General features: G+C 72.4%; 213 protein-coding genes, 1 tRNA gene and 3 pseudogenes (2 of these 217 running past the window's edge). 101 read left to right on the top strand and 116 right to left on the bottom strand.

What is annotated here, in order from left to right; translation table 11 throughout:
• Positions 1-653: the 3' portion of a glycosyltransferase family 2 protein gene (locus ACX9MN_RS24165; protein ID WP_489725654.1), read on the top strand. Its footprint begins 316 nt before the window's first position; the window shows 653 of its 969 coding nt (coding positions 317-969); its start codon lies off the left edge, out of view; its stop codon occupies positions 651-653.
• Between the two features lie 263 nt (positions 654-916).
• On the opposite strand, the gene ACX9MN_RS24160 is transcribed toward ACX9MN_RS24165, so the two are convergent.
• Genes ACX9MN_RS24160 through ACX9MN_RS24150 form a run of 3 tightly spaced genes read right to left on the bottom strand, consistent with a single transcriptional unit; the run spans position 917 to position 4749 of the window.
• Positions 917-2605 (bottom strand): glycosyltransferase, encoded by a 1689-nt coding sequence (locus ACX9MN_RS24160; protein WP_489725653.1) that lies wholly within the window; start codon positions 2603-2605, stop codon positions 917-919.
• A 15-nt stretch (positions 2606-2620) separates the two neighbouring features.
• Positions 2621-3856 (bottom strand): ABC transporter ATP-binding protein, encoded by a 1236-nt coding sequence (locus tag ACX9MN_RS24155; protein WP_489725652.1) that lies wholly within the window; start codon positions 3854-3856, stop codon positions 2621-2623.
• A complete protein-coding gene (locus ACX9MN_RS24150) occupies positions 3856-4749 on the bottom strand; it encodes an ABC transporter permease (RefSeq protein ID WP_244534881.1) in 894 nt (297 codons plus the stop codon). The genes ACX9MN_RS24155 and ACX9MN_RS24150 overlap by 1 nt, the downstream gene beginning before the upstream one ends.
• A 305-nt stretch (positions 4750-5054) precedes the next feature.
• Here ACX9MN_RS24150 and ACX9MN_RS24145 point away from each other — a divergent pair, with 305 nt between their 5' ends.
• The 4 genes from ACX9MN_RS24145 (at position 5055) to ACX9MN_RS24130 (ending at position 10716) form a co-directional block, all read left to right on the top strand.
• The gene (locus ACX9MN_RS24145; RefSeq protein WP_020091179.1) at positions 5055-6122 is read left to right on the top strand and encodes a glycosyltransferase family 2 protein; all 1068 of its coding nucleotides are present in this window, start codon (positions 5055-5057) and stop codon (positions 6120-6122) included.
• 270 nt (positions 6123-6392) lie between these two features.
• Entirely contained in the window at positions 6393-7904 is a 1512-nt protein-coding gene (gene gpmI, locus ACX9MN_RS24140; RefSeq protein WP_020091178.1) for a 2,3-bisphosphoglycerate-independent phosphoglycerate mutase, read from the top strand.
• A 132-nt stretch (positions 7905-8036) separates the two neighbouring features.
• A complete protein-coding gene (locus ACX9MN_RS24135) occupies positions 8037-9452 on the top strand; it encodes a lipopolysaccharide biosynthesis protein (protein WP_020091177.1) in 1416 nt (471 codons plus the stop codon).
• A gap of 10 nt (positions 9453-9462) precedes the next feature.
• Entirely contained in the window at positions 9463-10716 is a 1254-nt protein-coding gene (locus tag ACX9MN_RS24130; protein ID WP_489725651.1) for a GNAT family N-acetyltransferase, read from the top strand.
• On the opposite strand, the gene ACX9MN_RS24125 is transcribed toward ACX9MN_RS24130, so the two are convergent.
• The 4 genes from ACX9MN_RS24125 to ACX9MN_RS24110 all read right to left on the bottom strand — a co-directional run bounded on the left by ACX9MN_RS24125 (position 10652) and on the right by ACX9MN_RS24110 (position 13710).
• A complete protein-coding gene (locus ACX9MN_RS24125; protein ID WP_056526493.1) occupies positions 10652-11008 on the bottom strand; it encodes a hypothetical protein in 357 nt (118 codons plus the stop codon). The genes ACX9MN_RS24130 and ACX9MN_RS24125 overlap by 65 nt on opposite strands.
• Before the next feature lie 18 nt (positions 11009-11026).
• Positions 11027-11254: a hypothetical protein gene (locus ACX9MN_RS24120; protein ID WP_020091174.1), complete on the bottom strand. Its 228-nt coding sequence runs from the start codon at positions 11252-11254 to the stop codon at positions 11027-11029.
• 364 nt (positions 11255-11618) lie between these two features.
• Positions 11619-13046: a protein adenylyltransferase SelO gene (locus tag ACX9MN_RS24115; protein WP_489725650.1), complete on the bottom strand. Its 1428-nt coding sequence runs from the start codon at positions 13044-13046 to the stop codon at positions 11619-11621.
• 193 nt (positions 13047-13239) lie between these two features.
• Positions 13240-13710, bottom strand: a complete 471-nt coding sequence (locus ACX9MN_RS24110) for a tRNA (cytidine(34)-2'-O)-methyltransferase (protein ID WP_020091172.1) — start codon at positions 13708-13710, stop codon at positions 13240-13242.
• A gap of 180 nt (positions 13711-13890) precedes the next feature.
• On the opposite strand from ACX9MN_RS24110, the gene ACX9MN_RS24105 reads away from it, so the two are divergent.
• Entirely contained in the window at positions 13891-14409 is a 519-nt protein-coding gene (locus ACX9MN_RS24105) for a PRC-barrel domain-containing protein (RefSeq protein ID WP_489725649.1), read from the top strand.
• A 108-nt stretch (positions 14410-14517) separates the two neighbouring features.
• Positions 14518-15099, top strand: coding sequence for an SCO family protein (locus tag ACX9MN_RS24100; RefSeq protein WP_489725648.1), 582 nt, complete (start codon positions 14518-14520; stop codon positions 15097-15099).
• A gap of 27 nt (positions 15100-15126) precedes the next feature.
• Here ACX9MN_RS24100 and ACX9MN_RS24095 read toward each other — a convergent pair whose 3' ends face one another.
• Complete coding sequence (locus ACX9MN_RS24095) at positions 15127-15768, bottom strand: PilZ domain-containing protein (RefSeq protein ID WP_020091169.1); 642 nt, start codon at positions 15766-15768, stop codon at positions 15127-15129.
• Positions 15769-15997: 229 nt separating this feature from the next.
• Positions 15998-16597, bottom strand: a complete 600-nt coding sequence (locus ACX9MN_RS24090) for a PAS domain-containing protein (protein WP_020091168.1) — start codon at positions 16595-16597, stop codon at positions 15998-16000.
• A gap of 348 nt (positions 16598-16945) precedes the next feature.
• Between ACX9MN_RS24090 and ACX9MN_RS24085 the strand changes: the two genes are divergently transcribed.
• Complete coding sequence (locus ACX9MN_RS24085) at positions 16946-17767, top strand: rhomboid family intramembrane serine protease (RefSeq protein ID WP_020091167.1); 822 nt, start codon at positions 16946-16948, stop codon at positions 17765-17767.
• 151 nt (positions 17768-17918) lie between these two features.
• Positions 17919-18350, top strand: a complete 432-nt coding sequence (locus ACX9MN_RS24080; protein ID WP_091675751.1) for a CBS domain-containing protein — start codon at positions 17919-17921, stop codon at positions 18348-18350.
• Between the two features lie 171 nt (positions 18351-18521).
• Here the strand turns inward: ACX9MN_RS24080 and ACX9MN_RS24075 are convergent, their stop codons facing one another.
• The 4 genes from ACX9MN_RS24075 to folE form a co-directional block, all read right to left on the bottom strand.
• On the bottom strand, positions 18522-20093 hold the full coding sequence (locus tag ACX9MN_RS24075) for an alkaline phosphatase D family protein (protein WP_427508498.1): 1572 nt from the start codon (positions 20091-20093) through the stop codon (positions 18522-18524).
• A gap of 90 nt (positions 20094-20183) precedes the next feature.
• Complete coding sequence (locus ACX9MN_RS24070; protein WP_489725647.1) at positions 20184-21170, bottom strand: patatin-like phospholipase family protein; 987 nt, start codon at positions 21168-21170, stop codon at positions 20184-20186.
• On the bottom strand, positions 21167-21589 hold the full coding sequence (gene hisI / locus ACX9MN_RS24065) for a phosphoribosyl-AMP cyclohydrolase (RefSeq protein ID WP_489725646.1): 423 nt from the start codon (positions 21587-21589) through the stop codon (positions 21167-21169). The genes ACX9MN_RS24070 and hisI overlap by 4 nt, the downstream gene beginning before the upstream one ends.
• Positions 21590-21609: 20 nt before the next feature.
• Positions 21610-22281 (bottom strand): GTP cyclohydrolase I FolE, encoded by a 672-nt coding sequence (gene folE, locus ACX9MN_RS24060; RefSeq protein ID WP_482959834.1) that lies wholly within the window; start codon positions 22279-22281, stop codon positions 21610-21612.
• A gap of 387 nt (positions 22282-22668) precedes the next feature.
• Between folE and ACX9MN_RS24055 the strand changes: the two genes are divergently transcribed.
• Together ACX9MN_RS24055 and yidD are read left to right on the top strand one after the other, a co-directional pair.
• On the top strand, positions 22669-23112 hold the full coding sequence (locus tag ACX9MN_RS24055) for an iron-sulfur cluster assembly scaffold protein (protein WP_020091160.1): 444 nt from the start codon (positions 22669-22671) through the stop codon (positions 23110-23112).
• 4 nt (positions 23113-23116) lie between these two features.
• On the top strand, positions 23117-23449 hold the full coding sequence (gene yidD, locus ACX9MN_RS24050; RefSeq protein WP_091928072.1) for a membrane protein insertion efficiency factor YidD: 333 nt from the start codon (positions 23117-23119) through the stop codon (positions 23447-23449).
• A gap of 96 nt (positions 23450-23545) precedes the next feature.
• Here yidD and pdxA read toward each other — a convergent pair whose 3' ends face one another.
• Positions 23546-24574, bottom strand: coding sequence for a 4-hydroxythreonine-4-phosphate dehydrogenase PdxA (gene pdxA / locus ACX9MN_RS24045; protein ID WP_489725645.1), 1029 nt, complete (start codon positions 24572-24574; stop codon positions 23546-23548).
• Positions 24571-25674, bottom strand: a complete 1104-nt coding sequence (locus tag ACX9MN_RS24040) for a four-carbon acid sugar kinase family protein (protein WP_489725644.1) — start codon at positions 25672-25674, stop codon at positions 24571-24573. Before ACX9MN_RS24040 ends, pdxA begins: the two co-directional genes overlap by 4 nt.
• A gap of 381 nt (positions 25675-26055) precedes the next feature.
• On the opposite strand from ACX9MN_RS24040, the gene ACX9MN_RS24035 reads away from it, so the two are divergent.
• From ACX9MN_RS24035 to ACX9MN_RS24025, 3 genes are all read left to right on the top strand, one after another.
• The gene (locus ACX9MN_RS24035; RefSeq protein ID WP_489725643.1) at positions 26056-27060 is read left to right on the top strand and encodes a 2-keto-3-deoxygluconate permease; all 1005 of its coding nucleotides are present in this window, start codon (positions 26056-26058) and stop codon (positions 27058-27060) included.
• A gap of 122 nt (positions 27061-27182) precedes the next feature.
• A complete protein-coding gene (locus ACX9MN_RS24030) occupies positions 27183-27353 on the top strand; it encodes a DUF3606 domain-containing protein (protein WP_020091155.1) in 171 nt (56 codons plus the stop codon).
• Between the two features lie 52 nt (positions 27354-27405).
• Positions 27406-27705 carry a DUF2934 domain-containing protein gene (locus ACX9MN_RS24025; RefSeq protein WP_020091154.1) on the top strand — a complete coding sequence of 100 codons (300 nt, stop codon included), beginning with the start codon at positions 27406-27408 and terminating at the stop codon, positions 27703-27705.
• A gap of 61 nt (positions 27706-27766) precedes the next feature.
• On the opposite strand, the gene ACX9MN_RS24020 is transcribed toward ACX9MN_RS24025, so the two are convergent.
• The 7 genes from ACX9MN_RS24020 to ACX9MN_RS23990 form a co-directional block, all read right to left on the bottom strand.
• Positions 27767-29011 (bottom strand): methyl-accepting chemotaxis protein, encoded by a 1245-nt coding sequence (locus ACX9MN_RS24020; protein ID WP_489725642.1) that lies wholly within the window; start codon positions 29009-29011, stop codon positions 27767-27769.
• 170 nt (positions 29012-29181) lie between these two features.
• Complete coding sequence (locus ACX9MN_RS24015; protein WP_489725641.1) at positions 29182-32334, bottom strand: Rne/Rng family ribonuclease; 3153 nt, start codon at positions 32332-32334, stop codon at positions 29182-29184.
• Between the two features lie 590 nt (positions 32335-32924).
• Positions 32925-34265 (bottom strand): glycolate oxidase subunit GlcF, encoded by a 1341-nt coding sequence (gene glcF, locus ACX9MN_RS24010; protein ID WP_489725640.1) that lies wholly within the window; start codon positions 34263-34265, stop codon positions 32925-32927.
• A 58-nt stretch (positions 34266-34323) separates the two neighbouring features.
• The gene (locus ACX9MN_RS24005; protein WP_489725639.1) at positions 34324-35511 is read right to left on the bottom strand and encodes an FAD-binding protein; all 1188 of its coding nucleotides are present in this window, start codon (positions 35509-35511) and stop codon (positions 34324-34326) included.
• Between the two features lie 129 nt (positions 35512-35640).
• The gene (locus tag ACX9MN_RS24000) at positions 35641-37083 is read right to left on the bottom strand and encodes a polysaccharide biosynthesis C-terminal domain-containing protein (protein WP_091980360.1); all 1443 of its coding nucleotides are present in this window, start codon (positions 37081-37083) and stop codon (positions 35641-35643) included.
• Between the two features lie 126 nt (positions 37084-37209).
• Positions 37210-39309, bottom strand: coding sequence for a methyl-accepting chemotaxis protein (locus ACX9MN_RS23995; protein WP_489725638.1), 2100 nt, complete (start codon positions 39307-39309; stop codon positions 37210-37212).
• A gap of 427 nt (positions 39310-39736) precedes the next feature.
• A complete protein-coding gene (locus ACX9MN_RS23990) occupies positions 39737-40243 on the bottom strand; it encodes a GNAT family N-acetyltransferase (RefSeq protein ID WP_489725637.1) in 507 nt (168 codons plus the stop codon).
• Between the two features lie 758 nt (positions 40244-41001).
• Between ACX9MN_RS23990 and ACX9MN_RS23985 the strand changes: the two genes are divergently transcribed.
• The 5 genes from ACX9MN_RS23985 to ACX9MN_RS23965 all read left to right on the top strand — a co-directional run bounded on the left by ACX9MN_RS23985 (position 41002) and on the right by ACX9MN_RS23965 (position 46721).
• On the top strand, positions 41002-42168 hold the full coding sequence (locus ACX9MN_RS23985) for a type III PLP-dependent enzyme (protein ID WP_100251523.1): 1167 nt from the start codon (positions 41002-41004) through the stop codon (positions 42166-42168).
• A gap of 253 nt (positions 42169-42421) precedes the next feature.
• Positions 42422-42973 (top strand): GNAT family N-acetyltransferase, encoded by a 552-nt coding sequence (locus ACX9MN_RS23980; RefSeq protein WP_091928083.1) that lies wholly within the window; start codon positions 42422-42424, stop codon positions 42971-42973.
• 258 nt (positions 42974-43231) lie between these two features.
• The gene (gene dgcN, locus ACX9MN_RS23975; RefSeq protein WP_020091144.1) at positions 43232-44245 is read left to right on the top strand and encodes an N-acetyltransferase DgcN; all 1014 of its coding nucleotides are present in this window, start codon (positions 43232-43234) and stop codon (positions 44243-44245) included.
• A gap of 163 nt (positions 44246-44408) precedes the next feature.
• Complete coding sequence (dgcA, locus tag ACX9MN_RS23970) at positions 44409-45392, top strand: N-acetyl-D-Glu racemase DgcA (protein ID WP_056526441.1); 984 nt, start codon at positions 44409-44411, stop codon at positions 45390-45392.
• A 279-nt stretch (positions 45393-45671) separates the two neighbouring features.
• Positions 45672-46721 (top strand): ketopantoate reductase family protein, encoded by a 1050-nt coding sequence (locus tag ACX9MN_RS23965; protein ID WP_091675797.1) that lies wholly within the window; start codon positions 45672-45674, stop codon positions 46719-46721.
• 141 nt (positions 46722-46862) lie between these two features.
• On the opposite strand, the gene ACX9MN_RS23960 is transcribed toward ACX9MN_RS23965, so the two are convergent.
• The gene (locus ACX9MN_RS23960) at positions 46863-47201 is read right to left on the bottom strand and encodes a DUF1491 family protein (protein WP_020091141.1); all 339 of its coding nucleotides are present in this window, start codon (positions 47199-47201) and stop codon (positions 46863-46865) included.
• A 326-nt stretch (positions 47202-47527) separates the two neighbouring features.
• Between ACX9MN_RS23960 and ACX9MN_RS23955 the strand changes: the two genes are divergently transcribed.
• Complete coding sequence (locus ACX9MN_RS23955; RefSeq protein ID WP_026604620.1) at positions 47528-47818, top strand: hypothetical protein; 291 nt, start codon at positions 47528-47530, stop codon at positions 47816-47818.
• A 66-nt stretch (positions 47819-47884) separates the two neighbouring features.
• On the opposite strand, the gene ACX9MN_RS23950 is transcribed toward ACX9MN_RS23955, so the two are convergent.
• Positions 47885-48580, bottom strand: coding sequence for a peptidoglycan-binding domain-containing protein (locus ACX9MN_RS23950; RefSeq protein ID WP_489726353.1), 696 nt, complete (start codon positions 48578-48580; stop codon positions 47885-47887).
• A gap of 26 nt (positions 48581-48606) precedes the next feature.
• Positions 48607-50499 carry a sensor histidine kinase gene (locus tag ACX9MN_RS23945; protein ID WP_482959803.1) on the bottom strand — a complete coding sequence of 631 codons (1893 nt, stop codon included), beginning with the start codon at positions 50497-50499 and terminating at the stop codon, positions 48607-48609.
• A 252-nt stretch (positions 50500-50751) separates the two neighbouring features.
• Here ACX9MN_RS23945 and ACX9MN_RS23940 point away from each other — a divergent pair, with 252 nt between their 5' ends.
• Entirely contained in the window at positions 50752-51102 is a 351-nt protein-coding gene (locus tag ACX9MN_RS23940; RefSeq protein ID WP_489725636.1) for a hypothetical protein, read from the top strand.
• A gap of 11 nt (positions 51103-51113) precedes the next feature.
• Here ACX9MN_RS23940 and ACX9MN_RS23935 read toward each other — a convergent pair whose 3' ends face one another.
• From ACX9MN_RS23935 to ACX9MN_RS23925, 3 genes are all read right to left on the bottom strand, one after another.
• A complete protein-coding gene (locus tag ACX9MN_RS23935) occupies positions 51114-52244 on the bottom strand; it encodes a DUF2336 domain-containing protein (protein WP_020091136.1) in 1131 nt (376 codons plus the stop codon).
• A gap of 160 nt (positions 52245-52404) precedes the next feature.
• Positions 52405-52761, bottom strand: a complete 357-nt coding sequence (locus tag ACX9MN_RS23930; protein WP_489725635.1) for a hypothetical protein — start codon at positions 52759-52761, stop codon at positions 52405-52407.
• 69 nt (positions 52762-52830) lie between these two features.
• A complete protein-coding gene (locus tag ACX9MN_RS23925) occupies positions 52831-53292 on the bottom strand; it encodes a GNAT family N-acetyltransferase (protein WP_056526425.1) in 462 nt (153 codons plus the stop codon).
• Between the two features lie 235 nt (positions 53293-53527).
• Here ACX9MN_RS23925 and ACX9MN_RS23920 point away from each other — a divergent pair, with 235 nt between their 5' ends.
• On the top strand, positions 53528-53746 hold the full coding sequence (locus tag ACX9MN_RS23920) for a hypothetical protein (RefSeq protein ID WP_042672860.1): 219 nt from the start codon (positions 53528-53530) through the stop codon (positions 53744-53746).
• A gap of 69 nt (positions 53747-53815) precedes the next feature.
• On the opposite strand, the gene ACX9MN_RS23915 is transcribed toward ACX9MN_RS23920, so the two are convergent.
• Positions 53816-54325 carry a Ros/MucR family transcriptional regulator gene (locus tag ACX9MN_RS23915; RefSeq protein WP_091928091.1) on the bottom strand — a complete coding sequence of 170 codons (510 nt, stop codon included), beginning with the start codon at positions 54323-54325 and terminating at the stop codon, positions 53816-53818.
• Between the two features lie 484 nt (positions 54326-54809).
• On the opposite strand from ACX9MN_RS23915, the gene ACX9MN_RS23910 reads away from it, so the two are divergent.
• The 7 genes and pseudogenes from ACX9MN_RS23910 to ACX9MN_RS23880 form a co-directional block, all read left to right on the top strand.
• Complete coding sequence (locus tag ACX9MN_RS23910) at positions 54810-55223, top strand: PaaI family thioesterase (protein ID WP_056526422.1); 414 nt, start codon at positions 54810-54812, stop codon at positions 55221-55223.
• A 137-nt stretch (positions 55224-55360) separates the two neighbouring features.
• The gene (gene hemF, locus ACX9MN_RS23905) at positions 55361-56293 is read left to right on the top strand and encodes an oxygen-dependent coproporphyrinogen oxidase (RefSeq protein WP_020091129.1); all 933 of its coding nucleotides are present in this window, start codon (positions 55361-55363) and stop codon (positions 56291-56293) included.
• Positions 56290-57408 carry an ATP-dependent DNA helicase gene (locus ACX9MN_RS23900; RefSeq protein ID WP_012321591.1) on the top strand — a complete coding sequence of 373 codons (1119 nt, stop codon included), beginning with the start codon at positions 56290-56292 and terminating at the stop codon, positions 57406-57408. Before hemF ends, ACX9MN_RS23900 begins: the two co-directional genes overlap by 4 nt.
• A gap of 78 nt (positions 57409-57486) precedes the next feature.
• Positions 57487-57576, top strand: a tRNA-Ser gene (locus tag ACX9MN_RS23895).
• A gap of 579 nt (positions 57577-58155) precedes the next feature.
• Positions 58156-58493, top strand: a pseudogene (locus ACX9MN_RS23890) (transposase); the annotation flags it as partial.
• Between the two features lie 73 nt (positions 58494-58566).
• A protein-coding gene (locus tag ACX9MN_RS23885; protein WP_489725237.1) for an IS3 family transposase occupies positions 58567-59825 on the top strand; the annotation gives its coding sequence in 2 pieces (ribosomal slippage) (positions 58567-58911 and positions 58914-59825; 1257 coding nt in all).
• A gap of 13 nt (positions 59826-59838) precedes the next feature.
• Positions 59839-60703, top strand: a pseudogene (locus tag ACX9MN_RS23880) (IS3 family transposase); the annotation flags it as partial.
• A gap of 318 nt (positions 60704-61021) precedes the next feature.
• On the opposite strand, the gene ACX9MN_RS23875 reads toward ACX9MN_RS23880, so the two are convergent.
• From ACX9MN_RS23875 to ACX9MN_RS23865, 3 genes are all read right to left on the bottom strand, one after another.
• Positions 61022-64171: an efflux RND transporter permease subunit gene (locus tag ACX9MN_RS23875; RefSeq protein ID WP_489725634.1), complete on the bottom strand. Its 3150-nt coding sequence runs from the start codon at positions 64169-64171 to the stop codon at positions 61022-61024.
• 9 nt (positions 64172-64180) lie between these two features.
• A complete protein-coding gene (locus ACX9MN_RS23870) occupies positions 64181-65395 on the bottom strand; it encodes an efflux RND transporter periplasmic adaptor subunit (protein ID WP_489725633.1) in 1215 nt (404 codons plus the stop codon).
• Between the two features lie 175 nt (positions 65396-65570).
• On the bottom strand, positions 65571-65768 hold the full coding sequence (locus ACX9MN_RS23865) for a polyhydroxyalkanoate synthesis regulator DNA-binding domain-containing protein (RefSeq protein ID WP_091675875.1): 198 nt from the start codon (positions 65766-65768) through the stop codon (positions 65571-65573).
• Positions 65769-66014: 246 nt separating this feature from the next.
• Here ACX9MN_RS23865 and ACX9MN_RS23860 point away from each other — a divergent pair, with 246 nt between their 5' ends.
• Both ACX9MN_RS23860 and ACX9MN_RS23855 read left to right on the top strand, forming a co-directional pair.
• Complete coding sequence (locus ACX9MN_RS23860; RefSeq protein ID WP_020091096.1) at positions 66015-66692, top strand: response regulator transcription factor; 678 nt, start codon at positions 66015-66017, stop codon at positions 66690-66692.
• Positions 66685-68103, top strand: coding sequence for a HAMP domain-containing sensor histidine kinase (locus tag ACX9MN_RS23855; RefSeq protein ID WP_489725632.1), 1419 nt, complete (start codon positions 66685-66687; stop codon positions 68101-68103). Before ACX9MN_RS23860 ends, ACX9MN_RS23855 begins: the two co-directional genes overlap by 8 nt.
• Before the next feature lie 516 nt (positions 68104-68619).
• On the opposite strand, the gene ACX9MN_RS23850 is transcribed toward ACX9MN_RS23855, so the two are convergent.
• Positions 68620-70236, bottom strand: coding sequence for an FAD-dependent oxidoreductase (locus ACX9MN_RS23850; protein ID WP_489725631.1), 1617 nt, complete (start codon positions 70234-70236; stop codon positions 68620-68622).
• Between the two features lie 127 nt (positions 70237-70363).
• On the opposite strand from ACX9MN_RS23850, the pseudogene ACX9MN_RS23845 reads away from it, so the two are divergent.
• Positions 70364-70798, top strand: a pseudogene (locus tag ACX9MN_RS23845) (transposase family protein); the annotation flags it as partial.
• Positions 70799-71259: 461 nt separating this feature from the next.
• Here ACX9MN_RS23845 and ACX9MN_RS23840 read toward each other — a convergent pair.
• Together ACX9MN_RS23840 and ACX9MN_RS23835 are read right to left on the bottom strand one after the other, a co-directional pair.
• A complete protein-coding gene (locus ACX9MN_RS23840; RefSeq protein WP_165923179.1) occupies positions 71260-71433 on the bottom strand; it encodes a hypothetical protein in 174 nt (57 codons plus the stop codon).
• 79 nt (positions 71434-71512) lie between these two features.
• Positions 71513-71779, bottom strand: coding sequence for a hypothetical protein (locus ACX9MN_RS23835; protein ID WP_056532273.1), 267 nt, complete (start codon positions 71777-71779; stop codon positions 71513-71515).
• Between the two features lie 977 nt (positions 71780-72756).
• Here ACX9MN_RS23835 and ACX9MN_RS23830 point away from each other — a divergent pair.
• Complete coding sequence (locus tag ACX9MN_RS23830) at positions 72757-72981, top strand: hypothetical protein (protein WP_020091090.1); 225 nt, start codon at positions 72757-72759, stop codon at positions 72979-72981.
• A 499-nt stretch (positions 72982-73480) separates the two neighbouring features.
• Here the strand turns inward: ACX9MN_RS23830 and ACX9MN_RS23825 are convergent, their stop codons facing one another.
• From ACX9MN_RS23825 to ACX9MN_RS23815, 3 genes are all read right to left on the bottom strand, one after another.
• Positions 73481-74809 carry an HlyD family type I secretion periplasmic adaptor subunit gene (locus ACX9MN_RS23825; protein ID WP_132368515.1) on the bottom strand — a complete coding sequence of 443 codons (1329 nt, stop codon included), beginning with the start codon at positions 74807-74809 and terminating at the stop codon, positions 73481-73483.
• Entirely contained in the window at positions 74806-76530 is a 1725-nt protein-coding gene (locus ACX9MN_RS23820; RefSeq protein ID WP_489725630.1) for a type I secretion system permease/ATPase, read from the bottom strand. Before ACX9MN_RS23820 ends, ACX9MN_RS23825 begins: the two co-directional genes overlap by 4 nt.
• A gap of 105 nt (positions 76531-76635) precedes the next feature.
• Positions 76636-79245 (bottom strand): beta strand repeat-containing protein, encoded by a 2610-nt coding sequence (locus tag ACX9MN_RS23815; protein ID WP_489725629.1) that lies wholly within the window; start codon positions 79243-79245, stop codon positions 76636-76638.
• 485 nt (positions 79246-79730) lie between these two features.
• On the opposite strand from ACX9MN_RS23815, the gene ACX9MN_RS23810 reads away from it, so the two are divergent.
• Complete coding sequence (locus tag ACX9MN_RS23810) at positions 79731-81011, top strand: family 16 glycosylhydrolase (protein ID WP_489725628.1); 1281 nt, start codon at positions 79731-79733, stop codon at positions 81009-81011.
• Positions 81012-81190: 179 nt separating this feature from the next.
• Here ACX9MN_RS23810 and ACX9MN_RS23805 read toward each other — a convergent pair whose 3' ends face one another.
• From ACX9MN_RS23805 to ACX9MN_RS23775, 7 genes are all read right to left on the bottom strand, one after another.
• Positions 81191-82138 carry a DUF6662 family protein gene (locus ACX9MN_RS23805; RefSeq protein ID WP_489725627.1) on the bottom strand — a complete coding sequence of 316 codons (948 nt, stop codon included), beginning with the start codon at positions 82136-82138 and terminating at the stop codon, positions 81191-81193.
• A gap of 211 nt (positions 82139-82349) precedes the next feature.
• The gene (locus ACX9MN_RS23800) at positions 82350-85538 is read right to left on the bottom strand and encodes an efflux RND transporter permease subunit (RefSeq protein ID WP_489725626.1); all 3189 of its coding nucleotides are present in this window, start codon (positions 85536-85538) and stop codon (positions 82350-82352) included.
• A gap of 131 nt (positions 85539-85669) precedes the next feature.
• On the bottom strand, positions 85670-86842 hold the full coding sequence (locus tag ACX9MN_RS23795; protein ID WP_489726352.1) for an efflux RND transporter periplasmic adaptor subunit: 1173 nt from the start codon (positions 86840-86842) through the stop codon (positions 85670-85672).
• Between the two features lie 64 nt (positions 86843-86906).
• Positions 86907-87224 (bottom strand): hypothetical protein, encoded by a 318-nt coding sequence (locus ACX9MN_RS23790; RefSeq protein WP_246757419.1) that lies wholly within the window; start codon positions 87222-87224, stop codon positions 86907-86909.
• A gap of 528 nt (positions 87225-87752) precedes the next feature.
• On the bottom strand, positions 87753-88028 hold the full coding sequence (locus ACX9MN_RS23785; protein ID WP_020091080.1) for a CsbD family protein: 276 nt from the start codon (positions 88026-88028) through the stop codon (positions 87753-87755).
• A gap of 175 nt (positions 88029-88203) precedes the next feature.
• Complete coding sequence (locus ACX9MN_RS23780) at positions 88204-88719, bottom strand: hypothetical protein (RefSeq protein ID WP_091927770.1); 516 nt, start codon at positions 88717-88719, stop codon at positions 88204-88206.
• Positions 88720-88726: 7 nt separating this feature from the next.
• Positions 88727-90847 (bottom strand): M48 family metalloprotease, encoded by a 2121-nt coding sequence (locus ACX9MN_RS23775; RefSeq protein WP_489725625.1) that lies wholly within the window; start codon positions 90845-90847, stop codon positions 88727-88729.
• A 465-nt stretch (positions 90848-91312) separates the two neighbouring features.
• On the opposite strand from ACX9MN_RS23775, the gene ACX9MN_RS23770 reads away from it, so the two are divergent.
• Positions 91313-92407 (top strand): DUF4272 domain-containing protein, encoded by a 1095-nt coding sequence (locus tag ACX9MN_RS23770; protein ID WP_489725624.1) that lies wholly within the window; start codon positions 91313-91315, stop codon positions 92405-92407.
• Positions 92408-92419: 12 nt separating this feature from the next.
• Here ACX9MN_RS23770 and ACX9MN_RS23765 read toward each other — a convergent pair whose 3' ends face one another.
• Positions 92420-93808 carry an FAD-binding oxidoreductase gene (locus tag ACX9MN_RS23765; RefSeq protein ID WP_056529842.1) on the bottom strand — a complete coding sequence of 463 codons (1389 nt, stop codon included), beginning with the start codon at positions 93806-93808 and terminating at the stop codon, positions 92420-92422.
• Positions 93809-93896: 88 nt separating this feature from the next.
• Entirely contained in the window at positions 93897-94379 is a 483-nt protein-coding gene (locus tag ACX9MN_RS23760) for a nucleoside deaminase (RefSeq protein ID WP_056529845.1), read from the bottom strand.
• Between the two features lie 1163 nt (positions 94380-95542).
• Between ACX9MN_RS23760 and ACX9MN_RS23755 the strand changes: the two genes are divergently transcribed.
• On the top strand, positions 95543-96499 hold the full coding sequence (locus tag ACX9MN_RS23755; protein WP_489725623.1) for an antibiotic biosynthesis monooxygenase: 957 nt from the start codon (positions 95543-95545) through the stop codon (positions 96497-96499).
• 77 nt (positions 96500-96576) lie between these two features.
• Positions 96577-97701: a hypothetical protein gene (locus tag ACX9MN_RS23750; protein ID WP_489725622.1), complete on the top strand. Its 1125-nt coding sequence runs from the start codon at positions 96577-96579 to the stop codon at positions 97699-97701.
• Positions 97702-97765: 64 nt separating this feature from the next.
• Here the strand turns inward: ACX9MN_RS23750 and ACX9MN_RS23745 are convergent, their stop codons facing one another.
• Together ACX9MN_RS23745 and ACX9MN_RS23740 are read right to left on the bottom strand one after the other, a co-directional pair.
• Positions 97766-98131, bottom strand: a complete 366-nt coding sequence (locus ACX9MN_RS23745) for a response regulator (RefSeq protein WP_020091072.1) — start codon at positions 98129-98131, stop codon at positions 97766-97768.
• 33 nt (positions 98132-98164) lie between these two features.
• Entirely contained in the window at positions 98165-98446 is a 282-nt protein-coding gene (locus ACX9MN_RS23740) for an STAS domain-containing protein (protein ID WP_489725621.1), read from the bottom strand.
• Positions 98447-98764: 318 nt separating this feature from the next.
• On the opposite strand from ACX9MN_RS23740, the gene ACX9MN_RS23735 reads away from it, so the two are divergent.
• The 7 genes from ACX9MN_RS23735 (at position 98765) to ACX9MN_RS23705 (ending at position 108042) form a co-directional block, all read left to right on the top strand.
• Positions 98765-100012, top strand: coding sequence for a methyl-accepting chemotaxis protein (locus ACX9MN_RS23735; RefSeq protein WP_489725620.1), 1248 nt, complete (start codon positions 98765-98767; stop codon positions 100010-100012).
• Between the two features lie 620 nt (positions 100013-100632).
• A complete protein-coding gene (locus ACX9MN_RS23730) occupies positions 100633-102744 on the top strand; it encodes a chemotaxis protein CheA (RefSeq protein ID WP_489725619.1) in 2112 nt (703 codons plus the stop codon).
• The gene (locus ACX9MN_RS23725) at positions 102744-103253 is read left to right on the top strand and encodes a chemotaxis protein CheW (protein WP_020091068.1); all 510 of its coding nucleotides are present in this window, start codon (positions 102744-102746) and stop codon (positions 103251-103253) included. Before ACX9MN_RS23730 ends, ACX9MN_RS23725 begins: the two co-directional genes overlap by 1 nt.
• A gap of 63 nt (positions 103254-103316) precedes the next feature.
• Positions 103317-105509 (top strand): HAMP domain-containing methyl-accepting chemotaxis protein, encoded by a 2193-nt coding sequence (locus tag ACX9MN_RS23720; RefSeq protein ID WP_489725618.1) that lies wholly within the window; start codon positions 103317-103319, stop codon positions 105507-105509.
• A gap of 115 nt (positions 105510-105624) precedes the next feature.
• Positions 105625-106098: a chemotaxis protein CheW gene (locus ACX9MN_RS23715; protein WP_026604606.1), complete on the top strand. Its 474-nt coding sequence runs from the start codon at positions 105625-105627 to the stop codon at positions 106096-106098.
• 13 nt (positions 106099-106111) lie between these two features.
• Positions 106112-106960 carry a CheR family methyltransferase gene (locus ACX9MN_RS23710; RefSeq protein ID WP_447694376.1) on the top strand — a complete coding sequence of 283 codons (849 nt, stop codon included), beginning with the start codon at positions 106112-106114 and terminating at the stop codon, positions 106958-106960.
• Positions 106957-108042 carry a protein-glutamate methylesterase/protein-glutamine glutaminase gene (locus ACX9MN_RS23705; RefSeq protein WP_489725617.1) on the top strand — a complete coding sequence of 362 codons (1086 nt, stop codon included), beginning with the start codon at positions 106957-106959 and terminating at the stop codon, positions 108040-108042. Before ACX9MN_RS23710 ends, ACX9MN_RS23705 begins: the two co-directional genes overlap by 4 nt.
• A 25-nt stretch (positions 108043-108067) precedes the next feature.
• Here the strand turns inward: ACX9MN_RS23705 and ACX9MN_RS23700 are convergent, their stop codons facing one another.
• From ACX9MN_RS23700 to alr, 3 genes are all read right to left on the bottom strand, one after another.
• Positions 108068-108403: a hypothetical protein gene (locus tag ACX9MN_RS23700; protein WP_091675933.1), complete on the bottom strand. Its 336-nt coding sequence runs from the start codon at positions 108401-108403 to the stop codon at positions 108068-108070.
• A 343-nt stretch (positions 108404-108746) separates the two neighbouring features.
• Positions 108747-110006: a D-amino acid dehydrogenase gene (locus ACX9MN_RS23695; RefSeq protein ID WP_489725616.1), complete on the bottom strand. Its 1260-nt coding sequence runs from the start codon at positions 110004-110006 to the stop codon at positions 108747-108749.
• 8 nt (positions 110007-110014) lie between these two features.
• Complete coding sequence (gene alr / locus ACX9MN_RS23690; protein ID WP_489725615.1) at positions 110015-111148, bottom strand: alanine racemase; 1134 nt, start codon at positions 111146-111148, stop codon at positions 110015-110017.
• Positions 111149-111295: 147 nt separating this feature from the next.
• On the opposite strand from alr, the gene ACX9MN_RS23685 reads away from it, so the two are divergent.
• The 7 genes from ACX9MN_RS23685 to ACX9MN_RS23655 all read left to right on the top strand — a co-directional run bounded on the left by ACX9MN_RS23685 (position 111296) and on the right by ACX9MN_RS23655 (position 119143).
• A complete protein-coding gene (locus ACX9MN_RS23685) occupies positions 111296-111745 on the top strand; it encodes an Lrp/AsnC family transcriptional regulator (protein WP_020091060.1) in 450 nt (149 codons plus the stop codon).
• A gap of 13 nt (positions 111746-111758) precedes the next feature.
• Positions 111759-113000, top strand: coding sequence for an amidohydrolase (locus ACX9MN_RS23680; RefSeq protein ID WP_489725614.1), 1242 nt, complete (start codon positions 111759-111761; stop codon positions 112998-113000).
• The gene (locus tag ACX9MN_RS23675; RefSeq protein ID WP_331300154.1) at positions 112997-113908 is read left to right on the top strand and encodes a LysR family transcriptional regulator; all 912 of its coding nucleotides are present in this window, start codon (positions 112997-112999) and stop codon (positions 113906-113908) included. Before ACX9MN_RS23680 ends, ACX9MN_RS23675 begins: the two co-directional genes overlap by 4 nt.
• A 101-nt stretch (positions 113909-114009) precedes the next feature.
• Positions 114010-114894, top strand: coding sequence for an NAD(P)-dependent oxidoreductase (locus tag ACX9MN_RS23670; RefSeq protein WP_489725613.1), 885 nt, complete (start codon positions 114010-114012; stop codon positions 114892-114894).
• The gene (locus ACX9MN_RS23665; RefSeq protein WP_489725612.1) at positions 114894-116432 is read left to right on the top strand and encodes an aldehyde dehydrogenase family protein; all 1539 of its coding nucleotides are present in this window, start codon (positions 114894-114896) and stop codon (positions 116430-116432) included. Before ACX9MN_RS23670 ends, ACX9MN_RS23665 begins: the two co-directional genes overlap by 1 nt.
• A gap of 107 nt (positions 116433-116539) precedes the next feature.
• On the top strand, positions 116540-117910 hold the full coding sequence (locus ACX9MN_RS23660) for a DUF3100 domain-containing protein (RefSeq protein ID WP_447714991.1): 1371 nt from the start codon (positions 116540-116542) through the stop codon (positions 117908-117910).
• 78 nt (positions 117911-117988) lie between these two features.
• Positions 117989-119143: a M20 aminoacylase family protein gene (locus ACX9MN_RS23655; protein WP_489725611.1), complete on the top strand. Its 1155-nt coding sequence runs from the start codon at positions 117989-117991 to the stop codon at positions 119141-119143.
• Between the two features lie 61 nt (positions 119144-119204).
• On the opposite strand, the gene katG is transcribed toward ACX9MN_RS23655, so the two are convergent.
• Together katG and ACX9MN_RS23645 are read right to left on the bottom strand one after the other, a co-directional pair.
• Positions 119205-121523: a catalase/peroxidase HPI gene (katG, locus tag ACX9MN_RS23650; protein ID WP_489725610.1), complete on the bottom strand. Its 2319-nt coding sequence runs from the start codon at positions 121521-121523 to the stop codon at positions 119205-119207.
• A gap of 398 nt (positions 121524-121921) precedes the next feature.
• Positions 121922-122101: a hypothetical protein gene (locus tag ACX9MN_RS23645; RefSeq protein WP_234081819.1), complete on the bottom strand. Its 180-nt coding sequence runs from the start codon at positions 122099-122101 to the stop codon at positions 121922-121924.
• Positions 122102-122324: 223 nt separating this feature from the next.
• Here ACX9MN_RS23645 and ACX9MN_RS23640 point away from each other — a divergent pair, with 223 nt between their 5' ends.
• From ACX9MN_RS23640 to ACX9MN_RS23625, 4 genes are all read left to right on the top strand, one after another.
• Complete coding sequence (locus tag ACX9MN_RS23640) at positions 122325-123065, top strand: GntR family transcriptional regulator (protein ID WP_331300162.1); 741 nt, start codon at positions 122325-122327, stop codon at positions 123063-123065.
• 86 nt (positions 123066-123151) lie between these two features.
• Positions 123152-124387 carry an MFS transporter gene (locus ACX9MN_RS23635; protein ID WP_489725609.1) on the top strand — a complete coding sequence of 412 codons (1236 nt, stop codon included), beginning with the start codon at positions 123152-123154 and terminating at the stop codon, positions 124385-124387.
• A 4-nt stretch (positions 124388-124391) separates the two neighbouring features.
• Positions 124392-125297, top strand: a complete 906-nt coding sequence (locus ACX9MN_RS23630) for an amidohydrolase family protein (RefSeq protein ID WP_489725608.1) — start codon at positions 124392-124394, stop codon at positions 125295-125297.
• A gap of 40 nt (positions 125298-125337) precedes the next feature.
• Positions 125338-126696: an MFS transporter gene (locus tag ACX9MN_RS23625; RefSeq protein WP_056522792.1), complete on the top strand. Its 1359-nt coding sequence runs from the start codon at positions 125338-125340 to the stop codon at positions 126694-126696.
• Positions 126697-126708: 12 nt separating this feature from the next.
• On the opposite strand, the gene ACX9MN_RS23620 is transcribed toward ACX9MN_RS23625, so the two are convergent.
• The 3 genes from ACX9MN_RS23620 to ACX9MN_RS23610 are packed head-to-tail and all read right to left on the bottom strand — an operon-like array spanning position 126709 to position 129607.
• A complete protein-coding gene (locus ACX9MN_RS23620; protein WP_489725607.1) occupies positions 126709-127500 on the bottom strand; it encodes an ABC transporter ATP-binding protein in 792 nt (263 codons plus the stop codon).
• A complete protein-coding gene (locus tag ACX9MN_RS23615) occupies positions 127494-128498 on the bottom strand; it encodes an ABC transporter permease (protein WP_489725606.1) in 1005 nt (334 codons plus the stop codon). The genes ACX9MN_RS23620 and ACX9MN_RS23615 overlap by 7 nt, the downstream gene beginning before the upstream one ends.
• 8 nt (positions 128499-128506) lie before the next feature.
• Positions 128507-129607 (bottom strand): ABC transporter substrate-binding protein, encoded by a 1101-nt coding sequence (locus ACX9MN_RS23610; RefSeq protein WP_331303481.1) that lies wholly within the window; start codon positions 129605-129607, stop codon positions 128507-128509.
• 490 nt (positions 129608-130097) lie between these two features.
• Here ACX9MN_RS23610 and ACX9MN_RS23605 point away from each other — a divergent pair, with 490 nt between their 5' ends.
• The 6 genes from ACX9MN_RS23605 (at position 130098) to ACX9MN_RS23580 (ending at position 135740) form a co-directional block, all read left to right on the top strand.
• Positions 130098-131243: an acyl-CoA dehydrogenase family protein gene (locus tag ACX9MN_RS23605; protein WP_489725605.1), complete on the top strand. Its 1146-nt coding sequence runs from the start codon at positions 130098-130100 to the stop codon at positions 131241-131243.
• Between the two features lie 27 nt (positions 131244-131270).
• A complete protein-coding gene (locus ACX9MN_RS23600) occupies positions 131271-132365 on the top strand; it encodes an LLM class flavin-dependent oxidoreductase (protein ID WP_132368542.1) in 1095 nt (364 codons plus the stop codon).
• Positions 132365-133303 (top strand): ABC transporter substrate-binding protein, encoded by a 939-nt coding sequence (locus tag ACX9MN_RS23595; RefSeq protein WP_489725604.1) that lies wholly within the window; start codon positions 132365-132367, stop codon positions 133301-133303. Before ACX9MN_RS23600 ends, ACX9MN_RS23595 begins: the two co-directional genes overlap by 1 nt.
• Positions 133304-133322: 19 nt before the next feature.
• Positions 133323-133859, top strand: coding sequence for a cupin domain-containing protein (locus ACX9MN_RS23590; RefSeq protein WP_489725603.1), 537 nt, complete (start codon positions 133323-133325; stop codon positions 133857-133859).
• Between the two features lie 19 nt (positions 133860-133878).
• Positions 133879-135231 (top strand): LLM class flavin-dependent oxidoreductase, encoded by a 1353-nt coding sequence (locus ACX9MN_RS23585; RefSeq protein WP_489725602.1) that lies wholly within the window; start codon positions 133879-133881, stop codon positions 135229-135231.
• A 128-nt stretch (positions 135232-135359) separates the two neighbouring features.
• Complete coding sequence (locus tag ACX9MN_RS23580) at positions 135360-135740, top strand: response regulator (RefSeq protein WP_489725601.1); 381 nt, start codon at positions 135360-135362, stop codon at positions 135738-135740.
• Positions 135741-135755: 15 nt separating this feature from the next.
• Here ACX9MN_RS23580 and ACX9MN_RS23575 read toward each other — a convergent pair whose 3' ends face one another.
• Together ACX9MN_RS23575 and ACX9MN_RS23570 are read right to left on the bottom strand one after the other, a co-directional pair.
• Positions 135756-136616, bottom strand: coding sequence for a hypothetical protein (locus tag ACX9MN_RS23575; RefSeq protein WP_020091038.1), 861 nt, complete (start codon positions 136614-136616; stop codon positions 135756-135758).
• Between the two features lie 57 nt (positions 136617-136673).
• Positions 136674-136949, bottom strand: a complete 276-nt coding sequence (locus ACX9MN_RS23570; protein ID WP_091927737.1) for a hypothetical protein — start codon at positions 136947-136949, stop codon at positions 136674-136676.
• 154 nt (positions 136950-137103) lie between these two features.
• On the opposite strand from ACX9MN_RS23570, the gene ppk2 reads away from it, so the two are divergent.
• The 3 genes from ppk2 to ACX9MN_RS23555 all read left to right on the top strand — a co-directional run bounded on the left by ppk2 (position 137104) and on the right by ACX9MN_RS23555 (position 139190).
• Positions 137104-138063 (top strand): polyphosphate kinase 2, encoded by a 960-nt coding sequence (gene ppk2 / locus ACX9MN_RS23565; RefSeq protein ID WP_489725600.1) that lies wholly within the window; start codon positions 137104-137106, stop codon positions 138061-138063.
• A 78-nt stretch (positions 138064-138141) separates the two neighbouring features.
• Positions 138142-138390: a hypothetical protein gene (locus ACX9MN_RS23560; RefSeq protein WP_128083267.1), complete on the top strand. Its 249-nt coding sequence runs from the start codon at positions 138142-138144 to the stop codon at positions 138388-138390.
• Positions 138391-138962: 572 nt separating this feature from the next.
• Entirely contained in the window at positions 138963-139190 is a 228-nt protein-coding gene (locus tag ACX9MN_RS23555; RefSeq protein ID WP_020091033.1) for a hypothetical protein, read from the top strand.
• 12 nt (positions 139191-139202) lie between these two features.
• On the opposite strand, the gene ACX9MN_RS23550 is transcribed toward ACX9MN_RS23555, so the two are convergent.
• The gene (locus tag ACX9MN_RS23550) at positions 139203-140171 is read right to left on the bottom strand and encodes a helix-turn-helix domain-containing protein (protein ID WP_026604602.1); all 969 of its coding nucleotides are present in this window, start codon (positions 140169-140171) and stop codon (positions 139203-139205) included.
• A 121-nt stretch (positions 140172-140292) separates the two neighbouring features.
• Here ACX9MN_RS23550 and ACX9MN_RS23545 point away from each other — a divergent pair, with 121 nt between their 5' ends.
• Positions 140293-140736, top strand: coding sequence for a Ros/MucR family transcriptional regulator (locus ACX9MN_RS23545; RefSeq protein ID WP_489725599.1), 444 nt, complete (start codon positions 140293-140295; stop codon positions 140734-140736).
• Positions 140737-140787: 51 nt separating this feature from the next.
• On the opposite strand, the gene ACX9MN_RS23540 is transcribed toward ACX9MN_RS23545, so the two are convergent.
• From ACX9MN_RS23540 to ACX9MN_RS23475, 14 genes are all read right to left on the bottom strand, one after another.
• Positions 140788-141306 carry a hypothetical protein gene (locus ACX9MN_RS23540; protein ID WP_489725598.1) on the bottom strand — a complete coding sequence of 173 codons (519 nt, stop codon included), beginning with the start codon at positions 141304-141306 and terminating at the stop codon, positions 140788-140790.
• 31 nt (positions 141307-141337) lie between these two features.
• Positions 141338-141874: a hypothetical protein gene (locus tag ACX9MN_RS23535; RefSeq protein ID WP_489725597.1), complete on the bottom strand. Its 537-nt coding sequence runs from the start codon at positions 141872-141874 to the stop codon at positions 141338-141340.
• Between the two features lie 165 nt (positions 141875-142039).
• Positions 142040-142978, bottom strand: coding sequence for a pirin family protein (locus ACX9MN_RS23530; RefSeq protein WP_020091028.1), 939 nt, complete (start codon positions 142976-142978; stop codon positions 142040-142042).
• Between the two features lie 135 nt (positions 142979-143113).
• Positions 143114-144145 (bottom strand): aldo/keto reductase, encoded by a 1032-nt coding sequence (locus ACX9MN_RS23525; RefSeq protein WP_056522820.1) that lies wholly within the window; start codon positions 144143-144145, stop codon positions 143114-143116.
• 92 nt (positions 144146-144237) lie between these two features.
• Positions 144238-145233 carry an HlyD family secretion protein gene (locus ACX9MN_RS23520; protein WP_489725596.1) on the bottom strand — a complete coding sequence of 332 codons (996 nt, stop codon included), beginning with the start codon at positions 145231-145233 and terminating at the stop codon, positions 144238-144240.
• A gap of 1 nt (position 145234) precedes the next feature.
• Positions 145235-145459: a DUF1656 domain-containing protein gene (locus ACX9MN_RS23515; protein ID WP_020091025.1), complete on the bottom strand. Its 225-nt coding sequence runs from the start codon at positions 145457-145459 to the stop codon at positions 145235-145237.
• The gene (locus tag ACX9MN_RS23510) at positions 145456-147312 is read right to left on the bottom strand and encodes an FUSC family protein (RefSeq protein WP_489725595.1); all 1857 of its coding nucleotides are present in this window, start codon (positions 147310-147312) and stop codon (positions 145456-145458) included. Before ACX9MN_RS23510 ends, ACX9MN_RS23515 begins: the two co-directional genes overlap by 4 nt.
• Before the next feature lie 47 nt (positions 147313-147359).
• Positions 147360-148346: a cytochrome d ubiquinol oxidase subunit II gene (gene cydB, locus ACX9MN_RS23505; RefSeq protein ID WP_091675999.1), complete on the bottom strand. Its 987-nt coding sequence runs from the start codon at positions 148344-148346 to the stop codon at positions 147360-147362.
• 6 nt (positions 148347-148352) lie between these two features.
• The gene (locus tag ACX9MN_RS23500; protein WP_489725594.1) at positions 148353-149765 is read right to left on the bottom strand and encodes a cytochrome ubiquinol oxidase subunit I; all 1413 of its coding nucleotides are present in this window, start codon (positions 149763-149765) and stop codon (positions 148353-148355) included.
• A gap of 107 nt (positions 149766-149872) precedes the next feature.
• Positions 149873-151384: a malate dehydrogenase (quinone) gene (gene mqo / locus ACX9MN_RS23495; RefSeq protein ID WP_489725593.1), complete on the bottom strand. Its 1512-nt coding sequence runs from the start codon at positions 151382-151384 to the stop codon at positions 149873-149875.
• A gap of 11 nt (positions 151385-151395) precedes the next feature.
• On the bottom strand, positions 151396-151794 hold the full coding sequence (locus ACX9MN_RS23490) for a cupin domain-containing protein (RefSeq protein ID WP_447694986.1): 399 nt from the start codon (positions 151792-151794) through the stop codon (positions 151396-151398).
• 30 nt (positions 151795-151824) lie between these two features.
• On the bottom strand, positions 151825-153552 hold the full coding sequence (gene poxB, locus ACX9MN_RS23485) for a ubiquinone-dependent pyruvate dehydrogenase (RefSeq protein ID WP_489725592.1): 1728 nt from the start codon (positions 153550-153552) through the stop codon (positions 151825-151827).
• Positions 153553-153598: 46 nt separating this feature from the next.
• Positions 153599-155056: a class II fumarate hydratase gene (fumC, locus tag ACX9MN_RS23480; RefSeq protein ID WP_489725591.1), complete on the bottom strand. Its 1458-nt coding sequence runs from the start codon at positions 155054-155056 to the stop codon at positions 153599-153601.
• Positions 155057-155325: 269 nt separating this feature from the next.
• On the bottom strand, positions 155326-156780 hold the full coding sequence (locus ACX9MN_RS23475; RefSeq protein WP_489725590.1) for a CoA transferase: 1455 nt from the start codon (positions 156778-156780) through the stop codon (positions 155326-155328).
• 75 nt (positions 156781-156855) lie between these two features.
• Between ACX9MN_RS23475 and ACX9MN_RS23470 the strand changes: the two genes are divergently transcribed.
• Positions 156856-157989 carry a citrate/2-methylcitrate synthase gene (locus ACX9MN_RS23470; protein WP_489726351.1) on the top strand — a complete coding sequence of 378 codons (1134 nt, stop codon included), beginning with the start codon at positions 156856-156858 and terminating at the stop codon, positions 157987-157989.
• 57 nt (positions 157990-158046) lie between these two features.
• On the opposite strand, the gene ACX9MN_RS23465 is transcribed toward ACX9MN_RS23470, so the two are convergent.
• A complete protein-coding gene (locus ACX9MN_RS23465; RefSeq protein ID WP_091926402.1) occupies positions 158047-158910 on the bottom strand; it encodes a class II aldolase/adducin family protein in 864 nt (287 codons plus the stop codon).
• Positions 158911-159039: 129 nt separating this feature from the next.
• On the opposite strand from ACX9MN_RS23465, the gene ACX9MN_RS23460 reads away from it, so the two are divergent.
• Both ACX9MN_RS23460 and ACX9MN_RS23455 read left to right on the top strand, forming a co-directional pair.
• Positions 159040-159948 (top strand): LysR substrate-binding domain-containing protein, encoded by a 909-nt coding sequence (locus ACX9MN_RS23460; RefSeq protein ID WP_091926403.1) that lies wholly within the window; start codon positions 159040-159042, stop codon positions 159946-159948.
• Between the two features lie 238 nt (positions 159949-160186).
• Positions 160187-161548: an NAD(P)H-dependent oxidoreductase gene (locus ACX9MN_RS23455; protein ID WP_489725589.1), complete on the top strand. Its 1362-nt coding sequence runs from the start codon at positions 160187-160189 to the stop codon at positions 161546-161548.
• 4 nt (positions 161549-161552) lie between these two features.
• Here ACX9MN_RS23455 and ACX9MN_RS23450 read toward each other — a convergent pair whose 3' ends face one another.
• Both ACX9MN_RS23450 and ACX9MN_RS23445 read right to left on the bottom strand, forming a co-directional pair.
• Positions 161553-162479: a helix-turn-helix domain-containing protein gene (locus ACX9MN_RS23450; RefSeq protein ID WP_489725588.1), complete on the bottom strand. Its 927-nt coding sequence runs from the start codon at positions 162477-162479 to the stop codon at positions 161553-161555.
• An 85-nt stretch (positions 162480-162564) separates the two neighbouring features.
• The gene (locus tag ACX9MN_RS23445) at positions 162565-162795 is read right to left on the bottom strand and encodes a hypothetical protein (protein WP_012321783.1); all 231 of its coding nucleotides are present in this window, start codon (positions 162793-162795) and stop codon (positions 162565-162567) included.
• Between the two features lie 552 nt (positions 162796-163347).
• Here ACX9MN_RS23445 and ACX9MN_RS23440 point away from each other — a divergent pair.
• On the top strand, positions 163348-164664 hold the full coding sequence (locus tag ACX9MN_RS23440; RefSeq protein ID WP_234081852.1) for an HlyD family secretion protein: 1317 nt from the start codon (positions 163348-163350) through the stop codon (positions 164662-164664).
• A complete protein-coding gene (locus tag ACX9MN_RS23435; protein WP_489725587.1) occupies positions 164661-166805 on the top strand; it encodes a peptidase domain-containing ABC transporter in 2145 nt (714 codons plus the stop codon). The genes ACX9MN_RS23440 and ACX9MN_RS23435 overlap by 4 nt, the downstream gene beginning before the upstream one ends.
• A gap of 19 nt (positions 166806-166824) precedes the next feature.
• Here ACX9MN_RS23435 and ACX9MN_RS23430 read toward each other — a convergent pair whose 3' ends face one another.
• Both ACX9MN_RS23430 and ACX9MN_RS23425 read right to left on the bottom strand, forming a co-directional pair.
• The gene (locus tag ACX9MN_RS23430; protein WP_489725586.1) at positions 166825-167784 is read right to left on the bottom strand and encodes a helix-turn-helix domain-containing protein; all 960 of its coding nucleotides are present in this window, start codon (positions 167782-167784) and stop codon (positions 166825-166827) included.
• Between the two features lie 134 nt (positions 167785-167918).
• Complete coding sequence (locus tag ACX9MN_RS23425) at positions 167919-169217, bottom strand: MFS transporter (protein ID WP_489725585.1); 1299 nt, start codon at positions 169215-169217, stop codon at positions 167919-167921.
• Positions 169218-169598: 381 nt separating this feature from the next.
• On the opposite strand from ACX9MN_RS23425, the gene ACX9MN_RS23420 reads away from it, so the two are divergent.
• Positions 169599-170060: a GNAT family N-acetyltransferase gene (locus ACX9MN_RS23420; RefSeq protein WP_489725584.1), complete on the top strand. Its 462-nt coding sequence runs from the start codon at positions 169599-169601 to the stop codon at positions 170058-170060.
• A 160-nt stretch (positions 170061-170220) separates the two neighbouring features.
• Here ACX9MN_RS23420 and ACX9MN_RS23415 read toward each other — a convergent pair whose 3' ends face one another.
• The 4 genes from ACX9MN_RS23415 to ACX9MN_RS23400 all read right to left on the bottom strand — a co-directional run bounded on the left by ACX9MN_RS23415 (position 170221) and on the right by ACX9MN_RS23400 (position 172388).
• Positions 170221-171060 (bottom strand): alpha/beta fold hydrolase, encoded by an 840-nt coding sequence (locus ACX9MN_RS23415; protein WP_091977898.1) that lies wholly within the window; start codon positions 171058-171060, stop codon positions 170221-170223.
• A 222-nt stretch (positions 171061-171282) separates the two neighbouring features.
• The gene (locus ACX9MN_RS23410) at positions 171283-171525 is read right to left on the bottom strand and encodes a hypothetical protein (RefSeq protein ID WP_091676038.1); all 243 of its coding nucleotides are present in this window, start codon (positions 171523-171525) and stop codon (positions 171283-171285) included.
• Positions 171526-171661: 136 nt separating this feature from the next.
• Positions 171662-172075 carry a Ros/MucR family transcriptional regulator gene (locus ACX9MN_RS23405; protein WP_020091004.1) on the bottom strand — a complete coding sequence of 138 codons (414 nt, stop codon included), beginning with the start codon at positions 172073-172075 and terminating at the stop codon, positions 171662-171664.
• Positions 172076-172145: 70 nt separating this feature from the next.
• Positions 172146-172388 carry a hypothetical protein gene (locus ACX9MN_RS23400; RefSeq protein WP_139257060.1) on the bottom strand — a complete coding sequence of 81 codons (243 nt, stop codon included), beginning with the start codon at positions 172386-172388 and terminating at the stop codon, positions 172146-172148.
• 73 nt (positions 172389-172461) lie between these two features.
• Here ACX9MN_RS23400 and ACX9MN_RS23395 point away from each other — a divergent pair, with 73 nt between their 5' ends.
• The 4 genes from ACX9MN_RS23395 (at position 172462) to ACX9MN_RS23380 (ending at position 174005) form a co-directional block, all read left to right on the top strand.
• Positions 172462-172812, top strand: a complete 351-nt coding sequence (locus tag ACX9MN_RS23395) for a hypothetical protein (RefSeq protein ID WP_056522867.1) — start codon at positions 172462-172464, stop codon at positions 172810-172812.
• Positions 172813-172941: 129 nt separating this feature from the next.
• Entirely contained in the window at positions 172942-173202 is a 261-nt protein-coding gene (locus ACX9MN_RS23390; protein WP_056523187.1) for a hypothetical protein, read from the top strand.
• A complete protein-coding gene (locus ACX9MN_RS23385; RefSeq protein ID WP_091977896.1) occupies positions 173202-173609 on the top strand; it encodes a hypothetical protein in 408 nt (135 codons plus the stop codon). Before ACX9MN_RS23390 ends, ACX9MN_RS23385 begins: the two co-directional genes overlap by 1 nt.
• Positions 173610-173693: 84 nt before the next feature.
• Positions 173694-174005: a hypothetical protein gene (locus ACX9MN_RS23380; RefSeq protein WP_489725583.1), complete on the top strand. Its 312-nt coding sequence runs from the start codon at positions 173694-173696 to the stop codon at positions 174003-174005.
• A gap of 16 nt (positions 174006-174021) precedes the next feature.
• Here the strand turns inward: ACX9MN_RS23380 and ACX9MN_RS23375 are convergent, their stop codons facing one another.
• The 6 genes from ACX9MN_RS23375 to osmF form a co-directional block, all read right to left on the bottom strand.
• On the bottom strand, positions 174022-174486 hold the full coding sequence (locus tag ACX9MN_RS23375) for a hypothetical protein (RefSeq protein ID WP_020090999.1): 465 nt from the start codon (positions 174484-174486) through the stop codon (positions 174022-174024).
• 139 nt (positions 174487-174625) lie between these two features.
• Complete coding sequence (locus ACX9MN_RS23370) at positions 174626-174844, bottom strand: hypothetical protein (protein WP_020090998.1); 219 nt, start codon at positions 174842-174844, stop codon at positions 174626-174628.
• A gap of 257 nt (positions 174845-175101) precedes the next feature.
• Entirely contained in the window at positions 175102-175845 is a 744-nt protein-coding gene (locus ACX9MN_RS23365) for an ABC transporter permease (protein WP_489725582.1), read from the bottom strand.
• Positions 175842-176774, bottom strand: coding sequence for an ABC transporter ATP-binding protein (locus ACX9MN_RS23360; RefSeq protein ID WP_489725581.1), 933 nt, complete (start codon positions 176772-176774; stop codon positions 175842-175844). The genes ACX9MN_RS23365 and ACX9MN_RS23360 overlap by 4 nt, the downstream gene beginning before the upstream one ends.
• Entirely contained in the window at positions 176771-177961 is a 1191-nt protein-coding gene (locus ACX9MN_RS23355) for an ABC transporter permease (protein WP_489725580.1), read from the bottom strand. The genes ACX9MN_RS23360 and ACX9MN_RS23355 overlap by 4 nt, the downstream gene beginning before the upstream one ends.
• A gap of 207 nt (positions 177962-178168) precedes the next feature.
• Complete coding sequence (gene osmF / locus ACX9MN_RS23350) at positions 178169-179101, bottom strand: glycine betaine ABC transporter substrate-binding protein OsmF (RefSeq protein WP_489725579.1); 933 nt, start codon at positions 179099-179101, stop codon at positions 178169-178171.
• Between the two features lie 443 nt (positions 179102-179544).
• On the opposite strand from osmF, the gene ACX9MN_RS23345 reads away from it, so the two are divergent.
• Positions 179545-179760 carry a hypothetical protein gene (locus ACX9MN_RS23345; protein ID WP_056522883.1) on the top strand — a complete coding sequence of 72 codons (216 nt, stop codon included), beginning with the start codon at positions 179545-179547 and terminating at the stop codon, positions 179758-179760.
• A gap of 16 nt (positions 179761-179776) precedes the next feature.
• On the opposite strand, the gene ACX9MN_RS23340 is transcribed toward ACX9MN_RS23345, so the two are convergent.
• From ACX9MN_RS23340 to ACX9MN_RS23315, 6 genes are all read right to left on the bottom strand, one after another.
• Entirely contained in the window at positions 179777-181252 is a 1476-nt protein-coding gene (locus ACX9MN_RS23340) for a protein adenylyltransferase SelO (protein WP_489725578.1), read from the bottom strand.
• A 221-nt stretch (positions 181253-181473) separates the two neighbouring features.
• On the bottom strand, positions 181474-182532 hold the full coding sequence (locus ACX9MN_RS23335; RefSeq protein WP_489725577.1) for a phosphatase PAP2 family protein: 1059 nt from the start codon (positions 182530-182532) through the stop codon (positions 181474-181476).
• Positions 182533-182655: 123 nt separating this feature from the next.
• Positions 182656-182916: a hypothetical protein gene (locus tag ACX9MN_RS23330; protein ID WP_020090990.1), complete on the bottom strand. Its 261-nt coding sequence runs from the start codon at positions 182914-182916 to the stop codon at positions 182656-182658.
• A gap of 191 nt (positions 182917-183107) precedes the next feature.
• Positions 183108-183638, bottom strand: coding sequence for a Ros/MucR family transcriptional regulator (locus tag ACX9MN_RS23325; RefSeq protein ID WP_091977889.1), 531 nt, complete (start codon positions 183636-183638; stop codon positions 183108-183110).
• A 371-nt stretch (positions 183639-184009) separates the two neighbouring features.
• Positions 184010-184312: a hypothetical protein gene (locus ACX9MN_RS23320; protein WP_020090988.1), complete on the bottom strand. Its 303-nt coding sequence runs from the start codon at positions 184310-184312 to the stop codon at positions 184010-184012.
• 134 nt (positions 184313-184446) lie between these two features.
• The gene (locus tag ACX9MN_RS23315; RefSeq protein ID WP_489725576.1) at positions 184447-184872 is read right to left on the bottom strand and encodes a hypothetical protein; all 426 of its coding nucleotides are present in this window, start codon (positions 184870-184872) and stop codon (positions 184447-184449) included.
• A 96-nt stretch (positions 184873-184968) separates the two neighbouring features.
• Between ACX9MN_RS23315 and ACX9MN_RS23310 the strand changes: the two genes are divergently transcribed.
• Together ACX9MN_RS23310 and ACX9MN_RS23305 are read left to right on the top strand one after the other, a co-directional pair.
• Positions 184969-185727, top strand: coding sequence for a CDP-diacylglycerol diphosphatase (locus ACX9MN_RS23310; protein WP_447715017.1), 759 nt, complete (start codon positions 184969-184971; stop codon positions 185725-185727).
• 95 nt (positions 185728-185822) lie between these two features.
• Positions 185823-186152, top strand: a complete 330-nt coding sequence (locus ACX9MN_RS23305; RefSeq protein ID WP_244491794.1) for a hypothetical protein — start codon at positions 185823-185825, stop codon at positions 186150-186152.
• Positions 186153-186195: 43 nt separating this feature from the next.
• On the opposite strand, the gene ACX9MN_RS23300 is transcribed toward ACX9MN_RS23305, so the two are convergent.
• Complete coding sequence (locus tag ACX9MN_RS23300; RefSeq protein ID WP_020090984.1) at positions 186196-186363, bottom strand: hypothetical protein; 168 nt, start codon at positions 186361-186363, stop codon at positions 186196-186198.
• Between the two features lie 154 nt (positions 186364-186517).
• Here ACX9MN_RS23300 and ACX9MN_RS23295 point away from each other — a divergent pair, with 154 nt between their 5' ends.
• Positions 186518-186763 carry a hypothetical protein gene (locus tag ACX9MN_RS23295; protein ID WP_170868072.1) on the top strand — a complete coding sequence of 82 codons (246 nt, stop codon included), beginning with the start codon at positions 186518-186520 and terminating at the stop codon, positions 186761-186763.
• A 15-nt stretch (positions 186764-186778) separates the two neighbouring features.
• Here the strand turns inward: ACX9MN_RS23295 and ACX9MN_RS23290 are convergent, their stop codons facing one another.
• Together ACX9MN_RS23290 and ACX9MN_RS23285 are read right to left on the bottom strand one after the other, a co-directional pair.
• Positions 186779-186967, bottom strand: coding sequence for a hypothetical protein (locus ACX9MN_RS23290; protein WP_020090982.1), 189 nt, complete (start codon positions 186965-186967; stop codon positions 186779-186781).
• 168 nt (positions 186968-187135) lie between these two features.
• Complete coding sequence (locus ACX9MN_RS23285; protein ID WP_026604594.1) at positions 187136-187399, bottom strand: hypothetical protein; 264 nt, start codon at positions 187397-187399, stop codon at positions 187136-187138.
• A gap of 217 nt (positions 187400-187616) precedes the next feature.
• Between ACX9MN_RS23285 and ACX9MN_RS23280 the strand changes: the two genes are divergently transcribed.
• From ACX9MN_RS23280 to ACX9MN_RS23270, 3 genes are all read left to right on the top strand, one after another.
• Positions 187617-188006 (top strand): hypothetical protein, encoded by a 390-nt coding sequence (locus ACX9MN_RS23280; RefSeq protein WP_100251590.1) that lies wholly within the window; start codon positions 187617-187619, stop codon positions 188004-188006.
• A 21-nt stretch (positions 188007-188027) separates the two neighbouring features.
• Complete coding sequence (locus tag ACX9MN_RS23275; RefSeq protein WP_020090979.1) at positions 188028-188228, top strand: hypothetical protein; 201 nt, start codon at positions 188028-188030, stop codon at positions 188226-188228.
• A gap of 65 nt (positions 188229-188293) precedes the next feature.
• Complete coding sequence (locus tag ACX9MN_RS23270) at positions 188294-188599, top strand: hypothetical protein (protein WP_489725575.1); 306 nt, start codon at positions 188294-188296, stop codon at positions 188597-188599.
• A gap of 70 nt (positions 188600-188669) precedes the next feature.
• On the opposite strand, the gene ACX9MN_RS23265 is transcribed toward ACX9MN_RS23270, so the two are convergent.
• Positions 188670-189074 (bottom strand): hypothetical protein, encoded by a 405-nt coding sequence (locus tag ACX9MN_RS23265; RefSeq protein WP_489725574.1) that lies wholly within the window; start codon positions 189072-189074, stop codon positions 188670-188672.
• 208 nt (positions 189075-189282) lie between these two features.
• On the opposite strand from ACX9MN_RS23265, the gene ACX9MN_RS23260 reads away from it, so the two are divergent.
• Positions 189283-189528, top strand: coding sequence for a hypothetical protein (locus tag ACX9MN_RS23260; RefSeq protein ID WP_091676084.1), 246 nt, complete (start codon positions 189283-189285; stop codon positions 189526-189528).
• A 30-nt stretch (positions 189529-189558) separates the two neighbouring features.
• Here ACX9MN_RS23260 and ACX9MN_RS23255 read toward each other — a convergent pair whose 3' ends face one another.
• On the bottom strand, positions 189559-190299 hold the full coding sequence (locus ACX9MN_RS23255) for a DUF4336 domain-containing protein (RefSeq protein ID WP_489725573.1): 741 nt from the start codon (positions 190297-190299) through the stop codon (positions 189559-189561).
• Positions 190300-190402: 103 nt separating this feature from the next.
• Positions 190403-190987, bottom strand: coding sequence for a YgjV family protein (locus ACX9MN_RS23250; protein ID WP_489725572.1), 585 nt, complete (start codon positions 190985-190987; stop codon positions 190403-190405).
• 646 nt (positions 190988-191633) lie between these two features.
• On the opposite strand from ACX9MN_RS23250, the gene ACX9MN_RS23245 reads away from it, so the two are divergent.
• Both ACX9MN_RS23245 and egtD read left to right on the top strand, forming a co-directional pair.
• Positions 191634-192608, top strand: a complete 975-nt coding sequence (locus tag ACX9MN_RS23245; RefSeq protein WP_489725571.1) for a methyltransferase — start codon at positions 191634-191636, stop codon at positions 192606-192608.
• The gene (gene egtD, locus ACX9MN_RS23240) at positions 192605-193564 is read left to right on the top strand and encodes an L-histidine N(alpha)-methyltransferase (RefSeq protein WP_489725570.1); all 960 of its coding nucleotides are present in this window, start codon (positions 192605-192607) and stop codon (positions 193562-193564) included. The genes ACX9MN_RS23245 and egtD overlap by 4 nt, the downstream gene beginning before the upstream one ends.
• 70 nt (positions 193565-193634) lie before the next feature.
• On the opposite strand, the gene ACX9MN_RS23235 is transcribed toward egtD, so the two are convergent.
• Entirely contained in the window at positions 193635-193859 is a 225-nt protein-coding gene (locus ACX9MN_RS23235; RefSeq protein WP_020090971.1) for a hypothetical protein, read from the bottom strand.
• A 205-nt stretch (positions 193860-194064) separates the two neighbouring features.
• On the opposite strand from ACX9MN_RS23235, the gene ACX9MN_RS23230 reads away from it, so the two are divergent.
• Positions 194065-194793, top strand: coding sequence for an SDR family oxidoreductase (locus ACX9MN_RS23230; RefSeq protein WP_489725569.1), 729 nt, complete (start codon positions 194065-194067; stop codon positions 194791-194793).
• A gap of 16 nt (positions 194794-194809) precedes the next feature.
• On the opposite strand, the gene ACX9MN_RS23225 is transcribed toward ACX9MN_RS23230, so the two are convergent.
• Entirely contained in the window at positions 194810-195253 is a 444-nt protein-coding gene (locus ACX9MN_RS23225) for a DMT family transporter (RefSeq protein ID WP_020090969.1), read from the bottom strand.
• A gap of 46 nt (positions 195254-195299) precedes the next feature.
• Complete coding sequence (locus tag ACX9MN_RS23220) at positions 195300-195749, bottom strand: DMT family transporter (RefSeq protein WP_056522921.1); 450 nt, start codon at positions 195747-195749, stop codon at positions 195300-195302.
• Positions 195750-195965: 216 nt separating this feature from the next.
• Between ACX9MN_RS23220 and ACX9MN_RS23215 the strand changes: the two genes are divergently transcribed.
• From ACX9MN_RS23215 to ACX9MN_RS23205, 3 genes are all read left to right on the top strand, one after another.
• The gene (locus ACX9MN_RS23215) at positions 195966-197975 is read left to right on the top strand and encodes an OPT family oligopeptide transporter (protein ID WP_489725568.1); all 2010 of its coding nucleotides are present in this window, start codon (positions 195966-195968) and stop codon (positions 197973-197975) included.
• Positions 197976-198154: 179 nt separating this feature from the next.
• Positions 198155-198628, top strand: coding sequence for a DUF2243 domain-containing protein (locus tag ACX9MN_RS23210; RefSeq protein WP_489725567.1), 474 nt, complete (start codon positions 198155-198157; stop codon positions 198626-198628).
• Positions 198625-198780, top strand: a complete 156-nt coding sequence (locus ACX9MN_RS23205; protein ID WP_489725566.1) for a hypothetical protein — start codon at positions 198625-198627, stop codon at positions 198778-198780. Before ACX9MN_RS23210 ends, ACX9MN_RS23205 begins: the two co-directional genes overlap by 4 nt.
• 34 nt (positions 198781-198814) lie before the next feature.
• On the opposite strand, the gene ACX9MN_RS23200 is transcribed toward ACX9MN_RS23205, so the two are convergent.
• The 3 genes from ACX9MN_RS23200 to ACX9MN_RS23190 all read right to left on the bottom strand — a co-directional run bounded on the left by ACX9MN_RS23200 (position 198815) and on the right by ACX9MN_RS23190 (position 201131).
• Positions 198815-199576: an amino acid ABC transporter ATP-binding protein gene (locus ACX9MN_RS23200; protein WP_091926431.1), complete on the bottom strand. Its 762-nt coding sequence runs from the start codon at positions 199574-199576 to the stop codon at positions 198815-198817.
• Positions 199573-200253: an amino acid ABC transporter permease gene (locus tag ACX9MN_RS23195; protein ID WP_091926432.1), complete on the bottom strand. Its 681-nt coding sequence runs from the start codon at positions 200251-200253 to the stop codon at positions 199573-199575. Before ACX9MN_RS23195 ends, ACX9MN_RS23200 begins: the two co-directional genes overlap by 4 nt.
• A gap of 92 nt (positions 200254-200345) precedes the next feature.
• On the bottom strand, positions 200346-201131 hold the full coding sequence (locus tag ACX9MN_RS23190) for an amino acid ABC transporter substrate-binding protein (RefSeq protein WP_489725565.1): 786 nt from the start codon (positions 201129-201131) through the stop codon (positions 200346-200348).
• Between the two features lie 235 nt (positions 201132-201366).
• On the opposite strand from ACX9MN_RS23190, the gene ACX9MN_RS23185 reads away from it, so the two are divergent.
• Complete coding sequence (locus tag ACX9MN_RS23185; RefSeq protein ID WP_489725564.1) at positions 201367-202293, top strand: dihydrodipicolinate synthase family protein; 927 nt, start codon at positions 201367-201369, stop codon at positions 202291-202293.
• Between the two features lie 15 nt (positions 202294-202308).
• Here ACX9MN_RS23185 and ACX9MN_RS23180 read toward each other — a convergent pair whose 3' ends face one another.
• Entirely contained in the window at positions 202309-203529 is a 1221-nt protein-coding gene (locus ACX9MN_RS23180) for a pyridoxal phosphate-dependent aminotransferase (RefSeq protein ID WP_091977879.1), read from the bottom strand.
• A gap of 257 nt (positions 203530-203786) precedes the next feature.
• Between ACX9MN_RS23180 and ACX9MN_RS23175 the strand changes: the two genes are divergently transcribed.
• Genes ACX9MN_RS23175 through ACX9MN_RS23160 form a run of 4 tightly spaced genes read left to right on the top strand, consistent with a single transcriptional unit; the run spans position 203787 to position 206969 of the window.
• Complete coding sequence (locus ACX9MN_RS23175) at positions 203787-205205, top strand: cytochrome ubiquinol oxidase subunit I (protein WP_091676122.1); 1419 nt, start codon at positions 203787-203789, stop codon at positions 205203-205205.
• Between the two features lie 7 nt (positions 205206-205212).
• Entirely contained in the window at positions 205213-206220 is a 1008-nt protein-coding gene (cydB, locus tag ACX9MN_RS23170; RefSeq protein ID WP_331300209.1) for a cytochrome d ubiquinol oxidase subunit II, read from the top strand.
• Positions 206220-206342 carry a DUF2474 family protein gene (locus ACX9MN_RS23165; protein ID WP_012321840.1) on the top strand — a complete coding sequence of 41 codons (123 nt, stop codon included), beginning with the start codon at positions 206220-206222 and terminating at the stop codon, positions 206340-206342. The genes cydB (ACX9MN_RS23170) and ACX9MN_RS23165 overlap by 1 nt, the downstream gene beginning before the upstream one ends.
• A 48-nt stretch (positions 206343-206390) precedes the next feature.
• Positions 206391-206969: a GbsR/MarR family transcriptional regulator gene (locus tag ACX9MN_RS23160; protein ID WP_020090956.1), complete on the top strand. Its 579-nt coding sequence runs from the start codon at positions 206391-206393 to the stop codon at positions 206967-206969.
• A gap of 16 nt (positions 206970-206985) precedes the next feature.
• On the opposite strand, the gene ACX9MN_RS23155 is transcribed toward ACX9MN_RS23160, so the two are convergent.
• Together ACX9MN_RS23155 and ACX9MN_RS23150 are read right to left on the bottom strand one after the other, a co-directional pair.
• A complete protein-coding gene (locus ACX9MN_RS23155; RefSeq protein ID WP_489725563.1) occupies positions 206986-207681 on the bottom strand; it encodes a GntR family transcriptional regulator in 696 nt (231 codons plus the stop codon).
• 273 nt (positions 207682-207954) lie between these two features.
• Complete coding sequence (locus tag ACX9MN_RS23150; protein WP_489725562.1) at positions 207955-208893, bottom strand: LysR family transcriptional regulator; 939 nt, start codon at positions 208891-208893, stop codon at positions 207955-207957.
• A 119-nt stretch (positions 208894-209012) separates the two neighbouring features.
• Between ACX9MN_RS23150 and ACX9MN_RS23145 the strand changes: the two genes are divergently transcribed.
• The 5 genes from ACX9MN_RS23145 (at position 209013) to ACX9MN_RS23125 (ending at position 213065) form a co-directional block, all read left to right on the top strand.
• Complete coding sequence (locus tag ACX9MN_RS23145) at positions 209013-209936, top strand: ring-cleaving dioxygenase (RefSeq protein ID WP_489725561.1); 924 nt, start codon at positions 209013-209015, stop codon at positions 209934-209936.
• Between the two features lie 71 nt (positions 209937-210007).
• Positions 210008-210640, top strand: a complete 633-nt coding sequence (locus ACX9MN_RS23140) for an alpha/beta hydrolase (protein WP_482960313.1) — start codon at positions 210008-210010, stop codon at positions 210638-210640.
• A gap of 34 nt (positions 210641-210674) precedes the next feature.
• Positions 210675-211085: a DoxX family protein gene (locus ACX9MN_RS23135; RefSeq protein WP_482960314.1), complete on the top strand. Its 411-nt coding sequence runs from the start codon at positions 210675-210677 to the stop codon at positions 211083-211085.
• Positions 211086-211152: 67 nt separating this feature from the next.
• On the top strand, positions 211153-211974 hold the full coding sequence (locus ACX9MN_RS23130; protein WP_489725560.1) for an alpha/beta fold hydrolase: 822 nt from the start codon (positions 211153-211155) through the stop codon (positions 211972-211974).
• 113 nt (positions 211975-212087) lie between these two features.
• Positions 212088-213065 (top strand): Gfo/Idh/MocA family protein, encoded by a 978-nt coding sequence (locus ACX9MN_RS23125; RefSeq protein ID WP_489725559.1) that lies wholly within the window; start codon positions 212088-212090, stop codon positions 213063-213065.
• Positions 213066-213083: 18 nt separating this feature from the next.
• On the opposite strand, the gene ACX9MN_RS23120 is transcribed toward ACX9MN_RS23125, so the two are convergent.
• The 3 genes from ACX9MN_RS23120 to argJ are packed head-to-tail and all read right to left on the bottom strand — an operon-like array spanning position 213084 to position 215499.
• Positions 213084-213536 carry a (deoxy)nucleoside triphosphate pyrophosphohydrolase gene (locus tag ACX9MN_RS23120; RefSeq protein WP_489725558.1) on the bottom strand — a complete coding sequence of 151 codons (453 nt, stop codon included), beginning with the start codon at positions 213534-213536 and terminating at the stop codon, positions 213084-213086.
• Entirely contained in the window at positions 213533-214252 is a 720-nt protein-coding gene (locus tag ACX9MN_RS23115; protein WP_427507228.1) for an SIMPL domain-containing protein, read from the bottom strand. Before ACX9MN_RS23115 ends, ACX9MN_RS23120 begins: the two co-directional genes overlap by 4 nt.
• The gene (argJ, locus tag ACX9MN_RS23110; protein ID WP_489725557.1) at positions 214249-215499 is read right to left on the bottom strand and encodes a bifunctional glutamate N-acetyltransferase/amino-acid acetyltransferase ArgJ; all 1251 of its coding nucleotides are present in this window, start codon (positions 215497-215499) and stop codon (positions 214249-214251) included. The genes ACX9MN_RS23115 and argJ overlap by 4 nt, the downstream gene beginning before the upstream one ends.
• A gap of 230 nt (positions 215500-215729) precedes the next feature.
• Between argJ and ACX9MN_RS23105 the strand changes: the two genes are divergently transcribed.
• The gene (locus tag ACX9MN_RS23105) at positions 215730-216164 is read left to right on the top strand and encodes a response regulator (RefSeq protein ID WP_020090945.1); all 435 of its coding nucleotides are present in this window, start codon (positions 215730-215732) and stop codon (positions 216162-216164) included.
• 561 nt (positions 216165-216725) lie between these two features.
• Positions 216726-218672, top strand: coding sequence for a methyl-accepting chemotaxis protein (locus tag ACX9MN_RS23100; protein WP_489726350.1), 1947 nt, complete (start codon positions 216726-216728; stop codon positions 218670-218672).
• 9 nt (positions 218673-218681) lie between these two features.
• On the opposite strand, the gene ACX9MN_RS23095 is transcribed toward ACX9MN_RS23100, so the two are convergent.
• From ACX9MN_RS23095 to ACX9MN_RS23085, 3 genes are all read right to left on the bottom strand, one after another.
• A complete protein-coding gene (locus ACX9MN_RS23095; RefSeq protein ID WP_489725556.1) occupies positions 218682-219530 on the bottom strand; it encodes a TetR/AcrR family transcriptional regulator in 849 nt (282 codons plus the stop codon).
• 129 nt (positions 219531-219659) lie between these two features.
• Positions 219660-220463, bottom strand: a complete 804-nt coding sequence (gene proC / locus ACX9MN_RS23090; RefSeq protein ID WP_489726349.1) for a pyrroline-5-carboxylate reductase — start codon at positions 220461-220463, stop codon at positions 219660-219662.
• A gap of 26 nt (positions 220464-220489) precedes the next feature.
• Positions 220490-220679, bottom strand: the end of a protein-coding gene (locus ACX9MN_RS23085; protein ID WP_020090942.1) for a type III secretion system chaperone family protein. Its footprint extends 320 nt past the window's final position; only the last 190 of its 510 coding nucleotides appear in the window; its start codon lies off the right edge, out of view; its stop codon occupies positions 220490-220492.

The raw sequence follows: 220679 nt of genomic DNA, 5'->3' as shown, positions 1-220679 counted from the left end.
GCCTGTTCGAGGCCGATCCGGAGCTCGGGGTCGTGTTCGGGCAGATCGTCACCGCCGACCACGACCTCGTGCCGACCTACGGCCCCTGGCCGCCGGATCTTCCGTCCGACAAGGGCGCGCTGCTGCGCCGCATGCTGAGCGGCTACTTCCCGCAGATCGGGGCGACGGTGGTGCGCCGGGCCGTCGTGGACGCGATCGGCCTGTTCGACGAGGCCCTGCTCGGCGATCAGGACTGGGACTGGCAGCTGCGTGCCGTCCGCGGCCACGGCGTCGGCTTCGTCGCCGCGTCCTGCGTGCATTTCCGGCAGCGGCCGGCGGGGACCTTCGACCGCCTGATCGCCCGCCGGATCCACTTCACCCGCCTGGTCTTCCGACGCCACGCGCCGGCGCTCGGCGTCTCGCGTCTCGCGGCCCTGCGGCTCTATTTCGGGACCGTGCAGGGCTACTACGACGCCCTGCTGGACGCCACCGAGGCCCACATGGCCCGCGGCGATCGCCGCGCCGCCGCGGGGGCGTTCCTCACGGCTGTCCGCCTGATGCCGCACCGGGCGATCCGGCAGGCCTTCCGGCCGACGCGCGTGCGCGCGGCCCTGCTGGCGCTGGCCGCCGGGCCGGCCGCGCGGCCGCTGACCGCCGACCCGAAGACGCGCTGAGCCCGACAAGATTGTCGCTGCGCGGCGCGGACCCTCCCGGGGCCCGCGCCGCGGAGCGCGCTCGCGCTGTCCCTGTGGTGTTCGGCGGGCCGCCCAGGATTCCGCGCGGTCCTGGCGTCTGCGCCGCCCCTGCGGCGGCGCGCGGACCTGCGTTACGCAGACCGGTGAGGGCTGTGGAGGCGCGGGCGGGCGAACCGGGCCTCCCGCGACGCGCGCGCCGTCCGGCGTGACCGATCCGCGGCCACCCGGGCCCGGGGGCGGCCTCAGGCGCCGGGGATCTGCGCCCGGAGCCGCATCGGGCCGAACCGGTCCTTCACGTTGCGGACCAGCCATTCCGGGAGGAGAAGCCGCACCGGCTCCCAGAGGCCGGAGAAGTCGCCGGCGCGACGCAGGGCCAGCCAGGAGGCGACGCGCTGGCGCAGCGGCAGCATGCCGATGTAGTTCTTGGTCATCTCCGACACGGGGAAGTCCGAGCCGAACATGTCCTGGTGGCGCAGGTCGGGCTCGCCGAGATGGGGCGCCTCGGCCGGGCCGGGCGCGCCGGCCTCCGGGAGCAGGCGGGGCAGGGCCAGCGCCTGCGCGTAGATCGCGTCGAGTCCCGCCAGCCAGGCGGCCGGCGCGTAGAGGCCCGCGACCGCGGCGGCGCTCTCGGCGCCCGCGGCGTCCCGCGCCGCGGCGTCGGTGATGAGCGCCGTGAGGTGGGCCTCGTAGGCGGCTTGGTCGTGGGCGACCCGGGCCGTGACGTCGAGCCCCGGATGGTTGATCGCCACGATCTCCGCCGCCGCGGGCGCCTCGAACCGTGTCACCAGCGGCAGCCCGTAGGCGGCGGCCTCCAGCATCGAGGTCGACGACACGAACGGGTAGGAATCGACGTAGATGTCGGCCGCCTCGAAGAAGACCCGCGGGTCCGACAGCTCGGGATGGGCCGTGATGCGCCCGCCGGTGGCGGCCCGGGCCCGTTCCCAGTCGGCCCGCTCGCCGGGGCCGACCACGATGAGCCGGGCCTGCGGATGCGCCGCGAGCAGGTCGACGTGGCGATCCGCGTAGGTGACCGGCCCGACGTTGCGGTACTTGGCCCCCCGGGCCACCGAGACCAGGAGGACGCTGTCCTCCGGGACGCCCAGGGCCTGCTTGGCCGCGCTGCGGGCGCGCTGGCGCTCGGGCAGGGTGATCAGGGTCGGCAGCAGGAGGCTGCGGGCCGGATCGACGCCGCGCCGCGTGACGGCGAGCCGGCGCGCGGCCTCGCGCAGGTTGATCACCGCGTGGCTGATCCGCGTCCCGATCCAGAACAGGTGGTCGGCGTGGTTGAGGAGCAGGACCGGTGGGCTCTTCGCCGGATCCGCGAAGGCGATCAGCGGGACCACGTCCTCGCAGTGGATGTGCAGGACGACGACGTCGTAGCCGCGCGCGATCTGGCGCAGCTCCCGCGCCCAGGCGAGCTTGTCGCCCTTGTGGTGGTTCAGGTGGTGGATCCCGCCGCCGCTCTCGCGCACCGCGGCGGTGATCCGCCCGTCGACCGGGCCGCGATGCTGGGTCAGGGCGACGCCGTTGACCCGGTTGCGGTCGGCGCCGATCCAGAGCGCGAGCATCTTGGTGAGGCCGCCCACCGGGGCGAGCTGCGTGCAGACGTGGAGGACGCGCCGGTACGGAGCCCCGTCGGCCCGCGCGCCGTCCGGCCCGCCGCCGTCGAGGGTCCGGCCGATCCCGGTCATCAACCGTTCGAGGCGCGGGCTCGCGAACACGCCGCAGTGCCGGTGCGCCGCCAGGGTCGCCGCGATGGCGGTCTCGACGGCCGCGCCGGCATGGTCGCCGGCCGCCGCGAGACGCTCCGCGTGCCGCACCCGGGCATCGAAGGCCGCGAAGTTCGACCGGATCCGCCCGGCGCGGGACGCCGTCCCGCCCGCGGTTTCCCCTTCGCCGTCACGGACGGGTTCAAACGCGCCTTTGACCATCACGCCCTCCGGGCCTCAGCGCTGCGACGCGGCGCCGTTCGTTGTCCAGGTCCCCGCCTCGTGGAACACGCCGAAGACGTCCGGCGCGAAGACGGGGTGCTCGATGTGGAAGCGGCCGCCGATCTTGGCCGCGAGGAGCCGCTCGAAGCCGCGCTGCCGGACCACCATTGAGACCGTGTAGGTGTCGGCGGTCAGGGTCAGCGGCGGCGTCAGCAACTCCACCTCGCCCTCGCCCGAGAGGGTGGTCAGGCCGGCGCCGTCCGCCTGGGTGCTGAAATTGCAGCAGAGCAGCTCGTCGGACCGGGTGATCGAGAACAGGACGTGCGGGTCGGCGATCGGCTCGGCGGCGCTGTAGCGGGCCCGGATCCGCATCCGCTCGCCGTGGCGGAACAGCGTCCGCGGCGCGCCGGATTCGTCGGCGATCGTCACGTCGCTGATCCGGACTGGCAGGTCGCCGGTGTCGGGGCGGAACCACGCGGTGTCGGCGAGGTAGCTGTCCCGCTCGTAGTGGGTCAGGCCCTCGTCGGTGGGGCCGTCGTAGGCGACGCGGCCGCCCTTGATGTAGATCACCCGCTCGCACATGGTCTTGATGCTGAACATGTTGTGCGAGACCAGCAGGATCGTCGAACCCTTGCCCTGGAGGCGCCGGGCGAAGTCCATGCACTTGCGCTGGAAGGTGTAGTCGCCCACCGCCAGCACCTCGTCGAGGAGCAGGATGTCGGGCTCGAGATGCGCGGCGACCGAGAAGGCCAGCCGGACATACATGCCGCTGGAATAGCGCTTCACCGGCATGTCGATGAAGTCGCCGATCTCCGAGAAGGCGACGATCGCGTCGAACTTCGCGGCGATCTCCCGACGGTCCATCCCGAGGATCGAGCCGTAGAGGAAGATGTTCTCGCGGCCGGTCAGCTCCCGGTGGAAACCGGTGCCGACCTCGAGCAGGGCCCCGACCCGGCCCTCGAGGCGGATCCGGCCGGTGGTCGGCGCGGCGATCCGCGACAGGAGCTTGAGGAGCGTGCTCTTGCCGGCGCCGTTGAGGCCGATGATGCCGACATTCTCGCCGTGCCGGATGCCGAAGCTGACCTCCTTCAGCGCCCAGAAGCTCTCCTGCGACGGGCGCGCCGCCGCGCGGCGGGTCACCAGGCCGCGGACGCCCTCGCTGAGCGCGTCGCGCAGCGAGTTCTGGTGCGCGGCGCGGGGGGCGCGCCAGTACTGCTTGCCGATATCCTGAACGCTGATTGCCATCGACATCAGATTACATCCGCGAAGGAGCGCTCCATGCGCTGGAAGAAGATCAGTCCGCTGATGAGCAGGGCGAAGGCGGCCGTGACCGAGACGGCGACCGCGAAGGCGTCGGGCGGCGTGCCGCCCAGGATGGCGAACCGGAACGCCTCGATCAGGCCGACCATCGGGTTGAGTGCGTAGATCCAGCGCACCGAGGCGGGCACGATGCTCGACGCGTAGACGATCGGCGAGGCGTACATCCAGATCTGGATCACGAACGGCAGCGTGTGCTTGATGTCCCGGAAGCGGACGTTGATCGGCCCGAGCCAGAGACTCACGCCGAGGGCGAGCATCGCCGTCACGATCAGGGTCGGGACGGCCAGCACGAGGTGCCAGTCCGGCACCGCCCCGTACCAGGCCATCAGGGCCAGCAGCACGCCGAGCGCGATGGCGAAGTCGACCATCGGCGACACCACCGTCGCCAGCGGGATGACCAGCCGCGGGAAGTAGATCTTCCGGATCAGCTCGGCCTCCGCCACGAGGCCGTTGGCGCTGCGCCGCACCGCCTCGGAGAAGTACGTCCACAGGACGACCGCGCTGCCGGCGAAGAGTGCGTAGGGGGCGCCGTCGGTGGGGATCTTGGCGAAGTGGCCGAAGATCACCGTGAAGATCAGGACGGTGAAGAGCGGCTGCGCGATCGCCCAGGAGGCGCCCATGGCGGTCTGCCGGTAGAGCACCTTCAGGTCCCGCAGGATCAGGACGCGCAGCAGGTCGCGATACTGCCAGAGGCCGACCGCGTCGAAGGCGACGATCCGGTCGTCGGGCGCGATCTCGGTCACCCGCAGCGTCGACGGGTCGGTCCGCTGTTCGGTCGGCCCGCGTTCCGACGTGCCAAGGGCAAGCGCATCCAAAGATTTCATCATTCGAGGCGGTCCCGCATGACGCTCTGAGCCCGTGGTCGAGCTCGGGGATCCGGTGCGAATCGGAAGTCGTGCCGCCCGGTCGTCCCGCCGGAACGGGCTATCATCGCGGTGCGGCGGTCCGAATTACACCTTTCGTCGTATCGGTCCGGCCGACTGAAGTGGTGGTTGTGATCAACGACCGTAATCGTAGCCAATCACGACAAATGAGACCTCGGGGGCGCGCCGCACGCGGCGTCGGTCCCCGTCCGGGACGACCGGCCCTCATCGGCCGGCGACCGGGACCAGGTTTCGGGAGAACCGCCATGCAGGACCCCGTGAGCGCCGCCGGCGCTCCGCTCGTGACGATCGCCATGCCGGCCCTGAACGAGGCCGCGCACATCGCCGACGCCATCGCGTCGGTGCTGCCCGACCGGGACGCCATCGCCTGCGAGCTGCTGGTGCTGGACGGCGGCAGTCGCGACGACACCTGCGCGATCGTCGCCGCCCTGAGCGCCCGCGACCCCCGCATCCGGCTCGTCCACAACGAGCGCCGCATCCAGGCGGCGGCGATCAACCTCGCCGCGCGACTCGCGCATCCCGCCTCCGCCTACCTCGTCCGCGCCGATTGCCACGCCGTCTATCCGAAGGGATTCGTGCAGAACCTCGTCGGCACGATGCGCCTGCGCCAGGCCGTCTCTGTGGTCGTTCCGCTCCGGACCGTTGGGGTCACGCCGCTGCAGAGGGCGATCGCGGCGGCGCAGAACAGCCGCCTCGGCAACGGCGGCTCGGCCCACCGGCAGGGCGGCATCTCGGGCTACGTCGCCCACGGCCACCACGCGGCCTTCGACCGGCGCGAGTTCCTGCGGGTCGGCGGCTACGACGAGACCTTCACCCACAACGAGGATGCCGAACTCGACCGGCGGCTCTGCGCGGCGGGCGGGCGGATCTACCTCGCCGCCGAGCTCGCCATCACGTACTTCCCGCGCGCCTGCCTCCGCAGCCTCGCCCGGCAGTACCTCCACTACGGGCGCGGCTGCGCGCGGACCCTCGAGAAGCACGCCAGCCTGCCGCGCGCCCGCCAGATCCTTCCGGCCCTGGTCCTGCTCTACGCCGTCGCGGCCCTGCCGCTGGCGGCCCTGATGCCCGCCCTGCTGATCCCGCTGCTGCTCTATGCCGGCGGCTGCGTCCTGAGCGGCCTCGCCCTCGCGCTGAAGGCGCGGGAACCCGTCCTGGTCATGAGCGGCCCGGCGGCCGTGACCATGCACCTGTCCTGGGCGGCGGGGTTCCTGTCCTATCCGGGCTACCGGCGGACGCTGCTCCGGGCCGCCCTGCGAAGGAAGCGCCGCCTGCTCGGCCTCCCGCCGGGATCCGACGCGGCGCGCGTCAACTGACCGCCTGAGTCCCCGTCGGCCGCGCCTTTCCGGCCGCGCCCCGCCAGCCGCGCCCCGCCATGTGCGGAGCGCGGCCGGGGCATGTCAGAAGCCCGACGCTCTCTCGCATCCGTCGCCCATTGGCCCTTCGGGGCGGTGGTCTCGCGCGACCAAGGCGATTATCGACACGCGCAACGATCCGGCCGCGTCAGGGCCCGGAGACCGGCCGCGCGCCGCGCGCGGCAGCCCAGGAGAGTTGTGACCGTGCCCGACAGTACCCCGCGTCCCGTGATGCTCGTGATCCTCGACGGCTGGGGTCTGCGGGACGCGGTGGCCGACAACGCCGTCCACCAGGCCAGGACGCCGGTCTTCGACGGTCTGATGCGGGAGCGCCCCCGGTCGCGGCTGACGACCTTCGGCGCCGATGTCGGCCTGCCCAAGGGGCAGATGGGCAATTCCGAGGTCGGCCACCTCAACATCGGCGCGGGCCGCGTCGTCCTGCAGGACCTGCCGCGGATCGACGCGGCGGTCGCCGACGGCTCCCTCGCCCGGAACCCGGCTCTGGTCCGGTTCATCGAGGCGCTGCGCGCGTCGGGGGGGACCTGCCACCTCGTCGGCCTGCTCTCGCCCGGCGGCGTCCACGCGCACCAGGACCACGCCGTCGCGCTGGCGCGCGCGCTGACGACGGCCGGCATCCCGGTCCGGCTCCACGGCTTCACCGACGGGCGCGACATGCCGCCCCGCTCGGCCGCCACCTGCATCGCCGACGTCGCGGCCGCCCTCCCGAAGGGCGCCCGCATCGCGACGCTGTGCGGCCGCTACTTCGGCATGGACCGCGACCGGCGCTGGGAGCGCGTCCAGACGGCCTACGACGCCCTCACGGAGGCGCGCGGGACCCGGTTCGAGCGGGCCGGGCAGGCGGTCGCCGCGTCCTACGCGCAGGACGTGTCCGACGAGTTCATGCGGCCCGCGATCATCGGCGACTACGCCGGCATGCGGGACGGCGACGGCATCCTGAGCTTCAACTTCCGCGCCGACCGGACCCGGCAGATCCTGGAGGCGCTGCTCGACCCGGCCTTCGCGGGCTTCGAGCGCGCGCGCACGGTCCGGTTCGCCGCCGCCCTGGGGATCGTCCAGTACAGCGTCGAGATCGACGCCTTCGCCGAGACCCTGTTCGGGGCCCTCGACCTGCCCAACGGCCTCGGCGAGACCGTGGCCCGGGCCGGGCGCGCGCAGCTGCGCATGGCCGAGACCGAGAAGTACCCGCACGTCACCTACTTCATGAACGGCGGCCGCGAGGAGCCCTTCGCGGGGCAGGACGCGATCCTCGTGCCCTCGCCGAAGGTCGCGACCTACGACCTGCAGCCGGAGATGTCGGCGCCCGAACTCACCGACCGCGCCGTGGAGGCGATCGGCTCCGGGCGCTACGACCTCATCATCCTGAACTTCGCCAACCCCGACATGGTCGGCCACACCGGCAGCCTCGCCGCCGCCGTGAAGGCGGTGGAGACCGTCGACACCTGCCTCGGCCGTGTGGTCGAGGCGGTGACGGCCCAGGGCGGGGCGCTGCTGGTGACCGCTGACCACGGCAATTGCGAGATGATGCGCGATCCCGAGACCGGCGAGCCGCACACCGCCCACACCCTCAACCCGGTGCCCGCCGCGCTCGTCGGCGTCGACGGCGTGACCCTGGCCGACGGGCGGCTGGCCGACGTGGCGCCGACGCTCCTCGACCTGATGGGACTGGACCAGCCGGCCGAGATGACTGGCACGTCGCTGATCCGCCCGCGGGGCGAGGGCTGAGGGCCGGGGCCGGCGGCACGCCGCCTGCAGAGCCCGGGCTGTCATGCGCGCCGTCCCTGCGTTACCTCCCGCCACGGGCCGGTCTGTCCCAGCGTGGTGCGAGGTCGTGGTGCGTCTGACCGGTTCTAGGACATGATCGCCCGGCACAGCCTGATCTATGTCGGCTCGCGGGGCTTCGCGGCCGCCCTGAACATGGCCTCCGTGGCGGTGTTCACGCGGCTCGCGCCGGTGGAGAGCTACGGCACCTACCTGTACGTCCTGTCCTGGGCGCTGGTGCTCTACGGGGCGACCTGCCAGTGGCCGAAATTCGCGTTCTTCGCCCTCTACGACGAGGCGCGCGAGCCCGCGCAGGTCGGCACCGTGGTGCGGATCCTGGGCGGCACGCTGCTCCTCGCCGGGCTCGGCAGCGCGCTCGCCGCCGCCCTCGGCCTGATGCCGGCGCGGATGGCGGCCGCGATCCTGGCGCTGGCCTTCGGGACCACCCTGTTCGAGGGCTCCACCGAGATCGCCCGCACCCGCCTGCGGGCCGGGGCGGTGGCGGCCTCGGTGATGAGCCGCGCCGTCCTGATCCTGGCCCTCGGCAGCCTGGCGCTGCACCTCTCGCAGGATCCCCTGCACCTCGCCTTCGCGGTGGCGGCCGCGAACGCCCTGGCCTCCCTGCCGGCCGCGGCCACGATCGCCCCGATGATGCCCGGCCGCGGCAGCCGCGCGGAGGCGCTGCGGCTGTTCGCCTACGGCTGGCCGCTCGTCCTCTCCTTCGGGACGGCGGCGCTCGCCCAGAGCCTCGACCGGCTGATCATCGCCAAGACGGTGGGGCCGGCGGGGCTCGGCGCCTACGGCGCCCTGGCCGACTTCCTGAAGCAGAGCTTCATCGTGTTCGGCGAGGCGATCGCCCTGTCGCTGATCTCGATCGCCAAGCGCGAGGCGCGGGTGGGCGGGATGGCGGCGGCCTCCGGGGTGCTGCGCGACGCCGCACGGGCCATGACGCTGATCGCGGCCTTCGGGGCCGTGTTCTTCCTGTGCTTCGACGATCTGGTCGTGGCGGTGCTGCTCGGACCCGACTACCGGGCCGAGGCGCGGGAGCTCGCCCCGGTGCTGATCCTGGCGAGCATCCTGATGATGTTCCGCGCCTACTATTTCGGGCAGGTGATCTACTTCGCCCGCTCCAGCGGCCTGGAGGCGGCCGCCGCGTTCGCGACCCTCGCCACCGTCGCCGCGCTGTCGCTCCTACTGATCCCGCGCTTCGGCGCCGCCGGGGCGGCCCTCGCCTTCGCGGGCGGCCAGAGCGCGGCCTGCCTCGTGCTGGTGCTCGGCGCCCGCCGGACCGGCACGACGATGCCGCTGCCGCTCGCCGACATGGCCGGCATCGCCGGGATCGCGCTGGCCTGCGGCGCGGTGAATGCCGGCATCGCCCTGGTCCCCGGCGGGCTGATGCCGCCGGGACAGGCCCTGCGCCTCGTCCTGCTCACCGCCGCCGCCGGGGTGACGGCGTGGCGCTACGACGTGCTCGGCTTCGCCGGCGCGATCCGTCACCGTCTCGCGGCCTGACGGTCCCGCGATGACAGGCCCCGCGTCGGACACCCCATCGGACACGGCCGCGCTTCCCGGCGGGCTCGTGGCGGCGGTCCGGCCCCTCGACGGGGCGGCGCCCTGGGTCCCGGCCTGGCGGGCCCTGGGTCGGGCGAGCCTGATGCGCAACCCGTTCTACGAGGCGGGCTACGCCCTGGCGGCCCGCGACGCCTTCGGGGCGGGCGTCCGGCTCCTCCTCGTCGCCGATCGGCCCCCCGAGGCGCCCGGGGCCCGGCTCCTCGCCGCCTGGCCGTTCCGGCCGTCGCGCCGCCGCTGGGGCGTGCCGCTGCCGCTGCTCGTGGGCTGGACCCACGGCTACGCCCCGTTCGGGGCGCCGCTCCTCGACGGCGCCGCCCCGGAGGCCGCCCTGGCGGGGCTGCTCGCCGCGCCGGGCGCCCTCGGCCTGCCGCCGCGTCTCCTCCTGCCGAACGCTCCGACCGACGGCCCCCTGCCTGAACTCCTGACGGCGTGTGGCGGGCGCCGCGCCGCGTACTGGCCGCACGACCGCGGCCTGCTCGACCTGACCGGCCGCGGGCCGGAGGCGCGGGCCTCCTATCTCGGGCACCTCTCCGGGCAGCGCCGCCGCAAGCTCCGCCGCGCCCGCGCGCGCCTGGAGGCGGCGGGGCCCGTGACCTTCGAGATCCTCGCCGCGCCCGAATCCCTCGGCCCCGCCCTCGACGCCCACGTCGCCCTGGAGGCCGCCGGCTGGAAGGGTCAGGCCGGCACGAGCCTGGCGCAGCGGCCGGCGGAGATCGCCTTCCTGCGCGCCGCCCTGGCCGATCTCAGTGCCGATCTCAGTGCCGATCTCGGGGCCGATCGCGGGGCCGCGGACGGCGTGCGGATCGCGCGCCTGCGCCGGGGCGACCGGCTCCTGGCCTCCCTGATCCTGCCGGTCACCGGCCGGGAGGCCTGGGTGCTGAAGATCGCCAACGACGAGACGCGGCCGGAGACCGCGCCGGGCGTCCAGCTCGTCCACCGGCTGACCGAGGCGGTGGCCGGGGGCGACTGGCCGATCGACCGGATCGATTCCTGCGCGCCGCCGGACTTCGCCCTCGGCACCACCTTCTGGACCGCGCGCCGGCCGATCGCCCATCTGCTGGTGGAGGCGGGCCGCGATCCGCTGTTCCCGGTGGCCCGGACCCTGGAGCGGGCCCGGGAGCGCGTTGCCCGGGCGCGTGTCACCATCCGAAGCGGGCGATCTGCTCCAGCCGCGCCCGCGTCGCCGCCGCGTCGCGGCCCGTGACGGCGATCCGCCCGGACAGGTCGTAGCAGGTCGCGCAGAACGGCAGCTGCAGCAGCGTGTACCCGTCGTCCCGCGCCCGGGCGACGGAGGCGATGAGGCAGGGCAGGACCGGCTCGTCGGGCGGCCCGGCGAGGCAGTCGGCCCGGGGGCTGCCGAAGGCCGGGCGGTTCGGCCAGGTCAGCAGGAGCGTGGTCCCGCCCCGGCGGTCCGGGGCCGGCGGCAGGGTGTAGCTGCGCAGGAACAGCGCGCCGGCCGCGAGGACGAGGACCGGCAGGATCAGGGCTGTGCGCATCGGCGGTGTCCTCGCGCCTCAATCCCCCGCGTCGAAGCGCGTCCGATAGAACACCTCGCGGCCGGCGCCGTCGATCACCCGGACCGCCTCGGCCGGCTCGCCCGAGCGCTGCGGCACCCGGGCGCGGGCGAACAGCCGCAGGGCCCGCTCCTGCGCGCTCTCCAGGCTGCCGACCCGCACGGAGATCCGCGTCTGGATCTCGTCCGGCTCCGGTCCGAGGACTTCGATGTGGAAGGTCTCGCGCACGGGTATCCGCCTGATCGAGGGATCTTCAGCGCCGGATATCGGGATCCGGCTGCCGGCCGCCATAGCATGTTCCGGCCGGGTATCCGGTCCGGCACCGCGCGGCGAGCCCGGGACGACGCGCCGCGGGCTCGATCTCGGCACGAAGTCCAATTGCCCCGCGGCCCGCCTCGGCACTAAGAGGGCCGCTCCGCCCGAGGAGACATCACCGGAGGAACCCCGTGGACCCGCTCAAGGCCGCCGCCGCGACGCTTCTCTGCCTCGCCCTGTTCTGGCTGGCCTTCCGGCTGACCCGGCGCTTGGTCGATCTCGCCATCGCGGGGGGCTACGCCGAGGAGCGCCGACGGCTCGCCGAGGAGGAGGCCGCTCAGACCGAGGCGGGCGCCGTGCCGCAGGCCTCGGCCATCCGGGCGACCCCCGCGAGCTTGGCCTCGAACAGGGACCAGTCATCCGCCGCGGCGATCGGCGCCCACAGCGTCTCCACCTCGTCGATCAGGAGCGTGCAGGGCGCCTCCGCGAAGTAGGGATGGTCGAGCCGCGCGCCCGGGGCGGGCGCGAGCGGCTCCAGCGCGGCCCGCACCGGCGCGAAGGCCTCGTGCGCGTAGTGGCCGGCGGACGGCCCGGCCTGCGCGCGGGTCGCGCTCGCGAGGCCGCCGTACCAGTCGAAGAAGAACCGCTCGAAGGGCGCCCGCGTCTCCGCGAGGAACCGCCAGACCGCCGAGACCAGCCGGTCGGTCTCCGGCCGCGGCGCCGGGGCGAGGCCGAGCCGGCGGAACAGGGTCTCGGCGAACGCCTCCTGCAGGGCCGGCGCGAACCCGGAGAGCGCCGCTTCCAAGCGCGCCTGGGGCGCCAGCACCAGCAGGCAGTCGGCGAGCCGGGCGAGGTTCCAGAACAGCGCCTCCGGCTGGCGGCCGAAGCTGTAGAGCCCGGTCTCGTCGAAGTAGGCGGCCGTGAAGTCCGGATCGTAATGCGGCAGGAAGCGCCAGGGCCCGTAATCGAAGCTCTCGCCGGTGACGTTGATGTTGTCGCTGTTGAGGACCCCGTGGACGAAGCCGGCCGCCGCCCACTGCGCGCCCATCCGGGCTACCCGGGCGACCACGTCCTCCAGGAAGGCGACGGCGCGATCCTCGACGCCGTCGCGCCAGAGCTCCGGCCGGTGGGTCGCGACCGTGTGGTCGAGGAGCCGGGCGATGTTGTCCGGCTCGCCGAGCGCCAGGAAGCGCTGGAAGCTGCCGATGCGGATGTGGCCGTGGGACAGGCGCACCAGCACCGAGGCGCGTGCCGGCGAGGGCTCGTCGCCGCGCACGAGGTCCTCGCCGGTCTCGATCAGGCTGAAGCTCTTCGAGGTGTAGACGCCCTGCGCCTCCAGGAGGGCGGTGGCCAGCACCTCGCGCACGCCGCCCTTGAGGGTGAGCCGCCCGTCGGCGCCGCGCGACCAGGGCGTCGTGCCGCTGCCCTTGGTGCCGAGGTCGAGGAGGCGCCCGTCCAGGCGGTCGTGCAGCTGCGCGAACAGGAAGCCGCGCCCGTCGCCGAGGTCCGGATTGTAGGCGCGGAACTGATGGCCGTGGTAGCGCAGGGCCAGCGGCGTCTCGAAGCTGCCCGGCAGGGGCTCGAACCGGCCGAAATGGGCGATCCACGCCGCCTCGGACAGGCCGCCCAGTCCGACCCGCTTCGCCCAAGTCTGGTTGCGGTAGCGCAGGATCGTCCGCGGGAACCGGGCCGGCGTCACCGGATCGAAGAAGGCGGGGCCCAGATCGGCGTGGCGCCGGGAGGGCGTGAAGGCGGTGTCGTCCATGCGGCGGCGCGTCTCGCGGGGTGAGGATGAGTCCCGTTGTACCAAGCGAGCCGGACGCGATCCGTTGCCGATCCCGTCCTCGCGAGCGCGGCGAAGCAACCCAGTGCAGCGGGACATCGGCCGAGCGTGGCGCTGCCTGGATCGCTTCGCTCCGCTCGCGAAGACGGCGGCCGACCCGAGAGGCGTCACGATCCTAGAGATCTGGTCGGGCCGTCCCGGACACCTGCCGCAGGGCCTCGCCGGCGATCATCGCGGCCGCGACCGCGACATTGAGCGAGCGCAGGCCCGCCCGGATCGGCACCACGATCCGGGCGTCGGCGGCCGCGTGCACCGCCTCGGGCACGCCGGCGGATTCGCGCCCGACCATCAGGCAATCGTCCGGGCGGAAGGCGAAGTCCGTGTAGGGCACGGCGCCCGCCGTGGTGGCGAGGACGAGCCGGATCCCGGCCTCGGCCCGCCACGCCGCGAAGGCCGCGAAGGAGCGGTGCCGGGTGATCGCCACGTGGTCGAGGTAGTCCAGGCCCGAGCGGCGCAGGTGGCGGTCCGAGACGTCGAAGCCCGCGGGTTCCACGATCTCCACCGCCAGCCCGAGGCAGGCGGCCATGCGCAGCATCGTGCCGGTGTTCTGCGGGATATCGGGCTGGTAGAGGGCGAGGCGGAGCATGGCGCCGGCCTTGTGCGGGGCGGAAGGCCCCGCCGTCAAAGGCCCCCGGCGCCGACGCGCAGCCGGCAAACCGCCGGGCCGGCCCCCGCCGGGGCCGAGACCGCGCGGAACTTAAGCCCCGCCAGAACCTTGAGGCGGCGCGACCCCCCTGTGCGGCCCCCGTCTGAAAGACCTGCTCCGATGCGCACCCCGCTCCTCGCCTCGGCCCTCCTGCTGGCCGGCCTCGCCACCGCTTCGGCGCAGACCGACGGCGCCAGATCGGACGGCGCCAAGCCGGACGGCGGCGCCGCCGCGACCCCGGTCCCCGGCCAGCCCGCCACCATGGCCGACAGCCTGCGCCCGACCTTCGTGGCCCAGGCCCCCGACGACATGGTCGCCAGCAAGCTGATCGGCTCCAGCGTCGTCAACGGCGCCAACGAGACCATCGGGCAGATCGCCGACTTCGTCCTCGACCAGAAGGGGGCCGTGAAGGCCTGGATCATCGGGGTCGGCGGCTTCCTGGGGATCGGCTCGAAATACGTCGCGGTCGACCCGTCCGTGCTCAAGCTCGACCGCACCGACGGCAAGACCCTCCAGGCGCGGATCGACACGACCAAGGACCAGCTCCGGGCGGCGCCGGAATACGTCTATCTCGGCAAGGAGCCGCCGAAGGGCGCCGCCCCGGCGAGCTCCGCGGGGGAGCCGGCCTCGAAGCCGTAGCGGTCGCGCCGGCGCGGCGCCGATCGGTCGGCCGGCGGCACCGCGCCGGCTTGCCTCCGCGCGCCGTTGTGTGCTGTGCCGGCCTCCCCGGAGGTCGGAACCCGTCCCATGCGCCGCGCCCTCGTCCCGCTCCTCGCCTTCTGCCTCGGCCTCATCGGCCTGACCGGGGCGGCGGTGTTCGCGTTCCTGCCCGACAAGGCACCGGTGGGCGTGCCGAGCGTCGGCGGCCCGTTCACGCTGGTGAACCAGGACGGGCGCACCGTCACCGAGCGCGACTTCGCCGGCGCGACGCACCTCGTGTTCTTCGGCTTCACCCACTGCCCGGACGTCTGCCCGACCACCCTGCAGCAGATCTCCGACGTGCTCGCCGCCCTGGGGTCGAAGGGCAAGACGATGCGGGTCGCCTTCGTCACGGTGGATCCCGAGCGGGACGATCCGGCGAGCCTCAAGACCTACCTGTCGAGCTTCGACCCGCGCATCACCGGCCTCACCGGCTCGCCCGAGCAGGTCACCGCCACCGAAAAGGCGTACCGGGCCTATGCCCGCAAGGTGCCCGCCAAGGACGGCGACTACACGATGGAGCACACCGCCCTGGTGTACATCATGGACGCGCAGAACCGCTTCCTCGGCGCCCTCGACCTGACCCGGCCGGCCGACGAGGTCGCCGCGCAGCTCGCCAAGAAGATCTGACCGCCGGCCGGTCCGGCCGCACGCGCGTCAGAGCGTCATCCCGGCGTGGAAGCGGTCTGGGGAGAGCGGCAGCAGGAACTGCACGCCGAAGCCGCCCTCGAAGTAGCGCACCAGCCGGCCCGGCGTGCTGCCCACCGTGACGGCGGCGCCGAGGGGCAGCGGCACCGGGCAGGAGATCGCCACGCCCGACATCGAGATGTCGATGAGGCGCGCCCGGATCTCGCGGCCGCCCTCGACGCGCAGGACCACCGCCGTGTTGGTCGGCACGAGGCGCTCGTGCGAGCGTCCCTCCGGCAGCCCCAGCATCTCCCGGTTCGCCAGCCAGGTGAGCTGGGAGGCGAGCTTGTCCCGCTTGCGCGACGTGGCGTTGAGCTGGACCGCGAACCCGTCCGGGCAGGTGCGCGCGACGACGCCCTCGATGCGGCCGATATGCTCCAGGTAGAGCACCACGCGCTCGCCGACCGCGCCCTTGACCGCGCAGGTCAGCCGCACGCCGCCCGGCGACATGTCCACGGTCTGGCAGGGATATTCCCGGCGATCGGCCAGCATGTAGCGGCCGAGCACGGCGACCCGCACGCGCTGGTGGCGGCGCTGGTCGGCGGCACCGCGCGCCGGCTCGGCGGCGAGGCCGCGCAGATCAGTTCCAGCGGTGGCCTCGACCGCGATCATTCCGAGATTGGTCCTGCGCCGGAGAATGGCCGGTGCAGACTAGGCACGGACAGTTACGAAACCCTTTTTTCCTGCTTCGGGATCGATCTGCCTTGTAGAAACATCCATTGTCGAGCCCTGCCGCGTCGTGCGCGATCGACTTGTGCGCCGAAGCTTTCCTCGGGTGCACGCGCCGATTCGATCGAACTGGCCGTCCCGGACCGGGCGTAACCTTGGACGAATACGGTTCTCAGGCGCGCCCGCCGGCGTGGACGAGGAGGTGGCCGTGGCGCACCGGCCCGGGGTAGCCCGCGCTCGTGCGCACGGCGGTGCGGGCGGGCGGGACCGGCTCGGTCCGGCGGCTGGGCAGGATGCGCAGGGAGGTGGTCTCCGCCTCCACCAGCGGGCGCAGGCCGAGCCAGTGCGGCGCGCCGTCGAGGCTCAGGGTGCCGAGGGCGCGGACCTGCGTCCGGCCGCGGTGGCGCAGGGGCAGGAGCAGGAGTTCGAGATCCGCCGCCTCGCCGGCCGCGTTGGTGCCGCGCAGGCCCGCGACGACGCCCAGCGTGTCGCTGGCCACGATCTCGACGATCCGCCAGGGATCCGTCGCCCGGGAGCCCCACAGCTTGGCGAAGGGCTCGCCCTTCAGCTCGCGGCCGTACAGGGCGCAGACCCGGGTCCCCGCGAGCCGGATGCTCGCGGAGCGGCTCGGCATGTCGAGTTCCAGGATCAGGCTGTCGGCGAGGAGGTGCCGGATCTCGCCCGGCTCGATCTCGGCGCGTTCCGGCGCGGCCCGTTCTCCGCGCAGGCGCTCCCAGTAGGCGTGGAGCATGCGGCTGGTGGGATGCTTCATCGGTGTCCCGATTCTCAACGCCTGTGGTTCATCCCCGGATCATTCTGGCACATCCGCGGGGGTGTGACCGGCCGATCCGGGCGTTCACCGCGTCCGGGCGCACGGGCCGTGCCGGCTCCCGCACCCGCGCGCCGCCGGTCCCGCCGGCGCCGCGCGGGGCGGGGGGTAGCGCGTCGTGGCCGGCGACACAATCGTCGCACCCCGCCGGGCGCGCCGCGGCCGTCCGGGACGGATCCGGAGTGAAGACGGGGCGGTGCGCGATACGGACCGCGATCCGACCGGTATTTGCGAGCTTCAATACGTCGCCGGGGCTTGCCCGATCGCGCCGCGCCCCGACATGGTGCGCCGATGGACGCCTCCCCCGATTTCCCGCGGCAGAGCCGCGTGCCCGTGTTCAACATGCCGGGCATCGTCACCGCGTCGATCGGGCTGCTCCTGGCGATCCAGGCGGTGCGCGAGTTCCTGCTGCCGGACACCTGGGACATCCGCCTCGTCCTCGACCTCGCGCTGGTCCCGGCGCGCTGGACCCTCTGGTTCGATCCCGGCCGGGCCTCCGAGGTGATCCGCGCCGCCGCCGATCCGGGCGATCCCGGCCTGGAGGCGGCCCGCGAGGCCTTCGCCCGCTACATCGTGGGCGAGCACGCCCTCCAGCCCTGGACGCTCGTCACCTACGGGCTGCTGCACGGCTCGTGGATGCACGTGATCTTCAACAGCGTCTGGCTCGCGGCCTTCGGCGCCCCGGTGGCGCGCCGCTGCGGCGCCGTGCGCTGGTGCGTGCTCGCGCTGGCCGGCACGGCGGCCGGCGGACTTCTCCACATCCTGATCGATCCGCTGAGCGCGGGGCCGCTGGTCGGCGCCTCGGCGGGGATCTCGGCCCTGATGGCCGCCGCCGCGCGCTTCGTGTTCCAGCCGCCGGTCTCGGGCTACGGCGCGCCGGCCTGGCAGGTGCCGCCGCCCCGTCCCGCCGAGACGATCCCGGAGCTGCTGCGCAACCGGACCGCGGTGTCGTTCCTGGTGATCTGGCTCCTGACCAACCTGCTCTTCGGCCTCGTCAGCGTGCCGCTCGTCGGCGAGAACGCCGCCATCGCCTGGGACGCCCATCTCGGCGGCTTCATCGCGGGCTTCTTCCTGTTCCCCCTGGTGGATCCCCGGGAGCCGCGTCGGCACTGAGTCCCTGCCATCGACGCCCGGCACCTTGCCATCCGGCCGGATCGATCACACACTCGCCACAATGTGAACGAGCCGGGCCAACCCGGCCGAGAACGCCATCAGGGCGCCGCGGGCTGACGGCGCACCGGCCGCGTCACATAGGGAGAGAGCCATGACCGTCGCACGCATCCTCGCCGAGAAGGGCAGCTCCGTCGTCACCGTGAGCCCCGACAAGACCCTCGATGAGGTGATCCAGATCCTCGCCGACAAGCGGATCGGCGCCCTCGTGGTCGCCCAGGCCGACGGGACGGTGGCGGGCATCATCTCCGAGCGGGACATCATGCGGGCGCTCGCCCGGCACGGGGGCTCGGCCTTCGACGCGCCGGTCTCGGCCCACATGACCACCGCGGTCACCACCTGCGGCCGGACCACCACGATCGAGGAGGTCATGACCCTCATGACCGACGGGCGCTTCCGCCACGTGCCGGTCTGCGAGGACGGGCGGCTGATCGGCCTGGTCTCGATCGGCGACGTGGTGGCGCGCAAGATCGCCACCGTCGAGGCCGAGCACCAGGCCCTGCGCGACTACATCACGATGGCGTAGGGGCGCCGGCACCGCGCGTTTCTCTCGCCCTCCGCCCCCGGGACGCGCCGGTTCAGGGCAGGCCGCCGGGGCGCGACGCGCTCCCTCTCCCGTGCGGGAGAGGGGACCCGCGCCCCTTCGTCGACGGGCGAGCAGGCCGACATCGCGAGCCCGTACCGCCCGCGGTCCGCCTCACGCCTTCACGGGATCGAGCGTGACGTGCCAGAGGTCGGTGTCGGCCGCGTCCTTGAGGGTCACCGTCATCTGCTCGGTGGCGCCGTCCACCGCCACGTGGCCGAAGAACTGGTAGCCGGCGGCCGGCGACAGGTTCACCTGGCCCTTGTCGGGCGCCTTCACGTAGCGCAGCTGCGGCCCGAAGGTGTTGTCCAGCGCGTTCGGCCCGAAGGTGCCGGCGTGCAGCGGCCCGGAGACGAACTCCCAGAACGGCTCGAAATCCTGGAACTGCGCCTTGTCGGGGTCGTAGTAGTGGGCGGCCGTGTAGTGCACGTCGGCCGTGAGCCAGACCGTGTTGCGGATCCCCGCGCTCTTGATGAAGCGCAGCAGGTCGGCGATCTCCAGCTCGCGCCCCAGCGGCGGTCCGTCGCCCTGCGCCACCGCCTCCGAGCCGAAATTGCGGTCGGTGTCGTAGGTCACAACGAGGCCGAGCGGCATGTCGGCGGCGATCACCTTCCAGGTGGCGCGGGACTCGAGCAGCGCCCGCTTCAGCCACGCGATCTGCTGCGGCCCGAGGAAGTAGGACTCGGGCCCGTATTCCGTCTGCCGGTTCTCGCCGTTCGGGCCCCGGTAGGAGCGCATGTCGAGCATGAACACGTCGACCAGCGGGCCGTAGCCGATCTTGCGGTAGACCCGGCCGGGCTCCGACGGCTCGAAGCGCATCGGCATGTACTCGTGGAAGGCCTTCGCCGCCCGCAGCTGCAGCGCCAGCACGTTCGGGTCGGCGTACTTCTTCTTCAGGTGCTCGGCCCGGGTCAGCGGCTCCCCCGGCCACCAGTTGTTGGTGACCTCGTGGTCGTCCCACTGGGCCAGGATCGGCACGGCGGCGTTCATCGCCAGGACGTTCCGGTCGGTGAGGTTGTACTTGTGCCGGCCCCGGAACTCCGCGAGCGTCTCGGCCGGCTTGGCCACCTCCTCGGTCACCCGGTTGCGCCACAGGCTGCCGTCGGGGAGCTTCACCTCGGACTGGATCGGCCCGTCGGCGTAGATCGTGTCGCCGGAATGGATGAAGAAGTCCGGTCGGTTCTTCAGGATGGCGGAGTAGATCGTCATGCCGCCGCGGGCCTCGTCGATGCCCCAGCCCTGGCCCGCCGTGTCGCCCGACCAGCAGAACGACACCGAGCGCCGGTCCGCCGGCGCGGTCCGGAACCGCCCGACCTGGGCCGGCCCGACGATGGTCGGCGCGGCGACGTCCTCCAGGCGGACCCGGTAGAACACGTCCTGGCCGGCCGGCAGCCCGGTCAGTGCCACCTTCACGGTGCCGTCGGTCTCCGGCAGGGCGTCGGCGAAGACGCCGCCGCGGATGTCGGCGAAGCTCTCGGTGGTCGCCCACTCGACGATCGCCCGGGCCGGCCGGTCGGACCGGGCCCAGACCACCGCCGAGTCGGTGCCGACGTCGCCCGACTGGAGGCCGTGGGTCAGGAGCGGCCGGTCGGCGGCGCGGCTCAGGCCGGGCCGTCCGAGGCCCGTGGCCAGCCCGACGAGGCCGGCGCCTCCGGACAGCAGGATCTGACGGCGACTCGTATACATTGGAGGTCCTCCAGCATGCACGGGCGCCCATCGCAGGCGGCCACGACAGCCGGATGACGGCCCCCTCCGGACGGAGCGCGCCCGGATCCCTCAGGCCCGCGCGGCCGCGCCCTCCAGCACGGCCCGGATCCGGGGCAGGGCGGCGCGGGCGGCGCGGTGCCCGAGGGCGATGCCCTCCGCGGCCCGGTGGAAGTCGAACAGCCCGAAGGCCCCGAGATCCGGGCCGATGGCCACGTCCGGCGGGTCGCGCTCCAGCCGGGCCCGCGAGATCCGGTCCTGGGTGGTGTTGAACGCGTCGAGCACCACCCGCGCGATGCCCGGCACGGCGATCTCGGGCTCGGGCCGGTCGAAGCCCGGCAGGCGCCCGCGCACGACCTGCAGGAAGCCCCGGCGCGGCGGGGCCGGGTGCGGCGCCTCGCGCACCACCGGTCCGCCGGTGTCGCCGTTGAGGTTCACGCAGATGACGAGGTCGGCCCCGAGCGCCCGGGCGAGCGCCACCGGCACCGGGTTGACCAGGGTCCCGTCCATCAGCACGCGGCCGTCATGGGCCACCGGCGGGAACAGGCCGGGGATCGCGTAGGAGGCGCGCACCGCGTCCACCGCCGGGCCCTCGGTCAGGCTGACCTCGTGGCCGGTCCCGTACTCGGTGGCGACGCAGCCGAAGCGGATCGGCAGCGTCTCGATGCGGCGCTCGCCGAGATCCGCGGCGAGGCGTTGGCGCAGGCGGTTGCCGGCGATCAGGCCTGAGCCCGGCAGGCGGGGGTCGATGAGCCCCACCACCCGACGCCGGGTCAGCGCCCGGGCGAAGGCCTCGAGCCGGTCGAGGCGCCCGGCCGCGTAGCAGGCGCCGACCACGGCGCCGATGGAGCAGCCGGCCACCACGGTCGGCGTGATGCCGCCTTCATCCAGGGCGCGGATCACCCCGATATGCGCCCAGCCCCGTGCCGAGCCGCCCCCGAGGGCGAGCCCGACCTGCGGGCCGGGGCTCGGCGGCGCACGGACCGGCTCGACGGTTCCGGGCGGGAAATGCGGGTCGGCGGACTCGTCTTGCCACCGCGTGGCAAGAGGGCGGTTCATCGCCCGGCGGCTTTCAGGACGACCCGGCCGTCCGCCTCCCGGACGACGCTGCGGTAGAAGCAGTCGCGCCGGCCGGTGTGGCAGCAGCCGCCGTCGCCGCCGACCTCGACGCGGATCAGCAGGGCGTCCTGGTCGCAGTCGACCCGCATCTCGACGACGCGCTGGATCTGGCCGCTGGTCGCGCCCTTGTGCCAGAGCTCCCGGCGCGAGCGCGACCAGTACCACGCCTCGCCGGTCTCGAGGGTGCGGGCCAGCGACTCGGCGTTCATGTGGGCGAGCATCAGCACCTGCCCGTCCCGCGCGTCCACCGCGATGCAGGCGACGAGGCCGTCGCGGTCGAACTGGGGCGTGAGGGCCGTGCCCTCCTCGATCTCGGCCCGGGTGCCGGGGGGAGCGAAGGCGGTGTCGCGCGCGGTCATGGTCGAGGCGTCGCCCGGGGCTACTTGGCGCCGCCGCGCACCAGGGTCAGGAAGCGGACCTGCTCGTTGGCGTTGTCCTTGAAGACGCCGCGGAACTGGCTGGTGATGGTCGAGACGCCGGCCTTCTGGACGCCGCGCATCGCCATGCAGAGATGCTCGGCCTCGACCATCACGGCGACGCCGCGGGGCTTGAGGATGCTCTCGATCACGTCGGCGATCTGGGCGGTCATGGTCTCCTGCGTCTGCAGGCGGCGGGCGAAGGTGTCGACCACGCGGGCGAGCTTCGACAGGCCGACCACGCCCCGGGTCGGGTAATAGGCGATGTGGGCAAGGCCCATGAACGGCACCATGTGGTGCTCGCAGTGGGAGTGGAACGGGATGTCGCGCACCAGCACGATGTCCGAGTAGCCCTCCACCTCCTCGAACACGCGCTCCAGCAGCTTCTCGGCGTCGACCGCGTAGCCGCCGAACAGCTGCTCGTAGGCCTTGGTGACCCGGGCCGGGGTGTCGAGCAGGCCCTCGCGGGTCGGGTCGTCGCCGGCCCAGCGCAGGAGGGTGCGCACGGCGGCCTCGGCTTCGGCGCGGCTCGGGCGGCCGGTCTCGATCCCGTCCGGGACGCGGGTCGCGGAGGCCGGCTCGGGCGCCACCTCGACGGGACGGCCCTCATCCACCGGCCGATTGTCATTGCGCATGCCGTTCAGCCCTTGCCCGTCGCCCCCGTTCCGGTCGAAACCCTGGCCGTCACCCTGGTAGGACAAGGATTTGAGCGCGGCATCCATGGCATCTCCGGCCCGCGCTATGCGGGATTTCATCGGGGTGCTGTCGGGCTTGGCGTACATCGTCGGATCGCGTCGGGCGTTCGAGGGAAGATCCCGGGCTCGAAAAGGTTTCAAGCCGGCGCCCCGGGATGGACGAAAGGCCGTGGGAACCACCGTGGCCGTTGGCGCGACCCTGGTCGACGGCCCGCCTCCTCGCGAAGCGGCCGTATGGCGCCTATATCATCGTTCGCGGGGTAACGCGCAATGCGCGATGCACGCGGCAGAGTTCCGATGGGAAGTGTGCCTCCGGCCGAGGACCCGATGCTCGACGACATCTACAACCGCCGTATCCTGGAACTCGCCGCCGACATCCCCCGGCTCGGCCGGCTCGAGAACCCGGACGCGAGTGCCACGGCCCATTCGCGCCTGTGCGGCTCGACCGTGACGGTCGACCTCGTCCTGGGCGAGGACGGCCGGGTCGCGGATTTCGCCCAGGAGGTCCGGGCCTGCGCCCTGGGACAGGCCTCCTCGTCGCTGATGGGCCGGCACGTGGTCGGCGCCAGCGCGGACGAGCTGCGCGGCGTCCGCGCGGCCATGCGGTCGATGCTCAAGGAGAACGGCCCGGCGCCCGGCGGCGCGTGGTCGGACCTCGCGGTGCTCGAGCCGGTGCGAGACTTCAAGGCGCGCCACGCCTCGACGCTCCTGACCTTCGACGCGGTGGTGGACGCCCTCGACCAGATCGCCGCCAAGCGGCAGGCCGCCTGACGGGATGGTCCGGCGCGCCGCCCACTGGGCGATCCGCGGCTACCAGCTCACGCTGTCGGGCCTGATCGGCCGCCAGTGCCGCCACTGGCCGAGCTGCTCCGAGTACACCGACACGGCCATCGCCCGGCACGGGCTCTGGCCCGGCGGCTGGATGGGCTTCGCCCGGATCTGCCGCTGCGGGCCGTTCGGCACCCACGGCATCGACCTCGTCCCCGAGCGCGTGCCGGCGCGGGCGGCGTGGTACCGCCCCTGGGCCTACGGCCGCTGGCGCGGCGTCGAGGCGCCGCCGTCGCCCTTCGCCTGCGAGGCCGTGGGGCAGGAGGCCGACGCGCGGTAGATTTCGTTCCTGCTTTGTTTCACGTGAAACACGTGTGGCGGTCGGGCTGGCGGATCGGAGACCGCGTTTCGGAGATCCCGTGCGCCCGCCCCGCGCTCAACCGGCCTGCCGGTTCGCTGCCAGCTTCTCGGCGAACTCGATCGCCTCGATCAGGCTGCGCTCGTTGGCGACGCCGGTGCCGGCGATGTCGAAGGCGGTGCCGTGATCGACCGAGGTGCGGATGATCGGCAGCCCCAGGGTGATGTTCACCCCCGACAGGTCCATCCACTTGCCCGTGGCCGGGTCGATCTCGAAGCCCAGGAGCTTGACCGGGATGTGTCCCTGGTCGTGGTACATCGCCACCACCGCGTCGTACTGGCCCGCGCGCAGCTTCACGAACACCGTGTCGCCCGGCACCGGGCCGTGCACGTCGAGCCCGTCGGCGTTGGCCGTCTCGATCACCGGCGCGCTGACATCGATGTCCTGGCGCCCGAACAGGCCGCCCTCGCCGGCATGGGGGTTGAGCGCGGCGACCGCGATCTTCGGCCGAGCGAGACCCAGCCCCTTCAGCGCCCTGTCGGTGAGGTCGATGACGAGGCGCAGGCGCTCCGGGGTCAGGCGCTTGGGCACGTCCTCCAGGGCGACGTGGGTCGTGACGTGGGAGACCCGCATGTTGCCGTGGGCCAGCATCATCACCGAGCCGCGCACGCCGGTCAGCTCCGCCAGCATCTCGGTGTGGCCGGCATAGTGGTAGCCGGCCTTGTTGAGCGCCTCCTTGTTGAGGGGCGCGGTGACGATGCCGCCGACCCGGCCGGCCAGGGCGAGGCGAACGCCGGCCTCGATCGCCTTGTAGGCGAAGCGGCCGCCGTCGGCCGAGAGCCGGCCCGGCTCGATCGGCGCGCCTTCCGCGTCGGCCTGGAGGCAGCACAGCGCCGGCCAGTCGCCGTCCTCGGCGACCTCGGGAACGGGATCGGGCAGGAGGCCGAGCGCCCGCTCCGCGCGGCGCAGGGATGGGGCGCTGCCGATGACGACGAGCTTCAGGTCGCCCGCGTCGATCCGGTGCTTCAGCCGGGCGGCGGCCTTGACGATGATCTCCGGGCCGATGCCGGCCGGATCGCCCATGGTGATGGCGAGATGTGAGGTCACGCGTCGCTCCTGCTGCGCGGAAAGCCGTTGCCGTGAAGTAGATCGCGCCAGACGCCCTCTGTTCCGAAGGCGCCGGATTTGGACACGACCGCGAGCCCGTCCCAGCGTCCGCCCCGCAGGGTCGAGCGGGGCAGGCCCGGGGTGATCTGCCCGGTGACGTCGAGGCGCGCGGCGGAGAGCGCGAGGCACAGCGCCTTCAGGGTCTCGCCGCCGGCCACCAGCAGCGTGCCGGGCCGCGGGACGCGGTCGATCACCCGCGCGAAGGTCCCGGCGATCCGCGCGGCGGCCTCCTCCCGGGCGGTGCCCTCGGGCAGCGCGAGGCTCGCCAGGACGACGCCGTCCCGGTCGAGGCGCGCGGCCACCGCGCCGGCATGGTCCGGATGGCGCGCCGACAGGACGAGGTGGTGGGGGCCGCAGGCCGCGAGCTGCGCCGCGGTCTCGGGCCGGTCCGAGCCGAACAGCCCGAGGACCGGGCCGGAGAGCCGGTCGTCGCCCGGCGCCGCAACGCCGCGCGCCAGGGCCGCCGCGAGGCCGCCGCTGCCGCACCAGAGCACCGGTCCGTCGCCGCCGAGATCCGCGACCCGGGCGAGGTCGGCGTCGCTCGCCGCGTCGTAGACGGCGACGCCCGCCACCGGCCCGTCGGACACGTCGGCCCGGTGCGCCGGCAGCCCGACCGCCCGCAGGGCCTCGGCGATGTCGCCGGAGACCGGCTCGAAGCCCGCGCCGCGCCGGGCGAGCTGCCGCCCGCCCTCCGTGCGGCGTCCCTGATACGGGAAGGCCGGCGCCACCACGCAGCGCCCCCAGGTCCCGGTGCGCAGCACAGCCGCGAGTTCGGCCGCCCAGGGGCCGCGCAGTAGGCTGTCGACCTTCTTGAAGGCGATGTCGGCGCCGTCCAGCCGGGGCGCGAGGGCGCCGACGATCCGGTCGGCCTCCGCGGCCGAGACTTCCCGGGTACCGGAATCGATCGCGAGGCATCCGGATCCATCCCCCGCCAGGAGCTCCGGCCACGCCACCGGGATCGCCCCGCACAGGCCGGTGAAGCCCGCGGCCGTGTCGAGGGTGCCGGTCAGATCGTCGGCGATGAGGCGCAGGCGGGTCATGTCGGGCGGATCATGGCGGGAGCCTCGCCGGCCGCGCCCCCGGCCGAGCGCGGCTCGCGTGCTCGTTGTCAGGTTGTCGCGCGGCATACCGACCGGCCGGCGCGGCGGTCAAGCGGGCAGCCTCGCGCCGCGGATCGGCCGCCGCCCGGGCAAGGCCGCCGGGTCAGGGGGAGCCGGACAGGGACGGGGACGTCGCTGACGTCATCCGGGCCGCCGCAGATCGTGCCGGGCCGCGCCCAGGCAGGGATGGGCCCGCGCAGTTGTCACCATGTGCACCGGTCCGGCCGCGCGTTGCGCGGCCTCGTCGAAAGGTTGTAGCAGGCCGCCGGGGGGAAGGCGGGTGCCGGGATCCGGAACGGGCCGGCACCGGAAGGGCGACCCATGCAGATTCCCATCAAGCGCTCCCTGGAGCGCGTGCCCGGCGGCCTGATGGTGGTGCCGCTGTTCCTCGGCGCGATCCTCCACACGCTCTTCCCGGACACCGCGACCTTCTTCGGCTCGTTCACCGGCGCGCTGTTCAACGGCGCCCTGCCGATCCTGGCGGTCTTCTTCGTCTGCATGGGCGCGGGCATCGACTTCCGCGCCGCCCCGGCGATCGCCCGCAAGGGCGGCGTCCTGCTGGCCGCCAAGGTCGGCGTCGCGGCGATCATGGGCGTGGTGTTCGGGCAGATCCTCGGCGAGGCGCCGGTGGTCGGGGGCGCCTTCGCGGGGCTGTCGACGCTGGCGATCGTCGCTGCCATGAACGACACCAACGGCGGGCTCTACCTCGCCCTGATGGGCCAGTTCGGCCGCCCGAAGGATGCGGGCGCCTACGCGATCATGAGCCTCGAATCCGGGCCGTTCCTCACCATGGTGACGCTCGGGCTGGCGGGCCTGTCGGCCTTCCCGTGGCCGACCCTGGTGGGCAGCATCCTGCCGCTGCTGATCGGGATGATCCTCGGCAACCTCGACCGCGACATGCGCGCCTTCCTGTCGGGGGCGGCGCCGGTGATGATCCCGTTCTTCGCCTTCGCCCTCGGCTTCGGGCTCGACCTCGCCAAGATCTGGCAGGCGGGCCTCCTCGGCATCGGCCTCGGCGCGGCGGTGGTGGCGATCACCGGGGCGGCCCTGTTCGTCGCCGACCGCCTCACCGGCGGCAACGGCGTGGCGGGCGTCGCCGCCGCCTCGACGGCCGGCAACGCCGCCGCCGTGCCGGCGATCATCGCCGCAGCCAATCCGGCCTACAAGGAGGCCGCCGGCCCCGCCACCGTGCTGGTGGCGGCAAGCGTGGTGGTCACGGCGCTGCTCGTGCCGCTGCTGACCGCCTTCGTGGCGGGGCGGGTCCGCCCGGACGCGGCCGAGGAGGATCCGGCGCCGGTCCCCAGCCCCGCTCCGACCGCACCCTGACGTCTCGCGCGGTCTAGCTGCGCGTCCCGCGCGACCGGCGGCAACCGAAGTCTCCGAGTCCGGTTGTCCCTCCAGGAAGCGCGGCACGGCCGCGTCTCACGGCGAACCGGAGCGGGCACTGCATGTCGACCGAATCCAGAGGCAAGACGCATATCGACATCTACGACCGCGCCACCCGCGAGGAGTGGGCGCAGCGTTTCGGAGTCAGCGAGGAGAGGCTGCGCAAGGCGGTGACCATGGTCGGGAGCCGGATCACCAGCGTCGCCGCCTATCTCGACAAGCCGGCCGCCTGAGACCGGCGCCATGGAAGTGCCCCCCGATTTCCGTCCGCCTCCGGATCATCCGATGGCGGGGACACCGGCGCACGGATCCGCACTCGGGTCCGAGTCTGGGTCCGAGCCCGCGCCGGGACCCGCGTCCGGGACCGACGCGGCGGCACCGCAGCCTTCGGCGCGGTCGTCCGACACGATCACGTTCGAGCAGATCCGCGAGCGGGCCTACGAGCTCTGGGAGCGCAACCACAGGCCCGAGGGATTCGAGATCGAGTTCTGGCTGCTGGCCGAGCGGGAATTGCGCAAGGAGCGCGATCGCCGGAAGGCCGACGCGGCGCCGGCAGCGCCGCGGTCCGATCCGCCGCCGGCCTGACGGCCTCCGACCTTCGTCCAAGACGGTCCCGGGTCACGGCGGACCCGGGGTCGGATGACCTTCAGGCCTCGATCGCCGCCCGGGCTTCCTTCACCGCCGCCTCGAAGGCGACGAACGCCGTGGTCGCCGAGTCCCAGGTCTGGCTGCGCACGTGGCGGACCAGGGCGGCCGCCTGCTCGCGGGCCTGCGCCAGGGGCTTCTCGATGGCGGCCGGCCGCGTCGCGTCGGCGGGGACCCCCTCCGGCGGCGTGTCTGTCGAGCGCATGCCGACCAGGGTCGCCGCGATGGCGCGCCGCCACGCGGCGCAGTCCGCCGACAGGCGGATCACCCGCTGATCCGCGGCGGTGCCGGTCTGCCGGTCGAGGAGGGTGCGGCCGAGATCCTCGATCCGTCCGAGCTGCGCGAGGGCGTCGCCGATCTCGCGGCGGGCCTTGTCGGTCCCTTCCGCGATGCGGCCGACGTTCTGGGCGATGTCGCCGGTGGCCTGCATCTGCTGGCCGAGGATCTCGGAGGCCTCACGCATCTGCGCCGCGACGTTCGCGACGGCGCCGCTCTCGGCCTCGACGCGGGCATTGGCCCGAACCATCGCGGACGCGCCGGCCTCGACGGCGTTGCGGCTGCGCGTCACGGCGGCCTGCATCGCCGCCATCTCCTCGCGCAGGCCGCTGACCCGCGCCCGGATCTCGTCCGTCGCCTTCGCGGTCTGCGCCGAGAGCGTCTTCACTTCGGCGGCGACCACCGCGAAGCCGCGGCCGGCCTCGCCGGCCCGCGCCGCCTCGATCGTGGCGTTGAGCGCCAGCAGGTTGGTCTGGGCCGAGATCGCCGCGATCGTGCCGGCCATCTCCTCGATCCGCAGCGCCGCGGTGGAGAAGCTGTCGAGCCGGCTGCCGATCTCCTCGGTGCCTTCCTCGATCCCGCGCATGCCGTCGGTGGCGCGATGCAGGTCGCCCACGCAGGTGGCGATGCCGGCCCGGGCCGTCTCGGCCATCTCGGCCGCCGACGAGGAGCGGGCGGCGATCTCACCCGTGGTCGCGGCGAGCTCCTCGCTGGCGGCCGCGATGAGCCGGGCCTGCTCAGCGGTGCCGGAGGCGTCGTGGGTCATCCAGCCGATCGAGGTGCCGGCGTCGGACGCGGAGGCGGACAGGCGCGCCAGGAGAGTCAGCCATTCCCGATCGACGGCCGGCTCCGCGACGGGCGTCGGGGCCGTCTCGACTGGCAAGACCGCCGCCGTCTCGACCGGGGCGGTCGTCGTCACCGGGGTTGCTAGCGCGTCAGGGATCTGACGCTGCCGGCGCAAACTGAACATGCGGGTCTCTCCGACACTCTAATCGGGGCGCATGGTCACACAGAACCTTCAACCAATGGTGAAGGATAGATCAGTCTCTCGACAAGCGTTGCGGGTCATCGGTGCAGCGCAACACGTCTACTTCGAGAAGTTGCGCCCCCTGATAGCGCTCTATCAGGGGGCGCAATGCTTCATTCGCCGGTCAGGGCCGCCTTGGTGCGCGACCACCAGCCGGCGCGCTTCGGCCGGTCCGGATCGGACGGCGGCGTCAGCACGATCGCCACGGGCTCGGGCGCCGGCTCGGCGGGAGCGGCCTCGGGCGAGCCGGCCTCGGCCTGCGCACCGACGGTCGCCCGATCGGCCGCCGGCGCCGCGGACTCGACCGGGGCCACCGGCAGGTCCACCGCGGTTTCGGTCCGGTCCTCGGCGGCCGCGGCCGGCGCCGCCTCGATCGCCTCGGCCACAGCCTGGGCGCTCACCGGCTCCTCCGCCGACAGGGCGACGACATCGCCCGCGGCTTCCGGCGCGTCGTCCGTCTCGGACGCCTCGCGGGTGCGGCCCTCGCTGCGACCGCGGCCGCCCCGGCGCCCGCGGCGGCGGCGACGGCCGCCCTCGTCCTCGGACCGCGCCGCCTCGTCCGAACCCGCGACGGCCTCGTCGGCCTCGCCGGCCTCCGCGGCGACGGCCGCAGCGGGAGCCTCGGTCCCGGCCGGCTGCGCGCCGTCCCAGTCCCCATCGCTCCGTTCCGCGTCCGAACGGGCGTCGTCGCGGCCGTCGTCCTGCTGGTCGTCCTGATCGTCGTCGCCGCGATCGTCCTCGGCGCGCCCGTCCTCGCCGCGGCCCTCCTGGCGACCGCCGCGCCGGCGGCGGCGACGGCGGCGGCGGCGGCCCTCGCCCTCCTCGCGCGACCCGTCCTCGCGGGCCTCGGCGCGGCCCTCGTCGGCCTCGCCCTCGGCGTCGGTCTCGGTCTCAGTCTCGGTCTCGGTCTCGGCCTCGTCGGCCTCCTCGTCCTCGTCGTCGAACTCCATCGCGGGCGAGATCGCCTGGGCGCGCACGCCCGTGACCGGGCCCTCCGCCCGCTGGGCCGGCTCACCGCGGTCGAGCTGGAACGGTGTGGTCGCCGCCAGCCGCTCGTCGGCCGCGATCGTGATCGTCACGCCGAAGCGCACCTCGAGCTCGCGCAGGTGTCCGCGCTTCTGGTTGAGGATGTAGAGCGCGATCTCGGTGCGGGTGCGCAGGACGAGGTTGTGGGAGGCCGACTTGAGCAGCACCTCCTCGATCGAGCGCAGGATGTGCAGCGCCACCGACGCGGTGGCGCGCACGAAGCCCGAGCCGCCGCAATGGGCGCAGGGGATCGAGGAGGATTCGAGCACGCCGGTGCGGATCCGCTGGCGGCTCATCTCCAGGAGGCCGAAGGGCGAGATCCGGCCGACCTGGATGCGGGCGCGGTCGTTCTTCAGGCACTCGTTGAGCTTCTTCTCGACGGCGCGGTTGTTCCGCTTCTCCTCCATGTCGATGAAGTCGATGACGATCAGGCCCGCGAGGTCGCGCAGCCGGAGCTGGCGGGCGACCTCCTCGGCGGCCTCCAGGTTCGTCTTGAGGGCGGTGTCCTCGATGTCGTGCTCGCGGGTGGCGCGGCCGGAGTTCACGTCGATCGAGACCAGGGCCTCGGTCGGGTTGATCACGAGGTAGCCGCCGGACTTCAGCGAGACGTGCGTGGAGAACATCGCGTCGAGCTGCTGCTCGACGCCGAAGCGGGCAAAGATCGGCGTCGAGTCGCGGTAGGGCTTCACGACCTTGGACTGGCCGGGCATCAGCATCCGCATGAAGTCCTTGGCCTCGCGGTAGGCGTCCTCGCCGGCGACCAGAACCTCGTCCAGATCCTTGTTGTAGAGGTCGCGGATGGCGCGCTTGATCAGCGAGCCCTCCTCGTAGACGAGGGCCGGCGCCATCGACGTCAGGGTCAGCTCGCGGACCGACTCCCACAGGCGCATCAGGTACTCGAAGTCGCGGGCGATCTCGGGCTTGGACCGCGAGGCGCCGGCGGTGCGCAGGATGACGCCCATCCCCTCGGGCACCTCCAGGTCCTGCACGACCTCCTTCAGGCGCTTGCGGTCGGCCGCCGAGGTGATCTTGCGGGAGATGCCGCCGCCCCGGCCGGTGTTGGGCATCAGCACCGAGTAGCGGCCGGCGAGCGACAGATAGGTCGTGAGCGCCGCGCCCTTCGTGCCGCGCTCCTCCTTGACCACCTGCACCAGGATGATCTGGCGGCGCTTGATCACCTCCTGGATCTTGTACTGGCGGCGGTAGTGGCGCGGACGCTCGGGGATCTCGGCCAGCGCGTCGCCGTTGCCGCCGACCTGGGCGATCTTGGGCTCGGCGTCGGGATCGTCGGACTCCTCATCGGACTCCTCGTCCGAGTCGTCATCCTCGTCGGACTCGTCCTCGTCGTCCTCCGACTCGTCCTCATCCTCGTCGTCGTCGGATTCCTCGTCGTCCTCCTCGGAGGCCTCGTCCAACGCTTCGGCCGACGGGTCGGCGGCGGTCGGCGCGGTCTCCTCGGCCTCGCTCGCCCCAGCCTCGCTCTCCTCCGTCACGATCGCGTGCGCGGCGGTCTCGTCCGGCGCGTCGGACACGGTCAGCGCCTCCGCCACGGCGATGCGGGCCTCCGGCTCGGAGGGGGCGTCCTCGGACGGGGCGGAGGCGGCGGCGACCGGCTCCGACGCGGCGGGGGCCGCCTGCGCCTCGACCGGCGCGGTCTGGGGCTCGGCGGCCTGCGCCGGCTCACCCTCCGGGAGGTCGCCGGCGGCGGCCTCGGAGGCGAGGGCCTCCTGCACGGCCTCGGGGTTCTCGGACAGCGTGTCGGGCTGGACGGCCGGGTCGATCCCCGACTCGTTCCGGATCTCGGCCTGATCCTCGCTCTCGGACGCCGCGTGCGTGTCCTCGGCGCTCACGGTCTCGTCGGCGCCGCGGGCGCGGGCCTCGGCACGGCGGCCGCGGGACCGGCGCGACGACGACCGGCGACGGCGCTCCTCGCGCTCGCGGTGCTCCTCGGCGTCGCGGGCCTCCTCTTCGAGGAGTGCCTGCCGGTCGGCCAGCGGGATCTGGTAGTAGTCGGGATGGATCTCGTTGAAGGCCAGGAAGCCGTGGCGGTTGCCGCCGTACTCGACGAACGCCGCCTGGAGCGACGGCTCCACCCGGGTGACCTTGGCGAGGTAGATGTTGCCGCGCAGCTGGCGCCGGTTGGCGGCTTCGAAGTCGAACTCCTCGACCCTAGACCCGTGGACCGTGACGACCCGGGTCTCCTCCGGGTGCATCGCGTCGATCAGCATTTTGTTGGCCATGTCGGACTCTCGGCATGGCGGCCGACGTCGTTCTCCGTGCCCGTGGTCCCGGCGGCGCCTCGCCCGACGTCAATGCTGTCGGGCGGGATGCCGGCCTCGTCGCCGAGGCGGATGGGTTCGAGGGGAAATTGCCGTCAACCGCCGTTCGGCGCCCTGGGCGCCTGGGGTTGAAACAGGCCGGGCGGACGGACGGACCGGCGTGACGCACCGTTTGCGCCTCCGGGGCACGCGCAGCCTTATGCTGGGCCGTGCGTCCGTCCATCGTGGTCCCGACCTCGCGAAACAATCTCGGCCGGCGGGGGACCGGCCGTGAATTCCTGGGTGCGGCGGAGGATCTCCGCCGCGTCGTGCGACACCTGCCCGATCGCGGGCGGCACATGCCGCCGCCAAGCGGACCGACAGGGCCCGCCGCGACACCGCGACCGCTTTCGCGAGGAATTCGGTCACGTCCGCGGGCCGTTGCGGCGACCGGCGGGACCGGAGAGGGGTCGACATCATTACAGACCGCTGCGCGGATTTGGCAAGGGTCAACGTGAATAGATGTCACGGGCCTGTCACGGTGAACGCGGCGCCACGCGACAGGCGTGTGCCTACTCCGCCGCTTCGAGCCGCGGCGTCACCCCGGCGAGCGCCGCGGGCTTCGGGCCGCCGGTCGCCCAGTCGAGCAGCTCGACCGTGTGGACGATCGGGATGCCGGTGCCCTTCCCGATCTGCGTGGCGCAGCCGATGTTGCCGGTGGCGATCACGTCGGGGCGCACGCGCTCGATGTTGGCGACCTTCCGGGCGCGCAGCTTCGCGGCCAGCTCCGGCTGCAGGATGTTGTAGGTCCCCGCCGAGCCGCAGCAGATGTGGCCCTCGGGCACGTCCTTCACGGTGAAGCCCGCGCGCTTCAGCAGCGTCTTGGGCTCGAGGCGGATGCCCTGGCCGTGCTGCATCGAGCAGGCCGAGTGATAGGCCACGACGAGGTCGGTCTCGGCCACGGGGGCCAGGTCGAGCAGGGCGAGGTACTCGGTCACGTCCTTGGCCAGGCTCGAGACCCGCAGCGCCTTCTCGGCGTAGGCCGGGTCGTCGCGGAACATGAAGCCGTAATCCTTGATGGTCGTGCCGCAGCCCGAGGCCGTGACCAGGATCGCGTCGAGGCCCTCGGCGATCTCGGCGTCCCAGGCGTCGATCGCCTGCCTGGCGTGGGCGTGGGCCGATTCCTCCTTGCCCATGTGGTGGGTCAGCGCCCCGCAGCAGCCCTCGTTCGCGTGCACCACCTCGATCCCGTGCCGGTTGAGCAGCCGGATCGCGGCGGCGTTGAAGTCCGGCCGCAGGACGCTCTGGGCGCAGCCCCGCAGGAGGGCGACGCGCCGGGCGGGCGTCCCGGCCGCCTGACCGCCCGCCGGCGGGAACCGGCCGGCCCGGTTCGTCGGCTCGCGGGGCGGCGCCCCGGCCGGCGCGAGGTCGAGCATGGCCGCGAGGCGGTTGCCGACCCGCGGCAGCCGGGCCACCAGCCCCCGGAACGGCGCGCCGAGCTTGGCGGCGGTGAGCGCGAGGCGGAAGCGGCCCGGATAGGGCAGGACCTGGGCGAGCAGCGCCCGCAGGAACCGGTCGCCGGCGGGGCGCGCGTAGGTCTCCTCGATATGCGCCCGGGCGTGGTCGACGAGGTGCATGTAGTGCACCCCCGACGGGCAGGTGGTCATGCAGGACAGGCACGAGAGGCAGCGGTCGACGTGCTTGACCACTTCCTGCGAGGCCGGCTTGCCGCCCTCCAGCATGTCCTTGATCAGGTAGATCCGCCCGCGCGGGGAATCGAGCTCGTCCCCGAGCAGCAGGTAGGTCGGGCAGGTCGCCGTGCAGAAGCCGCAATGCACGCAGGTCCGCAGGATTTTCTCCGACGCCGCCATGGCGGGATCGGCGAGCTGGGCGGGAGCGAAGTTGGTCTGCACGGGTCGCGTCCTCGGCGCCACGGCTCCCCACGCTCGGGGAGGGGCGGGATCTGAAGCTTCAGAGTCCGGCGTACATCCGGCCGGGATTGAGCACCCCGGCGGGGTCGTGCGCCGCCTTGATGCCGGCGGTGAGCCGCATCAGCGGCTCGGCCAGCGGCTCGAACACCGGCACGGCGGCGCGCACGGCGTCGGGGGCCCGCACCAGCGTGGCGTGGCCGCCCTGAGCCCCCACCGCCCGGCGCACCGTCGCGGCGCCTGCATCGCCCGCCGCGCCGGTGGCGAGCCAGATCAGGCCGCCGCCCCAGTCGAAGAACCAGCGCGCGTCGCGCTCGGCCGCGACCGCCGCCGCCAGGGCCGGCCCGCGTGTCGGCGCGGTGGAGATCCGCCACAGGGCGGCCTCCCGCGGCTCGGCGAGCGGCGCCGCGTCGCGCACCGTCCGCCACAGGGCGGCGCCGGCCTCGCCGTCGATGATCTCGGGCTGGCCGTAGCGCTTCAGCAGGCGCCGCAGCTCGCCCGTGCGGTAGTCGATGGAGTCGGAGAAACCCTCGAGGCGCATCAGGGTCCGCGCCTCCGGGGCGCCGATCCCCGCCGGCAGGTGCGCGGCGCCCGTGAGCTCGAAGGGCGAGCCCAGCGCCTCCGACAGGGCGGTCACTGCCCGCGTGTCGTCCAGGCCGGAGAAGACCAGGGTCGCCACCCGCTCGCAGGTCGGCAGCACCTTGAAGGTGACCTCGGTGAGCAGGCCCAGCGTGCCGTGGGCGCCGGCCATCAGCTTCACGAGGTCGAGGCCGGTGACGTTCTTCATCACCCGGCCGCCCGACTTGATCGCCTCGCCGCGCCCGTTGACGAAGCGCACGCCGATCAGGCTGTCCCGGGCGGCGCCGGCATTGATCCGCCGGGGGCCGGCATTGTTGATCGCCGCCACGGCCCCGAGGGTCGGCTCGCCGGCGGTGCCGTACAGGCCGCGCAGGTCCATCGGCTCGAAGGGCAGCATCTGGCCGCGGGAGGCGAGCAGCGCCTCGACCTCGGCGAGCGGCGTCCCGGCCCGGGCCGCCACCACCATCTCGGCGGGCTCGTAGAGCGTGACGCCGGTGAGCGCCTGCGCGGAGAGCGTCGCGCTGTCCTGTGCGGGCCGGCCGAGCCCCGCGGCGGTGCCGCCGCCGGCGAGGCGCAGGCCCTCGCCGCGCCCGGCGGCCGCCCGCACGATCTCCCCGGCCTCCGCCTCGGTGCCGGGCTCGTAGACGCCCATCGTTCCCGTCCCGGTCCTGTTTGTATCCATTCCAGGACGGGTGTCGCCGGATCCGGCGGCGGATTCAAGCGCAGGCGGAGTCGCGGGGTTTCAGCGGCGGGATTTCCACTGCGCCGCCTTCGCGTGAGCCTACTCCGCCGCCACGGTCCGCGCCGGGCGCAGGCGCGCCAGGACCTGACGGCGCAGGCCGGCGATGTCGAAGATCCAGACCAGGGCGCCGTAGAGAACCATCCCGGACGGGACCAGCACGGCCAGGGCGGTGGCGGGCGGCAGCTGCCGGAAGGGGGCGAGGGCGAGCCCCATCGCCGCGCAGGCGAGCGCGGCGACGCCGATCTCGCCCCAGGGCAGCGCGATGCGCCCCGGGCCGGTGAGGGCGCGCCAGCCGAGCCACGTTCCGGCGGCGGCGAGGCCCGCGGTCTGCGCCACCGCGACGCCGAGCCCGCCCATCCGGTCCGGGAGGACCAGCAGGCCGGCGCCGTTCACCGCGAGGCCGACCAGGGCAGCGGCGACCACCGGCAGAGTCTTGCGGCGGATCTGGAAGACCGGGTTGAGGGCGTAGAACATCATCGCGAGGCAGAACAGGCCCGGCATCAGCACGGTGCTGTAGGTCTCGAACGGCCCGCGATAGGCGTCCGGCACCACCAGCCCCTGGAGGGCCGGCAGCACCGCCCAGAAGCCGACCGCGCAGGGCGCCAGCAGGGCGAACACGGTGCCGGCATTGGCGGCGACCTGCGCCTCTGCGGCGGCGCGGCCGCTCTGCTCCTCGGCCTGCACGGCGAACTGGAACAGCAGCAGGTCGAGGGCGGTGCCCAGCGTCATCAGCGAGCGCGAGGTGACGTCGGCCGCCAGGGCGAAGTAGCCGGCCTCGGCGAAGCCGGCATGGCCCGCGATGGCGCCGCGATTGACGAAGGCGAGGCACTGGTAGGCGGTGTTGGCGGCGATCAGCGGCAGGCCGTAGCGCGCGAAGACCCGCCAGGTCGTCGACAGGCGCGGCCGCTCGAGGGGCGTGCGCGGGTCGCGCAGGGGGTGGCGCAGCACCGCCACCGCGAGGAGCTGGCTGAGCCCCGCCGCCGCCAGCACCCAGGCCGGCTGGGGCAGCCACCACGCCGCCGCGGCCATCATAGCGAAGGACAGGACGTTCTTCACCGCCACGAGGCCGAGATAGAGCTTGCCGTCGAACCGCGCCCGGGCGAGGGCCGCGTGGTAGTCGAACACGCCGATGCCCAGGGCCGCGAGGCCGGTCCCGCACAGGACCGCCTCGCGCCCGTCGGCGCCGCCGGCGAAGCCGAAGGCCCCGCACAGGGCCGCGGCGGCCAGGAGCAGCGCGCCGATGCGCAGGTAGGCCCGGTCGAGCCCGTGGCGGATCCACGGCTCGTCGACGCGCACGCGCCCCGAGTAGAACCGCGTCGCCGACAGGCGCAGCCACTCGAACAGCACCGTGTTCAGCACGATGGCGCCGGTGGTCGCGAGGGCGAACCGGCCGAAATCCGCCGGCCCCAGCAGCTTGGCGATCAGCAGGCCGAGGACGAAGTTGAGCCCCGCATTGATGACGAAGGCGACGATCACGGCCATGGACGGCGACTCATGCGCGGCGGGATTGCCCCCGCCCGTTGCGTACGCTGTAGCGCGCGAGCCGTAAGACTCCCCTAAACGGGCGAGATCGGGGCGGAGACCCGCGCGGCTCCCGGCACCGTTCGGTCACGCGGCCCGGACGGTGTCGAGGAAGCGCGCGACCTCGGCCGCGAGCGTCTCGGACTGGCGCGACAGCGCGGACGCCGCCGCGAGCACCGCGTTGGCCGCCCGGCCGGTCTCCTCGGCGGCCCCGGCGACGCCGAGGATCGTGCGGGTCACCGCGCCGGTGCCGACGGCCGCCTCCCCGATGTTGCGGACGATCTCCCGGGTGGCCGATCCCTGCTCCTCCACCGCCGCCGCGATCGCGCTCGCCACGCCGCTGATCTCCTGGATCCGCCCCGTGATCGCGCCGATCGCCGCGACGGCCCCGCCGGTCACGCCCTGGATGCCGGCGATCTGGCCCGCGATCTCCTCGGTCGCCCGGGCGGTCTGCGCGGCCAGGGCCTTCACCTCGCCGGCGACGACCGCGAAGCCATGACCCGCCTCGCCGGCCCGGGCGGCCTCGATCGTGGCGTTCAGCGCCAGCAAGTTGGTCTGCCCGGCGATCGCCGCGATCAGCCCGATCACGTCGCCGATCCGCGCGACCGCGTCGCTCAGGTCCCGGACCATCGCGCCGGTCTGCCCCGCTTCCGCGACGGCCCCCTGGGCGAGCCGGGTCGATCCCTCGACCTGCCGGCCGATCTCCTCCACGGAGGCGCCGAGCTCCTCGGCCGCAGCCGCCACGGTGCCGACGTTGGTGGCGGCCTCCTCGGCGGCAGTCGCCACGGTGCTGGACTGGCTGGCGGTCTCGGTCGCGGTGGCCGTCATGGTCTGGGCCGTGCCCTGCAGCGCGGTGGCCGCGTCCGAGACCTGGGCGATGACGCCGCCGACCGTCCGCTCGAAGCGCTCGGCCATCGCCCGCAGGTCGGACCGGCGCCGTGCCTCCGCCGCCTGACGCGCCTCGGCGGCCTCGGATTCGAGCTGGCGGCCGCGGATGAGGTTGTCCTTGAACACCTGGACGGCCCGCGCCATGGCGCCGATCTCGTTGCGGTAGGTGCGCGCCGGGACCGTGACGGAGGCGTCCCCGTCGGCCAGCGCGCCCATCGTGGCGGTCAGCACCCGGAGCGGGCGCAGCACGCCGCCGAACAGGGTCCACAGGCCGAGGGCCACCAGTAGGATCACCGCCAGCAGCGCCGCCCCGCTGCGCGCGACGTCGCCCCGCGCGTCCTCGGCGAGGGCCTCGGCGCGCGCCACCATCGCGTCGAGGGCCGCGTCGCAGAGGGCCACGAGGGAGCGCTGGTTCACCGTGTTGCGGTCGCGCAGCTCCGCGAAGGTGTGGCGCGGGGGCGCGTGCGTGCTGAGCGCGTCGAAGACCGCCCGCGCGATGGCCTCGGTGTCGCCCTCGAAATTGGCGGCCTTCGCCCGCTCGTACGCGGCCCGCACCGTCTCCGAGACGTCGACCGCGGCCTCGGTGGTGCGGCGCCACGCGGACAGAAGCTCGGTCCGCTCCGCCGCCGCCGCGACCGTCTCGGGCAGGGACCACGCCGCGCCGGCGACCAGCGAGGCCTGTACCCGGACCGCGACGTTGCCGCTGGCGACGCGCGTCTCCCAAGCCGCCTGCTTGAGGGCGAGATAGCGCTGCAGCACCGGATCGGACCGGGGAATGGCCGCGTCGACCGCCTTCAGCGTGGCCGTCAGCGCCTCGAGCAGGTCCTGGAAGGCGGCCATCGCGGCGTCCCGCAGCGCCGGGTCACGCCGGGCCAGCGGCAGCCCGAGGGCCGCGTCGATGCGGGGACGCAGGTCCGCCATCGCCGCCTGCGCGGTGCTCAGGCGCTCGAGCGTCGCGCTGACCGCCGGCTCTGCCAGATCGCCCAGGCTGCGCCGGGCCCGGCCGTAATGGTCGGTCAGCGCCTGCCGGCTCCCCGCGATGGTCGACAGGGTCTTCGCGTCCGCCGGCGCCTCACTCCCGAGGGCGAGGGTCGATCCGCGCTCGAGCCGCAGCGGCAGGATCGTCCGGAGGAGGCCCTGGCTCGCCTGCGTCAGGGTCAGGGCTCTCGCGGCGCCCGCCGCCCGCGCCCGCGCGTCGACGAGTGTCCGCACCGCGTTGCCCAGCGCCATGCAGGCCATGATGACGATCACCAGGCACAGCAAAGTCCGGATCGAGAAGCGTCCCAGCCAGCGAGTCATCGGTGAGATCTCATGTCCCGCGATGCTCTGTCTTAGAACGTAAGGTTTTGTCAGGCAATCGACCGAAATTATTCGACAGAAATACGGATTTATAAGTCGACGATGGACCGAATTGTGAAGTAATATGAGACAAATACCGGAATTGGCGAGGATTGTCGGGAATTGGACCGCATTCTCGGGTGACGATATCGGCGCGGTCGCCGGCCGCGCGGCGGGCTTGTGCCGGTCCGTGGCGCGGCGCGAGGGACCAGGTATCCTGCGGGCGCACTCCCGAAGAGCCGCAGGTTCAGCGCTGTCGGCCTGCCGGTGCCCCCGCGATGACGGAGTGTGGCGCGAGGACGCGCCTGGCCGGATCTCGCTATCGCCGGGACGGTGTGCGGGCCAGCCGGCGGTTGGGCGGTGGTCCGCGCGGCAGTCCGCGCGGCGCCTAAAGCGCGCGCTCGTAGCGCCACGCCTCCATCCCGTCCTCGTAATAGTCCGGCCGCACGGCGAAGCGGGTGTAGCCCCGGCGCTCGTAGAGGCGGATGCCGGCGCCGTTGTCGGCGCGCACCTCCAGCCGGAGCCGGTCGCAGCCCTCGGCGCGGGCGCGGGCCTCCGCGGCGTCGAGGAGACGGCCGCCGAGGCCGAGGCCGCCGCGATTCGGCGCCACCGCGATCGAGGCCAGCCGGGCGATCCGGCTGCCGCGCCGCCGCTCCAGCACCGCGGCGCCGACGAGCACCGGAACGGGATCCCGGTCCGGCGGGTCGATCAGGGCCGCCAGCACGTCCATGGAGGGCGAGCGGATCGCGTGGCGGATCGCCCGGCGCTCGGCCCGGTCGGTGGCGAAGGCGGCGTGCTCCAGGGCGACGAGGGCGTCGAGATCGGCGAGCGTGGCGGTGCGAACCGTCGGCTCGGGGAGCCCGTCGCCGACCGGGCTGCGCAAGGGGGCGCTCATGACCGGGCGCTCACAGGGAGGCGCTCACGCCCGCGCCGTCGCGGTGAATCTGGTCGGCCCGGCCATCGCTCGCTCGCCTGAGTACTCTGCCCCGTCTGGTCAGATGCCCGCTTCCGCCCCGCTTGGGAAGCCCGCACGGCCCCGTCGAAGCGGTCGGGGCGCGTCGTCGATGCGTCGTTTTTGCAACGGAGCGCGCGGGGTGTGGATTGCGGGCGGAAAAGCGGGCGTTCCGGGGCGGTTTCCCCTTGTCGCGCGGGTCCCGTCTCCGTATATGCGCCGTGCCCAATTTCGCACGTGCCTGTGGCCGCGTGTCGGTTGGTGGGCATCCGGTCAACTGCCGGACAGCCGCCAGGGGTCTTAAAGGATCGATGGTCGCAAGGGTGGATCCCTACGGCCGGCATCCAGGTGGCAACACCGGACCCCGACAACAACCGGCAGCCGGAGGCGAAACCGGCGAACCCCGCTCTCCACGGGGGACGCAGCTTAAAGCAACGACGAACGGGCTTTTTTGGTCTCGTCGGCCCTCCACAGGCCGGCACCGAAGAGGCTTGTTTCTCTTTGCCCGGCGTGCGGTGGGGGTCCTCCCTTCCAATCCACGGCAGCTTCCGGGTGCTCTGCGCCCGCTCCGACGCACGCGTCTCCAAAGCGCGTGGGTCCGCGCGACGCATCGCCCCCTGACGCCGGCGGCCCGTTCGGGCCGTCATCTTCGACAGCGCGCCCCGCGTAGGGCGCTCGCGAACCCGTGCCGGGAGACGACCATGACCGACCGCATCCGTGACTACCTGCGCGTGCGCCGCGACCTCGGTCAGGACGAGGGCCCCGTGATGGTCCTCGACCTCGACGTCGTGCGCGACAACTACACCGCCTTCGCGCGCTCCCTGCCGGACACCCGCGTGTTCTACGCCGTGAAGGCGAACCCGGCCCCCGAGGTGCTGCGCCTGCTCGCCGAGATGGGCTCCTGCTTCGACACCGCCTCCGTCGCCGAGATGGAGATGGTGCTGGCCGCCGGCGCCACCGCCGACCGGATCTCCTTCGGCAACACCATCAAGAAGGAGCGCTGCATCGGCCGCGCCCTCAAGCTCGGCATCCGCCTGTTCGCGGTCGACTGCCAGGCCGAGGTCGAGAAGATCGCCCGCGCCGCCGACGCGCTGGGTGTGCCGGCGGGCGAGGTGCGGGTGTTCTGCCGCATCCTGTGCGACGGCGCGGGCGCCGACTGGCCGCTCTCCCGCAAGTTCGGCTGCGTGCCCGAGATGGCCGCGGACGTGCTGGAGCACGCCCACCGCCAGGGGCTCGAGGCCTACGGCATCTCGTTCCACGTCGGCTCGCAGCAGGGCAACACCGAGGCCTGGGACGGGGCGCTCGGCTCCGCGGCGGCGATCTTCCGCGAGTGCGCGGAGCGCGGCATCGGCTTGTCGATGGTCAATCTCGGCGGCGGCTTCCCGACCAAGTACCTCAAGGCGGTGCCGGGCGTGGAGAGCTACGGCGAGGCGATCTTCCGGGGCCTGACCAAGCATTTCGGCAACCAGATCCCCGAGACGATCATCGAGCCGGGCCGCGGCATGGTCGGCAATGCCGGCCTGATCGAGGCCGAGGTCGTGCTCGTGTCGAAGAAGTCCGCCGAGGCCGACGAGGTCCGATGGGTCTACCTCGACATCGGCAAGTTCGGGGGGCTCGCCGAGACCATGGACGAGGCGATCCGCTACCCGATCCGCACTGCGCGGGACGGGGAGGCGACCGAGCCCTGCGTCATCGCCGGCCCGACCTGCGACTCGGTGGACGTGCTCTACGAGCGGCAGCTCTACCCGCTGCCGGTCTCGCTCTCGATCGGCGACAAGGTGCTGATCGAGGGCGCGGGCGCCTACACCACGACCTACGCGGCGGTGGCCTTCAACGGATTCCCGCCCCTTCAGCAGATCGTCATCTGATCCTTCCTAGGATCAGGACGGGTTCCGGCTGAGGGACGCAGGCTCATCCGTCCTCGCGAGGGGAGCGAAGCGATCCAGGGACGCGCGACGCCTTCCGACGTTTCGCTGCTCTGGGTCACGTCGCTTCGCTCGTGATGACGGGGAGGGCGACCCGGCCGGACGCTGACGTCCACCACCGCGTCGACCGAGGGCGTCCGGCTCTCGGTCACAGACAATCGCTTCTCCCGCTCGCCGGCCCGGGGAGGGCACAGCCATGATCGAGATCCGCGCGGAGCATCTCCACGACGTCCCGGCGCGCGAGCGCCTGCTCGACGCGTGCTTTCCCGGCAATCGACGCGCCAAGACCTCGGAGCGCCTGCGCGAGGGCCGCCTGCCGGCCCGCGGCCTCGCCTTCGCGGCGACCCGGGCGGGACGGCTCGTCGGCACCCTGCGGCTGTGGCACGTCGAGGCCGGGCTCGCCCGCCCGGCGCTGCTGCTCGGCCCGCTCGCCGTCGATCCGGCGATCCAGGGTCAGGGGCTCGGCTCGGTGATGATGCAGGCGGCCCTCGGCCGGGCGGAATCCCTCGGCCACGGCGCCGTGCTGCTGGTCGGCGACGCGCCCTACTACGCGCGCTTCGGCTTCGACCGGGCGCTCGCGGAGGGCCTGACCCTGCCGGGGCCGTTCGAGCGCGCGCGCTTCCTCGGCCTCGAGCTCCGCGCGGGCGCGCTGGCGGGCGCCGAGGGGATGGTCCGGGCGACCGGCGTGCCGGCGCCGGTGGGCGCGGTGGCCAACGAGGCGGGGGTGGCGCGACGACGCGCCGCCTGAACGGGGCTTCGGCGCTCCGCCGATCTGAGGCGACGAACCGTCTTCGCGAGCGGAGCGAAGCGAGCCTGGGTCGCGCCCCGCTCAATGACGTCGCGCTGCCATGGATCGCTTCGCTGCGCTCGCGATGACGGCGTGCAGAGCCGGTATGCTCCGTGGGGCGGCGGCATCGACCGCCTTGGCCAGCCCCATGCATTGCGCACGCCGCCCGCGATCCCGCATAGACGGTCCGCCGGCCTCCCGGAGAAGGTTGCTCGACCGATGCAGATCGCCACGCCCTACCTGATGTTCCTGGGCGACGTGCCCGACACGCTGGCGGCCAAGACCGCCTACGGGATCAAGGACTGGCGCCCCGAATGGTGCGTCGGCCAGATGCGCCTGCCGGGCTGCGCCGCCGATCTCGGCATCCCCGACATGACCCTGCCCGAGGCCCTGGCGAAGGGCTGCCGGACCCTGGTGATCGGCGTCGTCAACGCCGGCGGCGTCCTGCCGGACCACTGGGTCAAGGAGATCGTCGCGGCGATCGAGGCCGGTCTCGACGTGGCGAGCGGCCTGCACGTGAAGCTCGGCGCGGTCCCGGCCATCGCGGAGGCCGCCGCCCGCCGCGGCCGCCAGCTCCACGACGTCCGCCACACCGACGAGCGCTTCCCCACCGGCAAGGGCACCAAGCGGGCCGGGCGGCGCCTGCTCACCGTCGGCACCGACTGCTCGGTCGGCAAGAAGTACACCGTGCTGGCCCTGGAGCGCGGCATGCGCGAGCGCGGCCTCGACGCCGATTTCCGCGCCACGGGCCAGACCGGCGTGTTCATCTCCGGCCGGGGCGTCGCCATCGACGCCGTCGTGGCCGACTTCATCTCCGGCGCCGTCGAGACGATCTCGCCCGAGGCCGAGCCGAACCACTGGGACCTGATCGAGGGTCAGGGCTCGCTCTACCACCCGTCCTTCGCGGGCGTGAGCCTCGGCCTGCTGCACGGCGCGCAGGCCGACGCCTTCGTGGTCTGCCACGAGCCGACCCGCACCAACATGCGCGGCGTGAAGCACCCGCTTCCGACCATCCGGCAGGTGATCGACCTCACCGTGCAGCTCGGCAGCCTGACCAATCCGGGGATCAAGCCGGTCGGCATCGCGGTGAACACCCAGGCGCTCGCCGAGGGCGAGGCCCGGGCGCTCCTCGACGCGCTCGGCTCCGAGCACGGCCTGCCCGCCACCGACCCGGTGCGCTTCGGCGTCGACGGGCTGGTCGACCGGATCGTCGCCGACTTCCCGGCGATCTGATACCGCTTCCCTGTGCCGGCTCTCACTCCGTCCCCGTGAGCCGAGCGAAGCGACCTAGCAGCGCCATGCCAACCGGCCGCTCGCTGCCCTGGGTCACTTCGCTCCGCCCGTGATGACGGAGCGGGCTGCATCGACCGCAGGCCTGAACCGGAGACCGTACGACATGGCCCGCCGCCTGACCCTCGCCGTCGAGCGCTTCCCGATCGCCGGCGCCTTCACGATCTCCCGCGGCAGCCGCACCGAGATCGCCGTCGTAGTGGCGACGATCGCGGACGGCGACGCGGTCGGGCGCGGCGAGTGCGTGCCCTATCCGCGCTACGGGGAGAGCGTCGAGAGCGTCAGTGCCCTGATCGAGGGCCAGGCGGAGGCGATCGCGGCCGGGATCGGGCGGGACGCGCTCATGACCCGCATGAAGGCGGGCGCCGCGCGCAACGCCCTCGATTGCGCGCTGTTCGACCTCGAGGCGAAGCGGCAGGGCCGTCCCGCCTGGGAGATCGCGGGTCTCGCCGAGCCCCGGCCGGCCATCACCGCCTACACGCTGAGCCTCGGCACGCCGGAGAGCATGGCGGAGGCCGCCCGCAAGGCCGCTCACCGGCCGCTGCTCAAGGTCAAGCTCGGCGGGGACGGCGATCCGGAGCGCATCGCCGCGGTGCGGGCCGGCGCGCCGGAATCCCGGCTGATCGTCGACGCCAACGAGGCGTGGCGGCCCGAGAACGTGGAGGCCAACCTCGCGGCCTGCCTGCGGGCGGGCGTCGCGCTGATCGAGCAGCCGCTGCCGGCCGACGCCGACGCCCTGCTCGCCGAGATCCCCCACCCGGTGCCGGTCTGCGCTGACGAGAGCCTCCACGACCGCGCCGGCCTCGACGCGCTGGCCGGGCGCTACGACGCGATCAACATCAAGCTCGACAAGACCGGCGGCCTGACCGAGGCGGTGCTCCTCGCCCGCGAGGCGCGGGCCCGGGGGCTCTCGATCATGGTCGGGTGCATGCTCGGCACCTCGCTGGGCATGGCGCCGGCGGCCCTGCTCGCCAACGACGCGGAGTTCGTCGACCTCGACGGGCCGTTGCTGCTGGCCCGGGACCGTGACCCGCCGCTGCGCTACGAGGGCAGCCTGATGCACCCGCCGACGCCGGACCTCTGGGGCTAGGGCCCGCGGCGGGCCGGTCGTCGTCCGCGGTCCCGAGAGGGTCCCGCGCGATGTCCCGGAGGCGCCACCCTGTGGAGATCCCGGGTGCGGAGGATAGGGATCGCCCCGCCTGTCACCGGCAGGGCCTCACAAAGGGTTTGGGATTAGGTATACCAGAAGGCTTGCCTTCCGCTCGCCCGGCTGCCATCCATCGCACGTGCGCTTGGGGCCGTGGCGTGGACGCGCTGTTCCCAGCAGCCAGACAACACACAGCAAGTCTCAATGCTGGGGAGGACCGACGTGGCCAAGAACATCCTGATCCTGGGGGCCTCCTACGGCTCGCTCCTGGGCACCAAGCTCCTGATGGCCGGTCACAACGTGACCCTGGTGTGCCGGCGGAAGACCGCGGACCTGATCAACCGCGAGGGGACCGAGGTCCGCATCAAGCTGCGCGACGAGAAGGAGCACCGCGCGATTCACTCGCGCGATCTGCCCGGCAAGGTCGATGCGATGCCGCCGGAGGACGTCGACGTGTCGCGCTACGACCTCGTCGGCCTGGCCATGCAGGAGCCGCAGTACAACAACCACACGATCCGCGTCCTCATGATCAAGATCGCGGCGGCGAAGCTGCCGTGCCTGTCGATCATGAACATGCCGCCGCTGCCCTACCTCAAGCGGATCCCGGCGCTCGCCGCCATGGACCTCGAAGACGCCTACACCAATGCCGGCGTGTGGGACCGGTTCGAGCCGGGTCTGGTGTCGCTCTGCTCCCCCGATCCGCAGGCCTTCCGGCCGCCGGAGGAGGAGGCGAACGTCCTCCACGTCGGCCTGCCGACGAACTTCAAGGCCGCGACCTTCGCGGACGAGGCCCATAACCGGCTGCTCCGGGAGCTGGAGGCCGACATCGACGCCGTGCGCCTCGACGGGCACGACGTGCCGGTGAAGCTCAAGGTGTTCGACTCGCTGTTCGTGCCGCTCGCCAAGTGGTCGATGCTGCTCACCGGCAATTACCGCTGCATCACCCCGGGCGAGCCGCAATCCATCCACGACGCCGTCCACGGCGACCTGGCGCGCTCGCGGGCGATCTACGACCACGTCGACGGCATCGCCCGGAAGCTCGGCGCCGACGCGGCCGACCAGGTGCCGTTCGAGAAGTACGCCAAGGCTGCCGAGAGCCTGCTGAAGCCGTCCTCGGCCGCGCGGGCCGTGGCGAACGGCGCGCCCTACATCGAGCGGGTCGACCTGCTGGTGAAGCTCATCTCGCACCAACTCGGCGAGCCGAACGCCGAGATCGACCGCACCGTCGAGACCGTCGACCGCAAGCTCGACGAGCGCATCATCGAGGGCTGACGGGCGCTGCCCTCGCTTCGCTCCGTCATCACGAGCGGAGCGAAGTGACCCGGGGCGGCGCGCCATCGGTCGGCGTGGCGCCGCTGGATTGCGTCGCTGCGCTCGCAAAGACGGTGGCGAGGTCTCCAACCGGAAACGGTATCACTCCGCCAGATCCAGAAAATGCCGCCCCTGGCGGTCGTCGATCTCGACGATCCAGAGATCGGAATCGAACCGGATCTCCTTGGTCAGGCGCTCCTCCACGTCGAGCGGGCTGCCGCCGGTGACGATCGCGGCGAAGCGGCGGTCGCCGCTCTCCTCGGCCTCGAACAGCGCTTGCGGCGCCGGTCCGTAGAGGTCGGCGCTGCCGTCGAGCCGATCGACCTTCACGAAGATCGCGCCCGCCTCCGCGGATCCGCGCCGGCGCAGCACCGCCGGGATGCCCGCGACGTCCAGACGCCGCAGATGGGCCGAGACCCAGAAATCGGAGCGCAGGCGCATGCGTCTGTAGCCCTGTGAATCGCGCGGCCCGCGCCGCGGGCGGGCGATCCGGCGCGGCGGTCGGCCCCTGAAACCCGGCCGGTTGTGAGCGGCGCAAGCCCCGCCATGCGCGAAAGCGCCGGCACGGGCAAGCGCGGATGCGCGACGCCGCACGTCCAGAGCAAACGGCTCAGCGCTGCGAATAATCCGTCAAAAAATCCAGTATTTCTCGGGATTAAAAAAGAACTGAACGATGTGCGTCAGCGCACATCTATAGTATTTTCTGCTGCCTAACTGAGCAAAGGGCGCCCGAATTCGCATGCCACGATGATTTGAGGAGCAATCCGATGCGGAGAATGACCTCGCTCGCGACGCTGATCGTCGCCTGCCTGTGCTTTGCTGTGCCGTCGGCCCACGCCCGTCCGGAGACGCTCATGGATTTACTGGGCCACCGCGACTCCGCGTCCTGCCCGCGCTACCAGCGGACGCCGAGCGATGCCTGCAACATCGTCGTGCACCGGCCCGGCGGTAATCCCACGCAGGACATGACCGGATCGATCGGCCACGCGAAGTCCTGGCAGGCCAATGGCGGCCCGCGCTGCAAGACGATCTGCCGGTTCACCGGCACGCAGTACTGAGGGTCGCGCTCTCACGACGACCGGCGCCCGCACCGCTTCCGCGGAGCGGGCGCCGCTTCCGTCCCGCTAGCCGTGGCCCGCCCGCGCCATCAGCTCGCGCAGGGTCCGGCCCGTCGCCTCTCCGGTCACCGGCAGCTTGGCGCCGCGCTCGAACTTCTCGATCGCCGCGCGGGTGCCAGGGCCCATCGCGCCGTCGGGCTTCACCGCGTAGCCGAGCTTCGACAGCGCCTTCTGGGCGCGCAGCACCGGATCGCCGTCCTTCTCGGATTTGGCCGCCTTGGCGTCCGTCTCCTTCGCGGCCGGCTTGGCGGCCGGCCGAACCGGCGACGCCTTCGGGGTGACCGAGGCGGTGGTCTCCTCGGACCGGATCAGCTCGCCGATCGCGTCCCGGGCCGCCGGCTTGGCGGGGACCGGCGCGGCGGCGCGGTCGGCCTCGATGACCCGCACCGGATCCCGGGCGGGTTCCCGGAGGGCCTCCCTGGCGGCCGGCGGCGTCTCGCGGGGGGCGGGCGCCTTCTGGGCGAGCTTCGGCAGGATCGGCGCCGGGTGGCGCCCGGTCTGGTAGCCGAGGGCGTTGACGCAGACGAAGCCCGCCGCGCCGAGGGCGACGAGGCTGCCGAGAACGGCGCCCGGGCTGGTCCGGCAGGTGGCGCCCGTCGCCTTCAGCGCGCCGACGAGGACGGCGCGCCAGTCGCCCTGGACCGCGGCGCGGCGCGCGCGGCCGGGTTCGCCCGGTACGGTGATCTCGCGGTAGCCTGACATCATGTCTCCTTCCGGGGATCTTCGGGTCAGCCGGTGCGGCGCAGGACCGGGTCGGCCGGGGCCGCGGCGAGGCCCGGCTCCGCGTCGAACAGGCCGAGCGGCAGGCGCACCACGCGGCGGGGCGCCGGGGCGCCGCGCACGGCCGTGCGGATCGGGGCCGGGCCGTGGGCGGCCGCGGGGGCTTGGCAGACGAGGGGCAGGGTGACGGTCACCACCGTCCCGGCCTGGGGCGCGCTCTCGATCAGCAGGGAGCCGCCGTGGAGGCCGACGAGGCCCTGGACCACCGACAGGCCGAGGCCGGTGCCCTCGTGCTGGCGCTTGTAGCCGCCGCTCCCGGCCTGGAAGAACGGTGTGCCGAGCTTGGGCAGGTCGTCCGCGCCGATGCCGACGCCCGTATCGGCCACGACGATGTCCAGGGTGCCGGCGCCGCGCCGCAGGGACAGGTCGATGCGGCCGCCCGCCGGGGTGAACTTCACGGCGTTCGAGATGAGGTTGATCAGCACCTGCCGGCAGGCGGCGGGATCGGCCGTGATCTCCACCGGTCCCGACGGGGCGGCGGTGACGACGACGCCGGCGGCGTCGGCCTTCAGGCGCATCATGTCGCAGCAGGCCCGGAGCAGGTCCGCGATGTCGAACGCCTCGGGGGCGCAGTCGAAATTGCCGCTCTGGATCCGGCTCATGTCGAGCAGCGTGTTGACGACGCCGAGCAGGTGGTGGCCGGAGGCGCCGATGATGCCGGCATATTCCCGCGCCTGGACCGGTCCGAGGCTGACGGCGCCTTCGCCGGCGAGGACCTCGGAGAAGCCGATGATCGCGTTGAGCGGCGTGCGCAGCTCGTGGGTGACGTTGGCCAGGAACCGGCCCTTGATCGCGTCGGCCCGCTCGGCCTCGGCGCGGGCGCGCTCCAGCTCGACGGCGTGCCGGTGGTGCTCGGTCATGTCGCGGGTGACCGCCACGACCGCCGTGGCGGCGTCGTGCGCGCCGTGCTCGATCCGGTGGGCGCGCATCTCGGCGTAGATCAGGCTCGCGCCGTCGGCGCGGCCGGTCTCGGGCTCGACGTGCAGGCGCAGGGGCAGGGTCGCGGGCCGACCGGTCGCGGCGACGTCGCTCACCGCCTTGAGGAAGGCCGGACGGTCGGCGACGTGGACGCGCTCCAGCAGGCCGTGGCCGCGCAGGCGGGCCGGGTCGCTGCCCAGGAGCCGGACGGCCGAGACCGAGGCCTCCAGCACGCGGCCGTTGCGGTCGTGCCAGGTCACGAGGTCGTCGATCGCCGAGAGCAGCAGCCGGTCGCGGGCCTCGTTGTCGCGCAGCCGCTCGCGCCAGACGCCCTCGTTGCGCATGTGCTCCAGGGCCTGGGCGGCGACGTGGCCGATCGCCGTGATGGCGAAGGCCGGCAGGGCGATCGCGGCCGAGATATCCATGACCGGCAGGGAGCCGGCCCAGGCGCCGAGGGCCACCACGGTCAGGACGCCGAGGACCGCCATCGCGGCGGCCGCGATCGTCGCGCGGAGCGAGCCGGAGACCAGCGCCTCCAGGGGGATCGCCACGAGCCAGACCGCGGCGGGCGAGGTGACGCCGCCGGTGACGCCCGCCAGGGCGACGACGAGGCCGGTCAGGCCCGCCGACGAGACCGCGTGGGCGACCCAGAGGGAGCCGGTGCGGGTGAGGAGGACGGCGGCGAAGACCGGCAGCAGCAGGCTCGCGATCGCCAGGACCTCGAAGCCCGACGGCACCCCGCGCCACAGCAGGTAGGGCGGCAGCCCGGCCATCATCACGGCGCCGGTCGCCAGCCGCGACACCAGGAAGCGCTGGTGGCGCGCGCGGGCGGCCGGGTTGTCGGCCGCGGATTCATGGACGAGGCCCGCGAGCCGGTCGTCGATCAGCGACGTCAGGACAGTCTTGATGGTCAAGGTTGGCACGCGTCGCGCTGGCTGCGTTCCCGCATCCGTCGCGCCTCCGGTTCGACTTCGAACGACTACCGGACGGTCGCAGAGCCGGCTTAAACGAGTGTTGCGGGACTTGTCCGAATGGTCGGGATGCTTTCCGCGAGGTAACCAGCCGATCGCGAACAAGCTTCATTCACCATCGTGCGGGAAAGCTCGGGTTGGTAGAGGCCCGGTTCACGAAATCCGTCGAATGCTTCGCGCGATCTCGAGCGGAGAAACCGTTCCATGACCGTCCTGCTGCGCGCCGCGCTGGTGATCGGTGTGCTCTCTTACTTCGCCATGCTTCGCACCGGAGCGGACCCGGCCGCGGAGGCCCGCAGGCTCGCCGCGGCGGTCCCGAGCGCCCAGGCGGTCGTGCCGGCCGCCCTCGAGGCGGTCCCCTCCGAGACCCGGGACCGGGCGGTGCGCGCCGTGCTGGCCCGCGGCCTGATGGCGGAGCTGAGCCGCCGCGCCGCGGAGGCGCCCTCGAACGACACCCTGCAGGAGACGGACCGGCAGCCCGCTTGGCGGGGCGCCGATCCGGAGAGCGATCCGCAGAACGATCCGAAAAGCGATCCCCGGACCGGCCCGCGCTGACGGCCGGCCGGTCAGCCCGGCTCCCCGCCGCTCGCCGTCCGGGCCCGCGCCGGAAGGGGCGGCCGCTGCGCGGCGACGCGCTCGGCACCCTGGCGCAGCTTGGCCTCCGGGCCATGTGCCGGCTGGTGGGCCTCGCTCCGACCGCGCTCGGCGAGCGGCCGGTCGAGGATCGCGGCGATCAGGTCCCGCGAGGCCGGACGGCTCACGGTGCGGAACAGCCGGACGAGATCGGCGACGCGCTCGGCCGAGCGCGCCACCCCCTGGTTGAGGGTCAGGAAGATGTAGACCGCCTCCTCCTCGTGCAGGCCGGCGGCCCGCAGGCCGAGGGTCAGGAGGTCGTAGCGGGTGCCCGCGTCGGCGACCACGGTCAGGAAATCGCGGGGCAGGCCGAGCCCGTCGGCCAGCGCCGCCATGAAGGCGGGAACGTCGCGGGCGGCGGACAGGCCGGTCAGGGTCTCGCCGAGGCCGCGGGGCGGCGGCGGGCAGGGGCGCAGGGCGGCGGTCGCCTCGACGGCCCGGCCGATCACCGTGCGGCGCATCGGGTCGGCGTGCAGGTACAGGGGCACGAGGTCGGCGGCCGAAACGTCGGGCCGGACCAGCAGCAGCCGGGCGAGGTCGGGGGCGGTGCGGCCGCGGTCCACGAGCCGCGACAGGGCCGCGCCCCGCAGGGTGTGGCCGAGATTGGCCGCCAGCGCGCGGTCGATCTCGGGGCGGCCCTCGCGGGAGAGTTCGTCCACCGCCTCCCGGCTCAGCCCGGCCCGGGCGGCGATGCGGGCGGCGATGTCCGACCCCTCGGCCAGGGCCGCCTCGATCAGGCGGTGGCTCAGGGTCGGGGCCAGCTCCACCACCGCGTCGCGGGCGCCGCCGCCGCGCAGGGCGAGCGCCTCCAGCACCGCGGGCGGCGTCTCGGGGCAGGGGGCCAGCTTGCGGGCCACGACCCGGGCCGTCTCCTCGTCCACCGTCGGGATGAGGCCGCAGGCCAGGGACTCGAAGATCTCGATCTCGGTCCGGTCCCGGGCCGCGGCCCGGACGAACAGGTCCGTCTGAACCCGGAGGATCACCGGCTTGAGATCGAGATTCTCGATGCGTGACAGTTCGAGGAGCCCGGACAGGTCCGGCGGAGCATCGACGGAAGGGGGCATGGAGGATCGGTTACGCAAGACTGCAGTAAGGTCACGCTAACCGCATCGACGTGAATCGACCTTTAAGCCGCCTCCGCGGCGACCGTGCCGTCCTGCGCCAGGATGGAACCGGCGCGGTCCCACCCCGGCCGGACCGTCAGCGCATCCGTCAGTGCGGCAGTCAGCGCGTCAGCCAGAGCACGAGGCCGAGCCCCACGGCGGCCGCGACGATGATGCCGGCGTAGAGCGGCAGGACCCAGGGCTGCCGCTGATGCGGGTAACCCTTGGCCGCCCACTCCGAGGGCGCCCGCTCGTTCTGCCGGGCGATCCGGACCTCCCGGGGCGTCGGCGGCGTCCCGCCGGCCTCCTCGCAGGTCCCGAGCGGGGCCGCGCCGATATCCATGTGCGGGGTCTTGTCGGCGGTGCGGCCGCTGTCGATGTCGCCCTTGAGCTGCGCGGCGGTCGGTGCCTCGGAATCCGGCGGCGGATCGCAGGGCAGGTTCGCGGGCGGCGGCGGGGTCTCGGATCGCAGCGTCATCGGGGGGCTCCACTCTCCGGGGGTAACGCCCGGTGAGCCCCGCCGGCTTCGGCCAGGATGTCGCGGATCTCAGCCGTCTCCGGTGCCCCGCTTCAGCAGCGGACGCGCGAGCACGGTCCCTTCGTCGGCGAAGCCGGCGGCGGCGCAGAAGGCGCGCAGGGCGGCCTGGTCCGGCCCCGCGGCCAGGAGCAGCCGGTCGCAGCCCGCCTGCCGCGCCGCCCGGCCGGCCGCCTTCAGCAGGACCCGACCGATGCCCCGGCGGCGCGACTCGGCGGCGACCGCGAGGCCGGTGATCAGGCCGAAGGGCCGCGGCGCGTCCAGCGTCCGCACGGGGGCGACGGCGATGAGGCCGCTCGGCGGCCCCCATTCCACGGCGACGAGGGCGATGCCGCCGTCCCGCTGCAGGGCCTCGAGCCGGGCCGCGAGGTCCGCGGCGCCGACCGCGACCCCCGCCTCGCTGAGCAGCGCCGCGAGACCCGCGGCGTCCGGCCCCGCGGCGGCGCGGATCTCCAGCCCGTAACGATTGCCCAAATCCCGCTCCCGATCGGCATGTCCGGCGCATGCATGTCCGGCGGTTCAACGCGTGGCGAGGCCTCTCGACACGGCGCGTCGCGCTCCTGAGGCTCAAACGCGGCGCCATCCCGCAGATCGCGATCACCGCGGGATCGGCTCCGTCACGCGCGGCGCCGTCGTGATGCGGCGCGCGCGGAACGCGCCGGGCCGTCCGCGCTTTGCTCTCCCGTCGGCGGATCGGGGAGCGCGCAGCATGGCGGGGCGGGTGACGGATCGAGCCTCCGAAGGGGAGGCCGGCCAGGCGCGGCCGGAGACAGCGCCGGCGCCCGAGGGGCCGGGCCCGCGGCCCGGCATGACCGAGGCAGAGGTCGGGCCGGAGATCGGGGCGGAGGCCGAGGCGGTCGAGCGGCACAAGGCCGAGACGGAGATCGCCGCGGGCGACGTGGCCGACGACCTCGCCGATTTCGCGTAACGGACCGGCGCGCGGGTCGCGCGCCGGCCGGTAACCACGAGCCCGGGCGTTGCCGGGCTCAGGCCGGGCTCAGGCCGTCTCCTTGGCCTTGCGGGTGCGGCTGGCGCGCTTCGGCTTCTCGGCCACTTCCGCGACGGGCTCGGGCTCGGGCGCCGGGGCGGCGGACTTGCGGCGCTGCTGGCCGAGGCCGAGGCTGCGGGCGAGTTCCGAGCGCTGGGCCGAGTAGCTCGCGGCCGTCGACGGATAGTCGCGCGGCAGCCCGAAGCGCTCGCGATACTGCTCGATCGTCAGGCCGTTGCGCGACAGGTGCCGCTTGAGCGTCTTGTACGGCTTGCCGTCGATGAACGAGATCAGGGCGTCCGGCGTCACCGACTTGCGGATCTGGGCCGGCGTCGGCTTGTCGGCCGCCTCGGTGACCGTCGCCGCGGGGGCGGACAGCTTCGTCAGCGCGGCGTGAACGCCGGCGAGCAGACCGGGCAATTCGCTGATCGGCACGGAATTGTTCGAGACATACGCCGAGACGATGTCGGACGCCTGCTCGATAAAGGTCTGCTGCTGCTCAGTGGCGTTGTCGTCCATCGATGATTCCCTCTATCCGACCGTCGTGAGACGGTTCTAACGTCTGTGCAGCAAAATCAAGTCGTCGTCGAGCATTTCCCTACACAATGCCCCCGCCATGAACACGCATATTATTCAAACCGTGGGTCGAGCTGAAATCGACCGTCGAGCAAACCGACACCCCGGAGCCGAAGTTGGACGAGACCGGGCGACGCGGACGGGCGCCGGTTATGCCTTCCGCCGCGATCTCGCCGCGGGCTTCCTCTGCGAAGATCCGTCTCCGGTCTGATGAGAGGCGCAGAACTTCACGCGGCGGCCCGCCGCGATGTCCCGTGAGCCTTCGGGACGGGACGAACGTTTCGGCCGGACTGTCACGTGATCTGCCGCGGACCGGTCATGGCCTCGGAGGCGGCCGGGCGATAAGGATCCGGGCGGGGCAGGATCCGGGGCGATCGGCGTGGACCAGCAAGTGGACCGGCAAGGGGATCACCAAGTGGATCAGCAAGTGGATCAGCGCTCGGAGACGGGCACCGTCTTCGGCGCCATCATCCCGTTCGTGGATCACTGCGGGATCGAGGCGCTCGACGTGCGCGCGGGCCGGACGCGGCTGCGCCTCGCCCTGCGGCCGGAGCACGCCAACAACCTCGGCATCGCCCATGGCGGCGCGCTCTGCACCCTGCTCGACGTCGCCCTGGGGACGGCGGCGCGGCTGCGGGCGGGGCGCCCCGTGGTGACCCTCGACATGCAGACCCGTTTCCTCGCCCCCGGCCGCGGCGTCCTGACCGCCGAGGGACGGGTCACCCGGGCGGGGCGGTCGGTGATCTTCTGCGAGGCCGAGATCCGCGACGAGGCCGGGGAGCTGGTGGCGACCGCCACGGGGCTGCTCAAGCCCGTCGGCGAGCGGCCGGCGCCCGCGTAGGGGCCGCGTAGGGGCCGCGTAGGGGCGTTGTCGCCGGTCGGGACGCCGGCGCGAGAGCCCTGCGCGAGAGCCCTGCGCGCCCGTGCGGGGCCGCGACCGCATTGACGTGCGCCCGGCAGGGTGGAAAAGCCTGTGTCATGACGATGCCGGACGACGCGCGCGCAGCCCTGGCTGCGCCTCCCTCCGAGGCCGACGTGACGGCCATGAAGTCCGAGGCCGCGGCGTGGTTCGAGACGCTGCGCGACCGGATCGTCGCCGCTCTGGAGACCCTCGAGGCGGAGGCGGCGGGCCCGTTCCACCCCGACGCGCCCGAGGGCCCCGGGACGTTCGAGAAGACCCCGTGGAACCGGACCGACCATACCGGGCGGCCGGGCGGCGGCGGCGTCATGGCGATGCTGCGGGGCCGCGTCTTCGAGAAGGCCGGCGTGCACATCTCGACGGTGCACGGCGAGTTCGCGCCGGAATTCCGCGCCCAGATGCCCGGCGCCGCCGAGGATCCGCGCTTCTTCGCCACCGGCATCTCGCTGATCGCCCATCCGTGGAACCCGCACGTGCCGACGGTGCACATGAACACCCGGTTCGTCGCGACGACGCGGGCGTGGTTCGGGGGCGGGGCCGACCTGACGCCGGTGCTCGACCGGCGCCGCACGCAGGACGATCCGGACAGCCGCCACTTCCACGCCTGCCTGGCGCGGGCCTGCGCGGCGCACGGCATCGACCACGCCCGCTACAAGGCGTGGTGCGACGAGTATTTCCACCTCAAGCACCGGAACGAGCCGCGCGGCATCGGCGGGATCTTCTACGATTACCTCTGGAGCGGGACGCCGCAGGCCGACCTCGCCTACACCCGCGACGTGGGCCGGGCCTTCCTGGAGGCCTACCCGAAGATCGTGCGCGACAATCTCGGCACGCCCTGGACCGAGGCGGACCGCCACGAGCAGCAGGTGCGGCGGGGCCGCTACGTGGAGTTCAACCTGCTCTACGACCGGGGCACGATCTTCGGCCTGAAGACGGGCGGCAACGTCGCCTCCATCCTCTCCTCGATGCCGCCGACCGTGCGCTGGCCGTGAGTGCGGGTCTGCCGGCCGCCTACGCGCCGCAGCAGGACGCGGCGCTGAAGGCGATCGCCGCGTGGCGGCGGGACGGGGGATCGCAGGTGTTCCGGCTGTTCGGCTATGCCGGCACCGGGAAGACGACGCTCGCCCGCCGGATCGCCGAGGATGTCGACGGCACGGTGGTCTACGGGGCCTTCACCGGCAAGGCGGCCTCGGTGATGCGCCAGAAGGGCTGCTACGACGCCGCCACGATCCACTCGCTGATCTACCGCACCAAGGAGGCGGAGGAGGGCGGGCCGACCTTCACGCTGAACCGCTCGGGCCCGGCCGCCAAGGCGGACCTGATCATCATCGACGAGTGCTCGATGGTCGATTCCGACCTCGGCAACGATCTCTTGTCCTTCGAGCGGCCGGTCCTCGTCCTGGGCGACCCGGCGCAGCTGCCGCCGGTGCGCGGCGGCGGCTTCTTCACCGAGGCCGAGCCCGACGTGATGCTCACCGAGGTGCATCGGCAGGCCAAGGACGACCCGATCGTCCGCATGGCCATGACCGTGCGCGAGGGCGGCCGGCTTGAGCTCGGCAGCTACGGGCAGAGCCGGATCGTGTCGCGCCGCGCCCTGGATCCGGCCGAGGTGCTCGAGTGCGATCAGGTGCTGGTCGGCTTGAACAAGACCCGCCGCCTCTACAATGCACGGCTGCGGGAGCTCGCCGGCCACACGGACCCGATGCCGGCGATCGGCGAGAAGCTGGTCTGCCTGCGCAACGACCGGGTGAAGGGCCTGCTCAACGGCTCGACCTGGACCGTGCAGGCCCTGCGCGCGCCGCCGCGTCCGGACCTGATCCGCCTCGACGTGGTGCCGGAGGACGACCCAGCGCTCCGCCGGAAGCCCACCGACATCAAGGTGCTGCGCGCGATGATCTCCGGCACGGACGAGGAGATCCCGCTGTTCCTGCGGCGCGAGACGGACGAGTTCACCTACGGCTACGCGCTGACGGTGCACAAGGCTCAAGGGTCGCAGTGGGATCGGGTCACGCTGTTCGACGAATCCTACGCGTTCCGCGAGCACCGGGCGCGCTGGCTCTACACCGGCCTGACCCGCGCGGCGCAGGCGATCACCGTGGTGGTCTGATCCGGCGCCGCGCGACGTCTCGCTTGTGAAGCGGGACCACGCGTGCTACGCACCGCCCGTCTCATCGAGGCACCTTGCGGAGAGGTGGCAGAGCGGTTGAATGCACCGCACTCGAAATGCGGCATGCCTGCAAGGGCATCGGGGGTTCGAATCCCCCCCTCTCCGCCACTTACTTGAATTTAATCGTTGATTTAACTGAGTCTTCTGACGGGGTTGCAGTAGCGGGCCCACGTTGCGCCCCACATTTCGAAACGGCTTGTACCGGATGTAGATGGACGATGTGCCCACGCGCGCGCGAGGGCGAACTCGTTGCTCGCTATCATCACCAAGGCCGATTTCTTCGAGAGTCATTCTGATAGCGCAGCCGGGGCGAGGACCCATGCGGCAGCGGTCATGCTCGCTGCCGGACACATGACTATAGAGATTGGGAGTTCAGATCCGCCCACCGACAGTCAGCGTGAGAGGGCGAGTCGCATCCCGATGACCGGCTCGATCTTGCCCCAGAAGAACGCCGAGTACTGCTCCGCGCGATCGGCCGGGCCGGCGTAGCCAAGTTGGTCAGAGGCCGACCTCGGCGAGTTTTGGCTCGCGACTGCCGATGGTACGCTGATAGGCGAGCGCGAGATGCTCGCCGAGCGCGTCAGCCAGTATCTTCTCACATCGAGTATGGGTGGTGTCTCGTGACCTGACCGGCTGGCTTTGGACCGGGCTGATCGAGAGGATCAGCCAGGACCGAAGGCGTCGGGCATGCGGCGAGGTCAGAAGACGAGCGGGGAGCAGGTCGTGCTGAAGCTGCGCCAGATCGAGGTGCAGACGGCACAAGGCAAAAGCTTGGCGCTGGCGTGCGAGGAGGCGGAGATCTCCGAGCAGAGCGACTCACGCTGGCGCAAGGAGTACGGCGGCCTCCAAGTCGACCAGGCCAGGAAAATGAAGCAGTTGGAGCGCGAGAACGCTCGGTTACGGCGGCTCGTGGCGGACCTGTCTTTGGAAAAGCCGGTGCTGGCGGACGTCGCCTCGGGAAACTTGTAGCCCTCGAGCGACGCCGGCAGGCGGTCGATGGCATCCGGGAGAAGTACGGCCTCTCCCGAACTGAAGTAGCCCCCTAAATGACCGGACAGGGGCTCACGCTTATGGAAGTGTGTGCCTATGACCGACCGTATGGTGAGTTCCAACGACCCGCCCCGCGCCGAGCGCGTCGAGGTGATCACCTCGGTCCAGCGCCGGCGGCACTGGACCACGCAGGAGAAGGTGCGCCTCGTCGAGGAGACCTATCTGCCTGGCCAGTCCGTCTCGCTCGTCGCCCGCCGCCACGGGCTGAACGCCAACCAGCTGTTCACGTGGCGTCGGCTGATGGAGCGCGGCGCGTTCACGGCCGCCGGTGCCGGTGAAGAGGTGGTGCCAGCCTCCGAGCTTCGTGTTGCCCAGCAGCAGATCCGTGAGCTGCAGCGGCTCCTGGGCAAGAAGACGCTCGAGACCGAGATCCTGCGCGAGGCGATGGAGCGGGTTGCCGCCCCCAAAAAGTTGCCCTCGCGCGTGACCTCGTGGCCGGGGGACGGCCGGTGAGCGCTGTGGCCGCAGCTTTGAGCGTGTCGCGCCCGCACCTCGCCTCGTCCAGGCAGGCCTCCCCCGCCTGGAAGCCCAGGGGCCGACGCGGCCGTCCGCCTGCACCCGACGCCGCGTTGCTCGGCGCGATCCAGGCGCTTATCGCCGATCTGCCAACCTACGGCTATCGGCGAGTCCATGCCCTTCTGCGCCGGCAGGCCGAGCGGGATGGGCGGCCTGCGCCGAACGCCAAGCGGGTTTACCGGGTCATGAAGGTGCACGGCCTCCTGCTCCAGCGACATGCGGGCGGAGCCGAGACGCGCCGTCACGAGGGCAAGGTGGCGGTGGCCGTGCGCAACACGCGTTGGTGCTCGGACGGGCTGGAGATCGCGGCAGAGAACGGTGAGCGTGTGCGGGTCGCCTTCGCGCTCGATTGCTGCGATCGGGAAGCGATGAGCTACGTGGCGACCACGGCGGGCATCACGGGCGAGGACGTCCGAGACCTGATGGTGGCGGCCGTCGAGCATCGCTTCGGGGCGGTCAACCAGCTACCGAGCCTGATCGAGTGGCTGACTGACAACGGCAGTTGCTACGTCGCCCGCGACACGCGCCGCTTCGCCCGCGAACTCGGCTTGATACCGAAGACGACGCCGCTGGAGAGCCCGCAGAGCAACGGCATGGCCGAAGCGTTCGTGCGAACCTTGAAACGCGACTACGTGCGTGTCTCGGTGCTACCGGATGCCGAGAGCGTGCTGCGCCAGCTCCCCGTTTGGTTGGCGCACTACAACGATCTTCATCCTCATCGCGCGCTCGGCTACCGCTCGCCGCGCGAGTTCATCACCCGATCAACCCAGGAGACCCTGTCCGGTCTTTAGGGGGCAACAACACGAACGTCACGCCTGCCGGATCGTCGGCCTGCACCGGGGCACGCAGCCCTACGTGATCACGCTACGTGCCCACGCTACGTGCCCACGCTACGTGCTCACACTGCCGGCCGACGCGGATGCGCTGACCCGCGCCATCATGGCCCTGGCGTCCGAGTACGGGCGCGACAGATACCGCCGTGTCACCGCGCTGCTGCAGGCAGACGGCTGGCCGGTGGGCAAGGATCGGGTTCATCCTTCGAGAACCTCAGGACGAGGGCATCTGGCCTCGCGAGGGGCTGAAGGTCCCCCAGGAGCACCGGCCGCGCAGCCGTCTCTGGCTGACCGACGGCTGATGCGTGCGACTGCGGCCGCTCTGCCGCAACCATGTGTGGAGCTTCGACTTCGTGCAGGCGCAGACGCACGACGGGCGCAGCTTGCGCATCCTGACGCTGATCGACGAGCACAGTCGGACATGCCTGGCGCTGAAGGTGGCCCGACGCATCAACAGCGTAGGTGTGATCGAGACGCTGGCCGATGCGATGTGCCTGCACGGCATCCCGGAGCACATCCGCTGCGATAACGGCCCCGAGATGATCTCGAAGGCGCTGCGCCAGTGGGTCGCCAAGACGGGGCCACAGATTCAGTACATCGCACCCGGCTCGCCGTGGGAGAACGTGTACTGTGAGAGCTTCAACGGTAGGCTGCGCGAGGAGTGCCTACGCCAAGAGATATTCTACTTGCTGAAGGAGGCGCAGATCGTGATTGGTCGATGGCAATCTACCTACAACCGCGTCCGACCGCATTCGTCGATTGGCTATCGGCCACCTGCGCCTGTCAGCTTCCCAGATCTGGCCTTCCGGCTCCCCGTGGCCGCCACCATGCAGTAGCCTCGCAATCGGCTCGGTCCAAAATACCGGTCAGGTCAAGGAGACACCCGAACCGAGGCTATGAAGATGGGGACATATGCGGACGTTCCGCTGGCGACCCATGCCGGCCGCCCGGATCGCGGCCAAGCTTTCGCCCAAAGCGGTCATCTGCGACCGGCCGCGCACGGTCGGTAGGCATCCAAGTCGGCGGCGACTGTACCTGAGATTCCCTGTTCGAAGCAGTTCAACGCGGCGAACTCTTGAACTCGAGCAGTTTATGTCGCGAGCAACGTCGGTACTCCCGCCCCCCGGCGAACGCAGCCGTCGCCGTGAGTGCGCTCATCGACCGGTCCCCTGCTGCATCCGCTGGCGGGGCTTCGAATGCCGTCGCTTGCTCACCCTGCCGAAGGGCAGGCGCAACGTCGCGATCACCGGATAGACGGCGGGAAGAACGACGAGCGTCAGCAGCGTCGCGGTGATCAGGCCGCCGATCACCACCGTGGCGAGCGGGCGCTGCACTTCCGCGCCCGCGCTGGTCGAGAGCGCCATCGGCAGGAAGCCGAGCGCTGCGACAAGGGCCGTCATCATCACCGGGCGCAGGCGCCTCTCGGCCGCCCGGGTGGCCGCCTCCCGCGGGTCGAGGCCGGAAGCTTCGAGGTCGCGGATGGTGCTCGTCAGCACCACGCCGTTCAGGATCGCGATGCCGAAGGTCGCGATGAAGCCGATCGCCGCCGAGATCGAGAACGGCATGTCGCGCACAGAGAGGGCAAGGATGCCCCCCGTCGCGGCCATCGGCACGTTGAGGAAGATCAGCCCGGCGCGGCGGATGTCGCCGAACATCACGACGAGGAGGACGAGGATCCCCGCCAGCGCCGCCGGCACCACCACCGAGAGGCGGGCGGTAGCCTCCTGCAGGTTCTGGTACTGGCCGCTCCATTGCAGCGCGTAGCGGGGCGGCAGCTTGACCTGATCGGACACGGCCTTCTGCGCGGCGTCCACGAAGCTCTGCACGTCGCGGCCGCGGACGTTGGCCTGGATCGAGATCCGCCGCTGCAGCCGCTCGCGGCTGATCTGGGCCGGGCCGGAGGTGACCTCCACCGAGGCCACCATCGCGAGCGGCACCGTCATGGCGGGACCGGTCTCCTTGCGCGGCCGCCCCACCGGCAGGGCGCGGATGCGCTCGATGTCGCTGCGGTCGGCCGGGTCGAGCCGGACCACGATGTCGGTGATGGAATTGTCGTCGCCGTAGACCATGCCGGCGGTGCGCCCGCCGATGCTCTCGACCACGTCGAGCACGTCCGAGACGTTGATCCCGTAGCGGGCGGCCCTGACCCGGTCGACCCGGATCGAGAGCGCCGGCATCCCGGCCTGCGCCTCGGCCTTCACGTCCGCCGCGCCCTGAATGCCTGAGACCACCCGCACGATGGAATCGGCCGTGTCCTTCAGGACCCTCAGGTCGTCGCCGTAGAGGTTGATCGCGACGTCGCCGCGCACGCCTTCCAAGAGGTCGTCCATCCGCATCTGGATCGGCTGCGAGAAGCTGTAGGCGACGCCCGGCACCTCCTCCCGGAGGCGCTTGTCGAAGGCCGCGACGAGCCCTTCCTGGCTGTCGGCGGTCCTCCAGGTCGAGGGGTCGGTCAGGGTGATGAAGCTGTCGGTCGATTCGACGCCCATCGGGTCGGTCGGGATCTCGGCGCTGCCGGTGAGGGAGACGATCCGCTTCACCTCGGGGAAGGATTTCAGCACCCGCTCGATGCGGGTCACGGTGGCGAGCGAGGCGTTCAGCGCGATGCCGGGCAGCTTCTCGGAGGTGATGACGATCGAGCCCTCCGACAGCTTCGGCAGGAACTCGCCCCCGAGCCGCGTGGCCATCGCGCAGGAGCCGGCGAACAGGGCGACCGTCGTGAGCACGGTGGCGAGCGCGTGCCGCTCGGCCCAGCGCAGCACCGGCGTGTAGACACCCCGCACCGCGTGGACGAGACGCGTCTCGCGCTCATTGACACCGCGCCCGGCGAGAAAGAGCGCCGCGAGCGCCGGCATCAGGATCAGGGTGACGACGAGCGACGAGGCGAGCGCCAGGATCACCGTGAGCGCCATCGGGGCGAACATCTTGCCGGCCACGCCTTCCAGCGCGAGGATCGGGACGTACACGATGATGATGATCGCCACCGCGAAGATCACCGGGCGGGCCACCTCGGCGGCGGCGTCGCGGATCACGTCGTGGGCCGGGCGGTCCGGGTGCTCGCTCCGGGCGCGGAGCACGTTCTCGATCATCACCACCGCGCCGTCGACGATCAGCCCGAAATCGATCGCCCCGAGGCTCATCAGGTTGCCCGACAGGCCGAGCAGCCGCATCCCGGCAAACGCCATCAGCATCGAGAGCGGGATCGCGGCGGCGACGATCAGCCCTGCGCGCAGGTTGCCGAGCAGCAGGAGCAGCACCACGATCACCAGCACCGCCCCCTCGAGGAGGTTGTGCTCCACCGTGCGGATGGTGCGGTCCACCAGCGCGCTGCGGTCGTAGAACGGGACGATCTCGACCCCCGGCGGCAGTTGCTGGCGCAGCGCGGCGATCGTCTTCTTCACCTCCGCGACCACGGCGCTGGCATTCTCGCCGTAGCGCATCATCGCGATGCCGACGACGGTCTCGCCTTCCGCGTCGTGGGTGACGGCGCCGAGCCGGACCTTGGGGGCCTCCTGCACCGTGCCCAGCGTGCCGAGCGTCACCGGCACGCCGCCGGGGCCCGTCGCGACGACGATGTTCGCGATGTCCTCCGGGCCCTTGGCGAGGCCGAGGCCGCGGATCGTCTCCTGCTGGTCGTTGTGCTCGATGTAGGCGCCGCCCCGGGCGGCGTTGTTCTCAGCGAGCGCCGTGTAGACCTGGGCCAGCGTCACGCCGTAGCGGCGCAGCGCGTCCGCCGAGACGCGGACCTCCTCGGTCGGCATCTGGCCGCCGTAGATGTTCACGTCGGCGATTCCGGGGGTGAGCTTCAGCTTCGGCGCGATGGTCCATTGCAGGATGCGCTTGAGCTGCATCGGCGTGTAGGCGGGCCCGCGCAGCTCGAACTGGTAGATCTCGCCGAGCCCGGTCGCCATCGGACCCATCTGCGGATCGCCGACTCCGGCGGGCATCAGGCTCTTGGCCTGGGGCAGGCGCTGGAACACCTCCGCCCGCGCCGCTGTGACCGACACGGATTCGTCGAAGGTGACGTAGACCGCCGAGACGCCGGCCCGGGACGTCGAGCGGACGTTGGAGAGCCCCGGCGCGCCGGCCATCGCGTTCTCGACAGGAAAGGTGACGAGCCGCTCGACCTCCAGGGGGCCGAGCCCCGGCGAGAGGGTGAGGATCATCACCTGCTTCGGCGAGATGTCCGGCACCGCGTCGATCGAGAGACCTTCGAGGTTAGCGGCTCCGCCCGCCGCCGCGGCCAGCGCGATCATCAGCACGAGGAAGCGGCGGCGGACCAGGATGGCGAACCAGCTCTTCATCGCCGGCGCTCAATCCGTCGAGCCGAGAAGGCTGCGCAGCAGGATGGCCTTCAGGCCGAAGCTGCCCGCGGTCGCAACACTCTCACCCGCCGCCACGCCTCGGCGCACCTCCACCCAGTCGGTGCGCTGGATGCCCAGCGTCAGGGCCCGCCGCTCGAACCTGTCCGGGGCCGTGCGCACGAAGGCGATGGGGCCGGTGTCCGTCTGCTGCACGGCCGCCGCCGGGATGGTCACGCCGTCGCGACCGAGATCAGCCCCGACCGTCACCGAGACGAAAAGGTTGGCGCGCAGGAGATCCTGCGGGTTGTCGAGTTCGATCCGCGCCGGCGCCGTGTTCGTCGCCGGATCGAGGGCGGCGTTGACCGAGCGGACATGGCCCTCGAAGGGCGGATGGCCGGGCACCGGGCTCTCCACCGAGACCGCATCCCCGGCCTTCACCCGGGAGATGTCGGCCCCGTAGAGGTTCGCCAGCACGACGACACGGGTGGGATCGGCCACCGTGAAGGCGTCGCGCCCGGTATCGACGACCTCGCCCAGGGTGATGCCGACGCTCGTCACCACGCCGGCAATCGGCGTGACCACGGCGCTGGTGCCCGGCGCGGCGCCCTCGGCCGGTGCGAGGCGCTGGTACTGCGCCCGGTACATCTCCGCGTTCGCCTGCGCAGATTTCACCGCCGCCTGTGCCTTGGCGAGATCGACCTGCCGCCGCTCGACCTCGGCTTGCGCCACGCCCCCGAATTTCAGCTGCTCCAGCCCACGCTTCACCTGGAGCGCCGCCACCGCCTCGGAGGCCCGCGCCTCGCCGAGGGCGGCTTCAGCCGCCTGAAGCCCGTTGCGGGCGTCGAGGAGGCCGGCGGCATCGAGGGTCGCGAGCGTCTGCCCCGCCGTCACCCGGTCCCCGGGCTGGACGGCGAGGCTCAGTACACGTCCCTGCGTGCGCGGCTTGAGATGCGTCACCCGCCGCTCGTCGAAGGCGACGGTGCCCGGCGCCCGCACCGGGAGCACGATCCGGCGGGTCTCCGCCGTGCCGAAGGCCAAGCCGATCCGCGTCTGCCCCGCCCCGTCGAGGGTGACGAAATCGGGGTTCGCCGGGGCGTCGTCGGAACGATCCGCCTTCGCCTCGGGGACCGCGGGCGGGGCGAGGCCAAGGCCGGCGAGGAGTGGGCCGCGATAGGTCCAGCCCGCGAAGGCCACGGCGGCCAGCACCGCCAGGATGAGCAGCACTCGCGGCGCGCGGCTCCGGCTCACAATCGGAGTCGGCGCGGAGGCATCCCCGCGCCCGAAGCCATCGGTCTCGGATGCCTCGGAGACCTCCGCGGGGCGCGCGGACACTTCGGCGTTCAGCGACATGGACAGGCAGCTTGCCGACCGGTCGGGCCGGACGCTCCGCGGATGAGGTTCATGCGTCGAAGCCGGTGGGGAGCACCTCGTCGCTGACGAAGCGCCCGGTCTCGACCTCGCGGATCACAACCTCGAAGCCCTCGCCGCGCCATTCCCGCAGGCGTTCGACGGAGACATAGGTGCGGGTCTCGACGTCGTAGAGCCGGCTCTGGGCGTAACGGTTGATGAGACGGCGGGGCCGCCGCTTCCGGGGCATGTGTGGACTCCCTCAGCGGTGGGGGATCGCGGCGGATGCGGGGAAGCGGCGTAGCAGGAACAACATCGGAGGAGCCCGCTGAGGATCGCGCCCAGCCGAACAGGGCCCGAGGTGCGCGCTAGAGTCATTCTAATAAATTGGACGAAGCCGATGGGGCGCCACTAAATTCTGGTTCACAGTCGCTTCCGCGCGCAGACCGCAGGGCCGACATGCGACACACTGGCAACGCGGGAGGACCGGGTTCACGTGGCGAGGCTGCTGCTGATCGAGGACGACGGGGACACGGCCGGGGACGTGCGCGACGACCTGCGCGGGCGCGGCCACGAGGTCGCCTGGGCCGCGACCGGGCCGGACGGCGCTCGCTCGGCGCGGCAGGGCGGCTGGGACGCGATCATCCTCGACCGGATGCTGCCCGGCCAGGACGGGCTCGGCGTGCTGCAGGACCTGCGCCGGGACGGGGACCGGACACCGGCCCTCGTCCTCAGCGCGCTCGGCGACGTCGACGAGCGCATCCGCGGCCTCCGGGCCGGTGGCGACGACTACCTCGCCAAGCCCTTCGCGCTCGGCGAACTCGCCGCACGGATCGAGGCGCTGCTCCGCCGCCCGGTCGACACCCGCGAGACGCTGCTGCGGGTCGGAAGTCTGGAGATCGATCTCATCGCCGGGACGGGCCGGCGCGGCGCGCGCGACCTCGACCTCCTGCCTCGGGAACTCAAGCTCCTCGCCTATCTGATGCGCGCGCCCGGTCGGATCGTCACACGGGCGATGCTGTTCGAGGAGGTCTGGAACTACCGCTTTACTCCGAAATCGAACCTCATCGACGTCCATCTCGGCCGCCTGCGCCGCAAGCTTGAGGCGGCCGGGGAGGCGCCCCTGATCCAGAACGTCCGCGGCGTCGGTTTCACCCTCACGCCCGATGACTGACCTCCTGCGCTCGACCACCCTGCGGTGGGCGGTGGGGATCGCCCTGTGGTCGGTGCTTCTCGCCCTGACGATGTTCGCCTTCATCTACTGGCAGACGGCCTCCTACCTGCGGGAGGAACTCGCCGAGACCCTGCGGCTGGAAGTCCGCGCGGCCGCCGCCGACCCCGCCGCCACGGCGTTGCGGGTCGACACCTGGACCGCCATGGACCCGCATGCCCGGCACTATGGCGGCTACTTCGCTCCGGACGGCGTCCGGCGCGCGGGTAACCTCGATGCGATGCCGAAGGGGCTGCCGCGGGACGGGGATGCCTACCGGGTGAACGCCACGGTGGAGGTCGGGGGCCGCAGCCTCGCCGACGAGATCTGGGCCGCGGCCCTGGCGCTGCCCGGTGGCGGCACGGTGGTGATCGCCCACGACACCGACGACATCGACCGGGTGCGGGTCACGACGCTGCGGGCGTTCGGCCTCGGGCTACTGCCGATGCTGGCGCTCTCCGGGATCGGCGGCCTCGTCCTCGCCCGCCGGGGCCGCAGGCGGTTCGCCGCCACCGAGGTGGCGCTCGCCGAGGTGATGCGCGGCAACCTCGGCAAGCGCCTGCCGGTCGGAGGCCGGGGCGATGAGTTCGACCGCCTTGCCGCCAACGTGAACCGCATGCTCGACGAGATCGAGCAACTGATGGGCGAAGTCCGTAGCGTCGGCGATGCCGTCGCCCACGACCTGCGGACGCCGTTGACCCGCCTGCGGGCCCGGCTGGAACGCAGCCGGGCGCAGGCGCGAACGGTGGCGGAATTGCACGAGGCGATCGATCAGGGCCTCGCCTGGATCGACCAGACACTCGCGATGGTGACGGCCGTGCTTCGGATCGGCGCGATGGAGGAGGGCCGCCGGACCGCCTTCGCGCCGGTCGACCTCGGGGAGGTCGCCGCTGCGGCGGTCGACTTCTTCGAGCCCGAGGCTGAAGAGAGGGGCGTCCGGCTCGTCCTGTCGGCGGTGGGGCCTTTCACCGTCCACGGCGACCGGGACCTCTGCTTCGAGGCCCTGTCGAACCTCATCGACAACGCCGTGAAGTTCACGCCCCCCAGAGGGACCGTCCGGGTCGGGGTCGCCTGGACCGGCCAAGCGATCGAGGTGGCCGTGGAAGATACCGGCCCAGGCCTGCCGGCGAGCGAGCACGAGAAGGTCTTCCGCCGCTTCTACCGCGCCGAGATGTCCCGCCAGACCCCCGGCAACGGCCTTGGCCTCAGCCTGGTCGCCGCCATCGCCAAGATTCACGCCGCAAGCGTGAGTGTTCGCACGTCGGAAAAGGGTGGTTGCCGTTTCGCGATGACGTTCCCGAATTTGACCATCGAAGACCGCACGTCTTCTACTTATTGGACGGCTTCGAGAAAAGGTCCGCTTGTCAATTCTTGAATGAATTTCTGGCCCTACCCGCTAAATGATCTGCCAATGGGCTCGCGTATCAAGAAGCGTCGCGGCACGTCCGCTTCCATGTCTATGCCAGTCGAAAGCAGGCCGTTTCAGATCCACCCATCTTGGACGTTCAGAAGAGCGCGTCGTGGTGGTGACCTGGCCGGTCACTAGGTCGAGCGGGGCGCGTTCGTGCCGGTCCTGCAGAGCTTCGCCACTGAGCGCTCTGTGTTCACGGCGCTGTGGCCGGAGAGCCGACGCGGCGATCCAAACGTGAAGGCTTTCCCGGCATTCCTCGGTGGTATGCTCCCATCCCCGACACCTTGGGACAAGCGGCTCGAAGGTGCGGCGAGGGCGTGAGCGGTCCCCGTGGAGATGTCCGCTTCGGGACATCCGCCGGTCGGAAGCAGGCGGGCGGGAAGCCACCCGAAACAGTCTGGCGGATAGTCAGCAGAGCTTCCCAGAAACGGCCGCTCGTCGATCCGGCGCTCCGATCGTGTGCGTCCCGGGCGGCGAACTCTACGGCCGAACGTGCTCCCACACCTTGGAGATGACGACCGATCCCTCGCCGACCGAGGCTGCGACCCGCTTGACGGAGCTGGCGCGGACGTCGCCGACCGCGAAGATTCCCGGATGCGACGTCGCGTAAGGCGAACGCGCGCCGATCGCGTCTCCGGTCAGGACGAAGCCGTGTCCATCGAGCTCGACGAGCCCCGAGAGCCAGCCGGTATTGGGGGCGGCGCCCACCATGACGAACACGGCGCAGGTCGAGATCCTGCGCGTCGCTCCGTCGGCGACGGTGCGGATCGTGACCGCGTCGAGATGGTCGTCGCCGTGCAGGTCGGTGACTTCGGCCCCGTACTCGATCGTGATCGCCGGGTCTGCCTCGAGCCGGCTCGACAGGTACCTCGACATGGAGGTGGCGAGCGATTGCCCGCGCACCAGGAGGCGAACGTGCCGCGCTGAGCGGCTGAGATACATCGCAGCTTGGCCCGCCGAGTTGCCGCCGCCAATAATGATTGCCTCGGCATTCCGGCAGTAGCGCGCCTCGATCTCCGTCGCAGCGTAGTAGATGCCGGCGCCCTCGAACGCTTCGAGGCGGTTGATCGACAACCTTCGGTACTGGACGCCGGTCGCGACGACGACGGCCTGTCCCCGAACGCGCCGGCCGTTGTCAAACGTCGCACAGAACGATCCGTCCGCGAGCCGCTCCAACTTCGCCACCCGTCGCGGCATCGCGAAGCGAGTGCCAAACTTCATCGCCTGGATCTCGCCGCGCCAGACGAGATCGGCGCCCGAGATCCCGGTCGGGAAGCCCATGTAGTTCTCGATCCGGCTCGATGTGCCGGCCTGACCGCCGATCGCCACATCCTCGATGACCAACGCGCGCAGCCCCTCCGCACCCGCATAGACGCCCGCTGCCACCCCGGCCGGCCCGCCGCCCACGATGAGGACGTCGAAGGCCTCGTCGTCGACGAGGTTGTAGTCGAGGCCGAGCAGCCGCGCGACCTTGGCGGGCGTCGGCTCGGTCACGACCACGTCCCGGCCGAAGATGACCGCCGGTCGGTTTGCCGAGATCGAGCAGGCCGTTGCGACGCTTGCCGCCTCCGGGCTGCCCAACGGATAGGTCCTGTAAGGAAGCCGGTTGCGGCTCGCGAACTCGGCGATCCGCCGCACGCTCCGGTCGTCGTCCTCGCCGATGAGCACGAGCGTGCCGTCGTGCGAGTCGAGCTGCCGCCGCCGCCGTGCGGCGAGGACTGTGATGATGATGTCCGACATCTCCGGGATCTCGGACATCAGTCGCAGCATCTCGGGGCGCGGCACCTCGGTGACGACCGTATCTGCGCTCGCCCGCATGGGCATCGACCAAACGCCGCCGTTCAGGAACGAGATTTCGCCCATGAACTGGGTCGGACCGAGGGTGGATGGGAGATGGCGCTCGTCCGTGAAGGGATTCACGACTTCGATCTCGCCGGCCTCGACATACACGAAGCGATCGGCTGGCTCACCGGCACGGACGAGAAAGGCGCCTGCGGAGTAGTGCTTCTCGGCCCCGATCGCCCGCAATGCGGCGACATGCGATGCAGCGAGGGTTATGCGCTGCATCTCCCGCAGGTCACGGCCGATCGTTTCCAAGGGTCGCTCCCGTCGTAGGCCATCCGCTGCGGCGCAGCATCGATGGCTCGGCCGCTACAGGCAAGACCCTCGATGTTTGATCCCGCGGTGTGGTGGTACGGTCGACCGTCATGCTGCGAGGGATGCCCCGACGACAGTCCAGAAGTGGCGAACGCGGCAGATGACAGGTGATGCCGCTATGGGGCCGAAGCAGTCCCGTTCGACGGTTCTGACCCCAGAGGCGGAGGTCATCATCGTCGCCTTCCGCCGGCATACCCTGCTGCCGCTGGACGACTGCCTCTACGGCCTACAGCCCACGATCCCGCACCTGACCCGCTCGTCGCTGCACCGCTGCCTGGAGCGGCACGGCATCAGTCGCCTACCGGACGGAAGGCGACAAGCCCGAGAAGAAGCGCTTCGCCGATCATCCCATGGCTACATGCACATCGATATCGCCGAGGTCAGGACAGAAGAAGGCAAACTCGACCTGTTTGTGGCCATCGACCGAACCTCGAAGCTGGCTTTCGCCAAGCTGGAAGCAGAAGCGAACCGCTACACGGCATCGGACGTCCTGCGCGCGCTGACGAGACGGAGGGACACGGGTTGCCGCTGCGAAAGCGCAGCGATCCTGCTACCCTGCGCACAGCCGTCGCCGCTCGGTGGCGCACCTCAGCGCGAGGCAAGTCGATCATGCATAGCGCGGCGATCAGGTGGCTCGTTGTCGCGCTCGCGGGCTTCGTGAGCACCGAAGCTGTCGCGCGGCGTTCTCGAGCGAGCAGCCCCGCCCCACGCGGCGCGACTGCGTTCTCCCCCTTCGCTTTCCCGCGGCCGCCCAATACCGCGCCGCGTCCCGCCGGCGACGGGATCATCCACTGGAACACGCCGAACAAGGACGGCAACCTCGGCGGACCCGGAACAGGGGGAGGGGGCGGCGGTGGAGGCTGACCCCGCTCAGCTTCGCCATCGGGCGCCCGTGGTCCCGCACCCCGTCGCGGAACGGGCGTCTCGGGAGCAGTGGCGGCAACCCTGAGGCAGGGACGCCTGTCAGACCGCACTCAGGCCCATCAGCACGACGGCCATTTGCCAGCCGACCACCAGCATCGCGGCGATCCACACCACCGTCGCCACGCCGCCTGCGACCATGATCATCGTGAGGAAGCGATCCATCCAGGGACGCATGGATTGATCCTGAACCGACACTGTCTCGATGTGAGCCATGATTCACCGTCGCATCAGCCTACCGAGGCGATGTCCGCAAGCTTGGTTCCTGCGGCGGAGCACATAGCCCGCCCGCCAGTCAGGCATACAGGAGGTAGAGCACGGTCGCCGGAGCGATCACGACATTGGCTGCGCCGAGGCACACGAGAATCGTCACGGCTGTCGCATGGAGGTTCGGCCTGTTCTTGAACATCCATTCCGCAGGGAATGCGAGTACTGTGATCGGCAGCATGCAGAGGACGATCGAGATCCACAGCAGTGCGCCCGGCACGAAAATCAGGAGACCGAGCCGGCTTCTGGGCAACCACTCCGTCCGTTGATCGCGTGCAAGGATGGCTTCCGACATCTGACGCGCCGCCCCCTCTTCCAGATGGCTAATGCAACTAAAAGTGGTATATGTCGGATTAGCGTCACCTCAACGGGAAATCCCCCGGCGCCTCGGGTTCGGATTACGCAGAACCTGAGCAGCACCCGCCGTTGCGTTGCCCACCTGCCGATGGGCCTGTGAACACAGCAGGATGGCGGCGGCCGACAGGGTGACCGGTAACGCGTTCCAGCCTCAGCGGCGGCGTGCGACCCTCGCCGCGACCCAAGGTGAGGCTGGCGCGGGTCTCAGCAGCGCATCGCCGGCCTCGAACCTCGCCACCTCATGGTCCGTGCCGCCCCCGGACCTGCTCTGAAGCGGGCTGTGGACCTCCTCAACATGGAGAACGCCCGATACCCGAAGACACGGAAGACCCGCGGAAGCTGCGTACGCTGCTGGGCGCGAGGCCCGCTTCGGTGCTGAGCGGCAGACCGCTCCTTCCGCCGGCTCCGGATGCGGCAGGGCTTGGCTGACGTCCCGGCGGTCGGCCTCTCGCGAAGGACCGCGATGAGGGCGATGTCGCGAAGCGGGAGACCGGAATTTGAGCGCGCCGGCTGGCGCAGGTCGATCCTGCCAGCCTCATGCAACAATCGGAGCAATCCTGGCGACATCCAGCTTGACCATAAGGCCGCCTCGGAACAGCCGAGCTGACGGGGCCACGATGACCAAGCCGATCACCCTGACGAACCGTCTCGTCGACGCCGTCGTGACGGCCGCCATGGCGTTCAGTCTCGTCGTGCACGCCCAGGTCATGATCCTGCCGCCGCACTTCGTGTGACGGACGATCGAACGTGGAGGATGCCGAATTGTCTCACCCGCTGTCGCGCGCGTGAGAAGGGGCCGTCGGCCCCGGCTCGGCAGTGCCGAGCAGCTGATCCCTCGCGAACCCAGCAGTTTGCCACATTGAACCATCACCGTTTCATGCACGTATGCGTTGTATATGGAGCTTGGAGGTTGTGATGCAGGCATCCGAATGCTGCATCATCCGGGTATCTATCGCCGCGAGCCTCGGCTGGCTCATCGCGATTACCCTGATGTGGAAGCATGGCGTGCTGGCCGCGCTGATCGTCAGCCCCTTGTTCGGGACCGCGGCGGCGATCGCCGCCATGACCCTGTTCTGGTTCGTGAGCCTGTTCGTCTCCTGCGAACCCATCGGGCCGCGGGCGTCTGACACCAACCGGTAGCAGGATCGGAGAAGGTCGCAGCGCCGAGCCATGTGCACCGGGATCGGCACGGCGCCGGCCGGCGCCCGATCGGAGCCGGGCGCGTCGGGGCGTGTCAGGTCCGCATCCTGCGAGGAGCAGGCGCAGCTGCTAAGACGTGGCCATGAAGCGGAGACCGCCTGACCGACTCGCGACGATCGCGATCCTCGCGGTCACCGCCGCGCTCGCAGCCGTGCTCGTTGTGAGGCTTCGTGACCCCACGCCACCGCACCGTGGCCCCCTGCCCAGTGCGTCCGCCGCCAGGCGATGAAGCTCCACAGCCCGCGTTGAACAAATGCAGCGGGTGGAAGCGGAATGGCTTCTCGCATGCGCGCCGCCCGCGAAGGCGGACGTGCGTTGGCCGGTGCTTCCCCGTGCTCGGACCGGCGTTTCGCCGAGCGCGACACAGTCGGTCCTGTAGGGATCGGCTCCGCGATCTCCGCAGGTTCCGTGACCGTCCATGCGGGCGACCGGGCGGATCTCACTTCTCCCGGAACGCCCGCCGGGCTTGATCGACGAGCGGCTTGGTGAGGTAGGAAAGTACCGTTCGGTCAGCCGTGCGGATGAAGGCCTCCACGGGCATGCCGGGCATCAACTTGGCCCCGTCCAGTCGCTTCATCTCCTCCTTCGTCACGCCCAGGCGAACGAGGTAGTAGAAGCTGCCGGTCCGCTTGTCCTCGCTCACATCGGCCGCGATCCGGGTCACGCGCGCGTTGAGTTCGGGTGTCGTCCGCTGGTCGAAGCTCGGGAAGCGCAACCCCGCGGCCTGACCGGTCTGCAACCGGTCGATGTCCTGCGGCGCCACACGTACCTCCGCGACGAGGGAATCCGCGGTCGGCACGATCAGCATGATCGGCTCGCCCGGGGAGATCACACCGCCGCGGGTGTGGACCGCGAGTTCGTGCACGTAGCCGGTCTGCGGCGCGCGGATCTCGATGCGCTGCAGCTGGTCGAAGGCCGTGATCCGCTGCTCGGTCAGCGTCGCCGCCTTGGCGCGGTTCTCGGCGAGCTCCTTCGCGACGTCGCTGCGGAGATTCTGCTCGAGCTGGATGATCTGCAGCTCGGTCTCCGAGACCTTGCCCTTGGTCTGCGCGATGTTGGCGACGAGGACGCCGCGCTCGCCTTTCAGGCGGGACATGTCGCGCTGGAGGCTCGTGAGCCGGGTCAGCTGGATGAGGTTCTTCCGCCAGAGATCCTCGACGCCCTCGTACTCCCGCCCGATGATCGCGGTCTCCTGCTCCTTCGCGGCGGCCTGCTCGGACAGGCCTTTGATCTCCTCGTTCAGCTGCCCGACCCGCTCGCGGAGCTGCGCCTTCTGGCCCTGGAGCGCGTCCTGTCGGAAGCGGAACAGCTTGCGCTCGCCGTCGACGATCCGGGCCACATCCGGTCCGGCTCCCTCGAGTTCGGGGGCGATGGCGAGGCTCGCGCGGCCGTCGCGTTCGGCCTCCAGCCGGGCATTGCGCGCCGCGATCTCCCACAGGCTCTTGGTGACGCTGTCGTAGGTGGCCTTGGCGGTGGTCGCGTCCAGGCGGACCAGCAGGTCGCCCGCCTGGACGCGCGCGCCCTCCTGAACCGACAGTTCGGCGACGACGCCGCCGGTCGGATGCTGGACCTTCTTGATGTTGCTCTCGACCACCAGCGAGCCCGTGGCGATGATGGCGCCGGACAATTCCGTCGCCGCCGTCCAGGCCCCCGCGCCCGTGGCGACCACGATCACGGCGGCGACGCCGGCGACGTGCCGCCGCAAGGAGCGGCGCGTCTCGTATGTCGGATCCGTAGCCGGCCCGTCAGGCGTGCGATCCGTCGTCATGCGACCCTCGTGGGCGTCTGCCGCGTCAGGGCGTTCAGCTTCGACAGAACTTCGTCGCGCGGGCCGTGCAGCTGCACGCGCCCGTCCCCGAGGACCAGGATGCGATCGACCGCCGCCAGGGCGCTCGGCCGGTGCGCGATCACCACGACGATGCCGCCGCGGGCGCGCACGCCCTGCACGGCGGCGGACAGGGCGCGATCGCCGTCGACGTCGAGATTCGAGTTCGGCTCGTCGAGGACCACGAGGAACGGATCGCCGTACAGCGCCCGCGCGAGCGCGATCCGCTGCCGCTGACCCCCGGAGAGGCCCAGGCCGCCGGTACCGACGCGGGCGTCGTAGCCGCCCGGCAGCCGGAGCACGACCTCGTGCACGCCGGCGGCCCGGGCAGCCGCCAGCAGGGCCTCGGGGTTGGGCTCGGGATCGAAGCGCGTGATGTTCTCGGTGATCGTGCCGTCGAACATCTCGATGTCCTGCGGCAGGTAGCCGACCGCGCGCCCGAGGGCATCGGGATCCCACTGATCGATCGCCGCGCCGTCGAGGCGGATCACGCCGCGGTTCGGGCGCGCCAGCCCGACGAGGGCACGGGCGAAGGTGGACTTGCCGGAGCCGCTGGCCCCGATCACGCCGAGGGCGCTTCCGGGCGCGAGGGCGACGTTGACGTCGTGGAGCACCAGGGTGTCGGTCCCGGGCGCCGCGATCGACAGGGCCGTCACGCGCACGCTCTCCCGCGGCGCCGGGAGCGGCGTGAGGGCGGCGGGCTCCCGCCGGGGCAGGAACGCGACGAGGCGGCCCCAGGCCTGCCGGGCGCCCGAGAACGACTTCCAGTTGGCGATCGCCAGGTCGACCGGCGCGAGGGCGCGCGCGGACAGGATCGTGGCGGCCAGCATCACGCCGGCCGTCGCCTCCTCGCGCACCACGAGGAAGGCGCCCAGGCCGAGGATGCCGGATTGCAGCACCGTGCGCAGCAGGCGCGCCGTCGTGCCGAAGCCGATGGCCAGGTCGTTCCCGTACGCCGCGACGTCGAGGTTCCGCCGGGCCCGGACCTGCCAGAGCTCCGCGATGCGGGACCGCATCCCGAGCGCCGAGAGCAGCGGTGCCGTCCGGTGCGCCATGTCGGTGAAGGACCGGCGCTCACCGGTCGTTCGGACGGCCTCCTGGGTGGACGCGGACGAGGCCCAGTCCGTGAGGATTGTCAGCACGCACAGGAACAGGGCACCCCCGGCCACCGCCGCGCCGAGCCAGGGATGGAACAGGAAGCAGACCGCGACGTAGAGCGGCACCCAGGGCAGGTCGAAGAAGGCGCTGACCGCCATGCTCGACACGAAGCCGCGGACGGTGTCGAGATCGCGCAAGGCCTGGGGCCCGTCATCGCTGCGCGGCATCTCGGCGCCGCGGACCAGCAGGGTCCGGAAGATCCGCGGACCGAGGCGCTCGTCGACGAGGCGCGCGAAGCGCGCCAGGATCCGGGCACGGAAGATCTCGAAGACGCTCTGGATCACGAGCAGCATCAGCGTGATGCCGGCGAGACCGACGAGTGTCGCGATGCTCCGGCTCGGCAGCACCCGGTCGTAGACCTGCAGCATGAAGATCGGGGCCGTGAGCATCAGCAGATTGATCAGACCGCTGACGATCATCACGGTGATCAGGCACGTGCGCCCGGCCCTGACGGCGGACCAGAACTCGCGCCGCTTCGCGACACGCAACACGCGTTCATCGGTCACAGGTCGATCCCTCGGCTTGGCACGTCAGCGGAGCGGTTCGGGCCGAAGCGGGTCGGGCCCCGGCGTCGCGCAAGCCCCCGCCGCGTCGGCGGCGGGGGCCGCGTTTCACAGGCCGAGCAGGTGCAGGCCGCTCGTGGCCGTGTGGGGAGTCGGGTCCGTGTGCTGGACCTCGGTGTGGCCGCCGAGATCGATCGTGGCGACGCCGAGATCGACGCTCACGCCCTGGGCGGCGCCCGCCTCGGCCGGCGCGGCGGAGGTCCCCGACACCGCGTCCACGAGGTGGCCGACGAGGGAGTCGGCACCGCCGCCCGTCTGCGGCAGGTGGATGCTGTCGCCGCTGAGCAGGTTCGCCGTGGCCAGACTCGGCTGATCGGCGCTCACCGCGACCGCGCTCACGTCGACGGTGTGGGCCGGATCGGCGGCGGGCGTGAGCACGGCGACGTCCGCCACCGGCGTCGGGGTCGTCGGGCCCGCCGACACGTCGATCAACGGGTGGGTCTCGGCTCCCGGCTCGCCCGACGTGCCGCCGGTGAGCGTGCCGAGCAGGTTGCCGGCGGCGCTCCCCGCCCCGCCGGTCTCGCCCCCGCCCAGGACCGTGGTCACGGTCGCGACGACGCCGTCGACCGGGGAGCCCGCCTGATGGCCGTCACCGCCGGCCGCGGGAAGGATCCCCGCCACCGAGCCCACGACGCCGCCGGTCGCCTCCGTCACGGACCCGAGATCGCTCGCGACCTGCGTCACCGCGGGGCCTCCGTCGCCGTTCAGGACCGCCCCCGGCAGGTTGACGACATCGGTCACGAGGTTGCTCGACCCGCCGAGCTCCCCCAGGCCGACCGTGGTTCCGAGATTGATCACGGCGTGGAGCGGATCGTTCAGGACCGGCACATCGTGGCCGACCTGTTCCAGGGCCGCATGGACGCCGTCGATCAGCGTGTTGGCGACGTCTCCGACCGGCTGCAGCGGCGCGTACGTCCCGAGCAGCGCGCCGGCCGCGCCGGAACCCGGGCCTCCGTCCAGGCCGCCCAGGAGACCGTCGAGGGCTCCGGCACCCTGGTCCCCCGTCAAGCCGCCGAGGGCGGAGGTGACCGGTGCCAGGAGACCGCCGACCGGCAGGCCGGATCCGAGACCGCCGCCGGCCGAGTCGAGGAGGCCGGTCGCCGAGCCGACGACGCCGCCCAGCGCCCCCGCCACGTGCCCGAGGTCGTCGACGACCTGCGCCACGCCTCCGGGCGCGTTCCCGGTCAGGATCGCGCCGGGCAGGTTGATGGTGTCGGTGAGCAGGTTGTGGCTGTCGCCGAGTTCCCCCAGTCCGACCGTGTTGCCCAGCGCGATCACCGCGTGGAGCGGGTCGTTGAGGAGCGGCACGTCGTGTCCGACCTGCTCCAGCGCCCCGTGGACGGTGTCGATCAGCGTGTTGGCGACAGCGCCCACCGGCTGCAGCGGCGCGTTCGGCCCGAGCAGGGCGCCGGTTCCGTCCGGAGCGCCGCCGGTCACGGTGCCGAGCAGGCCATCCACCGCGGCGGTGACGGGGGTGAGGAGACTGCCCGCGCCCGGCGCGCCCGCTCCCCCCAGGTCGCCGACGATGCCGGTGACGCCGCCGAGCAGTCCGCCGGCCGCACCGGCCACCGCGCCGACATCGCCGAGGATCGGGGACAATGCGCCGAGCCCCTGGCCGCCCAGCAGGGCACCGGGCAGGGCCGCGGCGTCGGTCAGCAGGTTTCCGCCCTCGCCCAGATGGCCGAGTCCGAGGGTCTCGCCGAGATTGGTCAGGCCGTGGACAGCGCCGTTCAGCAGCGGGACCTCGTGCCCGAGATTCTCGAGGGTCATGTGGACGTCGAGGACGGCGGTGTTCGCGAGGTTCGCGACCGGGGCGAGAAGGCCGCCCGACGCGAGCAGCCCGCCGGCCGTCGCGGCCCCGGTGACGGAGGTGATCAGCGTGTCGGTCGCTTCGAGGATGGAACCGAGATCCGCGAGGACCGGCGTGGCCGAGCCGAGGCCGCCGCCAGTGAGGAGCGATCCCGGCACGGCGAGCGTGTCGGTCAGGAGATTGCCCGCCTCGCCGATGCGACCGAGGCCGACCGTCTCGCCGAGGCCCGTGAGGGCGTGGATCGGCGCGTTGAGCACGGGGACCTGATGGCCGACATCCTCCAGCGTCGTGTGCAGGTCGAGGACGGCTTGGTTGGGAATCCCCACCGCCGGCGCGAGCGTGCCGCCGGAGCCGACAAGGCCGTTGCCGGCCACGGGCAGGGCCGTGACAGTATTCAGCAAGGTTCCGGTAGCCTCGGCGACCTGCCCCGCATCGTTCAACACCGGGACGACGCTGCCGGCATCGGTCGGGTTGGCGACGGCGCCCGTCAGGTCCGTGATCAGGTTGCCGGCCTCGCCGATATGACCGAGCCCGACCGTCTCGCCGAGATTGGTCAGACCGTGGAGCGGGCCGTTCAGCGCCGCGACCTGATGACCCGCGTTCTCGAGCTGCGCATGGGTGTCGAGGACGATCTGGTTCGCGGTATCGGCCAGCGCGCCGGGAAGCAGTGATCCGCCCTCGTCCGCCGCACCGACGTCGACGGCACTCTCGATGAGCGAGGTAATCGGACCGAGACTCGTCAATTGGCCGGTCGACAGTGCGGTGGAAGACAGTAGCGCGCTGGACCCGACCAGCCACTCAAGCGAGCGTGACGACGGGTTGAGCGCGGCGAGAGGGGACGACGACATGGGCACCTCCGGTTTTGATGCGTAACCGGCAGTACAATTATGGGTTGCAGACCCGAGCGTCGGTAAAGAATACCGAGCCTGCGGCCTGCCGTTGCTGCGTGCGGCCGGGCACGACACCGCCGAGGGAGGAGGTCCAACCGCGTCGCGCTTCGGTCGCGGACAGCAATATGCGTCGCCGAAATGACGTGCTCGACTATCATTTGTATTAGTGTTGCGTGTATAAAATCAGCCAGAATGGCAATGTTCGTTGTAATCCTAAAATCATCGGAGGATGATGGGGAATATATTTCCAAACATTCGCTGTCGATCGGCTCCTCCGTATCGATCTGCTCGGATCGACGGCGGCATCCCGCGCGTCGTGCCATCGACCAGACGGTGCCCGGCAATCATCGTCGGAACCCAGGCGCCCTGTTTTCCGATGCAGCTTATGATTGTAACGTGCGGCGCGGCCACTTCAGTGCGTGGCACGAATGGGCAGGTGATCCGTGGCCATTGATCCGAGGAATCTCGCCCAGACGGCGACACTCACCTACAGCCAGGACTTCGACACGCTGCCGCTCTGGGACGGCACTTCGGGTCTCGACACGTCCGGCGGCCCGCAGTGGAGCATCCACGTCACGTCGACCGGGACGCGGCCCTTCAATCAGGAGCAGCAATGGTATGTCCGCGCCGATCAACCCGACGGCAGCGCGCTCCCGAACCCGTTCCGCGTCCACGACGGCATCCTCACCATCACCGCCGCGCCGTCGGATCCGTCTCTGCTCCAGGACCTGGGGGATCAGCCCTACACGTCGGGAATGGTCAATACCTTCCACAGTTTCAGCCAGACCTACGGCTATTTCGAGATGCGGGCCGAACTGCCGGCCGGTCAGGGCTTCTGGCCGGCGTTCTGGCTGCTCCCGGCGGACGGTTCCTGGCCGCCCGAGATCGACGTGATGGAGATGCTCGGGCACGATCCCGGCACGCTCTACACCACGGTGCACAGCCTGGCGCCCGGCCAGACACCCGGCAACCACACGATGAGCCAGGGGATCTCCGCAGTCGCCGACATGAGCGGCGGCTACCACACCTACGGCGTTGACTGGCAACCGGACACGCTGACCTTCTACTTCGACGGACAGGAGATCTATCGTACGCCGACGCCGGCCGGTCTGGACAAGCCCATGTACATGATCGCGAATCTCGCCGTCGGCGGCTCTTGGCCGGGCGACGCCGACGCGTCGACGCCATTTCCCGCGCAGATGAATATTGACTACATGCGGGCTTATCAGGCCAGTCCGGGTGCCGCGGCGCTTGAGCCGGTTTTTCACTTCTACGATGCCGCCTCAGGACGGCATTTCTACACGGCAAGCGCCGCAGAACGCGCGCAGCTTGAGAGCACCCCGTCGGGCTACGCCTATCAGGGCGTCGGCTGGGCCGCGCCAGTGTCGTCGTCTGCCACGGCTGACGTCTTTCGATTCACCAACCCGACGACCGGCGACCACTTCTACACGACCAGCACCGCGGAGCGCGACGGGCTTCTCTCGGACGGTTCCGGCTACAACTACGACGGTGTTGCGTTCGACGCCTACGCGAGTTCGACCGCCGCGGGATCGCATGCGTTGACCGTCGAGCGGTTCGTCAACACCGAGAGCGGACAGCACTACTACGCGTCCAGCGCCGATGAGATCAGCTACATCGAGCAAGGTCACGCCGGAAGCGGCTGGATTGATGAGGGTCATGCCTTCACGTTGCATGCTCCGACTGCGAACATGTTCGGCATGTAACGGTCTTTCCGGAAGACCTGCTCCGAGGCAGCCAGTCCCACTTCTCGTCTCGACCGGGCCGCTTCCCGCCCGTCGGCACGGGCGGTTCGGTCCCTCGACTGCTCCACTAGGGTCGCGTTCTCGGCGCCTGTCCGCCCACCCTGAGGCTCGCAGGCCGCGGTGCGGCGACAGGGACGCGATCAGAAGCTGTACCCGACGCGCAACCGCATCTGATGGCGGTCGAAGCTCGACAGGTCGAGCGGGCCGGGCTCGCCCGTGGCCTGGCCGGCGACCTGGAAGCTCCAGGTGAACGAGGCCCAGGCCTGTGGTGACAGGGTCATGTAGGCGGTCGGTCCGAGATACACGGCCTCGCCCGCGAACCGGTCGAGCGCCAAGCCGTCGTAGGTCCGGGCATAGCGTGCCTCGCCGCCGAGGAAGAGGCCGGGCCGGACGCAGTAGGCCAGCGCCCCCGCCACCTCGATCCCCGATCCGCGCACGGGCGCGTCCATCACGGTCAGCCGCGTCGTCGCGAGCGCGAAGCCGACATTGACGGCGGCGATCAGCTTGCCGGGGATGATCTCGCGATCCGCCAGCAGGCCGATCTCGGTGGCGAAGCTGCGCGCCGGCACGCCCGTCCCGCCGTCGACGGTCCCGTAGCCCGGCACGATGTTGAGGGTCAGGCCGAAGGGGGCCGTCCGGCGATCCATCAGGCGCACCCGGGTCTCGAGGAAGCCGCCGTTGAAGCCGCCCGTGGTCCGGGCCGGGGTGCCCGGCGCGCCGATGTCGTAGGCGTTGAAGGTGACGCCCGGGGCCAGGCGGAAATCGTTGGTCAGCGGCACCTTCAGGGCCAGGGAACTGTCCACGGTCAGGAAGCGGGCGACGCGCCGGCCGAGTCGCCCGCTCGTCTCCCATTCCAGCTCCGCCTCCCCGGGAACGCCGAGGTCGCTCCCCTCGGTGAAGCCGAACAGATGCTCGCTGTCGAGGTCGCCCGGCGTCAGGTTCTCGGCGGCGGTGGGCAGGGACTGGGCCAGGGCCGGCCCGAGCGCTGCGGCCACCCAGAGCGCCGCGGCCAACCCGAGCGCCGCGGCGAGGCCGCACAGGACCGATCCCGGAGCCGAGAGGCGACGCGGAGCGCCGGTGTGCGTCATAGCCCTGACCCATCATTATAGCTAATGCTATATCTAATAGGGTGGGCGATGTAAGGCCGTCAACGGTCGAGCATGCCGGACGCGTGGTCTCCGAAAGTCCGGTCGCGGATCCGGCGCCGCGCGTCGGAGGGAACGGCGTCGCGCGGTGACGGCGGCGCGGGGCGTGAACCGCTGGGCGCGGAGCGGAACCGCGCCGCGTCCGCGCTCCGGCTCACGCCGGTCCGGTCTCGGGGGTTGTCCCGGCCGGGGGCGGGGACGCGACGGGCCCGGGCTGCCCCCGGCGCGCGCGGCGCTCCTCGATCCGCTGCAGGATCACGTAGAAGGACGGAACGAACAGGACCGCCAGGCAGGTCGAGGCGAGCATGCCGCTGAACACCGTGATGCCGATCGACTTGCGCGCCGCGGCACCGGCCCCGGAGGCGGTGACGAGGGGCAGCACGCCGAGGATGAAGGCGAACGAGGTCATCAGGATCGGCCGGAAGCGCAGCCGCGCCGCCTCCACGGCGGCGGCCGCGATGTCGAGTCCGGCCTGCCGCTTCTCGCGGGCGACCTCGACGATCAGGATGGCGTTCTTGCTCGCCAGCGCGATCAGCAGGATCAGGCCGATCTGCGTGTATAGGTTGTTGGCGACGCCGAGCAGCAGCAGCGCCCCGACCGTGCCCAGCAGCGCCAGCGGCACGCCGAGCAGGACCGCCAGCGGCAGGATCCAGCTCTCGTACTGGCCGGCCAGGACCAGGTAGACGAGGAGGATGGCGAGGGCGAACACGAGGTAGATCTGCGCGCCGACCGCCTTCTCCTGGTACGACATCGCTGTCCAGTCGTAGCCCGTGCCCGGCGGCAGAACCTTGGCGGCGATCTGCTGCATCAGGTCCAGCGCCTGCCCGGAGCTGAAGCCCGGCGCCGCCCCGCCCACGATCGTCGCCGTCGGGTAGAGGTTGTACAGGCTGATCAGGGACGGCCCCTGCACCGTCTTGATCTCCACGACGGTGCCGAGGGGCACCATCACGCCGTTGCCGGCGCGCACCTTCAGGTTCTCGACGTCCTCGGGGCGGAGCCGGTAATCGGGTGCGGCCTGCACGTAGACCTGGAAGGTCCGGCCGAACTTGTTGAACTGCGTGACGTAGGACGACCCGACGTAGCTCGACAGCGTCGAGAAGACCTGCCCGACCGTCACTCCGAGCGCCTCGGCCTTGACCCGGTCCACCGCGATCGCGATCTGCGGCACGCCGGCCCGGAACGAGGTGTTGAGCTTCCGCAGCCCGGATTGCGAGTTCCCGTCGGCGACGACCGTCTGGGCGAGGCTCTCCAGCAGGGGGTAGTCGAAGTCGCCGTTGCGCAGCTCGATCTGCATGGTGAAGCCGCTGGCGTTGCCGATGCCCTGGATCGGCGGCGGGATCAGCACGAAGGTGTCGGCGTCCTCGACGCCCGCCAGCATCGTGTTGAAGCGCTCGTAGAGGCTGCGCAGATCCTGGCCCTTCTCCTTGGCCCGGACATCCCAGTTCTTGAGAACCACGTAGGCGACGCCGGCATTGGGCAGGCTGGCGCTGGAATCGAGGACCGAGATCCCGCTGATCGAGAGGACGTTGTCGACGCCGGGCGTCGCCTTCGCCTGGGCGCTGATCCGCTGCATCACCGCGTCGGTGCGCTCCTTCGAGGCCCCGTCCGGCAGCTGCGCCCCGATGAGGACGTAGCCCTGATCCTCGGTGGGCAGGAAGGCGGTCGGCAGGCGGGTCAGCCCCCATCCGGCGAGCCCGATCAGCAGGAGCGCCACGGCGACCATGAGGCCGCTGCGCCGGACCATGGTGGCGATCAGCCGGGCGTACCAGCCCTCGAGGACCCCGTAGACGCGGTTGAAGCCGCGGTAGAACACGTTCCGCTTCTCCGGCGGCACCGGCTTGCGCAGCCACAGGGCGCACTGGGTCGGCTTCAGGGTGGCGGCATTGATCGCGCTGATCAGCGCGGTGGCGGCGATCACCAGGGCGAACTGCTTGTAGAGCTGCCCGGTCAGGCCGGGCAGGAACGCGGCCGGCACGAACACCGACATGAGCACCAGGGTGATGCCGATGATCGGGCCGAACAGCTCCTCCATCGCCTTCTCGGCCGCCGCCCGGGGCGAGAGGCCCTCGTCGATGTGGTGGGAGACCCCCTCGACGATCACGATGGCGTCGTCCACCACGATGCCGATGGCCAGCACGATCGCGAACAGCGTCGAGAGGTTCACGCTGAAGCCCATCGCTGCCATGGCGGCGAAGGCGCCGATGATCGTCACCGGCACCGTCGTCGCCGGCACCAGCATGGCGCGCCAGTCCTGGACGAAGACCAGGATGACGATCAGGACCAGGACGGCCGCCTCGAACAGCGTCATGTAGACCTCGTGGATCGAGGCCTGCACGAACTCCGTCGTGTCGAACGGGATGGCGTAGACGAGGCCCGACGGGAAGGTCTTCGCGAGCTCGGCCATCCGGGTGCGGACCGCGTTCGCCACCGTCAGCGCGTTCGCCTCGGGCAGCTGGTAGATGCCGATGCCGGCGGCGGGCTGCCCGTTCAGCGTGAACGACTGGCTGTAGGTCTGCGCGCCGAGCTCGACGCGGCCGACGTCGCGCAGGCGGGTGATGCGGCCGCCGTCCTGCGCGTCCGCCTTGACGACGATGTTCTCGAAGTCCGGGGCGTTGTTGAGCCGCCCGTTGACGTTGAGCGTGTACTGGAAGTCCTGGCCTGCCGGGACCGGCGGCATCCCCACGGCGCCCGCAGTGACCTCCTGGCTCTGCTGCTGCACGATGTTGATGATGGCGTCGGGGGTGAGGCCCCGGGCCTGCACCAGGTCGGGATCCAGCCAGATCCGCATCGCGTACTGGCCGGCGCCGAAGACCGTGACGTTGCCGACGCCGGGCAGCCGGGCCAGCTCGTTCTGCACGTTAATGACGCCGTAATTCGACAGGAACAGGCTGTCGAATTTCCCGTCGCTGGCCGACAGCGTGACGAATTGCAGGACCGCGGTGGATTTCTTCTGGGTCGTGACGCCCTGGACCTGGACCGCCTGCGGCAGCGACGACATCGCGATCGCGACCCGGTTCTGCACCAGCACCTGGGCCTGATCGCCGTCCGTCCCGATCGCGAAGGTGACCGTGAGGGTGTAGGTGCCGTCGCTCGCGCTGGTCGACTGCATGTAGAGCATGCCCTCGACGCCGTTGACCTGCTGCTCGATCGGGAGCGCCACCGTGTCGACCACCGTGCGGGCGCTCGCACCCGGGTAGCGGGTGGTGACCTGGACCGTCGGCGGCACGACGTTGGGATACTGCGACACCGGCAGGTTGAAGAGCGACACCGCGCCGATCAGCACCATGACCAGGGCCAGCACGTTGGCCAGGACCGGCCGCTCGATGAAGAAGCGCGAGATCATGCCGTGGGTCCTCGGTGCCGGCGTCTCAGGGGCGGCCCGCCGCCAGGGCGGGACGCGGGGTGGCGGAGATCACTGTCCGATCGTCGGGCGTGTCGGCCTCGTCGGCAGCGCCGGGACTTCCGGACGACGGCTCACCGCGGGAGTGGCGCCGGGTCGGGCAAGGCTTCGGCCACCGCCACCTTCTGGGGCGCGACCTTCGCCCCGGGGATTGCCCGCTGGATGCCGTCCGTGACGACCCAGTCGCCGGGTGCGAGCCCGGTCTCGATCACCCGGTAGCGCCCGTCCCGGGGCCCGAGCGTCACCACCCGCTGCGAGACCGTGTCGTCGGCGCCGACCGTGAGCACGTAGCTGCCCTGCTGGTTCGTCCCGATGGCGTCGTCGCGCACCAGCAGGGCCTTGTCCTGGCGCCCGACCGGGACCCGGACCCGAACGAACAGGCCCGGGAGGAGCGCGTGGTCGCCGTTCTCGATGAGCGCCCGCGCCATCAGCGTGCCGGTGGACGGGTCGACCTGCGGCGCGAGGTAGTCGAGCTTGCCGACATGCGGATAGCCGGTCTCGGTCTGCAGGCCGATCTCCACCGGGATCTTGGACAGGTCGCCCAACGTCCGATGCGTCGCGAGCAGGTGCTCCTTGACCAGCAGCACCTGCTGCTCGCTGATGTTGAAGTAGACGTAGAGCGGATCGATGCGCACGAGCTGCGCCAGCTTGGTCGGTCCGCTGATGCCGACGAGCGCCCCGACATCCGCGAGGTGGTTGGTGACCACGCCGTCGAACGGTGCGGAGACCTGCGTGTAGCCGAGATTGATGGCGGCGATGTCGAGGTTGGCCTGCGCCTCCATGACGGCGGCGCTGGCTTGGTCCTGCTTGGTCTTCGCGTCCTCGACGCGCGCCTGCGAGGCGAATTCCTGCCGGCCCAGCGTGGACTGGCGCTGATACTCGGACTGGGCATTCGCCAGGGCGGCCTGCTGCGCCGCCAGGGCGCCCTGCGCCTGCTTGAGCTGCGCCTCGTAGGTGTTGCGTTGGATCGAGAAGAGCGGCGTGCCCTTCTTCACGACGGCGCCGTCCTTGTAGGTGATCGCCTCTAGGAAGCCCTGGACCCGTGCCTCGAGCTCGACGGCCGCGAACGCCTTGGTGTTGCCGGTGAGTTCGAAGTAGCGCGTGACCGTGCGCACGAGCGGTTGCGCGACCGAGACCGTCGGCGGCGGTGGGGGAACGTACTGGTTCGCATCGCGGCAACCGGCGGCGAGGCCCGCGATGGCCGCCAAGGCGAGGAGACGGAGGGATCCAGGAAGCTGCAGCACGATCGGCACGGTCGACCCTCAACGTGAGAGCGTTACGGGACGGTCTTCGGTCTCGGTCCTGACGTGGCTACTGATCGTCCTCGGCCTTGGCTTCCCGGGCGAGGGTCAGGCACTCCAGCAGATCGACGTAGCTGGGCAGGCCGTCGAGCTGGGCCTCCGCCGCGCAGCGCGTCCGGTCGACCGCCGGGAAGCTGGACCACTTCTTCGCCACCTCGGCACGGGCCGACCCCTCGTCCTGGAGGCAGAGCTTCTGCCGAACGGGATCGAGGGTCATCGCCGTCGTCGCCGCTCGGCAGCTGCCGTGAACGTCGAAGACCGGCATCTTGTCCGAGACCGGCGTCGTCAACGCCAGCTCCAACAGCAAGGCGGGGACAGCAAACATCATGATCGGCACACCCGCGCGTCGCGTCGACCGGACGGTCCGGTCGATCCTTGTTCTGGCGGCCCCGCACGGTTGCCGTGCCCTGCAGCAATACAGGTTCGATACTCAAGACCGGCCCGATTCGGTCGCCTATCCTGTATCGATAGCATATGTCGCGGTTAAGTTGTTGCAACAAAAATCGTTATCAACCACGGCGCACTACCTAAAGCGGTGGCGTCCGGCAGAGCGACCGTATGATTTCTGTAATGTCTGCCAAGTGAGTAAGATAGAATGAAAAATTGGAACGTTTGCTAAAATAATGAGAGCTTTCCCGCGTAATAGGTCGATTGAGCGAGTACGCAGGGCAACTGTACGATCGCTCGGGCCGCGGGCGCCGGCGCCAGCCTGGCGCTGTCCGTCGCGCCCGGCGCGGCCAGTGGCTCCGGCTCCGGGACAGGCCGAAGCGCTGACGGTGTCCGTCATGCCGGCCGGCGAGACCGTTTCGATCGGTGCGGCGGGCCCCGGCCGCGCCGCGGCCGGGGCCCCACCCGCCTACTTGTCGAGGGCGTTCTCGACGGCGTCCTTGGCCTTGCCGCGCTCCTGCTGGGCCTGGCCCCGGAGCTTCTGGTCGCGCCCCTCGGCCTTCAGCGCCTCGTCGTCCGTCAGGTTGCCGACGCCGCGCTTGGCGCCGCCGACCGCCTCGTTGGCGAGGCCCTTGAGCCGGTCGACCGCGCCCGCCGTCGTCGGCGTGTCGTCGGCCAGCGCCGGGCCTGCGAGGGCGAGGCCGAGGAGGGCGCCACGAAGCGCCGTCTTGCGGGTGCTGCTCATCCGGTTCTCCCGAGAGGTTCGAGGGAGCGCGGTCTGACCGACCGTCCGCGCCGGCGCAATGACGCACACGTACCGGATCGCCGGACCGGCAACCGGTACGGCACCGGTCCGCCGGTTCGGGCGTGTCCCGTGGCGCGGACGGCCCTGCGCGGCCGAGATCCCGGCGCGGGGCCGGTCAGGCGGCGGACCGGAACGCCGCGCGCCCGTTGCGGAGGATCGAGATCAGCGCACCGACGAGGCCGGCCAGGATCACCCCGTCGATCGTCAGGAGGGTGATCGCCCGGTTCCACAGCCGGTCGAGGCCGAGATCGGTGGTGACGGACTCGGGATGCGCCGGGTCGGCCATCACGCCGATCGTGTAGTCGCCCGCGTGCAGGCCGGTGAACACGTAGTTCACCCGGCGGGTCACGCTGCCCTGGGGCGTCCGCAGCGAGAGCGTCGCGTCGCAGATGTGGAACACGAGCTTGGTGCTGCACTTGCCGTCGCTCACGCGGGCGTTCGGGACGGGCCGGGCGGCCTCGCGGACCTGCCAATCCGAGATCAGCACGGGCGCCGTGTAGACGGCGCTGGCTGCCAGGAGGCCGCCGAACAGCACGAAGCCGAACAGCACGCCCAGGATGACGGTCCAGCTCGCGCGGTCGGGCGGCAGGCGCAGGGTCTCGGCGGTCTCGGGCTTGGCGGGCGATCCCATGCGATCCTCAAGCAGGCAGGGCTTCGGGAGAGGGGGTGTGGGCGGCGACGGTCGCGCGCGCGGCGCGCTCGGCCAGGGCGCGGCGGGCGTGGTGCGCGGCCTGGTAGCGGGCGATCAGGTCGGCGAAATCCTGCGGCTTCATCCCGCGCGGCAGTCCGACCGTGAGGGTCACGATGCGGCGCTTCGCGTCGAGCTTCACGGGGTGCCGCCCCGGGGCCCGCTCCGGCCAGTCCGCGCCCGGCGGCAGCAGCAGGCGGGTGACGATGCCGGCGCGGCTCAGCGACATGTCGAGATCGGCGACGGCCTCCCAGGGGATCACCCTGTCGAGACCGGGCGCCGTCAGCCCCGCGGGGCTCAGGATCAGGGCGATCGGCTCGCCCCGCGACAGGACGAAGGCGCCCGCCCCGCCGAAGGCGGCCGCGAGGGCCAGGGCCACGGCCGCCACGATACGGGCCTCGTAGGGCGACAGCCCCGGGACGCGGAGCAGCACGAGCGCGAGCGCGGCGGCGGCGAAGAGGCCGGCGCTGGCGGCCAGCGCGAGGCCGCGGGCGCGGTGGCTGGCGCGCAGCACCCGTTCCTCGGTTCCGACGTCCGCGGCGGTCGCCTCCAGATGCGCGCGGGCGGCGGCCTCCCGCGCGCGGACCGCGTCGAGGAAGTCCCGCGTCGCGGTCCGGCACAGGCCGGCCGGGTCGGCGAAGTAGGCGGCGAGCTGGTCGCGGGCCCGGGCCGGCGGCGCGGTTCCGGCCGCGGCCAGCAGGTCCGCGTCGATCGCCAGCCCGAGGGCGGCGACGCGGTCGCGGGTCGGCGGGTGGGTGTCGGTCGGGTGGGCCTGCTCGTCCTCGAGGCGCGCCGCGGGATCCTCGAGGCCGCGCGCGATCGCGCCGTCGAACGCCGCCGCCACGAGGTCGGCGGCGGCCGTCTCCGGCGCGTCGGTCGCGGCGTTCAGGGTCTCGACGACGCGCGGGCGCGCGGCGCCGTAGCGCAGGAGCGCCCGGGCCGAGGCGTCGGGGGAGGTCACGGCGGCGCCGGCCGCGTCGGCCGCGAACTCGCGCACCCGGCTCCAGTGGCGCACGGCGAGGTGGAACTGCTCCATCACGAACAGGCCGAGGCGGATCGACGGCCCGAGCACGCCGAGCGCGCCGCGCTCGCGCTCGGCCATCGCGTCGAGGGAGCGCCCGACGCCCGCGTAGATCGGCAGGAAGCGCTGGCTGTAGGCGGTGTCGCCGCCGGCGTAGTGGGCGAGTTCGTGCCCGAGGATCGCCGCCGTCTCGTCGACGCGCAGCAGGGCGAGATAGGGCAGGGGCACGTAGAGGATCCGGCCGTCGAGCCGCGCGCCGCCGGGCTCGAGCACGGCCGGGCCGGCGCTGACGAAGAAGCCCTCGGTGAGGCCGACGACCAGGGCCTCGGGCTTCAGCGCGCCCATCCGGTCGGCGAGCGCCTCGACGAGGCGCCAGAGACCCGGCGCCTCGGCCGGCGCGATCCGCCGCCCGAGGATCGGCAGCGGGTCGGGCGCGAAGGCGACGAGGGCCCGGCGCAGGCCGATCAGGGCGCCGCACGCGGCGAGGATCGTGGCGCCGACCGCGCCGGCCGCGATCGCCAGGAGCTTCACGCCGCCGCCGCTGAGGCCGCCGTCGACGAGCAGCCCGGCCTCGAACAGGACCACCGCGACGAGGCCGACGGTCGCCGCCACGATCTGGGCGGCGAGGGCGGGCGGAAGCAGCCGCCGCACCAGCGAGAAGCCGCGGACCAGGGCGTCGCGCGACCCGCGTCCCAGCTGCCCGAGCAGGCCGCCGACGAGCAGAACGAGCACGGAGAGCGCCGCCGCGATTCCGCCGCCCGCGACCGCGACCGCCGGCAGCCTGCGCCGCCAGTCCATCACGGCGGCGAGGGTCCCCGCGTGGTCGCGGATCTCGCGGGCCTTCACCGCGGCGTAGGGGCCGCCGTAGAGGCGGCCGTCGTGCCGGAACTGCAGGCTGAAATCGGGGCGCCCGTCCCGCGGAGACCGCGCCTCCAGATCCGCCACGACCGCGCCGAGGCGGTCGCGCTCGGCCGCGAAGGCCCGCCAGTCGTCGAGGCCGCGCTGGCCCTGCCAGAGCCCGATCAGCAGGATCGCGAGCGGCAGCAGCACGGTCGCTGCCAGGAGCCCGGCGAGGGCGCGCGGTCGCGAGCGGTCGCGCGGGGGCGCTGCTTCGGCGATGGTCGGCTCCTGATGGCGAGACGCCGGCGCGGCAGGGCGGGCGCGGCAGGATTGCGGTCGGGTCGGCGTCCCGGTATCGAGCCGGCGCAGCGAACAGTCTCGGTCCAGGAGGCTATAGATGCGGTCGAGCTACAGCTTCCGAGCGACAAAGATTGGGCGCAACCGGATCGATAACCGATTCGACGGCCGGTTTTCTAACCGGCCGAACGGCCACGTCAACCGAATGCTGCGGTCCGGCCTCCGAGGGCTCCGGGCGCGGCGCGCCTTGCCCGGCCGGTGCGCCCGCCCCACTCTGGGCGCGCCCGCTTCCGCGCTCGCGCGCCCGGCGCGACCGGGCCCGGTGCGGATGCCAGCCTCGGAGGCGCCGCTCCGCGGGAAGACCGGAAGGGAGAGACCATGAATCTGCTGAAGCGGTTGTTCGGACGCGCCGATGCGGCACCGGCGGAGGCGGCGCCGGACGAACCGCTTCTCGTCAACGCCTACGCGACCGTGCGCGACCTGCCCGCGCTCTCCTTCGACCACGCGCTGAACGGCCGGCGGGACCTGTCCGACCCCGAATTGCAGCCGCATCTCGACGGGTTCATCGGCTACGTCATGGGACGGGGCGACGGGCAGATGACCGCCCACCGCTACCATCTCTGGCGCCACCTGCAGCGCGTCCGCAACCACGTCAGCTTCGCGGTCGCCGCGTCCGACCTGCCGCGCGTGGAGACCTGGGCGCTCGCGGCGAACGCCGTCCTCTTCCTGCCCGACGGCTCCGTGCGGGCGCCCGACATGGCGCTCCTCCTGTCGGCCGCGGGCGAGACGGATCCGGCCGCGCGTCTGCCTTACCCGCCCGACGCCGTCGCGCGCCGCGCCCGGACCCTGGAGCGCCTGGAGGATCTGGACCCGAAGCCGCCCGCCGGCATGCCCCCCGCGCTCGGCGAGGCGGAACTCGCGCTGCGACCGCCGGCGGAGGTGCTCCGGCGGGCTCTGGCCCTGCTCTACATCGCGGCCTGGGGGCAGGCCTTCGGCGCCGGCACGACGCTGCGCGAGCCGGGGCAGAGGACGCTGAATCCCACCGGCTTCGCGGCCCTGTCGCCGGCCGAGCGCGCCCAGATCGAGGCGGCGGACCCGAAGGACGCCGCGGCGGCGTCCTGGCGCTACGAGGCCGCGAACACCCTGCTGTGGGCGCTCGGCGTGCGCGCGGCCCGGATCGCCGACAGCGACGCCACGGTCGACGTCGACGCGCTCTGGCGGGCGGTCGCGCCGCTCGCCCGGGACGCGGGCGCGGCCGACGCCGCGCGGCTGCGGCCGCCCGGCGAGATCCTGGAGGCGCTGGACCGCGCGTGGCGGGCGCACTGGGTCGTCCGGCAGGCGCGGCAGAAGGGGACAGCCCCCGCGGGGCTCAACGGCGACGTCGTGGCGGAGCGCCACGTCGCGCTGAACTGGCTGACCGGATTCCAGAACGACCGCGACACGCCCTGGGACGCGACCGACACGCCGACGTGACCGCGCCGCGGCTCAGCGCAGACCGTCGAAATAGTCGAAGAACACGCGGTCCGGATCGTGCTCGTCGCGCAGCGCGCACAGCCTCTGCCACTTCTCGGGCGTGAACGCCTGGGCGACGATCTCGGGCTGCTCGACCGTGTTGGTCTCGCCGATGTAGTAGCCGATGTTGAGCGGCTTCAGCGCGGCGATCACCGCCCGATGCCAGGCGGCGTTGGCCTGATCGTCGTCCGCCTCGTGCCACATGGTCCAGGGGCCGCCATAGACCTTCGAGGTCATGGAGCGGGCCATGTTCCGCTGCGGCCCCGGGACGTCGGGTCCGCAGAAGATCGTCGACAGGAACACCGAGGTCGCCGAAGGCGCCCGCTGCCACAGGGGCAGGATGGCCGCCATCACCGCGCCGGGGCTGTGATTGGAGAAGGTGGCCTCGACCCGGGATCGCACGCCCTCCGGGAAGAGCGCGCCGGACGCGTCGAACAGCTGCTCGAAGTCGAGGGGCGTCACCCGCGCGCTCGACAGGGGCGCGACCGGTGCGTCATCGAGCGGCGCCAGCGCGCGCCTGGCCGCCTCCGGGGTGTCCTCGAAGGCGGTGGCGGTGACCATGCAGACCCAGCCGTTCCGGTCCGCCGCCGCCTCGGCCAGCGCGGGCGGCGCCTTCACGAGGAACTGGGTCAGCTCGACGCTCGGCGCGATCGTGGGCGCCGCCTCGCCGAGCCACGTGCCGACGGCCGGCGCATCCTCGAGGCGATAGAAATACTCGCTCCCGTGAATGGCTTTCGGCAGCGCGTGGAGCTTGAGGAAATACTTCGTGACGATCCCGAAGAAGCCCGGGCCGGCGCCGCGCGCGGCCCAGAAGAAGTCCGGGTTCTCGGTCTCGCTGGCCCGGATCCGCTCGCCCTGGGCGGTGACGAGCTCGATCGCCTCGAGGCTCTCGGTGCCGTAGCCCCAGACCGTGGGGTTCCAGGCCATGCCGCCGCCGAGGAAGTAGCCGCTCGCCTTGACCTGGGGGCAGTGGCCGGTCGGGAAGGCGAGTCCGTGGGCGTTGAGCGCCTTCTGGATGTCGCGGTTGCTGACGATCGGCTGGATGACGGCCCGGCGCTGCGCGACATCGATCGCCAGGATCCTGTCGAGGCTCCCGAGGTCGATCAGGATCCCGCCGTTGCGCAGGGTCGGCTGGCACCAGTTGTGGCCTCCGCCGCGGACGACGACCTTGAGGCCGTGCGCGCGGGCGAACTTCACGGTGGCGACGATGTCGTCCTCGTCGGCGGCCCTGACGATCATCTGCGGCGCCCGGTCGGGGATCAACCTGTTCCACAGGTTCCCGTGAAGCGCCTCCCGGAACTGCGGGTCGCCCGCGTCGATGACCGGGCCCTTGCAGGCCGTCCTCAAGGTCTCAGCATTCATGACTGGGCACTGCGCGGGCGTGGAGGCCCGCTCGGGCGACGGCGGCCTGAGCGGGCGGAGCAGGGCGGCCGATCTCGCGATCCGACCCTCAGTAGGGGACGCGGTCCGCCTTCTGGGCGTACTTCTTCCAGACCTCGACGGCCTCCGCGCGCATGATCTGCTGGGTCGGGATGGAGCGCTCGCCGACATCCTTCTTGAGCTCGGCGTAGATCATGCTGTCGTCGAAGCCGCCGTATTCCAGCGCGTCCTCGACCTGCGCCGCGTAGTAGACGTTCTTGACGCCGGCCCAGTAGGCGGCCGCCATGCACATCGGGCAGGGTTCGGCGCTGGTGTAGAGCGTCGCGTTCCGGAGCTTGAAGCTGCCCTGCGCCTTGCAGGCCTTCCGGATCGCCTCGATCTCGCCGTGCCAGGTCGGGTCGTTCTCGGCGACGACGCGGTTGGCGCCCTCGGCGATGATCTCGCCGTCCTGGACGATCACGCAGCCGAACACGCCGCCGGCACTGTCGACCAGCGACGTCTTCTCCGACAGGGCGATCGCCCGGGCCATGAATTTTTCGTGGTTGTCAGACATTGGAACCTCTGTCGTCGCGAAACGGGTCGGTTGGTCGAGACTATGAACCGCGGAGATTTCTTAATCGAGGGGCGGTCCCGATTGTTGTGTCGGACCGCACTAGACTTCGCGCGGCGTGCTTAACAACTCCGGGTCGGCCGACCGGCATTGGCTTCGGGTTGAGCGATGTCGCCGCGCGGTCCGGCCGAGCGGTGCGGGGTGTCACGGAGCGCGACCGCCGTCGAGCCGCGCGGGCAGGATCGGCAACGGGGCCGCGCGCGGATCGGGACGTTCCGCTGAAACCGTGCGTCCTGCGAACGCATGTTCGTCAGCCAGTAACGAGCGGCTACCCGCGGCTTGGCGACAGAATAGACAGGGGCGGAAGTGCCGCGTCAACGCCGGCCCGCGATCGCCGGCAGTCGAATTGTAAATATAGGGAAATGCAATAAAACGACCGTGAAGAGATGATCGATCAGGCTCTCCGGCCCGATCCGAGCAGCACATATGGCGCGTCGCGGTCGCGGCGGCGGCTCCTGATCGGGACGGCGGCGCCCCGCCTGAGACGGACGGACAAGAAATAATCCGTCCCGTCATGGCAGGGCGCCCCGACCCTGCGCCCCGACCCTGCGCCCCGACCCTGCGCCACACCCGGCGCCACACCCTCCGCCGCGCCCGGCGACGATCGTCTCCGCCCCGTCTTTTCATTGTCGCTCCGTCCCAGCTCGGCGGGGCTCGGGCGGAGCGGGCGCCGAAAAAGTCCGGCCTTCCGGGCCGCGCGCGCGGAAGATAAATATCGTGCAAGCGTTTCCGCTTAAAAGACGATCGCCGTAGAGAACGTGCTGTATTTACAATTAAAATTTTCGACCTCCGCGCTGAGGTCTTGACTCCGGTCGTAGATTGCCCGCTGATACAGGCATGCAGAGCAGTGCTGCCAATGGAGTGGCGGGCGCTCGATGCAAGATCAATTTTCGGTTGTTTATCCTCGTGTTCCGCGGCGCGGCAGATCCCTGCGGGTCCGCCGCCGCCTCGGTGCCGCGGTCCACGGACCGGCCGTCCGGGTCGCCGGAGGTGGCGCCTCTCGGCACCGCCCCGGACCCGCCGGGCGGTGACCGGGCGCGGCGCCGGGGGCCGCGCGAAGCCAACGCGCGAGTGCAGGCAGCCGTGCAACGGAAGCGCGTCGGTTCATGAGCGGTGCCACATCGTCCGTCAGCATCGTGACGCAGACGACCATCCGGCCGGAGAGCGCGGACGCCTTCGCCCGCTGGCAGGTCGACACCAGCGCCGTCGTCGCGGCCTTCCCGGGCTTCATCGAGCAGCAGCTGATCCCGCCGCGCCCGCCGCTGCAGGTGGACTGGGTGATCGTGCAGCGGTTCCACAGCCTGGAGCAGGCCAAGACCTGGATGGCCTCCCCCGAGCGGCAGGCCCGCATCCAGGGCGCCACGCCGATGCTCGTCGGCCGCGACGACGTCCACATCGTCAAGGATGACGCCGGCGCGGCCCGGACCTCGCCGGTCAGCGCGGTGATCAGCACCCGCGTGAAGCCCGGCATGGAGGCCGCCTACCTCCGGTGGGAGCAGAAGATCGCGGCCGCGCAGTCGCGGGCGCCCGGCATGCAGGGCTACCGGTTCGAGCCGGCCGTGCCGGGGGTGCAGGAGGACTACGTCGCGATCCTGCGCTTCGACAGCGAGGCGAACCTGCGCACCTGGATGGACTCGCCCGAGCGGCGGGCCCTGGTCGCCGAGGCGGCGCCGATGACCGCGGAATTCCACACGCGGACGGTGCAGAGCGGCTTCGAGCAGTGGTTCCGCAACGTCGCGCCGCCCGGAGAGGGCGCGCCCGCGGCGTGGAAGATGAACATGATCGTCGTGCTGACCCTCTACCCGACCGTGTTCCTGTGGGGCGTCCTGGTCGGCGCGCCGATCCTGGCCGGCATGCTGAAGATGGATTTCCCGGTCGCCCTGTTCATCGGCAACGTGTTCAGTGTCCTGCTCACCTCGCTGATGGTGCCCTGGACGGCCAAGCGGCTGGGCTGGTGGCTGACGCCGGATCCGGCGCGGCGGACCCGGGTCAACCTGCAGGGCGCCGCGCTGCTGATCGCCGCCTACGGGCTCATGATCCTCGTGTTCTGGAAGCTGTTTTGACCGGCGGCGCGCCCGGGCGGTCGCGGCCCGCGCGGCGCCGTCGCGGGCAGGGGCCGGGCGCGGGGACAGGGCGCGCGATGCTCCGGTCGGTGTCCCGGGCGAGCCCGCGCCCGGCGGCCGGCCTGCTGATCCTGGCCTGCGGGGTCGGTCTGGCCGGGTTCGCCCGCGCCGAGCCTGCGCCCGCTCCGGCCACGGCCGCGGCCAGTTCCTCGGCCACGTCGGGGACGGGTGCGGCCGACGGGACGCCCGTCGCGGCCGCGGCCCGCGCGCGGCGCCAGGAGGCCGCCGTTGCCGTCGCGGCCGCCACCGTGATGGCGGCGCCGCCGCCGTCCTTCTTCAACTTCTCCGACACTGTGGTGAGCTACCGCTTCCAGGGACCCTCGGCGGAGCCCGGCCTCCGGGTCCAGCGTCCCGACGGCCAGTTCGTGGGGCGCGAGGTCCCCAAGACCGTCATCAACCTGTTCCACGCCAACGCGTGGGCCTACGGCACCAACCTGCTCTCCCTCGACATCCTCCGGTCCGGATCCCAGGATCCGGCCGGCAATCAGGTTGGCCGGTTCGAGGGCGTCGGCGCCACCGAGTTCTACCTGATCTACCGGGGCGTCCTGAGCCTCAACAAGGTCTTCGACACGCAGGCCCTGGCCATCCCCGGCTTCGTGAAGGATGTCGGCCTGTCGTTCGGGGCCGACGTCAACACCAAGGACACGACCTTCGATTCCGAGAAGCGCGCCGGGACCTTCGGGCTGAGCTTCGCCTTCGACGTGCCGGCCGGGTTCGTGAACCTGAAGGTCCAGGGCTACAAGGAGTTCTCCCGCAACGGCTTCGCCGGATACGGGCCGGTGCCGGGCTTCGATTACGCGCACTTCCGCAGCGTCGAGTTCAAGATGACGCCGGAATTCGAGATCACCTACACGATCCCGCTGCCGTTCACCGGGCTGCCGCTGTCGCTCGCCGGCTTCAACACGATCGTGCTGCCCAAGGGGCGCTACGGTCGATTCAACGAGAACGACACCCAGCTGGAATTCGTCTCCCAGACCAACCTCGTGCTCGATGTCGGGCAGCTCGTCGCCGGCACGCCCAACCGGGTCGAGGTCTTCGCCGGGTTCCAGTACTGGCACAACAAGTTCGGGGGCGACCCGCGGCGCACGCTCAACACCGAGGAGAAGGCGCTGATCGCTGGGGTGGCCTACCACCTGAAATGAGCCCGCCGGGTCGGCGCGGTCGGGGACATGACGGGCCCGGTGTCGGGCCCGAAGAAGCGCGGCCTCAGGCGCGGACGAGCTTGCCCACGACGGCGAGCAGCTGCTCGGGCTTGAACGGCTTGGTGATCCAGCCGGTCGCCCCGGCCGCCTTCGCCTGCTGCTTGATCGCCTCGTCGGATTCCGTGCTCAGGAAGAGGATCGGCACGCCGGTGCAGCTCGGCAGCGTCCGCAGCTGCTTGATCATCTCCAGCCCGTTCATCACCGGCATGTTGAGATCGGTGATGACGAGGTTGACGCTCTCGCTCCTGGCCTTCGCGAGGCCTTCGGCGCCGTCGCCGGCCTCGATCACCGTGTGGCCGGCCGGGCCGAGCACCACCTTGATCATCTGCCGGATGCTGGGCGAATCGTCGACGGCGAGGACAGTGGCCATGACACGGATTCCGTTCTTGTGCCTGACGCGCGCCTAGAGGAGCGGCGCGCTGGGGTGTTCGATCGCGGCGCGCCGGAACGCGCTCTCGACCGCCGGGGGGACGTTGACCAGCGAGATCCCGGCGGCCCGACCCCGCGCCGTCCGTTCGGCCGCGAGCACGATCTGGACGAAGGTGACGTCCGCGCGCTCGACCGCCGCGCAGTCGAGGGTGAGGCGCGCCCCGCCGGCGAGCGCCGCCGCCAGCGTGTCCTGCAGCGCCCGGACGGTCCGGATGGTGCAGTCGGGACCGAGCGTGAGGACGGGAGCCTCGGACATGCGGGTTCGTGACCTCGACGACGGATGTGCGGGGCGACGCGCCGCCGCGCCCGAGTCAACACCGCGGCGGGTAAATTCTTCCTGAAGGTTCGGCCAATCGCGGACGGCCGACGCGGCCGCGGACCCAGCACAGGACGGAGGTCTGCGCCGCCTGGAACAGTGTTGATTGGCTAATACTGTGATCTGTGCCGGCCGTTGCGGCCATCGGCCGGGCGATAACGCTTTCTTCAACGGCGTTCCTTAGCCTCGGTCGGGTACCGACCGTGGGATTGTTCATGACCCGCGCGCGTCGGACGACGCCGAGAGACCCGCCCGCCGATGGCCTTCCAAGTCGCCCACGACATCCTCAGGCAGGTCCCGGACCGGTTCCGCCGGCCCGGGATGCGGCCCGAGGTGGGGCCCGAGGTGGGGCTCGATGACCGGCGCGGATCGGGCGCGGCGATCCCGGCCGCCCCGCTCCCGGAGGCGGCCGCGTCGTCCAGCGAGCCCGCGCCGCCGCCCGCCGCGATCGTGGCCGAGCCGGCGCCCGCCGCGCAGGCGGCCGACCTGCTCCAGGCCTGGCTCGGCCTCTCGGCGCAGCAGCGGACGCTGCTCGACGCCCTCGTCGCCGAGCTCGGGATCGTCTCCACCGACGTGGAGGCCAACGTCCACGGCCTGTCCAACCGCTTCCAGAGCATCGCCGCCACGACCTGCGAGCAGTCGGAGATCGTCCGGGGGCTCGTCGCCTCGGTGCAGACCGTCCGGATCGACGACCGGACCCTGCAGCTCGGCGACGTCGCCGCCGGCCTCGGCGAGACGCTCACCGCCCTGATCGAGCGGATCACCCTGATGTCGTCCCGCGGGTCGACCCTCGCGCAGGGTCTGGCCGGGGTGCTCGAGGGCCTGTCGTCGGTCGAGGGGAGCGTCGCGCAGATCGAGCGGATCAACCGCCAGACCAACCTGCTCGCCCTGAACGCCAAGATCGAGGCGGCCCGGGCCGGCGCCAGCGGCGCGGCCTTCGCGGTGGTCGCCGACGAGGTGCGCGGCCTCGCCACGACGATCAACGCCCTGTCGGACGTGATCAAGCAGCAGATCGGCACCATGGCGGCCGGCCTGCGCGGCAGCCATGCCCTGCTGGGCGACATCGCGGCGATCGACATGTCCGAGGAGAGCCGGACCGCCGAGACGCGCGTCCGCATGGTGATGCGGGCGCTGGTCGAGCAGAACGCGCAGGTCGCGGGCATCCTGCAGCAGACCGCCGAGACCACGCAGGCCATCACGCAGGACGTGTCGGCGGCGATCGTGGCGATGCAGTTCCAGGACCGGGCCAAGCAGCGCATCCAGAACGTCGAGGGCCTGCTGCGCTCGGCCGGCGCGGAGCTCGGGCGGCTCGCCGACCACAGCGCGGACGGCGTCGCGGCGCCGGATGCCGCGGCCGATCCGGCCTGGATCGAGGCGGCGATCGCCGGCTGCACCCTGGGGGAGGTTCGCGCGCGCCTGACCGAGCGCCTGCTCGGGGGGGCTCCGGCCTCCGAGACGCCGGCCGACGCCGCCGCCGACGATCTGGACGGCATCGACCTGTTCTGAGCGCGCCGGCGCGCGCCGAGGGCAGCCCGTTCGGGCCCGGTCCGCGGTCGCGCCGCGGCCGGGCCTTCCCGCGCCGGACCGGCCGCGTCCGGCCCCGTTCCCGGTTCCAGTCTCACCGCGATCCGCGCGCCGCCCGCAGGGACCTGCCGCGGCCCGCATCCGCGCGGCTGCGCGCCGGTGGACGTCGATGTTCGTCCACGCCCGTCCGCGTCCGTCCACGTCCGACCGAGTTCCTCGACGTTCGTCGACGCGCGCCGGTGCGCCGTGATGGCCGGAGCCGTGCCGCACCGCGCGCCCGAGATCCTGTGATCCGCGTGTCACACGATCGCAGTATCCGATAATCAAGCTCTTCGAACCTGATCTGGATATACTTCCCGTTCAGGGCTCAAATCTGTTCGTTAACCGAAAATTTCTGTTCCGATTATATACAACCCACGAAGTCAGGCGGCGGCTTCGCGTCGTGTCCCGTCACCGCGCGGTCGCCGCGCGCCGGGACAGTCTGTTCGACTGCTTGATCGCGAAGGACGCGGCCGGTCTCCGGTATCGGCGCGTCCGTTCGCGCTCGGGATCGGGCGGTTGGTTCTGTATCTGCGTTCTGTGTCCGGGGGTCCGTTCGTCCCATGACTGCTCTCGATCCCGCGGAGATCTTCCGCGCCGAGGCCGCCGAGCTGCTCGCCCGCCTGGAGACGACGCTGCTCGACCTCGGCGACCGCCCCGAGGACCGGGCCCTGATCGACACGGCCTTCCGGGCCCTGCACACCATCAAGGGCTCGGGCGCCATGTTCGGCTTCGAGCAGGTCGCCGCCTTCACCCACGATTTCGAGACCGCCTTCGACCGCGTCCGGCGCGGCGAGGTCCCGGTCGGCCGCGACCTCGTCAACGTCTCCCTCTCGGCCAAGGACTACATCCGCGGCCTCATCGAGGAGCCCGAGGCGAGCGCCCCGATCATCGGCGAGGCCATCCTGGCCGAACTCGAGCAGCTGCTCGGCGCCGCGTCCCGCCCGGCCGCCCCGTCCGCGCTCCTCCCGGAGCCGGCCGCCGAGCCGGCTGCGGCGGGGGAGGGCGGCTGGCAGATCGGCATCGCGTTCGCGCCCGAGATCCTCCGCAACGGGACCAATCCCCTGGCGCTCCTCGACGAGCTGCGCGACCTCGGCGCATGCACGATCGTGCCGCGCCTCGACGCGCTGCCCGAGCTGCCGGCCCTCGACCCCGAGAGCCTCGCCATCGGCTGGGACGTCACGCTGCGCGCGGCCGTGCCCCGCGAGGCGATCGAGGACGTCTTCCTGTTCGTCCGGGACGAGATGACCCTGACGCTCGTCCCGGTCTCGGCCGCGCCACCGGACGCCGCGCCCGAGCCGGCCGAGGCCGCACCGTCGCCGTCGGGGCCGCCGTCGAGGCCGCCGTCGGGGCTGCCGTCGGGGCCGCCGTCCGGCGCGGTTCCGGCCGCCGATCTCGCCGGCCGCGGGTCCGGCGAGACCGGACCGGCCGGGCCGGGGGCGGTCGAGCCCGCGGCCCGGGCCGCCGAGCGCGTCCCGGCCCGGCGGGCCGAGGAGCGGCCGGCCAGCAGCGTCCGGGTCGAGGCCGAGCGGCTCGACGAGCTGATGGACCGGGTCGGCGAGCTGGTCATCGCCCAGGCGCGGCTCAGCCAGCTCGCCGGCCTGCATGCCGATCCCGGCCTCAAGGCCATCGCCGAGGAGATCGAGCGCCTGTCCGCGCGGCTGCGCGACACCACGATGAGCATCCGCATGGTCGCCATCGGCGCCCTGTTCGGCCGCTTCCGCCGCCTCGTCCACGACCTCTCGCGCGATCTCGGCAAGCCGGTCGAGTTCGTCACCGCCGGCGAGGAGACCGAGCTCGACAAGACCGTGATCGAGCGCCTGGCCGACCCGCTCGTCCACCTGATCCGCAACGCGATCGACCACGGCATCGAGGCGCCCGAGCGCCGCGCGGCCGGCGGCAAGGCCGCCACCGGGCGGATCACGCTCACCGCCGAGCATGTCGGCGCGCAGGTGCTGGTGAGCGTGCGCGACGACGGCGCCGGGCTCGACGCGGCCCGCATCCGCGCCAAGGCCGAGGAGAAGGGCCTGTGCGCGCCGGGCGCGGTGCTCACCGACCAGCAGATCTACCAGTTCCTGTTCGCGCCGGGCTTCTCGACCGCGCAGGAGATCTCGGCCCTGTCGGGGCGCGGGGTCGGCATGGACGTCGTCAAGAAGACGATCGAGAGCCTGCGCGGCACGATCGACATCGCGACCGAGCCGGGCGGCGGCACCTGCGTGGCGCTGCGCCTGCCGCTGACGCTGGCGATCATCGAGGGGCTGCTGATCCGGGTGGGGGAGGGACGCTACGTCATCCCGCTGGCCGCGGTGGAGGAATGCGTCGAGCTGCCCGCCAGCGAGCGCGGCGGCCGCGGGCGGGACTTCCTCAACATCCGCGGCGCGCTGGTGCCGTTCCTGCGGCTGCGCAGCCTGTTCGGGGCCGCGGGCGAGCCGGACCTGCACCAGAAGGTGATCGTGGTGGCCGCCGGTGAGGCGCGGGTCGGCCTGGTGGCGGACCAGATCATCGGCAACCACCAGACCGTCATCAAGTCGCTGTCGAAGCTGCACGCGGACGTGGCGACCTTCTCCGGGGCGACGATCCTGGGTGACGGCACGGCCGCGCTGATCATCGATGTCGGCCGCCTCGTGAGCGGCGGGCGCGCCGAGGGCGTGCGCGAGTACCAGGAGGTGGCGTGATGAGCGGCGGCGTGGCGCGCGGAGTCGTCGAGCCCGGCCCGCAGGCGGCCGCCGACGGCGGCCAGCGGGACGGTCGGCAGGGCGGCCAGCAGGTGGTGATGTTCCGGATCGGCTCGGAGAGCTTCGCGCTGGAGGCCGGGATGGTGCGCGAGATCATCGATCCGATCCCGGCGACGCGGGTGGCGGGGGCGCGCCCGCATATCGATCGGATCGTGAACGTGCGCGGCAACGTCGTGCCTCTGGCCGACATCCGCGAGCGGTTCGGGATGCCGGCGGCGTCGGCGAGCCCGGACACGCGCTTCCTCGTCCTGGAGGTGCCGGTAGCGGGCGACCCCGTGGTCGTCGCGCTGGTGGCCGACAAGGTGTTCGCGGTCACGGAGGTCGATCCGGCGCAGTGCGAGGCGGTGCCGCCCGTCGGCACGACTTGGCGCCCGGAGTACATCCGCTCGATCGTCAAGGCGGGGGACGAATTCATCATCGTCCCCGAGCTCGAGCAGATCCTCGACTGAAGTCTTTCCGAAGTATTTCCGAAGTCCCGTCAGAATCTCGTGTTTGCGTAGGGGTAAAGGGCGATGCGTTTCTCGATCAAGGCCAAGCTCGGGGTCGGCTTCGGCGCGATCCTCGTTCTCCTGGGGACGGCCAGCGGGGTCGGCTACCAGAGGCTCACGGCCGCCGACGCGACGATGAAGTACGTCCTGAGCCGCGCCGAGATCCAGAAGCAGGTCCTGGAGGGCAAGGCGCACGCCATCCGCAGCGCGTTCAACGTCCGCGGAGCCCTGATCAGCCCGGACGAGGCGCAGATGACGGAGTTCGCCAAGCGCTCGGCGACCAACCACGGTGACGCCATGGCGTCGCTGGCCAAGGTGAAGCCCCTGCTCATGACCGACGAGGGCAAGCGGCTCTACGAGGACCTGTCGGCCAAGTACGAGAAGCAGAACGCGCTGGGGAACCGGGCTCTGGAGCTGACCCGCGACAATTCCAACGGGAAGACCTGGGCCGAGATCAATGCGGCGGGTCGCCCGGCGCTGGCCGCCCTGCGCACGGACCTCGACGCCCTGATCAACACGGCGACCGACGCCCAGAGCCCCGCCGGAGAGCGGCTCGCCCGGGTCGCCGCGGTGTTCAAGAGCCGGGTCGAGCGGGCCTGGGGGCAGCTGACCTCGGCCACCGGGACCACGAGCGTCGACGCGCTCCAGCAGCGCGTGGCCCTCGCCAAGCAGTCGCGCGAGGAGATCAACCGGTCGGTGGACGAGCTCGCGGCGGCGGCCCAGGCGGCGGGAATCGCCGTGACGGCCGTCCGCGAGCGGTTCGGGACCTGGGCGTCCTCCTTCCAGCGGGCGATCGCCCTCGTCGAGATCGGCAGCTCGGTGAAGGCGGCCGAGGTCGCCTCGGGCGAGTACGCGACGGTGAGCACGACGGCGATCAACGCGTTCGAGGCGCTGGCGGATCGGCAGAAGCGGTTCATGGACGACGCCGCGGCCCAGGCCAACGCGGAATCCGCCCAGGGTCAGACGATCCTGCTGAGCGTGGCGGCGGCCGCGCTCCTCATGGGCCTCGGCATCGCGACCTGGCTCGCGCTGTCGATCTCCCGCGGCCTCGGCCGTGCCGTCTCGCTCGCCGACGCGGTGTCGATGGGCGACCTGAGCCAGACCGCGACGGTCACGACCAACGACGAGCTCGGCGACCTCGTCGGCGCCATGGGCCGCATGACCGAGAACCTGAACGCGACCGCGGCGCTCGCCAACGCGATCGCCCAGGGCGACCTCACCGTGGAGGCCCGGCCGCTCTCCGACAAGGACACGATGGGCCTCGCCCTGCAGACCATGCTGTCGAAGCTGCGCACCGTCGTGGCCGAGGCGACCGCGGCGGCCGGCAACGTCTCGGCGGGGTCCCAGGAGCTCTCGGCCTCGGCCGAGCAGCTGTCGCAGGGTTCGACCGAGCAGGCCTCGTCGACCGAGGAAGCCTCGGCCTCCATGGAGGAGATGGCCGCCAACGTGAAGCAGAACGCCGAGAACGCCAGCCAGACCGAGACGATCGCCCGGCAATCGGCCCAGGACGCCGAGGCGAGCGGCATCGCCGTCGGCCGCGCCGTCGAGGCCATGCAGACCATCGCCCAGAAGATCACCATCGTGCAGGAGATCGCCCGCCAGACCGACCTGCTGGCGCTCAACGCCGCCGTGGAGGCGGCCCGGGCCGGTGAGCACGGTCGCGGGTTCGCGGTGGTCGCCAGCGAGGTGCGCAAGCTCGCCGAGCGCAGCCAGGCGGCCGCGGCCGAGATCGGCACGCTCTCGTCCGACACCGTCAAGGCCGCCCAGCAGGCCGGCGACATGCTCGGCAAGCTCGTGCCCGACATCAAGAAGACCGCCAGCCTGGTCGAGGAGATCACCGCCGCCTGCCGCGAGCAGGATGTCGGCTCGGGCCAGATCAACCAGGCGATCCAGCAGCTCGACAAGGTGACCCAGCAGAACGCCAGCGCCTCCGAGCAGGTCTCGGCCACCTCCGAGGAGCTGGCCACCCAGGCCGAGAAGCTGCAGGCGACGATCGCCTACTTCCGGATCACCGAGGCGGCCGCGCCGGTGGCCGGTGTCGACCATGCGGTGACGCGGCTGCGCGCGACCGCGGCGCGGATGGGCACGCCCTCGGCGGCGATCCGCTCCCCGAGCCCGAAGCGGGCGGGCGCGCGCGGCCCGGCCGGGGGCGGCGGCTTCGCCCTCGACATGGGCGAGGGCGACGCGCAGGACGCCGCCTTCACCCGGGTCGCCTGACACCTCGCCCGAGGCCCGGATCCGCGCGGTGCCCGTGCCCGCGCGGATCCCGCCGCCGTCGTCAGCCGCCGTCGCGAGCCGCCGTCGCGCGCCGCGCTCCAGCCGGAGATCCTGCATGTCCAGTGTGTGGCAGTACCTGACCCTCGGCCTCGGGGCCGAGACCTTCGGGATCGACGTCGAGCACGTCCACGAGATCCTCGACTACCGGGTCCCGGCCGCGCTTCCGCAGGCGCCGGCCTTCCTGCTCGGCATGATCGACGTGCGCGGGCAGAGCTACCCGGTGGTGGACCTGCGGACCAAGCTCGGCCTGCCGCCGGTGGCGCGCACGCCGGCCACCCGGATCATCCTGCTCAACGTGCCGATGCCCGGCCGGGCGCTGCGGGTCGGGTTCGTGGCCGACCGGGTGATCGAGGTGACCGAGCTCGACCGGGCCGAGATGGAGGCGGCGCCCGAGGTCGGCGGGCGCTGGAACGCCCGCTACATCGCGGGGATCGGCCGCCGGGGCGAGGCCTTCGTGGTGGTGTTCGACCTCGTCGCGCTCATGGACGGCGACGGCCCGGCCCTGGTCGCGACCCCGCAGGCCGCCTGAGGGATCCGCCACCATGGAGGCCGATCCGGGTCACCTGAGCGACCGGCATTTCCGCTCGGTCGCCGACCTCGTCCAGCAGCATGCCGGCATCCAGCTCCCGCCGGCCAAGCGCACCATGGTCGAGGGGCGGCTGCGCAAGCGCATGCGCGCCCTCGATCTCCCGACCCTGGAGGCCTACGGCCGCCACCTGTTCGAGGCCGGCCACCTCGCGGACGAGTTCCCGCACCTCGTCGACTGCGTGACGACGAACAAGACCGACTTCTTCCGCGAGCCCGCGCATTTCGACCTGCTGCGCGAGACGATCGTGCCGCGGCTGGCGGCGCGGGGCGACCGGCCGCTGCTCAAGGTCTGGAGCGCGGCGGCCTCGACCGGGGCCGAGGCCTACACGCTGGCGATGGTCCTGCACGACATGGCCGCCGACCGGTTCCGCTACGCCATCCTCGGGACCGACATCTCCGCGGAGGTGCTCGACCGTGCCCGGACGGCGATCTACCCGGCCGAGATGCTCGACGCCGTGCCGCCGGACCTGCGCCGCCGCTACGTGATGGTCGCGCGCGATCCGGCCCGGCGCGAGGGGCGGATCGTGCCGGAGCTGCGCGCCCGGGTGCGGTTCCAGCGGCTCAACCTGATGGACGAGACCTACCCGATCGACCGGGACGTCGACCTCATCTTCTGCCGCAACGTGCTGATCTACTTCGACAAGCCGACCCAGAAGGCGGTGGTCGCGCGCCTGGCCGGGCACCTGCGCCCCGGCGGCTACCTGATCGTCGGCCATTCCGAATCCATGGCGGGCGTCGGCGTGGCCGGCCTCGACCAGATCTCCTCGACCGTCTTCGGCAAGCTGCGGGAATCCGGCCGGTGAGCGCGTCCAGACCGATCCGCGTCCTGATCGTCGACGACTCGGCCTCCGTCCGCCAGACGCTGTGCAGCATCCTGGGGACGGCGCCCGACATCGAGATCCTGGGCACCGCCGCCGATCCGTTCATCGCGGCGCGCCGCATCCAGGAGGAGATCCCGGACGTCATCATCCTCGATCTCGAGATGCCGCGCATGGACGGCCTGACCTTCCTGCGCAAGATCATGGCGCAGAAGCCGCTCCCGGTGATCGTCTGCTCGACCCTGACCGAGGCCGGGTCCCGGATCCTGTTCGAGGTGCTGGAGGCGGGCGCCGTCGACGTGCTGCCGAAACCGCGCGTCGACACCCGCCAGTTCCTGCTCGAATCCACGGTCCGGGTCTGCGACGCGGTCCGGGCCGCCGCCCGGGCCAAGCTGCGCGGGAGCCGGCCGTCCCGGCCGCTGGTGGAGGCGAAGCTCTCGGCCGACGTCGTCCTGCCGCCGCCCGTGCCCGGGCGCGTCGTGGCCGGGACCGACCGGATCGTCTGCATCGGCGCGTCGACGGGCGGCACGGAGGCGCTGCGCGACGTGCTCGAGGTGCTGCCCGCCGAGTCCCCCGGTCTCGTCATCGTGCAGCACATGCCGGAGCACTTCACGGCGGCGTTCGCCAAGCGGCTGAACGGCCTCTGCGCGATCGCCGTCAAGGAGGCGGAGGACGGCGATCCCGTGGTGCGCGGCCGCGCCCTGATCGCCCCGGGCGGGCGGCACCTCATGGTCGAGCGCCGGGGCGGCAGCTACGCGGTGTCGGTGAAGGACGGTCCCCTCGTCGCGCGCCACCGCCCGTCGGTCGACGTCCTGTTCCGGTCGGCCGCCCGGGCCGCGGCCGCGAACGCGCTCGGCATCCTGCTGACCGGCATGGGCGACGACGGCGCCAACGGCCTGCTGGAGATGCGCCGCGTCGGGGCGCAGACGGTCGCCCAGGACGAGGCGAGCTGCGTCGTGTTCGGGATGCCCAAGGAGGCGATCGACCGCGGTGCGGCCGCCAAGATCCTGCCGCTGGAGCAGATGCACCTGGAGATCCGGCGCTTCGGCCTGTCCGCGGGGCGCTGAAGCCGCGCCGAGGGCCGGTGCCGGCTCAGGACTGGTCGCGTTGCCCGGCCAGCGCGTCGGCCACCGCCCGGCGCCCTCGCGTGCGGCTGGACGGCTGGTCCGCTGCGCGCCGCGTCCGGCCCGTACCCGTCTTCACCGACCGGCCTCGAGGAAGCTTCTTGCTTCCGCCGCGCCGCGCGCTGCGCTGCGTGATCTGTTCAGGGTGGGGACCCTGTTCCTGCGTCCCGGAATCCAGCAGGTGCTGAACACCGGGCGGATGCTCGGGCACGCGGAACAGGCGGGCCAGCCCGTCGGCGACGCCCCGAAGAACGGCATCGGCCTGCTCGTGATCGTCCTGGCCCTGTACGACGATGAAACTCATCTGCGCACCCGGATGGTTCGTTCAGGTCCTCAACTCGACACGCTGCGAAGGGTTGCCTGGGCCTGTCGGAAGTCATCCGACGATTATGCGAATCCGCACGTCATGAACGTCATGTAATCAACTGGTGGTCGTATCTCGGTGAATAATGAATGATTGTGCCCGGTGGTGACGGCGACTCGCGACGAGTCCCGGAGTCTTGCTCAACGCACGGTCGGATCGCGTTCGGGGCGATACCGGGCAGAGTTGTGCTGGTGCGCCACGGCACGCGCTGCGCAGCGCGACGGCGGTTCAGTGACCGGGCGACGGGGAGTCGGACCGGTCAGGGCCGATCCGGCCGGCCGGCTCACGCGGCGTAGCGGTCGAGGGCCAGATCGTCGCTCGCGATCTCGGGGGCCCGTCCGGACACGAGGTCGGCGAGCAGGCGGCCCGATCCGCAGGCCATCGTCCAGCCCAGCGTGCCGTGACCGGTGTTGGTGAACAGGTTCCCGACCCGCGTGCCCCCGACGATCGGCGTGCCGTCCGGCGTCATCGGCCGCAGGCCGGTCCAGAACGCGGCTCGGTCGAGGTCGCCGCCGGCCGGGAACAGGTCCTGCACCGAGCGCGCGAGGGTCTCGCGGCGCGGCAGGCGCAGGGCGCTGCTGAACCCGGCGAGCTCGGCGGTGCCGCCGACGCGGATGCGGTCGCCGAGCCGGGTGATCGCGACCTTGTAGGTCTCGTCCATCACCGTCGAGACCGGCGCGGCCGCCGGATCGGTGATGGGGAGCGTGAGCGAGTAGCCCTTCACCGGGTAGACCGGCAGGGCGATCCCGAGGGGGCGCAGCAGGGCCGGCGTGTAGCTGCCCAGCGCCGCCACGTAGGCATCCGCCCGCAGGAGGTCGCCGTCGGCGGTCTCGACCGCCGTCACCCGGTCCCCGACGTGATGCAGGCGCGCGATCGCCGTGCGGTAGCGGAAGGTGACGCCGAGGCCCTCGCAGATCGCGGCGAGGCGCTGCGTGAACAGGTGCGCGTCGCCGGTCTCGTCGCCCGGCAGCCGCAGGCCGCCGACGAAGACGTCGCGCACGGCGGCGAGCGCCGGCTCGGCACTGACGCAGCCGGCCGGGTCCAGCACCGTGTAGGGCACGCCGTAGGCGTCGAGGACGCGGGTGTCGTCGCCGACATGGTCGAGCTGCTTCTGCGTCCGGAAGAGCTGGAGCGTGCCCTTCTCCCGGTGGTCGTAGGCGATGCCGGTCTCGGTGCGCAGGTCGCGCAGCGCGTCGCGGCTGTACTCGGCGAGCCGGACCATGCGGCCCTTGTTCCGCTGGTAGGCCTCCTCGGTGCAGTTCGCGAGCATGCGCGTGAGCCACGCGTAGAGGCGGGGCTCGAGCCGCGGCCACAGCACCAGGGGGCGGTGCCGCATCATCAGCCACTTGAGCGCCTTCACGGGGATCCCGGGCGCCGCCCAGGGGGCCGAGTAGCCGGGCGAGACCTGCCCGGCATTGGCGAAGCTGGTCTCCAGGCCGGAGCCCGGCTGGCGCTCCAGCACGGTGACCCGATGGCCGGCCCGGGCGAGGTAGTAGGCCGAGGTGACGCCGACGACGCCGCCGCCGAGGATGAGGACGTGCATGGCGGGCCTCAGGCTCCGAGATAGATGCGGTGGAAGCGGTGGCCGAGGCTGGTCAGGACCTCGTAGCCGATCGTGCCGGCGGCGGCTGCGACGGCGTCGACGTCGCGCTCCGGCCCGACGATGTCGACGAGCGCCCCCGGCCCGAGGGTGCCGGGCGCCACGTCGGTGACGTCGAGGACGAGGCTGTCCATCGAGACGCGCCCGACCACGGGCAGCCGGACGCCGCCGAACCACGCCGCGCCGCCCGCCGTGCTGCGGAAGAACCCGTCCGCGTAGCCGATCGCGACCGTGGCGAGGCGGCTGTCCCGGGCGACCGTGGCCGCGTGGCCGTAGCCGACCGGCGTCCCCGCCGGGACGCCGCGCGTCTGCATCACGCGGGCCCGCAGGCCGATCACCGGCCGCATCGGGTTCGCCGCGCCCTCCTGCGGGGCGATCCCGTAGAGGGCGGCGCCGGGGCGCACCATGTCGAAGTGGAAGTCCGGACCGAGGAAGATCCCGGACGAGGCCGCGAGGCTCGCCGGCACCGTCGGCAGGCGCCGCCGGACCGCCTGGAAGGCGGCGCGCTGCGCCGCGTTGACCGGGCTGTCGGGCTCGCCCGCGCAGGCGAGGTGGCTCATCACCAGCCGTAGGTCGAGGCCCGCGAGGGCGTCCGGCCGGTCGAGGAGCGCGCCGACCTCGTCCGGGGCGAGGCCGAAGCGGGCCATGCCGGTATCGACCTGGAGGATCGCCGGCAGGCGCCGCGCGCGCCGCCGGGCCAGGCCCTGCCAGCCGTCGAGCTGGGACCGGTCGTTGAGGACGGGCACGAGGTCGTGGTCCGCGCAGGCCGCCTCGCTGCCCGGGGCGGCGCCGTTGAGCACGGCGATCGCCGCCCCGGGGCCGAGGATGGACCGGAGGGCGACGCCCTCGCCGACCTGGGCGACGAAGAAGTGCCGGCAGCCCGCGGCGGCCAGGACCGGCGCGACCCGGTCGGCGCCGAGGCCGTAGGCGTCCGCCTTGACGACGGCCGCGCAGGCGGCCGTCCCGGCTCGCGCGGCGAGCAGGCGGTAATTCTCCGCGATGGCCGCGAGATCAATCGTGAGGAGGGCGGAGGCCGTCCCGGCCGGGCCCGCATCGGGCCGGAGCTCGCGGTCGATCATGCTCATGGCGGCCCTCGGAACGGCGCTCGGATGCAGTGCCAAAAGGCTACACGAAGGATCGTCGAACGAGCGTGCATCCTGTCGAAGAGATTTGAGTTTCGAGCTTGGCCGTGGAAGTATCTGCGGCCAGTTCGAAGATCCTGCGAGGCGCGCGTGGACGCGATCGACCGCCGCATCATCCAGGCCCTGCGCGGCGACGGCCGGATCAGCAACGCGGATCTCGCCGCGGCGGTCGGCCTGTCGGCGTCCGCCTGCCATCGCCGCGTGCGGCTGCTGGAGGAATCCGGAATCATCCGGGGCTACACCGCGCTGATCGGCGGCGCGGTCGACGGGCCGGGCCTCGTGGTCCTCACGCAGTTCACCCTGGACCGCCAGACTGAGGACTATCTCAACCGGTTCGAGGCGGCCGTCCGGCGCTGTCCCGAGGTGCAGGACTGCTATCTGATGACCGGGACGGCCGATTACCTCGTGAAGCTCAAGGTGATCGACGCGGCCGACTACGAGCGGCTGCACAAGGATGTCCTGTCGCGGCTGCCGGGGGTCGCCCGGCTGCAATCGAGCTTCGCGATCCGGACTGTCGTGGCCGCCGGCCGGCCGCTCTGAAGGAAGCCCCGCCATGACGCCGAGCACCGAACCGCGCTGGGACGCCCCCTGCGACCTGCGCCTCCACGACGCCGCGCTCGCCGAGGGAAGCCGGGCGACGATCGACATCCGGGGCGACCGCGTGGCGGCGCTGCGGGATCCCGGCGCGCCGCTCCCGCCCGCCGGCCGCACGATCGATCTCGGCGGCGCCCTGGTGCTGCCGGGCCTGTCGGACGGGCACGTCCACCTCGACAAGTGCCTGCTCGGCCTGCCGTGGCGCCCGCACGCGGCGGCGGGGTCCGTCCGCGCGATCATCGACGACGAGAAGGCGTTCCGCCGCGCCACGCGGATCCCGCTCGCCGAGCAGGGCGCCGAGGCGCTGCTCGAACGCATGCTCCGCGGCGGCACGACGAGCCTGCGGACCCATGTCGACGTCGACGACGTCACGCGGCTCGACCACCTCGCCCAGATCCTCGACCTGCGGGCGCGCTGGGCCGACCGCCTGCAGATCCAGATCGTCGCCTTCCCGCAGAGCGGGATCCTGGGCTGCCCGCCGGTCGCCGACGACCTGGACGCGGCCCTGCGGATGGGCGCGGACCTCGTCGGCGGCCTCGATCCCGTCGGCATCGACGGAGACCGCGACGGTCACCTGGACATCGTCTTCGCCCTGGCCGAGCGGCACGGGCGGGGCATCGACATCCATCTCCACGAGGGCGGCGCGGCCGGACTCGCCACGATCGCGGCGATCGCGGCCCGGACAGCGGCGGCCGGGCTCGGCGGGCAGGTCACGATCAGCCACGCCTTCGCCCTCGCGGAGGCCGACGACCTGGAACTCGGCCGGATCGCCGAGGCCCTGAACCGGGCCGGCGTCGCGATCCTCAGCAGCGTGCCGGGCGGGGCCCGATGCCCGCCGATCCCGCGGCTGCGCGAACTCGGCGTCCCGGTCTGCCTCGGCACCGACAACGTCCGCGACTGCTGGAACCCCGCCACGGTCACCGGCATGGTCGCCCGCGCCCAGCTCGCCGCCTACCGGTTCGACCTGCGCACCGACGCGGACCTCGCGGCGTTGCTGGCGCCGATCACCGCCGTCCCGGCGCGGGTGCTGGGCCTCGGCCCGGGCACGGTGGCGCCCGGCGGGCGGGCCGACCTGATCGCCTTCGCGGCCGGCGGCGTGCCGCAGGTGATCGTGGAGCGCCAGGAGCCCGTGCTGGTCGTGGCGCGGGGCGCCGTCGCGGTCGACCGGCGCGGCGCGGCCGCCGGGGACCCGCCGCCGTGAACGACCGCGCGCTGCGCTACCTGCTGGCCGTCGTGCGCGCGGGCTCGGTCCGGGCGGCCGCCGATGTCCTGAACGTCGCCGCCTCGGCGGTGAGCCGGCAGATCATCGAGCTGGAGGCGCAGGTCGGCGAGACCCTGCTCGAGCGCCTGCCCCGGGGCGTGGTCCCCACCGAGGCCGGCCGCCTCGTCGCCGAGCACGCGCAGCGGCAAGCCGACGAGGCGGCCCTGCTGGAGGACCAGCTGAAGCGCCTGCGCGGGGTGCAGCGGGGCACGGTCAGCCTGCGCTGCGGCGCCGGCTTCCTGATCGACCTCCTCGACAACGCCCTGGCCGGCTTCGCCCAGGACCATCCGGGCATCGCCTATCAGGTCGAGATCGGAACGACCGACGGGATCCTCGCGGCGATCGCCCGGGGGGACGCGGATATCGGCCTCGTCTACAACCCGCCCGCGCACCCGGACGTCCGCGGGATCGTCTCCGCCCGGCAGCCGCTCCTCGCCGTCCTGCCGATGGGGCATCCCCTCGCCGACGGGGCGGCGCCGGTCCCGCTGCGCAGCTTCGCCACCGAACCCGCCGCCCTCCTGCCCCCCGACCACGGGGTCCGGCAGCTGATCGGCCGCGTCGAGGCCGACGGCGGATTCCGGCTGGTGCCGCGGCTGGAGACGGCGTCCTTCGAGCTGCACCGCCGCTTCGTGATGGCCGCCATGGGCGTCGCGTTCCTGCCCCGCTTCGTGGTCGCGGCCGAGCTGCGCGACGGTCTCCTTGAGGCGGTTCCCCTGCGCGACGCCATCCTGTCGGAGGCGAGCGCCCACCTCGTCGTCCGCGCGGGGCGGCGCCTGCCGGAGGGCGCGGCGCGGCTGCTCGGCTGGCTGGCCGACCACATGGTGGCGTTCCGGCCGCCGCCGGCGTGACGAGAGCGTGCGGATTTTCCGCACGCCTCGTGCAGAAATCGGTTGTTGTCGCAACGCTCGTTTGCCGGAACTATCGTGCCGCTTCGTGAGGACGGATCGGCATGACCATCGCAACGGTAGGCGTCGTCGGGCTCGGTAACATGGGTCTGGGCATGGCCGCGACCCTGGCCCGCAAGGGCTTCGCGGTCCAGGGCTACGACCTCAGTCCGGCCCGGCGCCCCGCCGCCGAGGCGGCCGGCGTGACAGTCCTCGACGCCCTCAACGACGTGCTCGGCCGGGCCGACGCCCTGGTGTTCTCGCTGCCGCTGGCGCGGGACGTGGAGGCGGTGGTCACCGCGGAGGGCGGGCTCCTGTCCCGGACCGACCGGAAGGTGGTGGTGATCGACACCTCAACCTCGGATCCCGGCACGACCCGCCGCCTCGCCGAGCGCCTTGCCGCGGCCGGTCACGCCCTCCTCGACGCCCCCGTGAGCGGCGGCCCGTCCGGCGCCGCCGAGGGCACCCTGACCATGATGATCGGCGGCGCCGAGGCGGATTACGAACTCGCCCGTCCGGTCCTGGAGGCCATGTCGGCCCGCGCGCCGCATGTCGGGCCGTCGGGCGCCGGCAACATCGTCAAGCTCGTCAACAACCTGCTGGTGGCGGCCCATCTCGTGACCACAGGCGAGGCCCTGCGCCTCTCCGAGGCGGCGGGCCTCTCGGCCGAGGAGGCCGTCAAGGTCGTCAACACCGCGACCGGCCGCAGCGCGATCAGCGAGGTCATGGTCCCGCGCTGGGTCCAGTCCGGCACGTTCGACAGCGGCTTCTCGGCCGGCCTGATGCGCAAGGACGTGCGCCTCGCCCTCGAACTCGCCGCCGAATGCGGGATCGACCTGCCGCTCTCCGCCGAGGTGAAGCGGATCTGGCAGGCGACGCAACCCGCCATCCCCGACACGGCCGACTTCACCCGCATGGCCGATTACCGCGATCCCAAGGGAGCCCACTGATGTCCGGCACGCCGCACTCGCCCGCCGCCGACCGGGTCGCCGCCCTCCTGGCCGACCTGCTGCCGGGCGGCCGCATCGGCAGCGTCGTGGCCGGCGAGGTCCTCGCCGGGACCGGCGCCGCCCTCGATCTCACCAACCCCGCCGACGGCGGCGTGCTCGCGACCTTCGCCGATGCCGGCCCGTCGGTCGTCGAGGCCGCCATGGCGGCGGCTCGCGACGCCCAGCGCGCGTGGTGGGGGATGACCGCTGCCGCCCGCGGTCGCGCGATGTGGGCGGTCGCCGCCCTGGTCCGGCAGCATGCCGGCGCGCTCGCCGAGCTGGAGACCCTCTCGGCCGGCAAGCCGATCCGCGACACCCGCGGCGAGGTCGCCAAGGTCGCCGAGATGTTCGAGTACTACGCCGGCTGGTGCGACAAGCTGCACGGCGACGTCATCCCGGTCCCGACCTCGCACCTGAACTACACCCGCCACGAGCCCTTCGGCACCGTGGTGCAGATCACCCCCTGGAACGCGCCGATCTTCACCGCGGGCTGGCAGATCGCGCCGGCGATCTGCGCCGGCAACGCCGTGGTGCTGAAGCCCTCCGAACTGACGCCCCTGACCTCGCTGGCGTTGGGCGTGCTCTGCGACCGGGCCGAGGGGATGCCGCGCGGCCTCGTCTCGGTGCTGGCGGGCGCCGGCCCGACCACCGGCGCCGCCGCGGTCGCCCATCCCGAGACGCGGCTCGTCGTGTTCGTCGGCTCGGCCGAGGCGGGCGCGCAGATCGCCGCCGCGGCGGCCCGCGCCATCGTGCCGAGCGTGCTGGAGCTCGGCGGCAAGTCGGCCAACATCGTGTTCGCCGACGCCGACCTCGACCGGGCGCTGATCGGCGCGCAGGCCGCGATCTTCGGCGGCGCCGGCCAGAGCTGCGTGGCGGGCTCCCGGCTCCTCGTGCACCGCTCGATCCACGCGTCCTTCGTCGAGCGCCTGTCCCGCGCCGCCGCGCGCATCCCCGTGGGCGCGCCGACCGACCCGGAGACGCAGATCGGCCCGATCAACAACCGGCGCCAGCGGGACAAGATCGCCGACATGGTCGAGGCCGCCGCGGGGGCGGGCGCCACGATCGCGACCGGCGGGGCCTGCCCCGCCGCCTTACGCGACACGGGCGGCTTCTACTACGGCCCGACCATCGTGGACGGCGTCGCGCCGGACGCGGCGATCGCCCGGGAGGAGGTGTTCGGCCCGGTCCTGGCGGTCCTGCCGTTCGACGGCGAGGACGAGGCGATCGCGCTGGCCAACGGCACGCCCTACGGCCTCGCCGGCGCGGTCTGGACCCGCGACGGCGGGCGCGGCCACCGGGTCGCGGCGGCGCTGCGGGCCGGCACCGTCTGGGTGAACGGCTACAAGACCATCAACGTGGCCTCGCCGTTCGGCGGCTTCGGCCGTTCGGGTTTCGGCCGCTCCTCCGGCCGCGAGGCGCTGATGGCCTACACGCAGACCAAGAGCGTCTGGGTCGAGACCGCCGCCGCGCCGGCCGTGACCTTCGGCTACGTGGGCTGAGCCCGACGCCACGGGCGCAATGACCGAGACGATCTAACGCCAAGCCGGCGCTCAAGACCGGCAGGCGGAGCAACGGGCAGCCCCGAGGGGGGCCAAGGAGGATGACGATGGCGGGGGAACTGTTTGCGACGAACACGCGGCCGGTCGCGCCGCCCGTCTCGGGCGGGGGTAAGCTGACGCTGTTCCTGCTCGCCCTCGTCATCGTCGTCATCGCGGAGGCGATCGGCAACGTCAGCATCCCGGTGGGCGCCGGCAAGATCGTGCTGCTCCCGCTGCTCTGGGCCCTGCTGCTGGGCGGCGCGCTGGGGCTGATGAGCCCGCGCCTGCCCGCGCCGCTGCGGCTGTCGGGCGCCCTGCAGAACGCGGCCGGCGCCTACCTGCAGCCGGCGCTCCTGATCTTCATCGCCAAGCTCGGCCTGCTCGTGGGCGGGTCGCTGCCTAAGATCCTCGCCTCGGGCTGGGCCCTGGCCTTCCAGGAATTCGGCCACTTCTTCGGCACGATGGTGTTCGGCCTGCCGGTGGCGCTCCTGCTCGGCATCAAGCGCGAGGCGATCGGCGCGACCTTCTCGGTCGGCCGCGAGCCCAGCCTCGCCATCATCGGCGAGCGCTACGGCATGGACTCGCCGGAGGGGCGCGGCGTGCTGGCCGAGTACCTGACCGGCACGGTGTTCGGCGCGGTGTTCATCGCCCTGCTGGCCGGGCTGATCACCAGCCTCGGCATCTTCAACCCGCTGGCGCTGGCGATGGGGGCCGGGGTCGGCTCCGGCAGCATGATGGCCGCGGCCTCGGGGGCGATCGCGGCCCAGCAGACGCCCGAGGTCGCCAAGGACGTCGCCACCTTCGCGGCCGCCAGCAACCTCGTGACCACCACGATCGGCACGTACTTCACCCTGTTCCTGTCGCTGCCCTTCACGATCTGGGCCTACGGCAAGCTGGAGCCGATCCTCGGCCGCAACCGGCCGGACGCCGCCCGCCCGGCGGCCGCCGACCCGCAGGCGCCGGCCCATCAGCCGGCCCACGGGGAGGTGCGGATCGGCCTCGGCGAGACCGTGCTCGCCTGGATCCTGATCGGCGCCTACGGGCTCATCGGCAACTGGCTGACCTACGGAATCGTCCCCGACGCGAGCGTCGTGGCCGGGATGGCGATCATCATCGGCACCGTGCTCGCCGGCTGGGGCCTGTACCTGCTCCTCGGCCGGCGCCTGCCCGCCGTCCTCTGGGTGTCGATCATCGGCATGGCGCTGACCTATCCCGGGACGCCCTACGCCGCCGAGATCGCCGCCCTGACCGGCAAGCTCAACTTCCTGGCGCTCGCCACGCCGATCCTGACCTTCGCGGGGCTCTCGGTCGCCAAGGACGTGCCCGCCTTCCGCCGCCTCGGCTGGCGGATCGTCGTGGTCTCGTTCATGGCCAATGCCGGGACCTTCCTCGGCGCGGCCCTCATCGCGCAGTTCTTCATGCACCCGCCGCTGGGGTGAACCGCCGCGCCGATCGGCGTAGGGTCCGGGCGGGGGATCGAGGCGCTTCGGCAGCCTCCCGTATCTGAGAGAGATCGCATGCGCATCGAGGCGGAGACCGTGGAGCGGATGGTCGCGTGGCGGCGCGACCTGCACGCCCATCCCGAGCTGGCCTTCCAGGAGGTCCGCACGGCGGATCTCGTCGCCCGGGAACTGGCCGCCTGCGGCCTGTCGGTGAAGACCGGGCTCGGGCGCACCGGCGTGGTCGGGACCCTGAGCCGGGGCGACGGCCCGACCATCGGCCTGCGCGCCGACATGGACGCCCTGCCGATCCAGGAGGCGACGGGCGCTGCTCACGCCTCCCGGACGCCCGGCGTGATGCATGCCTGCGGCCATGACGGCCACGTGGCGATGCTGCTCGGCGCGGCCCGGCACCTCGCGTCGCGCACCGACTTGTCCGGGACGGTCCACTTCATCTTCCAGCCGGCGGAGGAGTGCGAGGGCGGCGGGCGCGCCATGGTCGAGGACGGCCTGTTCCGGCTGTTCCCGTGCGATTCCGTCTACGGCCTGCACAACTGGCCGGGTTTGCCGCTGGGGACCTTCGCGACCCGGGTCGGCGCCATCATGGCCTCCCTCGACACGTTCGAGATCGCGGTCACCGGGTTCGGTACCCACGCGGCCATGCCGGAGCGCGGCACCGACACGCTGGTGGTCGCCTCTGAGATCGTCCTGGCCCTGCAGACCATCGTGAGCCGCCGGATCGCCCCCACGGACCCGGTCGTGCTCAGCGTCACGCAGATTCACGGCGGCGATGCTTACAACGTCATCCCCGAGCGCGCGGTCATCCGCGGCACGGTCCGCTGCCTGGACGAGGCCGTGCGCAAGCGCGTGGCCGAACTCGTCGAGGCGATCGCGGGCGGGACGGCCGCCACGCACGGCGCCCGCGCGGAGGTGGACTACCGGTTCGGCTACCCCGCCACCGTCAACACCGCCGACGCCGTCGGCACCGCCCTGGAGGCGGCCGGGGCCGTCCCGGACATCACCGCGCGCCGGGGCGAGGTCGGACCCTCCATGGCGTCGGAGGATTTCGCCTACATGCTGGAGGCCTGCCCCGGCGCCTACGCGTGGATCGGGACCGACGGGACGCGCAAGAGCCTGCCGCTCCACAATCCGGGCTACGACTTCAACGACGAGGCCCTGCCGGTCGGCGCCGCCTACTGGGCCGCGCTGGGGGCGCACAGCCTCAGGCAGTGACGCGGCGCGCACCCTGGGAGATCGCCCGCGCCGGAGGCGCGGGCGATCCCGATGGCGGGCGTCAGGCCGCCATCGGCCCGTAGCGCCGGTGACCCTTCACGTCGAAGCGGTCGAGCATCATGACCTTGTCCCAGGCCTTGACGAAGTCCGCCACGAAGCGCCGCTGGCCGTCGCTGCCCGCGTAGGCGTCGGCGATGGACCGGAGCTGCGCGTTCGACCCGAAGACGAGGTCGCTGCGGGTCGCCTCGAACTTCGTCTGCCCGCTCGCGCGGTCCTTGAGCGCGAAGGTCATCCCCTCCGCATCCGCCTTCTCCCAGACCAGATCGACGTCGGTCAGGTTGCGGAAGAAGTCGGTCGTCAGCGCCCCGACCCGGTCGGTCAGGACGCCCCGGCTCGACCCGTCGTGGTTGGCGTTGAGCGCGCGCAGGCCGCCGGTCAGGACGGTCCATTCCGGGGCCGTCAGCGTCAGCAGGTTCGCCTTGTCGAGGAACATCTCCTCCGGCGAGACGCTGCGCGTCATCTGCCCGAAGCCGTCGTCGACGTAGTTGCGGAACCCGTCCACCACCGGCTTCAGCCACTCGAACATCTCGAGGTCGGTGAGCGCCTGGGTCGTGTCCACCCGGCCCGGCGTGAACGGGACCGGCGTCTCGACCCCGGCATCGCGGGCCGCCTTCTCCACGGCGACGCAGCCGCCCAGCACGATCAGATCCGCCAGCGAGATCTTCTTGCCGTCGCTGCGGCCGCCGTTGAAGGTCGCCATCACGCCGCGCAGGGCCTCGACTACGGGCGCGGCCCGCCGGTTGACGGCCCAGTCCTTCTGCGGCGCGAGGGCGAGGCGGCCGCCGTTGGCCCCGCCGCGCTTGTCGCTGTCGCGGTAGGTCGAGGCCGCCGAGAAGGCCGTGAAGGCGAGATCCGAGACCGACAGGCCCGTGCCGGAGATCGCCTGCTTCAGCGCGGCGATCTCCGCCTCGCCGACGAGGTCGTAGTCCCGCTCGGGCAGCGGGTCCTGCCACAGGAGCCCGTCCTCGATCACGACCTCCGGGCCGAGGTAGCGGTGCTTCGGACCCATGTCGCGGTGGGTAAGCTTGTACCACGCCTTGGAGAAGGCCTGGGTGAAGGCGTCGAAGTCGTTGAGGAACTTCTCGCAGACCTTGCGGTAGTCGGGATCGACCTTCAGGGCGATGTCGGACGTCATCATCATCAGCGGGTGCATCTGGCCGGAGACGTGGGCGTCCGGCGTCTTCGGCGCGGCGGGATCCTTCGGCGTCCACTGCAGGGCGCCCGCCGGGCTCTTGGTCTGCTCCCACTCGAACTTGAAGAGGTTCTCCAGGTAGGCGTTGTCCCACTTCGTCGGATCCGGGGTCCAGCTGCCCTCGATGCCGTTGGTCATCGTGTCCTTGCCGGAGCCGGTGCCCTTCGGGTTGTGCCAGCCCAGCCCCATCGCCTCCATCGGCGCCATCTCGGGCGGCGGCCCGATCTCCTTGGCCGGCACCATGCCGTGGCTCTTGCCGAAGGCGTGGCCGCCCGCGATCAGCGCCACGGTCTCCTCGTCGTTCATCGCCATGCGGGTGAAGGTGATCCGGATGTCGCGCGCGGAGGCCAGCGGATCGCCGCTGGCGTAGGGGCCCTCCGGGTTCACGTAGATCAGCGCCTGGTGCGAGGCGGCCAGCGGGTTCTCGAGGTCGTAATCGGCGTCGCCGTTCTTGCCCCGCCAGCGCTTGTCGCGGTTGACCATGTCGTCGAAGCTCGAGACCGAGCCCATCTCGACGACCTCCGGTCCCCAGTAGGTCGCGTCGTCCGCCTCCCAGGCGTCGAGGCGGCCGGCGGCGAAGCCGTAGGTCGGCAGGCCCATGATCTCGAGGGCGCAGTTGCCGGTGAGCACCATGAGGTCGGCCCACGACAGGGCGTTGCCGTACTTGTGCTTGATCGGCTGCAGGAGGCGCCGCGATTTGTCGGTGTTGCCGTTGTCCCACCAGCTCGAGATCGGGGCGAAGCGCTGCATGCCGGTGCCGGCGCCGCCGCGCCCGTCGGCGATCCGGTAGGTGCCGGCCGAGTGCCAGGCCATGCGGATCATCTGCGGGCCGTAATTGCCGTAGTCGGACGGCCACCACTCCACCGACGAGGTCAGGAACTGCTTGATGTCGCGCTTGAGCGCGTCGAAGTCGATCTTGGCAAACTCGGCCGCGTAGTCGAAATCCGGGCCGAGGGGATCGGCCGCCAGCCCGTTCTGGTGGAGCACTTCCACCCGCAGGCGGTGGGGATACCAGTTCTCCAGCGTCGGCCGGTTGCCGTGGGCGCCGCCGATCCGGTCGCCGCCGAACGGACACTGGCCTGCCATGTGAAACGACGTCGTGTCCGTCTTGTCGATCGTCTCGCTCATCGGGTGGTCCCCCTTGGTGTTGCGCGACGGCCGGGCGCGCGGGGCCCGGACGTCGAAGGCGGTGGGCGGTGCAGGCGGTCCGAACCCTCAGGCGATTCCCGTCGCGCTCGAGACTCGTGACGAAATGAGGCGGTCTCCGGCTGGATCAAGCGCGGGGCGTCGAAGTCTTGCCGGGCTTGCGGTGGAGGCTCCCGCAGAGACCGCGATGACGTTGTCGCGATCTGCCCTGTCGCCGCCGTCGCGGAGAGCCGGCATCGACTCGACGTCGACAACGGCCCGCGCCCGGGCATTGCCCTTCGTCTTGGAGCTGTGGGCCGACCGTCATGATGGTCGTCTCGCGGGGGGAGGTCCTGTCCCCGCGCGGACCGATCGAAACGGCCGGCGCCGGTCGACGTCGGTCAGGGCGTGGATCGCGTCCCGGCCGGCGGGGCGCTGATTGACCCGCTCTCGGAGCCGGTGACGACCTTGCGGGCGGCGGCCTGACTCTGGCTGGCGTAGTCGGGCGGCGCGGTCTCACCCTGCCAGATCATCAGGCCGGCCAGGGCGGCGACCATCAACCCCACACTCACGAGGAGCACGACCAGAACCGGCCTGCCGCGCCGACCCTGACGGGTCTCTCGAGACGTACGATATTCGACCATCCGCGCCTCGCTGGACCATGATCCCGGGAAATCCCGGCGGAAACCCGCGGCCCGGCGAATGGGTCCTGTACTGCGACGCTGTGGACCAGGGGATCGGCGCGCGCCGGCACCGCTCCGTCGCCCATTGGCGCCTGCCGCCGATAGTCATACAGTCATACACATGACCGTCGTGACCGCACCCCAGCCCGATCTCCGCTTGCCGCTCTACCAGCGCCTGCGGGACGAGATCGCCTTCCAGATCGCCCGCAACGTCTGGCGGTCGGGCGAACCGATCCCCACGGAGGCGGAACTGGCGGCGACCCACCGCGTCGCCATCGGCACCGTGCGCAAGGCGATCGACGTCCTCGTCGCCGACGGCCTCGTCGAGCGGCAGCAGGGCCGCGGCACCTTCGTTCGGCGGCCGCGCTTCGACCGGTCCCTGTTCCGGTTCTTCCGGCATCTCGGCCCGGACGGCACGCAGGCCGTGCCGGAGGGCCGGATCCTGTCGCGCGAGGCCTGTCCGGCCCCAGCGACCGTCCGCGAGGCCCTCGGCCTGGACGCGCGCGGCGACGCGATCCGGCTGATCCGGACACGCCACCTCCAGGGCCGCCCGATCCTGTCCGAGACGATCTGGCTGCCGGCCGCGCGGTTCGCGCCGCTCCTCGAAGCCCCGCTGACGCAGATCGGCGACCTCCTCTACCCCGCCTACGAGCGTCTCTGCGGCGAGATCGTCGCCCGCGCCGAGGAGACCCTGACCGTCGGCATCGCCGACGCGACCGATGCGGGGCGCCTCGCGATCGCCGACGGAGACCCGGTCGTCGTCATCGAGCGCCTCGCCTACGGCTTCGATGCCCGCCCGATCGAGTGGCGGGTGACGCGCGGCGCTGCCCGGGACTTCCGGTATCACGTCGACATCCGCTGAAAGGCGGGCGCCTTGACGTGCCGGCCCTCGCGTGCTCATCTATTCATATAAATGACTAGTCCTCTTCGGAGGACGGAGGAAAGCCCGTGTTCCGCTGGTACCGAGAGGTCGGTCCGGCCGAGCGTCGCACCTTCTGGGCCTGTCTGGGCGGGTGGTCGCTCGACGCCCTGGACGTGCAGATGTTCAGCCTCGCCATTCCCGCGCTGGTCGCGAGCTTCGGCCTGAGCCGCTCGGAGGCCGGCCTGATCGGCGCGGTCACGCTCGTGGCGGCGGCGATCGGCGGATGGCTCGGCGGCCTCGCGGCGGATCGGATCGGCCGCGTCCGGGCCCTCCAGATCACGGTGCTGTGGTTCGCGGTCGCGACCTTCCTGGCGGCCTTCGCGCAGAGCTTCGCCCAGCTGCTGACCCTGAAGGCGCTGCAGGGGATCGGCTTCGGCGCCGAGTGGGCGGCCGGCGCCGCGCTGATGGCGGAGGCGATCCGGCCCGAGCACCGCGGCCGGGCGCTGGGCGCCGTCCAGGGCGGCTGGGCGCTCGGCTGGGGCGCGGCCGTGCTCCTGTCCACGGCGGCGTTCTCGGTGCTGGATCAGGAGACCGCTTGGCGAGCCCTGTTCGCCTGCGGCCTCGCGCCGGCACTCCTCCTGCTCTACCTCCGCCGCTCCGTCCCCGAGCCGGTCCGGTCCGTGGCAGGGCCGGCGCCGTCACGGGCCGGAGGGCTCGCGATCTTCGCGCCCGGCCTGCGCCGGATCACGGTGCTCGCGACGCTGCTCGGCCTCGGCGCCCACGGGGGCTTCCACGCCCTGTTCACCTGGCTGCCCACCTACCTGAGCGTCGAGCGCGGCGCCTCGGTCCTCGGCACCGGGCTCTACCTCGCCATCATCATCGCGGCCTTCGGTCTGGGCTGCCTCGTCGCCGGCGGCCTCGTGGACCGGCTCGGCCGCCGCCGGACCGTGGCGCTCTACGCCGCCGGCTGCATGGCCCTGGTCGTCCTGTACCTGCTGCTGCCGGTCGGCGGCACGGGCCTGCTCCTCCTCGGGGCGCCCCTCGGCTTCTGCACGGCCGGAATCCCCGCGAGTCTCGCGGCGCTGTTCAGCGAGCTCTTCCCGGACGGGCTGTGCGGGACCGGGATGGGCTTCTGCTACAACGCCGGCCGCCTCGCCTCCGGCCTGCTGCCCCTCGGCGTCGGCCTGCTCAGCGAGATCTGCGGCCTCGGCCCGGCGATCGGCCTGTCGGCCCTCGGCGCCTACGGGCTCGTCCTCCTCGCCGTCGCGCTCCTGCCGGATCGGCAGCCCGGCGGCGCGCTGATCCCCCAGACCGTGAGATGATCCGATGAACCGGCGCCACTTCTGCCGCACCCTGCTCGCGGGCGGCGTCACGCTCGCACTCCCCGCCCGCGGCCGCGCGGCCGGGACCGCCGACGACGGCGTCGCTGCGGTGGACACCCACGCCCACGTCTTCACCCGCTCCCTCACCCTCACGGGCGACCGGCGCTACGCCCCCGACTACGACGCGAGCATCGCCGATTACCGCGCCATGCTGGACCGGAACGGCATGGCGCGCGGCGTGCTGATCCAGCCGAGCTTCCTCGGCACCGACAACGGCTACATGGTCTCGGCCCTGCGCTCCGCGCCGGAGCGGCTGCGCGGCATCGCCGTGCTGGCCCCGGAGGCCGAGACCGCGACCCTGCGCGACCTCGCCGGGCAGGGCGTCGTCGGCCTGCGCCTCAACCTGATCGGCCGGCCGGACCCGGATTTCGCCAGCCCGGTCTGGCGCGCCCACCTCGCGCGCGTCGCGGATCTCGGCTGGCAGATCGAGGTCCAGGCCGAGGCGCGGCGCCTCGCGCGGCTGCTGCCGCCGCTGATCGCGGCGGGCGTCCCCGTGGTGGTCGACCATTTCGGCCGGATCGACCCCGCCCTCGGCATCGCCGATCCGGGCTTCGCCGACCTGCTCGGCTTCGGCCGCGGCGGCCGCGTCTGGGTCAAGCTCTCGGGCGCCTACCGCATCGGCAGCGGCGAGGCCGGCCGGCAGACGGCGGTGCAGGCCGCCGAGCGCCTGCGCGGCGCCTTCGGGGCGCGGCGCCTGCTCTGGGGCAGCGACTGGCCGCACACGCAGTTCGAGACCCAGGCCAGCCCGGCCGAGGCCCGGCGCGACCTCGACGCCTGGGTGCCGGACCCGGCCGAGCGCCGGATCGTCCTGGCCGAGACGCCCGCCGAACTCTTCCGCTTCGACCGCTAGGCCGAGGCGGGCCCGCCCGAATTCCAGCGAGGACAGGACCATGGCAACACCGACCACGCCACACGCGGCGGACGCGGCCGCCTTCGAGAGCCGAACGATGCGGAAGGTCGGCCTGCGCCTGATCCCCTTCCTCGTGCTCTGCTACTTCATCGCCTACGTCGACCGGGTGAATGTCGGCTTCGCGGCGCTGACCATGAACCACGATCTCGGCCTCTCCGCCGCGGCCTTCGGCCTGGGCGGCGGCCTGTTCTTCGTCGCCTACGTCCTGTTCGAGGTGCCGAGCAACCTCGCCATGGAGCGCGTTGGCGCGCGGATCTGGATCGCGCGGATCATGATCACCTGGGGGCTCGTCGGCATCGGCTCGGCCTTCGTCACCGGTCCGCTGAGCTTCGCCACCGCCCGCTTCCTGCTCGGCGCGGCCGAGGCCGGGTTCTTCCCCGGCGTGATCCTGTACCTGACCTACTGGTTCCCCAAGGCCTACCGGGCGCGGATCGTGGCGATGTTCATGGTCGCGATCCCGCTCTCCAGCTTCTTCGGCTCGCCGCTCTCGGCGGCGCTCCTCACCCTCGACGGCGCCGCGTCCCTGCGCGGCTGGCAGTGGCTGCTGATCATGGAGGCGGTCCCGGCCGTCCTGCTCGGCGTCGCCGCCCTCGCGCTGCTGCCGAGCCGGCCGGCCGAGGCGACCTTCCTGAGCCCGGCGGAGCGCGGCTGGCTGACGGACCGGCTGGAGACCGAGCGGCGCGCCGCCGAGGCGAGCGCCGGGCACCACGCCCACGGCCTCGCGGCGGTCTGGGCGGTGCTCGCGAGCCGGCAAGTCTGGCTGCTCGCCGTGATCTACGCGGGCAGCTCGGCCACCAGCAACACGCTGTCGCTGTGGATGCCGCAGATCCTCAAAGGGTTCGGCCTCAGCAACCTGCAGACCGGCCTGCTGAACATGATCCCGTTCGGCATCGCTTCGGTCTTCATGATCGTCTGGGGCCTGCGGGCGGACCGCAGCGGCGAGCGGATCTGGAGCACGGCCCTGCCGCTGGCGCTGACCTCGGTGAGCTTTGCCCTGACGCTCCTGACGGGCTCGCTCTGGATGACGTTGGTCCTGCTCTCGCTGGTCCTGCTCGGCAACTACGCGATCAAGGGCCCGTTCTTCGCCCTCGCCACGGAGACGCTGCCGCCGGCCCAGACGGCCGCCGGCATCGCGGCGATCAACACCCTGGCGCATCTCGGCACCGGGGCGATCACCTCGCTGATCGGGGTGCTGCGCGAGCAGACCGGCAGCTTCCCCGTCGCCCTGCTGCCGCTCTGCGCGCTCACGGGCGTCGGCTGCGCCCTGGTCTTCTGGATCGGCCGGCACCAGCCGCGGGCGGCGACCGTCGGGGCGACCCCGTCGATCGCCCGGGGCTGAGGCGGCGGTCCGTCAGGTCGGCTGGCCGAGGATCCCCAGGATCTCCCGGCGCAGCCGCACGATCTCGGCATCGTCGCGGTGGCGCGGATAGGGCGCCGCGACGGGCAGCTCGGCCCGGATCGCGGCCGGGCGGTCGGAGAGCACGATCACGCGCTCGGCCAGCACCAGCGCCTCCTCGACGTCGTGGGTGACGAGGAGCGCGGTGAAGCGCTTCTCCTGCCAGAGCCGCAGGATCTCGGCCTGCATGGCGAGCCGCGTCAGGGCGTCGAGCTTGCCCAGCGGCTCGTCGAGGAGCAGCAGCCGCGGCGCGTTGACGAGCGCCCGGGCGAGGGCCGCCCGCTGCGCCATGCCGCCGGAGAGCTGGTGCGGGTAGACGTCGGCGAAGCCTGTGAGACCGACGAGCCCCAGCGCCTGGTCGATGAGGGCCGCCCGCGACCGCCCGACGCCGCGGGCCTCCAGCCCCAGGGCGACGTTGCCGCGCACGGTCCGCCACGGATAGAGCGTCGGGTCCTGGAAGACGAGGAGCCGGGACGGGTCCGGCCCCTCGACGAGGTCGCCGTCGACCCGGATCGCGCCCTGGTCGGGCGGCTCCAGGCCGGCGACGAGCCGCAGCAGGGTGGACTTGCCGCAGCCCGAGGGGCCGAGCAGCGCCACGAAGCCGCCGGGCTCCACGTCGAGGCTCACCCGGTCGAGGACCGGCAGCGGCGCCCCGCGGATCGCGAAGGCGTGGCTGACGGCCTCGACCGCCAGGCGGGCCCCGGCGCTCTGGGCGGCGGGGCGTTCGAGGGTCGCGGCGGCTACCATTGCACCAGCCCCTTCTGCCACGCGAGCAGGCGGTCGCGCAGGCGGAACAGCAGCGTGATCAGGGAGGAGCACATCAGCGCCATCACGATCAGCGCCGCGTACATGTTGGCGTAGGCGGCCCAGCCCTGCGCCCACTGGAGGTACCAGCCGAGGCCAGACTTCACGCCGAGCATCTCGGCGACGACCAGCACCGCGAAGGAGCCGCCGAGCCCCATGAACAGCCCGACGAAGACGTGCGGCAGCGCCGCCGGGATCGCCACGCGCAGGATCAGGAAGCCGCGCGAGGCGCCGAGCGTCCGCGCCACGTCGAAATAGGCCTTGTTGACGCCCGCCACCCCCGACCAGGTCAGCACCGTGACCGGGAAGCCGGTCGCCAGCGCCACCAGGAAGGTGCTGGCCGACCACGAGGACGGGAAGACGAAGAAGGCGAGGGGCAGCCACGCCGTGGCCGGCAGCGGCCCGACGAAGCGCAGCACCGGGTGGGCCCAGTAGCCCACCGCCCGGAAGGTGCCGATGGCGACGCCCAGGACGAAGCCGGTCGCCGCCCCGATGGCGTAGCCGCCGGAGAGCAGGATCAGGGAGTTGAGGATGCTGCCGCCGAGCTTCGGCCAGTCGTCGAGGAAGACCTCCAGGATCGCCTGGGGCGAGGGGAAGAACGGCATCGGCAGCAAGGCGAGCTTCGCCGTGACCGCCTCCCAGACCAGCAGCGCCACCGCCAGCACCGAGAGCCAGGGGCTCCAGTACCGTAGCCGCGACCCGAGAGGGCCGAGGCGGGTCGCCAGGGGCGCGAGCGTCAGGAGGGCGAGGCCGAGCGCCGCCGCGGCGGACCCGAGGGCCGCGGTCTCGGGCAGGTCGTCCGCCTCGGGCAGGCCGAGGGTCACGCCGGCCAGGGCGAGCCAGGCGCCCCCCGCGAGGACGATCCGCCAGGGCGGCCGCGGCAGCCTTCGGGACGGGGCGGCGGCCCGCGGGGCGACGCCGGCGGCGATGCTTCCGGACATGGCGCGCCTCAGCTCAGCACGTCGGCGTAGATCCGCTCGGCGAACTTCGCCGTGTCGGTGGACCGCCGCAGGACGTTCACCTGCTTCAGCTCGTCCCCGTAGAGCGCGAGCTGCTGCTTGAGATCGCCGCCGACCGGGCTGTCGCCGTGCTGCTGGCTGCGCAGCATCGCGGCGAGATCCGCGATCGAGCCCTTGCCGCCGTAGCCGGAGAAGGCCCGGGCGGCGGCCTCGGGATCCCGGTGGACGGCGTGGCCGCCCTCCAGGATCGCCCGGGTCAGCGCGCGCGCCACCGCGCGGTCGTTCCGGATCAGGCTGCCGCGGGCGGCCACGACGCAGCAGGTGCGGGTGGCGAACTCGCCCGACAGGTTGGTGGCGACCTCGGTGAAGCGCGGGTCCTTTAGCCAGATCCAGGTCCGCGGGTCGGAATCGGCCAGCGCCTGCGCCTCGCCCTTCTCCACCGCGAGGTTGAGCAGGTCGGCCGGGTACTGCCGCCACTCCACCCCGCTCTCGGGATCGATCCCCGCCTTGGCGAGCAGCAGGCCGAAGAAGTTCTTGGCCGGGCTCGCCTGGTCGCTGATCGCGATCGTCTTGCCCTTCAGCCCGGCGATGTCGGCGATGCCGGAGGATTTGGCACTGAGCAGCCGCAGGCAGCCGCCGTGCAGCCCCGCGGTGATCTTCACGTCGAAGCCCTGTTCCAGGGGCTTGAGCCAGCGCAGGGCCATGCCGATCCCGGCATCGGCCTTGCCCGTGGCGATCGCCTCCAGCAGGGCCTCGGTCGAGCCGCCGAAATTGACGAACTCCACGTCGAGGCCGTGCCGGGCGAAGATCCCCTGCTCCTTGGCGAGCGGCGCGGCCGCCGTGCAGATGGCCGTGGCGTTCCAGGCCAGCTTGACCGTCCGGAGCGGGCCCGCGGGCGCCTCCGCGGCGGCGGGTCGGCAGAGCGGGCCGGGGTCGAACGGCGCCCCCGGTCCGGGTGCCCAGGCGCGGCCGGTGCCCATGCCGAGGCCGAGCGGCAGGGCGGCCGCCGCGGCGCCGACCTGCAGCAGGCGCCGCCGGGAAGGCGATGGATCGGAGGAGGGGCTGCCCGGTCGGGAGGGCGCTTCGGTCATCTCGGGTCTCCGGGCCGCGCGACCGCGCGGCGGGAACGGCGCGCGTCACCGCACCGGTGGCGCGACCGGGCGGATCTGGCGTCCTCGTCTTCGGGAATGATCCGTCGAGGGATCAGGGTGCCGAGTATTCGATCGCTGCGGGACCGAGTCAACGAAAGCGTTTCCTCTATTTTCGCGCGATCGGGTAAGATCATTCACGGATCGGCGCCGTCGCACGGCGCTCAGGCGCCCCGGCTCATCGGCGAGAAGCGTCGCTCGTCTGTCTCTCGATGACGGGATCCCGAACGATGACCGGGAGAACGATCGATTCCTGCCCCCGGGGGGCGGAAACACGTTCTCCTTCGGCGTCCGACGACGCGGCAATATCCTCCTGCCGATCCATGAATATTCGGAACGGCATTCCGTTGACGCGACCAGGGTCTGGGCGGACCATCGCGGCTCCCGGGATGGCGCCGCGCGGCCGCCCGCCGATCACGTCGCCGAACACCCCATGACCGTCGCCGTCCCGCCCCCCGACATCGTCAGCAGCCTCGCCGGACGGCTCGCCGCCCGCGCGGCCGACCACGACCGCGCGGGGACCTTCCCGCACGACTCCCTCGCGGCGCTCCGGGAGGCCGGGCTCCTGGCCGTCACCGTGCCGCGGCGTCTCGGCGGCGGCGGTGCGGGTCTCGCGCGGGCCGCCGCACTGGTGCGCGCGCTCGGCGCCGCCGACCCGGCGACCGCCCTGGTCGTGGCGATGCAGTACCTCCAGCACGGGCTGATCCACCGGCCCGACACCCCGTGGCCGCGCGCGCTCGCCAACGCGGTCGGCGCGGCGGCGGTGGCGCGGGGGGCGCTGATCAACGCCCTGCGGGTCGAGCCCGAACTCGGGACGCCCTCGCGGGGCGGCCTGCCGGCCACGGTGGCCCGCCGCGACGGCGCGGGCTGGCGGATCTCCGGGCACAAGATCTACGCGACCGGGGCGCCGGGGCTCGCCTACGGCCTCGTCTTCGTCCGCACCGACGAGGCGGAGCCCCGCACCGGCACCGTCCTGGTGCCGTTCGACGCGCCGGGCATCCGCATCGCCGAGACCTGGGACCATCTCGGCCTGCGCGCCTCCGGCAGCCACGACGTCCACTTCACGGACGTGCCGATCCCCGGGGACCACGCCGTCGACCTGCGGCCGCCGGGCGGCTGGTCGGGGCCCGATCCCTGGCAGCAGGCCTGGAGCTGCACCCTGCTCGCCGCCCTCTACGACGGCGTGGCCCGGGCGGCGCAGGACTGGTTCACCGGCTTCCTGCGGGCGCGCCGGCCCGGCAGCCTCGGGGCGCCGCTGGCGAGCCTGCCGCGCTTCCACGAGGCGGTCGGCGAGAACGAGCGGCTGCTCGCCGTCAACGCGCGCCTCGTCGCCGGGCTCGCCGCCGAGGTCGATGCGGGACATCCCCCGCCGCCGCGCGAGTCCGGCTTCGTGAAGCTCACCGCCACGGAGAACGCCGTCGCGGCGGTCCAGCGCGCCGCGGAGCTGTCCGGCAACGCCGGCCTGTCCCGGGCGAACCCGCTGGAGCGGCACCTGCGCGACGTCCTGTGCGCGCGCATCCACTGGCCGCAAGGGGACGCCGTCCGCGCCGCCGCCGGCAGGGCCGCCCTCGGCGCCTGAACCCGCCCTCGACCCGGAGATCGCACCATGAGCCTGCTTCCCCCCGATGCCGTCGAGTTCATCGGCTTCGTCGCCCCCCGCCACACCTCCGAGATCCACCCGGCGGCGGGGCCGTCCATCGACCGCGACTACCTGAAGCTCCTGGCGCAGGCGCACGAATGGGGCGGGTTCGACCGGGTGCTGGTGGCCTTCCACGCGACCACGCCGGACGCGCTCCTGCTCGCCGGGCAGGTCGCCGCCGTGACCGAGCGGCTGGGACTGATGATCGCCCACCGCACCGGATTCACGGCGCCCACCGTGGCGGCGCGGCAATTCGCGACCCTCGACCAGCTCACCGGCGGCCGGGTCGCGATCCACGTGATCAGCGGCGGCGACGACCGGGAACTCGCCCAGGACGGCGACCACCTCACCAAGGACGCGCGCTACGCCCGCACCCGGGAGTTCCTCGACATCGTCCGGCAGAGCTGGACCGCCGCGGAGCCGTTCGACTACGCGGGCGATCACTACCGGGTGGAGCGCGGCTTCTCCGAGGTGAAGCCGGTCAACGCGATCCCGGTCTATTTCGGCGGCGCCTCGCCGGCGGCGCTGGCGGTGGCCGGCCGCCACGCCGACACCTACGCCCTCTGGGGCGAGACCCACGCGCAGGTCGCCGAGCTGATCGGCCGGGTGCGGGCGGCGGCCGCGGCCCACGGGCGGGCGCCGCGCTTCAGCCTGTCGGTCCGGCCGATCCTCGCCGAGACCGAGGCGCGGGCCTGGGAGCGCGCCGAGGACATCCTGGCCCGGACCCGGGCCGTCCGGGCCGCCAAGGGCCTCGGCCCGGCGGCGACGCCGCAGAACGAGGGCTCGAGACGACTCCTCGCGGCGGCGGCCGCGGGGCCGCGCCACGACAAGCGCCTGTTCACCGCCATCGCGGCCGAGACCGGCGCGGCGGGCAACTCGACCGCCCTGGTCGGCACCCCCGAGCAGGTCGCCGACGCCCTGCTCGACTATCACGACCTGGGCGTGCGGACCTTCCTGATCCGCGGCTTCGACCCGCTGGAGGACGCGCTCCAGTACGGCCGGGCGCTGCTGCCCGCCGTCCGGGACGCCCTCGGGCGCCGCGGCGCCGCCGAGGCCGCCTGATGCGCGCCGTCATCCTCGCCCTCCTGGCGCTCCTGGCGGTCCGGCCGGCGCACGCGCAGGAGGTGCTGCGGGTCGGCGACCAGCGCGGCAACGCCCGCGCGCTGATGGAGGCGGCCGGCGTGCTCGACGGGCTGCCCTACCGGCTCGACTGGAGCGAGTTCCCGGCGGCCGCGCCCCTGCTCGAGGCGCTGAACGCCGGCGCGATCGACGCGGGCGGCGTCGGCGACGCGCCCTTCACCTTCGCGGCGGCCGCCGGGGTGCCGGTGAAGGCGTTCCTGGCCTTCCGCAACCGGCAGGACGGGCTGGCGATCCTGGTGCTCAAGGAATCGCCCCTCCGCACCGTGGCGGACCTGAAGGGCAAGCGCGTCGCGACGAACCGCGGCTCGATCGGCCATCAAGTGGTCCTGGCGGCGCTGGAGGAGGCGGGCCTGCCCGCCGACAGCGTGACCTTCAGCTTCCTGCCGCCGGCCGACGCCAAGATCGCGCTGGCTTCCAGGGCGGTCGACGCCTGGGCGACCTGGGAGCCCTACACCTCCACGGCGGAGCTCGCCGGCCTCGTCCGGGTGATCCGCGACGGCAACGGCATCACCCCGGGCCTGACCTTCGCGGTGGCGAGCGACGACGCGATCCGGACCAAGCGGGCGCTGCTCGCCGATTTCGGCGCGCGCCTCGCCCGCGCCCGGGCCTGGGCCCTGAAGGATCCGGCGCCCTACGCGTCCGTCTGGTCGAAGCTCATCGGCCTGCCGGAGGCGGTGCCGCTGCGCTGGTTCGGCCGCGCGGCCTACCGGGCCGTCCCGATCGACGCGTCCGTGATCGCCGACGAGCAGCGCAACATCGATCTCTACGTCCGCGCCGGGCTGATCCCGAAGGCCCGCGCGCCGCGGGCCGAGGCGATCCTCGACACGAGCGTCTCGCAAACCGCCGCCGCCGTGCAATGATGGCGCGGGAGGACCCGACATGCACGACCACGGCGACGACCACGGCCACAGCCACGATCATGGCCACGCCCACGATCACGCCCACGATCACGGGGCGTCCGAGCGCTGGAAGCACGACGGCGTTCGGGTGATCCCCGGCGACCGGCTCGACGCCAACACCGCGCAGACGCCCGGCATGTACCGGCAGGCCGCGATCAACGCCGCCCGGGTCGGCGCCCAGAAGATCTGGGCCGGCACGGTGGCGATCCAGCCCGACGCCAAGACCGGCGTGCACCATCACGGCGAACTGGAGAGCGTGATCTACGTGGTCTCGGGCCGCGCCCGGATGCGCTGGGGCGACAGGCTCGAATACGTCGCCGAGGCCGGGCCGGGCGACTTCATCTTCGTGCCGCCCTTCGTGCCGCACCAGGAGATCAACGCCTCGACCGACGAGCCGCTGCACTGCGTGCTGGTGCGCTCCGACAACGAGGCGGTGGTGGTCAACCTGCCCGACGTCGAGGCCGCCGAGGCGCCCGAGACGGTGTACTGGGTCGACCCGATCCACAAGCATCCGTGAGAGACCGGAGACGGCAGCGATGAGCCGGGACCGCCAGCTGCATCTCGGCGCCTTCATGCGCCCAGTCGGCATCCACACCGCGTGGTGGCGCTATCCGGGCGGCTATCCGGACGCGAACTTCAACTTCGAGCACCTGGCGCACTTCGCCCGGCGGCTGGAGGCCGCGAAATTCGACGCGTTCTTCATGGCCGACCACCTCGCGGTGATGAACATGCCGGTGGCGGCGCTCCGCCGCTCGGCCACCGTGACGTCGTACGACCCGCTGACCCTGCTGCCGGCGCTCGCCGTGCTCACCGAGCGGATCGGCCTGATCGCCACCGCGTCGACAACCTACAACGAGCCCTACCACGTCGCCCGCAAGTTCGCCTCGCTCGACCACATCTCGAGGGGGCGGGCCGGCTGGAACCTCGTCACCTCCGGCAACCCGGACGAGGCCCTGAACTTCGGCCGCGACGCGCATCTGGAGCACGCCACCCGCTACGCCCGGGCGCGCGAGTTCTTCGACGTGGTGACCGGCCTGTGGGATTCCTTCGCCGACGACGCCTTCACGATGGATCCGGAGAGCGGCCTGTTCTTCGACCCGGCGAAGATGCGCGTCCTCGACCACCGCGGCGAATTCCTGAAGGTGAAGGGGCCGCTCAACGTCGCCCGGCCGGTGCAGGGCTGGCCGGTGATCGTCCAGGCCGGCGCCTCCGAGGCCGGCAAGCAGATCGCCGCCGAGACCGCCGAGATGGTGTTCGGCGCGGCCTCGACACTGGAGGCGGCGCGGACCTTCTACGCCGACGTGAAGGGGCGGATGCCGGCGGCGGGGCGCGACCCGGACCAGCTCAAGATCCTGCCCGGCTGCTTCATCGTCCTGGGCGAGACGGAGGACGAGGCGCAGGCCAAGAAGGCGCGCCTCGACGACCTCGTCCATCCCGACAGCGGCCTCGCCAACCTCTCGGTCCGGCTCGGCGTCGACGCGACGGGCTTCGACCTCGACGCGCCGCTCCCGGAGCTCCCCGAGAGCAACGCCAGCAAGAGCGGGCAGGCCCAGATCGTCGACTACGCCCGGCGCACCGGCGCGACCGTGCGGGAACTCGCCCGCAAGGTCGGCGGCTACGGCGGCCTGCAGATGGTCGGCACGCCCGCGCAGGTGGCCGACCGGATGGAGGAGTGGCTGGAGACCCGCGCCTGCGACGGCTTCAACGTGATGTTCCCGTTCGTGCCCGAGGGTCTCGACGACGTGGTCGACCGGCTGGTGCCGGAGCTGCAGCGGCGCGGGCTGTTCCGCCGGGACTACGCGGGGACGACGCTGCGCGACCATCTCGGCCTCGCGCGGCCGGCCAACCGCTTCTTCCCGCCCGACGCCCCGGCTCGGCCAGGGGGCTGATCGACCCGCCGCGCGGGCCGGCGCGGTCCCGCGCCGTCGGGGTGCGTGGCGGATCATGCGAACGGCGCGAACCTCCGGTCGTGTCGCGCGGTTATTCTCGGATCGTCGCGCGCCGATGGGAGGGGATCGTGCCCGAGGCTGTTCCGCCCCTGTCCGGGTGCCGCGTCCTCGTCGTCGAGGACGAGTATCTCATCGCGAGCGAGGTCAAGCGCTGGTTGCACAGCGCCGGGGCCGAGGTGATCGGCCCGGTCCCGCGCGCGGATCTCGCCCTGGACCTGATCGCCGAGCAGACGCCCCACGCCGCGGTGCTCGACGTGAATCTGGGCGACGGGAACAGCGTCTATCCGGTCGCCGAGCGTCTCGGCGTCCTCGGCGTGCCGCACCTGTTCGCCACCGGCGACGTGCGGGTCACCGGCGCCCCGGCCGAGGCGAGCCGGCCCATCCTGGAGAAGCCCTTCGTGGCGGCGGAGCTGGTCCGGGCCGTGACCAGGCTCGTCGCGGCCGCCTGAGGCCGCCGCGCCGCCTCAGAGAGGGCCCGGCCCGGGATGCGGGCCCATGCGCCGGCGGTCGTGCTCGATGGCGAAGACGTGGGCGTAGAGGTTCGCGACCCAGCCCCGCCCCTCGACCGTGAGGTCGAGGAACCGGATCGCGTCCCCGATCACGGGCTCGATCTTGCCCCAGAAGAACGACGGGTAGCGCTCCGCGAGGTCGGCCGGGCTGTCGTAGCCGAGTTCCGCGTTGACGCCGATCTCGGCGAATTCGTGGAACAGGGCGTTCAATTTGCGCGGGTAGAGCGGGTCGCCGAGCTGACCGATCAGGTCGGCCGCCCGCAGCAGCCCGGCCTCGGTCCCGGTCTCGCGATGGGAATCGTCCTCGGGGACCGGGAAGCGGGTCAGCTCGATCGCCCGGATGACCCGGGACGCGTCGACGAGATCGTGCGTGCCGAAGCGCTCCTGCACGGCCAGCTTCGAGCGCTCCACGTGGTAGGGTGCCAGCGCCGCGTCAGAGGCGCCCCGGGGCAGGCTGACGGTCGTGCCCTGCGCGTCGATGACGAAGGCCTGCAGCCGGTCTCCGGCGCAGACGCCGCGCACGTAGCCGATGTCGTGGTAGAGGGCGGCCAGGATCATGTGCAGCCAGTCCTCGGGCGTGATGCCCTGCTGCAGGAAGCGGCCGCGGAGGATGTCCTGGGCGACCAGGGTGACGAGGGCCGTGTGGTCGCCGTCATGGTAGAGGGCGTCGCTCCCGACGATCCGCTCGATCGTCAGGCGCGCCGCGGCCTCGATGATCTCGGCGTAGCGCGGCTCCCGGCTGCCGAAGGTCCGCTGGTAGGTCAGGGCCAGGTGCTCGCCGAGGGCGTCGGCGAGCATCTTGGTCGCGTCGAACATGGGATCCTCGCCGTCAGCTGCGTCGGGCGGCGCCGCGCCCGGCCGGGTCGATGGAGATCACGCGGATCGCCCTCCGCGATCGACGAGCCGCTCCTCGAGATAGGCCGCCGCGTCCGCGTAGAGTTCGTAGCGGCGCAGCAGCACCGCCCGCTTCTCGGCCTTCGTCGCCGCGTCGAGCTTGGCGCGGGCCCTGTCGGCGCGGGCGCGCAGCTTCCCGGCGAGCTTCTCGAAGGCGGCATCGATGCGCGCGCCGACCTTCTCGCCCTCGGCGCGCGCCGGATCGGGGTCGTCCTGCCGGCGCTTCGGCCCGGCCCTCTTCGCTTCTCCAGCCATGACGCATCTCCGGTCGCCCCGATCGGTGGCGGAACCGTATGACGGAACGATCACGGGCGCGACATGGGATCGGCCGCCGCGGGCGCGGCGCTTTCTCAGGCGTGTCACGGAACGCTGCTCTAGGTCGGCCCCGCGACGCGCAGGAGAACCGGCGATGCGGCCCGACGACAGCTCTGCCCCGGATGCTACCTTGAATGCCACCTTGAATGCCAACGCGGATGCCACCCTGGAGGCGATCCGGCGTGACCTCGCCGACAGCTACGACGAGGAGCTGGAACTCGGGCTCGAGGAGGATCGCCTCGACCGGCTCGCGGCCGAGCTCGGCGGCGCGCCGCCCGATCATCTCGACCGCAAGGTCTATTTCCGCGCGCTGCTCCGGCTGCAGCACGAGCTGGTCCGGCTCCAGGACTGGGTGCAGGACCGGAAACTGCGCGTGGTCGTGCTGTTCGAGGGCCGCGACTCGGCCGGCAAGGGCGGCGTGATCAAGCGGATCACCCAGCGCCTCAATCCCCGCGTCTGCCGCGTCGCCGCCTTGCCCGCCCCGAGCGAGCGCGAGCGGACGCAATGGTATTTCCAGCGCTACGTCTCCCATCTGCCCGCCGGCGGCGAGATCGTGCTGTTCGACCGCTCCTGGTACAACCGCGCCGGCGTCGAGCGGGTCATGGGCTTCTGCACCGAGGCGGAGGTCGAGGAGTTCTTCCGGTCGGTCCCCGAATTCGAGCGCATGCTGGTGCGCTCCGGCATCGTCCTGGTAAAATACTGGTTCTCGATCACCGATGCCGAGCAGGAATTCCGCTTCCGGATGCGGATCCACGATCCGCTCAAGCAGTGGAAGCTGTCGCCCATGGACGTCGAGTCGCGGCGCCGCTGGGAGGACTACACCCGGGCCAAGGAGGACATGCTGGCGCGGACCCATATCCCCGAGGCGCCCTGGTGGGTGGTCGAGGCGGTCGACAAGCGACGGGCCCGCCTGAACTGTATCAGCCACCTGCTCGAACAGATCCCCTACGGCAGCGTGGAGCACCCGGCGGTCCATCTGCCCGAGCGCCTGCGGCACGCGGACTACGTGCGCGGCCCGGTCCCCACCGCGATGATCGTTCCGGCCGCGTTCTGATCGCGGCGCGGAGACGGCGCGGGAGTCGTGATCCTGTCGCGGTGGCGCGGCTATAGCGCCGCCATGGCGAAGCGCCCCATGACTCTCGACCTGTTCACGACCCTGGATATCGTCGATGACGACGTCTCGGCCGTCGTCGACGCCTATCTGGCCGATCCCACGCCCGGTTCGGTGGCGTTCGGGGACGGCTTCCGCATCGACCCCGCGGCCGCGGTGGCCTCGCATCCCTTCGCCCGGACGCTGATCGATCAGCCCTGGGCCGATGCCGGGCTGCGCCGGGCCGCCATCCGCGCCGCCATCCTGCTGGCGGAGCCGGAGCGGGTCTGACCGGATCGGCCGCCTGTCGCGCGACGGTCGCGCGATATTCGTGGGGCTGGCATGCCGCTTTCATCGCGCTGGCATACCGCTGTCATGCGGCCGTCATGGGCGGGATGGCAGGTCGCCGCCACGGCGAACCTCCCGACCCTATGCCGCCACTCCGCCCGCCCGGTCCTGCCGTGGCGGGCTTTTGTATGCCCGCGGCTCGGCCATCACGACGACGCGCGTCGGATCCTACGCCTAAAACGGTAGGTGTGCCGGCCTCCGACCACACGACGCCCGGTTGTAATCTGAGGCGGAGACGGCGCGGATGAACGGCGCGCCTTCACGGTGAACGATCGGTTTACCCAAACCGCACAATTGCGCCGACCGCCCCGATCCGGGCGCGATCGGCGGGCGTTCTACGGGCAGGTCCACCGGAGACGTTCTGACATGCTGATCCTCAACCCGATGACCGGCCAGATGGTCGAGGTGCGCGTGCCCCGGCCGAAGCCGAAGGCCGCCTGAGCGCGCCTGCTCTCCGTCCGCTTCCCCGCACGCCCGCGGCCCAGGCGACGTGCCCCTCCAGCCCCGCACGACCCATGCTGCCGACCGATCTCGACCGACCCGCCGAACTGACCCTCTGGCCGGGCTACGCGCCGGCCCGGGTGGCCGTGTCGCACAGTTTCCCGACGCTGCGGGCTGCCCTCGCCGCCGCGGTCGCGGCGATCGACGCCGAGGATGCCAATCCCTGGATCATCACCGAGGGCGGCGACATCCTCGCTCCGGGATGGATCCGCGCGAACACCGCGGGCGCCGTCCTGCAGTAGCCGGACGTCACGTCAGCCGGCGAGCTGGTCCGCGCCGCGGTTGCGCCACCGGTACTCGCTCGGCGAGATCCCGTAGCTGTCCTTGAAGCGGCGGCTGAAATGGCTCTGGGTGCAGAAGCCGCAGCTGTAGGCCAGCTCACCGACGGCCAGATGGGCGAAGCCGGGATCGGCGAGACGCTGCGCGGCGGTCTCCAGCCGCCGCCGCCAGATCCAGTCGGCGATGTTGCGGTCCTGCTCGCGGAACAGGGCCTGGAGGTGGCGCAGCGACACGCCGACGGCCGCCGCGAGCCGGGCGGGGTCGAGGTTCAGGTCGCCGAGATGGGCCTCGATGTGGGCCAGCGCGCGCTGGAAGATCAGGACGCCCTGGATGTTCTTGGGGGTCTCGTGCGCGAGGCGTTCCGCGATGCTCGCGACGATGAGATCGACGCCGACCGACGCCATGCGGTTCGACATGTCCGGCGTCAGGCGCTCCGCGTTGCGGACCAGTTCCTGGAAAAAGGTCGTGACCATCGACGTGCCGACTTGATCCGCGCCGATCGTGAGGCACGTGAACCGGCGCGTCGAGCCGAGGGCGCGCTCCAGGGCCGCGCGCGGCAGCTCGACGAACAGCGTCTGCGTGTCGACGTCGGAGGCCATCGTCGCCGGCCGACGGTCCATCACGACGATGTCGCCGGGATTCTGGATCGCGGTGCGGTCGTCCTGCGCGCTGAACACGCGGCCCTTGAGCGTGATGGCGACGTTCAGGGTCTCGTACTTGCCGTGCCGACGGATCGTGTCCGGGGTCGCGACGGTGGTGACGGCGCTCTGCGTCACGCGCGTGATCAGCAGCGGCCCGACCTCCGCGGCCTCCAGCGTGCCGGTGAAAGCGTGCGCCACGGCAGGCGTAAGTTCGACCGGCACGATCCGCTCGAAGATCGTCTCACGCCAGAGGCGGAAACTGTCTTTCGGCTTGAAATCCGCCGTCGAGAACAAAGTCCTCATCGTAAATTCTTGTATTCATGCTTCGCCGCGCGCGCTCGGGAAAACGGTAGCACGCTTTCAGGCAAGCGCAACGGCGCGGACCAACTTATGAGGGTTCTCGACCTTGTCAGGAGCCCATAACGTGTCCGATTCGACCCTCGTCAGCCCCCAATCCAATATCGTGCTGACGGCAGGGCTCGTCGCTGCCTACGTATCGAACAATCGGGTTCCGACCGCCGACCTCCCGACCCTGATCGCGCAGTGTCACGACGCCATCACCGCGCTGGCCACCAACGGGGCGGCGTCGATCGAGGCGGCGGGGGACACGGACGCGCTGCGCGACCGGCCTTCCGCCGCGCAGATCCGCAGCTCGATCCGGCCCGACGGCATCGTGAGCTTCATCGACGGGCGCCGCTACAAGACGCTCAAGCGCCATCTCACGGCCCACGGCCTGCACCCGCAGAGCTACCGCGAGCGCTACGGTCTGCCGGCCGACTATCCGATGGTCGCGCAGGAATATGCCGAGCGCCGGTCCGCGCTGGCGCGCTCCATCGGCCTCGGCGTGCCGGGCGAGCGCGCCGCCTGAGCCGACCCGCCTCGGCAGGCCGCGGCTGATTCGTGGCTGGCGCTCCCGGCCTCAGGCGGCCGCGTGCCGTCCGTCGGGCAGCAGATCCCGGCTCGCCTGCTCGATCCGTTTGAGCCAGTCCTCGGCCGCCGCCGCCCGCAGGGTGGCGGACTCGGCCCGCGCCTCGGCCTCCCGGACGCGCCGGTCGGCTTCCGCCTCGCGTTCGAGGACCTGCCGCGCCGCCTGCGCCCGCGCCTCCTCCAGGAGCGCCCGCAGGGTCCGGATCTCCTGCTGAGCGGCCTCCAGATCCGCGGCCAGCGTCTCGCAGGCGGTCGATTGCTGGTGCAGGCGCTGATCCTGCGCCTGCTTCGCGACGGTCGCGGCCGACAGGGTGTCGAGGATCTGGCTCCAGTCCGCCACCGGCCGCGACGGCGTCTCCGGATCGGGTTCGGGGGACGCTTCGGAACGCGCCGCCGGGCTCGGTGCGTCGGCCACGAGGGGGCCGTCGGCGACCCCCGGAGCCGGCTCCGTCGGTTCTCCGCGCTCACGCGCGATGCGGGCGTCGAGCTGGGCCCAGAACGTCGCGTTCATCGCCGTGGCGATCCCGCCGGGCCCGCGCCGGTCACGAAGCCGCCCGCGTCGCGGAAGCCCGAGCGCTGCCCGCTTGGCCGGTCACCTGTCCGCCCGGCTGCATCACGAATTCCGCGTCGATCGTCTCGGCGATGCGCTGGAGCATCTGCTCCGCCGCCGCGGCCCGCTCCTCGGCGGCCGCGGCCCGGTCCTCGGCGGCCTGGATCAGCTTGATCGCCTGCGCGTGGACCTCGTGGGTCTCCCGCTCGGCCGCAAGCACCTGGGCGCGGGCCGCGTCCATGTCGGCGCGCACCTGCCGCAGCAGGTCCTGGACGTGCGTCTCCTGCTCCTGTGCCCGGTCCTCGACGTCCCGGATGTAGCGCGCCGCGCCCTGCACCCGCTCCAGCAGGTCGGGCCACCGCTCGACCGGCGACGGGTTCTGGTTGCGCCCCTGCGCCGAGACGCGCTCGTCCGCGGCGAGCAGGACGAGGTTGCCGGTGCGGATCCGGGTCGTCGGCTCGCGGGCGTCGCGCGCGACGGCATCGATCTGGTCCAGCGCCTCGGCCTTGGGGTGCTTCGTCTGTTCCATCACGCGTCCTGCCGACAGGGTGCAGCGCAAGCCTTCGGTGAGGCATCGGCGTCCGCCTCACACCGACGGAAAATGGTTAACAACTCCTTAATGTTCGCGCTAGGGTTGCGCTGCCGCGGCGATACCCGCGCGACGTCGCGCGGGACCGCCGGATTGCGGGCCGTCTCACGGGTAGCGGACGGGCTGCGGGTCCTCCGGCAGCGGGATGAACTCGGCGTCGTTCGGCACGGTGTCGAACCGGCCCTGGCGCCAATCCTCCTTGGCCTGCGCGATCCGCTCGGGCCGGGACGAGACGAAATTCCACCACAGGTGGCGCGGACCGTCCATTGGCTCGCCGCCCAGCACCATGAACCGGGCCGATTCCGTGGCGCGCACGCTGATGCGGTCGCCGGGGCGGAACACCAGCAGCTGGCCGGGGCCGAAGCCGTCGCCGGCGATCTCGATGGCGCCCGCGACCGTGTAGATCGCCCGCTCGTCGTAGGTCGGATCGAGGGGCAGGACGGCGCCGGCCTCGAGGGCCACGTCGGCGTAGACCATCGGGCTCGAGGTCCGGACCGGCGAGCGCGCGCCGAAGGCCTCGCCGGCGATCAGCCGGACGGTCTTGCCCTCGCCGGTGAGGACCGGCAGCGCGGCGGCGTCGTAGTGCTCGAAGGCGGGGGCGTTCTCCTCGTCCCGGTCCGTCAGCGCGACCCAGCTCTGGATGCCGAACAGCCGGGAGCCGGTCTGACGCAGCGTCGGCGCGGTGCGCTCCGAGTGCGTGATGCCGCGGCCGGCGGTCATCCAGTTCAGCTCGCCCGGCCGGATCGGCAGCTCCGTGCCGAGGCTGTCGCGGTGCATGATCTCGCCGTCGAACAGGTAGGTGACGGTGGAGAGGCCGATATGCGGGTGCGGCCGCACGTCCATGCCCTGCCCAAGGAGAAACTCTGAGGGGCCCATCTGGTCGAAGAAGATGAAGGGGCCGACCATCCGGCACTCGGTGGAGGGCAGCGCCCGGCGCACCGCGAAGGAGCCGAGATCGCGCGAGCGGGGCACGATCAGGGTCTGGATCGCGTCGCAGCTGAAATGGTCGCCCGGGATCGGGTCATCGGCACTGTGCCAGCTCATCGCCTTGCTCCTCCGCGCGGGGATCGGCCCCCCATCCGCAGGCATCCTGGACCGGGAGCGTCCGGGTTGGAACAGAAACGATCGAAACGCATCGTTTCCGAATAATCGCCCGATCGTCCCGGCCGGGGCGACGGCCTACCAGGGTGTCGGCTTGGGGTTGCGCTCGTCGAAGCCGCGCTGGTGCCAGTACGGGTAGATCGGGGTCTCCTGGCTCGCCGCGTCGAGCCGGGCGACCTGCTCGGCCGTCAGGGTCCAGCCGAGGGCGCCGAGGTTCTGCTTCAACTGCTCCTCGTTGCGGGCGCCGACCACGATGTTGCAGACGGTCGGCCGGGTCAGCAGCCAGTTGAGCGCCACCTGCGCCACCGTCTTGCCGGTCTCGGCCGCCACGGCGTCGAGGGCGTCGACCACGCCGAACAGGTAGTCGTCGGAGACCGGCGGCCCGCCCTCGGCGCCGCCGGCGGCGATGCGGCCGCTCTGGTTGGCCTGTCCGCGGCGGATCTTGCCGGTGAGGCGGCCCCAGCCAAGCGGGCTCCAGACCATCAGGCCGACGCCCTGGTCGAGGCCGAGCGGCATCAGCTCCCACTCGTAGTGGCGGCCGATCAGCGCGTAGTAGCCCTGGTAGGCGACGTAGCGGGCGAGCCCGTGGCGCTCGGAGGTCGCGAGCGCCTTCATCAGCTGCCAGCCCGAGAAGTTTGAGGCGCCGATATAGCCGATCTTGCCCGCACGGGTGAGGTCGTCGAGCGCCCGCAGCGTCTCGTCCACGGGGGTGAGGGCGTCGAAGCCGTGCATGAAGTAGACGTCGATATGGTCGGTGCCGAGCCGCTTCAGACTGGCCTCGCAGGCGCGGACCAGGTGGTAGCGCGAGGAGCCGACCTGGTTCAGCTCGTCGTTGAACCGGAAGGTCGCCTTGGTGGAGATCAGCGCCCGGTCGCGCTTGCCCTTCAGGGCCTGGCCCAGGATCTCCTCCGAGGCGCCGCCCGAGTAGATGTCGGCCGTGTCGAAGAAGTTGACGCCGGAGTCGAGGCAGAGATCGACCATGCGGGTCGCCTCGGCGACGTCCGTCTGCCCCCAGCGCTGGAAGAATTCGTTCGTGCCGCCGAAGGTGCCGGTGCCGAAGCTGAGCACCGGCACGGTGAGGCCGGAGCGTCCGAACTGCCTGTAGTCCATCGGGTCCTCGTCGTGATCGCGGCCGCCGCGCGGCGGCGCGCCTGCCGGATCAACGCGCCGCGCCGCCCGGTTTTCCCGGCCGGCGCGGGCCGTCAGCGCCGCGACTCGACGACCGGCGCCCCGTCGCAGCGCTGGCCGGCGGCCGCGCCCGTGCGCCGGTCGGGCGGCAGGGCGTCCGGCGACCCGGCTGTCTCGGCCAGGATCGCGACGTTCGCCGTCATCCCGGCCGCCAGCACGATCGGGCAGGGCACGTCGTCGAGCTCGATCCGGATCGGCACCCGCTGCGCCAGCCGGACCCAGGTGAAGATCGGGTTGACCGTCGGCAGCCCCTGGACGCCCGGGGCGGCGTCGGCGACGCTGATCCCGCGGCCGAGGCCGGTGACGCGCCCCCGGATCGGACGGTCCGGCCACGCCATCAGCGACACGCGCGCGGCGTCGCCCGCGCCGATGCGCGGGAGCTGCGTCTCCTCGAAATAGCCCTCGATCCAGAAGCTGTCGCCGTTGACCAGCGTCAGCGCCGGCTGCCCCGTGGCGGCGAACCCGCCCTCCTGCAGCAGCAGGTTGGTGACCCAGCCGTTCACGGTCGCCCGCAGGGTCGTGCGCTCCAGGTTGAGCCGCGCCTGCGCGAGCGCACCCTCCGCCTGGACCACGTCGGCCTGGGCGGCCTGCGCCTGGCCGCTGGTCGTCTGCTTCTGCTGCGGCGTGGTGGCGAGGTCGTCGAGATCGGCGGTGCGCTGCGCGATCCCCGCGAGGTACCCGGCCCGCGCCCGGGCACTGGCGAGGGCGCCCTCGGCCTGGGTCACGGCGTTCCTGAACGTGCCGGGATCGATCGTGAACAGCACGTCGCCCTTGCGGACGAACTGGTTGTCGCGGACCCGGACCGCCACCACCGTGCCGGAGACCTCGGGCGCCACCTGCACGGTGTAGACGCGCACGCGCCCGTCCCGGGTCCAGGGCGTGTAGGCGTAGTAGAGGAAGGCGAGGTAGGCGAGGCCCACGGCCGCCGCCAGCGCCAGCAGGGTGGCGGCGACGTTGTAGGCGGGCGGCGGCTGCCAGTCGCGCAGCGACGGTCGCGGTTTCAGGGCCATCTCACGGGCCCTGGACGCGCAGGGACAGGATCAGCAGCGCCGTCACGGCGGTCAGGAGGCTGAAGTCGAACAGGGCGCGGTTCCAGACAAGGTGGTTGATGCCGATCCAGTCCAGGATCCAGCGCAGGGCCCAGGTGATCACCAGGGCGGCGAGCAGGCAGATCACCGCGGGCTCGACGAAGAGCCCCAGCACGTCGACCGCCCGCAATCCGACCACGCCGATCACGCCCGCCCTCCCGGATCGAGGTTCGGCCAGCCCGCGCGGTCGAGATCCGACACGAGGGCGGCCAGCGCCCCGATGCGCTCCGCCTGGAGGGGCAGGGTCGCCCGGTCGGCGAGCGCGCGCAAGGGATCCGGCGCCGTCTCCGGCCCCGCCGGACGGGACGCGGCGAGCCGCGCCCAGACCGCCCGGCCGACGCGGCGGCCCTCCCGGTCGTCCGTCTCCCGCAGGGCGAGCAGCAGGAGCCCGATGACGAGCAGGCGCTCGCCGCTCCGGGCCGCCGCGTCGTCCGCGCCGATGAGGGCGAGTCGGCCGAAGCCCCGGGCGAGATAGCGGTCGAGGGGCGGCAGCAGGAGCGCCGGGTCGAGGGCCGCGCCGCGCACCGACCGGACCAGGCGCCGGCGGGCCCGCAGGCGCAGGGTCGCGGCGCTCACCGGCGGCGGCAGGGCGGCGAACGCGATCGCCGCCACCGCCATGCCGAGCAGCTCGGCCAGCACGGTGTTGAGCGAGTCGGCGAGGTCGTAGGTCATCGGGTTCTTGGGATCGAGCACGCCGAAGACGAAGAACCCGAAGCCGATCCCGTAGATCGCGCGCTTGTCGGCGCGGCCGACCACCGCCAGCATCGCCACCGGCAGCAGCACCGCGGCCATCAGCGCGAAGCTCCCGGTGGTCGTCAGCAGGGTGTAGCGGACGGTGAGCCCGACCACGCCGGCGAGCAGCGCGCCGACCAGGAAGGCGCGGGATTCCGCCCGCGGGTCGGCATGGGCGGCGAGCAGGACGCAGACGAGGCTCGCCCAGGTCGCGGCGCCGGCCCCGTGCGACCAGCCGGTGACGTACCAGAAGCCGTTGACGAGCAGGACGGCGGCGGCGGTGCGCAGGGCGTTGTCGAAGGCGTGCCAGCCGTCCCAGTCCAGGTCGTTCCACAGGAGCAGGTGCGGGCGGAACGGGACGCGCCGCCGGCCCACGCGCCCGCCGGCCCGCAGGAGCCGCGCCGAGACCCGGACGCGCCCGACCTGCCGGACGGCGATCGCCCCGCCGGCCCCGATCAGGTCGGTCGAGCGCGATCCCGGCCGGTCCGGCAGCAGCGCCCGCAGCAGGCCCGCGGCGAGCACCCGCCGCAGCCGGGGGGCGGCGTTGCGGATGCCGCGGCCGCCGGAGCGCAGGGAGGGCTGCTCGGTGAACGTGTCGGTGACCTCCTCGCCCAGGGTCATGACCGCGGCGATCGGCATCGGGCCGGGCGGTTCGCCCCGCCGCAGGGCGGCCATCCAGGCGTCGCAGGCCTCCGCGGCCGCCTCGAGCCGCCCCGCCAGGGCGCGGCTGACGGCGGGGACGCCCGGCGCCACGAACACGTTCGACGCGTAGGCGCAGCCGATCCCGAGCAGGATCGTCGAGCAGCGGTCGACGCCGATCTGGAACACCGCCTCCGGGTTCTGCACGTCGGCCAGCGCGATGATCGGCACGGTGAAGCCCATCGAGGCGAAGCCGTAGGCGCGCTGGCCGCTCTCGACGCTGGAGGCCGCGGTGAGCAGGCCCATCCACAGGGCCAGCGCGAGGTCGAAGGCCAGGGTCGCCTGGGCGAAATTGGCCACCAGCACCATCGCGACGGTGACGCCCACCAGCGTGCTGCCGGCGCGCCACAGGCTCTTGCGCAGGGAGGCCGCGCGGGTGGCGAGCGTCACCGAGATAACCGTCCAGCCGGCCCAGTGCGGCAGCGCCAGCTCGAGCCACATGGCGAGCCAGACCGCCGCGATGGCGGTGAGCGCGATGCGCACGGCCTCGGCCGCCTCACGCGGCCACCACGCCGCGAGGCGCTGCAGGAGGCCCGGCGCGTCCTCGGAGAGAGCGACCTCACCGGCCATCGCGCGGCCTCGCCGGCCGGGGCGGGTCCGGGAACCCGGCTGCAGGCTCAGTCATAATGCTCGGCGATGTCGACCTTCCCCTTGAACACCCGGTAGACCACCAGGGTGTAGATCAGGGTGATCGGCAGGACCACGATCCCCGCGCCCCAGAACATGAAGGACAGGCTCGCCTCCGGCGCCGCCGCCTCGGTCACCGTCACGCTGAACGGCACCATGTAGGGCAGGAACGAGGCGGCGAGCGTCGCGAAGGCGGCGGCGAAGATCAGCGCCACCAGCGGGAAGGGCAGCGCGTCGATCCGGCGCCGCGCCGCGTAGAGGAGCCCGGCGCAGGCCGCGGCCCCCACGAGCGGCAGGACCAGCATCTCGGGCCGCTCGACCCAGCGGTGCAGCACCCGCAGGTTCATCGCCAGCGCGTACGCGAAGGCCGCGCCGAGGAAGACTAGGACGCCCAGCAGGAGCCGCGGCAGCAGCCGGAAGCCGAGGTCGCGCACGTCGGACTCGGTCTTGCCGCACAGCCACGCGGCGCCGAGCAGCGCGTAGCCGAGGCACAGGCCGAGCCCGCAGAGCAGCGAGAACGGCGTGAGCCACGTGAACGCCCCGCCGGCGTAGAGCCCGCCCTGCACCGGCAGCTCCTGAACGAGCGCCCCGACCGTCACGCCCTGCACGAAGGCCGCGCAGTAGGAGCCGCCGACGAAGCCCGCGTCCCAGACCCGCCGCAGCCGCCGGGACTTGTAGCGGAACTCGAAGGCGACGCCGCGCAGGATCAGGGCCGCGAGCATCAGGAGGAGCGGCAGGTAGAAGGCCGAGAGCAGCAGCGCGTAGACCGTCGGGAAGGCCCCGAACAGGATCGTGGCGGCGAGCACCAGCCAGGTCTCGTTGCCGTCCCAGACGGGGGCGATCGCCTGCATCATGTGCCGGCGCGCCGTCTCGTCCGGGGCGATCCCGAACAGCATGCCGACGCCGAGGTCGAACCCGTCGAGCAGCACGTAGAGCATCAGGGTGAGGGCGAGGGCGGCGGCCCAGAATTCGATCACGGCCGCTCACTCCGCCGGATTGCTGCTGGGGGTGCCGGGACTGTCGCCCGGCACGGCGAGCGGCCGCTTGGGGTTGGCGGCGCTTTCCGCACCGGCCGGGGTCGGCAGGATGCCGGCCTTGAGCATGCGGTAGATGTAGACGGTGCCGGCCGCGAAGATCAGCGCGTAGACCGCGCCGAACACGGCGAGGGAGGTCGCAACCTGCGGCGCGGCCAGGAACGGCGTCGCCGCGTCGGCGGTGCGCAGCTGGCCGTAGACCGTCCAGGGCTGGCGCCCGACCTCGGCGGTGAACCAGCCGGTCAGCGTCGCCACGAAGCCCAGCGGGAACGACAGGAAGATCGCCCATTGCAGCCAGCGCGCCCGCTCCAGCCGCCCGGTGGCGTAGAAGGCCATCCCGCCCCAGGCCAGCGCCAGCATCAGCAGTCCGCAGCCGACCATGATGCGGAAGGCGAAGAACGGGATCAGCACCGGCGGCCGGTCGGCCTTGGGAATGTCCTTGATGCCGATCACCTTGCCGGTGAGGGTGCCGTCGTCGATCAGGCTGCCGATCGGGGCGGGCAGCGCGATGACGAAGTGGTTCTTCTCCTGCGCCTCGTCGGGCCACGCGAACAGGATCTCGCCGGCCGGCGCCTGGCTCTCCCAGTGGCCCTCGATCGCGGCGATCTTCGAGGGCTGGTGCTTGACGACGTAGTCGCCGGTGAGGTGGCCGAAGAACAGCTGCAGCGGCACCAGGATCGCGGCGAGGCCGAGCCCCATCCGGATCATGGCGCGGGCCTCGATCCGGTCGCTGCCGCGCAGCATGTACCACGCCCCCGTCGCGGCCACGCAGAAGCTGGTGGTGACGTAGGCGGCCAGGACCATGTGGGGGAAGCGGACCCAGACGACCCCGTTGAAGATGATCGCCCACCAGTCCGTCGGCACGAACACGCCGTCCGGGCGCTGGGCGAAGCCGGTCGGGTACTGCATCCACGAATTGTTCACGAGGATCCAGAACGACGACAGGCTGGTGCCGAGGCAGACCATCAGGCAGGCGAACAGGTAGAACCAGCGCGGCACCCGCCTGCGGCCGAACATCAGCACCCCGAAGAACGAGGCCTCGAGCGCGAAGGCCGTGAAGCTCTCGTAGCCGAGGAGCGGCCCCTGGATCGGGCCGGTGCGGCGGGCGAGCTCGCTCCAGTTGGTGCCGAACTGGAACGCCATGACGATGCCGGAGACCACGCCGAGCCCGAAGGCGACGGCGAAGATCTTGAGCCAGAAGTCGAACAGGCGGTCGTAGACCGGCTCGCGCGCGATCATCGCCCGCGCCTGCAGGAAGGCGAGCCAGGCCGCCAGCCCGACCGTGAAGGCCGGGAAGATGATGTGGAACGACACCGTGAAGGCGAACTGGATGCGCGAGAGCATCAGGGCGGAGATGTCCATCGTTCCTCTCTCCGGCCGAAGCTCGCCGGTCCGCCGCCGCGGGCCGGGCGCGCCGCACCCTCAGATGTCCGCCGGCGGGGCGCGGGGAACCGCGCCTCGCGAACCTGTCAGACGTTCTCGATCCTCAGGACCGGCGCCGTCTCGGCCCGGGTGCGGCGGCAGGCCTCGGCGTCCCGCTTGAGGTCGATGCCGTAGGTCGGGATCACCGCCTTGAGGCGGGGCAGCCAGGCGTCCGGCGTGAGCCGGTCGGCGAAGCACTTCTCCAGCACCTCGACCGCGATGAAGGCCGCCGTCGAGGCGCCGGGCGAGGCGCCGAGCAGGGCGCAGATCGAGTTGTCGGCCGCGGCCACCAGCTCCGTGCCGAATTCGAGGTAGCCTTCCTCCAGCGGGTTCGCCTTGCCGGTCGGCTTGATCGTCTGCACCCGCTGGCCGGCCACCGCCGAGGTCCAGTCCTGCTTCAGCGCCTTGGGGAAGAAGTCCTTGAGGGTCGCGAACTGGTGGTCGGAGCTCTGGAGCACCTGGCCCACGAGGTACTCGGTGAGCGCGACGTTGTCCTTGGCGACGTCCAGCAGCGGCACGATGTTGTGCGGCGTCAGCGCGGTGAACAGGTCGGTGAGCGACCCGTGCTTCAGGAAGCGCGACGAGAAGCCCGCGTAGGGCCCGAACAGCAGCGAGCGCTTGCCGCCGATGATGCGGGTGTCGAGGTGGGGCACCGACATCGGCGGCGAGCCGGAGGCGGCCTTGCCGTAGACCTTGGCGTGGTGGCGCGCGCTGACCGCGTCGACGTCGCAGCGCAGCCAGATCCCTGAGACCGGGAAGCCGCCGTAGCCGCGCCCCTCCGGGATCTTGGAGGCCTGCAGCAGCGGCAGCGAGCCGCCGCCCGCGCCGATGAACACGAACCTCGCCGTCGCGGTCTGGCGCGTGCCGTCGTAGGTGTCCTCGACGGTCACGGCCCAGCGGCCGTCGTCGACCCGGTCGAGGGCGACGACCTTGCGGTTGTAGTGGACGGCGAAGCCGGGCTGCGCCGCGAGCTGCCCGACCAGCAGGTGCGTCAGGGCGCCGTAATCGACGTCCGTCCCGGTGACGATCCGGGTGGCGGCGATCGGCTCGCCGGGATCGCGGCCCTCGATGATCAGCGGCGCCCAGCCGGCGATGACCTGCGGGTCCTCGCTGTACTCCATGCCGTGGTAGCAGTGGTGGGCCGACATCGCGGCGTAGCGCGCCTTGAGGAAGGCGACGTTCTCGGCCCCCCAGACGAAGCTCATGTGCGGGCAGGGATGGATGAAGGCGCGGGGATCCGGGATCGCGCCCTTCCGCACGAGGTGCGCCCAGAGCTGGCGCGAGATGTCGAACTCGGTGTTGACCTCGAGCGCCTTGGCGATGTCGACGCTGCCGTCGGGGCGCTGGGGGGTGTAGTTCAGCTCGCAATTGGCCGCGTGGCCGGTGCCGGCGTTGTTCCAGCCCTCCGAGCTCTCCTGCGCGCAGTCGTGCAGCGTCTCGAACATCGCGATCCTGAGCGACGGCTCCAGCTCCTTCAGCATCGTGCCGAAGGTCGCGCTCATGATCCCGGCGCCGATCAGCACCACGTCGGGAGCGTCGTCGAAGCTCATGGCGGCCATCGGGCCCCTCCTCAGGCGGTCTTGTTCGGGACGAAGGGGAGCCGGGCCTCGGCGCCGGGGGCGAGGATCACGTAGGCCCGGCACCAGGGCTCGTCGTCGACGAGGCGCCAGGAATGGCCGGAGCCGGCCGTGTCCTCGGCGATGAGGATGTCGCCGGGGCGGATCGTGAAGTGCGCGCCGGCCCTCGTCTGGAAGTCGAGGGTGCCGCGCAGGGTGATGACGAACTGCCGGGTCGGCGCCGCGTGCCACGCGTAGGTCCCGCCGGCCTGGGTCTCGCGGAAGGAGATCGAGACCACCTCGGTCGTGCCGCTGAGGATGTCGCCGCGCTCGCCGTGGGGCAGGTCGATGACGCCTTCCTCGAAGTAGGAATTGTCGTCGTCACCGGTCCAGATGCGTACGCAGCGGATCATCGGGCAGAGCTCCGGCTTCGGAAGGGCGCCTCAGCGCCAGAGGTTGGTCTTGGCGAGGTCGATGATCTCGGTGCCGCGCCCGTCGATGACCGCCCGGGCGAGCCACATCCCGAAGCCCGTCACCTGCTCGAGGCCGACCTTCGGCGGCATCGACAGCTCCTGGCGGGCCGAGACGACGTCGAGAAGCGCCGGGCCGTCATGGGCGAGCATCGCGGCCATCGCGTCCGGCAGCGCGGCCGGGTCCTCCACGCGCCGGGCGAAGATGCCGGCTCCGCTCGCCATGGCGGCGAAGTCCGGGTTCACCAGCTCGACGCCGGTCTCGAGGAAGCCCGCTGCCTTCATCTCCATCTCGACGAAGCCCAGCGTGCCGTTGTTCAGCACCACGATCTTCACCGGCAGCTTGTGCTGGTTGAGGGTCAGCAGGTCGCCCATCAGCATGGCGAAGCCGCCGTCGCCGGAGAACGAGATGATCTGCCGCCCGGGATAGGCCGCCTGCGCGCCGATCGCCTGCGGCAGGGCGTTGGCCATCGAGCCGTGGTTCAGCGAGCCGATCAGCCGGCGCTTGCCGTTCATGGCGAGGTAGCGCGCCGCCCAGATCGTCGGCGTGCCGACGTCGAAGGTGAAGACCGCGTCCTCGGAGGCCGCCTCGCTGAGCGTCCGGGCGACGTATTGCGGGTGGATCTTGCCGCCGGGCTTGCCCACCGCCAGCGCGTCGAGCCCGGCGCGGGCCTTGCGGTAATGGGCGAGGCTGTCGTCGAGATGCGCCCGGTCGGTCTTGGCCTGCAGCTTCGGGAGCAGCGCCGCGATCGTCTCTCCGACGTCGCCGATCAGGCCGAGATCGATCCGGCAGTGGCGCCCGAGGCTCCCGGCCCGCAGGTCGACTTGCGCGACCTTGGCGTCGTCCGGGTAGAACTGGCGGTAGGGGAAGCCGGTGCCGAGCAGCAGCAGGGTGTCGCAGTCGAGCATCGCCCGGTAGCCCGACGAGAAACCGATCAGGCCGGTCATGCCGACGTCGTAGGGATTGTCCCACTCGACGTGCTCCTTGCCGCCGAGCGCGTGGACGACAGGCGCCTTCAGCGCCTCGGCGAGTTGCAGCAGCTCCGCGTGGGCGCCGGCGCAGCCGCGGCCGCAGAACAGGGTCACGCGCCCGGCCGCGTTGAGCATCCCGGCGAGCGCGTCGAGGTCGGCCTCGCGCGGGCGCACCACGGGCGGGGGCGGCACGAGGGCGGCGGAGAGTTCGGGCGCGTTCCCCGGCATGGCCATGAGGCCGACATCGCCGGGGATCACCACGACGGCGACCCCGCGCTCGGCGACGGCGACGCGGATCGCGGTCTCGATCACGCCGGGCAGCTGGGCCGGCGAGGAGACCAGCTCGCAGTAGTGGCTGCATTCCTGGAACAGGTTCTGCGGGTGCGTCTCCTGGAAGTAGCCCCGGCCGATCTCCGCCGAGGGGATCTGGGCCGCGATGGCCAGCACGGGCACGCGGGAGCGGTGCGCGTCGAACAGGCCGTTGATCAGGTGCAGGTTGCCCGGCCCGCAGGAGCCGGCGCAGACCGCGAGTTCGCCGGTCAGGTGCGCCTCGGCGCCGGCCGCGAAGGCGGCGCTCTCCTCGTGGCGCGTGTGGATCCAGGCGATCGAGCCGTCCTGGCGCAGGGCCTCGGTCAGGCCGTTGAGGCTGTCACCGACCACGCCGTAGATGCGCTCCACGCCGGCCTGCGCCAGCGCCCGGACGAACAGATCGGCGACCTTCGTGCTCATGGTGTCTCGCTCAGCTGAGGGGGCGGACGGACGGTCCCGGCGCGCTTCAGGCGCCGGCCAGCCCGTGGCCGATCATGGTCCTGGGATCGCACACCGCGTCGAAGCGCTCGGCCGGGACGCCCTCGGCCAGGGCGGCCGCGCGCAGCGTCGTGCCCTCGTCGTTGGCGCGGTGGGCGATCTTCGAGGCGAGGTCGTAGCCGATCACCGGCGACAGGGCCGTGACCAGCATCAGCGACTGGTTCACGGTCTCGTCGATCCGCGTCCGGTTGAGTTCGGTGCCCTCGACCGAGTAGGTCCGGAACTTCTCACAGGCGTCGCCCAGCACGCGGATCGAATGCAGCGTGTTGTTGATGATGATCGGGCGCATCGCGTTGAGCTCGAAGTTGCCCTGCGAGCCCGCGAAGGCGACCGCGTTGTCCTCGCCGATCACCTGGATGCAGACCATCACCAGGGCCTCGCACTGGGTCGGGTTGACCTTGCCGGGCATGATCGAGGAGCCCGGCTCGTTGGCGGGCAGCAGCAGTTCGCCGAGGCCGCAGCGGGGCCCCGAGGCGAGCCAGCGCATGTCGTTGGCGATTTTCATCAGTGCGACCGCGAGCCCGCGCACCGCCGCCATGGCGGCGACCGTGGCGTCCAGCGACCCCTGCGCGGCGAACTTGTTGGGCGCCGTGACGAACGGCTTGCCGGTGAGATCGGCGATCTTGGCGGCGATCTCCGCGCTGAACCCTTCCGGGGCGTTGAGGCCGGTGCCGACCGCGGTGCCGCCGGCCGCCAGCTTGTACAGCCCGGCGCGCGACGCCTCGACGAGGGCCAGCGCGTCGCGCATCTGGGCCACGTAGCCCGACCATTCCTGGCCGACGGTGAGCGGCGTCGCGTCCTGCAGGTGGGTCCGGCCGGTCTTGACCACGTCCATCCAGGCCCGCGCCTTGGCGTCGATCGCGTCGGCCAGCGCCCGCGCCTTGGGGAGCAGGACCTCGTCGAGTTCGAGCACCGTGGCGACGTGCATCGCGGTCGGGAAGGTGTCGTTCGACGACTGGCCCATGTTGACGTGGTCGTTCGGGTGGACCGGGCTCTTGGAGCCGAGCACACCGCCGAGGAGCTGGATCGCGCGGTTCGACAGCACCTCGTTGACGTTCATGTTGGACTGGGTGCCGGAGCCGGTCTGCCAGACGTAGAGCGGATAGTGCGCGTCGAGCTTGCCCGCGATCGTCTCGTCGGCGGCCTGGACGATGGCCTGCGCGCGCCAGTCCTCCAGGCGGCCGGCGGCGGCGTTGACCAGGGCGGCGGCCTTCTTGACGTAGCCGTAGGCGTGGTAGACCCGCTTGGGCATGCGATCGTCGCCGATCGAGAAGTGCTGGAGCGAGCGCTGCGTCTGCGCGCCCCAGTAGCGGTCTGCCGGCACGTCGATCCCGCCCATCGAGTCCGTCTCGTGCCGCATCCCGGTGGCGGCGATGCCGATCGGAACGTCGCGCAGGATGGGGTGGCCCGGGGCAGACTCGTTCATCGTCATCCTTCTCGGTGTCGGACCGTCTGGCACAGTGCGAGACGGGTTCGGCGAACCGGGTGCGCTTTGACGTAAACGGTGGTATTATTTTCGGTCTTCGGTCTATATGTGCAGATTTTAAGAAAGCTGACTATTAAATCTTCACTTAAACCTAGTATTAAAAACGCCGACAAAACGCATTACAGATCATGAATGCGAATTGCCAGATAACATAGATCGGTGTCAAGCGTTCCGCCGCGCGGAGGCTGCAAAAACATTCCCGCGATTGGTCAATTTATAGCGCTTCTGCTCCCCGGAGCGTCTTTCGAGCCGGACAAGCGCGCGCTGCCGAAATGTCTGACTTGTGCGGCCTCCGTCGTGCCGAGATCGCAGGCCGGGCGATCCCACCGCAGCGGCGCGCCCTCGATCCGCACGGGCGCGTGCAGCCGGAGGGCAGGTCCCCACGCCGTGTCCTCGATCTCCGGGGCGTAATCCGCGTCCCGATATCCACCGAAGGCGGGCCCCGGCGCGCTGCCGGGATGGTCCGTGAGCAGGCGCGCGGTCCGGGCCAGAGAGAGCCGCGCGGTGACGGCGTGCCCGTCGCGCTGCCGGGCGATCAGGCCTCGCACGGCCGCCGCCGCCATCAGGTAGCCGGTGGCGTGGTCGAGCCCCTGGACGGGCAGCGGCACCGGCCGGTCGGCCTGTTTCCACCGCTGCCCGGCCGCCGCGATGCCCGTCGCCATCTGGACGAGGCTGTCGAAGCCGCGCCGTCCGGCCCAGGGTCCGGTCCAGCCGTAGGCGCAGAGCGCGACGTCGATCAGGTCCGGGTTGAGTGCCCGGCGTCGCGCCGCGCCGTAGCCGAGCCGCTCCAGGGCGTCCGGGCGGTACCCGTGCACGAGGATGTCGGCCTCGGCGAGCAGGGTCTCGAAGTGCCGGCGGTCGGCAGCTTGCCGGAGGTCGAGCCGCGTGCAGACCTTGCCCAAGGTGACGTCGGGCGCCAGGGACGGCTCCTCCCAGCCGGGCGGGTCGATCCGCAGGACGTCGGCCCCGAGGCCGGCCAGGACGCGCGTGGCCACCGGCCCGGCCAGGATGCGGGTCAGGTCGAGGACCCGGATCCCCGCGAGGGGACGGGCCGGGTCCGGGCGCCACGGCGACCGGTGCTGGACGGGCCGTTCCGCGACCGCCACGAGGGGCTCGGCCCGGACCGCCCGGCCCTGGTCCAGGCCTTCCCAATCGTCCGGACCGCGCATCGCCGCGGCGCAGCCGCCGGCGCGCAGGATCGCCCCTTCCAGGTCCTCGGCCGCCGTGCGGGCCACGGCGGCCGTGACCGCCTCCCGCTCGCCCGGGCAGTCGAGGATTGCGAGGGCGGCGGCGCGGTGATGGGGCGCGTTGGTGTGCAGCCGGATCCAGCCATCCGCCGCCTGGTAGTCGCCGGCGATCGGGTCCCAGGCGGCCGGCAGCGTCCAGCCCTGCGGCCGCACGGAGGTGCCGAACCACGCCGAGGCCAGGTGCCGGTCGACCGCGACGGCGGGCGCGGGGCCGGAGAGGCCGAGGAGTTCGGAGACGGCGAGGCCGGCGGCGCCGATCGACGCCGTCGCCAGCGCGGTGACCGGGAAGCAGGAGGGCAGGCTCCCGGTGCCGGTCACCGCCAGCCGGTCCCCGGCCTCGGGCGGCAGCGCCAGGGCGGCCAGCGCCTCCGCGAGGATCGGCGCCAGGGCGTCGTGGTCGGCGTGTCGTTCGCGCATGGTCCCGGCCCTCGATCGGTTCGCGCAGGCTGCCGGCCATCGACGGATCGATCAATCTTGATACATCTGATCAACATGACGGAATGGCTGGACCGCGCCGAAGCCCTCGACGCCCTCGGGATCCGGGCCCAGACGCTCTACGCCTACGTCAGCCGCGGGCTGATCGAGGCGCGGCGGGCGCCGGGCCGGCGCCACAGCCAGTACCGGGCCGCCGACGTCGCGACGCTCGCCGACCGGCGCGGCCGGAGCCGCGCCAGCGCGGCGATCGCCGCGGGGGCCATGGCCTGGGGCGAGCCGTCGGTCGTCACAGCGATCAGCACCGTCCACCGGGGCAGCCTGATCTACCGCGGCCGCGACGCCGTGGCGTTCGCCCGCGACGCGAGCCTGGAGGCGACCGCCGACCTCCTGTGGGACAGCCCGGAGGCGACGCTGTTCGAGGTTCCGGCCGACGCGGCCGCGACGCCGTTCCTGGCGCTGGCCGGGCTTCTGCAGGAGGCCGAAGCCGCGCTGGGCCGCGGGCACCACCGCCTGTGCCGCGACGCGCGCCGCGCCGTCGCGCATCTCGCCGCGTCCTGCGGCATCCCCGAAGGCCGGGCGCCCCTGCATCAGGGCCTCGCGCGGCTCTGGTCCCTCGACGCCGCGACCGCCGACCGGGTCCGCCAGGCGCTGGTGCTGCTGGCCGACCACGAGCTGAACGCCTCGACCTTCGCGACCTGGGTCGCCGCCTCCACCGGCGCGCCGATCGCGGCCTGCCTCATGGCCGGGTTGAGCGCCCTGTCGGGACCGCGCCACGGCGGCGCTTCCGCCGCGGTGCTGCGGCTCGTCGACGAGGCTGACGCGACGAACCCCCGGGAGGCCGTGCGCGCCTGCCTGGATCGGGCAGGTGCGCTGCCGGGCTTCGGCCACCCGCTCTACCCGGACGGCGACGCCCGCGCCGCGGCCCTGGGCGCGGTCCTGCCCGCCGACCCCCTGCTGGACGCCGTCCGGGACTGCGCCGAGGCGGCGACGGGGGCGCGGCCGAACATCGACTTCGCGCTGACGGCGCTCGTCCGGACGGCGGGCCTGCCGCGGAGCGCGCCGTTCACGATCTTCCTGCTCGGCCGGAGCCTGGGCTGGGCGGCGCACGCCATGGAGCAGGGCCGCCAGGGGACGCTGATCCGGCCGCGGGCCCGGTACGAGGGGCGGCGCAGCCCGGCGGACCGCCCATAGCGAGAGGGCCGGCCTCGCGGCCGGCCCTCAATCCTTCGCGGCCCCCCGCGCGGGGCCTCAGGCGAACATGTCGGGCTGGGTCTCGGCGATGTGGTTGTACAGCGTCTGGAAGTGCAGCCAGCCGATGTAGTCGCTGCCGACGTGCTCGCGGCTGTAGCGGGCGGTCTTCTCCGAGAGGAGCTGCGGCTTGATGCCGGAGGCCTCGACCAGGAGCTGCTGCTGGCAGGCCCGCTCCAGGGCGATGAACCAGAAGGCCGCGTCGTCGATGCTGTGCTGCGAGCAGGTCAGCAGGCCGTGGTTCTGGTGCAGCACGCCGCGGTTGCGGCCGATCTGCTGGGCGACCGACAGGCCGCTCTCCTTCTCCACCGCCACGGCGCCCGCCGAGGCGCCGATCACGGCGTGGCTGTTGTAGAAGGCCGCCGCGTCCTGGCTGATCATCTCCAGCGGTCGGCCGGTGGCGCACCACGCGGTGCCGTAGGTGGTGTGCGCGTGGCACATCGCCATGACCTCCGGGTACTCCTCGTGCACGGCGGCGTGGAGGACGAAGCCCGCGCGGTTGATGGCGTGGCGCCCCTCGACCACCCGGCCCTTGTGGTCGGCCAGGATCAGGTTCGACATCCGCACCTGCGAGAAGTGCACGCACATCGGGTTGGTCCAGTACAGCTCCGGACGCTCCGGGTCGCGGATCGTCAGGTGGCCGGCGAAGCCGTAGTCGAAGCCGTGCATCGCGAAGGCGCGGCAGGCGGCCACGAGGTGCTTCTTGCGGTAGTCCCGCTCCTCGGCGTGGTCGGCGAAGTCCGGGATCTCCGGGAAGATCAGGCCGGCCTGCTCGGGCTGGTAGATCGAGGTCCGCCTGCGGCCGGCATCGTCGTTCGGCAGGTCGAGGGCGACGGCCGCCTCGTGGGCGTGATCGTCGAGCATGGCATCTCCTTTCGTCGGGGTACGGACCGGGCCGCCGATCGCGTCGTGGTCGGCACTATCCTGCCGGATCCGCGCGTTGACAAACGACGATTTTTCACGCTTTCCATGAATTCAATTCACGGATTGCGCATGCGCCGGATCCCGAGCTTCTCCGCCCTGCGGGCCTTCGAGGCGGCCGCGCGCCTGGGCAGCTTCGCCCGCGCCAGCGCGGAGCTGCACCTCACGCCCTCGGCGGTGAGCCACCAGATCCGGGCGCTGGAGCGCTGGTTCGGGCGCGCCCTGTTCCGGAGGGCGAACCGCCAGGCGCTCCTCACCGCCGACGGCCAGCGCCTGCTGGCCGGGCTCTCGAGCGCCTTCGACGCTATCGAGGCGGTCTGCGCCGACCTCAGCCCGCCGTCGCCCGCGTCGCTGGCCGTGCACTGCACGCCGAGCTTCGCGGCGAAGTGGCTCGGGCCGCGGCTCCCCGCCTTCGTGGAGGCGCATCCCGGCATCGCCATCCGCCTCTCCACCAGCGCCGACCCGGTGGATCTCGGCCGGCACGAGGAGATCGACATCCTGATTGCCTACGGCCGGCCGCCGCACGGGCCCGGCCTGACCGTCGAATCCCTCGGCCCGGAGGAGATCGCCGCCCTCTGCGCGCCGGAGGTCGCCCGGGCCGCGCAGCCGGACGCGGCCGGATCGATCGGGCCCTTCACCCGGCTCGACTCATCCTTCAGCCCCGTCCGCTGGCCGGACTGGTTCGCCCATAACGGCCTACCCTTGCCGACCGGGGCAGCCGGAGCGGCTTTCGACCGGGGCTCGCTGGTGATCTCGGCGGCCGTTCAGGGGCTCGGCGTGGCGCTGGAGACCTTGCGGTTCGCCCGGGACGAGCTCGCCGCCGGGCAGCTGGTGCGCCTCGGCGGCGATCGGGTCGCGAGCCTGACCCGCGACCTCCACTTCATCTGCTACCGCGAGCGCGACGGGGCCCTGGAGAAGATCCGGGCCTTCCGGCACTGGCTCCTCGACGTGGAGGCGCAGAGCCGGGCCGAGGCGGCCTGAGGCGGCCTGAGGCGGCCTGAGGCGGCCCGAGGCGGCCCGAGGCGGAGAGACCCGATCCCTCACCCCGCCCCGCTCCCGCACGGGAGAAGGGGGCAGCGCGTCGCCCGAACAGACCCCCCGTCTTTTCATCCGGTGGGCCTCAACGGCATCGGGAACCGCGCTAGGTCCCCGTCCAACGACGCGGCGAGCGCGGCGGGGTCCGGTCCCGACCGCGCGCCACCCAGGGAGAGAACGCCCCATGTCCCTTTCCGCCAAGCTGCAGCGGCGCGCCGACGAGGGCCGGCCCGTCCGGGTCGGGCTGATCGGGGCCGGCAAGTTCGGCTCGATGTACCTGTCGCAGGCGCCGCGCACGCCCGGCATCCACCTCGTCGCGGTGGCCGACCTGTCGCCCCAACGGGCGCGGGAATCGCTGCGCCGGGTCGGCTGGGACGATTCGCGGTTCGCCGCGCGGGGGCTGGAGGAGGCCGCGCGCGGCGGCACGACCCTCGTGACCGAGGATGCCGACGCGATGATCGCGAGCCCGTTCGTGGACATCGTCATCGACGCCACCGGCAGCCCGGCCGCCGGCATCCGCCACGCGCTGAAGGCCTTCGCGCACGGCAAGCACATCGTCATGGTCAACGTCGAGGCCGACGTGCTGGCCGGGCCGCTGCTGGCGCGCCGGGCGGCCGAGGCCGGGGTGATCTACTCCATGGCCTCGGGCGACCAGCCGGCGCTCATCGCGGAGCTGGTCGACTGGGCCCGCACCATCGGGCTGGAGGTGATCTGCGCCGGCAAGGGCACCAAGTACCTCCCGGCCTACCACGCCTCCACGCCCGACACGGTCTGGGGCCATTACGGCTTCAGCGAGAGCCAGGTCGCCGGCGGCGACTTCAACCCGCAGATGTTCAACTCCTTCCTCGACGGCACCAAGTCGGCGCTGGAGATGGCCGCGGTGGCCAATGCCTGCGGGCTCACCCCGCCGCGCGACGGCCTCGCCTTCCCGCCCTGCGGCGTCGACGACCTGCCGAGCGTCCTGAAGCCCGCGGCGGATGGCGGCCTCCTCAACGAGCGCGGCACCGTCGAGGTGGTCTCGTCGGTGGAGCGGGACGGGCGGCCGGTCTTCCGGGACCTGCGCTGGGGCGTCTACGCGGTGTTCGAGGCGCCGAGCGCCTACGTGCGCGACTGCTTCGCGCAATATGGCCTCAAGACCGATTCGAGCGGCCGGTTCGCCGCGACCTACAAGCCCTATCACCTGATCGGGCTCGAGCTCGGCATCTCGGTCGCCTCCATCGCGGTCCGCGGCGAGGCCACGGGGGCGACGGGCGACTGGCGCGGCGACGTCGCCGCGACAGCCAAGCGCGCGCTGCGGGCCGGGGAGCGGCTCGACGGCGAGGGCGGGTTCACCGTCTACGGCAAGCTGATGCCGGCGGCGGATTCCCTGGCGCAGGACGCCCTGCCGATCGGCCTCGCCCACAACATGGTCCTGAAGAACGACGTGCCCGCGGGCCGGGCCGTGCGCTGGAGCGACGTCGCCTTCGACGCAGATCAGGAGGCGATCCGCGTCCGGCGCGAGATGGAGGACCTGTTCCGCGGGGGAGCGGGGCGGGCCGCCGGGTAGCGCCTCAGGCGCGCCGGCCGGCCGTGCGCCCGGTCGGCGAGCGCCCGACGAGCTTCCGGAACGTGCGGCTCATGGCGCTCGCGCTCGTGAAGCCCGATCGCGCGGCGACCTCCGCCATCGATCCCGCGCCGGAGCGGATCAGGGCCTCGGCCCGGCCGACGCGCTCGCGCATGATGTACTGGTAGGGCGTGACCCCGGTGGTCCGGCGGAAGGCCCGGATGAAGTAGCCCTCGCTGAGCCCGACGATGCCGGCCAGGGCGGAGACGGTGATCTCCCGGTCCAGGTGCTCCCGGATATACGCGCAGGCCCGCCCGGCCTGCGACGCCGAGAGGTCGGGCGCCGCCGACCGGCCCGGAGCGCGCGCGGCGACGACGGAGCGCAGGATCGCCAGGTGGAGGCTCTCGATCAGCAGCGCGTCGGGCGACGGGTCGTCCCGGTGCGCGCAAGCCAGCGCGTCGAGGATGTGCCAGGTGCTGCGGCAGGCGCGGAGATCGCGCCCGTCCGCCGCGAAGGCGATCTTGCCGATCGGCGCCTCGGCCAGCCGCTCGACGGCGGCTGCCGAGAAGGAGAGGACACGGCCGGCATACGGGCCCGCCCAACGGGTCGTGCCGTTCAGGCCGGGACGCCGGACCAGCAGGCCTTCGCGCTCGGTCAGCCGGGCCGCGATCTCGTAATCGACCGCGTGGTGCGCCCCCGCGGGCTGCGTGCTGGCAGCGACCTCGAGGCCCGTGACCGCGTGCGTGCTCCACCCGCCGGTGGGGAAGCGGAAATCGATGAAGGCGACCTCCGGGAGGCCGCGGTCGCTCGGCGCGTAGCAGGTCAGCTCGGGGCGGCCGGAGAGATGCCCGGTGCTGCCGCTCGTTGCGTACGCGATCGTCTCGGCTGTGGTCGCGGCTGAACTCTCGGCTGAATTCTCGGCTGTGCTGTCCATGCGGGCCCGTGATTCCGGTGTCGTCGCGGTCACGCCCCGCGACGGAGGAGGGCGGCCCCGCGGCCGCCCTCCCGGTGTCAGACCGTCAGCGCAGGGAGCCGGTCACGCCGCCGACGACACCGCCGACCGCGCCGAGCACGCTGCCCACCAGGCCGCTCACCAGACCGCCGACCTGGCCCACGACCCCCGAGACCGCACCGAGCTCCTGGCTCGCGTCGACCCCGAGGCCGACAGTGAGGCCGACCCCGAGGCCACCGCCGACCTGGTCCAGCTCGGCGGCGCTCAGCTCGCGGACGGTATCGATGCTGTCCTGCATGATCGTTCTCCAGATTGAGATTCAGGTAGAAGGTTATTTGCTTCGATCTATTGCCTGATCGTAGCGTCTAGGCGCCTTGGACGTCGGCACCTGCCTTTAGGATTACAGAGATGTGCTTCGTGTCAATCGGTCATGGCCAGCCGATAATGCTCGCGGACGATCGAGCCCGGCCAATGCGCAAAAACTGACAGGCCTTGTCTTTCCCGGGCCGCGCTCCAGACGCTGTCGACACTGCGGCCGCCTGCGCTGCGAAGCGGCGCGTCTCAGCGCGTCTCCTGCCGTCGGGTTTTCGCAACGCAGCACGCGATGATGCAAAAACTGACGTTCTGTTGCGCTGCAAAGCAAGCTCGACGGCAGATTGGAGTAAGCCGGTGAAGAATAGACGTTTTTCGACGCAAGCGCGACGATCTGACGCGGGCAGGATTATTCAAAATTCGCCGTGTCGGCAAGTGTTGACATGAAACTCCCGTGATGCGACCGAGTAAGGTGGCAAATGCGCTGAGCATTGTCCTCGAATACGGCTGTCTCCTTCAGGAAGGTTGCTTTCTCCGGGTGCCAAGTCCGCTCTTTCGACTTGAGGTTATCGAGGCGCGACGCAACGCGTGGCTGGGCGAGGCGCAGATCATCCAGCCTCTGCCGGTCCGCCTCGTGGCCGCGGCCTGCGTGATCATGGTGGCGGCGGTCGGCCTGTATGGCTGGCAGGGCACCTACACGCGCCGCATCCACGCCGTCGGCCTTCTCGCGCCCGATATCGGGCTGATCAGCCTCGCCAGCCCGGTGGCGGGGCGCGTCGGCTCGACCGGCGTCCGCGAGGGCGACAAGGTCGCGCGCGGGCAGCTCCTGTACACGATCGACCTCGACGCCGTGTCGGCGAGCGGCCCCACGCAGGAGCGCGTGATCGCCGAGCTGGAGCGCCAGCGCCAGAGCGTCGAGCGGCAGCGGACCGCCCGGGCCGATCTGGCCGGCACGGAGCGGCAGGCGCTGCGCGAGCAGGTGGCGAATCTGAGCGAGCAGTCGGCCCAGCTCGCCAAGCAGATCGACCTGCAGGACAAGCTGGTTCCGCCGCTCCGGGCGCGGGTCGAGGAACTCGCGGACGCCGTGGCGCGCGGCTACGCCCGCGCCGCCGACTTCCAGAGCCAGAACTACCTCTACATGCAGGCGAGCGCGCAGCTCGCCCAGTTCCAGCAGAGCCGCCTCCAGATCGACGGCAAGCTCGCCGACACGAAGTCCCAGCTCGCCGCCTACGACGACCGGTTGGCCCGCGACCTCGCCGACCTCGACCGGACCGCCGCCCAGCTGGCGCAGCAGAAGGCCGAGAGCGAGGCGCGCCGCGCCATCGAGGTCCGGGCGCCGGAGGCCGGGACCCTGACGTCGATCCGCGCGCAGGTCGGCCAGACCGTGGCGGCCGGGGCGACGCTCCTGACCCTGCTGCCGAGCGCCGGGCGCCTCCAGGCCAACCTGTTCGTCGATTCGTCGGCCATCGGCTTCGCCGAGGCCGGCGCGCCCGTGATGCTGCGCTACGCCGCCTTCCCGTTCCAGCGCTTCGGCCTGCACCGCGGCGTCGTCACCGAGGTCACGCGGGCGCCGCTGGGCAGCGACGACGCGCCCGACTTCGCGCGGCGCGCCGCCGCCCGGGGGGAGGGGACCGACCTCTACCGCATCGTGGTCCGGCCCGATTCCGACACCGTGCTGGCCTACGGCGAGCGGCGCAGCCTCGAGGCGGGCATGCGCGTCGAGGCCGACATCGCCCTGGAGAAGCGGTCGCTCTACCGCTGGCTGCTCGATCCCGTGACGCATGTCCGGGAGAGCCTCGCCCTCGTCACGCGCGGCGGCCTCGACGCCCTGCCGGTCCGGAAGGCCGCCCCGTGACGGCGCCGTCCCTCGCCGCCCGGCTGGATTTCGGGCTCCGCCGCCGGGTGCCGGTCGTCCTCCAGGCCGAGGCCGCCGAGTGCGGCATGGCCTGCCTCGCCATGGTCCTGGCCTATCACGGGCGCCAGATCGACCTCGCGACGCTGCGGCGGCGCCATCCCCTGTCCCTCAAGGGCATGACCCTGCGCAACCTGATCGACCTCTGCGGCGCCCAGGGCCTGACCGCCCGCGCGCTTCGGGTCGAACTCACGGACCTGCCCCGGCTCCGGCTGCCCTGCATCCTGCACTGGGGCCTCAACCACTTCGTGGTGCTGACCCGGGTCGAGCGCGGCGGCCTCGTCATCAACGATCCGGGCCGCGGCCGGCGGCGGGTCAGCCTCGCGGAGGCCTCGCGGGAATTCACCGGCGTCGCTCTGGAGGCGGTGCCCAATCCGGGCTTCCGGCGCGAGCGGGCCGCCCCGGGCCTGCGGCTGCGCGACCTGTTCCGCAACATGGCCGGCATCCGCGCCGCCCTGGCCCAGGTCCTGGCCCTCTCCCTCGGGATCGAGCTCGTCGCACTCCTGATGCCCATCGCCTCGCAGGTCGTCATCGACGAGGTGATCGTGAACGCCGACCACGATCTGCTCCTCGTGGTGGCGATCGGCCTCGCGCTGCTGCTGCTGCTCCAGCTCGGCCTCAGCATCGCCCGCACCTGGGCGATCATGCTGGCCGGAACCCGGCTGAACTACCAGTGGTCGGCCGGCCTGTTCGACCACCTGTCGCGGCTGCCCCTCGACTACTTCGAGAAGCGCCATGTCGGCGACGTGATCTCGCGGTTCGGCTCCCTCGCCACCATCCAGAAGGGCCTGACGACCGATCTCGTCCAGGCCATGCTCGACGGGCTCATGGCGGTCGGCATGCTGGTGATGCTGACGGTCTACGGCGGCTGGCTGGTCGCCGTGGTCCTGGCCTCGACGGCGCTCAACGCGGTCCTGCGGGTCTTCGCCTACGGCGCGTACCGGGAGGGGAGCGAGGAGGCCCTCGTGGCCGAGGCCCGCCAGCAGACGCACTTCATCGAGACGGTCCGCGGCATGGCGAGCGTCAAGCTCCTCGACCTGCGCGAGCGGCGCGGCGGCGCCTGGATGAACCACTTCGTCACGGCCCTGAACGCCCGGCTGCGGCTGCAGCGCCTCGACCTCGTGTTCGGCCGCGCGAACGAGTTCCTGTTCGGCCTCGACCGGCTGATCCTGCTGGTGCTCGGCGCCCGCGCGGTCATCGGCGGGTCCCTGTCGCTCGGCATGCTGGTGGCGTTCCTGGCCTATCGCGACCAGTTCGCCACCCGGATCGGCAGCCTGATCGACGCGTGGTTCAAGCTGCGCATGCTCGACGTGCAGACCGACCGGCTCGCCGACATCGTGCTGTGCGAGCCGGAGGAGCAGGATCTCGCCGCCGGGGCGCAGCCGGGGGCGCCCCCGGTCGTCGCCCTGAAGGCCGGAGCGCTCGCCGGCGCGGGCCTGGCGCTGCGCTACGGGGCCGATGAGCCCTGGATCTTCCGCGGCGTCTCGCTGTCCGTCCGGGCCGGTGCCTGCTTCGCGATCACCGGTCCTTCGGGATGCGGCAAGACCTCGCTCATGAAGGTGATGATGGGGCTGACGCCGCCCAGCGAGGGGATCGTCACCGCCGACGGCCAGGACATCCGCACCGCCGCCGGGTCGTACAGGCGCCGGATCGCCGGCGTGATGCAGAGCGACGGCCTGTTCGCCGGCTCGATCGCCGAGAACATCGCGGCCTTCGACGAGCATCCGGACGCGGGCTGGATCGCCGAGTGCGCCGCCCGGGCGGCGATCCTGGACGACATCCGCCGCATGCCGATGGGCTTCGAGAGCCTCGTCGGCGACATGGGCTCGACCCTGTCGGGCGGCCAGAAGCAGCGCATCGTGCTGGCGCGCGCCCTCTACCGGCGGCCCGAGATCCTGTTCCTCGACGAGGCCACGAGCCATCTGGACGAGGCCACCGAGGCGGTGATCGCCCAGGCCCTGCGGGATCTGCGGATGACGCGGGTCATCGTCGCCCATCGCCCGGCGACGATCGCCCACGCGGACGCGGTGTTCGATTTCGCCGCCGAGGTCCGGGGCCGGGCGGATCTCGCCGCCGCGGGCTGACGCGCCCGACGCACCTCGCCTAGGGGACCGCGGGCCGGAGGTCGCCCGGCGCCAGGCCGAAGCGCTTGCGGAAGCCGCGGTTGAAGGTCGGCACGTCGGTGAACCCGCACGCGTAGGCGATCGTGGCGATCCGCATCTTGTCGTGGCGAGGACCCTCGAGGCGCCGGCGCGCGAGGTCGAGGCGCGCGTCGCGGATCGCCGCCGCGATGCCGCCGGTCTCCGCGAAGGCGCGGTACAGGCTGGTCCGTGACAAGCCCAGCGCGCGCTGGATGTCCTGCGGATTGAGGTCGGGGTCGTGCATCCGCCGCGCGATGTGGGCGCGGGCGAGCGAGACGACGGCCGCCTGCGAGACCGCCTCCGGATCGCCGCGCCGGGCCGCGCCGTCGACGAGGTGGCCGAGGAGGTGGAGCACGCCCTCGACGGCCGCCTGCGCCTCGTCGGCGGACATCCAGGCGACCGAGCCGGCCACCCCGCGCAGCCGCGCCCGAACCTCCGCCCCGGCCGGGAGCGGGCCGAGGCTGCGGCCCGCGAAGGCGTCGGCGTCGCCGACGAAAGCCTCGAACATCTTGCGCGGGACGGCGAGGCGGATCTCGCCGTAGGCGCTCTGAGTGCCGGCCACGAAGGGCCGGTTCCGCGTCAGGAAGCTGATGTCGCCGGGGGTCAGCTGGGCCCCGCGGCCGTTCTGTTCCTGGTAGCCGACGCCGTCGAGCGCGAGGCCGATCACCACCATCCTGCGGGCGTTCCGGTCGACGTGGCGGGAGCGGAACTCCACCGCGACCGGGCTGCTCACCGTGTGGGTCAGCGACCAGCCGGCCGAGGCCACGCTCAGGCGCTTGGCCGCGAACCGCTCCCGGGGGTGCCGCCGGCCGATGTCGCCGAATCCGGCCAGGGCCGTGCAGCGCCAGAACTCGAAGGCCTGCTTGGGGTCGACGTGGCTGGTCGTCTCGACGAGGCTCGGGACGAGCATCGGGCTAGACACGTGTGACACCCCCGGCGTGCCCGGCGGTTCCGTCCGGCTGCCTGCGCAACTTTATCGTGTGAATCTTGCCGGATTGGCAACCGACGCCATCCGGCGCGGCGCCGCGGGTCGGAGACCCGCGCTTCCGGGTTTCCCTAAGCAAGGGCCTGCCCGGACAGGCCGCGCGGTCCGGCGAGGAGCAGGGCCGCGCTCGCCGCGAGGACGAGCGTGATCACCGCGAACATCGCATGCGGCCCGTAGGCCGAGAGGATCGGCAGGAGGATGATCGGCGCCAGCGCGGCCGCGACCCGGCCGCCGGCCCAGGCGCAGGTCATGGCCGAGGCCCGCAGCGGGGTCGGGAGCAGCTCCGTCGCGTAGACGGCGAGGATGCTGCCGTAGGTCGCCGCCGCGGTGTTGAAGGCGATGCCGACCAGGACCAGGGTCAGGAACGTGCCGCTCGCGGCGAAGGCCGTGCCGAGGGCCGCCATCGCCGCCGCCAGGGCCGTCAGGACGGCGCGCCGCTCGAGCCGGTCGATCGCCAGCGCGGTCAGCAGGGTACCCAGGGGCGGGCCGAGCATCGACAGCGCGGCGAAGACGAGGGATTGATCGACCTTGAAGCCCTTCTCCACCATCACGACGGCGCTGAGCAGCGGGAAGGCGATCGTCGCCAGGGGGGCGAGGGTGTAGAGGCCGACGAACAGGGCCGTCCGGCGCATCTGGCGCGTCTCGGCGAACAGGCCCCGGAACCCCGCGGGCCCGGTCGCGGGCGGGTCCGGGTCCGGGTCGGTGGGGGCGGCGACCCGGACCCGGCCGGCCGCGCGCTCGAACCGGCGGCAGGCGGCGTCGGCCTCGGCGGAGCGCCCGACCGAGGCGAGCCACCGCGGTGATTCCGGCAGCCGCGCGAACAGGACGCCGCCGAGCGCCGCCAGGGCGCCCCCGAGGATCAGCGCCCAGCGCCACGGCTCGATCCCGAGCGGCGCGGCCGGTGCCATCATCTGGACCAGGCCGATCGCGGCCAGGCCGCCGAGGAGCCCGAGTCCGGCGCAGACCAGCAGCGTCGCGCCGCGTCGGCGCGCGGGCGTCACCTCGGCGAGGTAGGTGGCGACCAGGGGCGGGAACCCGCCGATCGCGAACCCCGAGGCCGTCCGGGCGATCGTCAGCACCGTGAGCCCCTGGCTCGCGGCGGCCGCCAGCGATCCGGCGGCCATCAGCGCGAGGGAGGCCTGGAGCGCGCGCCTGCGGCCGAGGCGATCCCCCAGCATCCCGAAGACGGGCGCGCCCACCGCCCCGCCGGCGAACACGGAGGCGAGGAGCAGCGAGAGGCTGCCCCGCGGCATGTTGTGGGGCGGCGCGAGGAAGATGGCCGCCAGGGCGTTGCTCAGGGCGACCTCGGCGATGTCGGTGAACAGGCCCAGCGTGCAGATGGCGAGCGCCGCCGCGTGAAGCCGCGTCATCGGAAGGGAATCGAGCCGCCGCGTGACGGCCGCGATCGACCCGGCGACCGATGCGGCGGCATCGGAGGCACTCGCGGTCTGGCTTCCGGCGTCGATCAAGCGTGTGAGTCCTCTCCGGCCGGAGCGTGCCCGCAACCGGTGACGCACCGCCACGGCAGCGTGTTCCCCACCGGGGAACGTGACGGCGTTCACAAATGCACCATGCGCGCCATGGTTGCGGGTCGCTGGGAGGTCGGCGGTCCGCGGGTCTTGCGGAGCTGTCGATCCGCCCTCCGCCGGGAGCCTCGGCGCGGGGGCCGCCACCGCCGTTCCGCGCCTTGCTGATCGTCGATCGGGAGGACATCCTGCGCGGGGGATGTCGGGGCGGATGGCCGGGGCACGATGTTCGAGATCGCGCGGGACGACCTGTCCGATACGCAGACACGGGCGCTGCTGGCGCTCCATCTTGCCGGCATGCACGCATCCTCGCCGCCGGGCAGCGTGTTCGCTCTCGGCCTGTCAGGCCTGCAAGCACCGGACGTGACCGTCTGGACGGCGCGCCGCGGCGGGCGGGTGGCGAGCGTCGGGGCGCTCAGGATGGCGACGGACGGCACCGCGGAGGTGAAGTCCATGCGGACGCACCCCGACTTCCTCCGCCTGGGAGCCGGCGCGGCGATCCTCGACACCATCATCGCGGCCGCCGCCGCCCGCGGCGCGCGACGCCTCAGCCTCGAGACCGGATGCGGACCCGCATTCGCGCCCGCGCTCGAACTCTATCGGCGTCGGGGCTTCGTGAACGGCCCCGCGTTCGGGACCTACGTGCCGAGCGACTTCAACCAGTTCCTCCATCTCGCGATCGCCTGACGGGTCGGGTCGGCGTCCTCGTCGCGCCGCCGTTCCCGAAGCGGCCCGCGCCGCGCGTCCGCGATCCGTACGTCCAGGCGCAGAGGCCGACTGGGTTAGGGTCAGCAAGGCTGGCTGTCGGCCCGGTGAGTCGCGCGCGTCAGGGGGCCGCCCAGGACCCTCAAGGCCCGTCCAGGAAGCCGAGGAGCGCCGCGTTGAAGAGCGCCGGATCCTGGAGGAACGCGAAGTGGCTGGCATTGGGCAGGATCAGCAGCCCAGCCCCGGGAATCGTGGCAGCGAGGTACTCGGTGTGCGCGCGCTTGATCCCCTCGTCGTGGTCGCCGTCCGCGATGAGGACCGGCGCGCGGATCCGCTTCAGATCGGCTTCGGTCCAGCGCGGCTGCCCGCCCCACATCCGGCCGACCGCGTCGACGAAGGCGGCGTAGTCCTTCGGGGTCGGCGAGAGGGCCTCGTACTCCTTGCCGGCCCGGTCGATGAAGGCGGCGAAGGTCGGGTTCGTCTCCACACCCTCGATCAGGCCCGACGGGTCGGCGTTGGCGCCGAACGCGAACACCTTGCCGACGCGGTCGGGATGGCGCATCGCCATGTCGAGACCGAGGATCGCGCCGTCGCTCCACCCGACGATGTCGGCGCGCGGGATCTTCAGCACGTCGAGCAGGCCGACCACGTCGTCGGTCATCAGGTCGTAGCCGAATGGCCGATCGTCCCGGGTGCTGCGGCCGTGCCCGCGGCTGTCCACGAGGATGACCGTGCGGCGGGCGGCGAGCGCCGCGACCTGGTGGCCCCAGTAATCGGAGTTCGACAGGCCGCCGTGCAGCAGGACGACCGGCGGACCGTTGCCGATCGTGGCGTAATACAGCCGAATGCCGTTGACAGCGGCGCGACCGGAAACCGTGCCGGCGACCGGCGCGGGGGTCGGCGGCAGGTCCTGCCAGCGCGGTCCGGCCCAGGCCGGGGCTCCGGCCAGCAGAAGCGTCAAGGCGATCGCAGTCCGAAGCATCGAGCACCTGTCGTCGTTGCCGGGGCCGGGCCGCCGGGGCGATCCGGTCCAGCGCGACCCGCCGCGACCGCGATCTGCGGTCGACCTGCGCGCGGACCGTGACCGGCTCGGATTACAGAACGATTTCAGGCCGTGGCCCGCGGGCGGCAAGCGCCGTCTCCGCCGGCGCCCGGGCGCCGAAGGCCGGCGCGCAGCACGGCGCTCGCGCGAGGAGCGGGGCCTCTAGAAGCGCGGGCTCGTGCGGCGGGGCCGGTCCGGCCGGGGCGCGGGGGCGGCTGGCGCATGTCGATGGCCGACCACGTCGCCGTTGCGGTAGGCCTCCTGGATGTTGCGTCGCGCGGCCCGCCCCGCCGTCCCACCGGGCTGCGTCACGGCCGAGTCTCCGGACGGGGCCAGGACGGTCTGCGCCGAGGCCGGTCCGATGCCGAGGAGAAGGAGGGCGACGCAGCCAGACAGACCCTTCATGGCCAGATCCCTCTCACCCGATCGCGTTGCCAGACGGGCCGACCCGCAGTGCCGCACGCGCGCGCCGCCCCGCCCAGCGCATCTACGTCCGTGCGGGCCATCGGTTCACGGGGGCTCGGCGGACGGGCTGCGTCGATCAGGCGGCCTTGCTGCCGAGCCGGATCGCCTTGGCGATCTCTGACCGGCGCTCGGCGTAGCCCGGCGCGGTCATCGGGTAATCGTCCGGCAGCCCGTAGCGCGCGCGGTAGAGTTCCGGCGTCAGCCCGTGCGCCGTGAGATGCCGCTTCATGGTCTTGTACGACCGGCCGTCGATGAAGCTGACGATGCCGTCCTGGCGGACCGAGCCGCGGATCTGAGCGGCGTCGGGCTGCTCGGGCGGCGCCTCGACGACCGCGGGCCGGTCGGTGAGCGCGGAGAGCGCGCCGTGCACGGTGAGCAGGAGCGGCGGTATGCTGGTGTGCGGCAGCGCGTTGTTCGATAGATAGGCGGTCACGACGCGCAGGGCCACGTCGCTGATGGTCGGCTCGAGCTGGTCCTGGTTCTTGCGCAAAGCGATCGATCCCTTCTTCGACCCTGCCGACACCTGTTATAGACCAGGAATACTCGGACATTATCGTCTGTCAATGCAGAATGACATGCTTGGCAAGTAACGAATTTTGAATGCAGAATTTCGATGCGACGCGCGCCGTCCGGTTGGTCAATGATATGGCCATGGTCCTGTCCGAGATTGGGAGAGCGCCGTCGGATTTTTCGGGTCGCGCCTGCCGGACAATTCGCCGGCGCGGTTCCGACGCTTCCACTTCGCAGATCTTCGTGATCCAATACGCTTCGAGCGCATCGCGAAGTCCCTTCATGGCCGCCACACGCCGCCCGTCCGTGCCGAGGTCGAGGGTCCGGAAGTCCCGCACCGTGCCTGGGGCGGGATGGGGACGCGCGATGCTGGCGGCGCTCCTCGGAGGCCTGCTCGCGGCGCCGTTCGCCCACGGGCAGGGCGCCGACGATCTGGAGGCCGAGATGCGGGCGCGGGTCGCCGCGGCCTTCCCGGATGCGGGCCTCGTGAGATTCCGCAAGATCCGACCGATCCCCGCCGAGGCGGAGTCCGCCGTGGCGTTCTGCGGCCAGGTCAGCAGCGGCCCCGTCGGGCAGGGGCGGTCCGATTTCCAGGTGTTCCTGTACGATCGCACCGCGTCGGCCGAGACCGTCCGCATCCTCGGATCGGAATCCCTCAACGGCTACCGCGTCGGCCGGAAGCTGATCGGCGCCCTGCGGCGGGTCGGCTGCCTGTGAGGCGTGCGGCCGGGGCGGTCTGTCTCACACGTGACGAAAATGTGGCAGAAGCTTGACTATTGCTCCAAGGTCGGTTTACAGCTTGACCGTGGCGTTGCGGTTACACCCCCGAGTCCCATGGAGGTTCGGATGTGCGCGCGGAAGACCTTCTACATTTTCATCTCGGCCTCGGACGGGGAGCAGTTCTGCGCCGTCCGACAGGACCAGCCCATCCCGTCGCTCATCGACGGTGTCCGATGGATGTATGTCGGCTGCATCGATACGACCCGGGACAGGCCGTACGGATTCGACGTGGACGCGGCGCACGCGGCGATGCGGCACCGCGGCGTCTACTTCTACCGGCGCGAATTGATGTTCCGCCGGGCCAACTTCCTCCTCGAAGCCGCCTGATGGTGGCTGCCCCCGGACCGATCCTGGCCGGCGCCCTCGTGGTCGCCGGTCTCGGGTTCGCGTCCGCCGCCGAGGCGCAGGTGCCGACGCGGGTCGGCACCTGCGCGGCGACCACCATCGCGCGGATCGGGACCCGGTTCAGCGACACGCTCGTGAAGCCGAAGGGCGACGGGATCGGCGACGGGACGAGCGTCGATCTCAAGAACGGCGTCTACGGCGTCTCCTACGCGTATGTCGAAGCGGTCGCGCGGTCGCGGGTCGGCGACCGGGTCATGACCTGCCTCGTACTTCTGCCGACGGGCTGCCCCAAGGGCGACGATCGCGGCAAGATGTACACGACGACCAACCTGCGCACGCTGGATTCCTGGACTTTGCCCGACTCCCAGCACATGTGCGGCGGGGCCTGATCGGGCGTCCGTGAACCCGCCCCCCGGAGGGGCGTGCTGCCTCAGGGGGCGGGATCCGGGTCTCGGTGGAGAGGAGAGGGATCCGTGTCGCTCAGGAACGGTCTTGCCGCCCTCGCGCTGGCGGTGGCGGGCTCCGCGCCGGTCCCCGCCTGGGCGTGGGGCGTCCCCGGATGCATCAACCTTCCCGAGTACAACCGCGCCCTGGGCGCCCTGCAGGGCATGACGAGCGCCTGCGACATGAGCGTCGAGGAAGTCCGCCGGATCGTCGCCGCCCGTGACGGCGTCGCGCCCGGGCCCCCGGTCGCCGCCGCGGAGCCGCCGGCGCCGCCGCGGGTCGCGCCGCGGCACCGCAGGGCGCGGGCGCACCGGAGCGCGCCGCCGCGGCGTCACCGCTGAGCCGGCCGACCGGCGCTCAGGTCCCGTCCTCCGGCGCCCCTGGGGGATCCGCGCGGGTGCGCGCCCAGTCCCGGTCGCGCTCCGCCTGCCGGGCGCGCTGCTCCGCCACGTAGGCCTCCTGGTCGGCGCGCTCCCGCTTCCGGCGGCGGTCGGCGGCGGCCGCGCTGCGCTTGCGCCACGCCTCCGTCTCGGCCTTCTGGCGCAGCAATTCCTCGACCGTGACGGGTGTCACCGGTTCCTTGGGTTGCGCCCAGGGATAGGATCGCCGGGGCGGGGGCGGGCGGGCCGCCCGATCGGCGGAGGCCTGCCCGCTCCGCCGGAGCGCCTCGGCCGCCGCCGCGAGGGTCAGCCCGGCACCCCGGGCGATGCGCTCGGCGGCCGCCCGGGCGGCCGCGCGCTCGCCCGCCGTGGCCCCCTGATCGGCGAGCGCGAGGCACTTCTCGAACCGGTCCCGGTCGGCGGGCGTCATGGGCGACGTCATGGGCAGCGTCTTATCGCCGAGTCGACCCGCCTGTCCCGTCGCACCGGATCCGTCGATCCGGTTTCGCGCCAGCCTCCGTGCCGGTCAAGCCGCCGCGGCCGCGCGTCTCGCCGGCCGTCCGGCGCCGCGACCCGCGCGGCTACGTCTGGGCGCGTCCGTTCCCGCCCGGACCGATCGCCGGCAGTCCGGCCCCGTCCGGCAGGCCGCCGAGCACCACGAGGATCCGTCCTAGGAGCACCCGCGAGTGCCGCGCACCGCTGCCGATGGCCGTGAGGTCCGGCCGGCCCGCGCGGGCCTCGTAGGCCGCGCGCAGCCGGTCGAGCTGCCGCCTGCGCGTCTCGGGATCGCTGGAACCCATGGCCCATCCTCCCGGCGGGCCCTGGCTCGCGGTGCGCCCCCGCGAGCGAGCCTTCGACCATCCCGAGTCGGGGAGTTGGAAAACCGTGTCTGAACGGTCCCTACGACCTTTAGCGCCGGAACGCCTGGACATACGCCGCAGGCTCCCCGACCGTGTGGCCAAGGATACGGGTGCCGTTGTGGTCGGCACCGACCATCAGACAGGGGGTTCCACGCCCCAGGGCCGCGCGTACGGCCCCGCTGGCCTTCTAGTCGCCTCTAGGAAGGAAATCCAGCCCGGCGTGCCGCGCCGCGCTCGAGTCGGCGGAAACCGCCGTCGATCAGGAGCGCCAGCGCGGACACGACGAGGCCGCCCTGCAGGACGTAGGCGGTGTTGCCGGTCAGCAGGCCGGAGATGATCACCTCGCCGAGGGTGCTGGCGGCGACCGTGGAGCCGATGGTCGCCGTCGCCAGCCCGATGATCGCGGCGAGGCGGATCCCCGACAGGATCATGGGCAGCGCCAGGGGCAGCTCGACGCGGACGAGTCGCTGCCGGTCGGTCAGACCCATGCCGCGGGCGGCCTCCATCAGCGCCGGGTCGAGATCCTCGAGCCCGGTGAGCGCGGTCTCGAAGATCGGCAGGAGCCCGTAGAGGACGAGGGCGATCAGGGTCGGGACCGCGCCGAACCCGAGGATCGGCACGGCCAGGGCCAGGACCGCGACGGGCGGGAAGGTCTGCCCGATTCGGGCCACTGACCGGGCGAAGGGCAGCACGTCGCGGCCGGCCGGCCGCGTGGCCGCGACCGCGAGGCCGAGGGCGATCGCGGCCGCGGTCACGGTCGCGGCCGCGACGAGCAGGAGGTGGTTGACGGCGAGCGTCAGCAGCGGCGTCTGGGCGTAGATCGGCGGCGTGTCGCCGGGGGCGAAGGGCCGGAACAGGGGCGCGAACCACCCCGGGGCGACCAGAAACGCCCCGAGCAGGGCGAGGAGCCCGGCCCGGGCGATCTGCGGGGCGCGGATCACGGCTGGGCGCCCCGCGCCTCGAGGGCCTCCCGCGTCACCCGGCCCAGGACGACGCCGTCGCGGCTGACCGGCAGGGCCGGGCGCCGGGACCACAGGCTCTCGGCGAGGGCCGCCCGCACCGTGGTCCCGGCCGGGATGGGCGGGCCCGGCGCCGGGCCGGGCTCGATCAGATCGTCCACGACGCGCAGGGCCATGAGCTGGAAGGCCCGGTCGCCGCTGCCGAGGAGGGCGCCGACGAAGGCGGTGGCGGGCGCGCCGACGAGGTCCGCCGGCGCGGCCTCCTGCACGAGGCGCCCGCCATCCATCACGGCGACCCGGTCGCCGAGATGCAGGGCCTCGGTCATGTCGTGGGTCACCAGCACGATCGTGGTGCCGTAGCGCGCCTGGATCGCCAGCAGATCCGCCTGCGCCCGCCCGCGGATGATCGGATCGAGGGCGCCGAAGGGCTCGTCCATGAGCAGGATCGGCGGCTCGGCCGCGAGCGCCCGGGCGACGCCGATCCGCTGCTGCTCGCCGCCGGAGAGCGCCGCCGGCAGGCGGTCCCGGTAGATCGCCGGATCGAGGTTGAACAGGCCGAGGAGCTCGTCGACCCGCGCGGCGATCCGCCGGCGGTCCCAGCCGACGAGCCTCGGCACCACCGCGATGTTCTCCGCGACCGTGCGGTGGGGGAACAGCCCGTGGCCCTGGATGGCGTAGCCGATCCCGCGCCGCAGCAGGTGCGGCGGCACCTCCCGGACGTCCCGGCCCGCGATCCGGATCGTCCCGGCGCTCGGCTCGATCAGGCGGTTGATCATCCGCAGCAGGGTGGTCTTGCCCGATCCCGAGGTGCCGACCACCGTCAGGATCGCCCCGGCTTCGACCCGCAGGGTGACGTCCGCCACCACCGTGCGACCCTCGAAGACGCGGCTCACCCCGGCGAGGTCGATCATGGGATCCGCTCCGCCGCGCGGCCGCGGCTCAGGTCGATGACGGCGTCGAGCAGCACCGCGGCGCCGGTCGCCATGGCGACGGTCGGCAGCGCGCCGAGCAGGACGAGGTCGCCCGCGTTCTGGCTGATGCCCTGGAAGACGAACACGCCGAGGCCGCCGCCGCCCACGAGACCCGCGATCACCGCGAGGCCGATATTCTGGACGAGGACGATCCGGATCCCGGTCAGGATCGCCGGCAGGGCGAGGGGCAGGTCGACCTGGAACAGCCGCTGGCGCGCGGTCATGCCGACGCCCCGGGCGGCGTCGCGCACCGGCCAGGGCACCGCGTCGAGGCCCGCGACGGTCGCGGCGGCCACGGGCAGGAGCGCGTAGGCGAACAGCGCCACGAAGGCCGGCGCGGCGCCGATCCCCGCGATGCCGAGGGCGGCCGCACCCGGCACCTCCCGGCCGATCCAGGCCAGCGGCGCGATCAGCATGCCGAACAGCGCCATGGACGGGACGGTCTGCACGACGTTGAGGCCCGTGAGCAGGCCCGCCCGCAGGGGCGGGACCGGGCGCGCCAGCACGGCCGCCGGGATCCCGACCAGGGCGGCGGCCGCCACCGAGGCGAGGGCGAGGGCGGCGTGGGTCCGCAGCTCCCGGCCGAACGTGTCGGAGCGACTGGCATATTCCCGCAGGACCGAGAGGTTGTCCCAGAAGCCGGTGCGCAGGGCGAGCCCCGTCGCGGCGACCAGCAGGGCGAGTGCGGCGATCCGCAGGACCGGTCCCGGCCGCAGCCGCCCCAGCCCGTCGCCGGCCGCGAGGGCCGCCGTGACGAAGGCGAGCCACCAGCCCGCGTCCGGCGAGACCCGGCCGTACCGGTCGCCCGGCGCGGTCAGGTGATCGGCCGCCCAGCCGGCCGCGAGGCCGAGCAGCAGCAGGATCGCGGCGGCGGCGGCCAGCCGCAGGATCGGCGCCGACCGCAGGACCAGCGGCGGCAGCGCGAGGGCGACGACGCCCCCGAGGAGGAGCGCCGCGCCGGGGGGGAGCGCCGACCACGCCGTCAGCGCGGTGCCGGCCGCGATCCGGTTCGGCCGGGTCGTCATCAGCGGCAAGGCGAGCAGGCTCAGTGCCAGGACGGCCGCGAAGGCCGCGCCCAGCGGATCGACGCCCGGGCGAAACCGCCCGGGCGCGAGGGATTCCCCCATCCTCACGCTGCGGCGGCGCCCGGGGGCGCGACGATGGACGGAAATGCGGCGGGTCTCATGAGGCGGGTCACCGGCGTCGCGACGCTCTCGGGCGCCCCGCCGCGCATCCTTGCCGGCGGAGCCCCGGCTTGTCGACGCGGGATCCCGCGGGCGGCGGACGGCTCCGCCGGTGAGGGCGCGTCGCGCCGTGCTGTCCGCGCGGCCGGCTCACCGCACGAACCCGTTTTGCCGGAGGAAGTCCGCCGCGACCGCGGAGGCCGGCTCGCCGCCGATCTGGACCCGGCCGTTGAGATCCCGGAGCGTGGCCAGATCGAGCCTGCGGAAGATCGGGTCCAGCACCGCGGCGATCTCTGGATGGGCCTTGAGGACCGCGCCGCGGACCACCGGCGCCGGCTGGTAGACCGGCTGGACGCCCTTGTCGTCGTCCAGCATGACGAGGCGCGCGACCGCCATGCCGCCGTCGGTGCCGAACACCATGGCGGCGTTCGTACCGGAGGTGCCCCGCGCCGCCGCCGCGATCGTCGCGGCCGTGTCGCCGCCGGCCAGGATGACGAGCTGGTCCGGCCGGAGGGTGAAGCCGTAGGCCCGGCCGAAGGCCGGCAGCGCCCCCGGGCTGGTCACGAATTCCGACGAGGCGGCGAGCTTGATCGCGCCGCCGCCCGCCACGTAGCGGCCGAAGTCGCTCATGGTCCTCAGGCCCGCGGCCCGCGCGATCTCCTCGCGCACCGCGATCGCCCAGGTGTTGTTGGCCGAGGCGGGCGTCAGCCAGACGAGGTCGTTGGCCGCGTGATCCAGGTCCCGGGCCGTGCGGTAGGCCGCCTCCGGGTCCTTCCAGACCGGGAGATCGGCCTTCCCGAAGAAGAACGCCGCGTTGCCGGTGTATTCGGGATAGATGTCGATCTGCCCCTCGATCAGGGCCTGGCGGACGATCGCGGTCGCGCCGAGCTGGATCTTGTCGACGGTCGGCAGGCCCCGGGCCTGGAGCGCCTGCAGGATGATGTTCCCGAGCACCCCGCCCTCCGTGTCGAGCTTGGAGGCGACGACGATCCCGGCCGCCGGCGCGCCGGGCGCGGGCGCGCACTGGGCGGCCAGCAACGCGAGCCCTGCCGCGACGAGCCCCGCCCGGATCCGCTTCACCATCGCCTCCGGCTCTGCCCCGCGCCCCGTCGGTCCGGTCGGGCGCCCGCTTTCCGACATCTAGGGCCGGTCCCGGTCAAGTTGAGGCGGAGGCGCACCGAGCCTGTGCCGCACGGGAGAGGGGGCATGGCGCCACTGTCTCCACCCGAATCGTCGTCCGTCGAGACCGCTGCGACACGATCGGGAACAGCTCTCGGGCCGGCGCCGCAGCGTGATTCGGTGCCCGAACCCGGTCGACAGCCGCGTCTCCCAAACCGGACCGCTCCGGCGTCGCGGGCCGCGCGACCCCCGCGAAGACCTGTGCGCCCGGCGAGTCCAACCGGGGCCGTATCAAATCAACACATTCCCGTTAACGTTGTTTAACCTTTACATGATCCTTCCGCGAACGATCCTGGCTTTGGCGATATAATCTTGAGTACATGCTTTGTGTCGAAAGGAGGGGGGATATGTCGTATTCGATTCTGGTTCGCGATCTCACCCGCGAGACCGACGGTACTCCCAAACTTCTGGCCTACGACATTCACGACCGCTCGGCGGCCGAGACTCTCGTGTCGGTGATCGCCACTTCGTACCAGGATCACGGTTTCAATCCAGCGACCCGCGTCCACTGGTTTCGCCACGCGGGCGGGCTGCGCGAGATCTTCACGTGGCCGCGGTCCTGACCGGCGGCGCGCGGGCTCAGGTGCCGCAGAAGGTCCGGTAGCCGACGCCGCCGCCCGCGGGCGCCTCCGCGAAGGCGGCGTGGTCCGGCTGGTCGTCGTAGGGGCGGGCCAGGACGGCGAGGAGCGTCGCGAACGGCGCGAAGTCGTCCCGCTCCACGGCGGCCTCGATCATCGCCTCGACCCGGTGGTTGCGCGGGATGAAGGCCGGGTTCTCCCGGCGCATCGCGGCGGCGGTCTCGACCGGGTCGCGTGCCTCCTGCGCCAGCCGCGCGCGCCACGCGGCCGCCCAGGCATCGTAGCGCGTCGGGTCGACGAACAGGTCGCGCACGGCCGCGTCGGCCTCAGGCCGCGCCGCCGCGTCGCAGAGCCGGCGGAACGTCAGGGTGAAGTCGGCCTGGTTCTCGGCCATGCCCTTGAGGAGGTCGCCCGCCAGCTCGGCGTCGCCGTCGCGGGTCTCGGCGAGGCCGAGTTTGCGGGCGAGGCCGCCGTGATAGGCCGCCTCGAAGCGCGGCGCGTAGGTGGCCAGCGCCGCCTCGGCCTCGGCGACCGCGGCGTCCTCGCCCTCGGCGAGGAGCGGCAGCAGGGTCTCGGCGAGGCGGGTCAGGTTCCAGAGCGCGATCCGCGGCTGCTGGCCGTAGGCGTAGCGGCCGTTGCGGTCGATGGAGCTGTAGACCGTCCGGGGATCGTAGGCGTCGAGGAACGCGCAGGGCCCGTAATCGATCGTCTCGCCCGCGACCGACATGTTGTCGGTGTTCATCACCCCGTGGACGAAGCCGACGTGCAACCAGCGGGCGACGAGGGCCGCCTGGGCCGCGACGACGCCCTCTAGCAGCGCCCGGTAGGGATTGCCGGCCCCGGCCGCGTCCGGATGGTGCCGGGCGACGACGTGGTCGGCGAGCGCCCGCAGGCTCTCGACGTCGCCCCGCGCTGCGAAGAACTGGAAGGTGCCGACCCGGATGTGGCTCGCCGCCACCCGCGTGAGGACCGCGCCCGGCAGGAGCGTCTCGCGCACCACCGGCTCGCCGGTCGTCACGGCGGCGAGGGCCCGGGTGGTCGGGATGCCGAGCGCCGCCATGGCCTCGCTGACGAGGTACTCGCGCAGGACCGGGCCGAGCGCTGCCCGCCCGTCGCCCCGCCGGGAGAACGGCGTCGGGCCCGCGCCCTTCAGCTGGATGTCGCGGCGGCGCCCGTTCCGGTCGACGACCTCGCCGAGCAGGACCGCGCGGCCGTCGCCGAGCTGGGGCACGAACTGGCCGAACTGGTGCCCGGCATAGGCCGCGGCGATCGGCTCGGCGCCGTCCGGGACCGCGTTCCCCGCGAGCGCCGCGACGCCGTCCGGGCCGGCGAGCCAGTCCGGATCGAGGCCGAGCTCCTCGGCGAGCGCGCGGTTCAGCCGGACGAGGCGCGGCGCCGCCACGGGCGTCGGCGGCCGGCGGGCGTAGAAGCGCTCCGGCAGGCGGGCGTAGCTGTTGTCGAAGGGGAGTGCCGTCATCGTCGGGATCTATGGAGCGCGGGGTCGGGGGGCAAGCGGGGCCGTCGGGGCCGCGGGATCCGGGCGGTGCCGTCGGCGCCCGTGGGCGTCTCGGACATCGACCGGAGCCGCGCGGCGGCGACGGAACCGCGGATCGTCCACCGGGCCCGGGTCATCGTCGCGCCTTCCCCGCTCCCTGGCCCATTTGCCGGGCGGGGGGATGTTCGCGGCCCGACCCGTTCTCAGGCGTCGGCGGGCCGGATCGCCTCGAGCGCGTCGATCCTCCGGATGGCGGGATCGCGCGCGGCGGGATCGGCCGTCGACCCGCGCCGCCGGGCGCGGCAGGCCAGGGCCGCGAGGGCCAGGAGGCCGCCCGCCAGCACGTCCGGCAGGTAATGACCGCCCGACCCGACGGTCGCGACGATCACGGTGGCGTTCAGCAGGACGGCCAGGGGGCCGAGGAGCGGCACCGGCGCCAGCGCCCAGGCCGTGAGGACCGCGAGGCACACGTGGAAGGACGGGAAGGTCGCGAGGCCGCGCAGGTCACCGAGCGCCAGCGTGTGCAGGGTGCCGGCCCGCAGCCGCGCCACCGGCTCCAGGTGCCAGAGCGCGCCGACCGTCTCCAGGGGCTCGGACGGGACGACCCGCGGGGCGTAGTGGGCGTAGGGGCCGAGGGCCGGCAGCAGGGCGGCGAGGACGATCACGCACAGCAGCGTCGCGGAAAACAGCCGGATGTAGGTCCAGAGCCGGCCGAGGCGGCGGGTCGCGCTCAGCGCGATCACCACGAGCCCGACCTGCGGGCCGCTGGAATGGTAGGCGAGCGCCAGCCACCACGACAGCGTCGGGTGCCGCGCCAGGAACGCCACGTGACCGGTCCAGTCGAAGCCGAGGGCGGCCTCGATGCGGGCCAGCGCGGGATCGACGAAGGGCAGCCCGATCCCGGCGGCGAGGAAGTGCAGGACCGCCACCGGCACCGTGAAGGCGATGAGGAACGCGCTCGCCAGGGCCATGCCGCGCAGGGGCGGGTCGGACTTCACCGTGCTCAGGCAGGCGGCGGCGCTCAGCAGGACGAGGACGGCGAGGCCCGCGAGCGCGAAGCCCAGGGGCGCGGCGGCGATGCCGGACGCGGCCATCCAGACGGCGTCGACCGCGACGATCGCCAGGGTCAGGACCCAGAGACGCGGGTCCGGCGCGGCGATGCCGGTGCTATGCCGGCGCAGCAGGCGCCACCAGGGACGTGCCGGGTTTCGAGCGCGGACGATGGGCGCGCGGCCGGCGTGAACGGCCCGGTCTGGACGCATGATCCGGCTCACCTCGCCCGACAGGGCCGATGCGCGGCCGGAACGAGGCTCGGCCGCGACGGGGATGTGGCCGCCGGCCGGGGGGGCGGCGGGCGGACAGGGTTGGGGGTGCGGGGGCGGACTCTACCGGCCGGTCGTCGGGGCGTCGCCCGTGGCCGGGGGCTTGCCGGTGCCGACCGCGCCCTCGGTCGGCGGCACGGCGGAGGGATGCGTGACGGCCTCCGTCGCGGTCTTGCCCGGGTCCTTCGTGTCGGCCGCCGGCTTCGGCGCGGTCTCGGCCGGTGGCGCCGCCCCGGGGCCGGGCCGATCCTGCGCCCGGGCCGCGGCCGGAAGGGCGGCCAGCGTGGCGGCGGCGAGGACGAGGGCGGGGATCGATCGGGTCAAGCGTGGCTCCGTCGCGCGGTCGGGCGTTCAACCGGCCCAACGGCTGGCCGCAGGGGTCGTTCCGACGCGCGCCGGTCCGGGACCGGCCGGGAGGTGACGGGTGGGTCCGGCGAGGCCGTCCCCGGTCCCGTCATCTCAGGTCCTGACGCGCGGGGCGCCGGCAGTGCGCGCCGGAGCGCGCGGCCGGGGCCTCACGCCTCCGCGGCGGCCTTCCGGGTCTTGCGGCCCTTGGGAGCCTTCGTGCCGGCGCCGGCCTCCGCCGCGACGGTCTCCGCGGGCTCGCTCCGCTTGGCGGCCGGGCCGCGGCGCTTGTGGCCGAGGCCGGCGTTGCGGGCGAACTCGGCGCGCATCGCCGAGTAGTTGGACGCGGTCGTCGGGTAGTCCGGCGGCAGCCCGTAGCGCTGCCGGTACTGCTCGATCGTCATGCCGTTGCCGGTGAGATGCCGCTTGAGCGTCTTGTACGGCTTGCCGTCGATGAAGCTGATCAGGGCGTCGGGCGTGATCGACTTCTTGATCTGCGCGGGCGTCGCCTTCTTGAATTCGGGCTCCGACGTGACCGTCGTGTGCCCGAGACCGGCCAGCGCGGCGTGGACGCCGGACAGCAGCGACGGGAGGTCGGGAACCGGAACGGAGTTGTTGGCGACATAAGCCGAAACAATATCGGCGGTCAGCTCGACGAAATCGATCGGGTCCTGATGCGGTGCAGGATTGCTATCTTCCATGGGCGCCTCTCACGTGGGAGTGATCCATGAACGTGCATTCGCTTCTCGACAGTCAAGTCCTTATCTGCACGAAGATAACCCATTATGCCTGTTATCTACCGAATGGAGTAGCGAATACCAACATAGATCAGTGACGCATTTCGGGCCGGATCTTTCGCCCGCCGGCACTCCGACTGCCGGATCCTCGGGCGCCTCCGGGCACCTCCGGCCCCACCGACCGGCCGGACCGGGCGGGGTCTTTTCACAAAGCGTTAACCCTGACCGTGGTCACTGACAGGGTCGCTCCGGCTTTGGGGGTAAGAAGCCGAACGACAGGCGGGCCGAGCCCTGCCCCTCCATGCTCGGCCCGCGCCCTCGCGCCGCGGCGACGCTCAGGCGTTGGCCGCGGTCCCGATCGGCGTGGCGATCGCGCCGCGCGTCCCGGGCGGGATGACGGCCTGCAGGACCCGCGCGGGCCCGGCCGCGTAGTCGGCGCGGTAGCTGCGCTCGAGGGTCATCAGGGTGCGCATCGGCGCCTCGGCCAGGTCGAGCAGGCGGGCGTCGCGCCAGCGGAGCTTGGTGAGGCCGGTGCGGCTGAACCACCGCGGCCTCTCTTCCTCGACGAGCAGGACCAGCTTGCCCGTCCACGTCTTGCGGAACCAGAACCGTCCCGTGAGCTTGGCCGCGCCGAACATGCAGCACCTCGCGTGAGAGCCCCTTCAAAGCAACGCGGGTCAAGCTCGGCGGTTTCCGCGCGCGGCCCGTCGTCCGGCACCGGACCGGCGCCGCGGCCATGCGCCGGCGGCATGGGCGCGACGGCGGACACGGCTCAGCCGCAGGTGCGGTCGCCCAGATCGCGGCCGGCCAGGGTGGTGCCGGCCGCGGTGCCGCCGGCGAGCGCGCGGTCGGCCAGGATCGCGAGCGGGCGGCCGGCCAGGGCGCCGACGAGCCCGGCGGCGGCCTTGATCAGGAAGTCGTCGAACCGGCCGTGGCGGGTTCCGGTGAGGGTCTGGCCGGCTTCCAGGCCGCCGGCCAGGACGACGCTGCCCGCCAGGATCCAGAGCCAGTGCCGCGGGTAGGCCACCGTCATGAGCAGCCCGGCCAGAGCATAGGCCGCGACGCGCTCGTAGCTGGGATTGGCCGTGACCACCGGGCGGAATCCGATCGGCACCAGCGTGATCGCGGCGATCAGCACCACCAGGATCCAGGCCGCGACCCGTATCAGGCCGTGCCACTGCGCGTTCGATCTCAGCATCGCGGAAACGTAACCTCGCGGCGACGGCGGCCGCGTACAACGATGGCGCGCCGCCCGACGTATCATAACGACGGCCGGGGACCGGAACATCTGATCATGCGTGGTACTCTGGTCGTCGCGACCCTTCTCGCCTTCTCGGTGATGCCGGCCGCCATCGCGGCCAATCCGGTGCGGGACGTGCTCTGGGTGGCGCTGCAGGGCTGCGTGCTCGCCAAGAAGGCCGCGGGCCGGAGCTTTCCCTGCCTCGCGGTCGATCTCGGCGACGCGGCGCGCCCGGGAACGGCGGTGCTGCGGGCGCCGGGCCAGCCCACCCACACGGTGGTGATGCCCACCGACAGCGTCTCGGGCATCGAGGCCCCCGTGCTCCAGGGACCGCGGGGAGCGGCCTACTGGCGGGCGGCGCTCGCGGCCCGGCACTACGTGTCGGACGCGCTGCAGGGTCGCTTGCCCCCCTCCGCGGTGGGCCTGGAGGTGAATTCCGTGGGCGGCCGCAGCCAGGATCAGCTGCACATCCACCTCGACTGCATGCGCCGGAGCGTCACGGCGGCCCTGAAGGCCCACGGCGACGCCGTCGGCGACAGCTGGGCTCCGTTCCCGGTGCCGCTGGCGGAGGTGTCCTACCTCGCCATGCGGGTCCCGGCGGACGCGGTCGCGGCGTTCAACCCGTTCGCCGCTCTGGCCCGCGTGCCCGGCTGGCAGGGCCACCTGCACGACGCGAGCTTCGCGGCGGTGGAGGCCGATCCCGGGGATCCGCGGGGCGGGATGATCCTGCTCGCCTATCGGGAGCCTGAGGCCAGTGCCGAATACCTGATGGATCACGGCTGCCGGGTGGCCAGGCACGGCCGGGCCGGCTGACCGGCGGCCGAGCCCAGCCGTGCCGAGCCGCGGCCACTGTTGCTGCTACGTTCTATCCCTCGGGGGCACGAATCGGGCATAGAGCGAGCATGCGCATGCCGGTGCTCAGCTTGTCCGCGATGCTCCTCCTGACCACCGGACCTGCGGTTGCGGGGCCGGCCGCCGGAGCCACCGATCCGGCCGAGCTGGAGCGCGCGTGGCACCGCTGCCTGCGGGACGCCACGGGGCATCAGCCGACGGGGCAGAGCCGCGCCGGCGACGAGCGCAACGCCCTCGACGAGTGCAAGGCCCGCGAGGATGCCCTGGTGGCGGCCCTGATGTCCGGCGCGCGCCCGGCGGACGCCCGCACCGGCACGGTGTGGTCACGGACCTGGGCGGCGTTCGTGGAGCCGCTCACCGCGTGGCTCGGCGCGCTGCGGCGCTGAGCGCGTCGCAGTCTCCGCGCCGATCGTGCCGGGGAATACGGCGTCAGGCGCCGCCGATGCCGGTCGTGACCGTGCCGCTGCCCCGGCAATCGGAGCACTGCGCGTCGGCGACCTTGCCGGTGCCGCCGCAGGTCCGGCAAAGGTTCTCGCCGGTGCCCGGCGTGCCGGGCGGGGCCTCGTCCCCGGGTTTGCGCGGATCCGCCTCGGCCATCGTCAGCCCTCTCCGGACGCCCGTTCCTGACCGGCAAACCGTGTCGGTCCGGCGCTGTTCCCGGTCGCGTGCGTCGTCGAGGCTCGGTGCCGTCCGCGGCGTCGCACCGCGCACGGCCCGGCGAACCGCGGCCCGCGCGGGCCGTTGGCCGACCATGAGCGATCAGACATCCAAGCCGCACCCGGATCCCGTCACCGAGGCGCGCCGGCGCGAGATGGCGACCGAGCACCTTCTGTTCGGGACGATGCGGTTCCTGGCGCGGCAGAACCCGGAGTTGCTGGACGAGCTCGAGGGCAGCCTCGTCCACCTGTGGGATACGGTCGAGGGCGAGGCGCGGGACGATGAGGCCGTGCGGACCATCGCCCGGCGCATGCTCAAGGGGCTGCGGGCCGAGCGATGATCGGCCCGGCCCGGCTCACCGCTGGGCGGCGTCGGTCACCTTGATGGTCGGGATCATCGCCACGGCCTGCGCGGTCACGCGGTCGAACGTCTCCCCGGTCAGGCCCCGCTCCGTCGCGAGCTTCCGGATCCGGTCCGCGTGCTGCGAGAGGGTCAGGCCGAAATAGGTCTTCTCTGCCGCCTGTTCGACAGACTCGTTTGCCACGTGTTCACTCCTGTTCATGGTCGGTGAGGCGCGCTGATTTGGGCCAGAGCGGCCGGGGCTTCAACCCCCGGCCGCGGCCACCGCACCCCGGCCATGAATCGCGGTCATGGCCGGGACGCCGTAGGCGCGCGGTCTTGCCGACGCCCTGTAGCCGCCGGCCCGCCGCTATCAGCGGTTGCAGCCGATGCAGATGCCGCGGGTGATCGCGTCGTTGCGCTCCTCGACGGCGTCGCGGCGCTCGATGCTGCCGGTCTCGTTCGGGCCGAGGGCGCCGGGATTGGGCACCGTCTGGCCGGTCGCGGCGGTATGGGGCGCCTTGGCGGTGGTGGCGGGCCCGCCGCCGGTGCCCGTCTGGCTCACCGGGTCGGCCCAGGCGGTGACAGAGGCCAGGGTCAGGGCGGCGGCCATGGCGAGAGTCGCGGATCTGCGCATGTGAAGCTCCCAGCACTGCGTGCGTCGGTCTGTGCGAAACTGACGCACGCGCGCGCGAGAAGTTCCCGCCTCCGCGCGCGATCGGCACCCCGGCGCGAGTCGTTCGGCGGCTGAATGCGGCCGTTCACCTTCGGGCGTAACGGCTAAGCCATTTTGAGAACTGTCTTCGCTTCCGAATTGGGGAATCGTGGTGCTGTAACATTCGGAGGCGTACGTCATGAACCCGACCGTCAAGGCCGTGCTGCTGAACGAGCGGGCCTCTGTGCTCTCGGCGATCGCGGCGCGTCAGGGCACCGTCTCCGACCTCCTCGTGCAGATCAACGGCGTCGAGAACGATATCTGGCGGCTGCGCCACCGCCTCATCGATATCGAGGCGTACCTGGTCGGGCATCGCGTCGAGCTGCCGGATCTCGGCGAAGGGCAGACGGAGCATGCGGACGGGACGGAGGTTCTCGTTCCGCGCAATGCGGCGCCGCAGGCCGCGACCCGGTCGGTCGAGGTGATCGGCCTGCCGACCTGCAAGCCCCTCGGCGATTTCGTCCGCCCGAAGACGTCCGCGCGGAAGGCCCAGGCGGCCGCCGGGCCCCGCCAGGTCGAGACCGCCTGAGGTCGTCCGGGGATCACGCCCATGCACCGCATCCGCCTGGCCCTTCGGCGGAGGGCCCCCGTGCCGCCGGCGCCGGCGCTGCCCGAGAGCCTGACCCGCTACGTGTCGCCGCCGGCTCCCGAAGCCGGCTTGATCACCGCGCCGCTCCGGGACATCGGCATGGCGCTGCTCGTCGGTGTCGTCGTCGCGCTCGTCGGCGGCCGGATTCTCGAAGCCTGGTAGCCGGTCCTGACTGTGTCCCGGCCATGGCCTATGAGGATCGGTGAGGATCCCGAGGGGGTGGACGGATGGGCAACGGCGACGGCAGCGGCGCGCCGAGAGCGAAGATCGCGGAGGTTCAGCGCCTGGCCACGGCGCTCGCGGCGCGCGTGCGCTACGCGCAGCTGGTAGGCCGCCCGGTCTACGAGGCGCAGATCTCCGCGCTGGTCGGCGCGGCCCGCCTGATGGATGAGGAGAGGGCCCCCTGGCCGCCGATGGTGGAGGAGGTGCTGACCGAGCTCGCCCGCGCGATCGAGGAGACCGAACCCGCCGCGGAAGGCGAGGCGGACGATTCTGGGGGAGACCCGGCGAAGGACGCGCCCGGACAGCCCTGAGCGCACCGCTCCCGTCGCCAAACCCCCGTCGCCAGCTCCGTCGCCACCCCCGTCGCCACCCTTGTAACGGTCATCGCGCGATCGCGCCGGACCTCCGGCCGGGATCGCCCGGAGATGGGCCGCGCCTGTCGCGCGCTCTCAGCCAGATGGCGGCATCCAGCATGACGACGGGCGCCACCGCCAGGGCCGCGGCCAGGGTGCGGTTGCGCCGCGGGTTCGAGGGCGTGGCGCGGGTCGCCAGCAGGGCGGCATCGAGGAGATCCCCGCCCACCCGCAGGCCGAGATGCCGCTCCGGCTCGGCGGCAGCCAGGATCGCCGCGCCCGAGGCGATCTCGCGCAGGCCGTAGAGCTGGATCAGGCCCTCGTGGCCGTCGAGGCCGGTCGCCGCGGCGACGCGCCGGGGCGCGAAGGTCTCGGCGAGGCCGAGCCCGATCCCGAACCAAGCCAGCCCGCGGGCCATCTGCCTGTCATCCATCTGCGATCCTGCTCCGCGCGGCCACCGGTCCATGGTTGGCCAACCGGGCGGTTCCGGCCGTGTTCCGGACCGCCGCGAGGCCGGAACTTCGGGGCGAAGGGCTGATTGATCAGTGTGCCGGCACGGAGATCCGCGCCGTCGCCGCAGTGCGACGATCGCCTCCGGTCGCACGCCCTCAACCCGCTCGCGTCGTGAAGGCGATGGCCGCATGATCCTGAGCCTGCAGGCCGTGCAGGTCGCGACCGGCAGCGACGATGCCGAGAGTCAGCTCGTCTTCGCCGACGGGTTCCTGGTCGCGATCCTGGTCCGTCTCTCGGCGCAGCACGGGGCCGATGCCGGGAAGTGGTTCCTCGAAGCCGGGTTCGGCCCGATCGATCCCCTCGGGCCGCCGCTGTTCGCGGACCTGCCGGCGGCCCGGGCCTGGATCATGCGGCAGCTGATCGCCGCGGCCTGACGGCGGCGACGGCGAAACTCGGGGTGATCCTCAGGACGGCGTCCCGAGCCAGCGGAGCGAGCGTCTCAGCCGGGCCGCACCGTCCGCGGCGAACCAGAGTCCGTGCGCGAACACGACCCGTTCCGGCGCCAAGCCGACGAGATCCGCGGCCGCCCGCGCGGCGTCGCGCCGCCGGAGCCTGATCACGAGGCGCAGGTAGGGCGGCGGCTCGCCGTGCGGCGGCGTCATGCGGGCGAGGCGCAGGAGCGGACGCAGCAGCGCCGGCATCTTCGCCGGCTCCAGGTTGAGGACGAGGTCGGTCAGGATCAGCGTGCGGCTCGCGCCGTGGAAGAACGCGACTTCCCGGAAGCCGAACCCGCCCGGCACGACGACCTGGCGCAGGTCCGCCGCCCAGTCGGGCGGCGCCGCATCCTCCAGGACCCGGTCGACGCGCAGGCCGGCGCGTCGGACTTGGCGGCGCTCGCGCAGGTTCGGGGCTGCCCAGGTCAGGGCCTCCGGACACTGGGTCTGCCAGTCCTTCAGGAAGGTCCAGTGGGCGATGTTGGGCGCGACCAGGTGGCGGATCGGTCCGAGCGCGGCGATCGCGCGGTGCAGGCCCGCGTCGTAGCGCGTGGGGGAGTGCAGCCAGACCGATCCGTCCCCGAGACGGACGACGGTCATCCGGACGGGCAGGGGGATGCCGAGGGCGCGGAGCGGCCCGCTGTCGACGATCCAGACGCCCTCGGCCACTGGCTTGAGCACGTCGAGGGGTGGATAGGTCGCGTCCGGCAAATCCCGCTCTCTTCCTCGGCTGCGGGACGTCACGCGCCCGCTCCCGTGCAACGGCGGGGCCGCGGCGGGTTTCCCGGATCGATCGCCGCAGGCCCGGGGCGTCTCACGCCCGCGCGCAGTCGGGCGCGACCGGCTCCATCGGCTGGACCGGGGCGGCGCGCAGCAGCGCGATCGCGAGACCGAGGATCGTCAGCACGTCGCAGGTCAGTCCGAAGACCGAGCCGACCAGGAGATTGTGCCCGGCCCAGCACAGGGAGGCGCCGAGGAAGAGCTGCCGCATCGCCTGCGGCGCCGCCTGGAGCCGCGCGCCGGTGTCGAGCAGCGAGCCCGCGGCCGCGCAGGCCGACGGCCAGCCGTTCCACGTGGCCGCCGTCAGGCACGCCGCCGCGAGGGTGCTCGCGGCGAAGACGGGCGGCACCCAGCCGCCCCGGCCGGGCGCGCCGACGCAGCGGAGGGAGACGAGGCTCTGCAGCACCGAGATGGCGCACATCGCCGTCCCGGTGAGCGCCCCGAGCGTCAGGTAATGCGCGCCGAAGCAGGCGGCACAGGCCGCCGAGGCCGCGAGGATCCAGGCGCGCCGCGGCATCACCCCCGCAGTAAAGCCCAGGATCAGGCCCAGCGACCCGAACAGATCGAGGTGCGTCGCGGCGGCGGCGGACCAGGAATACAGGAATGATGCGGCGTTCATCGTGCGCGACCGGCCGGCGCAAGGGCGCCGTTTCAGTCGATCGCGCTAGGATCGCCCGGTAATCGGATGGTTAACGCCGCCTCCGGCGACGATCGCGACCCGGCGAGCGTGGCCGCGCGGCCGCACCGCGGTCCCGCGCGGCGACCCGCCGTGCCCGCATATCCGTGGGCCCGATCATCGGTCATTCCGTGTGTCGATCGGCATCATGAGAGTATTCAATTAAAACAAGATATTTAAACTCCGGGATTAACATAGATCAGGGGCCGATCCGCGCGTATTGCGCAGGGAACAATGCCTGCGGCTTCCGGTTCTCCGGGCATTCGAGTCGGGACGACACCGCGGCCGGTCGGGCGGGGGTGCGCGCGCCGGCTACCGGTGGTGTGAACCGACGCTCCGATGCAGCTTCCCACGTATGACGATCACCATCCCGTCGCCGCGCGGTTCCGGGACTTCATCGGGCCTGGACGACGCCCGCATCTACCTGGCCCTGCTCGCCTTCCTCTGTCGGTACGGCGCGGTACCGCGCGCAGCCGGGCCTGTTCCGGAGCTTCGCGGTGCTGTTCGACCGGGGACGCCCGGCAGGTCGCCGCCGGTCGGCCGTCGGGCGCCTTCGTGATGCGCCGGATGGACAGCTGAGGGCCGACCGATGACGCGTTCCGTTCCGATTGCCGCTCCGTTTCCCGAGGACGAGGAGGCGGTGCTGGCGCTGGCGCGCGCCCTGCGCGAGACCGGCTACACCTTCACCACCGTGACTCCGGCCACCCACGCCCACGTCAACGCCCGGCCGCGGCACGCCGAGGCGCGCAGCCTGCGCGATGTGTTCGGTTGGAGCCGGCCGTTCCGCGTCGACCTGGTCCCGGAGCCGATCCTGCGCCTGATGCGGGCGGCCGGCGCTGTGCTCGAGGACGGCCCGCTGCTGCGGCCGACGCTGCGCGTCTCCAGTCTCGACGGCGAGCTGTTCGCCCATTCCGCGTATCCTCCGAGCGGGGCCGACGCGGTGTTCTTCGGGCCCGACACGGCGCGTTTCGCCGCGGCGGTGATCGCGCATCTCGAGGCGCGGTCGCGGCCGGTGCGCCGCGCGGTCGATATCGGCTGCGGCTCGGGCGCGGGCGGGATCTGCGTCGCCAAGAGGGCGCCGGGCGCCGAGGTGGTGCTCGTCGACATCAACCCGGCGGCCATGCGGGCGGCGCGCGTCAACGCCCGGCTCGCCGGGACCGACGGGGTCGATGTCCGCCGCAGCGACCTGCTGCGCGACGTCGAGGGCCCGTTCGACCTCATCGTGTCGAACCCGCCCTTCATGATCGACACGGCGGAGCGGGCCTACCGGCACGGCGGCGGCCCCCTCGGGGCCGGGCTGCCGCTCGCGGTGGCCGAGCAGGCGGCCGGGCGGCTCGCGCCCGGCGGCAGCCTCGTCCTGTTCACCGGCGCGGCGATCGTCGACGGCGAGGACCCGTTCCGCGACGCCGTGGCCGACCTCTGCGACCGGGCCGGGCTGGACTGGACCTACCGCGAGTTCGATCCGGACGCGTACGGCGAGGAACTCGCGACGCCCGCCTACGACGCGGTCGAGCGGCTCGCCCTCGTCGTCCTGACCGCCACGCGCCCGGTGACCCGGCCATGACCGACAGCTCGACCGACAGCTCGACCGACAGCTCGACCGACACCTTCCTCCGGGACGCCCTCGCGGGCCTCTCCGCCGAGCCGAAGACGCTGCCGGGAAAGTATCTCTGGGACGAGACCGGCTCGGACCTGTTCGACAGGATTTGCCACAGCGCCGACTACTACCCGACCGCGCAGGAGATGACCGTCCTGCCGCAGGTCGCCGCCGACGTGGCGCGCCGGGTGACGCCGGGGGTGACCGTCGTCGAGTTCGGCAGCGGCGCGAGCCGCAAGATCCGCACGCTCCTCGACGCGCTGCCCGAACCGGCGGCCTACGTGGCGATCGACATCTCCGGGGCGTACCTGGAGGCCGCGATCCGGCGGCTGGCCGCCGATTACCCCGGCATCCCGATGATCCCGGTCTGTGCCGACTACTCGCAGCCGGTCCAGCTGCCGCGAGGTGCCGGGCCGGGGGGCATCCTGGGCTTCTATCCGGGAACGAGCATCGGTAACTTCGACCCGCGCGGGGCCCGGCAGTTCCTCGAGCGCGCGCGCGCCACGCTCGGGCCGAGCCTCTTCCTCGTCGGCGCGGACGGCACCGCCGACCCGGACCGCCTGCAGCGCGCCTACGGGCGCGCCGACGGCCTCATGGCCGCGTTCCACCGCAACATCCTGACGCGGCTGAACCGGGAACTCGGCGCCGATTTCGACAGCGACAATTTTCGGCACGCCGTGCGGATCTGCCCGGACCCGCTGCGGGTCGAGGCCCACCTCGTCGCGACCCGGCCGGCGAGCTACCGGCTGGGCGACCGGACCATCGCGTTCGCGGCGGGGGAGAGCGTCCGGACCGACACGTCGCACAAGTACCCGGCGGACGCCTTCCGGGCGCTCGCGGCCGAGAGCGGCTGGCAGCCCCGCGCCCTGTGGACGGGGGACGGCGGAGATTTCAACCTCCACCTGCTGCAGGCGGAGGCCTGACCCGGCGCGGAACTCTTCTCCCGACACGCTCGCGCGCGCCGGGCCAGTAGTTAATCCGGCGGCGGGCGCGCTAGACGGCCTCGATCGGCGCGTGCTTGCCGTCGTGGGCGGAGCCCGACTCCATGCTCCGCGTCTCGCCGGCCTGCCGCTGGTCCCGGGCCGGCGGCGGGTAATCCGTCAGCGGGCGCCAGGGGGCGGACGGAGTGCCGAGGCGCGCGCCGGACGGCCGCATCGACATCCAGATCGCGACGGCCATCCACGGGACGACGAAGAAGACGAAGGCGGCGAGCCCCACGGCGATCCTCCTTAGGTACGGTGACGCCGGGAGAACGCCGGAACAGCGGCCGCGGATCCGACGCGATCGGGCCTGGAGACCGGCGCGGTCAGAACCTACAAGGTTGGGCCGCTCGGCCGGGCCCACCGGACCTGATCGGCGGCCCCGCCGGGCGCGGCCCGGTCCGGACGCCCGCGCGGCGCCGCGCAGCCTGCTGGAGCGAGCAATGACAGATCTTTCCGGAAAGACGGTCCTGGTCACGGCGGCGGGTCAGGGGATCGGGCGCGCCAGCGCGCTCGCCTTCGCCCGCGCCGGGGCGCGGGTCCACGCCACCGACATCAACGCGGACGCCCTCGCCGACCTGCGCGCCGACAGCCTGAGCACCGCGACCCTCGACGTGCTGGACGCGGAGGCGGTCGGGGCCCTGGTCGCGCGCATCGGCGCGGTCGACATCCTGTTCAACTGCGCCGGCACCGTCCACGCCGGCACCATCCTGGAGATGCGCGACGACGAGCTCGACTTCGCCCTCGACCTCAACGTCAAGGCGATGATCCGCACGATCCGGGCGGTCCTGCCCGGCATGCTGGAGCGCCGCGACGGCGCCATCGTCAACATGGCCTCGGTGGCCTCCTCGGTGAAGGGCGTGCCCAACCGCTTCGCCTACGGGGTGACGAAGGCGGCGGTGATCGGCCTGACCAAGGCGGTGGCCGCCGACTATGTCGGCCACAACATCCGCTGCAACGCCATCTGCCCCGGCACGGTGGAGAGCCCGTCGCTGCAGGAGCGCATCCGCCAGCAGGGCGACTACGAGCAGACCCGCGCGGCCTTCATCGCGCGCCAGCCGATCGGCCGGCTCGGCACGCCCGAGGAGATCGCCGACCTCGCCGTCTACCTCGCGGGCGCGACCTACACGACCGGCCAGGCCGTCGTGATCGACGGCGGCTGGACGATCTGATCCGCCGGGGCGGGCCTCAGAACCGGGCGACCAGCGCCACGCCGCCGATCATCAGGGCGCCGCCGAGGATGCGCCACAGGCCGGCCTCGTGGACCTTGAAGCCCACGAGGCCGAAATGGTCGAGCAGGATCGACGTGACGACGCCCGCCGTCACGATCAGTCCGAGAAAGGTGGCCGCCCCGATCCGCGCGGAGACGGAGAGCTGCGCCATCGTCAGGCCCGCGCTCATCACGCCGCCGAGCCATGCCCACCAGGGCACCTGCGCGAGGCGGTCCAGCGTCGGCCACCCGTACTGCCCCGTCACCAGCATGGCGACGCAGATCGCCGCGACGCTGACGACGAGGCTCACCACGCCGGCGAGCAGCGGCCGCGCGAGGGACTTGGCGAGGCCCGCGTTCTGGCCCGGTTCGATCGCGGTGGCGATGCCCGCGAGCAGCGCGAAGCCGTACAGGAAGAGCATGCTGGGATCCTGAGGATGGGAGGCGGTCGGCGGATCGACGGTCCCGTCAGAACGCCGCCACGAGGGCGACGCCCGCGACCATCAGCGCGCCGCCGAGGATGCGCCAGCGCCCGGCGCGGTGGCGCGCGAAGCCCACGAGGCCGTGATGGTCGAGGAGGATCGAGCCGACCACGCCCGCGGTGATCACGCAGCCCAGGAACGGCGCCGCGCCGACTTTCTCGGAGATGTAGAGCTGCGCCAGGACGACCGCCGCCCCGAGCACGCCGCCCGGCCAAGCCCACCAGGGCACGGGCGTGGCCGCTTCGGCCTGGGAGCGGCCGCGCAGCCGGGCGACGGCCATCGCGGCGAGGAAGCAGGCGATCGCGAGGCCGAAGCAGAACAGGCCGGCCAGCATCGGCTGCCCTGTGACCTTCGCCAGCGTGGCGTTCTGGCCCGGCTCGATGGCGTTCGCGACGCCGGCCACGAGGGCGATGCCGTAGAGATACCACTTGGACAAGGCGGCGCCTTCCCGACGAGGAGCGGATCGCACCCGGACGGGGCGGTCTGCTGCCAAACCCGCCGCCGCGCCGGGTGACTGCATCACAGGCCCGGTCGGCGCCGGGACACATCGCCCCAGGGCGGGGCGGGGCAGGGTGAGGCCGGGCGGGCCGGGCGCGGCGCGGGAACGTTTCCGGCCCCTCGCGTGCTGTGCCTGTGGCAGCCCGAGTGGACGATGGACGCCCGCAGCCCGACGATCACGCCGACGACGCAGGACCGTCAGGCCGAGCTGACCCTGCGGGGGATCGCGCTCGGCGCGGCCATCACGGTCGTGTTCATGGCCGCCAACCTCTACATGGGCCTGAAGACCGGGATGACGTTCTCGTCCTCGATCCCGGCCGCGATGATCTCGATGGGCGCGTTCCGGCTGATGGGCGGCGCCGGCATCCTCGAGAACAACATCGTGCAGACGCAGGCCTCGGCGGCCGGCACCCTGTGCAACGTCATCCTGGCGCTTCCCGGGCTCGTCCTCGTCGGCCACTGGCACGGCTTCCCGTTCTGGCAGACTACGGCGGTCTGCCTGCTGGGCGGCCTGCTCGGCGTCGCCTTCTCGATCCCGCTCCGCCGCGCGCTCGTGTCGGGCAGCGATCTCCCCTATCCCGAGGGCATCGCCGCCGCGGAGGTGCTCAGGACCGGCCACGAGGAGCAGGGCGGCCACGGCCTGCGGGACCTGCTCGGGGCCGCCGCGGCCGCCGGGACGATCGGGCTCGCCACCACGGGGCTGAAGGTCCTGGGCGAGGGGCTCAACGGCGCGGTCAGCCTCGGCGGCGCGGTGTTCCGCACCGGGACCGGCTTCTCGCTGGCGCTGGTCGGCGTCGGCTACCTCGTGGGCATCGGCGCCTGCCTCGCGCTGCTGACCGGCGTCCTGATCGCCTGGGGGATCGCGGTCCCGATTCTCACCGCCCTGTCGCCCGATCCCGCCAAGTCGGCGGGCGCGGCCGCCGAGGCGGTCTGGTCGGGCCAAGTGCGCCTCATGGGCGCCGGGATCATCGCGGTGGGCGGGCTCTGGACCGTGGGCTCGCTGGCGCGCCCGATCCTCGGGAGCATCCGCGCCGCCCTGTCGGGCAGCGGCGGTCTCGGCAAGGATCACCCGCGCGAGGACCGCGACCTGCCGATCACCTGGGTGGCCGCCGCGACCCTGGGCCTGTGCGTGCCGCTCGCGCTGCTGTTCTGGGCCTTCGCCGGGGCCGCCGACCTCGGCGGCCTGACGATCGTGCTGGTGGTGGCCGCCACCCTGTTCACCGTCCTGTTCGGCTTCCTGATGGCGGCGGCCTGCGGCTACCTCGCGGGCCTGCTGGGCTCCTCGTCGAGCCCGATCTCGGGGATCGGCATCCTGACCACGATGGCGACCGCGCTGCTCCTGCCCCTGGTCCTGGGGCATTCCGCCGGGCCCGAGGGAGACCGGTTCGTCACCGGCATGGCGCTGCTGCTGACGTCGGTCATCATCACCACCTCGTCGATCGCCAACGACAACCTGCAGGACCTGAAGACCGGGCAGGTGCTGGGCGCCACGCCCTGGCACCAGCAGGTCGCGCTCATCCTCGGCGTCGGGGTCGGCGCCGTGGTCATCGCCCCGCTCCTGTCGCTGCTCTACGAGGCCTACGGCTTCGTCGGTGCCCCCGCGCGGGACGGGCAGGACGCGGGGAGTGCCATGCCGGCGCCCCAGGCGGCCCTGATGACCCAGATCGCCAACGGCATCACGCATGGCGAGTTGCCCTGGACCATGGTGCTGATCGGCGCCGGGCTCGGGGTGGTCCTGGTGGCGGCCGAGACGTGGCTGAAGCGGCGCGACCTCACCTTCCCGGCCCTGACGGTCGGCATCGGCATGTACCTGCCGCTCTCGGTGGAGATGACGATCGCCATCGGCGGCATCCTCGGCTGGGTCGCCGAGCGCCGGCTGCGCGCCCGGGTCGGCGCGAAGGGCGACGCGAAGGCCGACAGGGCGGTCGGCACCGCCCGCCGCCGGGGTGTCCTCCTCGCGTCCGGGTTCCTCGTCGGCGAGAGCTTCGTGGGCGTGCTGCTCGCCGGCACCGACCTCCTGGCGGGCCACAGCGCGGCGATCGCCGTGGCCGGCAAGGATTTCGCGCCCTACGCCACCGGGCTCGGCCTCGCGGTCTTCCTGGCGGGACTCGCCGTCTACCTGCGGATGGTCTCGCGACCGGAAGCGGTCCCGCGGGAGGCGTGACGGATCCGCCGGCGCCCCGGGTGGGTTCCCCGCAGGACGCCGTCGCCCGCGCGGCCGCGGCCTCCGCCACGCCGGAGTTGCGCATGAGAGCGGCTGAGAGAGCGGCTGACAGAGCGGCTGACAGAGCGGCTGACAGAGCGGCTGACAGAGCGGCCGACACCCGGGAGCGCGTTTTCCCCGTGAGCGCCGGCATCCTGTTCGGGCTCGGCCTCGGCGGCTTCTTCGACGGGATCGTGCTGCACCAGATCCTGCAATGGCACCACATGCTGAGCAGCTGGTACCCGATCGACACGATCCCGAACCTCGAGCTGAACACCCGCTGGGACGGCCTCTTCCACAGCGCGACCTACGTCTTCGTGGTCCTCGGGCTGTTCCTCCTCTGGCGCGCCGCGCACCGCACGCACCTCTACTGGTCCAGCAAGCTGCTCGCCGGGTCGCTCCTGATCGGCTGGGGCCTGTTCAATCTCGTCGAGGGCCTGATCGACCACGAGATCCTCGGCGTGCACCACGTCAACGAGCGGGCACCGCCGGAGCAGTGGCTCTACTGGGACATCGGCTTCCTGCTCTGGGGCGGCGCCATGCTGGCCGCGGGCCTGGGCCTCGTGGTGGTCGGTAAGGGCGAGGAGGCGTCGCTGGCGCGGGATCCCGCGTGAGGGCCGCCGGTCCCGGCCTGCGCCCACTCCTGCCCTGGCTCGCCCTGGCGGCCGGCCTGATCCTCGCCACCCTGCCGGCCTGGCGGCCCCTGGTCTTCGGGACCGCGCTCACCGTCGAGGATCTTCTCACGCTCCGCTGCCTGACGCGCTGAATCCCGCGTCCCGGCCCGTTCCGTAGGCCCCTTCTCACGCCCCTTCGGCCGCCTCGCCGAGCAGCGTCCGGACGAACCGGCGGGTGCGCGGGTCGGCCGGCCGGGCGAAGACGTCGGCGGCCGCGCCCTGCTCGACGATATGCCCCCCTTCCAGGAACACCACCGTGTCGGCGACGCGCCGCGCGAGGCGCAGGTCGTGGGTCGCCATCAGCATGGTTGTGCCCGCGTTCGCGAGGCCGGCGAGCACGTCCACCACCTCGGCGGCGAGTTCCGGGTCGAGGGCCGAGGTCGGCTCGTCGCAGAGCAGCAGGCGCGGGGACGGGGCCAGCGCCCGGGCGATCGCCACCCGCTGCTGCTGGCCGCCCGACAGGCTGGCGGGCCAGTCCGCGGCCTTGTGGGCGAGGCCGACGCGCTCCAGCAGCTCCAGGGCGCGCGCCCGCGCCCGGTCCTGCGGCCACTTGCCGACGGTGACGAGCCCCTCGGTGACGTTCTCCATCACGGTCCGGTGGGGGAAGAGCTGGAAATTCTGGAACACCATGCCGGTCTGCCGGCGCACGGCGAGCACGTCCCGCCGCGCCGGCGGGCTGCCGGGCCGGAAGGTGAGGCGTATGTCGCCGAGGGTCAGCGTCCCGGCCTGCGGGACCTCCAGCAGGTTCGCGCAGCGCAGGAGCGTCGACTTGCCCGAGCCCGAGGGGCCGATCAGCGCCGTGACCCGCCCCTCCGGCACCGCGAGGTCGACGCCGCGCAGGACCGGGTTGTCGCCGAACCGCTTCTCGATGGCCGACAGGGCGATCACGCGCGGGCCTCCAGGTAGCCGCCGTAGCGCCCGAGGCGCCGCTCCAGCAGCGTCTGGAGCCAGGACAGCAGCGTCGACAGGACGAGGTAGATCAGCGCCACCTCGATGTAGAGGATCAGCGGCTCGTAGGTGACGGCGACGATGCGCTGGGCCGCCTGGAACAGCTCCGGGACCGTGATGGCGGCCGCGAGCGAGGTGTCCTTCACCAGGGCGATGAAGGAGTTGGCCAGCGACGGCACCGCCACCCGCGCCGCCTGGGGCAGGATCGTGCGGCGCAGGGCCTGGACCGGCGTCATGCCGGTGGCGTAGGCCGCCTCCCACTGCCCCTTCGGGATGGAGGCGATGGCGGCGCGGACGATCTCCGACGTGTAGGCGCCGACGTTGAGGGTGAACCCGATCACGGCGGCTGGGAAGGCGTCGATCAGGATGCCGGCGCTCGGCAGGCCGTAGAAGATCACGAACAGCTGCACGAGGAGCGGCGTGCCCCGGAAGATCCACACGTAGAACCACGCCAGGGCCGCCAGGGGCCGGGGCGCGAACAGGCGCACGAGGGCGGTCCCGAGCCCCAGCGCGAGGCCCAGCACGAAGGTGATGAGCGTCAGCGGCACGGTGAAGCGCAGGCCGGCCGCGAGCAGCGGCCCCAGCGACTGGAGCATGAGGTCGAGCCAGTGCGGCACGGGGCGGCGTCTCCTACCGGGCGATCGAAGCGTGGGGCTGTACGAGGCGGCGCCCGGGCGGGACTCGTCCGGGCGGGCCCTCTGCGGACGGTCTACTTGGAGACGTCGGCCCCGAAGTACTTCTGGGCGATCGCCGCGTAGCTGCCGTCGGCCTTGATCGCCTCCAGCGCCTTGTCGATCGCCGCCTTCAGCGCCGGGTTGTTCTTGCGCATGATGATCCCGGAGGCGTCCGCGTCGGCCTGCTCGGCGGCGATCTTCAAGGGGGCGTTCGGCTTCTGCTTGTGGAAGTCCAGGAACGACAGGCTGTCGTTGACGGTGGCGTCGGCGCGGCCGGTGAGGACGAGCTGGACCGACTGGTCGAAGCCGTCCGTCCCGACGAGCTCGGCGCCGGACTGCTCGGCGAGGCGCGCGAAGTTGCTGGAGAGGCTCTGGGCGGCCTTCTTGCCCTTGAGATCCGCGAAGGACTTGATGTCGGACCGGTCCGCCCGGGTGATCAGCACGGCCCGCGCGCGGATGTAGGGCTCGGAGAAGTCGAACTTCGCCTGCCGCTCCTTGGTGATGCCGACCTGGTTGATCACCACGTCGTAGCGCTTGCCGTCGAGCCCGGCGATCAGCCCGTCCCACTTGCCCTCGAGGAATTGCGGCGTGACGCCCAGCTGCTCGGCGACCTTGCGGCCGATCTCGACGTCGAAGCCGACGAGCTGCCCGGACGCGTCGTGGAACGTGAAGGGCGCGTAGGTGCCCTCGGTGCCGATCCGCAGGGTCTTGGCGGCGCGAATCGCGTCGAGATCGTCGGCCCGCGCGGGCGCGCCGGCGATTGCGCCGAGGAGCGTCGCCACGACGAGCGCCGCGACGCGGCTCGCAGAGAAGAATCGCATTACAGTAGCTCCGAAAAGAAAACGCCGTTCTCGTGCGGCCGCCGCGCCTGATCTCGGCTGTCGATGGACAAAGCAAAGAAGATCTCGGCCGTACAGGAAAGCCGGTGGGCTTGTCGACAGCGCGTTGCGCGCCCCGAACGCGCCAGGATCGCGGCCGCGTGCTAAGAGGCGGCCGGATCCCGCCCGCGGACACGGTCATCCGCCGGGATGCGCGATCCCGGCAGAAGGACCGCGCATGACCTCGTCCGTCCCCGCCTATCGCGGCGTCTTCCCGGTCGCCCCCACGGTCTTCGACGCGTCGGGCGCCCTCGACCTCGACGGGCAGCGCCGGGCCGTCGACTTCATGATCGACGCCGGCAGCCAGGGCCTGTGCATCCTGGCCAACTTCTCCGAGCAGTTCGTCCTCACCGACGACGAGCGCGAGCGGGTGATGCACGCCGTGCTGGAGCACGTGGCCGGCCGCGTTCCGGTGATCGTGACGACGACGCACTTCGCCACGCAGGTCTGCGCCGAGCGCTCGCGCCGCGCCCAGGAGGCCGGCGCCGCGATGGTGATGGTCATGCCGCCCTATCACGGCGCCACGATACGGGTGCCGGAGCTCGGCATCGTCGACTTCTTCCGCGCGGTCTCGGACGCGATCGCGATCCCGATCATGATCCAGGACGCGCCGGTGGCCGGCACGCCGCTGTCGGCGCCGCTCCTGGCGCGCATGGCCCGGGAGATCGCGAACGTCGCCTACTTCAAGATCGAGACCGCGGGCGCCGCGGCCAAGCTCCGCGAGCTGATCGCGCTCGGCGGCGACGCGGTCGTGGGCCCCTGGGACGGCGAGGAGGCGATCACCCTGATGGCCGACCTCGACGCCGGCGCGACGGGTGCGATGACCGGCGGCGGCTACCCGGACGGCATCCGCCAGATCACCGACGCCTACGCGGCCGGGCGTCGCGACGAGGCGATGGACGCCTACGCGCGCTGGCTGCCGCTCATCAACTACGAGAACCGGCAGTGCGGCCTGCTCGCCTGCAAGGCGCTGATGGCCGAGGGCGGGGTGATCGCGAGCGAGACCGCGCGGCTGCCGATCCAGCCCCTGCACCCGGCGACGCGGGCCGGCCTGATCGAGCTCGCCCGGCGGAACGACGCGCTGGTCCTGCGCTGGGGCCGCTGAGCCGCTCGCCCCGACTCAGTGCGCCGCCGCGGCCGGCGCCCGGGTCCCGAGCACGCCCGCGAGCCGGCGCACCGCCTCCCGCGCCAGGTCCGGGCTGATGGCGAAGCACATCCGCACCAGGCCCTCGCCCTCTGGTCCGAAGGCGGTGCCGGGCGCCACGCCGACCTTGGCCTCCCGCAGCAGGCGCAGCGCCAGGTCGAGGCTCGGCTCGTCGCCGCCCATCCGGGCCATGAGGTAGAAGGCTCCGTCCGGCGGCGCGACCGTGACGCCCGGGAGGCGCGACAGCCCCTCCACCAGGATCGCCCGGGCCTCGGCGCAGCGGTCCACCATCGTCCGGATGAAGCCGTCGCCCTCCTCGAGGGCCGCGATGCAGGCGTGCTGGACGAAGGTCGGGATCGAGGTGGTGCTGTACTGCCCGAGCTTGGCGAAGGTCGGTGCGAGGCCGCGGGGATAGATCACCCAGCCGGCCCGCCAGCCGGTCATCGCCCAGTTCTTCGAGAAGGTGTTGGTCACGATCAGCCGGTCGTCCTCCGTGCAGATCTGCAGGAAGGACGGCGCGATCCGGTTGCCGTAAGTGAAGTGGGCGTAGACCTCGTCCGAGAGGATCCAGAGGCCGCGCTCCCGGGCGAGGTCGCGCAGGGCCGTCATCTCGGCGAGCGGCATGGTCCAGCCCGTCGGGTTCGAGGGCGAGTTCACCATGATCACCCGGGTGCGCGGCGTGATCGCCGCCGCGATGTCGGCGAGCGGCAGCGCGAAGCGCCCGTCCGGCAGGCGGCGGTACGGCACCGTCACGGGCACGCCGCCGGCGATGCGGACCGCCTCGCCGAGGTTGGGCCAGGCCGGGGAGGGGATGATCATCTCGTCGCCCGGCTCCAGCAGCACCTGGGCCGCCTGCATGATCGCGTTCATGCCGCCCGCCGTGACGCCGAACCGGTCCGGCGGAATCTCCACGCCCCAGTGGCGGGCATGGTAGGCGCCGAGCGCCGCCCGCAGCGCCGGCAGCCCCAGCGACGTGGTGTAGCGGGTGTGCCCGTCGAGCATCGCCCGGTGCGCGGCCTCGACGATGAAGGGCGGCGTCGGCAGGTCGCCCTCGCCGATCCACAGCTTCACCACCTCCGGGTCGTCCCGCCCGCGATCCGCCACGAGGCCGATCTGGCTCGTGCCGATGCCGCGGATGCGCGCCGACAGCGCGGCGGCGAGATCGACGGGCGCGGCGGAGACGAGGGTGTCGGCCATGGCGGCGCGTGCTCTCCGTGCGTCGGGACGCGGCGTCCCGTCGCGCGGCGCGCGTCCAGGGCCTGCGTGGTCCCAACCTGTGAGGAATCCGGCGACCCTGACGCGTTCGGGCGCGGACGTCCAGACCCCGAGGCCGGATCGACCCCGGACGCCGGCGCATGGCCGGGGCACCGCACTGGCCGTGCAGTGTCTTTTGACTATTCAGAAATTTCTGAAATTGCTATACGCCGAGTCGCGCACAGAGCCGGAGGCACGACGTGCTCGCCAACCTCGATCCCTTGATCCTCGCCCGCATCCAGTTCGGGTTCACGGTCGCCTTCCACATCGTGTTCCCGGCTTTCTCGATCGGCCTCGCGAGCTTCCTCGCCGTTCTGGAAGGGCTCTGGCTCGCCACCGGGCGCCAGGTCTTCATGGATCTGTTCAAGTACTGGCTCAAAATCTTCGCGATCGCCTTCGCGATGGGCGTCGTGTCCGGGCTGGTGATGTCCTACCAGTTCGGCACGAACTGGTCGGTCTTCTCGGACAAGACCGGTCCGGTGCTGGGACCGATGATGGCCTACGAGGTGCTCTCGGCCTTCTTCCTGGAGGCGGGCTTTCTCGGCGTGATGCTGTTCGGGATGCGCAAGGTCGGGCCGCGGCTGCACTTCGCGGCGACGCTGATGGTGGCGGTCGGGACCTGCTTCTCGGCGTTCTGGATCCTGGCGGTGAACTCGTGGATGCAGACGCCGGCGGGCTACGGCACGAACGCCGAGGGCCAGTTCGTGCCGCTGGACTGGTGGGCGATCGTGTTCAACCCGTCCTTCCCGTACCGCCTCGTGCACATGGTGCTGGCCGCCTACCTGACGACGGCCCTGGTGGTGGGCGCGGTCGGCGCGTGGCACCTGCTGCGCGACCGGGCCAACCCGGCCGCCCGGACGATGTTCTCGATGGCGATGTGGATGGCCGCCCTGGTCGCGCCGGTCCAGATCCTCGCGGGCGACGCGCACGGCCTCAACACGCTGGAGCACCAGCCCGCCAAGGTCATGGCCATGGAGGGGCACTTCCAGAGTCACCCGGACGGCGCGCCGCTGGTGCTGTTCGGCCTGCCCGACCAGGAGGCCGGCACCGTGCGCTACGCGGTCGAGATCCCGAAGCTGTCCTCGCTGGTGCTGAAGCACGCCCTCGACGCGCCCCTGAAGGGGCTCGACAGCCTGCCGCGGTCGGAATGGCCGCCCGTGCCGATCGTGTTCTGGTCGTTCCGCATCATGGTCGGCCTCGGCATGCTGATGCTGCTCCTGGGCGCCCTCAGCCTCCTCGCCCGCTGGCGCGGCACCCTCTACGCGTGGCGCCCCCTGCACCGCTTCGCGGTGGCCATGGGCCCGGCGGGCTTCGTGGCGGTGCTGGCCGGCTGGATCACCACTGAGGTCGGGCGCCAGCCCTACACGGTCTACGGCCTGCTGCGCACGGCGCAGTCGGCCTCGCCGCTGCACGCGCCGGCGGTGGCGGCCTCGCTCACCGCCTTCGTGGTGATCTACTTCGCGGTCTTCGCCATGGGCACCGGCTACATGCTGCGCCTGATGGGCCAGCCCCCGCATGCCGGCGAGAGCGGGATCGAGCCCGGCGCGCCGATCCGGACGGCGGGCATCACGCCCGCCCCGGCGATCGATCCCGACCGCCACCTCCAGCCGGCCGAGTGAGGGACCCATGGCCTACAGCGTCGATCTCACGGTGGTCTGGGCGCTCGTGATCGCCTTCGCGGTCTTCGCCTACATCGTCATGGACGGCTTCGATCTCGGCATCGGCCTCCTGTTTCCGGTCCTGCGGCCGGGCACGGAGCGCGACACCGCCATGAACTCGGTCGCCCCCGTCTGGGACGGCAACGAGACCTGGCTGGTGCTCGGCGGCGGCGGCCTGTTCGCCGTCTTCCCGCTGGCCTACGCGGTGATCCTGCCGGCGCTCTACGCGCCGATCATCGCGATGCTGCTCGGGCTGATCTTCCGCGGCGTCGCCTTCGAGTTCCGCTGGCGCGATCCCCGCCACCGCGCCGCCTGGGACGTGGCCTTCGCGGGCGGCTCGCTGGTGGCGGCCCTCGCCCAGGGCATCACCCTGGGCGCGCTCCTGCAGGGCATCGCGGTCGAGGGGCGGGCCTATGCCGGCGGCTGGTGGGACTGGCTCACGCCCTTCAGCCTCCTCGTCGGCGCGAGCCTCGTCGTGGCCTACGCGCTGCTCGGGGCGACGTGGCTGGTGATGCGCACCGAGGGCCTGCTCCAGCTGCGGGCCCGGCGCCTGGCCCTGCGCCTCACCGCGGCGACGGTGGCGGCCATCGCCCTCGTCAGCGCGGTGACGCCGTTCCTCCAGGGCCGCTACTACGAGCGCTGGCTGGCGATGCCGAACGTGCTCGTCACCGCGCAGGTGCCGCTGCTCGTGGCGCTCGCGGCCTACGCCCTGTGGCGCACCCTGCGGGGCGGCGCCGAGCGGGCGCCCTTCCTGATCGCACTGGGGCTGTTCGCCCTGACCTTCCTGGGGCTCGGCATCAGCATCTTCCCCGACATCGTGCCGGGCCGGATCACGATCTGGCAGGCGGCCGCGCCCGAGGCGAGCCAGATCTTCCTGCTGGCCGGCGCCTCGGTTTTGATCCCGATCATACTGGCCTACACCGCGTACGCGTACTGGGTCTTCCGCGGCAAGGTCGACGCGCACGGATATCACTGATGGCACCCGCAGCAGCACAGCCCCTCTGGAAGCGCCTCGCGTGGTTCGCGGGGCTCTGGGCCTCCAGCATCGTCGGCCTCGGCTTCGTCGCGACGGTCCTGCGGTATTGGCTCAAGAGCTGATAGACCGGGGGGCGCCCGCCTGACCTCTCGCCGCGTCGGATCCCTGCCGTGCAGCTGCCCCCGCTCGTCCAGACCTTCGTGCTGCATTTCGGCGAGATGGGCTCGCGCTGGGGCATCAACCGGACCGTGGGGCAGATCTACGCCCTGCTGTTCGTGGCCGAGCGGCCGCTCAACGCCGACGAGATCGTCGAGCGGCTCGGCGTGTCGCGCTCCAACGTCAGCATGGGCCTGAAGGAGCTCCAGGCCTGGAACCTCGTCCGGCTCCAGCACCGGCCCGGCGACCGGCGCGACTACTTCACGACGCCCGAGGACATCTGGCAGATCGTCCGCACGCTGGTCGAGGAGCGCAAGAAGCGCGAGGTCGACCCGACCTTGACCCTCCTGCGCGAGCTCCTGATGCAGGAGCCAGCGACCGAGGAGGAGCGGCACGCCCAGGCGCGCCTGCGGGAGATGCACGACCTCTTCGAGCTGTTCGCCGGCTGGTACGCGGACGTGCGCCGCCTCGACACCGAGCGCCTCGTCCAGCTCCTGACGCTCGGCTCGAAGGTCCAGAAGGTCCTGGAGATGAAGGATCGCCTGACCCGCCTGCCGGGCCGGATCGGCGGCCGGTCGGCCAAGTCGGACTGAGCCGCCTCGCGGCCGATCAGGCCTCGGCGAGCGCGCCCCGATAGAGGGCGATGAGCGAGGCGCCGACATGCTCGATGTGGCGCCGCAGGCACGCGGCCGCCGCCTCGAACGCGCGGTCCTCGCACAGGGCCAGGATCTGCGCGTGCTCGCTGACCGCGCGGGTCGCGTCCTCGGAGGTCGCGATCTGCAGCCGCGTCGGCCGCTCGCAATCCTGCAGCAGCGCCGAGACGATCGCCAGCGACCGCGGCCGGCCGGCGTGCCGGATCAGGTCGAGGTGGAAGCGGCTGTTCAGGTCGCCCCACCGGAGGACCTGACCGGTCTCCAGCGCCGCGCCGTACTCCTTCGAGAGGGCGTCGAGATCGCGGATGTCGTCGGGGGTCAGGTGCGGGACCGAGAGCAGGAGCAGTTCCGGCTCGAGCTGGACGCGCAGCTGGAAGATGTCTTCCACCTCCTGCAGCGAGAGGCCCGTCACGACCGCCCCGCGGTGCGGCACGATCCGCACGAGCTTGCTGGCTTCCAGCTGCAGCAGGGCCTCGCGCACCGGGATCCGGCTGATCCCGAATTCCTCCGCCAGGGCGTCCTGGCGCAGTTGCACCCCCGGCGGCAGTTCACCGTTCAGGATCTGCTCGCGGAGCGAGTCCGCGACGGCCGCCGCCACGGTCTTGTGCCGCAGTCGGTCGGGTGCGGGACGTCCGGGGAACGCAGGGGACATCAACGCCTCGGAGAAAACGTATACATTTATACAAGGCACCTTACTGCCCGGAAAACGCGCCGCTGTCCAATGCCAGATTGTCCTGGGGAAACTTGAAGTTTGCTTGGCCGAGAGTCGCAACAGGGCGACAAGTCTCGGGCGTTCTCCGACAGATGTATCAGCAAGGAACAGGCCGTCGCCGGCAAGGCGCCAGGCCCGCCGGTAACGCACGTTCGTGAATACGGCATTGATCCAAGTGAATGACGTGCCCGGATCGCGCGCGCCGGCCGCGATTCACCGGTCCGCCGGATCGTGCCGGAGCGGCGGCGCGGCCCAGGGCGCTTGGCCGAGGGTCTGGGCGAGATGGGCGATCAGCGCCGTCACCCGCGCCGGCCGCGGATCGCCCGGCGGCGTGACGAGGTGCAGGGCGATCGGCGGCGGCGACCAGGCCGGCAGCACCCGCTCGAGGCGCCCGGCTTCGAGGTCGTCCCAGATCATGAAGTCGGGCTGCAGGGCGAGTCCGAGGCCGGCCCGCAGCGCCGGCGCCAGCGCCTCGGCGTTGTTCGCCCGGAGCTGGCCCGCCGGCACGACGACGGCCTCTGCGCCGCTCCCGTCCACGAAGCGCCAGCGGTCCGGCGTCGGCAGGTAGGCGTAGCCGAGGCAGGTGTGGTGGACGAGGTCGTCCGGGTGCTCGGGCCGGCCGTGCCGGTCGAGATAGGCGGGCGTGGCGACCAGCGAGCGGCGGATCTCGCAGAGCCGGCGCGCGCGCAGGGAGGAATCCGGCAGGGCCGCGATGCGCAGCCCGATGTCGAACCCGCCGCCGACGAGGTCGACGACCGCGTCCGACAGGTGGAGATCCACCGAGACGGCCGGGTACTCCCGGAGGAAGGCCGGCAGGATCGGGGCCACGTGCATCACCCCGAAGGTCATCGGCGCCGCGAGCCGCACCAGCCCGCGCGGCTCCGCGGCGCCCGCCGTCGCCAGCGCCTCCGCGGCCTCGCCCTCGGCGAGGATGCGCGCGGCGCCGTCCTTGGCGGCCTGCCCGGCCTCGGTGAGGGCGAGCTTCCGCGACGTGCGGTTGAACAGGCGGGCGCCGATCCGCAGTTCGAGCCGGCTCACCGCCTTCGAGACCGTGGCCTTCGACAGGCCCAGTTCCGTGGCGGCGCGGCCGAAGGAGCCGGTCTCCACCACCTTGGCGAACACGGCCCAGGCCTCGAAATCGGGCAGTCTCATCGATCAGATCCGGAAACGATAGGTTTCCACCGTTTCTATTTTCGCCGCCCATGGCAAGGGGCACATTCCCGTCATCGCAACAGGCCGCCCGCCGCGGCCTTCCGTCGGGAGACATCGCCATGGTTCAGACCGGCCTCCACCACGTCACGGCCTTCTCCGGGCCGGCCCTGCGCAACCTCGACTTCCACACCCGAATCCTCGGGCTGCGTCTGGTGAAGAAGACCGTCAATTTCGACGATCCGGGCACCTACCACCTGTACTACGGCGACGCGGCCGGGCGGCCCGGCACGATCCTGACCTTCTTCCCCGTCGAGCACGCCGCGCCGGGCCGGGTCGGGATCGGCGAGACCCAGGAGACGGCCTTCCGGGTTCCCCGCGCCTCCATCGGCTGGTGGACCCACCGGCTCATCGAGAAGGGCGTGGCCCACGAGCCGCTGGTCCAGGTCTTCGGCGCGCCGACGCTGCGCTTCCGCGATCCGGACGGCATGATGCTCGCGCTGGTGGGCGTCGATGTCGGCGACGCGGAGGGCTGGGCGTCGAGCGAGGTGCCGGCCGAGCACGCGATCCGCGGCCTGCACGGCGTCACGCTCCTCCTCGACAGGGCCGAGGCGACCGCCGCGATCCTCACGGAGGTGCTCGGGCTGGAGGAGGTCGGCCGCGAGGGCAACCTGATCCGCTTCGCGGGCAGCGCCGAGCTCGGCGGCCTCGTCACCCTGCGGGCCGTCGGCGGGTTCCTGCCCGGCCGCCCGGGGGCGGGCTCGGTCCACCACATCGCGTTCCGGGCGGCGGACGACGCCGCGCAGGCCGCGATGGGCCGGGCGCTCGCGGCGCGGGGGCTCCACGTCACCGAGCAGCGCGACCGCCAGTACTTCCGCTCGATCTACTTCCGCGAGCCCGGCGGCGTGCTGTTCGAGATCGCCACCGACGAGCCCGGCTTCGCGGTCGACGAGCCGATCGAGGCCCTCGGCCAGGCCCTCAAGCTCCCCGCCGGCCTCGAGCCGCACCGGGCCGAGATCGAGGCGGTCCTGCCCGCAGTCGCCTGAGCCGCGACACCACCATGCCCGCCCCGCGCCCGCGCGGGGCGGGACCTCTCCCCGTCACCCGTGAGGCCATCATGACCCAGGACACCGCCGGCTTCATCCACCGCTTCGAGCCCGGTCCCGACACCGCGCGCCCGCTGCTGCTCCTGCACGGGACAGGCGGCGACGAGACCGACCTCCTGCCCCTCGGCCGCACGGTCGCGCCGGAGGCCGCCCTGCTGGCGCCCCGCGGCGCCGTCAGCGAGAACGGCATGCCGCGATTCTTCCGGCGCCTGGCGGAGGGCGTCTTCGACGAGGCGGACCTGCGCCGCCGCACCGGTGACCTCGCGGCCTTCGTGGCGGCCGCCCGGACGCGGTACGGGCTCGGGACGCCGGTGGCGCTGGGCTTCTCGAACGGCGCCAACATCGCCGCGTCGCTGCTGCTGCTGCGGCCGGAGACCCTGGCGGGCGCGGTCCTGATCCGCCCGATGGTGCCGTTCGCCGAGCCCCCGGCCGCGGATCTCGCCGGCCGGCCGGTCCTGATCCTCTCCGGGGCGATGGACCCGATCGTGCCCGCCGAGAACGCGCGGCGCCTCGCGCAGCAGCTCACCGCGGCCGGAGCCCGCGTCGAGCACCGGATCCTGCCGACGGGCCACGGACTGTCGCAGGCCGATATCGGCCTGGCGCTGAACTGGCTTCGCGGCCTCGCACTTCCCGAAGCGGCCTGAGCCGGCCGCGCACGACAGGACGGAGCGTTCGACGATGCCCCCGATCTATTCTTCCAGCGCGACCGCCCTGCTGCCGGTGACCGGCCGGCTCCTGATGAGCGCGATCTTCCTCGTGAGCGGCGCCGGCAAGCTCGCGGCCCCGGCAGCGACGCTCGCCACCATCGAGGCCGCCCACCTGCCGCTGCCGCCGCTCGCCTACGCGGCGGCGACCTCCGTGGAGGTCGTCGGCGGGCTGCTGCTCGTCGCCGGCTACCGCACGCGGCTGGTCGCCCTGGCCCTCGCGCTCTTCGCGGTGGCCACCGCGGTGACCTTCCACGCGGCCCTCGGCGACCAGAACCAGATGTTCCACTTCCTGAAGAACCTCGCCATGGCCGGCGGCTTGCTTCAGGTCGCGGCCTTCGGGGCTGGCCCGCTCAGCCTCGACGCGCGGCAGGGCCGAGCCTGACCGGTTCCTCGTTCCGCGCGACCCCCGCCTCGTAACCCTCTGCCTTCTCGACCCTCGGGAGACCACGATGCCCTACTTCACCGCGCAGGACGGCACCCAGATCTACTACAAGGACTGGGGCGCCGGACAGCCGGTGGTCTTCAGCCACGGCTGGCCGCTCAACGGCGACGCCTGGGAGGACCAGATGCTGTTCCTCGCGGAGCGCGGGTTCCGGGTCATCGCCCATGACCGGCGCGGGCACGGTCGCTCGGGGCAGTCCTGGTCGGGCAACGACATGGACACCTTCGCGGACGACCTCGCCGGGCTGATCGCCGATCTCGACCTGCGCGACGCGGTCCTGGTCGGCCACTCCACCGGCGGCGGCGAGGTCGCCCGCACCATCGGGCGTCACGGGACAGCGCGCATCGCCAAGGCGGTGCTGGTCGGGGCCGTGACGCCCCAGATGGTCCGGACCGACGCGAATCCGGGCGGCCTGCCCCGGGACGTGTTCGACGGCATCCGCGACTCGGTCCTGCGCGACCGGTCCCAGTTCTTCAAGGACCTGAGCGGCCCGTTCTACGGCGCGAACCGCGCCGGCGCCGCGGTCAGCCAAGGCCTGCGGGACACGTTCTGGATGCAGGGCATGATGGCGGGCCTGCGGAACGTGCACGCCTGCGTGGCGGCCTTCTCGGAGACCGACTTCACCGAGGACCTGAAGCGCATCGACGTGCCGACCCTGCTCGTGCACGGCGACGACGACCAGATCGTGCCGATCGACGCCGCCGCGCGCGCCGCCGTCAAGCTCGTACCGGGCGCCGTGCTGAAGGAGTATCCGGGCGCCCCGCACGGGCTGGCCGCCACCCACAAGGACCGGCTTAACGCCGACCTGCTCGCCTTCATCCAGGGCTGAGATCCCGGGTCGCGTTGGCCGGCGGCCTTCCCCGCGCCGGTTCGGGCTCCTAAAGCCTGCGACGGGCCGCGCCCCGCGGCCCGTCAGACGCCAGAAGCCGCACGGATCCCCGCATGCCGACCTCCGACGCACCGCTCACCATCGGGATCATCGGCGCGGGAATCATGGCCGAGCGCCTGCTCGGCGCGATCCACGGGGCGGCGGACTCGCCCGTGCGGGTCGCGGCGATCTGGGATCCGGCCCCGGCGGCCCTGGACCGGATCGGCGCGGCCTTCCCGGCGGTGCCGCGGGTGGCCGATTCCGCCGCCGTCGTGGCGGCGAGCGACTGCGTCTACGTCGCCTCGCCGCCCGCCTCGCATCTCGGCTACGCCCGCGCCGCCCTAGCGGCCGGCCGGAGCGTCTTCTGCGAGAAGCCGCTGGCCATCGATCGCGCCGATGCCCGCGCCTTCGTGGCGGAGGCGAGGGGCGCGGGCGCGGTCAATTTCCCGTTCGCCTCGTCGCCGGGCGTGGCGACGCTCGAGCGCTGGATCGCGGCCGGCGCGGTCGGCACGCCCCGGGCGCTCACCGTCGCGGTGGCGTTCGCCCGCTGGCCCCGGCCCTGGCAGGCCGACGCCGCCCGCTGGCTCGACGCGCGGGGCGAGGGCGGCTTCACCCGCGAGGTAGTCTCGCACTTCCTGTTCCTGGCCCGCCGCCAGCTCGGCCCGCTCGCCGGGCTCGCCGGACGGATCGCCTTCCCGGAACCGGGCCGGTCCGAGCGCGCGATCGACGTGACGCTCACGGCGGGCGGGATCCCCGTCACCCTGACAGGCCGGGTCGGGGGCGTCGCGGCCGACGACCACAACACGTGGACGCTGGAGGGCGACGCGGGCGCCGTCCGGCTGCGCGACTGGGCCATCGCCGAGCGACGGGGCGCCGACGGGCGCTTCGAGCCGGAGCCCGACGCGATCCCGAACGAGAAGCTGCGGCCGATCACGCTCCGGCGCCAGCTCGAGGGCGTCGTCCGCATGGCGCGCGGCGAGCCCCACCACCTCGCCACCTTCGCGGAGGCGCTCGACGTGCAGGAAGTCGTCGAGGCGATCCTCACCCTGTGAGGGCGGCCCGCGACGGCGTCAGGAATCCAGCAGGTCGACCAGGAACGGGATCAGCGGCGCGTCGGCGGGCGGCATCGCGAGGTCGCGCAGGGCCTTGGGGCGCACCCACTTGAGCGCCTGCCCCTCCATCGGGCGCGGCGTCCCCGTCCAGCGCCGGCAGATGTAGAGCGGCATCAGCAGGTGGAAGTCCGGGTAGGCGTGGCTCGCGAAGGTCAGCGGCGCGAGACACGGCTCCTCGACCTGGATGCCGAGCTCCTCCGCCAGCTCGCGGATCAGCGTCTGCTCGGGGCGCTCGCCGGGCTCGACCTTGCCGCCGGGGAACTCCCACAGGCCGGCGAGCTGCTTGCCCGCCGGGCGCTCGCTCACGAGGACGCGGCCGTCGACGTCGACGAGGGCGACGGCGACCACGAGGAGCAGGCGCAGGGGCGCGGCAGCGGGGGCGCCGTCGGGGGCGTTCTCGGGCGCCCTCACTGCGCCACCGCGAAGGTGGCCGAGACCTCGGAGGACATCGGGATCGTGCCCGCCTCCAGCGGCACCCGCCGCCCCTTGGCGGCCATCGGCGCCGCGCGGGCCATCTCCAGCGCCGGGCGGTACGGCGTGCCGGCCGCGGCTGTGCTCAGCGTGCAGAGCGGGCCGAGCTTGGCGCCGACCGCCTCGGCGAGGGCCTCGGCGCGGCTCCGCGCGTCCCGTGTCGCCGCCACCTGGAGGGCCGCCTCGCTCTTGTCCGGGTCGCGCAGCCCGAAGCTCACGCCGTCGATGCGGTTGGCGCCGGAGTCGAGGGCCTGCCGGAGCAGGTCGCCGAGGCGGTCCATGTCGGCGAGCCGGACGGTGACGAGGTTGCTGGCGCGGTAGCCGTCGGGCTCCTCGGTGACGGCGCCCCCCGGCCGGGCGACGGTGCGGGTCGCGGTCTGCAGGGTGACGGCGGCCGTGCCGAGGTCGGCGGGCGGGACCCCGAGGGCGCGGGCCTGCGCCGAGACCCCGGCCACCGCCTTCGAGGCCGCGTCGAGGGCGGCCGCCGCACTCGCGCCGCGCGCCTCGATGCCGATCGTCACCTCGGCGAAGTCCGGCGCCCGCGTCTCCGACGCGCGCCCGACGACGCTGATGTGGCGCTTGCACGCCGCGTCGTCGGCCCGCGCCGCGGTCGCCAGGCTCAGGACGAGGAGGGCGCCGGACAGGACCGCCCTCACGAGCGGTAATCCCCGTTGATCTCGACGTAGGCCTTGGTCAGGTCGCAGGTCCAGACGCGGGCCGTGCCGTCGCCCAGGCCGAGATCGACCCGGACCGTGATCTCCGGCGCGCGCATCACGGCGCTCGCCGCCGCCTCGCTGTAATCGGGGTCGCGGGCGCCCTGGACCGCCACCCGCACGTCGCCGAACCAGATCGCGAGCCGGTCGCGGTCGGCGGGCTCGCCGGCCTTGCCCACGGCCATCACCACGCGGCCCCAGTTGGCGTCCTCGCCGGCCACCGCGGTCTTCACCAGCGGCGAGTTGGCGATCGACATCGCGATGCGGTGCGCGGAGGCGTCGCTCTCGGCGCCGGTGACCCGCACGGTGACGAACTTGCGCGCGCCCTCACCGTCCTTGGCGACGAGCTGGGCCAACTCGACCAGCAGGCCGTCGAGCGCCTCCCGGAAGCCGGCGAGGCGCGCGTCGGCGGGATCGGTGACCGCCGGGTTGCCGGCCCTGGCGGTGGCGAACAGCATCAGCGTGTCGGAGGTGGAGGTGTCGCCGTCCACGGTCACGCAGTTGAAGCTCGTCTTCGTCCCGGCCGAGAGGAGCGCCTGCAGCACGTCCTGCGGCAGGGCCGCGTCGGTGAAGACGAAGGACAGCATCGTCGCCATGTCGGGGGCGATCATGCCGGCGCCCTTGGCGATGCCGTTGATCGTCACGCGCACGCCGTCGATCTCGGCCGTGCGCGTCGCGAGCTTCGGGAAGGTGTCGGTGGTCATGATCGCCCGGGCCGCCTCGCTCCAGGCGGCAGGCCCGTCCTCGGCGCGGGCCGCGCAGTCCACCAGCACGCCCGCGAACCGCTCCGCCGGGAGCGGCTCGCCGATCACGCCGGTCGAGGCGACGTAGACCTCGCGCGCGCCGCAGCCCGCCGCCTCCGCGGCGATCTCGACGGTGCGCGCCACCGCGTCGCGCCCGAGCCGGCCCGTGAAGGCGTTGGCGTTGCCGGAATTGACCACGAGCGCCCGCGCCGACCCGTCGGCCAGGGCGTCGCGGCACCAATCCACCGGCGCCGAGGGACACTTCGACCGGGTGAACACCCCCGCGGCCCGGGTCCCGGCCTCCAGCGCCACGTAGAGCACGTCGGTGCGACCGCTGTAGCGGATCCCCGCCTGGGCGGTCGCGATTCGCACGCCCGGCAGGGGCGGCAGATCGGGCATCGCGGTGGGCGCCAGCGGGGAGACGGGAGGGGCTTTCGCGGACGACATCGGCTCGGGCTCCGGCAGCGCGCGGCTCAGGTCCCGCGGCGGCCCGGTGTTGCCCGCGCGACCCCGCCGGCGTCAACTCCGTGCCCAGCCTATGATCAGGCCGCCGGAGTGCTTCGCCATTGTGCAACGGCGGCGCCGAATGCGGCGCGATGACGGCACCGGGCTTGCGTGTGGATTGCATCCCAGCTTAGCATGCTGCATCGCAAAGCCAGCGCGAAGTCGAGTGCGGAATGCCCCCAGCCGACGACGAGACTGCCTCGAGCAGCCTTCCCCAGGGCAGCTGCTACCGGATCCAGGTTCTGGTCGTCGGCCGCCACAAGCGCTGGCGCGACGAGGTCTCGGCCCAGGTCCGGATGCTGGGCTACCAGGTCACCGCCTGCGACCGCGGCGTCGACGCCATGACGGTGCTGGCCCTGGGCCTGCCTGTGGACGTGCTGGTGGTCGATACCGCGCTCCAGGGCGGCCTGTGCTGCGCGCAGCTGGCCGTCGAGGCCCGGGCCCTGCGCCCGGCCCTGCGCATCATCCTCGCCAGCGACCCGGTCGACGCCATGGGGCCTGAGGCGTCGGTCCGCGTGCCCGACGCGCTGCTGGTCCCGCGCGACCAGTTCCAGAACGGGATGATCGCCACGACCATGCGCGAGGCGCTGGCGAGCCGCGCCGCCTGAACTCCGGCGCGAGGCCTGATCGACCCGGACGGCCCGCGAGCCGAGGGTCTGCGCGACCCGTCGATCGAATCGCGGCCGACGCGCTTCAGGCCGTCGCCATGTCTCCCCGAAGGTCGGGACTGTAGCGCGGGTCTTCCTGCCCGATGTCAGCAACGCGGGCCGGACCGTGCCGCAATGCAAGTGCATCGCCCGCGTGATCCAGCGCGAGCGTGTACCGCGCGAAGTCTCGACGCCGCTCGGCAGCGGACACGCGCAGGGCGAAGCTTCCGGGCGGACTGGGAGGCGCCGTCAGAACTGATCCATCGCGACGAGAACGCACCGATTGCCGTTTGCGCGCGCAGCCCGGCAGGTTTGGTCACCTCGAGCGCCCGAGATATCGGGTCTGTCTCTAAGTATTGTCGTCTATCATCTATAATACAAGTTGAACTTGATCGCGCGACACGATGTTGTCATGATCGTATCGTCTATCGTAAGGCCGAAAGTCTGGCCTATTCTGTGGAAGATACGTCTGTGAGAACTGGGATACGCGCTCGTCTCTACGCGGGATTTGCGATGCTCGTCATGATCACGGGCATCATCGGCGCATTCGCGATCTACCAGCAGGCTGTCATCGGCGCGGACCACGCGCTTCAGGAGCGCGTGGAGCGAGGGGCGCAGTCGGTCCTGATGATCGACGGTCACGCCGCACGCCTCGTCGGGACGGCCGAACGGTACCGGCTCCAGCCGGATCCCGACCTGATCGCCGCGATGGAGCAGGCCCGGCAGGCGATCGAGCAGACCTGCGACCGGTACTTCTCGCTGGCCATGACGGACGGGGGGCGGAAGCTCTACGACGACGTGCGGGAGGCCGCCCGCGCCATGAAGCCGGAGCTGGAACGCCTCGCGGCGTCGGGGGCGAGCCTGCGCGAGGCCAGGACGAAGCTCTACGAGACCGGCAACGCGCTCACCAACCTTCTCGCGAGCCTGCTCGCGGACGTGCGCGCCCGGGCCGGCGAGACGATGCTCGCGCGGGTCGAGCACGTCGAGAACGCCGTCCTGCGGTCCCGCATCGCGTCGGCCCGCTTCGTGATCGGCCTGGACGCACAAGACCGCGACGCCTTCGAGCAGCGGGTCGAGCAGGCTCTGGCGGCCCTGGACGCGTTCAAGGACGCGCAGGGCGGCGCGGTCTTCGGGCAGCAGGTCAGGGCCGTCCGCGACGCGCTGATCGCCGCCGCGGCCGGCTTCCGCACGTACGATCGGGCGGTGGCGTCGGCGAAGGCGACGTTCGAGACCGGGATCAAGCCCCACGCCGACGCGATCGACCGGCTCGGCATCGCGCTGCGCGACCGGATCGTGGCCGCCGGCGAGACGATTTCCCGGGAGACCGCCCTGGCGGCGAGGCGGGCCCGGTACATCCTGATCGGCCTGGTCGCCGCGGCCCTGCTCCTCGGGGGTATCCTGGCCTTCGTGCTGGCCCGCAGCGTCATCCGACCGGTCGCCGGCATGACGGAGGCGATGACGCGGCTGGCCGAGGGCGATCTTCACGTCGCGGTGCCGTACCGCGCGGCGACCGACGAGATGGGTGCGATGGCCAAGGCCGTCGACGTCTTCCGCCAGAACGCGGTCGCGCGGGCGGAGCTCGAGGCGGCGCAGGCCGCCGAGCGGGAGGCCCGCCTGCGTCGGGCCGAGCGGGTCGAGCAGCGCGTCCACGCCTTCCAGGCGAAGATCGCCGCCTCGCTCGACATCGTCACGGCGGCGACCAGCGAACTCGACGCGACCGCGCAGGCGATGACCCGGGTGGCCGACAACACCAACAGCCAGGCCGTGACGTCGAGCTCGGCCGCCGCCCAGACCTCGGCCAACGTCCAGACCGTCGCGGCCGCCGCCGAGGAGATGGTCTCCTCGCTCCAGGAGATCGAGCGGCAGGTCGTGCGCTCGAACGCGGTGGCCGGTCACGCCGCCCACGAGGCCGAGGCGACCAACGCCGCCATGGCGAGCCTGCACGCCGCCGCCGAGCAGATCGGGGCCGCCGTGATGATGATCTCCGGCATCGCGAACCAGACCAACCTGCTCGCCCTCAACGCCACCATCGAGGCGGCGCGGGCCGGCGAGGCGGGACGCGGCTTCGCCGTCGTGGCCTCCGAAGTGAAGGAGCTCGCCGCCCAGACGGCCCGGGCGACCGAGGAGATCGGCGGCCAGATCGCCGCGATCCAGGCGGCCTCCGGGCAGGCCGCGGAGGCGATGGCGCAGATCGCCCGCACGATCGCCTCCGTGAACGAGATCAGCGGCGCCATCGCGGCGACGGTGGTGCAGCAGACGGCGGCCACCGGCGAGATCTCGCGCAATGCCGGCGAGGCGGCGCGGGGGACGGAGGGCGTCTCGGCCAACGTGGCGCGCGTGCTGGCCGCCGCCCGGGAGGCCGGGAGCGCCGCCGCGCAGGTTCAGAGCGCGGCGGCCGAACTGGCGACGCAGTCCCTGACGGTCAAGCGCGAGGTCGACAGCTTCCTCAGCGACATCCAGACCGCGTGAGCGACCGGTCTAGATGGCGGCAGCGGGGTCGCTCTCGTCACCGTCGCCGTCGCGGCTCCGCCGGTCGCGCGGCCGCCGGTCCAGGAACGAGCGGCCAATGGCGCGCAGGGGCGCCGTCAGGCGGCGAACGTCCTCGGCCCGCTCCATGATGCGCTCGCCGTTGCGGATCTCCTTATCGAGCCGCGCCATCGTCCGGGCGAGCGCCGGATCGTCGTCGTCCAGCCAGACCTGGGTCACGCGGGCGAAGGCGATGACCACGCCCTGCAGCTTGAGCTGCCCGAGCGACCCCTCGGTGTCGATCCCGGCCGCCGCCAGCATGTAGCGGTGCGAGTTCAGCATGACGCCGTTCAGCGCCAGCATCGAGAGCGGCTCGCCCCGGAGTGCGTAGGCGATCCGGCGCAGCGCCGGCTTGTAGGGCTCCATCGCGTCGAGGCGGCGCATCAGCACGTCGAACAGCCGCTCGCGGGTCGGCTCCTCCTCGAGACCCGTGAGATCGCCCTCCAGAACCTTGCGGTCGATGATGCGGGTCAGCCCGCCGAGGACCGCCCCCTTCGACGGGAACAGGTCGCGCAGCTCGGCGAGCGTCAGGCCCGCCTCCCGGGCGATGTCGCTGACCTCGATGTCGTTCCAGGGCTGCTCGGCGGCGAGGCGCATCAGGGCCTCGACGGCGGCCTCCCGGGGCGACAGCTTCGGCGCCCCGGACTGCGTCCCCGAGGCGTCGGCCCCGGTCTTGTCGGTCTCCTGCGCGACGCTCGCGTGGGCAGCGCTCTCTCGGGCAGCGCCTTCCTGCGCGTCGCCCGCCTTGGCGGGGCTCGAGGCCTTGCGGGGCCGCTTCGAGGGGGCTTTGCTGTCGGTCATGGATCGGTCGCCCGGTCTGATCGGTCGTGTGGCCTCATGTAGGCGGGCGGGCCGCGAAGGGCAGGTCCGTCGCGCGGCCATGCCGCACGGACGCCGCCCGATGTCAGCCCTTGATGCCAACGCCCGATGTCAGCCCGACAGTTCCCCCGCCCGCCGACAGGCCGCGGCCACGGCCTCGCGCATCAGCGCGCTGAGGCCGTCCTCCCGCATCAGCACGTCGAGGGCCGCCGCGGTGGTGCCGCCGGGCGACGTGACGTTGCGGCGCAACTCCGCCGCCTCGGCCGGGCTGGCATCGAGGAGCGCGCCGGCTCCCGCCACGGTCGCCCGGGCGAGGCGGCGGGCGACGTCGGGCTCCAGGCCGGCCGCGATGCCGGCCTCCGCCAGCGTCTCGGCCAGGAGGAAGACGTAGGCCGGTCCGGAGCCCGAGACCGCCGTCACGGCGTCGATCTGCGCCTCGTCGGCGAGCCACGCCACGGCGCCGTTGGCCGCGAACAGGGCCTCGGCGGCCGCCCGCTGCGCGGGGGTGACCTCCGAGCTCGCACAGGCACCGGTGGCGCCCCGGCCGATGCTCGCCGGCAGGTTGGGCATCGCCCTGACGATCGCCCGCGCCCGCGGCAGCCGGCCGCGGAGATCCGCGACGGTCTTGCCTGCCAGGATCGAGACGAGGAGCGTGTCGCGGCCGATGAGCCGATCGAGCCCGGGGGCCGCCGTGTCCAGGCCCTGCGGCTTGATCCCGAGGACCAGAACGTCGCCGGGCTCGGGATCGGACGGGTTCAGGGCGATGCCCCGCTCGGCGCAGAGATCCACGATCGGGCGCACGGGCACCGGGTCGATGATGGTGGTGCGGCGGGGATCGAGGCCCGCCTCCAGCCAGCCCGCCAGCATCGCGCCGCCCATCTTGCCGGCCCCGGCCAGGACCAGGGAGGCGGGCATCCGCGCCGTGGAGGCGCCGGGGGCGGTCACGCCTCGCCTTCGGTCTCGAACAGGACGGCGTCGAGGGCCTCGCGGGCGCTCTTGCCGGCCCAGAGGACGAACTGGAACGCCTGGAAGTAGCGCTCGCAGGCGTCGACCGCCGTCTTCATCATCGTGGCGCATTGCGGGTGGGTCGGGACGGCGCCGCCGGTCAGCAGGAGCGCGTGCCGGAACATC

The organism is Methylobacterium sp. 1A (assembly GCF_058072805.1).
This window is presented reverse-complemented; position numbering and strand designations above follow the sequence as displayed.

Bases quoted from the DNA above. Each gene is read 5' to 3' on its own strand.
- ACX9MN_RS24115 (WP_489725650.1), bottom strand. From the start codon at position 13,046: ATGGACGACACCGCCTTCACGCCCTCCCGGCGCCACGCCGATCTGGGC.
- ACX9MN_RS23800 (WP_489725626.1), bottom strand. From the start codon at position 85,538: ATGATCTCGCGCTTCTTCATCGAGCGGCCGGTCCTGGCCAACGTGCTG.
- ACX9MN_RS23450 (WP_489725588.1), bottom strand. From the start codon at position 162,479: ATGGACAGCACAGCCGAGAATTCAGCCGAGAGTTCAGCCGCGACCACA.
- ACX9MN_RS24005 (WP_489725639.1), bottom strand. From the start codon at position 35,511: ATGGGCGTCTACGAGCCCGGCACCGAGGCGGAGGCCGGGGAGATCGTG.
- ACX9MN_RS23695 (WP_489725616.1), bottom strand. From the start codon at position 110,006: ATGCACGTCCTCATCCTCGGCGGCGGCGTCGTCGGCGTCACCTCGGCC.
- ACX9MN_RS23710 (WP_447694376.1), top strand. From the start codon at position 106,112: ATGGAGGCCGATCCGGGTCACCTGAGCGACCGGCATTTCCGCTCGGTC.
- ACX9MN_RS24090 (WP_020091168.1), bottom strand. From the start codon at position 16,597: ATGAAGCATCCCACCAGCCGCATGCTCCACGCCTACTGGGAGCGCCTG.
- ACX9MN_RS23780 (WP_091927770.1), bottom strand. From the start codon at position 88,719: ATGGGATCGCCCGCCAAGCCCGAGACCGCCGAGACCCTGCGCCTGCCG.
- ACX9MN_RS23585 (WP_489725602.1), top strand. From the start codon at position 133,879: ATGAGCCGGGACCGCCAGCTGCATCTCGGCGCCTTCATGCGCCCAGTC.
- ACX9MN_RS23490 (WP_447694986.1), bottom strand. From the start codon at position 151,794: ATGATCCGCTGCGTACGCATCTGGACCGGTGACGACGACAATTCCTAC.
- ACX9MN_RS24125 (WP_056526493.1), bottom strand. From the start codon at position 11,008: ATGCGCACAGCCCTGATCCTGCCGGTCCTCGTCCTCGCGGCCGGCGCG.
- ACX9MN_RS23535 (WP_489725597.1), bottom strand. From the start codon at position 141,874: ATGGAACAGACGAAGCACCCCAAGGCCGAGGCGCTGGACCAGATCGAT.
- ACX9MN_RS23930 (WP_489725635.1), bottom strand. From the start codon at position 52,761: ATGACGCTGCGATCCGAGACCCCGCCGCCGCCCGCGAACCTGCCCTGC.
- ACX9MN_RS23510 (WP_489725595.1), bottom strand. From the start codon at position 147,312: ATGGCCGGTGAGGTCGCTCTCTCCGAGGACGCGCCGGGCCTCCTGCAG.
- ACX9MN_RS23875 (WP_489725634.1), bottom strand. From the start codon at position 64,171: ATGAAGAGCTGGTTCGCCATCCTGGTCCGCCGCCGCTTCCTCGTGCTG.
- ACX9MN_RS23920 (WP_042672860.1), top strand. From the start codon at position 53,528: ATGGCGGGGCGGGTGACGGATCGAGCCTCCGAAGGGGAGGCCGGCCAG.
- ACX9MN_RS23630 (WP_489725608.1), top strand. From the start codon at position 124,392: ATGAACCGGCGCCACTTCTGCCGCACCCTGCTCGCGGGCGGCGTCACG.
- ACX9MN_RS23865 (WP_091675875.1), bottom strand. From the start codon at position 65,768: ATGCCCCGGAAGCGGCGGCCCCGCCGTCTCATCAACCGTTACGCCCAG.
- folE (WP_482959834.1), bottom strand. From the start codon at position 22,281: ATGCGCAATGACAATCGGCCGGTGGATGAGGGCCGTCCCGTCGAGGTG.
- ACX9MN_RS23245 (WP_489725571.1), top strand. From the start codon at position 191,634: ATGACGCGTTCCGTTCCGATTGCCGCTCCGTTTCCCGAGGACGAGGAG.
- ACX9MN_RS23265 (WP_489725574.1), bottom strand. From the start codon at position 189,074: ATGGATGACAGGCAGATGGCCCGCGGGCTGGCTTGGTTCGGGATCGGG.
- ACX9MN_RS23360 (WP_489725581.1), bottom strand. From the start codon at position 176,774: ATGATCGACCTCGCCGGGGTGAGCCGCGTCTTCGAGGGTCGCACGGTG.
- ACX9MN_RS23835 (WP_056532273.1), bottom strand. From the start codon at position 71,779: ATGTCGGAAGCCATCCTTGCACGCGATCAACGGACGGAGTGGTTGCCC.
- ACX9MN_RS23285 (WP_026604594.1), bottom strand. From the start codon at position 187,399: ATGCGCAGATCCGCGACTCTCGCCATGGCCGCCGCCCTGACCCTGGCC.
- ACX9MN_RS23215 (WP_489725568.1), top strand. From the start codon at position 195,966: ATGGACGCCCGCAGCCCGACGATCACGCCGACGACGCAGGACCGTCAG.
- ACX9MN_RS23560 (WP_128083267.1), top strand. From the start codon at position 138,142: ATGACTCTCGACCTGTTCACGACCCTGGATATCGTCGATGACGACGTC.
- ACX9MN_RS23700 (WP_091675933.1), bottom strand. From the start codon at position 108,403: ATGAGTTTCATCGTCGTACAGGGCCAGGACGATCACGAGCAGGCCGAT.
- alr (WP_489725615.1), bottom strand. From the start codon at position 111,148: ATGAGCATGATCGACCGCGAGCTCCGGCCCGATGCGGGCCCGGCCGGG.
- ACX9MN_RS23760 (WP_056529845.1), bottom strand. From the start codon at position 94,379: ATGTCTGACAACCACGAAAAATTCATGGCCCGGGCGATCGCCCTGTCG.
- ACX9MN_RS23140 (WP_482960313.1), top strand. From the start codon at position 210,008: ATGACCCAGGACACCGCCGGCTTCATCCACCGCTTCGAGCCCGGTCCC.
- ACX9MN_RS23125 (WP_489725559.1), top strand. From the start codon at position 212,088: ATGCCGACCTCCGACGCACCGCTCACCATCGGGATCATCGGCGCGGGA.
- ACX9MN_RS24105 (WP_489725649.1), top strand. From the start codon at position 13,891: ATGCGCACCCCGCTCCTCGCCTCGGCCCTCCTGCTGGCCGGCCTCGCC.
- ACX9MN_RS23155 (WP_489725563.1), bottom strand. From the start codon at position 207,681: ATGTCCCCTGCGTTCCCCGGACGTCCCGCACCCGACCGACTGCGGCAC.
- ACX9MN_RS23145 (WP_489725561.1), top strand. From the start codon at position 209,013: ATGGTTCAGACCGGCCTCCACCACGTCACGGCCTTCTCCGGGCCGGCC.
- egtD (WP_489725570.1), top strand. From the start codon at position 192,605: ATGACCGACAGCTCGACCGACAGCTCGACCGACAGCTCGACCGACACC.
- ACX9MN_RS24070 (WP_489725647.1), bottom strand. From the start codon at position 21,170: ATGAACCGCCCTCTTGCCACGCGGTGGCAAGACGAGTCCGCCGACCCG.
- ACX9MN_RS23295 (WP_170868072.1), top strand. From the start codon at position 186,518: ATGAGCGATCAGACATCCAAGCCGCACCCGGATCCCGTCACCGAGGCG.
- ACX9MN_RS24000 (WP_091980360.1), bottom strand. From the start codon at position 37,083: ATGGCCGTGATCGTCGCCTTCGTCATCAATGCGGGGCTCAACTTCGTC.
- ACX9MN_RS23725 (WP_020091068.1), top strand. From the start codon at position 102,744: ATGAGCGGCGGCGTGGCGCGCGGAGTCGTCGAGCCCGGCCCGCAGGCG.
- ACX9MN_RS23980 (WP_091928083.1), top strand. From the start codon at position 42,422: ATGATCGAGATCCGCGCGGAGCATCTCCACGACGTCCCGGCGCGCGAG.
- ACX9MN_RS23100 (WP_489726350.1), top strand. From the start codon at position 216,726: ATGATCACGGGCATCATCGGCGCATTCGCGATCTACCAGCAGGCTGTC.
- ACX9MN_RS23275 (WP_020090979.1), top strand. From the start codon at position 188,028: ATGCACCGCATCCGCCTGGCCCTTCGGCGGAGGGCCCCCGTGCCGCCG.
- ACX9MN_RS23995 (WP_489725638.1), bottom strand. From the start codon at position 39,309: ATGACTCGCTGGCTGGGACGCTTCTCGATCCGGACTTTGCTGTGCCTG.
- ACX9MN_RS23610 (WP_331303481.1), bottom strand. From the start codon at position 129,607: ATGACCGAAGCGCCCTCCCGACCGGGCAGCCCCTCCTCCGATCCATCG.
- ACX9MN_RS23990 (WP_489725637.1), bottom strand. From the start codon at position 40,243: ATGAGCGCCCCCTTGCGCAGCCCGGTCGGCGACGGGCTCCCCGAGCCG.
- ACX9MN_RS23420 (WP_489725584.1), top strand. From the start codon at position 169,599: ATGTTCGAGATCGCGCGGGACGACCTGTCCGATACGCAGACACGGGCG.
- ACX9MN_RS23270 (WP_489725575.1), top strand. From the start codon at position 188,294: ATGGGCAACGGCGACGGCAGCGGCGCGCCGAGAGCGAAGATCGCGGAG.
- ACX9MN_RS23385 (WP_091977896.1), top strand. From the start codon at position 173,202: ATGGTGGCTGCCCCCGGACCGATCCTGGCCGGCGCCCTCGTGGTCGCC.
- ACX9MN_RS23720 (WP_489725618.1), top strand. From the start codon at position 103,317: ATGCGTTTCTCGATCAAGGCCAAGCTCGGGGTCGGCTTCGGCGCGATC.
- ACX9MN_RS24130 (WP_489725651.1), top strand. From the start codon at position 9,463: ATGACAGGCCCCGCGTCGGACACCCCATCGGACACGGCCGCGCTTCCC.
- ACX9MN_RS23625 (WP_056522792.1), top strand. From the start codon at position 125,338: ATGGCAACACCGACCACGCCACACGCGGCGGACGCGGCCGCCTTCGAG.
- ACX9MN_RS24080 (WP_091675751.1), top strand. From the start codon at position 17,919: ATGACCGTCGCACGCATCCTCGCCGAGAAGGGCAGCTCCGTCGTCACC.
- ACX9MN_RS23095 (WP_489725556.1), bottom strand. From the start codon at position 219,530: ATGACCGACAGCAAAGCCCCCTCGAAGCGGCCCCGCAAGGCCTCGAGC.
- ACX9MN_RS23165 (WP_012321840.1), top strand. From the start codon at position 206,220: ATGGCACCCGCAGCAGCACAGCCCCTCTGGAAGCGCCTCGCGTGGTTC.
- ACX9MN_RS23130 (WP_489725560.1), top strand. From the start codon at position 211,153: ATGCCCTACTTCACCGCGCAGGACGGCACCCAGATCTACTACAAGGAC.
- ACX9MN_RS24055 (WP_020091160.1), top strand. From the start codon at position 22,669: ATGCTCGACGACATCTACAACCGCCGTATCCTGGAACTCGCCGCCGAC.
- ACX9MN_RS23260 (WP_091676084.1), top strand. From the start codon at position 189,283: ATGATCCTGAGCCTGCAGGCCGTGCAGGTCGCGACCGGCAGCGACGAT.
- ACX9MN_RS23470 (WP_489726351.1), top strand. From the start codon at position 156,856: ATGACGGAATGGCTGGACCGCGCCGAAGCCCTCGACGCCCTCGGGATC.
- ACX9MN_RS24095 (WP_020091169.1), bottom strand. From the start codon at position 15,768: ATGATCGCGGTCGAGGCCACCGCTGGAACTGATCTGCGCGGCCTCGCC.
- ACX9MN_RS23550 (WP_026604602.1), bottom strand. From the start codon at position 140,171: ATGAGGACTTTGTTCTCGACGGCGGATTTCAAGCCGAAAGACAGTTTC.
- ACX9MN_RS23280 (WP_100251590.1), top strand. From the start codon at position 187,617: ATGAACCCGACCGTCAAGGCCGTGCTGCTGAACGAGCGGGCCTCTGTG.
- ACX9MN_RS23735 (WP_489725620.1), top strand. From the start codon at position 98,765: ATGGCCTTCCAAGTCGCCCACGACATCCTCAGGCAGGTCCCGGACCGG.
- ACX9MN_RS23960 (WP_020091141.1), bottom strand. From the start codon at position 47,201: ATGCGCCTGCGCTCCGATTTCTGGGTCTCGGCCCATCTGCGGCGTCTG.
- ACX9MN_RS23320 (WP_020090988.1), bottom strand. From the start codon at position 184,312: ATGTTCGGCGCGGCCAAGCTCACGGGACGGTTCTGGTTCCGCAAGACG.
- fumC (WP_489725591.1), bottom strand. From the start codon at position 155,056: ATGAACGAGTCTGCCCCGGGCCACCCCATCCTGCGCGACGTTCCGATC.
- cydB (WP_331300209.1), top strand. From the start codon at position 205,213: ATGGCCTACAGCGTCGATCTCACGGTGGTCTGGGCGCTCGTGATCGCC.
- ACX9MN_RS24100 (WP_489725648.1), top strand. From the start codon at position 14,518: ATGCGCCGCGCCCTCGTCCCGCTCCTCGCCTTCTGCCTCGGCCTCATC.
- ACX9MN_RS24135 (WP_020091177.1), top strand. From the start codon at position 8,037: ATGATCGCCCGGCACAGCCTGATCTATGTCGGCTCGCGGGGCTTCGCG.
- ACX9MN_RS23325 (WP_091977889.1), bottom strand. From the start codon at position 183,638: ATGGAAGATAGCAATCCTGCACCGCATCAGGACCCGATCGATTTCGTC.
- ACX9MN_RS23475 (WP_489725590.1), bottom strand. From the start codon at position 156,780: ATGCGCGAACGACACGCCGACCACGACGCCCTGGCGCCGATCCTCGCG.
- ACX9MN_RS24160 (WP_489725653.1), bottom strand. From the start codon at position 2,605: ATGGTCAAAGGCGCGTTTGAACCCGTCCGTGACGGCGAAGGGGAAACC.
- ACX9MN_RS23600 (WP_132368542.1), top strand. From the start codon at position 131,271: ATGAGCCTGCTTCCCCCCGATGCCGTCGAGTTCATCGGCTTCGTCGCC.
- ACX9MN_RS23340 (WP_489725578.1), bottom strand. From the start codon at position 181,252: ATGACGGCACTCCCCTTCGACAACAGCTACGCCCGCCTGCCGGAGCGC.
- ACX9MN_RS23180 (WP_091977879.1), bottom strand. From the start codon at position 203,529: ATGGCCGACACCCTCGTCTCCGCCGCGCCCGTCGATCTCGCCGCCGCG.
- ACX9MN_RS23250 (WP_489725572.1), bottom strand. From the start codon at position 190,987: ATGAACGCCGCATCATTCCTGTATTCCTGGTCCGCCGCCGCCGCGACG.
- ACX9MN_RS23390 (WP_056523187.1), top strand. From the start codon at position 172,942: ATGTGCGCGCGGAAGACCTTCTACATTTTCATCTCGGCCTCGGACGGG.
- ACX9MN_RS23935 (WP_020091136.1), bottom strand. From the start codon at position 52,244: ATGCCCCCTTCCGTCGATGCTCCGCCGGACCTGTCCGGGCTCCTCGAA.
- ACX9MN_RS23415 (WP_091977898.1), bottom strand. From the start codon at position 171,060: ATGCTTCGGACTGCGATCGCCTTGACGCTTCTGCTGGCCGGAGCCCCG.
- ACX9MN_RS24035 (WP_489725643.1), top strand. From the start codon at position 26,056: ATGCAGATTCCCATCAAGCGCTCCCTGGAGCGCGTGCCCGGCGGCCTG.
- ACX9MN_RS23355 (WP_489725580.1), bottom strand. From the start codon at position 177,961: ATGGGGGAATCCCTCGCGCCCGGGCGGTTTCGCCCGGGCGTCGATCCG.
- ACX9MN_RS24145 (WP_020091179.1), top strand. From the start codon at position 5,055: ATGCAGGACCCCGTGAGCGCCGCCGGCGCTCCGCTCGTGACGATCGCC.
- yidD (WP_091928072.1), top strand. From the start codon at position 23,117: ATGGTCCGGCGCGCCGCCCACTGGGCGATCCGCGGCTACCAGCTCACG.
- ACX9MN_RS23375 (WP_020090999.1), bottom strand. From the start codon at position 174,486: ATGACGTCGCCCATGACGCCCGCCGACCGGGACCGGTTCGAGAAGTGC.
- dgcN (WP_020091144.1), top strand. From the start codon at position 43,232: ATGCAGATCGCCACGCCCTACCTGATGTTCCTGGGCGACGTGCCCGAC.
- hisI (WP_489725646.1), bottom strand. From the start codon at position 21,589: ATGACCGCGCGCGACACCGCCTTCGCTCCCCCCGGCACCCGGGCCGAG.
- ACX9MN_RS24025 (WP_020091154.1), top strand. From the start codon at position 27,406: ATGGCGGGGACACCGGCGCACGGATCCGCACTCGGGTCCGAGTCTGGG.
- ACX9MN_RS23305 (WP_244491794.1), top strand. From the start codon at position 185,823: ATGCCGGTGCTCAGCTTGTCCGCGATGCTCCTCCTGACCACCGGACCT.
- ACX9MN_RS24015 (WP_489725641.1), bottom strand. From the start codon at position 32,334: ATGGCCAACAAAATGCTGATCGACGCGATGCACCCGGAGGAGACCCGG.
- ACX9MN_RS24020 (WP_489725642.1), bottom strand. From the start codon at position 29,011: ATGTTCAGTTTGCGCCGGCAGCGTCAGATCCCTGACGCGCTAGCAACC.
- ACX9MN_RS23855 (WP_489725632.1), top strand. From the start codon at position 66,685: ATGACTGACCTCCTGCGCTCGACCACCCTGCGGTGGGCGGTGGGGATC.
- ACX9MN_RS23570 (WP_091927737.1), bottom strand. From the start codon at position 136,949: ATGGCTGGAGAAGCGAAGAGGGCCGGGCCGAAGCGCCGGCAGGACGAC.
- ACX9MN_RS24110 (WP_020091172.1), bottom strand. From the start codon at position 13,710: ATGCTCCGCCTCGCCCTCTACCAGCCCGATATCCCGCAGAACACCGGC.
- ACX9MN_RS23335 (WP_489725577.1), bottom strand. From the start codon at position 182,532: ATGCGTCCAGACCGGGCCGTTCACGCCGGCCGCGCGCCCATCGTCCGC.
- ACX9MN_RS23410 (WP_091676038.1), bottom strand. From the start codon at position 171,525: ATGAAGGGTCTGTCTGGCTGCGTCGCCCTCCTTCTCCTCGGCATCGGA.
- dgcA (WP_056526441.1), top strand. From the start codon at position 44,409: ATGGCCCGCCGCCTGACCCTCGCCGTCGAGCGCTTCCCGATCGCCGGC.
- hemF (WP_020091129.1), top strand. From the start codon at position 55,361: ATGACGATGCCGGACGACGCGCGCGCAGCCCTGGCTGCGCCTCCCTCC.
- katG (WP_489725610.1), bottom strand. From the start codon at position 121,523: ATGAGCGAGACGATCGACAAGACGGACACGACGTCGTTTCACATGGCA.
- ACX9MN_RS23500 (WP_489725594.1), bottom strand. From the start codon at position 149,765: ATGGACATCTCCGCCCTGATGCTCTCGCGCATCCAGTTCGCCTTCACG.
- ACX9MN_RS23620 (WP_489725607.1), bottom strand. From the start codon at position 127,500: ATGGTAGCCGCCGCGACCCTCGAACGCCCCGCCGCCCAGAGCGCCGGG.
- ACX9MN_RS24075 (WP_427508498.1), bottom strand. From the start codon at position 20,093: ATGTATACGAGTCGCCGTCAGATCCTGCTGTCCGGAGGCGCCGGCCTC.
- ACX9MN_RS23840 (WP_165923179.1), bottom strand. From the start codon at position 71,433: ATGGCTCACATCGAGACAGTGTCGGTTCAGGATCAATCCATGCGTCCC.
- ACX9MN_RS23230 (WP_489725569.1), top strand. From the start codon at position 194,065: ATGACAGATCTTTCCGGAAAGACGGTCCTGGTCACGGCGGCGGGTCAG.
- mqo (WP_489725593.1), bottom strand. From the start codon at position 151,384: ATGGCCGCCATGAGCTTCGACGACGCTCCCGACGTGGTGCTGATCGGC.
- ACX9MN_RS23370 (WP_020090998.1), bottom strand. From the start codon at position 174,844: ATGGGTTCCAGCGATCCCGAGACGCGCAGGCGGCAGCTCGACCGGCTG.
- ACX9MN_RS23755 (WP_489725623.1), top strand. From the start codon at position 95,543: ATGAGCGGTGCCACATCGTCCGTCAGCATCGTGACGCAGACGACCATC.
- ACX9MN_RS23190 (WP_489725565.1), bottom strand. From the start codon at position 201,131: ATGCGATTCTTCTCTGCGAGCCGCGTCGCGGCGCTCGTCGTGGCGACG.
- ACX9MN_RS23460 (WP_091926403.1), top strand. From the start codon at position 159,040: ATGCGCCGGATCCCGAGCTTCTCCGCCCTGCGGGCCTTCGAGGCGGCC.
- ACX9MN_RS23525 (WP_056522820.1), bottom strand. From the start codon at position 144,145: ATGGACTACAGGCAGTTCGGACGCTCCGGCCTCACCGTGCCGGTGCTC.
- ACX9MN_RS23950 (WP_489726353.1), bottom strand. From the start codon at position 48,580: ATGTCAGGCTACCGCGAGATCACCGTACCGGGCGAACCCGGCCGCGCG.
- ACX9MN_RS23465 (WP_091926402.1), bottom strand. From the start codon at position 158,910: ATGCTCGACGATCACGCCCACGAGGCGGCCGTCGCCCTCGACCTGCCG.
- ACX9MN_RS23655 (WP_489725611.1), top strand. From the start codon at position 117,989: ATGCGCATCGAGGCGGAGACCGTGGAGCGGATGGTCGCGTGGCGGCGC.
- ACX9MN_RS23105 (WP_020090945.1), top strand. From the start codon at position 215,730: ATGCCCCCAGCCGACGACGAGACTGCCTCGAGCAGCCTTCCCCAGGGC.
- ACX9MN_RS23455 (WP_489725589.1), top strand. From the start codon at position 160,187: ATGTCCCTTTCCGCCAAGCTGCAGCGGCGCGCCGACGAGGGCCGGCCC.
- ACX9MN_RS23445 (WP_012321783.1), bottom strand. From the start codon at position 162,795: ATGCAGGACAGCATCGATACCGTCCGCGAGCTGAGCGCCGCCGAGCTG.
- ACX9MN_RS23790 (WP_246757419.1), bottom strand. From the start codon at position 87,224: ATGATGTTTGCTGTCCCCGCCTTGCTGTTGGAGCTGGCGTTGACGACG.
- ACX9MN_RS23955 (WP_026604620.1), top strand. From the start codon at position 47,528: ATGCGGAGAATGACCTCGCTCGCGACGCTGATCGTCGCCTGCCTGTGC.
- ACX9MN_RS24085 (WP_020091167.1), top strand. From the start codon at position 16,946: ATGGACGCCTCCCCCGATTTCCCGCGGCAGAGCCGCGTGCCCGTGTTC.
- ACX9MN_RS23985 (WP_100251523.1), top strand. From the start codon at position 41,002: ATGACCGACCGCATCCGTGACTACCTGCGCGTGCGCCGCGACCTCGGT.
- ACX9MN_RS23715 (WP_026604606.1), top strand. From the start codon at position 105,625: ATGTCCAGTGTGTGGCAGTACCTGACCCTCGGCCTCGGGGCCGAGACC.
- ACX9MN_RS23770 (WP_489725624.1), top strand. From the start codon at position 91,313: ATGAATCTGCTGAAGCGGTTGTTCGGACGCGCCGATGCGGCACCGGCG.
- ACX9MN_RS23395 (WP_056522867.1), top strand. From the start codon at position 172,462: ATGCTGGCGGCGCTCCTCGGAGGCCTGCTCGCGGCGCCGTTCGCCCAC.
- ACX9MN_RS23680 (WP_489725614.1), top strand. From the start codon at position 111,759: ATGACGCCGAGCACCGAACCGCGCTGGGACGCCCCCTGCGACCTGCGC.
- ACX9MN_RS23745 (WP_020091072.1), bottom strand. From the start codon at position 98,131: ATGGCCACTGTCCTCGCCGTCGACGATTCGCCCAGCATCCGGCAGATG.
- ACX9MN_RS23345 (WP_056522883.1), top strand. From the start codon at position 179,545: ATGTCGTATTCGATTCTGGTTCGCGATCTCACCCGCGAGACCGACGGT.
- ACX9MN_RS24155 (WP_489725652.1), bottom strand. From the start codon at position 3,856: ATGTCGATGGCAATCAGCGTTCAGGATATCGGCAAGCAGTACTGGCGC.
- ACX9MN_RS23740 (WP_489725621.1), bottom strand. From the start codon at position 98,446: ATGTCCGAGGCTCCCGTCCTCACGCTCGGTCCCGACTGCACCATCCGG.
- ACX9MN_RS23670 (WP_489725613.1), top strand. From the start codon at position 114,010: ATGACCATCGCAACGGTAGGCGTCGTCGGGCTCGGTAACATGGGTCTG.
- ACX9MN_RS23815 (WP_489725629.1), bottom strand. From the start codon at position 79,245: ATGTCGTCGTCCCCTCTCGCCGCGCTCAACCCGTCGTCACGCTCGCTT.
- ACX9MN_RS23665 (WP_489725612.1), top strand. From the start codon at position 114,894: ATGTCCGGCACGCCGCACTCGCCCGCCGCCGACCGGGTCGCCGCCCTC.
- ACX9MN_RS23915 (WP_091928091.1), bottom strand. From the start codon at position 54,325: ATGGACGACAACGCCACTGAGCAGCAGCAGACCTTTATCGAGCAGGCG.
- ACX9MN_RS23825 (WP_132368515.1), bottom strand. From the start codon at position 74,809: ATGACGACGGATCGCACGCCTGACGGGCCGGCTACGGATCCGACATAC.
- ACX9MN_RS23315 (WP_489725576.1), bottom strand. From the start codon at position 184,872: ATGCTGAGATCGAACGCGCAGTGGCACGGCCTGATACGGGTCGCGGCC.
- ACX9MN_RS23135 (WP_482960314.1), top strand. From the start codon at position 210,675: ATGCCCCCGATCTATTCTTCCAGCGCGACCGCCCTGCTGCCGGTGACC.
- ACX9MN_RS24040 (WP_489725644.1), bottom strand. From the start codon at position 25,674: ATGACCCGCCTGCGCCTCATCGCCGACGATCTGACCGGCACCCTCGAC.
- osmF (WP_489725579.1), bottom strand. From the start codon at position 179,101: ATGGTGAAGCGGATCCGGGCGGGGCTCGTCGCGGCAGGGCTCGCGTTG.
- ACX9MN_RS23520 (WP_489725596.1), bottom strand. From the start codon at position 145,233: ATGGCCCTGAAACCGCGACCGTCGCTGCGCGACTGGCAGCCGCCGCCC.
- ACX9MN_RS23660 (WP_447714991.1), top strand. From the start codon at position 116,540: ATGGCGGGGGAACTGTTTGCGACGAACACGCGGCCGGTCGCGCCGCCC.
- ACX9MN_RS23785 (WP_020091080.1), bottom strand. From the start codon at position 88,028: ATGAGCAGCACCCGCAAGACGGCGCTTCGTGGCGCCCTCCTCGGCCTC.
- argJ (WP_489725557.1), bottom strand. From the start codon at position 215,499: ATGTCGTCCGCGAAAGCCCCTCCCGTCTCCCCGCTGGCGCCCACCGCG.
- ACX9MN_RS23555 (WP_020091033.1), top strand. From the start codon at position 138,963: ATGCTGCCGACCGATCTCGACCGACCCGCCGAACTGACCCTCTGGCCG.
- ACX9MN_RS23595 (WP_489725604.1), top strand. From the start codon at position 132,365: ATGCGCGCCGTCATCCTCGCCCTCCTGGCGCTCCTGGCGGTCCGGCCG.
- ACX9MN_RS23750 (WP_489725622.1), top strand. From the start codon at position 96,577: ATGCTCCGGTCGGTGTCCCGGGCGAGCCCGCGCCCGGCGGCCGGCCTG.
- ACX9MN_RS23615 (WP_489725606.1), bottom strand. From the start codon at position 128,498: ATGTCCGGAAGCATCGCCGCCGGCGTCGCCCCGCGGGCCGCCGCCCCG.
- ACX9MN_RS23575 (WP_020091038.1), bottom strand. From the start codon at position 136,616: ATGTTCGACGCGACCAAGATGCTCGCCGACGCCCTCGGCGAGCACCTG.
- ACX9MN_RS23605 (WP_489725605.1), top strand. From the start codon at position 130,098: ATGACCGTCGCCGTCCCGCCCCCCGACATCGTCAGCAGCCTCGCCGGA.
- ACX9MN_RS23640 (WP_331300162.1), top strand. From the start codon at position 122,325: ATGACCGTCGTGACCGCACCCCAGCCCGATCTCCGCTTGCCGCTCTAC.
- ACX9MN_RS23730 (WP_489725619.1), top strand. From the start codon at position 100,633: ATGACTGCTCTCGATCCCGCGGAGATCTTCCGCGCCGAGGCCGCCGAG.
- ACX9MN_RS23310 (WP_447715017.1), top strand. From the start codon at position 184,969: ATGCGTGGTACTCTGGTCGTCGCGACCCTTCTCGCCTTCTCGGTGATG.
- gpmI (WP_020091178.1), top strand. From the start codon at position 6,393: ATGCTCGTGATCCTCGACGGCTGGGGTCTGCGGGACGCGGTGGCCGAC.
- ACX9MN_RS23765 (WP_056529842.1), bottom strand. From the start codon at position 93,808: ATGAATGCTGAGACCTTGAGGACGGCCTGCAAGGGCCCGGTCATCGAC.
- ACX9MN_RS23805 (WP_489725627.1), bottom strand. From the start codon at position 82,138: ATGACGCACACCGGCGCTCCGCGTCGCCTCTCGGCTCCGGGATCGGTC.
- ACX9MN_RS23590 (WP_489725603.1), top strand. From the start codon at position 133,323: ATGCACGACCACGGCGACGACCACGGCCACAGCCACGATCATGGCCAC.
- ppk2 (WP_489725600.1), top strand. From the start codon at position 137,104: ATGCGGCCCGACGACAGCTCTGCCCCGGATGCTACCTTGAATGCCACC.
- ACX9MN_RS23940 (WP_489725636.1), top strand. From the start codon at position 50,752: ATGACCGTCCTGCTGCGCGCCGCGCTGGTGATCGGTGTGCTCTCTTAC.
- ACX9MN_RS23300 (WP_020090984.1), bottom strand. From the start codon at position 186,363: ATGGCCGAGGCGGATCCGCGCAAACCCGGGGACGAGGCCCCGCCCGGC.
- ACX9MN_RS23425 (WP_489725585.1), bottom strand. From the start codon at position 169,217: ATGACGCGGCTTCACGCGGCGGCGCTCGCCATCTGCACGCTGGGCCTG.
- ACX9MN_RS23185 (WP_489725564.1), top strand. From the start codon at position 201,367: ATGACCTCGTCCGTCCCCGCCTATCGCGGCGTCTTCCCGGTCGCCCCC.
- ACX9MN_RS23830 (WP_020091090.1), top strand. From the start codon at position 72,757: ATGCAGGCATCCGAATGCTGCATCATCCGGGTATCTATCGCCGCGAGC.
- ACX9MN_RS24150 (WP_244534881.1), bottom strand. From the start codon at position 4,749: ATGAAATCTTTGGATGCGCTTGCCCTTGGCACGTCGGAACGCGGGCCG.
- ACX9MN_RS23540 (WP_489725598.1), bottom strand. From the start codon at position 141,306: ATGAACGCGACGTTCTGGGCCCAGCTCGACGCCCGCATCGCGCGTGAG.
- ACX9MN_RS24030 (WP_020091155.1), top strand. From the start codon at position 27,183: ATGTCGACCGAATCCAGAGGCAAGACGCATATCGACATCTACGACCGC.
- proC (WP_489726349.1), bottom strand. From the start codon at position 220,463: ATGCCCGCCTCCCTGGTCCTGGCCGGGGCCGGCAAGATGGGCGGCGCG.
- ACX9MN_RS23225 (WP_020090969.1), bottom strand. From the start codon at position 195,253: ATGCTCTTCCTGTACGGCTTCGCGCTGCTCGCGGGCATCGCCACCGCG.
- poxB (WP_489725592.1), bottom strand. From the start codon at position 153,552: ATGAGCACGAAGGTCGCCGATCTGTTCGTCCGGGCGCTGGCGCAGGCC.
- ACX9MN_RS23530 (WP_020091028.1), bottom strand. From the start codon at position 142,978: ATGAGCTGGCACAGTGCCGATGACCCGATCCCGGGCGACCATTTCAGC.
- ACX9MN_RS23150 (WP_489725562.1), bottom strand. From the start codon at position 208,893: ATGAGACTGCCCGATTTCGAGGCCTGGGCCGTGTTCGCCAAGGTGGTG.